This is a genomic window from Vibrio viridaestus (assembly GCF_003856525.1).
Classification (GTDB): Bacteria; Pseudomonadota; Gammaproteobacteria; order Enterobacterales; family Vibrionaceae; genus Vibrio; species Vibrio viridaestus.
Genome location: NZ_RJVQ01000004.1, coordinates 57,672 through 288,357 on the forward strand (window position 1 = coordinate 57,672; position 230,686 = coordinate 288,357).

Consider the following 230,686-nt stretch of genomic DNA (forward strand, 5'->3'; position numbering starts at 1 on the left):
GTTGAGATGCATAATCGTCAACGTTTGCAGGAATAGACATCAATCCTCTTAAAGTGAGGTTGGGAAGGGTGGAAATCAACTCTGCGAGCTCAAATAGTTGTGCCTCATCCGTTCCTGATTTTGATTCTTCACCGCTGGTATTGATTTGGATAAGTACCTGCAGGGGCGGCATATTATCTGGGCGTTGTTCACTGAGTCTGCGTGCGATTTTTTCTCTATCAACGGTATGAACCCAAGCGAAGTGCTCCGCGACCAAGCGAGATTTATTCGATTGGATTGGGCCAATAAAATGCCACTCTAATGCCGTATCTGGAAAGTTATTAAGGAAGTAATTTACTTTATCAACGCCTTCCTGAACGTAGTTTTCTCCAAACATACGTTGTCCTGATTCTATTGCTTCAACGATAGCCTCTACAGGTTTGGTTTTACTCACTGCAAGTAGATGTACAGAATTACGAGGACGTTGGCATTTTTCTTCCATGATTCGAATCGAAGAAATGATATCTTGAATATTCTCTTTAACTGCTGTCATAACAATCACTTATATTATTCAGTAACTTTATGGGCATAACACTTGAAACTCTGTTGACTTCGGCTGTGAAGAACAATGCTTCTGATTTACACCTTTCTGCCAATTGTTGTCCTATGGTACGTATTGACGGGCAACTTAGGAAGCTTGAATTTCCTGAAATCAGTAAGGATGAAGTAAAAACACTGCTTTTTTCACTTTTAAGTGCCGAACAGCAGGAACGCCTCGATAAAGAAAAAGATATCGATTTTGCTTGTTCTTTTGCGGGAATTGGGCGATTCAGAGTTAACTGTTTTACTCAAGTTAGAGGACTTTCCGCTGTCTTTCGTACGATTTCAGATTCAGTCCCCGAGTCGAGTGACTTGAATATCCCTGATGTCGTGTTGTCTTTGGCCAGTTCATCTCAAGGATTGTTGCTCGTTACTGGCCCAACAGGCAGTGGTAAATCAACAACTCTGGCTTCGTTAATCGATCGTATCAATCGTGAGCAGAATAAGCATATCGTCACAATTGAGGATCCCATTGAATTTACGCATAAGTCTCATCACTGTTTAGTTCATCAGCGAGAAATTGGTAGCGATGCCATTAGCTTTGAGCGGGCTCTTAAAGCGGTGCTACGGGAAGACCCTGATATCATCATGATTGGTGAGTTAAGAGATTTACAAACAATGAGGCTTGCTCTAACAGCCGCTGAAACTGGGCATCTCGTGTTAGCTTCGTTACATACACAAAGTGCGGCCCGAACCGTTGACCGGATTGTAGACGTGTTTCCTGCCGAAGAGCAGGGGAGAGTTAAGTCTCAGCTCGCAGATACATTACTGGGTGTGATATCACAACGATTACTACGTTTGTCCGGTGGTGGGCGGATAGGCTGCTTTGAAACGATGGTCACAACGCCTGCTATTTCTAACTTGATTCGAGAAGGTCGAACAGTTCAGATTGAGTCTGCTATTCAGTCGGGAAGACAAATGGGGATGCAGACTCTCTCTCAGGCAGAAGAAATACTAAGACTCAGTGGGATACAATTAATTAATGACGAGATGCCCTCATGATTAACCCCATTGTGCTTCAAACCAGCTTTCAAGAATTACGACGGCAGACTGGCAGTCAATATTTCCTTTTTTTAACGCTTTGAATCCACCGTGAGTAAACAACTCTGCTCGGGCTTCTGTGGTTGAAAGACGTTCATCATGCAGTTCGACTTCAATTCCGAATCGCCCGTGTAAACGATTAGCAAACTTTTTCGCTTTTGGTGTGATGGTTTCTAAGGCTTTCCCGTGTAGATCCATCGGGAGACCCACTACGATCAAGTTAGGCTGCCATTCCTTAATTTGCCTTTCGATATCATCCCAATTTGGAATTCCATCTGTTGCTTTAAAGGCTTTTAGAGGTGATGCTGTTCCTGTAATTTCTTGGCCTATTGCGCTACCGATACTTTTTGTACCAAAATCAAATGCCATAATTGTACGTGACATAGAGTGCTCTTAGTTGTTAGCCGTGACCAGCCATAGATGAAAGCTGCGAAGGTTCAATTCCCAGCTTTTGAATTGATTTGCTCCACTTTTCGTGGATTGGAGTATCGAAGATAATAGACGTATCAGCCTCGACAGTTAACCATGAGTTTTCTGCCAATTCAGTTTCTAGTTGACCCGCTGACCAACCAGAATATCCGAGCGCAACAAGATAGTTATCCGGTTCGGCAGAGGTACCCAATACCGATAAAATATCCTTTGACGTCGTGACAGTAAGGTCGTCGGTCATAGACAGACTTGATTCATAATGATCGTGTGGACGATGAAGAACAAATCCTCGATCTTCTGAAACAGGCCCGCCATTATAAACGGGCTTATTCAGACTATCTTCTTTTTGTTGAGGATAGAGAGGATCAATATCAACCTGTTTCAGCATACCTCCAACAGTAACGTCGATGGGAGCATTAATCATGATTCCCATTGCACCTTCTTCGTTGTGTTCGCAAATATAAATAACGCCATTTTTGAAGTAAGAGTCTGCCATACTTGGCATTGCGATAAGGAAGTGATTCGTCAGGTTCATAGCGTCCTCTTTTAAACTTATAAAGACAGAGCTTTTACATGACGCTCGATCGCATCCATTAGCTTACCAGTAATGGATATATCAAACGTCGCCTCTATCTCTCTGACACACGTAGGACTGGTAACATTAATTTCAGTTAGCTTATCACCAATGACATCAAGCCCCACAAAAATCAGCCCTTTTTCTTTCAATGTTGGAGCAACAGCTTCCGCGATTTTACGGTCCGTTTCACTGATGGGGCGAGCTTCTCCCCGTCCGCCTGCTGCAAGGTTACCACGTGTTTCGCCTTTTGCAGGGATTCGCGCAAGACAGTAAGGCATAGGTTCGCCATCAACAACCAAGATACGCTTATCACCATTACTGATATCAGGAACGAATGTTTGCGCCATACAGTAATTTTGACCATTGTTAGTTAGTGTTTCTATGATAACCGACACATTTGGATCATCTTGCTTCACGCGGAAGATAGAGGTTCCCCCCATACCATCAAGCGGTTTCAAAATGACATCACCATGTTGCTCGCGAAATGCTTTAATTTTATCAGCTTTACGAGTCACGATGGTGGTCGGTGTGAGATCGGCAAACCAGGCGGTAAATAACTTTTCGTTACAGTCGCGCAAGCTTTGTGGTTTGTTCACGATCAGTGCGCCTTCCTCTTCAGCTCTTTCAAGGATATAAGTAGCATAGATGTATTCAGTATCGAACGGTGGATCTTTGCGCATTAAGATCGCATCTAGCTCACTCAATTTGATCGATTGTTCGGATTGGATATCAAACCAGTGATCTGGATCTTCCTGAAGAGTTACAATCTTTGTGTCGGCTAATGCAACACCTTGTTCGAGATGGAGATCCTGCATCTGCATATAGTGGATTTCGTATCCACGTCGCTGTGCCTCAAGCATCATTGCAAATGTGGTGTCTTTCTTTATTTTAATGGACTCAATTGGGTCCATTACTACGCCTATTTTTAACATATCTTCTCCCGTTAACCTAAGTCACCGAAGCGAACCTGAAGCGCTGTAATAGCGGTCAGAGCGGCTGTCTCGGTTCTCAGGACTCTTGGACCCAATAGTATCTCATCGAAGTGATACTCTTCGGTCATAATGATTTCTTCTTCGGATAAGCCGCCTTCCGGACCAATAAGTAATCTAACGTTATTCACTGGCTCTGGAAGGGTATTTATCGAGTATTTGGCTCGTGGATGAAGATTCAGTTTTAGGGCATCCGTTTCTTCTTCACACCATTCTTTGAGTGTCATTATCGGCCTAATTTGCGGAATAATATTACGTCCACACTGTTCACAGGCTGAAATCGCAATTTTCTGCCACTGAGCGAGCTTTTTCTCAAAACGTTTTTCATCCAGTTTTACGCCGCATCGTTCAGAAAGCAGTGGAGTAATCGTATTTACACCCAGCTCAACCGATTTTTGGATGGTAAATTCCATCTTGTCGCCACGTGAGATAACTTGTCCTAAATGTAAGTTGAGAGGTGATTCAATACTATTCTGCTCGGAATGATTAATCTCAACCTGAACATTTTTCTTTGTGATTTCTATAATGGTGGCTAAAAACTCGTATCCAGATCCGTCAAACAAACTAACCTGTTGACCTTGTTGCATTCTCAGCACCCGTGCGATGTGTCCGGCCGCATCGTCAGACAGTTGGATGTTTTTCATATCTCCAATCAATGTTGGATGAAATAAGCGGGGAATGCGCATGATAATTCTCTGGATGGTAATAACAATAACTAGCCATAAGATGGGCATTTAGTGGTTAAATTGCAAGAGCAGAAAAGAATAAGTTATCGATTATTCATCTTTAATCCATTGCAGCTGGCATTTACAGTGACGGCAAGAATAGAGGGCTTTCCCTCTTTGAATATTGTTGTGTCGCCGAATTGATAGTTGATGTGTGGTGCAATTACAGCGATACGAAAACACTTTTCCGGCGACAGAGCTTACGTCAAATTGATGAGTTGTTTTTGCTGCAACCCCTAAAACTTGTTCCATAATATATTGCCATTCTCTACCGTGAGGCTTTACTCGTCCGTAATAAAAATAAGCCACAAGGTGAGCTAATTCGTGAGGGATAACATCATCAATAAAGGCCTGATGATTTTCTGCAAATAAAACCGGGTTGAGTCGAATCTCATTTAATTGCAGGTATGCTTTTCCGGCACTTTTTCCGCGTAACTTAAAGTTAATATCCGGACACGGCATGGATTTAGGAAAATGATTATTAATGATTTTTAGCCACTGATTTAATGCTTGCGTGGCTGTAATCAAAAGCGTTTCTTGATTCATACGCCTGTGTGGTTCAGAGTTTAAATGCTAAGGTTACCAGAAAAGAAAACCCCTGCAGAGCAGGGGTTTAAATAAATAGGAAGTACTTAATTTTTTACTTTAGACCAGCAAAGTCACGTAGAATTGAAGCTTTGTCGGTTGCTTCCCAAGGAAACTCTTCACGGCCAAAGTGCCCGTAGGCTGCTGTTTTCTTGTAGATTGGACGCAGTAGATTCAGCATTTCTTGGAGGCCGTATGGACGTAAATCAAAGTGCTGTCTTACCGCTTCAATGATGATTTCCTGAGCTACTTTCTCTGTGCCAAATGTTTCGACCATGATAGATGTTGGATCGGCAACACCGATTGCGTAAGAAAGCTGAATTTCGCAACGATCTGCAAGCCCTGCTGCAACAATATTTTTTGCAACATAACGTGCAGCGTAGGCTGCTGAACGGTCTACTTTTGATGGATCTTTACCAGAGAATGCACCACCACCATGACGAGCTGCACCACCGTAAGTATCTACGATGATTTTACGGCCAGTTAGACCACAGTCACCCATTGGTCCACCAATAACAAAGCGGCCTGTTGGGTTAATGAAGTATTTAGTTTCTTTGGTTAGCCATTCTGATGGTAGAACTGGCTTAATGATTTCTTCCATAACAGCTTCACGAAGGTCTGCTGTCGAAATAGAATCTGCATGCTGAGTTGATAGTACAACTGCATCGATGCCGACAATCTTGCCTTCATCATATTGGAAAGTAACTTGTGATTTCGCATCTGGGCGCAACCAAGGAAGTGTGCCGTTTTTACGAACTTCAGCTTGACGTTGAACCAGACGGTGTGAGTATGTGATTGGGGCAGGCATGAAGACTTCTGTTTCATTCGTCGCATAACCAAACATGATTCCTTGGTCACCAGCACCTTGTTCTTTAGGGTCTGACTTGTCTACACCCTGATTGATATCAGGAGACTGTTTACCAATGGTATTTAAGATTGCACATGAGTCAGCATCAAAGCCCATCTCAGAACCCGTGTAGCCAATTTCACGCACTGTATCACGAGTAAGCTGCTCGATATCTACCCAAGCTGAAGTGGTAACTTCACCACCAACCATGACCATACCTGTTTTAACATACGTCTCACACGCAACACGTGCTTTCGGGTCTTGCTCAAGGATCGCGTCTAAAACCGCATCAGAGATTTGGTCTGCAATTTTATCAGGATGTCCTTCAGACACCGATTCAGAAGTAAACAGATGCTTAGCCATAATTGCTCCACTTAAGTTACAAGCAAGAGCCTGTATCTCTTGCTTTAATAATACGTACACACATAGGTGTTTTTACATCTAGACGTCTATTCTAGTTTTTGACAACCGAAATACAAGCGTTTTTTGACATAAATTAAATTTTGAACAATTACTTCAATTATTCATTGACATAACATTAACAAAGTTAATGATTTCGCTCGGGATAAAGCCCACGAAATTGCTGTCTCAGAGTAGTAATCGTTTGCACAGCGATAAGCCCTTTGCGACAATACGCGCAGTTTTTTCCAACCAAACTCTTATATGACTTTAGGAGCTCAAATGTCATCTGACAAACGTCTAGCAAATGCAATACGCGCACTAAGCATGGATGGTGTGCAGAAAGCAAATTCAGGCCACCCTGGTGCACCAATGGGAATGGCAGATATTGCTGAAGTACTTTGGCGTTCACACTTGAATCACAACCCTGCTAACCCTAACTGGGCTGATCGCGACCGTTTCGTTCTATCTAACGGTCATGGTTCAATGCTGCTTTATTCTTTGCTGCATCTTTCTGGCTATGATCTTTCAATCGACGATTTAAAGAACTTCCGTCAGTTGCATTCAAAAACACCTGGTCACCCAGAGTATGGTTATACCGCTGGTGTTGAGACGACAACAGGTCCTTTGGGCCAAGGCATCACAAATGCTATCGGTATGGCACTGGCTGAAAAATCGTTGGCTGCTCAATTCAACCGTGAAGGGCATGATGTTGTTGATCACTACACATATGCGTTTTTAGGTGATGGTTGCTTGATGGAAGGTATCTCTCATGAAGCGTGCTCACTTGCTGGTACTTTGGGACTTGGTAAGCTGATTGCGTTTTGGGATGATAATGGTATCTCTATCGATGGTCATGTGGAAGGTTGGTTTACTGACGATACGCCAAAACGCTTTGAGGCGTATGGTTGGCAAGTGATTCCTGCTGTTGATGGACATGACTCAGATGCTATCAACAAAGCGATTGAAGATGCGAAAGCCGATCCGACTCGTCCTACCCTTATTTGTACGAAAACCATTATTGGTTTTGGTTCACCAAACAAAGCTGGCTCACATGAAAGTCATGGCGCGCCTCTAGGCGCTGAAGAGATTCAGGCTGCAAGAGAGTTTCTTGGTTGGGAATACGGACCATTTGAAATCCCTCAAGATATCTATGCTGCGTGGAATGCGAAAGAGGCGGGTCAGGCAAAAGAAGCGGATTGGAATGCAAAATTTGCGGCTTATGAAGCTGCTTATCCTGAACTGGCGGCTGAATTTAAGCGTCGTGTTGCGGGTGAGCTTCCAGCTGATTGGGCAGAAAAATCATCAGCGATTATTGCTGAGCTTCAAGCAAATCCTGCCAATATAGCGTCTCGCAAAGCCTCGCAAAATGCGTTGGAAGCGTTTGGTAAGTTACTACCTGAATTCATGGGCGGTTCTGCTGACTTAGCGCCATCTAACCTGACGATGTGGTCTGGTTCTAAATCACTGACAGCCGAGGATGCCTCTGGTAACTATATCCACTACGGTGTGCGTGAATTTGCCATGACGGCAATTATTAACGGTATCGCTCTTCATGGTGGTTTTGTTCCTTACGGCGCAACTTTCTTAATGTTTATGGAATATGCACGCAATGCAATGCGCATGGCTGCATTGATGAAGATCCAAAACATTCAGGTTTACACTCATGATTCGATTGGTCTGGGTGAAGACGGTCCGACACACCAACCAGTTGAACAGATGGCTTCATTGCGTGTTACGCCTAACATGAGTACATGGCGCCCATGCGATCAGGTTGAATCAGCCGCTGCCTGGAAGTTTGCGATTGAGCGTAAAGACGGCCCTACAGCAATGGTTTTCTCTCGTCAGAATCTTGCTCAACAGGAACGTAATGAGGAACAATTAGCAAATATTACCAAAGGTGCTTACGTCCTTAAAGATTGTGCTGGAACGCCTGACTTAATATTGATTGCAACAGGATCTGAAGTTGAGCTTGCCGTTAATGCTGCTGCGGAATTGACGGCACAGGGTAAACTGGTACGAGTTGTTTCAATGCCTTCAACGGATGTATTTGATAAGCAGGATAATGCTTACAAAGAATCGGTTCTACCGGCGTCGGTTACCGCTCGTATTGCTATTGAAGCGGGTATCGCTGATTACTGGTACAAATATGTTGGTTTTGGTGGCAAAGTCATCGGCATGACCAGTTTCGGTGAATCAGCTCCTGCGGGTGAACTGTTTAAACTGTTTGGTTTCACTGTTGAAAATGTTGTGAAAACTGCAAACGACATACTTGCGTAATTCTTCTAGGATTAAGCTGTTTAAGTTTAAAGGCCGATCAAAGATCGGCCTTTGTCATTTTTAACCAATGTGTAGGACGATGCTCTTTAATCTTATGTAAGAACGCGGTGACTTTCTGCGGCTGGCGACCCTGAGGCGTGTAAGCGCAGATTTCCAAAGGTTGAGTATACCAACCTGGTAAACACGAAATCAGTTGAGATGGATGAGCTTGATTAAACTTCGCTACCATGCCGACGGGCATGAGACCGATACCTCTGCCTTTGACTATGGCATCGAGCTGAAGAACGGAGTTATCACTTTTTAAACGGCTTATGGGTCTTTCGAAGTAAAATGATTCTTCATTTGGGTGCATCAACCAATGGCCATTTTGTCCAGTCTCAGCGAAGTCCACCCAGCGGTGATCTTTCAAATCTCTGGGATGGTCTAGTTCTGGGTTGTTCGCAATGTATTGTGGTGATGCATACACGCTGCAGTACCAATGACCAAGCGTCTCCTTCCGCCATTTTAATCCGTCTATTCTGCCAATCCATAAAATGAGGTCTGGTTGTACGTCAGAGGCATTTTCGTGATATTGGCTGACCAATCGAATCGAGACATCTGGATTCTCTTCAAGAAATTCATCAATCATTTGACTGAGCCAGCCTCGAATCAGTCCGTTGTTTGCAACGATAAAAAGCTCACCCGATACACGATTATTGAGATGTTGTAATGCAAACGCATTTTCGTCCGACAGCGTCATTAATTTTTCACAATATTCGAAAAATATTTCCCCGGCTTTCGTGATAACTAATTTGTTGCCCTGCCTGGTTACCAGACTATGTCCAACATCATTTTCTAGTTGAGTAATTCTGCGACTCAAGGTGGATTTAGGTTGATTAAGGTATTTTGCGGCAGAGGTTAAACTTTGATGTTTGTATAAAGCATGAAACGCTCTAATGCTAACCAGATCCTGCACCGTGTCCTCCTATAGATGTTCCAAATATGGAACGAGCAATTCCTTGTTTTTACCTATGCAAGGAAATTCTTTTATGAATAATACGTATGAAATTAATAATTATTATCATTTAGGATTTTTGCTATGTCTACTCATTTTGCAATCAAGGCACCTAAATTGTCATTCTTATCTGTTGCCGTGCTGTCTTCTTTCTCAACATTTGCCGCTGCTACACCGGATCAAACTGACGATACTGTTGTGGTTACTGCATCTGGTTATGATCAGTCACTTAAAAATGCATCAGCGAGCGTTTCGGTGGTAACACGTGAGCAACTTGAATCGAAATATTATCGCGACATTACGGATGTTCTATCGGATGTCCCTGGGGTTATCATCACTGGTGGTGGCGATAAAACAGATATTTCGATTAGAGGTATGGGTTCTAGTTATACATTGATTCTGGTCGATGGTAAGCCAATATCTACTAGAGCTACTCGACCAAACAGTGATAATTCAGGTATTGAGTCGGCATGGCTTCCACCTCTTGAAGCCATTGAGCGCATTGAAGTCATTAAAGGACCGATGTCTACATTATACGGTTCTGATGCAATGGGAGGGGTGATAAACATTATTACTCGCAGAGCAACAGAAGATTGGACCGGCAGTATTCAGTTAGGTACCGTTTACCAAGAAAACCGCAACTCCGGTGATGAACAAAGCGTTAACTTTTATGTTACAGGACCTATTTCGGATAAGGCGACTCTGCAAATTTATGGGCAGAATCAGCAAAGAGATGAAGATAATATTACCAATGGTTACTCTGATAAAAGCTTGCAAAGTATTGGCTCAAAGCTCAATTATCAGGTCAATGATGATCATGAAATCATTGTCGATGCGTCAGTCAATAAGCAGGAACGACGTTCTAATGCAGATAAGTCTTACGATGCTAGTGGGACATACGCATCCGGGACTTATTCTGAAAATAAATACCAGCGAACCAGTGCGTCATTGGAGCATAAGGGGCGTTGGAATATTGGTCAGTCAGATACGTTTCTTCAATATGAATATACGAAAAACCCATCGCGTTCAATAAATCTGCAAAACACCGATTTTAAATCAACAATGGTGATCCCTTTTGAGGTTCATACCCTTTCATTTGGTATGCAGGGAGAATATGAAAAGATCCATGATGAGACGACAAACACTGGAGGAGATCTAACCAAGCTTTCTAAATATTCTGCCGCATTATTTGCAGAAGACGAATGGCGAGTGTTTGATGATATCTCTGTTATCGGTGGTATTCGTTATGACTATGATGAAAATTATGGGTCGCACTTCAGCCCTCGTTTGTATTCTGTCTGGAATATTAATGAGGCATGGACGCTCAAAGGTGGTGTCTCAACAGGATTTAAGGCTCCGAGTCTAAAACAGTCTAATGCTGATTGGGTCTCTGTCAGTCATGGTGGTGACCGATACGGAAATCCAGACTTAGAGCCAGAGACTTCTGTGACTGAAGAAATTAGCTTAGCTTACCAAAATGAACAAGGGCTAAAAGCGTCATTAGGATTATTTAATAATGACTTCAATGACATGATTTCGACAGAAACGTGTACGGCTTCAACATGTGATACCTTAACGAATCAGTGGAGTAGCACTAATAAACGGTATGTAAACATTGATGAGGCGGTAACTCGTGGTGTTGAAGCTTCCATCGATACACCATTGACAGAAACGTTGGATTTTAAAGTAAGTTATACCTACACATATACCAAACAAAAAACGGGTGATAGTGCGGGTGAACCATTGAATAATTTCCCTGAGCATTTAGCCTCTGCAAACCTTGACTGGCAGGCAACAGATAAATTGATGAGCTGGGCAAAAGTAACCTACCACGGTGAAGAGGCGACAGATACTGGTGACGATATCGTTCCGTCTTATACCTTTGTCGATACTGGCGTTACTTACGACTTAGCTGATAACGTCAAGCTAAAAGCAGCCGTTTATAACTTACTGGATAAAGACATAGACTACGATACGTATGGTTATGTTGAAGATGGTCGTCGTTACTGGTTAGGTATGGACATCAATTTTTAAGTAATCTAATTGATTGAAAATTAAGGCTCTGTTTACCAACAGGGCCTTTTTTATATGGAAAAATTTACCTGTAAGGTTTGTATTTATTACCGCAGCTTTGACTGAATGCTTACCGCGGTATGACTAAGTTACTGATTGTATTTGCTTTAATTACTTGGCATGGAATTGGCACTAATTCTCAGACACATGAAAAATCGATTAGGAGATTATAATGAATAAGAGATTAACGAAACCAGTTGCTATGATGTTACTTACGACAGCAATGGCATTCGGCCTAACCGCGTGTAGTGATGACAATACAACAGCAGAAGATGTTGGTGAACAGATTGATCAAACCGTCACAGATACCGGTAACGCGATAGAAGACAAATGTGAAGATGTGAAAGAAGAAGCAGGTGCAGAAGATACTGACTGCTAAACATCATGCAGAGTCATTTGTATGCTCCCACAGATGTGGGAGCGCTATCAATGATAGGGTGGTATCTTTATGTTTCCTTTTAAGTATTATTTTTTTTCAGGCCTCGCATTCGCATTTCTCGCACTAATTTCCCCGTTTATTTTTCTACAGTTTTTATTTTTATGGACTTCAGCCTCGTTACTTGTGGTTGCTTGGGCATACTACGGAAACCATGGCCGTATATTCCGTAAGTCTGAGAACGGTCGAATTCCTATTGCGATCAGAGCTTTTTTTATTCCCTTTCTTGTTGGTGTCCACATTTACAATTACGTCGTGCGTAAACAAAACCCGAATCCTGCTATTCAGGAAATAGAATCAGGCATCTTTGTTGCTTCGAGATTACTTCCTTCCGATGTCGATAATCTTAAAGAAATGAAAGTCGACGCAGTGCTTGATGTGACGGCAGAATTTGATGGTTTGAATATGACACTGTTAGGCAGTGATGTGTCCTATCTGAATGTACCCGTTCTTGATCATTCTTACCCAGATCCGAAATCATTACATGAAGCCGTTGAATGGGCGATCCAAGAGAGACAGCAGGGGAAATCTGTTGTTATCCATTGTGCCTTAGGAAAAGGGAGGTCGGTTTTAGTTTTGTGTTGTTATCTTATATCTCAGCACCCAGAGCTAGAACCAGATGAAGTCATTGAAAAAGTTCAAAGTATTCGAACTATTGCTCGGCTCAATCATGCCCAGTACCGAGCCTATTTACAATACGCGGAGTCGATACGTTCAGATGACAAGACAGTATCGACCTCTGAGCAGAAAAAACCTTCACTTTGGATTATTGCTAATCCCGTATCTGGTGGTGGTAAATGGGAAGAAAGTAAACCGCTAGTGATGCACAACCTCGAGCCCTTTTATACCGTAAGCATTCGAGAAACGACACCAGACGTAACCGCCAAGTCTTTGGCACAGGAAGCGTTAGACAATGAAGCTCATGTTGTGGTCGCTGCAGGTGGTGATGGAACGGTAAATGAGGTTGCCAGTATTCTCAAGGGTTCAAAGAGTATTCTTGCGATCCTTCCTCTCGGTACCGCAAATTCGTTAGCTCATGCATTATTGGGCGTGCGGTCTAAGGTATTTCCTATCGATACAGCGTGCGATGCAATCACACATGGTGAGCTGACAAAAATGGATACAGCGTTATGCAATGAGGAATTTGCCATCATGGTTGTTGCCATCGGTTTCGAACAACAAATGATAGAACATGCGAGTCGTGAAGCAAAAAATGATAAGGGGCAGTTAGCTTATCTGGAAGGGCTTTTTAACGCTGTGTCAGATGGGGATGTTATGCATCTCAATGTGACTTTTGATCATGATAACGTCAGACAGATTGATACGGGTAGTTTTGTCATTGCTAATGCGGCGCCGTTCTCGACGTTATTGGCACAAGGGAATGGGCAGCCTGATAGTCGAGATGGTTTATTCGATATCACTTGGTTAGATCCTGATGCGAATGGTGGTAATAACCTACTATCTCTGTCTGAGCTGTTACGGGCCAAATATGACAATAACCTGAAGTCTGTTAAGCATCATCAAGCAAGTCATATTGAGTTGGAAGATAAAGATGGCGAAAAAATAAGTTATGTTTTGGATGGAGAGTTGCGAGAAGCGGATAAATTAGACATGGTTTTAGAGCCAGCATCACTGAGAATACTGACTCTCGGAACAAAGAACAATTAAATTTTCTTTTCTTCGTATTTGTCTAATTTGTTGTAGAGGGTTTTTACACTGATCCCTAAGTCTTCTGCCGTATCTGTTTTGTTGCCATCATTTTCCTTAAGTGTGTTAATGATGGCCGCCTTTTCTATCTGTTCGAGAGGCACTTTCGCCGGAATAGCCTCGGATAGAGAACCGTGTGAAGGTGTTGCTCCAAAAGGAAGGTCAAATAAGAGATGTTCTGGCTCTATAACACTATCGGAAAGAATATAGGCTCTTTCGATACAGTGCTTTAATTCACGAACATTACCTGGCCAGTTATGCTCGCCGATCTTTTGTAACGCAGAATCCGAAATAGATTTCTTAAAGTTTTCATGTGTGTTTCGGAAGGCGAGAAAATGTTTTGCGAGGCCAATTATATCACCTTCACGCTCTCTTAATGGTGGAACATGAATCGGAAATTGAGCTAAGCGGAAGTATAAATCTTCCCTGAAAATATTTTCTTCGATTGCTTGAAACGGGTCTCTGTTCGTTGCAGCTACAATTCGAACGTCTGCTTTATAAGTTTTCTGACTACCTATAGGTCGATACTCTTGACTTTCCAACGCCCTGAGTAACTTAACTTGGTGTTCGATGGGCATCTCTGTTATTTCGTCAAGGAACAATGTACCCCCTTCGGCTTGCTTAAATACGCCGTCATGTGCTTTATGGGCACCTGTAAACGAGCCTTTCTCGTGACCAAAAAGCTCACTATCAACCAATTCAGGACTAATAGCACCACAGTTAATGGCGATAAAAGGATGATCAGAACGATCACTTGCAAGATGTATTGTGTTGGCAACCAACTCTTTACCAGCACCACTTTCGCCGATAATTAAGACGTTAGCTTTCGTACGGGCAACTCGTCGAAGAGTTCGGTAAACCTCATGCATGATGAGTGAGGAACCCACTAAAAGACCAAATTGATCCAATTCACTGGTTGTAGGGCTTAGTTTACCTATCTTCGTATCTCGGTGAAAAAAGGCTATATCCTCAAGTGCTTGATTAATCAATTCAAAATTAATTGGCTCTCGGAATAGAAATACGCTTCCTGACTTCACCAGTTCATCACAATGAGTATTAAGCTGCCCCGAGCTTAAAAGAATTAGATCGAAGTTACCGGAATTACATAGTTCATTTAGTCGTTCAGCTTCGGACCTAGATAAATTATCCGCTTCAAGAATAGCTGCACTGGCACTGCTATTTTCAAGTTCCTCTAGCCAATCTGGATACCCATCTAATTCAGCTAACGAAAAATCTGAAAGGGCTGAACAGCTTCTTATTTCAGTAAAAAATTTTTGTTTTGTTACACGAAAAGACAATTGTGGTAGCGGCATTTCGGGTATTCCTCTTAAGGGATTAGATCTCACTGTATGTAAACATTCCCATGACTACAAGCAAGTTAATTCATTCTAACCAACAATTAACTTGGGGATAATTGAAAAGTTGGTACGAAGGTTGAAAGGTAACTATACAACGAATCACTACATAGGAGAACTAATTATGTGTAGTACCAATGGTTTACGTCTGGATAGGGAAGATATTCATAATATCCGATATATCATTGCGTGGTTAGAGCACAGTAAAAAAGAAACAGAACTAAATCGGCCCTATCTCAATGATGAGAATATTCAACATAAGGTAACACGCCTTGTTGAGTTAAAAAGCAAGGCAAGTCAAGAGCTTAAGAGTTGTGTTAAGAATCCGCAGCCTCTGTATTTATCTGTTGAAGAAGATAAAAATAAGGCCGATTGTGTTGTACAAACTAAGCCTCAGCAGGTTCTGGAGAAAGAATACCACTCAATAAAAATGGCTAAGAGTGCGTTATCAAATATCCGCTCTACGATAGTAAAACAAAGGATTTCTTACTGGTTGGCAGCATGGCAGATTCAGGTTGATGAGTGCTGTCATACCCATTACGAAGGGATCTGAAAAATTTACGAATAATCGGTAACTTTTTCACGAGATAGACTCACATGCATGAATGCAAACACAAGCGTAGCGGGAGAAATAAAGTTGGCATGCCTATCGCATTATCGATAAAGAGCCACAAAGAGGAGATTTCTAAATGAGTATTTCTAAACCAATTACCTTAGCTGCACTTTTAACAACTCTTATGAGTTTTCAGGCTGCTGCGAAAACAAACGCGGATTGGAAAGACACTGCGAAAGACGCGTGGATCGATGGTAAAGCTGAAGCAACTTTATTGTTTGATAAAAACCTCAATAGCTTTGATATCAACACCGATGTTGACAACGGCGTTATTCTGCTTACGGGTAAAGTCGATAACAATGTCGATAAAAGTTTAGCAGGTGAGCTACTTAAGAATATCGACGGTGTGAAGAAAGTCGACAACCGGTTAACCGTAGTCAACAGCGACGATGATAGCTCCCTCAATCAAACGCTTGTTGACTCTAAGGTAGCTACAGTCGTGAAGTCATCGTTATTGCTCGAACCTGAGGTCAACGGCACAGATATTAATGTTGATGTTGATGATGGTGTTGTAACACTTAAAGGTACGGCTGAGTCCGCATCAATGAAAGATTTGGCAATCACCATAGCCAAAAATACTTCTGATGTGAAAAACGTTGTCGATAACATCGAGGTCGTAACACAGTAATAATTTTTCATTGTTACTGTCTTTTCTACGCAACATTAAGAGGAGGCGCTTCGCCTCCTCTATGCTTTTCAACCCATACCATCCCATTACGCTAGCAACGTTTTCTTTATGATCGATTTGCTTTTGTTGGCGTAGCGAGACACCGGTTATGTACTTTCAATTAGAAAAGGAGATAACACATGTCGACCATCACCCATAGTATTCATAGCACGAAGGCACGTCAGGGATTTACTCCATTTGTCATCGCGGCTTTTACCTTTATGGTTGCAATGATGGGCACCACGTTACCCACGCCTATTTATACGATTTACGAGAGTCAGTTAAGTATTTCTTCCCCTATGGTCACCGTCATTTTTGCTGTGTATGCAGCCGGAGTGATTGGCGCTCTCCTATTGACCGGGAATTGGTCAGATCAAATCGGTCGAAAACCGATTCTTCTAGCAGGATTAGCCTTCGCCGTATTAAGTGACATCATTTTTATGTTTGCACAAGGGTTACCGCTGATTCTTGTCGGTAGGGTACTATCTGGTATTTCTGCTGGTTTATTTGCCAGTACCGCGACGGCAGCCATAATGGATTTAGTACCTAAAGGGTATGAACGAATCGGAGTGCTAACTGGTACCGCAGTCAATATGGGTGGGCTGGGACTCGGTCCTATCTTAGCTGGAGCGATAGCAGTTGAACTACCAAATCCTATGGTCACACCTTATCTACTTCACTTGGTACTTGTCGTTATAGCCGTAGCTGGTTTTTTATTTATTCCTGAAACTGTGAAGCGCAGTCCATCACCTTCGTTTTTACCGCAAAAACCCGCATTGCCCACGCAGGTTAGAGCTGTGTTTTTACCTGCCTCAATTTCTGCCTTGGCTGGGTTTATGGTGACGGGTTTTTACTCTGCGGTTGTCCCCAATTTCCTCTCTCAATATTTAGGATACAAAGGCGATTTTCTTATCGGCTTTGTTGCTGGTTTTCTTTTTCTTTGTTCAACGCTAGGACAGATATTTGTAGAACATTTACCTGAAAAAAGACGAATGCACATTGGGTGTATTGTACTAGGTATTGGTGTCGCCATTATTACTGTAAGTATGGTTATGGAAAGTCTGACTATTTTAATGGTTGGTACTGCAGTAGCTGGGGTAGGGCATGGTTTTGCATTTAAAGCTGGGGTTAGCGCCGTCGGGGCAGCAGCACCTGAGGAAAGTAAAGCGGCTAGTATAGCGTCATACTTTATCGTTTGTTACGGCGCAATTTCTATTCCAGTGATTGTTCTGGGAGGCTTAACGCTACTATTTTCACTGAAGACAGTTAGTATCTATTTCTCGGTGATTTCCGCCATTTTATGTTTATTGGCGTTCGTTATATTGATGTACATGGAACGGGAAAAGAATCTTTAGATATTGTGATAAATGCAAGATGAAGATGCTTGAGCAACCTACGATGTCTTGATTATGCAAAACAAAATTGCACAGTCTGTTGATGCGTTTTAAGTGGGCTTGATGTAGTATTTGTTGCACGAATTTGATGTGGGGCGATAGAGGGATGTTACGAGTCGCAATTAATGGTTTTGGGCGTATCGGACGTAATGTTTTACGTGCTGTTTACGAGAGTGGTAAGAACCAGCAGATTAAAATTGTTGCAGTAAATGAGTTGGCGAAAGCAGAAACTATGGCTCATTTGCTTCAGTATGACTCCACTCATGGCCGCTTTTTCAAAAAAGTATCGCATAATCAAGAGCATCTTTATGTTCATCATGAAAACGGTGAGTTTGATTCGGTGCGAATACTTCACTTATCTGAAATCAAACTTCTTCCCTGGAAAGATCTGGGCGTGGATATTGTTCTTGATTGCACCGGTGTTTATGGCAATCGAGACGATGGTCTGGAACATATTCATGCTGGAGCGGCGAAAGTGCTGTTCTCCCACCCGGGCAGTAATGATTTAGATAATACGATTATCTATGGTGTTAACCACGAGACTATTCTTCCTGAACACAATATCGTGTCCAATGGATCTTGTACGACTAACTGTATTGTACCCATTATCAAAGTGCTTGATGAGGCGTTTGGTATTGATTCTGGCACCATTACGACTATTCACTCATCTATGAATGACCAACAGGTCATCGATGCTTATCACAATGATTTGAGAAGAACTCGTTCTGCCAGCCAATCCATCATTCCGGTTGATACGAAATTGCATAAAGGGATTGAAAGAATCTTCCCTAAATTTTCGAATAAATTTGAAGCAATTTCGGTTCGTGTGCCGACGATTAACGTTACTGCCATGGACTTAAGCGTCACAATTAAGTCAAATGTGAAAGTTTCTGACGTAAATCAAACCATAGTAGAGGCGTCTCAGTGTACATTACGTGACATTGTTGATTATACCGAAGAGCCACTGGTTTCTATCGATTTCAACCATGATTCTCACAGCGCTATTGTGGATGGAAGCCAAACAAGGGTAAGTAATGGGCATTTAGTGAAAATGCTGGTGTGGTGTGATAATGAGTGGGGCTTTGCTAACCGAATGTTAGACACTGCGATTGCGATGAGTGTGGCAAAAGCTGAGTAATATAAATGTGGTGAATTTATTTATTTTTCGGATTGAAATAAATAAACTAAGCCCCAATTTATAGCGTTATAATAACGACGTTGTAATTTATGGGCTCGGCAGGGTAGCCGGGCTTCTGAAACTTTTTAATGACTATTTGAGAGGACTAATCATGTCTGTGATTAAGATGACCGACCTGGACTTGGCAGGTAAACGAGTATTTATCCGTGCTGATCTAAACGTGCCAGTAAAAGAAGGTAAAGTAACTTCAGATGCTCGTATCCTAGCGTCTCTACCAACAATCAAGCACTGCTTGGAAGCTGGTGCAAAAGTAATGGTAACATCACACTTGGGTCGTCCAACTGAAGGTGAATACGCAGAAGAATTCTCTCTACAACCAGTTGTTAACTACCTAAACGATGCACTTGATTGCGACGTTAAACTAGCAAAAGATTACCTAAACGGCCTAGAACTTAATGCAGGTGAGTTGGTTGTTCTTGAAAACGTTCGTTTTAACAAGGGCGAGAAGAAAAATGATGAAGAGCTTTCTAAAAAATACGCGGCTTTGTGTGACGTATTTGTAATGGACGCTTTTGGTACTGCTCACCGTGCTCAAGCTTCAACTCATGGTGTTGGTATGAATGCTCCTGTTGCATGTGCTGGACCTCTTCTTGCTAACGAATTAGATGCACTTGGCAAAGCAATGGATAACCCAGCCCGCCCAATGGTTGCTATCGTTGGTGGTTCTAAAGTTTCAACTAAACTTACTGTTCTTGAATCATTATCTAAAATTGCTGACCAGCTTGTTGTTGGTGGTGGTATCGCGAATACGTTTATCGCAGCTGCAGGTCACAACGTAGGTAAGTCTCTTTATGAAGCAGACCTAGTTGGTACAGCTAAAAAACTAATGGATGAGTGTGCTATCCCTGTTGCTACTGATGTTGCTTGTGCAAAAGCATTTGATGAAAACGCAGAAGCTGAAATCAAGAAAGTAGAAGACGTTCAAGACGACGATATGATTTTCGACTTAGGTCCTGACTCTACTAAAGTTCTTGCGGATATTCTTAAAAATGCGAAAACCATTCTTTGGAATGGTCCAGTAGGCGTATTTGAATTCAAGAACTTTGAAGCGGGTACTAAAGGTATTTCAGAAGCGATTGCAGCTTCTGATGGCTTCTCAGTTGCTGGTGGTGGCGACACTCTAGCGGCTATTGATAAGTTCGGTATCAAAGCTGACGTGTCTTATATCTCAACTGGCGGCGGTGCTTTCCTCGAGTTTGTTGAAGGTAAAGTTCTTCCAGCTGTAGAAATGTTGGAAGCACGCGCTAAAGCGTAATTTATGTAATACCAGCGGGAGTCTTAGACTCCCGCTTGCCTATCATGCTTGCTGCACATTGATTGTTTATTTGCTAAACTCTCAACATTGCAAGCAGGGGCGTTTGCAAGTTTTAACTTAACGAGTTTTATTAATAAAACGACAGAAAATAGGATCAATCCATGTCTAAGGTTTTTGATTTCGTAAAACCAGGTGTTATCTCTGGTGATGACGTGCAGAAAGTATTCGAAGTTGCCAAGGAAAATAACTTCGCAATCCCAGCAGTAAACTGTGTAGGTACTGACTCTGTAAATGCTGTTTTGGAAGCTGCTGCAAAAGTTAAGTCTCCAGTAATCGTTCAGTTCTCTAACGGCGGTGCTGCTTTCTTCGCGGGTAAAGGTGTTAAGCTTGAAGGCCAGGGCGCTCAAGTTCTTGGTGCTATCGCGGGTGCAAAACACGTTCATGCAGTTGCTGAAGCTTACGGCGTTCCAGTTATTCTTCATACTGACCACGCAGCTAAGAAACTTCTACCTTGGATCGACGGACTACTAGACGCAGGTGAAAAGCACTTTGCAGAAACTGGTAAGCCTCTATTCTCTTCTCACATGCTAGACCTTTCAGAAGAGACTCTAGAAGAGAACGTTGAAACATGTGCTAAGTACCTAGAGCGCATGGCTAAAATGAACATGACAATCGAGATCGAACTTGGTTGTACAGGTGGTGAAGAAGACGGCGTTGACAACTCAGATATGGATGACTCTGAGCTGTACACTTCTCCAGAAGACGTTGCATACGCATATGAGAAACTAAGTGCAATTAGCCCACGTTTCACTATCGCTGCTTCTTTCGGTAACGTACACGGTGTTTATAAGCCTGGTAACGTTGTTCTTACTCCTACTATCCTACGTGATTCTCAAAAACACGTATCTGAGAAATTCGGTCTTCCTGAAAACTCTCTTAATTTCGTATTCCACGGCGGTTCTGGTTCAAGCGAAGCTGAGATTCAAGAGTCTATCTCATACGGTGTTATCAAAATGAACATCGATACTGATACTCAGTGGGCAACATGGGATGGTATTCGTCAGTACGAAGCTGAAAACCATGACTATCTTCAAGGCCAGATTGGTAACCCAACTGGTGAAGATGCTCCAAACAAAAAATACTACGATCCTCGCGTATGGCTACGTGCTGGTCAGGTATCTATGGTTAAGCGTCTTGAAAAAGCGTTCTCTGACCTAAATGCTGTTGATGTTCTTTAATTTTAAGAACTGAAATTGTTTAGAAAGCCGCTCTAATGGAGCGGCTTTTTTTTGCCATAAACTTAACGCTTTATGACTGGTCAATATTAAAATATTTGCTTAAGCTATGACTCTAAGAACAGCTTAGTGTGTGAGCTGATAATATCATTAGGAGAAAAAGCATGGCTGGGGAGTCAGTAACTGGCGTCGATACTCAAATCGTAAGCAGTTTGAGTGAAGTAAACAAGTGGCTAACAAATAACTCTGATATTTTAATACAGTATGGCGTGAACTTGATTTCCGCTGTTCTTATTCTGTTTATCGGTAATATTATCGTTAAAGTATTAGCTGGAAGCGTAGCCAAAATACTTAACAAGAAATCGATGGATCCCGCTGTAGTCGAATTCATCAAAGGTTTAGTGAGATACTTGTTGTTTGTGATTGTGCTTATCGCAGCATTAGGCCGAATTGGAGTACAAACAGCTTCTGTAGTCGCTGTTATTGGTGCGGCAGGCTTAGCTGTAGGTTTGGCTCTTCAAGGTTCTCTATCAAACTTTGCGGCAGGTATTCTCATCGTTGCGTTTAGACCGTTTAAATCAGGTGATTATGTAGAAGTCGCTGGTGTGGCTGGTTCAGTTGAATCAATTCAGATTTTCCAAACTGTGCTGAAAACACCAGACAACAAAATGGTCGTGGTACCAAACTCATCCGTTATCGGCGACGCTATTACTAACTATTCAAAACATCCTGTTCGCCGTATTGATTTAGTTATCGGTGTTTCTTACAAAGCTGACCTTAAGAAAACCAAAGAAGTATTGCGCAGTGTGATTGAGCGTGATGAGCGAATTCTAAAGGATAGAGACGTGGTTATTGGTGTTGTGGCACTAGCTGATTCTTCAGTGAACTTTAACGTTCGTCCTTGGGTTAAAACTGATGATTATTGGAATGTTTACTACGACTTAATGCAGGGAATTAAAGAAGCTCTTGATGAAAATGATATCGAGATCCCGTTCCCTCAAATGGATGTTCATCTCAACAAACTTGACTAATCTATGTTTCGATACCGAGTTTGAATCTTAAGCGGCCTAGAGCCGCTTTTTTATGCCCAATTGAGAATGTTTAGCATCGTACGTCATCAGTCACATTCAGGTTAAATCTTTGTCATTTCACTCGCTGCCCTCTTTTCGTCGACTATATTTTTTCTATGATGTTAGCTCGTAGTTTTATAAGGACAACGTGATGAGATTGGTTTCTGGAAGTATTTCTGTTTTATGCATCTTTTTTGCCTCTCTGGCTTACTCTCAGTCGTTACCTTTTGCTCATATAGCGACAACCGGTTACGGTGAAGTGAGCGTGGTCCCAGATAGTGCGACATTTTCAGTGCAGGTTGAAAAGACCATGATGAATGCTGATCAGGCGAAAGAGAGTGTCGATGATGTCGTTAGTAACTTCCTGGCTCAGTTATACAAGATGGGTGTGGAGAAAGACGATATAAACAGCTCAAACCTTTATCTTGCTCCACAGTACTATTATCCGAAGGACAGTCAGGCTCAATTGGTGGGGTATAAAGCGCGTAGAAAGATCACAATAGATGTGAAAAATCTGGACAAGTTAAATGACTATATTGACACCGCAATTGACTCTGGCATAAACCGGGTGGAAAACATTCAATTAACGGTTAAGGATAATGAAAAGTATTTAGAGCAGGCTAGGCTTTTGGCTATCGAGGACGCAAATCAGAAAGCGCTTTCTTTAGCGAAAGGATTTAAACGCTCATTAGGCGCTGTGTGGCAGGTGAGCTACCGCAATAATCAAAGCTCTCCCGTTTTAATCCGTACACTTTCATCAGAAAGTAAAATAGTTAACGATTCTTATCAGGACTCAAATATCGTTGTAAAAGATAGTGTTGATGTGGTGTATAAGCTGAATTAGGTTATTAGACGAAGGTCTAGGATCTGGTTGAATATTGAGCTGTGTGGTTAATTATTATACCATTCGCTTCATTGGAATTGGTGTGCCCGAGGTTGGACTGATTGGTCTTTTTCTGCACTTAAATTGAGTGCAAATAAAAGTTAAGAAAATCAATACGAAGGCAAATGAGGCGAAGTATGGTAAATCATTTTCTCGTAAGATTGACGATTGGTTGTTTGGTTGTTTTGGGCATAAAGTTAAGTGCGCTTTACTTTCTTCCTATGGTTGTACTGCTCAATACTCATAATAAAGAGTTTTTTGGTTGGTAACCGATATACGACTAAAGTCAAAATAAAAAAGGGAGCTATCGCTCCCTTTTTACAACATAGACGTTTTATTATAAAACGTGCACTGATGCAGTGTTCGTTGTACCTGAAGAAACGAGAGCTCCAGAAACCATCACTACGATATCACCTTTCTTACCCAGTTTTGTTTCTAGGGCAATTTCTTTACCTAAGTGATAGAAAGAGTCTGTATTCTCAATAGCATCAACAATAATTGGTATTACACCCTTAGTAAGAACAAGCTGAGCAGCCGTTTTCTTATTGGTTGTAAGAGCAAGAATATTTGCTGTTGGGAAGTATTTACGAACAGAGCGAGCTGACTTACCAGCTTGCGTTGCAACGATAATCAACGGTGCTGTTAGTTTTTCTGCAGTATCAACTGCACCTTTACATACCGCTTCCGTAATACGTAGACGAGGGCTGTCTAGGCGATCTCCCAATTCAGCTTGAAGTGCTGAGTCAGTGCGCGCTGCGATTTGAGCCATGATCGTTACTGCTTCAACAGGGTATTTACCTTTAGCTGTTTCACCAGAAAGCATTACTGCGTCTGTACCGTCCATGATTGCGTTTGCAACGTCACCCGCTTCTGCACGAGTTGGACGAGGGTTTTTGATCATTGAGTCAAGCATTTGAGTCGCTGTGATAACCATCTTACGAGCGCGGTTACATTTCTCAATCATCATTTTTTGAGCAAAGATAACTTCTTCCGCTGGAATCTCAACACCTAGGTCACCACGAGCAACCATGATACCGTCAGATAACTCAAGAATCTCGTCAAAGTTATCAACGCCTTCTTGGTTTTCAATTTTTGAAATGATGTGGATGTCTTTACCACCATTTGCATTTAGAAACTCACGAATTTCCTGAACGTCAGAAGCTTTACGAATAAATGAGGCCGCAACAAAGTCAACACCCTGTTCACAACCAAACTTCAGGTCATTCTTATCTTTTTCAGATAGTGCAGGAAGGCTAACTTTTACGCCTGGAAGGTTTACACCTTTGTTTTCACCAAGCGCACCGTTATTTAGAACGGTACAAGTCACGTCATTTTCAGTTTTGCTGATCACTTTCATTTCGATTAGGCCGTCATCAACAAGGATTGTGTTACCAACAGCTAAATCAGAAGCAAAACCTGGGTAAGTTACTGCTACTGTATTTTTATTACCAATAACAGTTGAGTCAGTCGTAAATACAAACTCCTGACCAGCTTCTAGTTCAACGTCCTGACCGCCTTCTAATTTAATTGTGCGAATTTCAGGACCTTTAGTATCAAGTAAAATAGCAAGTGTTTCACCAGTATTTGCCATTACTTGACGGAAATTATTAATACGAGTTCCATGTTCTTCGTAATCGCCATGAGAGAAGTTAAGGCGCATAACATTCATGCCAGCGTTTACTAGTTCAGTTAGCTTCTCTAGTGATTCAGTTTTAGGGCCAATCGTACAAACGATTTTGGTCTTTTTCATGGAAGATGTTCTCCGATACAATCATCAATTTGAAACTGTGTCTTAAAGTGTCTGCGATGGCTTATTTAAATCTCTACCTTAAGCCTACTCATCATTATATCAGTATGACACTTTAAATATGAAAGTCTTTCAGTATTTCAGTTATTTTATAACTAAGCATTATTGCTTGCTACTCAGAAAAAATCCAAAATTTAGCGTTTTTTGCCGGTTTTTCGTCATCCATCCGGTAATTCAACTATCAATTCTGTAATTTTTTTTCTTTTGCGACGCGAATTCTAGCATTTTATGAAGGGAATATCACTGCTTATTACTTGTCTTAGGACAAGGTTTTAGTCGTAATTATTAATTTTTACTATCGAAATAAATAGACAATAAAGTTTCGTTTTGGTTATGATAAGTTTTATTCCGTAACTTATTTTTTGCCTCTAAATGACGAAACGAAACACAAAGCAGAGAAGACACCTTATTGTAACTTTAGTAAACGAAAAAGGAGAGGTGAGTGTTGATGATTTAGCCAAACGCTTTGAAACCTCAGAGGTGACGATACGGAAAGATTTATCTGCATTAGAGGCGAATGGATTATTACTTCGTCGTTATGGCGGCGCGATCTCGCTTCCAAAAGAGGTCATTGCGGAAGAATTAAGTCTAAAAGTTTCGAACCGAAAGATTTCCATCGCAAAAGAAGCTGCTATGCTGATAAAAGACCATCACAGAATTGTGATCGACAGCGGTAGTACGACCACAGCCGTAATCCCTCATTTAAACGAAAAGCAAGGTTTAGTCGTGATGACCAATTCACTGAACGTTGCGAATGCATTAAGAGAATTAGAAAACGAACCTACATTACTTATGACTGGAGGAACATGGGACCCGCACTCTGAATCTTTTCAGGGGCAGGTCGCTGAGTCTGTGCTCCGTTCTTACGATTTTGATCAGTTATTTATTGGTTGTGATGGGATCGATTTAAATCGTGGTACGACCACGTTTAACGAGTTGTTTGGGTTAAGCAAAGTGATGGCCGATGTGTCGAGAGAAGTTATCGTGATGGCTGAATCCGATAAATTGGGACGCAAAATACCAAACTTAGAGCTTAGCTGGAAAATAATTGACGTATTGATTACCGATAGTGGGTTATCAGATGAACAAATGAGAGTCATTGAATCCCATAATGTAAAAGTCATTCGAGCATAGTTTCGTTTGGCGATCGAGTAGATAAATTTAGGAGTATTTGGATATGTGTGGAATTGTTGGAGCGGTTGCTCAACGTGATGTCGCTGAAATTCTGGTGGAAGGACTTCGTCGCTTAGAGTATCGGGGTTATGACTCAGCGGGTGTGGCGATTGTCGATTCTGAGCATAATTTAACTCGTATTCGTCGTTTGGGTAAAGTTCAGGAGCTATCAGATGCTGTGGAACAGGCTCAGGTTAGCGGCGGTACTGGTATAGCACATACTCGCTGGGCGACACATGGTGAGCCTTCAGAAATCAACGCCCATCCCCATGTATCAGGAAGCATTTCAGTTGTGCATAACGGGATTATTGAAAATCACGCCCCTCTGCGCCAAATGCTAAAAGATAAAGGATACGTTTTCGTCTCGCAAACGGATACTGAAGTCATTGCACATCTGGTTGCGTTAGAGCTTGAAACTTCAGAGTCTCTCATCGAAGCTGTTCAAAAAGCCGCAAAACAGCTAGATGGTGCTTACGGCACGGTTGTTTTAGATCAGAATGATCCTTCTCGTTTAGTGGTTGCACGTTCTGGCAGTCCTATCGTTATCGGCTTCGGTGTCGGTGAAAACTTCCTTGCTTCAGATCAGCTAGCGTTACTCAATGTAACTCGCCGCTTTATGTATCTGGAAGAAGGAGATGTGGCTGAGATTACTCGTCGTGATGTGACTGTTTATGACCATAGCGGTGAAAAAGTTGAGCGCGAAATTCTTGAGTCAACAGCTGAGCATGATGCTGGAGACAAAGGAAAATACCGTCACTTTATGCAAAAGGAAATTTACGAACAGCCTGTCGCAATAACCAATACGATGGAAGGTCGCTGTACTAAAGATTCAGTCATTATTGATAGTATTGGTGTTCATGCGGCTGAGATTCTACAAAAAGTTGAACACGTGCAAATCGTTGCGTGTGGAACATCTTATAACGCGGGTATGGCTGCACGATACTGGTTTGAAGGGATCGCGGGTGTGAGTTGTGATGTCGAGATTGCATCTGAATTCCGTTACCGTAAGTTCGTTACGCGCCCAAACAGTCTTCTTATTACACTTTCTCAGTCTGGTGAAACGGCGGATACTCTTGCCGCACTAAGATTAGCAAAAGAGAAAGGGTATATGGCGGTCATGACCATTTGTAACGTAGCGGGTTCATCATTAGTGAGAGAATCGGATATTGCATTCATGACTCGTGCTGGTGTTGAAATTGGTGTGGCATCAACAAAAGCATTTACAACGCAACTGACCGCGATGCTGATGCTCGTAGCAGGTATCGGTAAACAAAAAGGTACTGTTGATGCAGCGTTAGAAAAAGAGATTGTGACGTCTCTTCATCAGCTACCTGGTCAAATAGAGGCTGCGCTGAAGTTCGATGCTGAGATTGAAAGTCTGGCTAAAGATTTCGCAGACAAACACCATACTCTTTTCCTTGGCCGTGGCGAATACTACCCGATCGCATTAGAAGCTGCCTTGAAACTGAAAGAGATTTCTTATATCCACGCTGAAGCTTATGCTGCAGGTGAATTGAAACATGGCCCTCTGGCACTGATTGATGCGGATATGCCAGTCGTGGTTGTGGCACCGAATAATGATCTGTTGGAAAAACTGAAATCGAACATCGAAGAAGTCCGTGCTCGCGGTGGATTACTATATGTATTTGCTGATGAAGATGCTGGCTTTGAATCGGATGAGACAATGAAAATCATCAAGATGCCGCATGTCAGCGAAATTACCGCACCGATCTATTACACATTGCCGATGCAGCTGTTGTCGTACCATATTGCTCTTATTAAAGGGACCGATGTCGATCAGCCACGGAACTTAGCTAAAGCGGTCACAGTAGAATAAAACTCGTATTCGTTCACAGATGTGGTGTAGGAGAGGAATAAAGTCTCATACTAAGTAATAAAGATTCATACTGAGTATTAAAGTATCATCCTGAAATGGCGGTAATCTATGTGGTTGCCGTCATTTTTTCTATGAGCATCTTTAAAAATAGTTTGAAGTCTGATTGCATATTACGTTGGTTTATATGGGCCGATTTCTATTGGTCGTAACAGGGAAATTATATGAATAATCAGAACAGGTATAAAAGAAAGTTTGGGCTTGATGGTTCAAACAAAGAAAAGGCAGCTCTGGCGTTGGAACATGCCCTCGATATAAGAAAGTTTGAAATTGAATTGTATTGGAAAAGGGCCACATATTTTTGGGCATTAATTGCTGTAGCATTTGCGGGTTTTTTCTCGGTTTTGGCGAGCGAGCATTTAAAAAGCAAAGAATTTTTTGCCTTTGTTATAGCAGTTATCGGGTTTGTGTTTACTTGGGCTTGGTTCTTAGCAAATAGAGGAAGTAAATTTTGGCAAGAGAATTGGGAGAACCACGTAGACATGTTGGAAAATGATACTACGGGACCTCTTTATAAAACGACTCTACACCGACCTCGAAGCTCTTCGGTAGTTGAAATACTCATAACAGGACCAGCAAAAATATCTGTATCTAAAGTGAATCAATGGGTGAGCTTTTTTACCCTGTTTATTTGGATTATGCTATTGATATTTATTTCTTTACCATTTGAATTTTCTAAAGAAATAAGTTGGATCCGGGTAATTATATTAGTAATAGGTATCTTTTCCTGCTTTATGATGTGTTACGGGAGCAAAACTCATTTGGGGCCTCATCGTCACAAAATGAGGAGTAGAAAGACCCAGATATTATAATTACCCAACCTCAATATTTATCTTTTGAATTGTAGATTGTTAGAGGGACATGAATCAGTGTTACACTGATTCAAAGTATACTATCGGAGCATCAACAATGAGCACCAAAGAATGGGTTTATCAGAGTGAGCAAGAGTTTGGTTTATATCAGGAAATGACGCTTGAGAAGAATAATGATAATCCCGCGATCATTGAGATAGCAAACCCGGTTGATTTCAGAGTAAATTATTCAACCAATGCCGACGGAAAAGCATTCGGGAGGCTTATGGCTGAAATCCCGGCTGATGTGTTCGATGAAATTGCGGTTGCCTGGTGTAAACAGAGAAAATTACAAGGTGCTTTCGGCGGCCCCGTAGGGAACGAATGGGGTAGTCCGGATTGCGACTACGAGTAGGTCTGTAGTGTTCAAACCGAAGGAAAGAAGATGTACTACTTTGCAGAGGATCCCTTCTAGGTAATGTAAACCTGGAGGGTATATGAAAAAATTAAAACAGCAGTACGAACACGCTGTTGGTAGACAATCTGCGGATTATTTGTGGCATTTCTATCCCAGTATCCGAAGTGGTACTCACAAGCACTTTAGTACCAAACAAGAAAAAAGCTTTTACTTCATGCATTTGGTTGAATGTAAAGGTTATCCGGTAAAGTTTCGTGCAGCTCGCAGGAATGCACTGGCCGATCCTTGGGACGACTATCCGGCATATGTTTATGATGTAGCAAAAAGCTGGAAGCATAACTCCAAGAGAAAGCATCAATATTACCGAGAAAGTTGATGTTATCGATCTTCACAGAAGAAAAGTAATAGAGTTGCATACTCAAGCCGTTGTCCTTATGCTTATTTTATCAGCATGGGATAGCGGTTTTTTATGGCAAAAAATAAATATTCGGCGTCGGAAACCCGATATGGACGCTGGCTTAAAGAAGGCCGGGGAAGTGGCCGGGGTGTTGATTACAAGCCTTGGTTGACGGTTCGGGATGTTCCTTCCGAAGGTCGTTCTCATCGCGTTTTCGGTCACAAGACGCAACGAATCCATCATCTTTTTTCCGATCTGGAACTTGCCATTTTCTTCACGCTCGAATGGAACCCTCAAATTACCGATATCCGCGAACAGTTTCCTTTGGAACGCTCGGAGACTCGGCAAATCGCCAACGAAAACGGGATCAGGCATCCGGCGGATAGCGGTGTCGATCTGTATATGTCTTCCGATTTTCTGATAAATAGTCTCAATACCGAACTGCCCAAATTTGCCATTCAGGGTAAATATGCCGAGGCGTTGCAAGAGCCTAGCGTGATTGAAAAACTGGAGATTGAACGCCGTTACTGGGCGCTGAAGAAAATCCAGTGGTTTCTGGTCACTGAGAAAGATATTTCACCGGTGATGGTTCGGAACATCGGCTGGTTGTATCCGTCGCAACGAGATGAGCTGACCGATGAGTTATTGCTGGAAAGAACGTCTTATTATTCGGCTCAGTTCGAATTGTACCCAAACCGCACCGTTGTCGATCTGTGTAAGCAGCTGGATGTCAGTTACCGGCTGCCGGAAGGGCAGTCTCTGTATGAAATCAGACAGCTTCTCGCCCAGCGCTGTTTTCATTTTGATATGACGACGGAATTTCATCGTCTGCTAGTCAAAGATCTCCAGCTTGAGAATATGAATCACCTGATAGGAGCGCGGCATGTTTCGAATCAATGAAGTGCTTGAGTTTGAACAGGAAAGATTCCGGGTTCTGAGCTTGTTGGGAAATGAGCTGGTCTGGATTTCTATCGACGACAAATCAGCTTTTCCGGTATTGGTCGATACGGAAATTCTTTATCAGGGGATTGAGGATGAAACATTACTCCGGATTGAAGATCCGTATGTTTATCTGACATTGGAAGTTCCTGAGGAAGGCAGTATCGCTCAGGTCAAACGAGACAAAAATTATGAATTGATTCAACCGATTATCCAGTGCGAAGCATACTATCGGCCTGACCTGAGAGCAAAGGCGATCAATGCAGTGATGGCAGAGCATAAGACAACTAAGCAGACCTTGTACCGTTTGATTCGTCAATATTGGCAGCGTGGTCAGATCGCTAATGCGCTGTTGCCCGATTATAAAAATTCGGGAGGGAAAGGGAAACGTCGTCAGGCCGGGGAGAAGAAACTCGGACGTCCCAGAAAGTATATGCCTGGCACCGGTGTTAATGTCGATGAGTTTACCGAGCGTCTGTTCCGGATAGCGATTCAAAAGTATCTGCTGAACGACAAAGGGTACACGTTTCCCTATGCGCACCGCCGTTTCAAAGATATATATCAGACCTATTTCCCGGATGTCCCGGAAGCAGAGATTCCGACCAACTGGCAGATGAAGTATTTCTATCAACGGGAGTTTACGCAGGTTGATGTGATCCGCAAACGGATACATCCGAAGATCTACAACAAAGACATTCGGCCACTTAAAGGCACGGCCAATCTACACGCGCTTGGCCCCGGCTCCCGATTTGAAATCGATGCGACCATTGCCGATATCTATCTGGTCTCGGATAGCAACCGGAGCTGGATTGTCGGACGCCCGGTTGTTTATGTCGTTGTCGATGTATTCAGTCGCTTGATCGTCGGACTGTATATCGGTTTTGAAAATCCGTCTTATGTAGCAGCGATTCAGGCACTGCAAACGGCAATGACGGACAAGGTTGCTCTCTGTCATCAATATGGGATCGAGATTGAAGCACAGGACTGGTCAGCCATTGGGTTACCGGATGCAATCCTTGCCGATCGGGGAGAGTTGCTTGGCAGTCAGATTGAAAGTCTTGAGAAAAGCTTTTCGGTCAGAGTGGAAAATACCCCGCCTTATCGTGGCGATGCGAAAGGGATCGTCGAGCGGAATTTCAAAACCATACAGGCTGATTTTACACCGTTTGCTCCTGGTGTAGTGACAGGAACAACGGTAAAGAAACGGGGCGGTAGAGATTACCGTCTGGATGCAAAGCTATCCATCTCGGACTTTAAAGAAATCATCCTCTCTTCCATTCTGTACCACAACCAGTTTGCCGTGTTGGGTAAGTATGACCGTTCCGACGATATGCCGGTAGATTTGCCTTCGGTGCCGATCGAACTCTGGCGTTGGGGAATTCAGCACCGGACCGGCCGTTTGCGTGCTGCGCCGGAAAGAGAGTTGAGACTGAGTTTGCTGCCTCGCGCAAGAGCGACGATTTCTCCCTTGGGCATTTGCCTGTTCGGTCTCTATTACACTTGTGCTGAAGCAATGAGTGCCGGATGGATGCACCGAGGCAAAGCGACGTCTCGCCCGGAGAAAGTAACGGTAGCCTATGATCCGAATATTGCCGATGAGATCTATCTTTTCCCGGTGGAAGGGAAAAGTGAATTCTGGGTGGGTAAGCTTTCTGATCGTTCGCGTGAATTTATTCACTGCTCTTTCTGGGAAGTCTGGCAGATACAGGCTTGTCAGAAGTCTGTGACGGCGACATCAAAAGTGGTTTCGGATGAGAAAAAACGGGCGCATGAACGTCGGGTGATCGACAAGATTCAGCAGGCCGAAGCAAGAAGTCCCGATGTTTCCGAGTTTTCTAAGTCTGAACGAATTGCAGCGATCCGGCCAAACAGAAAAGCCGAATTGGAGAGTGAGAGGGAAGACCGGAAACCGACTGAACCGAGTCAACCCCGGGAACGTGCCGATGTCGTTCACTTGCCGGGTGTTGAGGAAGAAGATTACCAGTATCCCAGTTTTGTCAGTGAGCTGTTTGACGATGAGGACGATCAGGAATGAGTCTACCGGACAAGTATGTGACGGCAGTTTATCGGGATACGGGCAACCCTTCTTATCGGGGAAATCCATTTATTGAGGCTTTACCGCCGTTGATGGAGCTGAAGCAGCTTAAAAAGGGACTTGAGGGAGCGGTGAGCTTCTCGCCGGAAAATACGTTGCTGCCACCCCGTCAGCGTGCGCATAGGGTTGCTTCGCTGTTGGATGATTTCTTTCAGCCACTGGCGCAGCATGTACTGTTGGAGGAGCGGATCTCGATTATGATCCGGCGTGGTTATGTCGGGAGAAATCTTCAGGACGGTTCACTCAACAAGCATCTGCAAAACGGCTATGAGCGGATCATGTCCGGTGATATGGCGAGTTTCAAGTTTCAGGATGCCCGCTCGACGGCCAGTTGTTTGTCATTGATCGGATGTTCCGGAAGTGGCAAAAGCTCGACATTGTCCCGCATTCTTGCTACCTATCCTCAGGTGATTTATCACGAGCAGCATAATTTCTTTCAGATTGCCTATCTGAAAATCGAATGTCCGAATAATGGCTCTCTCAAGAGCTTGTGCCTTAACTTTTTCCGGGAAGTCGATCGGGTACTCGGAACCAACTATGAATCGACTTATGGCCTCAAACGACACGGTATTCCGACGTTGCTGGCATTGATGAGCCAGGTTGCCAATCATCGGGCAATCGGCGTTCTTGTCATCGATGAAATTCAGCGACTCAGTATTCGTCGCTCCGGCGGGCGCGAGCAGATGCTGGAGTTTTTCGTCGAACTGGTCAACACCGTCGGGGTTCCGGCTGTTTTGATTGGAACACCGAAGGCCCGGCCAATCTTTGAGGTTGAGCTTCAGTCGGCAAGACGGAGTACCGGACTCGGCTCTCTGTACTGGCAGCCGATGCCACAATTTTCAGAGCAGCCGAACAGTAAAAGTGAGTGGGAGGCTTTCACCAATAAGTTATGGCGCTATCAGTGGTTACAACGACGGGATGAGGTTCTGAGCGAAGAGATCCGTGACTGTTGGTATGAACTCTCTCAGGGCGTACTCGATATCGTGGTGAAACTGTTTGTGCTGGCCCAGCTCCGGGCAATCGCGAGCGGGCTGGAACGCATTACGGTGAAGTTGTTGCGGGCCGTATATGATGATGAGTTAAAGCCGGTTCATCCGATGCTGGATGCGATGCGCCGTGGTGATCCGGAAATGGTTTCCCGCTACTCGGATTTGAGAGTGGAAGATATTGATAAACGGCTGTTGACGTTACATCGAAAGATTATTCAATTGCCTGAAGAAGCTGAACTGCCGTTCAATCGGAATCAACAGGCAATGCGTCTTTATCAGATGCTGACCCAAATGGATTGCCAGTCCGAATTGCTGATCCCGCTAGTTGAGAAAGTCTTTCAGGAGAAGCCGGATCTGACATTACGGGAGATGATGCCATTGGTTCTGGCTTGGTATGACGAGCGGCCAAAGCCGGTTGCTACACCACCTAAAGCAAATAAGGTGAATCCGGTCAAAGCCAAAGATTGGCACTCACTGGAGAGTCAGGACTTGCGCTATTTGTATGCTCAGAAAGATCAGGCAACGATGTACCAGACCGTGAGGGATCATGGCTTAGTGCTGGATTTGCAGCATCCGGACAAATGGGCTGTGTAGATGCTCGGATTGCCATGTCCCTATCCTGAAGAATTGATTTATAGCCTGCTGGCAAGAGCAGGACTTCATTATGGTATCGAATCACCGAAAGCGTTGCTGGATGAAATCTATGGTGATCGGCGAGTTGTTGCGACCATTGACTTACCTTGTCGTCTTGCTCAAATCGCAGCGCATTATCCTGAAACATTAAGCTTGGATGTTGTCTCTCTTATCTATCGGCACACACTGTTTCCACTCTATGCGCCGTTCATTGAGGAACCGAAACGACAGTCTGGAATCAGATGGATATCGGGAGCATCGAAAGGTGCTATTCATGCCGCTTTCGGTTTGGTGGCTTCCCGAGTCAAAGCACTGCGCACGCTTCATTATTGTCCTCGGTGCGTTGCCGAACAGCTCCGTCATTGCGGAGAAATCTACTGGCAACGTCTTTGGCAGGTTAGTGGTGCAGATATCTGTCCCGAACATGGGGTTGCTTTGCGAGTCTCTGGAACGGTGCCTCATCAACACCGACATGCCTATTTGATACCCGAAATCCATTCGGAGGATCGGGACTGCGAAGTCTATCGGCCCGAATCTGAGGTCGTGACAAGATTTGCTTCAGCATTATTGTCTCTTCATCCTCAGGTTTCTCCGACATTTCATCAATGGAGTTGTTTTTACCGGGACTTGGCTCATTCGGCAGATTGCCGGCGGGGAAGCCATGTTTTACATCAGGATGTCACTGCCAGAGTTAACCGGTATTGGTCGCATCAATGGCTGGAGAAGCATGGTTTGGCACTGACGAGCCACGATACATCCTGGAGCCGGGCCATATTGAGGAAACATCGCAAGTCGTTCAGTTTCCTACAGCATCTGGTCATGATCACGGCATTGTCGGGAGAAGAAACTCATCCTGAATCGGTATTGGTTCAGGTGAAACAGTATCCGCTCAAACCTCAATTGGTTGTTTCGACTTACCGACAGGAAGAGGCAAATATCCGTGAGCGGCGCAAATACTGGTTGATTCGGCTGAAGACAGAAGGCTGTCAACAGGCCAGAAAACATAATGGTGGCGCTTTGTATGCGTGGTTGTATCGTCATGATCGGGTATGGTTGCTCAGAATCAACCGGCGTTACCAGCGTTCCCATGTGACGGTGAATCAACGGGTTGACTGGCAACTCCGGGATAAAGTTTGTGTTCGCCAATTGATGAGGCTGTTACCGGATGTCCGGGATGATTTGGCTGTTCCCCGATTGTCGAGTGCGTATTACATCCATCGTTCGAAAATGGTGGCCAGTGTGCTGGAAAAACATTTGGACAAACTGCCACGTACCAGGTCGTTTCTGAATGGTTATAGCGAATCGGTCGGAGAGTATCAGATTCGGCGGCTGACGAATGCAGCGTTGTCTTTATACCGGCAGCAACTCCCTTGGATGCGTTGGCGGCTGCTGCGTTCTGCCGGTCTCAGTGAAGAACGGCTAACACCTATGGCAGGTTGGTTTCTAAAAGGAGTAACGGAAGGTCTATGGGAGAATATCGATTTCAACATATCCCCGAAGATGCGGTAGTGCTCGGGGTCGGATCGCTCTTTCGTAAAAAGCGGAATAAATACTGGGGAATCAATCTGACATTATCGAAGAAGTCAGAGCGGCCTTCGGTCAGTATCACCGGTGCGCCGCTGATCCGCCGTTTTAAACCGCTCAGTTCGCTACAGAATGATATTGCTAAAGGGAAACGCCTGTCGTTTACGATAGAAGACGCAACACAGTGGCAAAGAAAACCGCTCTCCGAGTGTGCGGCGATTCAGGCGATGAATTCGGTCGCCAATCGGGAACAATGGTGTTTTGAAATCATTCTGCCGGATGGGAAACAGCTTTATCTGCCTCAGTTCGAACTGGCCCGTGTCTTGTTTTTCCACGACAACTATCTGTCGCGTATCAGTCTGGAGCATGATGTGCTTTCCTCTGATTTCAATGTCCTGAAGGATGACGAGAAATGGCGGATCGATGTGATGCCGACAGCAACCTATCCGCTGGAGTCGTTTAACGATGATCGGTGCCGGCGGTTTCTGAGTTGGATATTAATCGATCCTGAAGCAAGGTATTCTTTCGACAGTATTCATCGACAAATGATGCAGGATCACCGGGTTCAGGGGCAATATCAGCTCTGGGACTTTTCGTTTCAGCCGCCACTTCTGGCCGGAACCCGATTGCAGGTGACCGGTTGGGATGACAGAAAAACGAATAGCTTTTTTGTCTGGGAAATTCGCCGGGTTGATGATTTGCCGTCAGCGATGCCGGAGGAGATCGACTTTTATCATCCGGACTTCGAACAACAAGTCAGTGGCAAAGGTGGCGGAAGTTACAGCCGGGCAGCTGAGCGCCCTGATGAACACCTGCTGAATGATTTGGAAAGTGCCAGTCTGGATGTGAACAGAACGGCTCTGGAATCTGACCTGGTTTATCTGTCCTTCAAAACCGGCTTCAAGACCAACCGATTGCCATCTAAAGTGAAAATAACCCCTCATGGTAAGCCAGATGACGAACAGCCCGGTCAGGCTTCATCCGAACTCTCTCCCAATGACGGCGATGTAACCGGGACGCTACCGGGCGCAGAATGGAGCATCGCCGATGACCAAACCGATGACGCATATTTGTACGAGAATAAGTTTGCCTGCTTCTTGAAAATGATCGGCTTGCTTGAAAAAGAGCATGACTGCAGGGTTCGGCGCTATCCTTTAAGAAAGCTGCCTAAATTACCGCGTTGCAAAAAGCATATGCTGGCCGACGATGCGAATCCTCGATGCATGGCCGTCATTGAAGTTAAATATCAGGAACAGACCTGCCATATCCTCGAAGTGGATACCTCGGATGCTGAGAAGTCATTGTCTACCATGATTGTCAGGCTGAAAGATATTTCGCGATTAGAGGAGCAGGTGATTGAACTAGAAAAGCGATTACTCAGAGGATCGTTACGTTGGCCCAAAAGCTATCTGGATGAAATTTGTGGTGAAGGGAATTTTTCCGGGGTGAATCATCCGAAGTCGAAACATAAAGGGAAGATCGATCCGACTGGTATTGAGGCTTGGGGAATGAGGATTTGTGAATGGATTGGTTGAGGAATTGATATAGTTAACTTTTAGTATTGTTTTATTGGTTTATTATGCAAGTTGTTTAAATATCATAAAATGGAATTTATCTATGGAAAAAGTTCAGCTCGTACCTGCTAAACGTTTTTTTGTTGAGATGCTGACTAGAGATATAGAGTTGGCGGATGCTATTTTGGACCTTATCGATAATTGTCTCGATGGTGCGATGAGGATACTGAATGGAGACAATTCAGGAGCTAAACCCTATGAAGGTTTTGAAGTCGATATATCTTTCGATAAAGAGCATTTTCGGATATCCGATAATTGTGGGGGAATTCCCAAGGAAGTGGCACTTAAGTCTGCATTTCGCATGGGACGGCATGATAGCGAACGAGATAAAGATCTCCCTACGGTAGGCGTCTATGGTATCGGTATGAAAAGGGCCATTTTTAAGATGGGTGAAGATACTGTTGTTAAGTGTAATACCGAAAATGGTTGTTATCGAGTTGATATATCGAAAGATTGGATGATGGATGACTCTCTTTGGGAGTTACCCTTAATCGATCTTGAAGATTGTGGCGAAAAATTTGGAACCACGATAGAAGTCAACCAGCTACGAGGTGGTATCAAACAACAATTCATTAATAAAAATTTTATTGATGAACTATTTAATATAATTTCGACTCACTTTTCTTACATTATCTCAAAAGGATTGAGTATCAGAGTCAATGGAGAAAGTATCAATCCCGATATTTCGATTACTCGTTATGCAAAGGATTTTTCAAACAAAAAAGACTCGGTCGCTCCGTATGTTTACAAAAATAATATTGATGGTGTAGACGTGGAAGTAACTATTGGGTTTTATCGTTCGCTAAGTACTGATGAAGAAGAGCAAGACGAAAAAGACGGAAAATCTATAAGTTCACGAGCTGGAGTAACACTTATCTGCAACGATAGAGTTGTACTCCATAACGATAAGACACATATAACCGGCTGGGGGGAAGCTGGAGTTCCTAGGTACCACACCCAATTTATAGGTATATCGGGAGTTGTTATTTTTCAATCTAATAACCCCGGAAAGCTGCCATTGAAAACAACTAAAAGGGGGGTGGATAGCAGTTCTATGATATATGCGGTTGTTAAGGATAAGATTAGGGAAGGTTTAAAAATTTTTACCGACTTTACGAACAAATGGAAAAAAAGCTCGAAAGGCGAGTTGTCGAAACATTTTAGAATAGATGAAACCGAATCAGCTCCCAGTATTACCCTCTCACAAAAAGTAAGGGAAGAAGACTGGAGCCAAGTTCGAAGAGATGGCGGTCAAGTATTCAAACCCAGACTTCCGTTGCCAAGAGAAGCTGATCCTACAGAAAGAGTTATCTTCACAAAGAAAAGAAGTGAAATACGAGCAGTATCTGAATATTTATTCGATGAGTTGCGTCCGACGACATTTGTTGGAGAGTATTGTTTTGATCAAATTCTAAAGAAGGTGTGATATGTCAGGAACGTCGATACCATATCACCTTAGACCTAACAAGGCTGTAGAGCGGGGGTTATTCATCCAGTCGCTTCGTAAAATAAACAAATGCTTGAACATATCTGATTATCGTTATATCGGCTTTGGAGGACCTTTTATGGAAGATTTCAAAGCATTGCATAACGAATTGAGAATTTCAGATATGGTTTGTATCGAAATAGATGAAAATGTACGATTGCGGCAGCAATTTAATAAGCCTTTATCGTGCATAGATTTTTTAGAAGGAGCTTGCTCGGCTACAGATTTTATTAATGAGTATGAGTTCGATAAAGAATCCATCGTATGGTTTGATTTTGTATCGTTTAAAGATATGAATCATCAATTATCGGATATAAGCCGTTTGGTGAGCAATTTATGCCATGGCGATATATTTAAAATTACCTTAAATGCGAATTCAGCAAACTTGGGAACTATAGATGATGAAACTAAGTTGATGGAGTATCGCCTTGAAAAATTCAAAGAGTTGGTCACGTCAGACTTTGAACCTCATGGTTTAACTGAAGAATCTATGTATTCGAAGGTCTTTCCCTGTACACTATTGAAGGCATTGGATAGAGCAGTAGCAAAAGGTATGGCTTCTGTTGAAAATGTAGAGGTTGTGCCAATCTGTGCTTTCGTCTATGAGGACGGTCAGAAGATGCTGACAGCTACGGGAATTGTGCTCGATAGTAGCAAGAAAGATGAATTCTTTGCAAAAACACACATTGATATGTGGCCTTATTATTCTGGTGATTGGGAAGAACCTAAAAATATAACATTGCCAGCCTTATCGGCTAGAGAGAGATTGCAGATCGAGCAGATGTTGCCGGATGGAAGCTATAAGGAAATAAGGGATAGTTTGGGGTTCTACATTGGTTCAGGAGAACGTTCTGCAAAAGAGCAAATGGAGAATTTCATTTCCTATTACCGATCATTCCCTTGGTTTGGAAAGGTTGCATTATAGAGACAGCTTCAACTTGTTTCGATTGTTGAACTTTACTGATTTAACGGTCGCGTAATATGAATTTTTTTGCGATAATGTTCTGATCGAATGTTTTTGGAAAAATAATGATGAAATCAAACTCTATAATAGTTGATTTGTTTTGTGGTTGTGGCGGTTTTGGACTTGGCGCAGAATTGGCGGGGTTTAGAACTATAGCTGCGGTAGATATAGATCCTACCCTACAATCCGCATACAAAAGAAACTTTCCTAAAACCCATGTATTGAACGGCGATTTGTCCCAGTTGAATAAAGAGTCTTGGAGAATGATACTGAATGGCGTCAAAGTTGACGGTGTCATTGGTGGGCCACCATGTCAAGGCTACAGTCGTATGGGGAAATCAGATAAAAAAGATCCTAGAAGGACACTTCTAGGACACTTTTTTAGAAACGTCAATATCATCAACCCTAAGTTTTTTATCATGGAAAATGTCGAGGGATTGATGGATGAGCGGAACGTTTACGAGTTGGAAAATGCGGTAAAGATTCTAGACAAAAAGTACCAGGTTCTAGAACCGATGATCGTAGATTCCTCCCTATATGGAGCTCCGACCAAAAGGAAAAGGGTCATACTAATTGGGTACGATCCTAAGAGATTATTTTCACTGACAACTGACGATTTTCAGCCAAGAAACGGATTAAAAACCACAGTGCGGGATGCGATCTCGGATTTGGCTTCTCCCATTACTCAAAGTAAAGACAAAGAAGATTTCGGTTGGGAAGAATACCCTGAAAATAATGAATTATCTGCTTATGCACAGAGAATGAGAACTCTACCGAGTAAAGGTTTGGGTTGGAACGAATCTCTTGAGAAATTGAGCAATGGATTCGTCAGTGGATATTTTGATACTAAACATACTGCCGCTGTGAAAAAACGTTACGCAGAAACTGAGCCGGGGATGGTTGATAAAGTAAGTAGAGCTAAAAAGTTGGCTTGGGATGGTTTGTGTCCGACTCTTAGAGCTGGAACTGGAGCTGATAAGGGGAGCCATCAGGCTGTACGCCCACTTCACCCGAGTCAGTCCAGAGTTATCACTGTCCGAGAGGCGGCAAGACTTCAGGGTTTTCCCGATTGGTTCGTTTTCCATCCTACAAAATGGCATAGTTTCAGGATGATCGGTAATAGTGTTTCTCCAATAGTATCTCAATCAATTTTGTCCGTAATTTATAAAATACTAAAACAAAGCAAGAAATCTAAAGTTGCATCATTATAAGGAGTTGTGGAGTGGCGATGAGTAATAAAGGGTTTATTAAGTCATTTGAAATTGATACAGGAGTTAGTGCTGACTTTCTAGAAAATGCTTTAACGAAAGATGTGACAACTCTTGAAGCATTATTTGACTTAGTGGACAACTCTATTGATGCCGCCAGAGATAGTCTGCTTCGGAATAAATATAAAATAGGACGAGATGGATTGCCTGAAGATTACTTTGGTTATGGTGTTAAAATCCGGATTGACCAGAATAGTGTAAGGATTCTCGACAATTGTTCTGGTATTGATGAAGAAACTCTTTCTAAGAGGGCCCTGTATACGAACAAGCCTTCACAACATGAATACGGAATAGGCTTATATGGAATTGGACTTAAACGTTCTTTGCTAAAAATGGGGACAGATTACGCTTTGTCTGTAGATAATGGACGAGTTGAGTGTAAGACTAAATTCACCAATAAAAGTATTGGGGGAAACCGAGAGCAGACACCAATCGCAAATGAATATGTATCTAAGAAGCGCGTTAAATCTTTTTTTTCTGTCTCCAAGCTGAAAACGGAAATTTCAAATGATTTGCATAGCCCTAAATGGTTTGAAAATGCAGTGGAAATCTTTCAATTAAGATATGGGATATATCTTAAAAAAGGATTTCAGATAGTGCTACATAATGTTGTATGCAAGAGAAGAGAAAATATTGAAGGAGTTGCACCTTCAATGAGGCTTGATGGGCCTGTTTTACCAGAAAGGAAAAGGATAAAGTTTGGTGACGTTGAGGTGGTTATTGAGTCAGGTATTCATTCAGATTACGTTTTCCCTGGAGAAGAAAGTCATAACTTATCAAACAATAGAAAACTGACCCAATTTTTTGGGATTTACTTTTCTTGCAATGACCGCGTTATTGTTGCCGCTAGCACAGAGAAAATCCATGGCTGGTTAGCAAAATGGCACTCTGAGTACAATGGCTTTGTTTGTTGGGTGAAATTTATATCTAAAGATGCAGGATTACTACCTTGGAATACAGCCAAAACAGCTCTCAGGACAGATAGCAGTTTGTTTTTGGAAGTGCGAGAACAGTTGCAACCTATCGCTGATGAATATCGGTCTGAAATAAAGAAAAGGTATAGTGATAAACCAAATAAATCAAAAAAAAATAAGATATTGGATGAGAAAGAAGATGAATCGAACAAAGTGAAAAAAAATCGTGCAAATCCAGAAAAACGTGAACAGAAAAATAAACCTAGGTTGAGACCTAAAACCGAACTGTCAAGAGATAGAGCAATACTGGTAGATTGGAATAAGTGTGAAACTATCGTTCCAAGTGACAGGGAAAAGGAATACCATATTTTTGCGGAGCTGTGTCAACTGAGCTCTAAAGATGTACCAATTGCTTGTGTTATGATGATAAGAGTTTTTCTTGAAACTAGTGTTAAGCAGGCTTCTCTTGCGCTCGACTTGTCTTGGAAAAACCTTTCTAAGACTTCATTACTTGTGGCTGAGAAACTTCATGATGAGGGTTATATTTCTGCTCCTGTAAAAGAATTAGTAAGACAATATTGTAATACAGAGCAAGGACTCTTCTCCATAAACAGTATTCAGTCCCATGTCCACTCAACTAGATTTCACCCCAGCCAACCAAAAGCTAATACATATTGGGACGAGTTAGATCCGTTTTTAGCTGGATGTTGGAGGTATATCCAAGACTTTGACTTGTATGGGGCAAAACAAACTTCTTAATACTATACTTATCGCAGTTTATTGATATAACAACTGAAATTGTGAAGTGGTCAACTAAAGTTGGCCTGTGAGTTTAAACATGAATAAGTATAGATGGAGGTGTTTGTCAAAATTATAGTATGAAACTTTATTACTCACTATAGGCTGTATTGAAAAAGTTAAAATTCAATTGGTATGATACTTTATTTTCCAATCTCACCAAAAATCATACGACAGTACAACGTTTATAGCGACACTCAGTATGATACTTTTTTACCTTCCTACATGTGGTGCCTGTATTAACAGGCACCATTTTGATTTATCTCCTGCTAACCTCTATTTTTAAATCTCTTATTAAGTTCCTTTTATTTCATTCCTTATCTTTGCATTAAATGTATTTTGATGTTTTTCTTTCATTGAAAATATCAATCTCATATTTCTTTAAACCTTATGCTAATAAAGAGGTTTATTGGATTTTCATAAAGTTATTTGATGGTTTATATCAAATTAATGATGGTTTTTTGATAATTGATGGCTTTATGGCTGAAGCAAATGAAAGAAAACTGCAAAAGAGTGATCTAACCAATGTTATTGAATCTTGGTGAGCGACATTTCTTCTTTTTCTTCTGGGGTAGGAATAGAATGTACCAATCAAAAAGAGAGTGGTTTTGGAATGTTTATTTCAAGTTGCTGAAGAGATGAGAACAACTCACTGACTGTTACCCTACGACTTTCAGCGCCAGACTTGATGTAGAACCAAAACGGTATAAGTACACAATTATTTATTCGCCGAATAGGCAAATAGCTAAGACACAATTTCTGGAGGAATTCATGAAGATTGCATTTGACGTGGATGTGCTTGCAAAGCAAATGAGCATTACCGATATGGTTCACCAAGTCGCAGACTGGGGCTACAAATATATTGAGCAGTCACCACATCCTCGTATCAACCCTTTCTACAAACACCCTCTGTTCTCTAGAGAGTGTGAATCTGAATACAAAAAAGCATTAAGACAAGCTGGTGTTGATATTTCTTCTTTTATCGTTGTATATCGTTGGTCTGGTCCAACTGAAGAGCAACGTAAACACGCTGTTGAAAACTGGAAGAAAATCGTTCAGATCGCAGTCGATATGGATGTTCAGGTAATCAATACAGAACTTTCAGGCGATCCAAACCAACCAGAAATCTGTAACGGTATGTGGTTCCGTTCTATGGATGAACTGTTACCTTTATTCGAAAAAGAAGGTATTCGTGTAGAAATTCAGTCGCACCCATTCGATTTCTGTGAATTGAACAATGAAACATGTGACATGGTTAAGTCTTACCGTTCAGATAACTTAACTTATGTTTATTCATCTCCACACGGTTTCTTCTATGACCAAGGTAAAGGCGATGTTCGTAGCATGCTAGAATACGCTGGTGATGAACTATCTCATGTATTGTTTGCAGATACTTATAACCAAACATTAGATTGTCGTTATATCGTTAACCCACCATGGTTGAACGGTCGTGGTTCTGCTGATGTAGCGGTTCACCAACACCTTGCAATGGGTGAAGGTGATGTTGATTTCGATGAAATCTTCGCAACTCTTCGTGATATGAACTTTGCAAACAAAACGTTCAAAGTGGGTGGAGAAGCTATCTCTTGTGTATCTTACTTCGGTTTCCCTGATAAGATTGCAACTCAAGCGGTTGAAGCTCGTGAACGCATCGAACGTGAACTGCTAGGTTAATTAGTTCCGTATAAAAATACATAAAGGGCGCTTTGTTAAGCGCCCTTTTTATTACTCGTTCACGACTGGTCTATTACTTATTGTGATAATCCAAATAGTGCTGTGATGCTTCTAGTCCCATATATTTAGCCAGAGTTTTGTGTTCTACATTGCGTAGGTCAACAACAATTAACCCATCTAAAGCGTCATGGAAATTTTCATCGACGTTGAAACTGACAAATTTGCCATTTAGGCCGAGGTATTGACGCAATAATACCGGAACACCTTTACCCTCATCCATACGCGATATGATTTTTGATAACAGCTGAATATCAGCCAGTGCACTGAGCAGGCTAGCATTCCAGTCGGTATGTTTATCTTTTTTAAGAGGGTTAGTTGCGGCCACTAGCTTGGCTTGATGATCGTCGTAAAAGTGTAATGACATGGTTTGTGCCAGCAATTGTCTAGCTTCGTTGCTGTAATCATTACTTATGCTGACTGGGCCAAAAAGGTGGGTATATTCAGGGTTTCTACTTACAAACGTAGCAATACCTTTCCATAGCAACATGAGTGGAGCCATACTCTTTTGATAGTCTAACGCGACCACAGAGCGTCCCATTTCAATCGATTTACCCATGTTATCGATAAAGCGCGGTTGATAATTAAATAATGTACTGGAATAGAGTCCTTTGATACCGTGACGAGGAACAATATGATCGACTAAGCCTAACCGATAAGCCCCGACTAGTTTGTCTGCCGATTTATCCCAAATAAAAAGGTGATAATATTCTTGATCGTATCGATCGACGTCCAGAGTTAAGCCAGTTCCTTCGCCGACTTGCCTAAAGGTAATTTCACGGATACGGCCAATCTCATGCAAAATGCATGGTATATCTCCGGCTTTCGCACAATAAACGTCGAACTCGTTATGTGATAGCAGGTGGTGTCTTTCTGATAGCTTATCGATGTCCGCCTTTAAATCACTCATAGGAAGCGCGGCGCAAACGGAAGGAAGAGGGTGGTCCGCATCACTTTTGTTACGAGCTTTCTTTGTCGCTGGATTGAGTAGATAGGTATTGAAGCGTAAATAACTGACAAGTTGAGCATCTGATAGGGTATCAATCTCTCGATATTTAATGGCTTGTCCAATCGAGATATCAATCGGCTTATCTTTTTTATTCAGAAGCTCTCTGCCTAACATCAGTGTTCTGAGCAATGGATGTATTTTCCCTGCCATATAAAAGCGCTTAGAGTTCTGACCATTAATGAAAATCGGCACTGACGTCGCTTTGTGTTTCTTTATCAGACGACTAACCGAGGTACTCCACTCTTTATCCTGCAGCTTTTGTTCTTTTCTATCGGTTAGATGAGAAACCTCTCCGGCTGGAAATATGAGCAGCAAACCACCGGATTCCAAGTGACGGTGCGCCGTGCGCATGGCCGTGATGTTAGACGTCTGTGCTGCCTTTTCATTCAACACATCCACACCGATAAAAAGTTGGTCTAATTCGGGAACGGTTTTCAGGTATTGATTAGCCAGAATCTGTATATCCTGCCTTAATGAGAGCAGCATTTCAGCGAGAATGACTCCTTCAACACATCCAAGTGGATGATTCGCTACCACAACCGTAGGGCCTTGTTCAGGAATGTTCGAAAGGTTGCCTTTGACTACGTTGTAGTCGATTCCAAGTACTTCAAGTGTGAATCTCAGAAACTGCTGTGTATCACAGCCCACAGGTCTTTGATGATAGAACCTGTCTAGTTGATTGAGACCTGTGGCCCACTCAGCAATATTCTCACCCATACCAAATGGTGTTTTGCGTGGTAAACGAAAAGGGCTGGAAGTAAGCATAATAAAAACCTCATCATCGTAGCTTATCTTCCATGCTAGAAACCCAATATGTCATTTGAACTGCACTTTCATGAGCTTTTTATTGCAAGAATATTTAAGGATAGTCATCTTACGTACAGCTATTGAAGTATTTGGCCTACTATGTTCTAAATGCTTTAATTATATTTATATATATGATTTTTAATTATTTTTAATATTGCGTTCAGGTTATTTAGTATTTGGAACATCATGATCTAAATACTAACTGAGTGGCGTACTTGTGGAATGGAATTAGGAAGAGGAGAATAAAAGCATCAGATGTAAATTCAATGAATTAGTTTAGAGAGGTTTGGTTTGGACGTTTTGATAACTCATGCTCTTTCCGTCTTCATGGGCTTTTTCGCCATCATGAATCCGATTGCCAATACACCAGTTTTTCTCGGATTGACCTCAGAAGAAAGCCACACTCAACGTAAAAAAATCGCCTCTACGGCGCTACTTATCAGCTTTATCATTATTGTTATCTTTTCTGTTGCGGGAAAAGTCATTTTTGATTTGTTCGGTATTACATTACCGGCTTTTCGTATTACTGGCGGTATTTTAGTTGCGCTGGTTGGCTATCACATGTTGCAAGGTGGTGAGCATTCCTCAATTCAGCACCCAAGCGAAGAAGATAAGGAAAACAGTATCGATGCCATTATGAATATTGCAATATCGCCACTGGCGATGCCAATCTTAGCTGGACCTGGGACCATTGCGACAGCGATAAACTTTTCTTCCTCGGGAAGAGTGAGTGATTTTGTTGTAACGATAGGGGCGTTTTTCGTCCTGTGCTTAATTAGTTATTTCTTTTTTATTTTTGGTGAGAGATTCGTTCACTATTTGGGAGAGAACGGGATTAAAGTTGTGACTCGTTTGATGGGGCTGATTCTGGCTGTCATTGGTGTTCAAATGCTCATAGCTGGCATTGGTGGAGCTATTACACAATTTTAAGAGATCCTAATGTGAATATGGTTTATATGTAATTAATGGCAGAGCATCATTTAGTAGTCTAATCTCATTTTTAGAACAGAGTAAAACGTGATTGGAAGGCTACTGAATATATGATGAGTTATTTTTCTAATTCTAAGGTAACGCCGTGGTTACTCACGTTATCCATCATATTGTTTTTAATGCTCGATTTGTGCCTTTTAGGACTGAATTTTCGTGTTACTAAAGAAGTGTCCGAAGATGCTCTTGTTATAAATCTTGCTGGTCGCCAAAGGATGTTAACGCAAAGAATGTCCAAAGCGATCTTTCAGATCGATAAAGATCAGATCAATTCGCCAGAGTCTCAACTTTTGATTGAGCAGTTCGATCGTACTTATCGTCTTTTCAGTAAAACAATTGATGCATTTTATTATGGTGGTCTCATTACTGATGCTGAATCGAACATGGTGACCGTTAATCGTATTAACCTCCCAGAGGCTAGAAGTATTCTATTTCAGGCTCGGCAACTTAGTGAAATCATTGCACCACTCAATCAAATTGTAGCAGAGCATGGACTCACTTCGCGCACGTTAAATGATCTGCGCAAAATTATGGCTAATGTGAATGATAAGTTGCTTGATATGATGAATCAACTGACCGTTATTATTGAAAAAAACTCCAAGGAAAAAACCCAGTCTCTTCGTACGATTCAACTTGTTACTTTTTGTTTTGCGTTACTTAACTTTGCCGCAATCATCAGTTTATTTCGGCAAACTCATAAGCAGTCTAAAGATTTGGTCAGCATTCTCGATGAGTTATTTCAATCGACTAATGCTGCTTTGATTGTGTTTTCGCCCGATCAACGAGTGATTATGAGCAATAAATACGCCAGTCATTTATTCGGTTATTCTCATCGTCAATTACACTACATGAAGCGAAGTTCATTACTCTTGACTGAGGGGAGCTCTGGTAAAGAAAGTATCAGCCTGACTCAGGATGGAAGAGAGCTGGATGTTGAGGTTCATGAAAGAACAGTAACTCACAAGGGTAAGCAACTTCACGTGGTAACGATAATGGATGTGTCGAGCCATGTGGAGCGGGAACGCCAAGATCCTTTAACCGGAATGCAGAATCGCCACGCTCTTGCTCAGGCACTAGAAAGTAAGTCTGAACAGGTGAGAGCTCTTGGTGGAAGGTTTGCTTGCTTCTTTGTCGATTTGGATGGATTTAAAGAGGTGAACGATAAATACGGACATGATGCCGGAGACTGCGTTTTAAAATGCTTTGCCAGTCGTTTGAAGAATAATCTCAGAGACAACGACCGAGTGTATCGTTTCGGCGGCGATGAGTTTATTGTCTTGGTTGATCTGTCAGCTAACGATATTCCAATTGAAATGATATCGCAGAAGTTGCATGCCATTATGCAAAAGCCAATTAACCTGCATAACCATGATCCGATTTTATTGTCCTTAAGTGCTGGTGTTGCGGTTTATCCGGATGACACATCCGACACCGACCAATTGATCAACCTGGCGGATCAGTCGATGTATAGAGCAAAGCATGATCATTCTGTTGAAGTTGTTCGTTATCACGCTTAGATGAAAATTATAGGCGATATTCATCAATCTTGATCTGCCATTTTTTTAGCTTTCCATAGAGGCAATTTCTAGACACTCTTAATACTTCTGCTGTTTGACGAACGTTACCATTGTTTGCTTTTAGCAGTGTAATGATGTGTTGTTTTTCATTTCCTTCCAGGCTTATTGGTGTTGACTCGTAGGTCGCTTTATTCTTTTCAGGTATTGGTGTTTCGATTCCTGTAGGATTTATAACCTCGTTATTAATCGATTGAAAAGCGATTTCATCTGGCAGGTCAGCCTGGCTTATTTCAAGCCCGGAGTTCAGGTTTATAAGTCGTTCCACGGTATTCTCTAATTCCCGAACATTTCCCGGCCATTGGTATGAGCGTAACAAAGATTGGACATGAGGCGAAAAAGTAGGTCTGATTTTTTTTAAATTGTTACAAAGCCTAGATGCAAAAAACTCCACTAGATCACAGATATCTTCCGCTCGTTCCCGTAGTGGTGGTATCGGCAGAGAAATGACATTCAAGCGATAATACAAATCTCTACGAAAGGAAGATTGGTCCACCGCTTTGATTAGGTTGCAGTTAGTCGCTGCAATAATTCGAACGTCTATTTTTATGGGTTTGGCTGCACCAATTCGCATTACTTCGCCTTCCTGAAGGACTCGGAGTAAGCTCGTCTGAGCTTCAAGCGGCATTTCACCTATTTCATCGAGAAAAAGGGTTCCTCCATCCGCCAGTTCAAATTTTCCAGATGCTCCTCCCTTTCTTGAACCGGTATAGGCACCGTCTGTATAGCCGAATAGCTCACTTTGAACTAAATCTCGAGGAATCGCTCCGCAGTTTACGGCAATAAAAGGGCCTGCGTGACGGTTGCTGTGGTTATGTAAGGCCTGAGCGAACAGTTCTTTACCTGTCCCACTTTCTCCTGTAATCAATACTGTGCTGTCACTCAGGCTGGCTTTTTTGGCCTTATCTATAATGCTTTTTAAACGGGGAGAGTTACCGATGATCCTTTCAAATGTATAGGTCGCTCCCACGCCCATTACCCGGCGTGTAATGTCTCTAATACGCTGGTTTTCTTTTAACGAAATGACTTTATTTCCGTTCGGTGCACCAATGACAGAGATAAGGCAGCTTATACTTAAATGCGCGGGGATATTAAAGACGACTTCTTTATCGTTACACGCGGGGCTTTCCAGCAGAGTAATATCTTCGGGTTGAAGATCACGATCAATATGTTTCCCTATGAGATTAAAATTACTGAAAATCTGTCGAGCATAGCGGTTCGCATTTTGAATGATCCCTTGCCTGTCAAATACAATGACGCCTTCATTTAGGGTTTCAAGAATGGTCTGCTGCTCAATCAGAAGATCTTTGAGAATGAGTTGCTGACGAATAGCCTGAGCTGCGGCATGAACGGTTCCTAATGTTTGGTAATTAAAATTTTCCTGTGATGACGTAAGCGTTAAGACGCCGATCATTTTACCTTGGGCATTTTTAACTGGCGCTGCTGCGCATTGCATTTGACGTTTGCGGTGAGCTATTTTCCAGTTTTCACCACTTACGGTATAAACAGGTTTCTTTTCAATAAGGCAGAGAGCGGTGCAATTAGTACCTTGTTCTTCTTCATTGAGAACCCCTCCGACCGGAGTTAGATCCGCTCCACAATAACAAAGCGCAATACCATTCTCATCTGCTAGGTTGATGTGACCATCAGGATTGTAAGCCAACAGATCTTGCATAACACTTCGCGCAATATCGATCATCTCTCGGTTCTTATACAAGATCATGGATAGCTCTTCATCAGCGACAATTTTATACACGAAGGTATATGGGTCAATATTGCGCTCTAGACTACGTCGCCATGAAGCAATGACTGACTGGCGAATCCAATCGGGTTGATTCCCTTCCAAAAACTGCTGCCAAGCCTTACTCAGTTGCTCATTTAACTTATCCGCTTCATTTGCCTGAGGTAGGTAATTCAGTTCTTCATACCACTGCTGCTCTTTTTCAGGCTCGATCTGAGTTTTTCTCTCGAATGAATCCATATTCATTGCTCACTTAGCATGCTCACATTAATGACATGTAATCATGGCATGTCATTAATGTGAACACTCATCTTCTTAATTACTCAGATTGATCACATATTTAACAGCAAATAATTGGCACACCCGTTGCTATATAAATTGGGAGTTCAGATTATGTTTTAATTTAATCTCAACAACGTGAAATAGTAAAAATTATAAATAAAAGTAAGACATATCAATAATCTCAATGGATTATATAAACTTACAAAGGAAAAAATATGAATAAACATAATATCCTCTACGCCACTTTTATATGCTGTATAGCATCTTTAAGTGGGGTCATGCTTGGTTATGATGCTTCTGTCATTTCTGGTGTAATCGAGCCTCTCACAAAACACTTTACATTAAGTCCAGCAGAAAGCGGATGGGCAGTATCTAACGTACTCTTCGGCTGTATATTTGGCGCATGGATCGTTGGTGGTATCTCAAATAAATTTGGTCGTAAAGCTACTCTAATATTTACCGCCGTTTTATTCTTGATCTCAGCCGTTGGTTCGGCACTGGCTACCAACTTCTTCTGGTTTGTTATTTACCGAATGATTGGCGGATTTGCTGTTGGTATGGCTTCTGCTATCACACCATTGTACATAGCTGAAGTGTCCCCACGAGACTATCGCGGACGTATGCTTGGACTACAGCAACTGTTAATGGTTGGTGGTCAACTTGTTGTTTATATTGTGAATTATTCGATCGTTCGTGGTATGGATGACAGTTGGGTGACTTCTCTAGGATGGAGATGGATGCTAGCGTCTGAGATGGTACCCATTGCAATGTTCCTTATCTTAGTCTTTTTCATGCCAGAATCACCAAGATGGTATGCGATGGTGAATAAAGATAAAAAAGCACTGGGTGTATTAAGCCGATTATCAAATGTTGATCACGCAACACAGTTATTAAAAGAAATAAAAGACTCAATAAAATTAGAGCAAGTTCAGGAAAGTGTGAGTTTAAATGCACGTCAAATTTTAACCAATCCAAAAACTCGATTTATTGTTTTAGTGGGTTGTGTTATCGCTACATTACAACAATTAATTGGAATTAATATTCTTCTCTATTATGCACCATCATTATTGAAAAATATTAATGCTGATATTCAAGACTCATTATTTCAAAGTATCTTCCTTGGTGCGGCAAATTTCTTTGGGGTAAGTATTGCATTATTTTTAGTAGATAAAGTTGGACGTAGACCGCTATTAAAATTTGGTACGATAGGCTGTGCTATTTGCCTAGTTCTTACTTCTGCTGCTTTTATTATGGGGATAAAAGGTTATTTCCCTGTCGTTACTCTGGTTCTCTTTGTCTTTATTTTTGGCCTCTCATGGAGTTTAGGTGCTTGGCTAATTATGTCCGAAATCTTCCCCAACAGAATGCGAGCTGTGGGTATGGGGATTGCGTTCAGTGCCATGTATATCTCTAACTTTGCGGTAACTCAGACGTTCCCAATGATGAACCGAAGTGAGTACCTCATGGATAAATTTAATGGTTCATTCCCACTATTGATGTGTGCACTGTTCTGTATTGTCGGCTTCTGGTTTGTCGGACGATTCCTACCTGAAACCCGAGGTGTCTCTCTGGAACAAATCGAACCATTAATGCTTTCGAAATCCAAACGCCTGAGTAAACAAATGGCGGATGAAGAACATGATAAAGACTCTGATATCGTGATTAATTAAGGGTGATAACAATGAAAGACTATCAACTATCTGTCTGTGCTGAAATGGTATTTACTGAATTACCATTTATTGAAAGAGTTAAAAAAATCCATGCCTTAGGCTTTGGTGTGGAGATTTGGGATTGGACGACAAAAGACATCGAAGCGATTGTGGCAACGGGAGCCAAAATCAATTCAATGACTGGCTATATTTCTGGAAATCTAACGGATGACGAAGAAATCGAGCAATTCCTACATAGTGCAAAAGAATCGATTGAGGTTGCTAAGCGACTCAACTGCCCAGCATTGAATTTCCATGGTACAGGATTAGGCGAGGGCGGGATCCCTATCAAACCTGTTGAGGTTGTAACGGGCGAGATGTGGTTAAAAGCGGAGAACACAATACGTCAGCTTGCCAAAATCGGTGAAGAAGCTGGCAAAGTCTTCACCCTAGAAAATCTTAATCTTGAAGTAGACCATGCAGGGACGCCGTTTGCCCGAGCTGCTGATACTTATACTTTGGTGAAAGCAGTGAACAGCCCATACATCAAGATGAATCTTGATTTTTATCACGCTCAAATCGGAGAGGGTAACTTGATTGAGTTACTGCGCAAATGCATTGATTACGTTGGTGAACTTCAGGTGGCTGATGTTCCAGGACGAATGGAGCCGGGGACCGGTGAAATCAATTACCCAGCTATTGCAAAAGCGATTCGAGAACTTGGATACACCGGAAATGTAGCAATGGAAGCCTGGGCTTCTGGTGACTCTGAAGTCGCTCTACAGAGATTTAAAGACGCGTTTAATTAAGAAATCAACGGGAATTATCCCGTGACTATGAGAATAATTAGGCACTCTCTAGTGCCCCCCAATAACTGAAAGAGTAAGGAATGAATATGTATAATGTAGCTCTCTTTGGAGCAGGACGAATTGGACAAGTCGTTCACTCTGTAAACATCGCAAACCATCCAGAAACAAACTTATATTCTGTTATTGACCCATTTGCTCAGAATGCACAGAAAATTGCAGATACTTATGGTTGTAAAATCCAGACGGTTGAAGAAGCCATTAATGATCCTAGCGTTCAGGCTGTGCTTATCGCATCTGCAACCGATACTCATGCAGAGTTAATTGAGTTAGCGGCTAAAGCAGGTAAAGCCATCTTCTGTGAAAAACCCGTGCATTTGGATATGGAAAGGGTGGTTCAGTGTTTGAAAGTCGTTGATGACTGTAAAGTTCCGTTGTTTATTGGATTCAATCGCCGCTGGGACCCACAATTTAAAGCCGTGAAAGAACGAGCAAGTATGGGGCAGATTGGTAAAGCTGAATCCTTGATTATTACCTCGCGCGATCCTTCACCACCACCTGTTGAATACATTAAAGTATCTGGTGGATTATTCCGTGATATGACGATTCACGACTTTGATATGGCGCGTTACATCATGGGTGAAGAGCCAGAGTCTATCTACGCATGCGGAACCAATATTGTAGATAAAGAAATTGGTAAAGCGGGCGACATTGATACCTGTTTCATCGTCATGCGCTTTCCATCAGGTGCAATGGCGACGATTTCAAATACACGTCGTTCTGGTTATGGATATGATCAGCGTTTGGAACTGCATGGTGAAAAAGGGGTATTAACTGCGAAAAACCTGAATGAAGATGAGGTTGAACTTTGGACCGATGAAGGTTGCCGTTATGCGAAACCTGAATTTTTCTTCCTGGAAAGATACAAAGCCGCATACATTGCTGAATGGGCACACTTTGTTGATGTACTGAATGGAAAAGCTCAGCCTGCAACTTCGGGTTTCGACGGTAAACAGGCACTTAACCTTGCTGACAAAGCATACGAGTCATTAAAAACCGGTAAAGAAATTAAATTATAACAACATCAGTTTCCTCCTTCGGTAGATTTGGTAGGCTTGTGACAGCCTACCTTTTTTCTTTTATACAATAGCGTGTTCCAGAATGCTTCTTGATTCAGATAAGGTGATCGCCTGATTCTCACCAAGTTGCTTCATTCCGTGTTGCTCCAGTTTTTCTACAACGTCATTAACGGCATCTTGCTGGCTGCCTTGGTAGCCATCGAAGTGAGTCGCCACATCCAAAGAGTGATAAAAATCTTCTATTGAGTCTATTGTGTCTTCCGCCGAGCTAGAAGCATCAAGACCAAAGACGTTTCTGCCCATTTGTTCTAGTTTGGCTCTTTTGGCAGTGATCTGATTACGTAGCAATGACGGTTGTACGATGGCAAGAGAACGAGCATGGTCGACTCCCCACAACGCTGTAAATTCATGACCAATCATGTGAGTTGCCCAGTCTTGAGGAACGCCGACACCAATGAGGCCATTCAGAGCTTGGTTTGCCGACCACATGAGGTTTGCGCGCCACTGGTCATTGTCTCTTTGGGTAAAGTTCTCTCCCAGAGTTTTTAGGCTTCTTAGTAGGCCTTCTGCGTATGCATCTTGCACAAAAGAGTCTGTGGGATAGGTAATATACTGTTCACATACGTGTACCCACGCATCGACCAGACCATTGAGTAGTTGTCTTTCTGGAAGTGTCTTCATGACGTCTGGATCCATCACGGCGAAAGTTGGTTGCACATGAGCAGACATGAAGCTGAGCTTATCATGTGTTTCCAACTTAGTGATTACAGCACCTTTGTTTGACTCAGACCCCGTTGCTGGAAGCGTTAGTATTGCACCAATTGCAACCGCTTCTTCAACCGTGTGCTTTTTCGTCATGATATCCCAGCCATCACCATCATATTTTGTTGCTGCAGCGACATACTTAGAGCCATCTATAACGGAGCCGCCACCGACTGCGAGAATGAAGCCAATGTGTTCTTGTTTAGCTATTGCGACCGCTTTATTTAAGGTTTCTTGTGTTGGATTGGGCTCTACGCCAGAAAATTCCAACCACTCATGTTCCGCAAGTGCTTGCTTCACTTGATCATAAACGCCGTTCTTTTTGATTGAACCACCACCGTAGATAACCAGTACCTTTTTATCTGCAGGGATGGCATTGGTAATCGCAGAAATCTGGCCTTGACCAAAGAATATTTGCGTTGGGTTTGAATAAGTAAATTGCATCACATGTCCTCTTATTGGAATGATATATAAAAATATCAGCTGCGATATTTCTATTATGTATGCATAATAGTCCTGTGGTTTGGTGTTAAATAGGCTAAATTCTCTTTAATTAATGCCTATTTCTATATTGTGGTGGATTTGTATGACGACGTTGGTTGAGTGGCTTGAAAAGTATACAGAGATTAACGGATTGCAGAATTTTAGTGGTACCTGCGAAACAGATATTCCAGGAATTTGGTTTTACCGAAGCATAGAAGGGAACGAGCGTAAACCTCTGCTTTATCAATCTGGAGTATTGATCCTCGCTCAGGGACTGAAGAATATTTATCTTGATCAGAGCCATGTAACTTATGGCCCAAACGACTATCTGGTCGTTGGTGTACCGCTCCCTATTGAATGTGAAGCGATTCCAGATAAGGGCAAGCCTTTAATGGGCATATCCATTCGAATTGAACCTCACATACTGCAGAAAATGGTACACAAGTTGGAGTTATCAGGCCACTCGGGGAGCCAAGATTGTCATCGTGAGTCGTGCGGTTTATGCTCGGTGTCGATGTCCAAGGAGATGGAGGATACCTGTCTCAGAATCATGAAGGCGCTATGCCACCCGGTGGAAGCTCATATCATTGGTGAATCATTATTAGAAGAGCTAATTTACCGCGTTCTTATCAGTAAAGCAGGATATGTGCTATTCGAATTAGCATCTAAAGAGGGGCACTATTCAAGGGTTGCTAATGTCTTAGCTCGAGTACATCAGGACTACAGTCGAAACCTCACGGTGAATGAATTGGCGAAGGAAGCCAATATGAGCGTGTCAGCGTTCCATTTGGCTTTTCGCAGCGTGACGATGGAATCGCCATTGCAGTACATTAAAAAGGTGCGTTTAAATCGAGCTCGTGAGTTGATTCAGTTAGAAGGTCGAAGGGTGAATGAAGCCGCAAGGATGGTTGGCTACACCAGCCCGTCCCAATTTCATCGCGAATACAAGCGGCTATTCAAAGAAACCCCAAGAGAAGATAAGTTACCTGCTTAGTAAACCATTTATTTAATAGCTGAAGGGTGACTGCACAGTGGGGTTATCGTAAACGTCATATAAGGGAATAACGGAAGCCCCGTTAATACTTCATGCAGGTGTTCGTTGTCTTTTACATCAAAGATACTCACGTTGGCATATTCTCCAACGACTCGCCATATATGCAGCCAAATGCCTTCGCTTTGCAGTTTCTGAGAATATTGTTTCTCAGTAGCTTTAATCTTGTCCACTTCATCCTGAGGTAATGTATCAGGAATATTGATCATCATTTCTACTTTAAAAAGCATGTGCTGTCCTTAGAGCTATAACGGTGTGGACTATCAGTATAGGATTGGCCGTTTACGATGAGAAGTGAAAAATAACAGGCAATAAAAAAGACTTAAGGCAAAAGCACTTAAGTCTTTTTTATATAATATGGTGGGCCTTCCGGGACTTGAACCCAGGACCTGCCGATTATGAGTCGGATGCTCTAACCAACTGAGCTAAAGGCCCCATGTAGGTGGACGATTATAGGGGAAGCTTGCAGTGCTGTCTAGCCTAGATAGAGGCTAATTCCGCTTATAATTTATTCACTTAAACCTATTGATACAAAAAAGGTGAGCAATTGCTCACCTTTTGTGCAGAATAAACTTTGTTATTCATCCAAGAAGCTGCGAAGAGTTTCTGAGCGGCTTGGGTGACGTAGTTTACGCAGTGCTTTCGCTTCAATCTGACGAATACGTTCACGAGTAACGTCGAACTGCTTACCAACTTCTTCTAGAGTGTGGTCAGTGTTCATGTCGATACCAAAACGCATACGCAGGACTTTAGCTTCACGTGGTGTTAAGCCAGCCAATACATCTCTTGTTGCTGAGCGAAGACTTGTTGATGTTGCTGAGTCTAACGGCAACTCCAACGTTGTATCTTCAATAAAGTCACCTAGATGCGAATCTTCGTCATCGCCAATAGGTGTTTCCATTGAGATTGGCTCTTTAGCAATCTTAAGCACTTTACGGATTTTGTCTTCTGGCATAGCCATACGTTCTGCCAATTCTTCCGGTAATGGTTCACGGCCCATTTCCTGAAGCATTTGACGAGAGATACGGTTTAGCTTATTGATCGTTTCAATCATATGAACAGGGATACGAATTGTACGTGCCTGGTCAGCGATTGAACGAGTGATTGCCTGACGGATCCACCATGTTGCATAAGTCGAGAATTTGTAACCACGACGGTATTCAAATTTATCTACGGCTTTCATCAGACCGATGTTACCTTCCTGAATTAGATCGAGGAATTGTAAACCACGGTTGGTGTATTTTTTCGCAATAGAGATAACCAGACGTAAGTTCGCTTCAACCATCTCTTTCTTCGCACGACGAGCTTTTGCTTCGCCAATTGACATGCGACGGCTGATATCTTTGATGCGGTTTACGCTTAGTCGAGTTTCTTCTTCGATTGCCTGCAGTTTCTGAATTGAGCGACGAATTTCTTCTTCGTTACCACGAATCTTCTCTGCGTATGGCTTGTCTGATGCCAAAACAGTGTTTAACCATTCTTCGCTTGATTCATTGTTAGTGAATAGAGCAATGAATGATTTCTTCGGCATTTTGCCGTATTCAACAACGTGTTTCATGATCAAACGCTCTTGAGTACGAACGCGATCCATTGATTGACGAAGTGAATCAACTAAATGATCGAACTGCTTTGGTGTTAAACGAAACTCACGGAAAATATCAAGCACCTGATCTGAAGCTGCATTCGCCTCAGTAGATAGCTCGCCGCTTTCCTGTAAAGCTACTTGATAGTTCTGGAAGCGAGTTCTAAGCTCATTGAATTTCTCCAGAGCTAGCTCTGGATCGATTCCGACTTCTTCTTCGCTGTCGTCATCATCACTATCGTCATCGCTATCTTCGTCGTCATCCTCATCACTATCATCGTCGTCGTCTTTTTTCTGGTCATCTTTTTTGCCTTTGATCGACATTTCGTCATCTTCAAGGTCTGAACCAGTTAACTCTGAACCGATGTGAGTGGCTGTTGGTGCAGTGGTTTCATCTGCATCTGGATCGACAAAACCGGAGATTAGATCCGTTAAGCGAAGTTCTTCTGTTTGTACTTTGTCAAATTGCTCAAGAATATAAGGAATGGTTCCTGGATATTCAGCAACGGAGCTTTGAACCTGATTAATACCTTCTTCGATACGCTTAGCGATATCGATCTCGCCTTCACGAGTCAAAAGCTCAACAGTACCCATTTCACGCATATACATGCGGACAGGATCTGTTGTACGACCTATTTCACTTTCGACACTGGAAAGGGCGGCAGCTGCAGCTTCTGCTACATCTTCATCAGTAATATTGGCGTCGTCGTTTAAAGAAAGATCATCGGCATCTGGGGCAGTCTCTACTACCTTAATACCCATGTCATTAATCATCTGAATAATGTCTTCTACCTGTTCAGAATCGACTATTTCTGCTGGTAGGTGGTCATTGACTTCGGCGTAGGTCAGATAGCCTTGTTCTTTGCCCTTAAGGACAAGTTGTTTTAGCTGTGACTGCGGATTTTGATCCATAGACGGTATCCAACTTCAATTCTTGGTGACGGAAATGGTTGCTAAATGCAAACCACGTATTATAACAAATGTATCAATTGCTGACTACAGAATTAGGGTTACGCTTTCAAGTCGAGCATTAACGCAAGAAGCTCCCTTTTTTCATCGGCTGATAAACCGACACTTCGTTCTTTTGCCTGCAGATTTTCAATTTGTTTTTCAACACATTGAGCTAATATTTTGTCCAACGAGTCTAAAAATATGTCTTCCTGATTATCATCGACAAGCGGGATATCCCAGCTTGCTAAGCGAGAAAGAAGCGCTTCGTTTTGGCTATTTCGCCAATGTTCAAGTAACTGGCCTGTTGAAACATGGGGATAATTTAGACACTTTTCAAGTACCTCAATTAATAAATTCAGCCCTGGTATCGTGAGTGATGCTACGCTAGATAGATCGGGTACCTTTTGAGAATAGCTCGGATTTTGCAAAAGCAAAGCGATAACTTCTCTCATTGGCGTCCGTTTAATCTCTCTATGAGGCTGATTTTTCGGCTTATCTTCTTGTCTTAATTTAGGTTTCTTATAAACCCCAGTTTTTTGTTCCAATACTTGGAGTAGCTGATCCTGTAGCGACTCATCTGGAATCTTATAAATGAGAGGTAATGCGAGAGCTTCCAATGCAGCTTTACCCTCAGGATTCCCGACATCTACTTGTGACAGTAGGTGAGAAAAAAGATATTTAGACAGTGGCTGAGCATTTTGAACCTGTTGTTCAAAGGCCTCTTTACCGTACTTTCGAATATAACTGTCCGGATCTTCTCCATCGGGAAGAAATAGAAATTTTAGCACATGACCACTTTTTAGGTAGCCAAGAGCATTTTCTAATGCTCTCCATGCAGCATCGCGTCCTGCTCTATCACCGTCATAACAGCAGACAACGGTTGGTGTTTGACGGAACAGAAGCTGAAGGTGATCTCCGGTCGTTGATGTGCCCAACGATGCAACAGAATAATCAACCCCATACTGCGCAAGAGCAACCACATCCATGTAACCCTCAACCACCAGTATTTGTTGAGGCTCACGATGTGCTTGTAAAACTTCATATAGGCCATAAAGCTCTTTGCCTTTATGAAAAATAGGTGTTTCAGGTGAATTGAGGTACTTTGGTGTACCATCACCTATAACGCGACCCCCAAAACCAATTACTCGGCCACGGCGATCACGAATCGGAAACATCACACGACCACGGAAGCGGTCATAGCGCCTGCCCTGATCGTTTTCTATTAGCAATCCGCCACTCAAAAGCATGTCCTGCGTGGCTTTCTGCTTACCAAATTCTTTTAGAACAGTATCCCATTCATCAACCACATAGCCGATTCCAAACTTCTGAGCAATTTCTCCTGAAAGGCCGCGATCACGAAGGTAATCAATTGCTACTTTACTGGACGATTTTTTTAATTGCTGAGAATAAAACTTCGCAACGCTTTCCATGAGGTCATAGAGAGAGCGCTTCTGTTCTTTGTTTGCTTGTGGTTGATTGGAGTTATAGCCAGAAGAAGAGCGCTGCTCTCTGGGAACTTCTAATCCTAAATAAGAGGCGAGCTCTTCGATAGCTTCAACGAAGTCGAGTCGTTCATACTCCATCATGAAGTCGATGGCGTTACCATGAACACCACAACCAAAACAGTGGTAGAACTGTTTTTCCTGACTTACGCTAAAAGATGGCGTTTTCTCATTGTGGAAAGGGCAGCAAGCTGAATAGTTTTTTCCTTTCTTTTTAAGTTTCACGCGAGCGTCGATGACGTCGACAATATCAAGTCGAGCGAGTAAATCATCGATAAATGTTCTAGGGATGTGTCCAGCCATAAAACCCAAAAAGAAAAACAAATACAGTTACGATAGATACAAACAAGCCGTGCACACCTGAGGATAGCACGGCTTGCTGTAATTTGGAGGAGTAAATTAACCGAGTTTAGCTTTCACTAAACCGCTAACTTTACCCATATCCGCACGCCCTTGGATCTGCGGCTTAAGCAATCCCATTACTTTACCCATATCCTGCATGCTTTGAGCATTAGAATCAGCGATGGCTTTGTCTAGCAAAGCGGCGACTTCTTCATCAGAAAGTGGTTGAGGCATAAATTCCTCAAGAACTGTGATTTCAGCGCTTTCCGCATCTGCGAGATCCTGACGACCTGCAGACTCGTACTGGGCAACGGAGTCGCGACGTTGTTTGACCATTTTAGTCAGCACAGACACGATATCTTCGTCAGTGAGAGTAATTTTCTCATCGACTTCGCGCTGTTTAATCGCTGAAAGAGCCAAACGAATAGTGCCAAGGCGTGGTTTATCCTTGGCTTTCATCGCTAATTTTTGCTCTTCTTTGAGATTATCAATCAGAGCCATAACTTAGTTCCTGTCTGGAATAGTTATTAGTATAGGCGAACGCGACGAGCGTTTTCGCGAGCTAGCTTCTTAGCGTGACGCTTTTGAGCTGCTGCTTTAGCGCGTTTGCGAACTGTAGTAGGTTTTTCATAGTGCTCACGACGACGCACTTCAGAAAGGATACCTGCTTTTTCGCAAGAGCGCTTGAAACGACGTAGTGCAACGTCGAACGGTTCGTTTTCACGTACTTTAACTACTGGCATATGCCTTTCACCTCGGGGGTTATTCATTAATGCCGGCTTTCATATCCTAAGGAAGCACATGGCTTGCTTGGTTCTTCGCCAGCGAGATCAAAAATGGTGCGGAATTTTAATCCGAACCCACGTGCTTTGTAAAGCCTTTTGTCGATTATATCGTGCGCAAAATTTGTTTGTCAGCGTAAGGCGAGGTAACATGGCGCCAATTTTAAAGTCATGTGCGAAGCGTTCTGAGACTAATATGCGTATTTTAGGTATCGAGACGTCTTGTGATGAAACAGGCGTCGCAATTTACGATGATGAAAAAGGGCTTCTTTCTCATCAGTTATATAGCCAAATTAAATTACACGCTGATTATGGTGGTGTTGTACCAGAATTGGCTTCCCGAGATCATGTTAAAAAGACGATTCCTTTAATTCGTGCAGCGCTAAAAGAGGCGAATTGTACACCAAGTGATATCGATGGCGTGGCATACACCGCAGGACCTGGTTTGATTGGTGCTTTATTAGTGGGAGCTACCATCGGGCGTAGTCTCGCGTATGCATGGAATGTACCTGCGGTTCCTGTTCATCATATGGAAGGACATTTGCTTGCTCCTATGCTTGAAGATAATCCGCCAGAATTTCCATTTGTTGCTGTATTGGTCTCTGGCGGTCACAGCATGATGGTTGAAGTGCGTGGTATTGGTGAATACCGCATCTTGGGCGAATCAATCGATGATGCTGCTGGAGAAGCTTTTGATAAAACGGCGAAATTGATGGGTCTTGATTATCCTGGTGGACCATTACTGGCGAAACTAGCTGAAAAGGGCACACCTGGGCGCTTTAAGTTCCCTCGCCCGATGACTGATAGACCTGGTTTAGACATGAGTTTCTCTGGATTAAAGACATTCACTGCTAACACGATTGCTGCGAATGATAATGACGAACAAACTCGAGCGGATATTGCCTACGCCTTTCAAGAAGCCGTGTGCGATACCTTAGTCATCAAATGTAAGAGAGCTCTAGAACAGACAGGTCTGAAGAGAATCGTTATCGCTGGGGGAGTCAGTGCAAATAAACAACTGCGAGAATCTTTAGCGACACTAGCCAAGAGAATAGGCGGCGATGTTTATTATCCACGCACTGAGTTTTGTACCGACAATGGGGCTATGATTGCCTATGCTGGTATGCAAAGACTCAAAAGTGGCGAGACTGCAGATTTAGCGATTCAGGCCATTCCTCGTTGGCCAATTGATCAACTACAGCCAATACGATAACAAAAGGAAGAGAACATCTAATGCCAATGTTTAAAATCGATGATAAATCGATGCACTATCTCGATGTCGGTGACGGTGAGGTTTTACTTTTCGGTCATAGTTATCTGTGGGACTCAGAAATGTGGCGCGCTCAAATCGATGTGCTGAGTCAGCAATACCGTTGCATCGTGCCTGATTTTTGGGCGCATGGTCAGTCCGACTTTCATCCTAGTTCTATGAGCAATTTGACTGACTATGCTAATCACATGATTCTTTTAATGGATCATCTGAATATAGAGCAGTTTTCTATTGTTGGTTTATCTGTTGGTGGAATGTGGGGGGCTGAATTAGTGGCTCTTGTGCCGCATCGAGTTAAGTCGTTGGTTTTGGCTGATACCTTCGTCGGCCTTGAGCCTGAAGTGAATCACAATAAATATTTTGCAATGTTGAACACCATCACTGCCAATAAATCGATTCCACCGGCTATGTTGGAGCAAGTGGTGCCAATATTTTTTAGTCGTCAAAGTGTTGAGTTAAAAATGGATTATGTTGCCGCATTTCGCTCTTACTTAGAGACTATTTCAGGCGACAAAACGACGGAAATTGCAGAGATTGGAAAGATGATTTTTGGCCGCAGAGATATGTGTGATGAAGTCGAAAAATTCGCTTTACCGACATTGATACTGGTTGGGTCGGAAGATAATCCAAGACCAGTATTAGAATCGTATTTAATGAATGATCTTATATCGGGGAGTGAGTTAGTCATCATTCCTCAGGCTGGACATATCAGCTCCGTTGAACAGCCCCATTTGGTGACCGAAACGTTAGAGCGTTTCTTTTCTAACATTTACAGTTAAGAGCTAACGGGCTTTTTTTCGCCAACTTTGGGCTCCGAACCATCTAGGAGCCGCTTAATATTGGTGTGGTGGCGAAAGATGATCAAACAGCAAAGCATCGCAACGGGTATGGTGTAGTGCGGTTTGATCATCCATGTATAAAAAGGTGCTAACACTACTGAGACGAGAGCCGCAAGCGAAGAGTATCGAGAATACCCAATAACGGCTAACCATGTAGCGACAATCATACCTGTCAAATCAAGTCCAATTGGTGCCATGGCTCCCAATGCTGTTGCGACCCCTTTACCACCTTTAAAATGAAAAAAGATAGGATAAATGTGGCCAAGGCAAGCTGCGATACCGATCATCCCCAACATGATTGGACCTATTCCCAAAAAATAGCTTCCCCAGACAGGAATAGTACCTTTGAGCATGTCGCAAAGTAATACTAGAACGGCCGCTTTTTTCCCACCAATTCTGAGAACGTTCGTCGCCCCCGGATTATTTGAGCCTGAACTGCGTGGATCGGGGAGTCGCATTAGTCGACAGATCAAGACTGCGCTGGAAATCGAACCCAGCAGGTAAGCTCCAATAATAAGAAATAATACGGTTGGCGACATAAACACCTTTTCTATTTAGCACAGTACATCTTTGTACTTTTCGACTATAGCCTACTGAAGCTGAAAAATTATGGCTTCTTTTTCCATATTTGGTCAGTTTGAGTATATGATATCGCGTAATGCAACATGGTACTGTGTTTTTCGTAACATAGGTATCCGACCTGTACAATTGTTAGAAGTGAGCTCATGGATAAAGTATTTATAGAACAATTAACTGTGATAACCACCATCGGTGTTTATGATTGGGAACAACAAATAAAACAGAAATTAGTTCTCGATATCGAAATGGCGCATGACAATCGACCAGCAGGCAAGAGTGATGATGTTAAAGATGCGTTAGATTACTCGCAGGTGAGCGAAGCGATAATTAATCATATTGAGCAGGGCCGTTTTTTGCTGGTTGAACGAGTTGCGGAAGAAGTGGCTGAGTTAGTCATATCTCAATTCTCTGTGCCATGGATAAAAATACGTTTGTATAAACCTGGAGCCGTTTCTCAGGCTGCGAGTGTTGGTGTTGAGATAGAGAGAGGAACTCGATGACCGTTGCTTATGTAGGTTTAGGATCGAACATTGATAAGCATAAACACGTTGAAGCTGGAATTCAGGAGTTGGCTGCACTAGGAAAGATCACCGCAATCTCAACGATCTACGAATGCCCGGCACTCGGTTTTAACGGAAAAAGTTTTTTTAATCTCATAATTGAGATAGCAACCTCACTTACTATGGAAAAGTTTTCGAACCAACTCAAAGAAATTGAGGCTAAGTGGGGACGCGAACCTGACGCGCAGAAATTTCAAGACAGGACATTAGACTTAGATATTATTTTATTTGGTGATTGTGTTAATCAGGAAAAACCACAAATTCCCAGAGATGATATTTATAAATATCCTTTTGTTATTCAACCTCTTTTTGAGTTGTGTCCGGAACTAGTTATACCGAATGGTGGTCTATCCATTCGTCAGGTATGGCAGAAGTCAGAGGGTTTAGACGTCCTCCGCAAAGTCGAGCCTTGGTTCAACACTACAATTATAGAGTAAATACATGGATATTTTTCAAAGCGTTATTCTCGGTCTCATCGAGGGGATTACCGAGTTTTTACCAATATCATCGACAGGGCATTTGATTATTGCGAGTGAATGGTTGGGTTTACCGCAAACCGATGCGAACAAAGCCTATGAAGTTATCATTCAGTTAGCAGCAATCCTTGCTGTCATTACCAACTATAAAGAGCGTTTTCATCCGAAACATATGGAGCTTTGGGTAAAAGTATTTATCTCTTTCCTTCCTATTGCTGCCATTGGTTTTCTCTTAAAAGATCAGGTAAAAGAACTCTTTACTATTACTGTTGTACCGATCATGTTTATTATTGGCGGTATTATTTTCCTTATCGTTGAACACTTCCTTAAGGATCATAAACCGACGTCGAATACGTTAGACGAGATTACGTATCGACAGGCAATCTGGATTGGTATTGCCCAGGTATTTGCTCTTGTTCCAGGAACCAGTCGCGCAGGCTCGACGATTGTTGGTGCTTTGCTGGTTGGTGTTAGCCGTAAGGTCAGTGCTGAGTTTTCGTTCCTCCTGGCTCTTCCTGTTATGATTGCTGCGAGTGGTTTGGATTTATTGGGTCATTACCAAGATTTTACCGGTGATATGGCGATGCCGCTCTTAGTTGGGTTCGTGACTGCTTATATTTCTGCTTGGCTTGTAATGAAACTCTTCCTGGCATTCTTGAATCGCTTTACCTTTAACGCGTTTGGTATCTATCGCATTATTTTTGGTGTAGCGCTTCTGTACTGGATTTACGCGTAATCAGACATAAATTTAGGGTGATGTTGGCAGCGTAAGCACTAGCATCACCGTTTGATTCCCTTAAATACCTTTCAATTAATTTCGTTTCTGCATACGTTTCTATTTAGCATCGTTATATAATCCTTCGAATATCAGCCAGTTTTCTCGCCCCCATCCGGGGCATATGTTATAAGTGGCTTCCATTTTTCAGCCTTGATACTTTCTTGATACATGGCTGATATGATTTCATCATGTCTGACTAACAGTGAATATTATGCGGGTTTTTGCGTTAACGTTAATCGTACTTTTAGGGTGGCTTCAATACACTTTGTGGGTTGGTAAGAACGGCATATCTGACTATAAAGATATTGCTGTGGAAATCGAGACTCAGAAGCAGGTCAATGCCAATCTCCAGGTGCGAAATAAAGAAATGTATGCGGAAATTGACGATCTTAAGCAAGGATTAGATGCAATCGAAGAAAGGGCCAGGCATGAATTGGGTATGATAAAAGATGGAGAAACCTTTTATCGTATTACAGGTAAAGAGGAAAAAGCTGAATGACGGAAAGCCGTTTTACCGCCATTGTTCCTGCCGCGGGTGTGGGCGCTCGCATGAAAGCAGACAAGCCAAAGCAATATTTGAAAATTCAGGGAAAAACGATTTTAGAACATACGGTTGAGAAGCTATTATCTCATCCTGGAATCGAAAATGTTGTGGTCGCTATTAGTATTGATGATCCTTATTTTGATTCCTTAGCTTTAGCTAAATTGCCGAATGTGATTCGTGTTGATGGCGGAGCTGAACGTTCTCAATCTGTTTTAAATGCTCTGACCTATGTGGTCGATAATTCTCCTTCCCATTGGGTATTGGTTCATGATGCGGCTCGACCTTGCGTTGAACTGTCCGATATTTCCCGCTTAATTACCGAAGCAACTGAGCATCCTGTTGGTGCCATACTTGCCGCTCCTGTGAGAGATACAATGAAGCGCAGTAATGCAAAGCAGGATATTGATCAAACGATTGATCGATCTTCTTTGTGGCACGCTTTAACGCCACAAATGTTTCGTTCTGAACAGCTCAAAGAAGCACTTACGCAGGCATTATTTCACAAGGTTGCCGTAACCGATGAAGCCTCTGCGATGGAGTGGCTTGGACTGAGTCCGAGACTGGTGACAGGGCGAATGGATAATTTGAAAATAACTCAGCCAGAAGATCTGAGTCTGGCGGAATTTTACTTAACACGCGATAAAGGCTAAACGATGTTTAAGATAGGTCACGGTTTTGACGTGCATAAATTTGGTGGCGAAGGCCCAGTTATTATTGGTGGAGTTTCAGTCCCTTATGAGCAGGGTTTATTAGCACACTCTGACGGTGATGTTGCATTACATGCCTTATGCGATGCGCTTTTGGGTGCAATAGCTGCTGGAGACATTGGTCGCCATTTTCCGGACACGGATGATAAATGGAAAGGGGCTAATAGTCGTGAGTTGCTTAAAGACGTATATAAACGCGTCGTAGCAGCAGGATATCGTCTGGGTAATGCGGATATTACGATTATTGCTCAGGCGCCTAAAATGGCACCCTACATTGAATCAATGTGTCAGGCAATTGCGGACGATCTTAACTGTGATTTAGGATCTGTAAACGTTAAGGCGACAACATCGGAGCGATTAGGTTTTACCGGTAGAAAAGAAGGTATTGCCTGTGAAGCCGTTGTCCTGCTAATGAAAGCGTAACCTTTTAGTTCTTGGAATAGATATGAGTGACTTACTTGCTGATCTGGCCTATTTGTGCGGTAAACCCAAAGCGAAAGCTAAGATCAAAGAACAAGCAAAAGATTTTGTTGTTCTAGAAAACATGGGATTTGAATTCACGGGTACTGGTGAGCACCTGATGGTCAGAATCCGTAAAACGGGTGAAAATACATCTTACGTCGTGAATGAATTGGCAAAAGCATGTGGTGTGAAGTCAAAAGATGTTAGTTGGGCTGGATTAAAAGATCGTCATGCAATCACAGAACAATGGCTCAGTGTACACCTTCCTGATGGTTCAACACCGGATTTCTCTGAGTTTTTATCCAGTCATCCATCTATCGAAATTATGCAAGTGACTCGCCACAATAAAAAGCTCCGTCCCGGAGATCTGAGTGGTAACTCATTTCATATAACATTGAGAGACGTGACAGATACGAATGATGTCGTAGCTCGTTTAGAACGAATTAAAGAATTGGGAGTGCCCAATTACTTCGGTCAGCAACGCTTTGGGAATAACGGGAACAACTTACAGGAAGCTCGTCGTTGGGGACGAGAAAATGTTCGTACCCGTAATCAAACGAAACGCAGCATGTATCTGTCAACTGCGCGCTCCTGGATTTTTAATCATATTGTTTCATCTCGTATCGACACTGGCTGTTTTGACCGTTTTATTTCGGGTGATATTGCACTGGAGTCGGGTCAGCAAGTCTTGGTTGATATTGAGAGTGTCCCTAGTTGGAATAATAAATTATCTGCTGGAAAAGCCTCGATTAGTGCCGCATTGGCGGGTGATAATGAGTTACCCACTCAGAATGATGCTCTTAAGCTTGAACAACCCTGTGTTGATCAGGAGCCCGATCTGATGAAACTGATCCGTGGAAATCGGATGCGCCATGACAGACGAAATATTGCCCTATTCGCCAAAGACTTAGATTGGCAGTGTTCGGATAATCAGGTTATAGTAAATTTTTCGCTCGATGCAGGAAGTTTCGCAACATCGATATTACGTGAGTTGGTAGAAGAGATTCCGGTAGAAAGAGAATATAAATAATGAAAATTTTACTGAGTAATGACGATGGCGTTCACGCTTCAGGTATACATACACTAGCGGGTGCGTTAGCAGATCTGGCTGACATCGTCATTGTGGCTCCAGACAGAAATCGGTCTGGGGCATCAAACTCATTAACGTTGGAGAATCCTTTGAGAGTATCTGAGATCTCGAAGAACATATACTCTGTTCAGGGAACACCCACTGACTGTGTTCACTTTGCCCTGAATGAATTAATGAAGGATGATCTGCCAGATCTCGTGCTAAGTGGTATTAACCACGGTGCCAATTTAGGTGATGATGTTTTGTACTCCGGTACGGTTGCTGCTGCTATGGAAGGTCATTTCCTTGGTGTTCAGTCGGTGGCGTTTTCGCTTGTTGGCAATACCTATTTTGAAACGGCTGGAAAAGTGGCCCGAGAGATTGTGGAGCAGCATTTACGCTCTCCCATTCCGACAAACCGTTTGCTGAACGTCAATATACCGGATGTACCGTATGAAATGCTGCAGGGGATGGTCGTAACTCGACTTGGAGCTCGTCATCATGCTGAGAGTATGATTAAACAAAAGGATCCTCGTGGACAAGATGTATTTTGGTTGGGGCCTCCAGGTAAAGAACAAGATTCAGGCAGTGGAACGGATTTCCACGCTGTTGAGAGACATTCTGTTTCGATCACACCGATGCAGGTTGATCTCACAGCCCATGAGTCAATCAATGCAATGAACAGTTGGTTAAAAGGATAGGATGCTATGCTGAATCCACACGCTGACAAATTGATCGAGTTTCTTAAACGAAATGGGGTCGAGGATCAAAGTGTGCTAAATGCCATCAACACCCTGCCCAGAGAGCACTTCGTGTCTCAAGCCATGATTCATCAGGCATATGAAAATAATGCTTTACCGATCGGTCATGGACAGACTATCTCTCAGCCTTATATTGTGGCGAAAATGACGCAATTGCTGAATTTGACTTCGCAAAGTCGTGTTCTGGAAGTCGGAACCGGATCAGGCTATCAGACTGCTGTTCTGGCTCGTCTTGTAGAACATGTCTATTCAGTAGAGCGCATTAAAGCGTTGCAATGGGAAGCGAAGAGACGATTACGTCAGCTCGATATCTATAACTTTTCTTTAAAGCACGGTGATGGCTGGCAAGGCTGGGCTGCGAAAGCGCCATTTGATGCCATCATTGTGACCGCCGCCGCATCGCAGGTACCGGAAGTTCTACTTCAGCAATTGGCTGATGGAGGACGTTTGGTGATACCTGTCGGTCAAGATAGTCAGCAGTTACTCAGAATAAAACGCATTGGCGATGAGTTTGATACACAAGCCATCGAAACCGTTAAGTTTGTTCCTTTGGTAGCAGGTGATTTGGCGTAGGTATTTATGAAGTATGGCGGCAGGCTAGTAATAACAATAATTTCAGCTCTTTACCTTTCAGGTTGTACTTTTACAGGACCAGCGCCTGTATCTGACTTAACCCGGGCAGGAAAACATTCTGCTGCTCGGGGAAGTTATAAAGGAAGTTACTATATTGTAAAAAAAGGTGACTCGTTATATTACATCGCCTACATCACGGATAAAGATGTAAATGACCTTATCCGTTACAACCATCTCAAAGATCCTTACATTATCCATCCCGGCGATAAGATCGATTTGTGGCATACCTCATACATTCCCCCTGTACGCGGTAAGTCCCCGGCAGTAAAAGATTCGTCACAAAAACTAAGTAACAACTCAATAAGAAATTCTAAATATGAGGATCAAACAGCTAATTCAACTAATAAACATGATGAGGTTAAAAAATCTGCAGTTAAAAGTGTTGAATCTTCAAAATCAAAAGGGTATGGTGAATCCATAAGTAAAGAAAATGTTAATAAAAGTTTAACAAAATCACAGATAGGCAATAGTAAGATTAAAAACTGGTTGTGGCCAACGAAAGGGAGATTATTAAAGAGTTTTTCGTCGGGTGATCAGGGTAATAAAGGAATCGATATCACTGGGAGAAGAGGACAAAGTATTGTTTCAGCAGCCGCAGGAACAGTTGTTTACTCTGGTAATGCTCTTCGAGGATATGGAAACCTAATTATCGTCAAGCACAACGATAAATTCTTAAGTGCATATGCACACAACGAGCGGTTACTAGTAAAAGAAGGTCAAAGTGTTAAAGCCGGACAAAAAATAGCTACTATGGGTAGCTCAGGTACAAGCAGTGTCCGATTACATTTTGAAATACGTTACCAAGGTAAATCAGTGAATCCAGCTCACTATTTACCGTAACAATCTCAAATAGAGTCATGTAGCGACATTAAAAGCAGTAATGTCTTACTAAACTCGCCGGGGGGAGGCGTTATGAGTAAGAGTAATTCAGCAATCAAGAAAGACAATAACTTCGATTACGAAAACGAAGCACAAGACTTTGATTACAATGCTTCGGATGAAGAACTTTCTTCCAACACATCTTCTACTACTACCGATGCAGAACTTCGCGAAGAGTTTGATGCGTCAAATAAAACCTTAGATGCGACTCAACTATACTTAGGCGAAATCGGTTTTTCTCCACTTTTAACCGCCGAAGAAGAAATTCTTTACGCAAGACGTGCGTTACGAGGCGATGAAGCAGCTCGTAAACGAATGATTGAGAGTAACTTACGTTTAGTTGTTAAAATCTCACGTCGATACTCTAATCGCGGACTTGCTCTGTTGGATCTCATCGAAGAAGGTAATCTAGGCCTAATTCGTGCTGTAGAAAAATTTGATCCAGAAAGAGGCTTCCGGTTCTCTACTTATGCTACCTGGTGGATTCGCCAAACGATCGAACGTGCTCTGATGAACCAGACTCGTACAATTCGTCTTCCAATTCACGTGGTTAAAGAACTTAACATTTACTTACGTACAGCTCGTGAACTGTCTCAAAAGCTTGATCATGAACCAACAGCAGAAGAGATCGCATTTGAACTCGACAAGCCTGTTGATGATGTGAGTAAAATGCTTCGTCTGAATGAGCGTATTAGCTCCGTTGATACTCCTATCGGCGGGGATGGTGACAAAGCGCTACTCGACATTATTCCTGATTCGATCCAGTACGATCCAGAATTCTCTACTGAAGACACAGACATTAAAACGTCTTTGATCGATTGGTTAGATGAGTTAAATCCAAAACAAAAAGAAGTATTAGCTCGTCGTTTTGGTTTGTTGGGATATGAGCCATCAACTCTTGAAGAAGTCGGACACGAAATCGGATTAACACGTGAACGCGTAAGACAAATTCAGGTCGAAGGGCTACGCCGCTTGAGAGAAATCCTAATGAAACAGGGTTTGAGTATGGAGTCATTGTTTGACTTCGAGATTGAAGCATAAACTCAGACGCTGTTATAAATAGAAGAAAGGCACGAAATGTTCGTGCCTTTTTTGTTTTAATCGCCTTACTTCAGCATATGCTTTAGGCGATAAAGAGCTTCTAGAGCTTGGCGTGGAGAAAGATCATCAGGATCAATTTGTTCAAGGGCAAGTTCAACTTCACTGTGCTCGGGGATCAAACTCAGTTGATGTTCGTCTTTCAGTTTATTTCCTGATGCTTGACTCGTCGTCGCAATTTCTTTGGTTGACTGTTCTAACTGAGCCAGTTTTTTACGTGCGTTGGTAATGACTGTTTTGGGGACGCCTGCTAATCCGGCTACAGCAAGTCCGTACGATTTATTTGCCGCGCCCTCCTGAACCGTATGCATGAAGGCGATATCTTCACCATGCTCAATTGCATCAAGATGAACGTTGACAAGATTCGGCAGTAAGCTGGGTAGTTCAGTCAGTTCAAAATAGTGTGTTGCAAATAGTGTAAGAGCACCGATTTTTGAGGCTAACCACTCTGCGCTTGCCCAGGCAAGAGAAAGTCCATCATAGGTACTGGTGCCACGACCAATTTCATCCATTAGAACCAAACTTTTCGCCGTAGCATTATGCAAAATATTCGCTGTTTCGGTCATTTCAACCATAAAGGTAGAGCGGCCAGAAGCGAGATCATCCGAAGCACCGATTCGGGTAAAAATGCGATCCACAGACCCAATTCGCGCTGAGTCTGCAGGTACGTAGCTACCAATATGAGCGAGTAGGGTAATGAGTGCTGTCTGACGCATATAGGTTGATTTACCGCCCATATTAGGGCCGGTAATAATTAACATACGACGATCCGGATGAAGAGATATCGGGTTGGATATAAACGGTTCATCCAATACTTGCTCAACAACGGGGTGACGACCCGCTTTTATTTCAATACCAGGTTCTTCGGTCAACTGGGGACGACAGTATTGCAATGCATCGGCGCGCTCGGCGAGGCTTTGTAACACATCTAACTGAGATAGGGATGATGCTAAGGTTTGCAACTGCTCAAGATGGGGTAGTAATAAATCAAATAACTGCTCCCAAAGCTGCTTTTCCAATGCCAGCGCTTTCGATTTAGAGTTAAGCACTTTGTCTTCATGTTCTTTTAGCTCAGGGATGATGTAGCGTTCAGCATTTTTGAGCGTCTGACGACGGATATAATGTGGTGGTACCAGATGGCTCTGACCGCGGCTTACCTGAATATAGAATCCATGTACATTGTTATAACCTACTTTCAGTGTATCAATGCCATGACGATCCTTTTCGTCTGCTTCGAGTTTTTCCAGGTATTCAGTTGCGCCATTGGCTAAATCTCGCCATTCATCAAGTTCGGCGTTGTAGCCGGGAGCAATGACACCACCATCACGAATGACGACCGGAGGATTTTCGATGATAGAGTCTTGCAATAACTGATAAACGTCATCCATTGGCTGACAGTCTTTCGCCAAATTACGCAAATAATCTTCCTGAACACCAGACAACTGTTGCGCCAATTCAGGAAGTTGTTCAAGTGCAAAGCGTAGTCGGGCTAAATCTCTTGGCCGAGCCGATCGTAGTGCAAGTCGCGCCAGAATACGCTCAATGTCACCGACCTGTTTGAGTATAGGATGTAAGTCTGCGAAAGCACTTGAGTCAATGATCTCAGTTATGGAATCAAGCCGTTGGTTTAGAACCTTTCTCGAACGCATTGGCTGATGAAGCCAGCGTTTAAGCATCCGGCTTCCCATAGGCGTTGCACAATAATCTAGTATGGATGCAAGCGTATTTTCCGTTCCGCCAGCGAGATTGTGGGTGATTTCTAAATTACGTCGTGTTGCTGCATCGAGGATGACAGAATCGTCCTGTCGATCGTAAGTAAGTGAACGAATATGGGGTAGAGCTGTACGCTGGGTGTCTTTCACATATTGGATAAGGCAACCCGCAGCACATAAACCTAAATGCGCCTTTTCAACACCAAAACCGACTAAATCTTTGGTACCAAACTGCTGGTTCAGCTGTTGTCTGGCCGTATCAATTTCAAACTCCCACACTGGGCGACGACGATTTCCTTTGCGTGTTTCCATCAAGCGAACGGAAGGGAAATCCTCAGGGAAAAGCAGTTCTTTAGGGGATGTGCGTTGCAGTTCTGCCGCCATGGCTTCTTCGCTGCTCGGCTCAGATAACTGAAAACGTCCTGACGTTAAATCCAGTGTTGCATAGCCGAACGATCCATCGTGCTCATAGATTGCCGCAATCAGGTTGTCGAGTCGTTCAGATAGTAGCGCTTCATCCGTTACTGTACCTGGAGTGACAATACGGACGACTTTGCGTTCAACTGGACCTTTACTTGTTGCTGGATCACCAATTTGCTCACAGATTGCTACCGACTCACCTAATTGAACCAGCTTAGCGAGATACCCTTCAACCGCATGGAATGGCACTCCCGCCATTGGGATTGGTGAACCTGCTGATTGACCTCGTTTTGTTAATGATATATCGAGTAGTTGAGAGGCTCTTTTGGCATCATCATAAAAGAGCTCATAAAAGTCCCCCATACGATAAAACAGCAGAATGTCAGGATTCTCTGCTTTTAGCTTGAGGTATTGCTGCATCATCGGTGTATGTTTAACGTCAGAGTCAGACGTCTTTAGCGCGCTTTTTGTCATGGGAGTCTTAGTAAGTCAATATATCGTTACTGATGGATAAATGTTATTTCACACCAATAACCCTTGAAATGTCAGCTAGACGAAAATAATCGCGCTAGAATAACAAACCCCAATGCAGATGAGCAATTTAGTTCGGTAAATTTCTCTTTATAGTCTTTTTTCTGTTTCAGCATCAAAGAGTAAAACCTGCGATAGATCCACCACTAGATCGATGCTGTCCCCTCTTTTTACTGTTGAGCGTAGATCGAGTCTGGCTTTGACATTGGCGTTGCCGATAGAGAATAGTATTTCCTTATCAAATCCCATAGGTTCAACTAGGGCTACATCTATTTTGTCGAAATCAAAGCTCTCGTCACCACCAGAGAAAAAGGATTTATCGTTAAAAAAGTCCGGACGAATTCCTACTTTAACCGGTTTCCCCGTGTCAGATATGGGATCCGAAAAATGAACACTAGTCAGGCGTTCTCTGGGAAGAAGGTATGGACCTAATTGAAGGTGTTCACTGAATAAGGTTCCGTCGAGAATATTCATTGAAGGTGAACCGATAAACGTCGCTACAAAGACATTGTTAGGATTGAGGTATATCTCCATTGGAGAACCGACTTGTTCGATGATTCCATCCTTCAAAACCACGACTTTGTCTGCCAGCGTCATGGCTTCAATTTGATCATGAGTTACATAAACGCTCGTCAGTCCATACTTATGATGTATCTGGGCGATCTCTGTACGCATATGGTTGCGAAGTTTGGCATCAAGATTGGATAGGGGTTCGTCAAATAGAAAGCAATCGGCATCACGCACAATCGCACGTCCCATCGCAACCCTTTGTCGTTGTCCACCGGAAAGATCGGCTGGTTTTCGTTTCAGATAATCCTCTAATTTTAATATTTTCGCGACTTCCTGAAGTCTGCGTTGTATTTCAGACTCAGGCATTTTTAAGCGGCGGAGTGCAAAGACAATATTTTCTTCAACGGTCTTATGTGGGTAAAGCGCGTAATTTTGAAATACCATCGCAATGTTACGATGCTGAGGTTCGATGTCATTGACTATGCGATCGCCGATTTGTATCTCACCTGATGTCGGAGCTTCAAGACCTGCAATCATTCTTAAGGTAGTGGATTTTCCGCAACCTGAAGGCCCGACAAGAACAACAAATTCACCGTTTTCTATTTCCAAATCAATCGATTTAACAACTTTGGTGTCGCCATAGTTTTTTACAATATTACGTAGAGAAATTGCTGCCATAACTTATCCTTTTACTCCGCCTTCGGTTTTGCCGCTGTCCATATGTTTCATCGCAAAGAGAAAGCAAACGACGATAGGTAATAATGTGAGGATGGAGGCTGCCATGATCCGATCCCAAATAGCGTTTTTAGAAACGAATAATTCTTGTAAAGCCAGTGGGAGGGTATAGAACTCTTTAAACTGTTTAAGGAATACCGATGCAAAAAGGTACTCATTCCAACCAATAATAAAACAGTACATAAATACGGTAGCGAGCATTGGTAAAGATAGAGGAAGAACAATTTTCCAGATAGCTTCTTTTCTTGAGTAGCCATCCATCATCGCCGCCTCCTCTAAAGCAAACGGAATGGTACGGAAGTAGTTGCCCAGCATATACAGTGCAACGGGGAGCGTTTGAACAATATAAATAATAAATAAACAGAAAAGGCTACCCCACAAACTCGATGCTAGACCGATATTGACGGCCATTTGGTACAGTGGAACCATGAGCAGTACACCACCGACCATATAAACGAATAAAACGGAGCGCTGCACAACGACCTGACCACTAAAACGTAACCGACTGATGGCGTAGGCTCCCATTACTGCCATTACAAGTGAGAACAAAGCGGCTCCGGCAGATAGAAGAAGGCTGTTTAGCATGAATCGACCAAAAGGGAAGACGTCTGCGTTGCTCGAATATTTTTTTAGAATGGCCTGCTTTTTATCTTCGGGTAACTTGGGGTTATCCAAAATACGCTGAATTGCTGGAGGTACTTCGACCTTTTGTTGTTCCCCTAATCCCAATAGTTCTTTATAAGCATCGAGGTTAATCGCTTGGGGAATGAGAGAAGGATTGCCCCAATCAAATTGATATTTAAAAGATGTTGAAAGTATCTGCGCAAAGGGAAGTAGGCAGAAACTGACCAAAAAAAACAGAGCAAATGAAAAACCGAGTTTACGGGTGAGTGTTTTTTTTCCAATCATATCTATCACCACTTGAGTATTTTCTTAACGTAAAACCAGATCAGTACGCAAAGGACAGCGAACTGAATAACGGACGTGGCTGCGGCGAGTCCTTGGTCGATAACTCCGGTAAACGCTTGGTAGTACGTAAAGACGGGAAGAGTTTGGACGTTAGGGGCTAAGAGAAAAACATCTTCAAATCGGTTTAGATTCCAAATTAATCGTAAGATAACGACCGTTGCGAGCACAAAGTATATTTCGGGTAGTGTGACATGGATGAAACGGCCAATTGGACCATAGCCATCAATGGCTGCAGCTTCATATTGATCATTTGGTATCGAAGTCAGTTTGGAAAGAATCAGTAAATAGGCGATTGGAAAGTGTTTCCACACATCAAATAAAATGACGACCCAAACTGCTGATGAAGGATCTCCGATTAGGTTGGCGCGAGATTGCCAGAGATGGAATACATCAACCATTAGCCAGTTAAACACGCCATTGACCGGATCAAACAGAAACTGCCAACCAAATACAACGGAAATGACGGGAGCAAAATAGGGCATCAATATTGCTGCGCTAACTAACCCTCTTCCTTTAAATGGCTCTTTCATTAAGAGTGCGACAGCCAATCCGAGGATCGTGGTTCCGGCAACGGTGCCAATCAGATAAATCGTTGTGGCACCGATCGATGAATAATAATCAGGGTTGGACAGCAACTGAGCATAGTTTTCCAAACCAATAAAATGTTTTTCCCCATTAAGCCTGACATCGAAGAAGCTCAGGTACACATTAAAGGCAATAGGATACAGAATCAGTAAACCTATGATCCCTAATGTGGGAGACACCAGTCGCCATCCTAGTCTCGCTTCGTTTTTTTCTAAAGGCGTCATTTTTATTCATCCTCGTTTTAGTGGGGATGAGACCGAAGTCTCATCGACGGATCATAACGATGTGAGTGAATGACAAGCTTATTTATCAACAATTTTATTCATTTCGGTTTCAGCCCAGTCGAGAGATTTTTGGGTATCCTCTCCTTCAATGACTGCTTTATAGATCATTCTTGGAATGATCTGTTTAGAGAAGATTTCTCCTGCCTTGGGAAATGCTTTACCATCGACAATGGCAAAGTTTTTAATGTTTTCAAAACCCGCGACAATCTCTTTTACGGACTCTTTGCCATAACGTTTAAAGATCCCTTTCGGATCATCCATAAACTCGTCGGACTGAGCGATGTCCTTTAGCATGGGTAAATGACCGCCTACAGCCATATGTGAATAGGCCACGACCTGATCTTTTTCGTTCATATATTCAATGAAGGCTTTACTGGCTTTTAGATCATCAGGGCTTTGATTTGCCATTACAGAAAATCCGTTTAACGTGCCGAATGTTGAGGGGGATTTATGTGTGATGGTCGGGGCCAGTCGCGTATTTTTGACCAATTCAGGATCAAAGGCTGCGCCCTTGAGTTCTGAGAAGTTTTCGCTACCGAGAGAACTGGCCGCTTCTTCAGCAAGCGCCAGATCGTCCATGATGTAAGTTGAGTAGAAGAACATAGCCAACTTACCTTGCAGATAGTAATCTCGCGCACGCCAAGTTTGTGGACCGGGTGGATTGTATTGAGCTAACCGTTTGTAGAAATCGAGAGTCTCTTTTTGATTTTTAGAATCAAATATCAATTGACCTTCTTTATTGAACAGTGGCGCGTCGTTTGAAAGGGCAAATTGCGTATACACTTGCTCTGCATAGCTATCCGCTTTTGTACCGATCAAAATGCCGTATTGGTTCTCGTCTGGTTTATAGAAATACTTTGCTGCCTTTTCTATATTTTCCCATGTTGTCGGTGGCTCTAATCCCGCTTTTTTGAACCAGTCGGCTCGATACCAAATTCCTTGAACCCAGCCACGATAAGGAACAGCAACGTACTCTTGTTTTTCTGGGTCTTCAACTAACTTCAGCGCACCTTGATAAAAACGTGATTTACCAATGTTTTCGACGACTTCGGTTGTTGCTTTTAAATCAATAATTCCTTGTCTGGCGAAGGCTAGAGATAAATTAGAGCCGACCTCTATAACATTCGGTAAAGTATTTGAGGCGGCAGCAGCTGCGATTTGTTTCGGGACATCGTTTTCGTCAATGGCGACAACCTTTACATCCACATCGGGGTGAAATGCTTCGAACACATCGGCCATAACTTCAAGCGATTGAAGTCGATCTGACTGAGTCTGAGTCGTCCAGTATTCCACGGTAGCTGCGTAGGATGACAAGGGGAAAAGAGCGTTACCAGCTAGCGCTAGTCCAGTTAAAATCGTGGTTCGTTTCATCGTTCTATCCTTTACGATAAGGGCTGCTGTTTTTATCAGCGGAAGTATTAACAACTTCCGCCCTGACTATAAATTTGAGCGACGAGACGAAACGAAAGCCAAAAAGACTGAAATACAATGAAAAGGGCATACATTTTGATTATTGACTGACGTTTTATCTCTAAAATCTTGTAATTAGAATTAATTGATTAAATTTCAGTCTAGTTGGTCATTATAAATGTGAGTGAGTATGAGGTCTCATTTGCTTGTTTTATGTAAGTTGAGATGGTTTTATGTGACCTCAGTCCTCTTTTGCGGACTCAAAATGGAGCATTGATAGTGGGTTATCATCTGGGTATAACATGGGGACTGGTGGATGAACGAGACCAAACTGAAATAGTGCTTAGGAAAGAGTAATGGAAAGAGAGCTAGAGCTAGAGCAACTCAGCTATACAGTAGGACAAAGACTTAAACAGCATAACGCCGTTTTATGTAGTGCTGAATCTTGTACGGGTGGTGGTGTCGCTGCGGCAATCACCGATATTGCAGGAAGCTCAGAGTGGTTTGATCGAGCTTTTGTGACATACAGTAACGAAGCAAAACAGCAAATGCTGGGTGTAAATAAAGCAACATTAGACAGCTACGGTGCTGTCAGCGAACCAATCGTTGAAGAGATGACCTCTGGCGCGTTGAAACATTCATTAGCCACCGTTGCTGTTGCGATTAGCGGAATTGCAGGTCCTGCAGGTGGCTCAGCCGAAAAACCAGTAGGAACAGTCTGTTTTTGCTGGGAAAATACGGATGGATGGAAGTGTGTTGAAACGTTGGTTTTTCCAGGAGACAGAGCACAAGTTCGGAAACAAGCGGTTTTTCATGCTTTAAAAACGCTTCAGGATCATTATTCTTAGTGACTAAGAAATTTTCACACAGCTATAGACACTGTATGAATCTACAGTATAATTACCCGTAAATGATTTAAATGAATTCACACGTTCACATAATAAATAAGTGACAGTCTGGAGAAAGTAATGGACGAGAACAAACAAAAAGCGCTGGCTGCGGCCCTTGGACAGATAGAAAAGCAATTCGGTAAGGGCTCTATCATGCGCCTTGGCGACAACCGTGCAATGGATGTTGAAACTATTTCTACCGGTTCTCTGTCTTTAGATATCGCTCTTGGTGCTGGTGGTTTACCAATGGGACGTATCGTAGAAATCTACGGTCCTGAATCATCAGGTAAAACAACATTAACGCTTGAGCTGATTGCTGCAGCACAGCGTGAAGGTAAGACTTGTGCCTTTATTGATGCTGAGCATGCTCTTGATCCTGTGTACGCGAAAAAACTTGGCGTTAATATTGAAGAATTATTGGTATCTCAGCCTGATACAGGTGAACAAGCTTTAGAAATCTGTGATGCCCTAGCTCGCTCTGGTGCTGTCGATGTTATGGTTATAGACTCAGTGGCGGCTTTGACTCCTAAAGCTGAGATTGAAGGCGAGATGGGCGATAGCCATATGGGTCTTCAGGCTCGTATGTTGTCTCAGGCAATGCGTAAGTTAACTGGTAACCTAAAAGCATCTAATTGTATGTGTATCTTCATTAACCAGATCCGTATGAAGATTGGTGTAATGTTTGGTAACCCAGAAACAACTACTGGTGGTAACGCACTTAAGTTCTATGCTTCTGTTCGTTTGGATATTCGCCGTACTGGTGCTATCAAAGAAGGTGACGAAGTTGTTGGTAACGAAACTCGTATTAAAGTCGTTAAGAACAAAATTGCAGCGCCATTTAAAGAAGCGAATACTCAGATTATGTATGGTCAAGGCTTTAACCGTGAAGGTGAGTTAATTGACCTAGGCGTTAAGTATAAGTTAGTTGAAAAAGCGGGTGCTTGGTATAGCTATAATGGTGATAAAATCGGACAGGGTAAAGCGAATGCTTGTAAATTCCTGAAAGAGAATACGGACATTTCTAAAACAATTGATACCAAGTTACGTGAAATGTTGCTTTCCCCAGCGGAAATTAAAGAGGAAGAAGCTGAGTTTGGCGCTGTTCCTGAGCAACCAGAAGAGTTTTAATAGCTTATTGGTTGATATAGAGCCCTGTTATTACAGGGCTTTGTTGTTTTTAAAGACGGTATGCAAAAATCACCAAGGTTATTCATATGTACTTTCCTCAGCAAAAAATAAGCTGTAAGGATTCTGCTTTACAGCATCTTAGTCGCAGAGATCATGGCGAATATGAACTCAACCAAAAGCTTCGGCTTAAAGGGTATACAGAAAAAGAAGTCGAAGAAGCCATCTCCTACTGCCATAACTTAGGGTATATTGATGATGTTCGATATGCGCAAAGTCAGATTCGGCAGCATATATCCAAAGGACACGGTGAACGGCGTATTCGACAGGAACTGAAACAGAAACGAGTCTCTGAAAATGATATTGAGTTGGCATTGGGCAGTATTGATGTTGACTGGTATGAATTGGCCAAAACATCGGCAGTAAAAAAATATCGTGTCATGGAGTCAGTTGATCAAAAAGAGTACGCAAAACGAGTGCGGTTTTTACAATACCGTGGCTTTGATTTTGACCAAATCCAATATGCTTTAACCCCTGAAGAATCATAATTTCGTCGACCTAAACGACTTTTTTTTCATTTCCCTAATACGAATTGCGTCTTTTCTGTAAGAAAACTAGGCGAACAGAATTCCTTGCTTTACAATATGGCGAAAATTTCACTTGAGTATTCTAGGAAGAGCTGCATGTATATGAGCACTGATGAGGTTCGTCGCGCGTTCCTCTCGTTCTTTGAATCAAAAGGACACCAAATTGTAGACAGTTCATCGTTAGTTCCTCATAACGATCCGACACTGCTATTTACTAATGCAGGAATGAACCAATTTAAAGATTGTTTCCTAGGCATCGAAAAACGTTCTTATACGCGTGCGGTAACGGCACAGCGTTGCGTACGAGCAGGTGGTAAACACAACGACCTAGAGAATGTGGGTTTCACAGCTCGTCACCACACCTTTTTTGAAATGCTGGGCAACTTTAGTTTTGGCGATTACTTCAAAGAAGATGCGATCAAATTTGCTTGGGAGTTTTTGACTGACGTTTTAAAACTGCCAAAAGAGCGTCTTTTAGTTACCGTTTATCAGACCGATGATGAAGCTTTTGATATCTGGAATAAGCAGATTGGCATACCAGCAGATCGTATTATTCGTATCGGAGATAAAGAAGGCGGTAAACCTTACGAGTCAGATAACTTCTGGCAGATGGGTGATACAGGACCTTGTGGTCCATGTTCCGAGATCTTTTACGATCACGGTGAGCATATCTGGGGCGGTCCTCCAGGATCACCAGAAGAAGACGGTGACCGTTTCATCGAAATCTGGAACAACGTATTCATGCAGTTCAACCGTCATGCGGATGGAAGAATGGATCCTCTGCCTAAACCGTCTGTTGATACTGGTATGGGTATTGAGCGTATTTCTGCAATTATGCAGCAGGTACACTCTAACTATGAAATCGATGTATTCCAGTTCCTGATTAAAGAATCAGCCAAAGTAACAGGTGCTGACGATTTATCGAATCAGTCACTACGTGTTATTGCAGACCATATTCGTTCTTGTGCTTACCTTATCGTTGATGGTGTTATGCCTTCAAATGAAGGTCGTGGCTATGTGCTACGTCGTATCATTCGTCGAGCTGTTCGTCATGGAAACAAATTGGGTGCAAAAGGCGCTTTCTTCCACAAACTTGTTGGTCCTTTGGCTGAGATTATGGGTAGCGCTGGTGAAGAACTTAAGAAGCAACAAGCTGTTGTAGAAAAAGTACTTCGTATCGAAGAGGAAAACTTTGGTCGAACTCTTGAGCGTGGCATGAGCATTCTTAACGAAGCTCTGGACAATGTATCCGGTAATGTTCTTGATGGTGAAACCGTATTTAAGCTATATGATACTTATGGTTTCCCTGCCGATCTTACTAATGACGTTGCGCGCGAGCGTGGATTTAGTATTGATGAAACTGGCTTTGAATCAGCAATGGAAGAACAACGCCAAAGAGCTCGTGAAGCGGGACATTTTGGCACGGACTACAATGCTCAGATTAAAGTAGATTCAAAAACAGAATTCTGTGGTTATTCTGCAACCGAAGGTAGTAGCCAAATCGTTGCAATGTTCGTTGATGGTGATGAAGTAGATTCTTTATCCGCAGGTGACCATGCAATCATCGTATTGGAAGAAACGCCTTTCTATGCAGAATCAGGCGGCCAGTGTGGTGATACCGGTGTTATCCGTACCGCATCAGGCATATTCAAAGTACTGGATACCCAGAAAATTGGTGGTGCTATTACTCATCAGGGTGAATTATCTGAAGGCGTTTTAGCGAAAGGGGACGAAGTGACCGCGACAGTTGATGCAGCTCGTCGTCAGGCTATTTCACTAAACCACTCAGCAACGCACCTAATGCATGAAGCTTTACGCCAGGTTCTGGGGGAGCACGTCGCTCAGAAAGGGTCATTGGTTAAGGCTGATGGCTTACGTTTCGATTTTTCTCATCTTGAAGCGGTTAGCGCAGAAGAGCTGAAAGAAGTTGAGCGTATTGTTAATGCACAGATTCGTAAGAATCATGTTGTTGAAACGAACATCATGGATCTGGAAGAAGCCAAAGCTAAAGGCGCAATGGCGCTGTTTGGTGAAAAATACGATAGCAAAGTTCGCGTTCTTTCTATGGGTGATTTTTCGACTGAGCTTTGTGGTGGTATTCATGCGAAAAATACTGGTGATATTGGTTTGTTCAAAATCGTATCAGAAAGTGGTATTGCAGCGGGTATTCGCCGTATCGAAGCTGTAACTGGTGAAGGTGCGCTTGATGCTCTGGATTCTCAGAAGTCAAGTTACGAAGCAAAACTTGCTGAAGCATCAAATAAAGCCAAACAGTTGGAAAAAGAAATTCAATTGTTAAAAGATAAACTCGCTTCTCAGGCAAGTGCGAACTTAACTCAGCAAGTGAAAGAAATTGCTGGCGTTAAGGTACTTGTGGCTCAACTTGATGACGCTGACAATAAAGCATTACGCAGTATGGTTGACGATCTCAAGAATCAGCTCGGTAGCGGAATTATCATGTTAGGTAATGTTTCTGGTGATAAAGTTGGTTTAATCGCCGGTGTAACGAAAGATCTGACAGGTAAAGTGAAAGCGGGTGAGCTAGTAAACATGGTTGCTCAGCAAGTGGGCGGTAAAGGTGGTGGTCGACCAGACATGGCTCAGGCCGGTGGTACCGACGCGGCTGCATTACCGGCAGCGCTAGCCTCTGTAGATAGTTGGATAGAAGCTCAGCTTTAATCATTTTTAATTACGAAAGGGAATGTCTTACTCAAGTCAGGCATTTCCTTTTTCATTTTTTAATCTAGCTAAGTAGTGATTGGTTGTCTCTCTACTTAGTGTTGTTTTGTTTTATTTCTAACAGAAATTAAAAGGAACTTTGATTACAGTAGAGGAACTAACCTACCGTAGTTAGAATCCTGACAATTTTGTGTTACAACAGAATAATTTACTCAAGTTCATGTTTATTGGTGCCGATAATTGTTTTTCTGTATTAGTGTGACTAACTTTAGTCATGCACATCGAAAAAAGTGAAGCATCTATAGCATCCAGTTTTTCTGTTGAATGTGAGCCCAAACAAGTATTTAAGGGTGAATAAATCACAAGAAAGTTTACCTGGTTGTAACTTTTGTTAGATAATGAAGTGGATATAAGGCAAAACAGAGATTACTCAAGGAGCCAATAATGCTAATTTTGACTCGCCGCGTTGGCGAAACGCTAATGATTGGTGACGAAGTCACCGTTACTGTACTAGGTGTTAAGGGAAATCAGGTTCGTATCGGTGTAAACGCACCTAAAGAAGTATCTGTTCATCGTGAAGAAATCTATATGAGAATTCAGGCTGAAAAAGGAACAGGTAGTACGGGTTCTGGTAACTACTAATTTGTGAAAAAGGCTGGCCTATCAGGTCGGCTTTTTTTTTGGATGGTATTTAATACAAATGTTTGCGTGAATTTTTGGTGTATTGAGAAATTTGATTAAATACCCAACGGTTGAAGCGATTTTTCCGAAAATTACCAAGAAAATGTTTGACATATTTTTGGTAAATCGTAATATGTGCCTCCGCAAGACGGTGAGGTGGCCGAGAGGCTGAAGGCGCTCCCCTGCTAAGGGAGTATACGGTTTGTAGCCGTATCGAGGGTTCGAATCCCTCCCTCACCGCCATTGTTTCTTGCAAGTTTGCAATAGAATGCGCGCTCGTAGCTCAGCTGGATAGAGTACCTGGCTACGAACCAGGCGGTCGAAGGTTCGAATCCTTCCGAGCGCGCCATATTGCGGTGAGGTGGCCGAGAGGCTGAAGGCGCTCCCCTGCTAAGGGAGTATACGGTTTGTAGCCGTATCGAGGGTTCGAATCCCTCCCTCACCGCCATTTTCTATTGTTGTTTGCACATAGCGCGCTCGTAGCTCAGCTGGATAGAGTACCTGGCTACGAACCAGGCGGTCGAAGGTTCGAATCCTTCCGAGCGCGCCATTATTACTGATGCGTCCTTAGCTCAGCTGGATAGAGTACCTGGCTACGAACCAGGCGGTCGGAGGTTCGAATCCTCCAGGACGCGCCATACTTTAAGTAATAACATTGGTATTTAGCAGATATCAAAACATTTCAAATGCGCGCTCGTAGCTCAGCTGGATAGAGTACCTGGCTACGAACCAGGCGGTCGAAGGTTCGAATCCTTCCGAGCGCGCCATTATTTCCATGCGTCCTTAGCTCAGCTGGATAGAGTACCTGGCTACGAACCAGGCGGTCGGAGGTTCGAATCCTCCAGGACGCGCCACTTTCCTTAAAAAGAATCTAGGTCTTGTTTATTCAGGATCTGATTAATATATTGCGCGCTCGTAGCTCAGCTGGATAGAGTACCTGGCTACGAACCAGGCGGTCGAAGGTTCGAATCCTTCCGAGCGCGCCATTCCTTTCTACTTTCTATATTCTGCTTAAAACGACTTTTCCTCTTCACATAGTATTTCCGTGTTCTACATATAATTTCTAACATTTTATTCTTATCGTTGCGTATTTTTTGCTCGCTTTGTGCTTGAGTTAAACAAATCTTTAATTCTATTCATATATCCTAAATTTCTTCTTTTTCGCATGTGCGATGAAATAAACGACTCTTATCATTTGTAAAGGAAAATGCGTGTATGGATAACACCATTGGAAGTTTACTCTGGCAAGCTGCTGCGATCATGGTGACTGGAATGGGAGTAGTGTTCCTTTTCCTTTCTATTATGGTTTTTCTGGTTGGCTTAATGTCAAAGCTTATCCCTCAGGAAGCACCACCCCAGCTATCTCGTAAGGTTAGTTCCGCAACATCCACTCCTAGTGGCGTTGAACCTCAAGTTGTTGCCGCAATAAGTGCAGCAGTTCATCAGTACCGAATGAATCACAAATCGAAGTAGCAGGAGACATACGATGAATAAACCATTAGCAATTACGGATGTGGTACTGCGTGATGCTCACCAGTCTTTGTTTGCAACCCGAATGCGTATCGAAGATATGTTACCCATAGCAAGTGAATTAGATGAAATAGGGTATTGGTCTTTAGAAACTTGGGGCGGGGCCACTTTTGACGCGTGTATTCGATATTTAGGAGAGGATCCTTGGGAGCGCTTAAGACTGCTAAAAAGAGCTTTTTCGAAAACTCCTATGCAGATGTTGCTGAGAGGACAGAATTTATTGGGATATCGCCACTATGCTGATGATGTCGTGCAAAAGTTTGTTGAGCGTGCGCATGATAATGGTATGGATATATTCCGCATCTTTGATGCGATGAATGATGTTAGAAATTTTGAAACTGCGGTAAAAGCGACGATTGATGTAGGCGCTCATGCTCAAGGAACTTTGTCTTACACGACCAGCCCTGTTCATAACTCTGATACTTGGGTTGATTTAGCCAAGCGTTTAGAAGATATGGGATGCCACTCATTGTGCATAAAGGACATGTCGGGACTATTGAAACCCTATGAAGCTGAAGAGCTTATCAGACGAATTAAACAGTCATGCTCTATACCGCTTGCGCTTCATTGTCATGCCACTACTGGGTTATCCACGGCAACGGCAATCAAAGCTGTCGAGGCTGGTGTTGATATATTGGATACAGCCATTTCCTCAATGAGCCAAACCTATGGACATACCCCTACGGAAACGGTCGTTGCAATGCTCCAGAATACAGAGCGCGATACAGGTCTATCTCTTAATGCTCTTGAGTCTATTGCGGCTTATTTTAGGGATGTGAGGAAGAAGTACGCTCAGTTTGAGGGACAACTTAAGGGCGTGGATTCTCGGATTTTAATTGCTCAGGTACCCGGCGGAATGCTGACGAATATGGAAAGTCAGCTCAAAGAGCAAGGGGCGGCTGATCGAATTGATGATGTATTAGCAGAAATTCCAAAAGTACGTAAGGATTTAGGTTATATCCCTTTGGTGACTCCTACATCTCAGATTGTTGGTACTCAGGCTGTAATCAATGTCCTGACGGGGGAACGCTATAAATCCATTACTAAAGAAACAGCAGGGGTTTTAAAAGGCGAATACGGAGCGCCACCTGCTGATATTAATTTGGATCTTCAAGCGCGAGTACTAGAGGGAAGTGATCCGATAACTTGCCGTCCTGCGGATTTATTGAAACCCGAGTTCGAACAATTAACGGGTGAATTAACACAAAAAGCTAAGCAAGATAGTATCCATTTAAGTGAACAGTTAATTGATGATGTTTTGACCTATGCATTATTCCCTCAGGTTGGACTGAAATTTCTCAAAAACAGAGGTTATTCAAGTGCATTTGAACCGGCACCAGATGCCACCTCAGAGAATATACAAAAACCGATCACTACTACCAATGCTAAGATCGAAACGTATAGCGTCAAAGTCGATGGCAAGGTCTATAACGTAGAAGTTGGTCCGGAAGGTCAATTGTCGTCTGTCGTTGCTTCAACGGAGTCAGTTAATACTCCTCAAGCTGTTCCAGTAAACCAATCGACAGAAGATGTTCCTGCTCCATTAGCTGGCACGATTTTCAAAGTCATGGTGAACGAGGGCGACAATGTGAGTGAAGGGGATGTCCTGTTTGTTTTGGAAGCGATGAAAATGGAAACGGAAGTTAGAGCACCAAAAGCTGGAATTATTGCTTCACTTTTTGCTAAAGAAGGGGATGCGGTAGCTGTTGGTACTCCTTTATTGACAATAGCTTAGGGGCAGTCTATGGATGGATTAATTACCTTATGGTCAGAGACTGGCATCGCGAATTTTCAGTTTGGTCAGCTCTGCATGATAGTCGTGGGTGGTCTGCTACTCTTCCTGGCAATAGCAAAAGGTTTTGAGCCGTTACTGTTATTGCCGATTGGCTTTGGAGCCATTTTAGCCAATATTCCCAATGCCGGATTTACTGAACCGGGAGGGTTATTGTATTACGTCTACCACGTAGGGATTGAATCGGGTGTATTCCCATTACTTATCTTTATGGGGGTAGGCGCTATGACGGATTTTGGTGCGTTGATTGCCAATCCGAAAACGTTATGGCTTGGAGCCGCCGCGCAATTGGGGATATTTGCGACCTTATTTGGCGCTATTTTACTTAACCTCATTCCGGGGATGGAATTTACTCTCGCTGATGCGTCATCAATTGCCATCATTGGTGGGGCTGATGGGCCTACAGCTATCTTCCTTGCAAGTCGGTTATCTCCTGATTTACTTGGTGCAATTGCTGTCGCTGCTTATAGCTATATGGCCTTAGTGCCTATTATTCAACCGCCCATTATGAAAGCGCTGACAACCAAAGAAGAACGTGGTATCAAAATGGCTCAGCTACGGCATGTTGGCAAAAAGGAAAAGATTTTCTTTCCTCTGTTAGTGCTTAGCATGACGATTCTATTATTGCCTTCAGCGACATCTCTGGTCGGCATGTTTTGTCTTGGTAATCTGATGAGGGAAGCGGGAGTTGTCGAGCGACTGTCTAAAACGGCGCAAAATGAGCTAATTAATATTGTTACTATTTTTCTCGGACTTGGTGTTGGCTCGAAATTGCAGGCAGATAAATTCCTGAATCTGGAAACGCTTGGTATTCTCGCGTTGGGTGCAGCGGCCTTTAGTGTGGGTACCGCGGGAGGGGTATTGATGGCTAAGTTACTTAATAAGCTCTCGAAAGAAGATATTAATCCGCTTATTGGGGCTGCGGGTGTATCTGCTGTACCGATGGCTGCCAGAGTCGTAAATAAAGTGGGTTTGCAGGAGAATCCGCAGAACTTTTTATTGATGCATGCGATGGGACCCAATGTCGCGGGAGTTCTGGGTTCTGCTGTCGCAGCTGGGATTTTATTGGCGTTGGTTGGATAGATTTACATCAAAATGACCGAAAGGTTACCGAATAGCTTAAAAATGGTATATATTCAAAGGGATGCTTTAGCATCCCTTTTTAATTCGTATCGAAAGGAATCTAACATGGAAAATAAGCAAATCGCTATTACTCAGTTTGGCGGCACCGAAGTATTAGCCATTCAATCTAGTCCCATTCCAGAGCCAAAAGAAGGAGAGGTACTGGTTGAAGTTCATTTTGCTGGTGTCAATCCGATCGATGTGAAAACCCGAGCTGGCCTTGGATGGGCAGCAGAGCAAAATAAAAACAATCTACCCTGGGTTCCTGGATATGACATCTCTGGGAAAGTGGTGAAGTGCGGTCCAGAAGCGGAACGCTTTCAGCCAACAGATAGCGTCGCTGGCTTTATTGGTTTTCCAGTTCAGGGTGGGGCATACAGCCAATATGTGTGCGTGCCAGAAAAACAGCTCAGCTACGTTCCTCCGGCTGTGACACTCGAAGCGGCTGCTGCGATTCCTCTTGCTGGTCAAACGGCTGCGCAGGCGATTAATAAAGTTCAGATCAAAGAAGGTGAGAGCGTATTGATTCTTGCTGGCGCTGGTGGCGTTGGTCATCTTGCTATTCAGTTTGCGTTGGCCGCAAAAGCTGAAGTGTATACGACGTGTAGTGAGAGTAATCTTGATTATATGGCAACGCTTGGTGCTCACGCGATCAATTACGAGTTTGCTCCAGCATCCGAGCGTTTAGAAAATATTGATGTTCTGATTGATCTATTGGGTGGTGACATTGCTCTGGATGCACTGAAATGCCTAACGGATAATGCAAGAGTTGTTACTGTGCCGACAATCACAGCTGAAATGATCTGTGAAAAAGCAAAATTATTGGGCTTTGAGGCTACGGGTATGTTAGTTGATCCCGATCCCGAGCAAATGGACACCATGCTTTATATGGTAAGTGTTGGGCTGCTCAAAGTAGAAATTCAAAAAGTGTACCCATTTTCTGACGTTGCTGAAGCGCATCAGCAGATCGAATCAGGCCATACCAGAGGCAAAGTCTTGCTTAATATGAAATGTTAGAATGGGTGACAACGTTTATATCTAACTTAGGAAGTTTGTGGGCAGACTCAGCTCTGCTGATGCTTTTTATTACGGGCTTCCTTAGTGCAACTTTACTTCCTGGTGGCTCCGAAGCGGTTCTTTTTGCTACTCTAGACTTACATCAATTCTCTCCTCTTTTGGCGATAACGGTGGCAACATTGGGTAATACACTCGGTGGTGCGACAAACTATGCTCTGGGTTTATGGATTCCTAATCGAACTGAAGGCCGAAAACGTGGTCTTAAATCCCTACTATGGCTTCAGAAATACGGTTACTGGGCTCTTCTATTCAGTTGGTTACCCGTTATCGGTGATGCTATGTGTGTTGCTGCAGGATGGTTACGTATGAAGTTCTGGCCATCTTTAATTCTTATTTTTATTGGTAAGGCCATTCGTTACGCTGTACTTACTGCTCTATTTTATGGCTTTTTTTGAAGGAGTTCTGATGTCTCTACGTTGTCTTTTCATTAGTGTTTTATTGCTGATGATCGTGGGATGTTCGGGAGTAGAAAATACTCAATCAAGCAATCGCTCTCCAATCTCTGGCATCACTCTCATTGAAAGTCATCATCCGGCTCTGGGTGAAATCGGGATTCCTTACACCAAATATCGTCTTGCCAATGGTTTGGTCCTTATCTTAACGCCAGATCATTCTGATCCTTTAGTGAGAGTCGACGTGACTTATCATGTTGGTTCTTCTAGAGAAAATCCAGCCAGAACGGGATTTGCACATTTTTTTGAACATATGATGTTTCAGGGATCCAAGCATGTTGGTGATCAGCAGCATTTTAAATTGATCACTGAAGCTGGTGGCATTTTAAATGGTTCCACCAACCGAGATCGAACTAACTATTATGAAACTGTTCCTGCTAATCAACTGGAAAAAGTATTGTGGCTTGAGTCCGATCGTATGGGATTCTTGTTGGATTCTGTGTCGCAAAAGAAATTTGAAATTCAGCGTTCTACAGTGAAGAACGAACGAGCACAAAACTATGAGAATAAGCCTTACGGCATGATGTGGGAAAAAATGGATGAAGCAATGTACCCGGCTAATCATCCATACTCGTGGCAACCCATTGGCTACGTCAGCGATCTAGATAAGGCTGATGTTAATGATCTCAAAGCCTTTTTCTTGAAATGGTATGGACCTAATAATGCGGTTTTAACTATTGGTGGTGACTTTGATACGAAAGAAACTCTAAAGTGGGTTCTAAAGTACTTTGGTTCGATCCCTCCAGGACCTGACGTTCCCCCGGTTCATCAGCAGCCAGTCGTGTTGCCAGAAGATCGCTTCATCACTGTTGAAGACAATATAAAGCAGCCAATGGTAGTCATTGGCTGGGCAACGGCGCTTTCTGGTACCGATGATGAAATGAACCTCAGTGCCTTAGCTAAAATCGTGGGGAGTGGAGAAAATAGCCTTTTCTATCAGAAATTGGTTAAGACACAAAAGGCACTTGATGCCGGGGCATTTCAAAAGTGTGGAGAACTATCCTGTAGCTTTTATCTTTATGCGATGAGTTCGTCTCAGGGCAAGAGTAAGTTAAAAGAACTGAAAAATGAAATGCTGTCTATTGTTGCGACGCTAAGCAAGCAGGGAGTGGATTCAACCCGTCTAAAAGAAATTCAAGGAATGGCTAAGGCGAATGCCGTCTTCGCAACCGAGAGTGTGGCTGGGAAAGTTTCTCAGTTGGCAAGCAATCAAACGTTTTGGGATCAACCGGATCGAATCAACACCGAACTCGAACAATTGTCTGGCTTGACTACTAATTCAATAAAAAATGCACTCGATTCTTATCTTCTTAATCAACATTATGTCGTTATGAGTGTGGTTCCAAATGGGAAAGCGAATATTTCGGCGGAAAAAGCTAATTTTGTGTTCCATCGAGATACGGCCGCTTTATCTTCTGAACTCACATCTGATCCCATTGAACTAAGAGTACCTAAAGATAAGTTCGATCGTTCGGTGATGCCTCAAGTTTCAAGCCCTGTAAAACCAGTTATGCCTACACTTTATCGAGACTATCTTGATAATGGCATTGAAATTGTCGGTACTGAGTCAAAGGAGACGCCAACTGTCCTTATTCAGATATCTTTGCCAGCAGGTAATCGATATGTTCCAGAAGGAAAAGAAGGTTTAGCTCAGCTTACGGCAAGTATGCTCCAACAGGGTTCAGTACTGCACAGTGCTGAGGAAATGGAGTCTCAATTAGACCAACTCGGGTCCGTCATTTCTGTGAGTACAGGAACTTATACCTCCAGTGTTGTTGTATCGGTTGTGAAGAAAAATCTCGATGCAACATTATCGATTCTTAATGATGCTTTAGTTAACCCGCGTTTTGAAAAGAGCGATTTACAACGAATTAAACAGCAAATGATTCAAGAAGTGATGTACCGCACTCAGAAAGTAACATGGTTGGCATCTCAGGCTTCGAGAGAAATCCTCTACAAAGGCACTTTATTTGCCCGCGACATGAATGGGACTATAGCGTCAATAAAGTCACTTACTCTAAATGATGTTAAGCAGTTTTATAATGCTAACTATACGCCTAATGGGGCTCAGGTAGCGATTGTCGGAGATCTCTCGGAAAAAGAAGCTCTGAATAAGCTACAGTTTCTAACTGATTGGACTGGAAATCCAGCGCCTCTGCTAAATCCACAGACTCTTCCTAAAATCGGCGGGCAACATATTTACTTAGTTAATAAGCCGGGAAGTGTCCAAAGTATTGTGCGTTTTATTCGTCCTGCTATGCCATTTGATGCGACCGGAGAAATGTTTTTAACTCAGTTGGCAAACTTTAATCTTGCGGGTAATTTTAATAGTCGGATGAATCAAGAACTTCGCGAAAAGAAAGGTTATACCTATGGGATGAGTGGTTACGTTGCGAGTAACCGTGAAGTAGGGACGGTCATATTTAATGCTCCCGTTAGACGTGATGCAACTGTCGATACAATCAAAGAAATGACGAACCAATTGAAAGATTATGCGCAAAACGGAATCCGTGACGATGAGTTAACATTCATGCGTCTGGCGGTTGGTCAGCAGGAGGCTCTTGCATACGAGACGCCTGGACAAAAAGCGCAATTGATCAGTGGCTTAATGACGTATGGCTTAGATAAAGACTATCTACAGCAACGCAATAATATTGTCGCAACGGTATCGAAAGATACGATAAACCAACTCGCAAAGAAATGGTTTGATCCACATGATTATCAGATTATAGTGGTCGGGGATGCGAAAACCTTAAGGCCTCAACTTAAAGCGCTTAATCTGCCCGTTGTCGACCTTGAATTTATGCATTAAAGGACACATATCTACGTCTATGTACGTTCACCTGGCGGCATCTGCAAGGAATTCTTTAGGTCGCCCACTGGATAAGCGAAGCTCATTTTGACAAATTTTGCCCAACGCCTAGAACAAATCGCTCAGAACCCAGAGATTTTAAAATCGTTAGGAAGAGGTATCGAACGTGAAACGTTAAGATACCAGGATAAAGGACGTTTAGCGAAAACGCCTCATCCTGAAGGTTTAGGTTCTGCACTGAAAAATGGACTTATCACGACGGATTTTGCTGAGTCGTTGCTTGAATTTATTACTCCGGTTAACACTGATGTATCAACATTACTTAATCAGTTAACGGATATTCATCATTTTACTAAGCAAAAGTTAGGCGAAGAACGTCTATGGCCGATGTCGATGCCTTGTTTCGTCGACAAAGAAGATGATATCCAACTGGCTCAGTATGGAACATCTAATTCAGGGCGAATGAAAACACTCTATCGCGAAGGTTTAAAACGTCGCTATGGCAGCCTAATGCAGATCATTTCTGGCGTGCATTTTAACTTTTCATTCCCTGAAACCTTTTGGGACGTTTTGTTTGGTCAACAAAATGAGCAAGAAAGACAAGATAGTAAATCTGACGCGTATTTTGGTTTAATCCGCAATTACTACCGTTTTGGCTGGTTAATTCCATACTTATTTGGTGCATCCCCGGCAATTTGCTCATCATTCTTGCAGGGTAAAAAGTCGAGCTTGCCATTTGAGAGTGTGGGTAAAACATTGTATTTGCCTTATGCGACGTCCCTCCGTTTAAGTGATCTAGGCTACACCAATAATGCTCAAAGTAATTTAAAAATCCAGTTTAACAGCTTAGATCAGTATCTTGACGGATTGTCTCGTGCGATTCGTACTCCTTCGGATGTCTTTGCTAAGATCGGTGTAAAAGTGGATGGTGAATACCGTCAGCTAAACAGTAACGTTCTGCAGATAGAGAACGAGTTATATGCGCCTATCCGGCCGAAGAGAGTAACCAAGTCAGGTGAGAAACCTTCTGATGCGCTGGCTCGCGGTGGTGTTGAGTACATTGAAGTCCGTTCTTTGGATGTGAACCCATTCAGCCCCGTAGGTATTAATGAAACTCAAGTACGTTTCCTTGACCTGTTCCTCGTATGGGCAGCACTTACCGAATCCGATCCTATGGGTAACTGTGAGCTTGAATGTTGGCGTGATAACTGGCGTAAAGTGATTGTTGAAGGTAGAAAACCCGGTTTAGAGTTGCAAATTGGCTGTCGTGGCGAAGTATTACAACTGACTGAGTGGGCAAGTCGTGTGTTTTCTGAACTAAAGCAGGTTGCTCAAGTTATGGATTCGGCCCAAGGTAGTGATCAATATACCCAAGTTGCAGATGAGTTGGCTGAATGGATCATTCATCCAGAAAAAACGTTATCAGCTCAAATGTTGGATAGAGTAAAAGAAGAGGGTGGAATTGGCGCTGTGGGCCTGTCACTCAATGAGCTTCATGAAGAATTCCATCGACAATATGACTTACGTTATTACTCACAAGAGCAACTTGAGAACGAAGCGGCGGACTCCGTTAAAGCGCAACGTGATTTAGAAGCGTCAGATCATCTTGATTTTGATCGCTTCCTTGAAGAGTATTTTTCCTATCTACAAAAAGATGAAGTTGCATAAATTTCCTGCTGTCGTTTTTTGTATTAGCACACTCATCTTATCTGGGTGTGCTACACCACCGCCTTCAAATCCTAATAATCTTTGCTCAATCTTTCGTGAAAACCCAGATTGGTACGAAGATGCACTAGATATGAAAGATGAGTGGGGTACTCCCATTCAAATTGCGATGGCGTTTGTTAAACAAGAAAGCGGCTATCGCCACGATGCTTTACCACCAAGAGACTATTTACTCGGTTTTATACCGTTTGGTCGGGTGAGCAGTGCCTATGGTTATGCTCAGGCTCAGGACCCTGCATGGGACGATTTCCAACGGGCAACTGATCATGGTGGCAGCCGTACGGACTTTTCTGATTCACTCATGTTTATAGGCTGGTATACTAGAGAAACAAATAAAGCCTTGGGCATCTCACTGTGGGATACCTATAATCAATATTTAGCGTATCATGAAGGCAGAGGTGGGTTTCGAAGTAAGTCATATCTTTCTAAGCCTTCTGTTATGAAAGTGGCCCGCCGGGTTGAACAACAAGCTAAAGATTATGGGTGGCAGCTTAAAAAATGCCGCAAAGAGCTGGAAGATAACCGAAGCTGGTTCTTTTAATTAGCTTAATTGGAGAAAAGTAATGCCATTATTAGATAGTTTCACTGTAGATCATACTCGAATGAATGCACCTGCAGTTCGCGTAGCAAAAAAAATGACCACTCCTAAGGGTGATACGATCACTGTTTTCGATCTACGTTTTACTGCACCGAATAAAGATATTTTGTCTGAGAAGGGCATTCATACTTTAGAACATTTGTATGCGGGCTTTATGCGTGCACACTTAAATGGTAGCAATGTAGAAATTATTGATATTTCACCAATGGGTTGCCGCACGGGTTTCTATATGAGTTTGATTGGCACACCTACAGAGAAGCAAGTGGCTGATGCCTGGTTAGCGTCAATGAACGATGTGTTAACCGTAGAAAGTCAGGATAAAATCCCAGAGTTGAATGTGTACCAATGTGGCACCGCAAAAATGCACTCTCTTGAAGAAGCTAAAGGGATTGCTCAAGCTATTATTGATGCGGGTATCTCTGTCAATAAAAACGATGAATTGGCTTTACCTGAAAGCATGCTGAACGAACTTAAAGTACACTAATATTTTTAGAGTAACCAATAAAAAAGCTTGGCTAAAAAACCAAGCTTTTTTTATTTATGGTTTAAGAACCGATTAGCTTTTCTTTTTACGAGGAAACACTTTAACTAGCTTGATTCGATTTTCTTCTATCTCAAGAATTTCCATTCCATGACCTGCGACTTTGACACTTAATTTTGTCTCTGGAATTTCTTCAAGGTGCTCCAGAATCAGCCCGTTCAGCGTTCTTGGTCCATCAGTTGGTAACTTCCAGCGTAGACTTTTGTTTATATCTCGGATATTCGCGCTACCTTCGATAATAAAGCTACCATCGCTCTGTGGAGTAATTTCTTCAGCTAAGCTTGGCTGCATTGATGTGGTAAACTCTCCCACAATCTCTTCCAAAATATCTTCTAAGGTGATTAAGCCGTTAATATCACCGTATTCGTCAACAATTAAACCAATGCGCTCTTTGTTGCGTTGAAACTTCAGCAACTGCACGTTGAGAGGGGTCGATTCGGGAATAAAGTACACTTCATCTGCTGACCGAAGTAGCATTTCTTTATTGAACTCGTTTTTCTCTAGCATAATCCTAACGGCGTCACGCAGTTTAACGATACCAACCACTTCATCGATATTATCGCGATACAAAACGACTCGACCGTGTGGTGAGTGAGTGAGTTGTCGAACGATAGATTTCCACTCATCATTAATATTGATGCCTGTAATCTCGTTACGAGGAATCATGATGTCATTTACCGTGACATGTTCTAGATCGAGAATCGAAAGAAGCATATCCTGGTGTCGCTTGGGAATCAGGCCTCCAGCTTCATTAACGACAGTTCGCAGTTCCTCTGAGCTCAGACTATCTTCTGTATTATGTTTTGCCGATAGACCAAATAAGCGGATGAAACCGTTGGTAATAAAGTTAACGAAGATAACGACAGGCGCTAAAAGCTTCATCAGAACGACAAGTAATACGCTGCTGGCGTACGAGATTTTCTCTGGATAGATAGCAGCCAAGGTCTTCGGCGTTACTTCGGCAAAGACAAGAATAACTAGAGTCAGAACCCCGGTAGCAATTGCTACACCTAGGTCGCCATACAAACGCATGCCGATGATTGTGGCAATGGCGGATGCCATGATGTTTACGAGGTTGTTACCGATTAAGATAAGACCAATTAAGCGGTCAGGGCGAGATAATAATTTTTCAACGCGTTTTGCGCCTTTATTACCTGTATTTGCCAAGTGTTTTAAACGGTAGCGGTTCAGAGACATCATTCCTGTTTCTGAGCCAGAAAAATAAGCTGATATAACGATTAGACATGCTAAAAGCGCAAATAATATACCCGTTGATATATCGTCCAAAATTAATGATTTCCTTGTAAATTTAACTAAAGAGTATTCTTTCTACTCGATGATTAAGGGATAGCCCCTATTTGTATCATTAACTAAGAATAAACTCACGAACAAAACGACTGCCAAAGTAAGCAAGTGTTAATATGAAGGCACCGACGATAGCTAACCAGGTGACTCTGCGTCCTCGCCAGCCTTTCTGATAATGTCCCCAAAGTAATATCGAATACACTATCCAAGCGACAAATGATAATACGCCTTTATGCATATTTCCTTTGGAGAATACTTCCTCTATATAGACAAAACCGGTCACAAGCGTTCCGGTTAGCAGCACGTTACCAAACAGAATGATTCGAAAGAGTTGTCTTTCAACCATCATCAATGGCGGTAAGTTTGGATTAATCGCTAATGCTTTTTTCTTCTTTAACTTGTGATCAAGCCAGGCGAGCTGCAGAGCGTAAAGTGCGCCAATCATAAGTGTGGCATATGCCGATAGAGCAAGTGCGATATGAACCAATAGTTCAGGACGATGCTCTAGGTGCGTAATAAACGTACCCGGCAAAAAAGTAGCGGCTGCAAGGTTGATGGCAGAAAAACTATAAACGACGGGTAATAAGAACCAAAGACGCACTTTCAACGTTGAGATGGTCATCGATAGAGAAATAATAAAGCTCACAAGGGATGCAACATTCAAGATACTCAGGTTCTGTCCTGAGGTATGAATGATGAGATCACCAAGTAACCAGAAGTGTAGTGCCAAAGCAGCAGTTGCACTGAATAAGACGGTTTTTGCTTTTATTCCCTTTTGATTTAGAATTCCGGGAATGATGGTGACAATAGCAATGATGTAAAACGCGGCCGACGCTATTGCAAATAAATCGTCCATATCTCTCTAATAAATTACTGACATAAAGTTGGATTATAACGCGCTAACTGTTTAAGAGCTATGCTCATTATGGTCGATTTTTAATAGTTGAGACTCATTTCTTTTGAAATGCCTTCGCGTCTTTTACTATCTAATTTGAAGAACCCCCTTTAGTTCTGCGATAATGATACCTATATAACGGGTATGACTATTATCCCTGCTAGGGTATACTCGACCATATTTATCGCCCGATAGCGTAGAGAATCAAGATGTTTGAGAATTTAACCGATCGTTTATCCAAGACGCTGAAAAACATCAGCGGCAAAGGTCGTCTGACCGCAGACAATATCAAAGACACACTACGTGAAGTGCGAATGGCGCTTCTTGAAGCTGACGTGGCTCTGCCTGTTGTTCGTGATTTTGTTAATCGAGTCAAAGAGAAAGCTGTTGGTGTTGAGGTGTCCAAATCTCTAACGCCGGGACAAGAGTTTATTAAGATCGTCCAGTCAGAGCTGGAAGCTGTGATGGGTGAGTCTAATGAGGCTCTCAATCTAGCCGCGCAGCCACCTGCGGTTGTACTTATGGCTGGTTTGCAAGGTGCGGGTAAAACGACTAGTGTCGGTAAATTAGCAAAACATCTTCAGGACATAGATAAGAAAAAAGTTCTGGTCGTTTCTGCCGACGTCTATCGTCCAGCGGCGATCAAACAGTTGGAAACATTAGCAAGCGATGTTGGTGCTGACTTTTTCCCATCTTCAGCTGACCAAAAGCCAATCGATATCGCTAATGCTGCGATTGATCATGCGAAACGTAAGTTTTATGACGTTCTGATTGTCGATACGGCTGGTCGCTTAGCTGTTGATGAAGAGATGATGAATGAGATTCAAGCTCTTCATAGTGCAATTGAACCAGTAGAGACGCTATTTGTAGTTGATGCTATGACGGGTCAAGATGCGGCTAATACAGCAAAAGCATTTGGCGATGCACTACCTCTTACTGGTGTGATTCTAACCAAAGTTGATGGTGATGCACGTGGCGGTGCTGCGTTATCTGTACGTCATGTAACAGGGAAACCTATTAAATTCCTTGGTGTTGGCGAAAAAACAGATGCCTTAGAACCGTTTCACCCAGATCGCGTTGCTTCACGTATTCTGGGTATGGGAGATGTATTATCTCTTATCGAGGACCTTCAGCGTAATGTTGATACCGAGAAAGCGCAAAAGTTAGCGAAAAAATTCAAAGAGAAAAAAGGCTTTGATCTTGAAGACTTTCGAGAGCAACTAGGCCAGATGCAAAATATGGGCGGAATGATGGGCATGATGGATAAGCTTCCTGGCATGGCAAATCTTCCCGCCAATATGAAAGATAAAGTTGATGATAAAATGTTTAAGCAAATGGAAGCGATCATCAGCTCAATGACAATGAAAGAGCGCCTTAACCCCGATTTAATAAAAGGTTCGCGTAAAAAACGAATTGCTTCGGGTTCTGGTACTCAGGTTCAAGATGTTAACCGTCTACTCAAGCAGTTTACCCAGATGCAGAAAATGATGAAAAAAATGCAGAAAGGTGGCATGAAAGGCATGATGAGAAACATGCAGGGCATGATGGGGGGAATGGGTGGTGGTTTTAACCCGTTCGGACGTTAAATTTCAAAATTAGGGATTAGTTGTTTCTTGATTAATCTGGAGTTCTGTTAAGACAAATACTTAGCATGACTGCTGGTTGAAAAATGACTAAAAACCTTGCAATAGCCCCGAATAAGAGTAAAATTCCGGGGCTTTAAATTGGCACGAGACCCCAAACTGTTTTTATAAATGGTTCCTGGGGTTAATTTTATTATTGAGAAAGCAAAAGAGGACGATATGGTAACCATTCGTTTGGCACGTCACGGCGCTAAAAAGCGTCCATTTTATCAAATTGTTGTAGCAGATAGCCGTAATGCAGCTACTGGCCGTTTCATCGAGAAAGTAGGTTTCTTTAACCCTACAGCTCGTGGTCAAGAAGAAGGCCTACGTCTAGATCTAGACCGTGTTAACCACTGGGTTGGTCAAGGCGCGTCTCTATCTGACCGCGTTGCAAAACTAGTTAAAGACGCTCAAGCAGCTGCTTAATCCTATTTTTTGTTCAGAAATAGTGACTAGTTTATGTCGATGAAAGGTAAAGAAACCATGAGTGAACAGAGCGAAAAGATTGTTGTAGGTAAGTTTGGTGCTACTTATGGCATTCGTGGCTGGCTTAAAGTTTTTTCCTATACAGACAACGCTGAAAGTATTTTTAGCTACTCGCCATGGTTTATTAACCACAAAGGTGAGTGGGTCGAGCACAAGCTTGAAGGTTGGAAACGTCATAACAAAGGTTATGTCGTTAAATTAGAAGGTTTGGATATTCGCGAGGATGCTCAACTTCTAACTAACATCGAAATATTGATTGACCCGAATTCATTACCTGAACTGTCAGAAGAGGAATTCTACTGGCGAGAATTGTTTGGTATGCAAGTTTTTACCACCAATGGCTATAACCTCGGAGAGGTGACAGACATGATGGAAACTGGCTCGAACGATGTTTTAGTAGTGAAAGCGAATTTAAAAGATGCTTTCGGACAAAAGGAACGATTAATTCCGTTCCTTGAAGAGCAAGTGATCAAAAAAGTTGATCGCGATGCTCAACGGATCGAAGTTGACTGGGATCCTGGGTTTTAATTTATTCCCCAACAGAGCGAGTTAGACATGTGGGTTGGCGTTATAAGCCTGTTTCCTGAAATGTTCCGTTCTGTTACTGAATTTGGGGTAACAGGTCAAGCGGTAAAAAAAGGGTTATTGTCAGTAGATATGTGGAATCCAAGAGATTTCACTCACGATAAACATCGTACTGTTGATGATAAGCCTTACGGTGGTGGTCCTGGTATGTTGATGATGGTGCAACCTTTGCGTGATGCCATCGACGCTGCTAGAAAGGCTGCCCCCGGAAAGACGAAAGTCATATACCTCTCTCCTCAAGGTCGAAAACTCGATCAGCAGGGAGTAGAAGAGCTGGCAACAAATGAAAATATAATTTTGATTTGTGGTCGCTATGAAGGGGTTGATGAACGCATTATAAAATCGGAAGTTGACGAAGAATGGTCAATTGGTGACTTTGTAATGACAGGTGGCGAGATTCCAGCTATGACGCTAATCGATGCAACATCCCGTTTTATACCGGGTGTGTTAGGTGATTTTGCGTCAGCAGAAGAAGATTCTTTTGCTAATGGTTTATTGGATTGCCCTCACTATACACGTCCTGAAATATTGGATGGTATTGAGGTGCCCAAGGTTCTCAAATCCGGTAATCATCGGGATATTCGTCGCTGGCGATTGAAGCAATCGCTAGGCCGAACTTGGCTAAGAAGACCAGAGCTCCTGGAAAACCTAGCTCTGACTGACGAACAGGAACAATTACTGGTTGAGTTCATTAAAGAAACCCAAACCAAGTAACCTATTTAATTTAGTATCAGTTTATTCTAGGAAATTTAAAAATGAGTAATATCATCAAGGCTCTTGAAGAAGAGCAAATGAAGCAAGACCTACCGACTTTCGCACCAGGTGACACTGTTGTTGTTCAAGTTAAGGTAAAAGAAGGTGACCGTGAGCGTCTACAGGCTTTTGAAGGCGTTGTAATCGCAGTACGTAACCGTGGTCTTCACTCTGCATTCACTGTTCGTAAGATCTCTAACGGTGAAGGTGTAGAGCGTACGTTCCAAACTCACTCTCCATTAGTGGATAGCATTGAAGTTAAACGTCGTGGTGCAGTACGTCGTGCCAAGTTGTACTACCTACGTGAACGTTCAGGTAAAGCGGCTCGTATCAAAGAGAAGCTTGCTAAGAAGTAATGCTATCACTAGCGTTCTCATAAGAATAAACGGAGCCATTGGCTCCGTTTATTTTTTCTTAACTTTTGATTAGTTATCTCGGCTATCTTCCGCCACCGTGACTGGTAGCGTTAACTCTTTTCCATCTCGAATTACGATAACATTGACTGTTGTCCCTGGTCTAAGATCCGTCACTATATCCATCACACTCTGCCTACCTGAAATTTTGTGTCCATCTATACGAATAATGATGTCTTTAACTTTAAATCCCGCTTTCGATGCGGGACCATCAGGATCAAGCCCAAGTACGACGATACCGCCAACGTGGTCATTCCCCAATAGGCGAGATGTCATGGAATTAATATCCTGCCCATCAATACCTATATAGCCACGAATAACGCGACCGTCTGCAATGATCTTTTGCATGATTTTACCAGCCAGCTTATAGGGAATAGCAAATGAAATACCGTAGGTTTCAAGATCAGTCGCCTGCTGGAAAGATGCGGTATTAATACCAACCAACTCGCCCTGAGTATTGACTAGTGCGCCACCGGAGTTCCCTTTATTGATCGCAGCATCCGTCTGAATAAAGGACTGTCTACCATCGACACTAACAGATGAACGTCCCGTCGCTGAGATAATACCAAATGTGGTTGTTTGCCCCAGATTGTATGGGTTACCAATGGCAAGAACGACATCACCAACCTGAGGTGAGTAATTTGGGTTCAACGGAATCACGGGGAGGTTAGTTCCATCAATACGTAAGATTGCGATATCACTACGGCGGTCTTTACCCACTAATTGTGCTGCCGCGACTCGACCATCTTGCAGCGCAACAATGATTTGATCTGCCTGCGCTATAACATGGTAATTGGTAATAATATAGCCTTTGGCACTGACAATGACTCCTGAGCCTAGCCCTTGGGTGGACAGTTTACGGCGATCATTCTCGTTGGTGTATTTACGACTATATATATTAACAACGGCTGGAGCGGCTTTACGAACGGCTTCGTTGAACGTAATTTGCAATGATTGGATGTTTTCTGGTTCTTTACGATCGACGATAGAGATAGCGTGATGTCTAAAAGAAGGGACAGCGACAATGACGATAATAGCCGTCACTAATCCTAAAACGATTGAACGAATGAAATAGCGCAACATATTCTCCCCAGTTGCCGATCCTATGCTAAAGAACAATAACCTAGGGAGAATAGCATTACCGTGAGTAGGAGAAAATGGGCTAATTCAAAAGAACTGCCCATTTTTACCTAATTAGCGAATAACAAGATAAATCGTACGATCGCCTCGTTGGATATTGAGAGCCAATACCCCTTTGGTTTTTTCTAAGATTTTACGCAGTTCTGCGATGTTTTTCACTCTCTGACGGTTTACGCCAATGATGATGTCATCTTTTTGCAGTTGGTATTGTGCTGCGAGTGAGTCTTTTTGGACATCAACAACTTTGACACCTTCAATTTTATCTGCTGGTGTTGTGTTAGCTAATTCAGCCCCTGCAAGACCCTCATGTAGATCATCCGCCTGAGTTTTCGTTTCTGTTTGCTCGCCGAGAGTAACATCAAATGTTTTCTCATCGCCGTCACGCAGTACACCCAATGTTACTTTTTTACCTGCGCCTAGCGTTGCGACTTTGGCTCGGAGTTCAGCAAAGGTATCAATCGTTTTTCCATTGATAGAGGTAATAATATCACCCGCTTTTAAACCTGCTTTATCAGCAGCGCTATCAGGTACAACTTGACTTACGAATGCCCCTTTACTTGAGTCATAGCCCATAGCTTGAGCAAGCTCTGATGTTACTTCTCCACCCTGAACACCTAACATTCCGCGTTTGACTTCACCATATTGGAGAATTTGCGAGGTGAGATTTTCCATCATATTTGAAGGAATCGCGAATCCGATACCGACGTTACCCCCGTTAGGGCCGAGAATTGCGGTATTAATACCGATAAGCTCGCCATGAAGGTTAACCAAAGCACCACCTGAGTTACCACTATTAATAGCAGCATCAGTTTGAATGAAGTTCTCGAAGTTTTCGATATTCAGGCCGCTACGTCCTAGTGCAGAGACAATACCTGATGTTACCGTTTGACCAAGACCAAATGGGTTACCGATAGCTACGGCAAAATCACCCACTTTCAATTTATCTGAATCAGCGACTTTTATTTGAGTCAGGTTCTTAGCATCTTCTAACTGAATAATGGCGATATCGGACATTTTATCACCACCAACCAGTTTGGCTTTGTATTCCCTACCATCATGCAATTTAACTTTAATCTTTTCGGCGCTGTTGATTACATGATAATTAGTGACGACATAACCTTTCTTGGCATCAATAACGACGCCTGAACCTAACGCTTTAAATGGACGTTCCTGAAGCTGTTCGGTAGGGAAATTCGGGCCGAAGAAAAACCGAAACTGTTCTGGGATTTGTTGGTGAGAAACCTGAGTGCCCTCAACAGCAATGGTTACAACAGCGGGAGTCACTTTTTCAAGCATCGGTGCGAGGCTTGGCATTTGTTCTCCGTCAACGGCTAGAGGAAGCGCTGCTGATGCAGTTATTGGTGTTAATGCAGAACTAAGACAGATTGATAGGGCAGTTAATGCAAGCAAAGGTTTTTTCATCCTAAACTCCTCTGGTATTGGGTTGCCTGTTGTTATTCCATGTTTGTGCGTAACTGAATAACTTCAATGGCAGAGATGTGAGTTATGACTCAAAAACCTTTGCAAAGTTCACATAATTTTCTAACTTGCTTGTGCTTTGACAACGTCTTCTGAACGAATTATTTGTAATTCATCGTTTTTAAACAAGCCAGTAGCACCGTTTGCATAATCTTTTGGTTGCTCTTCTGTTTCTGGATCAGGCTGGGCTTTTGATGCATCATTTGACTGATTATGCTTAGCCGCAGTTTTAACAAATGGATTGTCCTGCTCAGGTAAGTTAGGCACTAACTCTTTAGAAGTTTGTGCAAGGTGTTGGTAGAGTTTAGTGTAATCCTTACCGATGGTATCAAGCATCTCTGCTGTTTGGGCAAAATGATCAACGAGTTCTTGTCGTTGCTGTTCAATGGCAAATTTTGCGCTGTCTAATTCTTTTTGTAGGGATTTTTGATTTTTGTATTGAGGTGTAGTGATACGAGCGACCACAACGCCGACGATACAACCTACTAAAAGACCCACAATGGCGTAAATCCAAGGCATATGCGCTCCTTATAATGGTTTTTATTTAACATGTGATTTGCTCATTAGTTACACATGTTTTCCGACATGGTACTATGAGTTTAGATGCCAATAAAGTGAAATAACTGCATCTACTGTAGAGCTTTTTACCCACATCTCATTTTATAAACTCTTATGACACCAAAACAAAGATATGAGTCAGATTTAAAGCAAAGTCACTTTTATAAAGATGCTGCTCAGGCTCAGGCAGTCGATGCTTTAGATGGTTTGTACCAAGAATATGTGACATTTTGGAATACACCAAAGAAAAAGGAAAAATCTGGCTGGAAAAAGTGGTTCAGTCGTCCAGAAGACATTCCAGAAATGCCAAAAGGTCTGTATTTCTGGGGGGGAGTTGGCCGAGGTAAAACCTACCTGATGGATTGTTTTTTTGATGCATTACCTTCCTCTAGAAAGTATCGAGTTCACTTCCATCGTTTTATGCATCGAGTCCATAGTGAACTAAAAACTCTGGCGCAGGTGGAAGATCCTCTCAAGGTCGTTTCGAAGCGCTTCAAACAGGAGTTTGATGTGCTCTGCTTCGACGAGTTTTTTGTGTCAGATATCACCGACGCGATGATTCTGGCCGGATTGTTGGAAGCACTATATGCCGAGGGGATTACATTAGTCGCAACGTCGAATATTCCTCCAGAAAACTTATACCGAAATGGCCTTCAGAGGGCACGTTTTCTCCCTGCTATCGCCTTAATTGAAAAGAACTGTACGGTTATGAATATTGATAGTGGTATCGACTATCGCTTAAGAACGCTCGAAAAAGCAGAGATTTACCATTACCCCCTCGATCAAGATGCTACCAGTAATATTGATAATTACTTCTCTGCTCTCGTTGGTACTGAATCTGTCCTGACTCGTATTGAAGTCAATAATCGTGAGCTAGATATTGTGAAGGCTGCGAATGGGGTCATGCATGCGACGTTTGAACAATTGTGCCAAACTGCACGCAGCCAAAATGATTACATAGAGTTATCTCAGCTTTATCATACGGTATTATTGAGTGACGTTCGGCAAATGTCTGTGACTATGGATGATGCAGCGAGACGCTTTATTGCTTTAGTCGATGAGTTCTATGAGCGTCATGTCAAATTGATCATCTCGGCTGAAGTTGCATTAGAGCAACTGTATTCTGGTGGACGATTGGAGTTTGAGTTTCAACGTTGTCAATCTCGTCTCATCGAAATGCAGAGTCAGGAATATTTATCCAGAGAGCATTTGGCGTAGGAATTAACGTTGAGGGGCTGTTTTACTGCAGAAATTTGAAGAAATTTGGCAAAAAAAGATGATTTTTTCCTCTCTCTTCTCTATAATCCTGCGACCCACCGTTACTGCAGGCTTTTATAGCCGAGAGTGCCAACACTCGAAGGGGTGATGAATGGGCTCTTAGACAGTGGGAGCAAGAGCTCCTTGAAGTGTAAATTTAAATTAACGGGTTATTATTAGCATGAAAACTTTCGTTGCTAAACCAGAAACTGTAAAACGCGACTGGTATGTTGTAGACGCTGAAGGTAAAACTCTTGGCCGTCTAGCAAGTGAAATTGCATCTCGCCTACGTGGCAAGCATAAAGCAGAATACACTCCACACGTTGACACTGGTGATTACATCATCGTAATCAACGCGGAGAAAGTTGCTGTAACAGGTAACAAAGCTGCTGCTAAAACTTACTACCGTCACTCAGAATTCCCTGGCGGCATCAAGTCAATCACTTTTGATAAGCTGATTGATCACAAGCCAGAAATGGTAATCGAGCTAGCGGTTAAAGGTATGCTACCACGTGGTCCTCTAGGCCGTGCTATGTACCGTAAGCTAAAAGTTTACGCTGGCGCTGAGCACAACCATGTTGCTCAACAACCAAAAGTACTAGACATCTAATCGGGGATTTCGAAAATGGCAGAGAATCAATACTACGGCACTGGCCGTCGCAAAAGCTCAGCTGCACGTGTTTTCATTAAACCAGGCAGCGGCAACATCGTAGTTAACAAGCGTAGCCTTGAAGAGTACTTCGGTCGTCCAACTTCATGCATGGTTGTTAAACAGCCTCTTGAACTAGTTGAAATGACTGAGAAACTAGACCTATACATCACTGTTAAAGGTGGTGGTATTTCTGGTCAAGCTGGTGCTATCCGTCACGGTATCACTCGCGCTCTTATGGAATACGACGAATCTCTACGTCCAGCTCTACGTGCTGCGGGTTATGTTACTCGTGACGCTCGTCGTGTTGAACGTAAGAAAGTTGGTCTACGTAAAGCACGTCGTCGTCCTCAATTCTCAAAACGTTAATTTTTTTCGAAAAATTTTCGACAGAGTATTGTTGCAAAACGATGGAAAGCCCGGCACATGCCGGGCTTTTATTTTTTATACAGTAATTTAGCAATCTATTTCTCCACTTCCTTTACCTTGTCAAAAAGTAGGGTTTTCTTTATTCTCGTTAAAAATGAGATTCATTCCATTTTATCTATTCATCCATGGAGTCTCGGAATGAGTGAAAGTCCTGTAAATAAGTCTCGGCGCCGTTTCTTAACCTTATCGACAGCTGTTGTAGGTGGTGTAGGCGTTGCTGCCGTTAGTATCCCATTTATTAAGTCTTGGCAACCCACATCGAGAGTGGTTAGCCTAGGCAAGCCTATAGAAGTTGATCTTAGCCATCTTGAATCTGGTCAAATGATGACGGTGGAATGGCGAGGCAAACCTATTTGGATTGTAAGGCGACCAGAAGACGTGGTATCTCGCTTAAAAGAACACGATCATCTACTCATCGACCCGGACTCTGAGGTTGCACAGCAACCTAGATATGCACAAAACTTTTATCGATCATTAAAGCCAGAGTATTTTGTAGCAATCGGTGTCTGTACCCATTTAGGGTGTTCACCGAAGTACTTACCTGAATCTCTCAATAATCACATACCTGGAGTAAAGGAAGGGTTTTTCTGTCCGTGTCATGGGTCGTGTTTTGATATGGCAGGCCGAGTTTTTTCCGGAGGACCTGCCCCCTTGAATCTTGTTGTACCTGACTATCAGTTTATTACCGATAGCAAGATAGTGATCGGAGATGATAAAGGCGAGGTATGAGATGAAATTTATTCGATGGCTTGATCAACGTTTACCGATCTTAAATACTCTGCGCAAACATGTAACTCAGTATCCAATTCCAAAAAATATAAATGGATGGTATGTTTTTGGCTCATTGTTAATGTTGTGTCTCGTCATTCAACTGCTATCGGGACTTTGGTTAGCTATGTATTACCAGCCATCCGCTGAGAAGGCCTTTGATTCAGTTCAATACATTATGCGTGAGGTCAACTTTGGCTGGCTTATTCGATACATGCATACGACTGGTGCTTCAGCCTTATTTATAGCCGCATACCTGCATGTCTTTCGTAGTATGATTTATGGCTCATACCAGCGTCCAAGGGAGCTAGTTTGGTTGTTAGGAATGTGCCTTATGATTCTGTTGATGGCGGAAGCATTCCTTGGCTACTTATTACCTTGGGGCCAGATGTCTTATTGGGGGGCCAAGGTTATTCTGTCTCTGTTTGAGGCAATTCCATTTGTGGGGGATCCGTTGGCGACTTGGGTACGAGGAGACTACCTTATTTCCGGTGTCACTCTAAATCGATTTTATGCACTACACATTATAGGAATACCTCTTATTCTTCTTGGTCTTGTCGGCTTGCATTTATTGTCTTTACACCATGTTGGTTCCAATAACCCAGATGGGATTGATACAAAAAAGAAAAAAGGTGTACAAGAAGATGTTTCCAGTCAGTTCGTTTTTCATGACGATTACACTAAAGAGTATGTATTTGTCGACTGTGTACCATTTCATCCTTATGGAACGGTAAAGGATTTAGTTGCAATCTGTTTATTTTTACTCTGCTTTTGTTTTGTGCTGTTTTTTAATCCGACCGGCTCGGGCTTGTTTATTGAGCCTGCTAATGCGTTTATTGCTGACCCGTTATCGACTCCCGAGCATATTGCCCCTCTTTGGTATTTTACTCCGTTTTACGCGATTCTTAGGGCAGTACCTGATAAATCAACAGGTATTATATTGATGCTCTTGGCACTCTTGCTGTTGTTTATACTTCCTTGGATTGATAGAGGAAAAGTACGATCTGTACGCTATCGCAGTATTTTCCATAGGAATAATTTAGCTATATTTGCATTCAGTTTTCTGGGGCTTGGAGTCGTAGGTCTTCTGCCATTATCCTTTTGCACTCTGTGGTTAAGTAGAGCGTTTACAATCGGATATTTTATGTATTTTATTCTCTTAGCCGTTTATAGCAGACACGAAGTGACTAAAGAGTTACCAGAAAGGGTAAAATTCAAATGAGGTATTGCTGGATTTTATTATGTTTGCTTTTCGGTGTTCCATGCATGGCTGACTCGCAAAGCGATGAAGTGCAGCATATCGTTCAAGGTTCTATTACGTTCAGGCAGTATTGCTCTGGGTGCCATTCCATACAGCGGCAATCTTATGAAGATCTCGCTAGATTGGCTGGGTGGAATGATAAAGCCGCGAAAAAACAGCTCATGTTATCGAGTTCCACACAAATCACGGACCGAAACCTTTCAGCGTTACCTGATGAGTCCGCGAAAGCCTCATTCGGAATTGTTCCCCCCGATCTTTCACTTTATGTGACTCAACATGGTTCTGAGTATCTTTATCATTTTTTAACGGGTTTCTATCCAGATCAACATGCTCGTTTTGGTGTCAATAATAAAGTTGCTCGCAATACATTGATGCCAGATATTCTTGGGCCTTTGCAGAATATAATGTCGAAGGAAAGCTATCATAAGCTTGTGTCTGAATTAGTGTCTTACCTGAGCTACACCAGCGACCCTAGTACAATAGACAGAGAAGGAGTTGGAGTCGGAGTGTTGGTATTTCTGAGTTTACTACTCGCTCTTTGTTGGTTATTAAAGAAAGAATATTGGCGTGATGTAGAGTAATTATGCTACTATATTGTGCTATTTTTTTAATTTTAATAACCAATGATTATATTGAAGAGTATCAATAGTCTGGTTTTATGTAAGTGTGCTGGAGGGCTCCAATGGCTGTAGCTGCCAATAAACGTTCTGTGATGACTTTATTCTCAAGTGCGTCTGATTTGTACAGTCACCAAGTACGAATTGTTCTGGCTGAAAAAGGTGTTAGTGTTGAAGTTGAGTTGGTTGATGAAACAAATCTTCCTGCGGAACTTATTGAGCTAAATCCATATAAATCAGTTCCTACTCTAGTTGATCGTGAGTTAGCGCTTTACGATTCAAAAATCATCATGGAATATCTTGATGAGCGATTCCCGCACCCACCATTGATGCCTGTTTATCCAGTTGCTCGTGGTAACAGTCGTCTAATGATTTACCGTATCGAAAGAAATTGGTACTCGTTGGCTTATAAAGTCATAAACGGTAACGCAGAAGAAGCTGAATCAGCGCGTACTAAACTGCGTAACGACCTTTTGACCTTGGCTCCTGTATTTGCTGAGTTTGAATACTTCATGAGTGAAGAGTTTAGCTTGGTTGATTGTTACCTTGCGCCGCTGCTATGGCGTCTACCTGTTCTGGGTATCGATTTGGTTGGACCTGGTTCAAAAGAGCTGAAAGTTTATATGAATCGTGTATTCGAACGTGATTCATTCCTTGCTTCATTAACTGAAGCAGAAAGAGAAATGCGTCTATCTCGCTAATGGGTGATAGCATGGATATGTCTCAAATGACGCCTAGACGTCCTTACATGTTGAGAGCTTTTTATGATTGGTTACTTGATAACGATCTTACGCCTCACTTGGTAGTCGATGCGACATTAGCTGGGGTTAGAGTGCCAATGGAGTTTGTTCAGGATGGCCAGATCATTCTGAACGTAGCTCCAAGAGCGGTTGGTAATCTTGAACTAGGTAACGATGAAGTGCGTTTTAACGCGCGCTTTAGTGGCAAGCCTCATACAGTTATTGTGCCTTTATTCGCAATTCAGGCTATTTACGCGAGAGAGAACGGTGCAGGTACTATGTTTGAACCTGAAGATGCCTACATATCTCAACTTGAGGAAGCTGAAGAGGCTGAAAACACACCAGAGGTGTCTTTGAGTGTGGCGACAGAGTCTGACATCGATGATTCAAATGAATCTTCAGAAGACGATGAATCTCAGGAACCGCCTAGACCGAAAGGTAAACCTAGCCTCCGGGTGATAAAATAAAAAAAGCAGCCAAATGGCTGCTTTTTTAGCAAAGTACTTAGTTAGTCACCATACTGAAAGGCTCTTATCACTTTCTTGACTCCGGATACATTACGCGCAATTTCTGTCGCTTTATCTGCATGCTTGTGTGTTACATACCCAAGCAGGAACACTTCTTTATCCTCAGTGATCACTTTAATTTTTACGCCGCTCAGTTCATGATCCGTTAACAGTTTCGTTTTAACTTTTGTTGTAATAACACTGTCTTCACCTATTGCTAGTGTCGTCAAAGGTTCTTTGATTCTGACTTGGTCATACACGTCTTTCACGCCTTTTATCTGGCGTACGTCATTCTCGAGTGACTGAAGGAGTTCTTCGTCTGGAGCCTGTCCCATCAATATGACGGAACCTCGAAATGAGCTAGCAATAATACGGGTTTTCCCACGATAAGGTGGTTTCTTCACGACACCTGTAATTTCCGACTCGATATAGTTATCGTCCCAGATCTGCTGAGTGGTCCTTGGATCGGTCACGTAGTTCACTGTCGCTGCTGAACCTGCAATAAACAGCCCAACACAACCTGAGAGCATGAGGACTAAGCTTAAAGTAATGAGTAGAGTTAAATTTTTCATTATTTATTCTTCGTGAGTAGGAAATAACACTTGGTCGATTAAGTCACATAAACAGTGAAGTGTTACCATATGAACTTCGTGAATGCGCGCAGTGCGGTGAGAAGGAATACGAATTTCCACATCGTTCTCCCCCAACAAACCTGCCATTTCACCACCGTCTTTACCTGTCAAGGCGATGATTGTCATGTCGCGTGTTACTGCAGCTTCCATGGCTTTTATAATATTTTTACTGTTACCACTTGTTGATATAGCAAGCAGGATATCACCAGGTTGCCCGATTGCTCTGACTTGCTTAGCAAATATTTCATGGTAGTTGTAATCGTTAGCGACAGCGGTCATGGTCGTATTATCTGCTGTGAGGCTCAACGCTGGCAGACTTGGACGCTCCGTTTCAAAGCGATTAATAAGGCACGCTGAAAACTGTTGTGCGTTCGCTGATGAGCCACCATTGCCACAGCAAAGTATTTTATGTCCATTCAATAACTGAGCAACCATAGCTTGAGCAGCGTGAGTAATAGCATCTGGCAGTGCTTCTGCTGCAGCGATCTGGATTTGGATACTTTCTGTAAAACTTGCTTTAATGCTATCCAGCATTGTTCAATCCTGAGTAATTGCGTTTTTAAACCATTCGATGCGCTGGCCATCATCATGTATTGCCACAACATCGAATCTAAATTCAGTATCATAATACGAATAGCCGTGTTTGAGGAGCCAAACTGTTGATGATTTTATCAATTTCTTGCGTTTTGCGGGTGTTACCGCTTCTGCTGCATGACCATGCTCTTGGCTTTTTCGATATTTGACTTCGACAAAAACAATCACCTGATTATCTAACATAACCAAATCGAGTTCTCCGCCTCGACAGTGAAAGTTTTGTTCGACAAGCTTCATCCCAAATTTCTTTAAATAGGATGAAGCAAGATCTTCATATTTAGAACCAATGGATTTGGTGGAACTAAAGAGTTTCATGCTCTCCCCAGCTGAGTTCTCGCTGGACAACACATTTATCATCGATACTCAGTTTTCCGGTTTCACCATCCGACTGATAACCTTTGACTGCTTTCATTTGGGGAAGTTCCTTAAGTAATTGATATGCGTCCATTCCCATTGCTTTTAACCTTTTCTCTGGAAACGATTCTTTCGGCCAGAGAGCGTTAAGTTGCTTGGCAATATCGGCATTCGGTTCTATCAACAAAGGAATATCACTGTATGCCACACCGCTTAGATCTTCATAGAGCTTTTTCCCCGTATTGCTGCGCGAGCTTGAGAAAAGTTTCGGTGGTGTTGTATCTGGATTAATTGCTACTTCAATAAATGGCTTAATCAGTGTCAATTCTGAGCTGTTAGCAACAATGTAAACGGCATCGATATCTCTACGGCTGCGAGGTTGCGATTCCATTTTTAGTCCAAGAATGGATTGCATCTGAGCAATATTTTGTTGGCTAGAAGTCAATCCAAATACGGTATTAATGTCTTTTTGTAGCTGTTTGTTGTCACCAAAATTAGCGACAGAGACCTTATGTTTACTGTACTTAGACCACTCTTGATCAAAGGCTGATGATACACGTTGACCAAATGATCCATTAGGAACAAGGATCAGTGGGTAACGGAACCCCTCTCTGAACAAATGTTTCGCTGCCTGACTAGCTTCTTGTTCTGGCGAGAGAGCAAAGTAGCAAGTGTCACTGGATGGATCGATTTGGTCTGGGATATTCAGTGCCAACATTGGCAAAGATCGCCCTCGTTTTTTCTCAATATCTTTAAGTGCAACGATGTTCTCTTTGATTAACGGACCAACGACAAAATCGATATTTGAATTGTCTATTTGATCGGCAATCGCATCCAAAGACTTCCCATTGGTATCAATGATAGTCAATGTCGCATTCGGATCTCGTGAGTCATCATTCATCATTGAAAACATGAAACCATCGCGGATCAACTGAGCCTGTTGGGAAAATTTTCCAGAAATAGGCAGCAATAAAGCCGTATGTTGTGGAACAGACACTTTAAGTGACAAGATAGAAGCGATGGCTTCCGGTTGATAGACCGCTGCTGGATGATTTGGATTTTCGTCCAACCATTTTGTGAGCGTATTCTTTAGCTGGGATAAACTGCCATTAAGCGTCTTTACATAAATAGCTAGCTGGACCCATCCATCAAGGACTTCATTATTCGGGTCGAGTTCTAACTCGGTAATTTCATCTGCGGAATAATGGTTGAGAGAGGCCCAAATCTGATTGGCTAATGTGGCTTTTTCATCACGAGGACTTAGGTCATAAGCATGAACTAACGCCTTTGCTGAGTCATACCAGTTACCTAACTGCGTATGGATCTGGGCTTTTGTTTGATAGAATGCCAACCACTGTGAGTCGGATAATTTCCACCAAGGTTTAAAGTTAAACTGTTTTAACGCGGTTTCGTACTGATCTCTTAACATCAGTAGATGGGCTTTTGCCAATTGCCATTCAGCATTTTGGCTATCGCTTAGAGACGCTTTACTTAAACGCATTAATAACAGATTCGCCTGAGCATCATCGCCTTTTTGTACTGCGGCTTTCAGCGCCATGATAAGCCAGTCATTTTGTAATGAGCCCTGACTACTGTCTGCTTTGACCAGGTAAGATTGGACACTGTAAGAAGGTGCCTGAGTAATATCGACAGTATTGCTTAATGGGGCGTTTGATGTACACGCGGCAATAGACATCGCAAGAGCGACAGGAGCTAATGTGCGTGTTACGCTTAGTCTGATTTGATTTTTCATAGCACTGAGCTGTTAACTTTTTCCGGTAAATTGACTCTATAATAATCTCTGAAGTGACGGTAAACAAATGACAGATAATAAAACTTTTCAGCAGGATAGTTCGATCTTATATATCGTGCCTACTCCAATTGGTAATTTAGGCGATATAACTCAAAGAGCTTTGGATATTTTAAGCTCGGTCGACGTGATTGCTGCTGAAGATACCCGCCATACGGGAAAGCTTCTTTCTCACTTCAATATTCAAACAAAAACATTTGCTTTACATGACCACAACGAGCAGGAGAAAGCAGACATTCTAGTCGAACGACTCGTGTCTGGGCAATCCATTGCGTTAGTTTCTGACGCAGGGACTCCGTTAATTAGTGATCCAGGATACCATCTTGTAAACAGATGTCGTCAGGCGGGTGTTAAAGTTGTTCCATTACCAGGCGCTTGCGCGGTAATTACTGCATTGAGTGCATCAGGTCTTCCTTCTGACCGATTCAGTTTTGAAGGTTTTTTCCCACCTAAGACCAAAGCTCGTAAAGACAAATTAAATGAAATTGTACAGGCTGAAAGAACCTGTATTTTTTATGAATCACCACATCGAATCATGCAATCACTTGAAGATATGTTAGATGTTCTTGGCGGTCAACGGGAAGTGGTCATCGCTCGTGAGCTGACAAAAACGTTCGAAACAATACAGGGAATGCCACTAGGCGATCTTATTCCTTGGATGGAAGCCGATGAAAATCGTCGTAAAGGTGAAATGGTCGTTTTAATCCATGGTTATCGTTCCAGTGGAGAAGAAGAATTCTCGCAGGAAGCCCTGCGTGCTTTGGGTATTTTGGTGAAATCATTACCGCTTAAAAAAGCGGCGGCAGTTGTCGCTGAACTGTATAACTTAAAGAAAAATGCTTTGTATAAATGGGGATTAGATAACCTGGAGTAAGGCTGATTTGCTTAACTATTGTCCACTCATTGACGTTGTTATCATGTTTGCTAGACAGTGGGTAACAATCCCTATACAATCCGCCGCGGAGTTGACTGGGTAGTCGCTGCCTTATTGATGTCCCTTGGCCTTGTGCCGGGGAGACTGATAAGGGGGAGGAAAGTCCGGGCTCCGTAGAGCAGGGTGCCAGGTAACGCCTGGGGGGCGCAAGCCTACGACAAGTGCAGCAGAGAGAAGACCGCCGATGGCCTTCGGGTACAGGTAAGGGTGAAAGGGTGCGGTAAGAGCGCACCGTGCGGCTGGCAACAGTTCGTAGCAGGGTAAACTCCACCCGGAGCAAGACCAAATAGGCCTCCACATTGCGTTGCTCGCGTAAGGAGGCGGGTAGGTTGCTTGAGCCAGTGAGCGATTGCTGGCCTAGAGGAATGGCTACCACCACGTAAGTGGTACAGAACCCGGCTTATGTGTCGACTCCACCTCTTACTATACGGGGACTCTAATTTATTAGGGTCCCCGTTGTTTTTCTGTTCGTTCCCAGTTCACATATTTATATTTCTGAAGAATTAAAATTCCGATTGAATACATCAGCACGACTATAATTTCATCGTTAAGACAGTGCGGAATAACGATGAGAGTTCTTACATTTATCTTTATATTAGCTATTCCTTTGGGGAGCATTGCGGCTCCTGGTGACAGTTCCTCTTGGCGGAATGAAAGAGTTATAGATAAATTTAGTGGAGTAACTCGATACATGGCTAATGGTTGGTCGGATATTCTCTACACAACACCATCCAATTCCACCATGGAAAATACCACTAATCCTCTCATGCAAATTGGTGTTCGCTGTGATATTTCAAAGCAGGACGAGCATCAATTTATGCTTACGTTTCGTATTAAAAAAGTGATGAGCAGTAGTTCTGATAACCTAATTGATATCGGTTTTAAAGTTGATGGTCATGATCCCATTCATTTTAAGGCCCAACGGTTCACGAATTCCGATCATGCAGGATACGTTCATCTCAATAAGAAAAATGTTGCAAATATTCGCAAGTTTATTGCTCAGTCAAAGGCTGGCGTACTTGTCGTTGTGCGAGTTGTAGGAAGTAACCGGGGGTTTTTAGAAACATTTACCGTATCCCTTTTAGGATTCACTCATCACACGACAAGAGCTCTTAGAGCATGTGCTATGAGTATTGCTTCCGCTGATATTAGTGATTACGACCGAATGCAACTCGACAGTATTGACCGACAGATTAAAAAACTAATGGCGGATAAGCAGCAAATATTACAAAAATACTGAGTGATGATAGCTTTATCTCTTTATGACATTTACGGTTGCGGGTTTTGCTTTTTATTGACTTTTATTAAGTGAAAAGCTTTAGAATTAGCGAAAAATTGCTTCTGTGGAACTGAATTGCTGGCTCTGATGCTTTCATTTTAATACCATAGGCGATCGACATGCCTTTAAGAGTTCAACGAGAACAAGATGACGCAAGCTTTCAAACATATTTCAGTACTTTTGAATGAATCTATCGATGGTTTAGCCATCAAACCTGATGGTACCTATATTGATGGTACTTTTGGTCGGGGTGGACACAGTCGAGTCATCTTATCGAAGCTTGGACCCAATGGTCGTCTTTTTAGTATTGACCGCGATCCTCAGGCAATCGAGGAAGCAAAGAAAATTGATGATCCCCGCTTTACTATTATCCATGGTCCCTTTTCTGGTATTGAACAGTATGCGATAGAGCGTGATTTAGTTGGTCAGGTTGATGGAGTACTGTTTGACCTTGGTGTTTCTTCCCCACAATTAGATGATGCGGGTCGTGGATTTAGTTTCATGAAAGATGGTCCCCTCGATATGCGTATGGATCCGACTTCTGGAATGCCGGTATCGCAATGGCTATTGGAAGCAGACTTGGACGATATCACCTGGGTGATTAGAGAGTTTGGGGAAGATAAACATGCTAGGCGTATTGCCAAAGCAATCGTAGCCTATCGTGAAAATGAAGAAAATGAGCCATTAACCCGAACAGGGCAATTAGCCAAATTAATTTCTGATGCAGCCCCAAAGAGTTTCAAAGAGAAAAAACATCCGGCGACACGATCATTCCAAGCCTTTCGCATATACATCAACAGTGAGCTGGAGGAAATCGATACTGCATTAAAAGGAGCGATGAATATTTTGGCTCCTCAAGGGCGCTTATCGGTTATTAGTTTCCACTCTCTGGAAGATCGTATGGTTAAACGTTTCATGCGTAAGGAAAGTAAAGGTCCTGAAGTTCCACACGGTTTACCACTCACCAATGATCAAATTAAAGCGTTAGGTAGTGCAAAAATGACGTTAGTCAGCAAAGCCATTAAGCCGACTGCGGAAGAAGTTGAATTAAATCCACGTTCAAGAAGTTCTGTACTGCGGATTGCGGAAAAAATCTGATGGCAGAATCGACGCGCTATCCTAATCTGGCAAAATTAATCGCTAAGGATTTGATTACAGTTGGAAGAATTCCCCTCGTGCTTATGATTTTGCTGTTTGCTAGTGCGATGGGGGTTGTTTTTGCAACTCATCAGACCCGTCAGGCAATCTCAACCAATGAACAAGAAATGATGGAAAGAGATCGCCTTGATAATGAATGGCGTAATCTGCTTATCGAGGAAACAGCACTGTCAGATCATAGCCGTGTTGAGGATATAGCAAAAAAAGATTTGGACATGAAGCGTCCAGATGCGGATAAAGAAGTGATAATTTCCCAACCATGAAAAAGTCTCAACCCCCAAAGCAGACACCGGTAAAAAAAGCCGAAGAGCCGACCATCTTTATTCGCTGGCGGTTTTATGTCATTTTATTTTTTGTTCTCCTCGCTTTTGGTACATTGGTTGGTCGTGTCGCATTTATTCAGATTATTCAGCCAGATAACTTAATACACCAGGGCGACTTACGTTCAGTTCGAGCCAAAACACTGCAGTCTGCACGTGGAATTATCTCCGACCGCAATGGAGAGCCTTTGGCCGTCAGTGTGCCGGTTGAAGCCGTTTATGCGGATCCTGAAACGATCGTTAAGAATAATGAGTTGAAGGATGTAAAGCGGTGGTATGCACTTGCGGACGTCCTTGGACTTGATCGACAAGGACTCATCAACAAAATTAAGCAAAATGAGAAGCGTCGATTTATTTACTTGCAGCGTCAGGTGAATCCTCCAATGGCAAAATACGTCAGAGAATTAAAGTTGAGCGGTATTGGCCTTAAATCTGAATCAAAGCGTTACTATCCGTCGGGCGAGGTAAGTGCTCATGTTATTGGAGTAACAGGTATTGATGGCCATGGTCTCGAAGGTGTAGAACGCAGCTATGACAAATGGTTGACTGGCGAGCCTGGTAAACAGGTTATCCGCAAAGATCGCTACGGCCGAGTTGTAGAAAATATCTCTCTGGATAAGCGTCAGGAAGGTAAAAATCTTGAGCTTACTATTGACCAAAGGCTTCAGGCTTTAGCTTATCGAGCAGTAAAACAAGCGGCAGCGGATCACAGAGCGACGTCGGCGTCGGCGGTAATACTCGATGTTAAAACAGGTGCCGTTCTCGCGATGGTAAATGCCCCTTCCTATAACCCGAATAATCGTTCTGATTTAAAAAGCTTCAAAATGAGAAACCGGGTTATTACTGACGCTATTGAGCCGGGTTCGACAGTAAAGCCTTTTGTTGTCTTGGCGTCTCTTGAAAATGGTGTGGCTGATAAAGATACCATCATTGATACGGGCAACGGAACTTTCCGCATTGGCGGTAGTTGGGTTCGTGATGTGTCTCCAGCTGGGAAAGCCAGCCTACAAAAAATATTACAGAAATCGAGTAATATCGGTGTCTCTAAATTATCTCTAAGAATGCCAGTACAAGATTTGTTGGGAATGTACACGTCTATGGGACTGGGTGAAATGTCGGGCTTAAACTTAGTCGGAGAGACATCGGGTATTTTCCCAAACCGTCGTCGATGGTCCGACTTTGAGCGTGCGACACTGGCGTTTGGTTATGGGTTGTCTATTACTCCTATCCAATTGGCTCATGCCTACGCTACCTTAGGAAATCTTGGTAAATATCAGCCGATTCATATTATAGAAGGTAACGGTGAGGATTTATCTCATCAAGTGGCTGATAAGAAATACGCACGTCAGGTTTTGGATTATCTGGAAACAGTTACGCAACCTGGCGGTTCTGCGATTCACGCTGCAGTACCCGGTTATCGTGTTGGTGCTAAAACCGGGACAGCACGTAAGGCAACAGCTGGTGGATATAGTGATGAATATGTTGCACTTACTGCAGGTGTTGCGCCGATTAGTGATCCTAGATTGGCATTAGTCGTGGTGATCAACGAGCCACAAGGCGACCAATATTATGGTGGCCAAGTTGCAGCTCCAGTCTTTTCTAAGATTATGAAAGGAGCATTGCAGACTCTTAATATTTCACCAGATGAAAATCGATTCCAGAAATAAAATTGGGACTACAAAATGAATGTTGGTGTATCACTAGCGGAGCTAGTATCTCCGTGGTTAACCCTTGATGATGCAGGGGTAAATGGTAAGGTTGTTTCTAGCTTAAAAATAGACAGCCGAACAGTCGGAAAAGACGATACCTTTATCGCCATACATGGACATTCGGTAGATGGAAGGCAATTTATTTCTAGTGCGGTGAGGCAAGGAGCAAATCTTGTTTTGTCCCAAGCGGATGACGCAACTCTGCACGGCATGATTGATTACATTGAAGGCGTTCCCGTTATTGCTTTTTGGCGTTTAAATGATGTTTTATCTGAATTAGCGATACGCCTTTATCCTCTAAATGATTTAAGCATCATTGGTGTCACGGGGACGAATGGTAAAACCACCATCTCTCAACTGATAGCGCAGTGGCTTGAATTACTTCAACATAAAACGTCGGTGATGGGAACTACGGGCAATGGTTTTTTAAACGAGTTAATTGCTGCCAAGAATACAACAGGCAGTCCGATTGATATCGCTGCTACTTTGTTTCGTCATCGTAGTCTTGGGGCTGAATTTGCCAGTATCGAGGTATCTTCTCACGGCCTCGCCCAGGGACGGGTAAAAGCGATTCCGTTTAAAGCTGGCGTCTTTACTAATCTCAGCCGAGATCATCTCGATTATCATGGCACGATGGAAGAGTACGCATTGGCCAAGAAAAGTCTGTTTACTGAGCATCATTGTGATCACGCCATCATCAACATTGATGACAGCGTAGGGGCGAGTTGGCTCACTTCACTCCCGTCTTCCGCCATATCTGTTTCTCTTCATCCAAGTGAGGAAGCTGACAAACCGTCTTTATGGGCAAACCAAATCTCATACACAACCGAAGGGATTGATATTTCATTTGACGGTCTATGGGGGGAAGGGTTGTTAACGGCACCACTTATCGGTGAGTTCAATGCGTCAAACCTTTTATTAAGCATGGCGACTTTACTGGCGCTTGGTTTTAATAAGCAAGATCTTATCAATACTTCCCATCTCTTACAGCCCGTTCTTGGGAGAATGGAATTATTTACGCAACAAGGAAAAGCGAAAGTCGTTGTTGATTATGCCCATACTCCTGATGCTCTGGATAAAGCGCTTTCGGCATTGAAAGTGCATTGTGACGGAAAACTATGGGTTATCTTTGGATGTGGTGGTGACCGTGATACGGGTAAACGGCCAATGATGGCTCAAATCGCTGAAAGACTGGCTGATAATGTTATTTTCTCCGATGATAATCCGCGCACAGAAACGCCGGAATTGATTGTTCAAGATATGCTAGCTGGCTTAAAACAACCTGAGAATGTTCAAATTATTCATTCTCGCTTTTCTGCATTAGAGTTCGCATTATCTCACTCATCTGCTGACGATATCATTTTGATGGCAGGTAAAGGGCACGAAGACTATCAGGTAATCGGTCTTGAAACGATTCATTATTCTGATCGTGAAACTGCACAAACGCTACTGGAGGCAAAACAATGATTCAAATTCCACTATCCCGAATAGCATTAGTGACTGGTGGGCAGTTAGTTGGTGAGGATATTACGATTTCTTCCGTTTCAACTGACTCTAGAAAATTTGAAGAAAACGCATTGTTTATTGCCCTTCGGGGCGAACGTTTTGATGGGCATGATTTTTTATCTGGGGCTATTGAACACGGAGCAAAAGCCGCGCTCGTAGAAAAAAATGCGCATATCAGTAGTGTTCTTCCTCATGTTGTTGTGGAAGATACTAAGAGGGCGATGGGATTGTTATCCTCTTGGGTTCACAATCAGTGCCAGACTCCGACGGTGGCAATTACGGGCAGTTGTGGCAAGACAACCGTCAAAGAGATGGTTGCTTCAATCCTCAGTTGCAAAGGCAACGTCTTGTTTACTGCCGGTAATTTCAATAATGACATAGGTGTTCCTCTAACCTTATTTCGTTCTAAACCCAGTGATGACTATGCCATCATCGAGCTTGGCGCCAACCATATTGGAGAAATTGCCTATACAACAGCCTTGGTAAAACCGAATATTGCATTAGTGAATAACGTCGCAGCGGCGCATCTTGAAGGTTTTGGCTCTATTGATGGAGTGAAAAAAGCAAAAGGTGAAATTTATCAAGGACTACGAACCGGTCAAACTGCAATCGTCAACCTTGATAGTAATGGCGGAGAGTTTTGGCAAGATGTACTAAAAGACAAAAAGGTCAAAACATTTTCAATTCATTCTCCAAAAGCAACGATTCACGCGGCGAATATCTCTCTTAACGAATTAGCTCAGGCGAGTTTTGATGTTGTAGCTGGTGACAAGAGATTGCATGTGCAACTCAATATTGCCGGTGAGCATAATGTGGGTAATGCACTTGCCGCTATTCTAATTACCAAAGAAATGGGTGCAACTGACGAAGACATTTGTTGGGGACTCTCTCATCTGGCTTCAGTGAAAGGAAGGGTTGATGTTGAGTCACTGAATGACCATATTCGACTGATTGATGATAGTTACAACGCCAGTGTTCCTGCCATGAAAGCGGCTGTTGACTTACTTAGCCGATTTTCTGCAAAAAGATGGTTAGTTTTAGGTAATATGGCCGAGTTAGGTAAAGAAAGCCTTGAACTTCATCGACAAGTCGGTAAACATGCATCACCATTTAATTTCGATCATGTTCTTACCTATGGGGATGATGCTCGGGCAATCAGTGAAGAGTGTCACGGTAAGCATTTTTCTACCCATCATGACATGATTACATACATTGAGCAGCAATTACTGAAAGAACAAGATCAACAACATACTTTGCTGATTAAGGGAGCAAATAGCTCGGGAATGAGTAAAGTCGTTGCTGCTCTTAGGGAGAAATACTCATGATTATTTGGCTTGCAGAACTCCTTCAGCCATATTTTTCATTTTTTCGCTTATTTGAATATTTATCATTTAGAGCCATTGTCAGCATCTTAACCGCCTTAGGGATTTCTCTATGGATGGGACCGGTTTTGATTCGCCGCCTACAACTATTACAAATCGGTCAGGTTGTCCGAAATGACGGCCCTGAATCGCATTTTAGTAAACGTGGCACGCCTACTATGGGTGGTGTAATGATTCTTGCAGCGATCATCATTACTGTTCTGCTATGGACCGATCTATCCAATCCTTACGTATGGGCTGTATTAGCGGTACTTACCGGGTACGGTATTGTTGGATTTGTGGATGATTACCGTAAAGTCGTGCGTAAGAATACCGATGGGCTTATTGCTCGCTGGAAGTATTTTTGGCAGTCTGCAATCGCCTTAGTAGTTGCATTTGCTATGTATGCTTACGGCAAAGATACTGCTGCGACTCAGTTAGTGGTGCCATTTTTTAAGGATGTGATGCCGCAACTTGGGCTCTTCTATGTTGTATTAACTTATTTTGTTATCGTTGGTACCAGTAATGCGGTCAATTTAACCGATGGGCTAGACGGGTTGGCGATTATGCCTACGGTTTTGGTCTCCGCTGGTTTTGCTGTAATAGCATGGGCAACAGGTAACGTTAACTTTGCTAATTATCTGCATATTCCGTATATCGCCAATTCTTCTGAATTAGTCGTTGTCTGTACAGCTATTGTTGGTGCTGGTCTTGGTTTCCTTTGGTTTAACACCTATCCAGCACAAGTATTTATGGGCGATGTGGGTTCTCTTGCTCTCGGTGGTGCCTTAGGAACGATCGCGGTATTAGTGAGACAAGAATTCGTATTGGTTATAATGGGTGGCGTTTTTGTTATGGAAACTCTTTCCGTTATTTTACAGGTTGGTTCGTATAAGTTGAGAGGTCAGCGAATTTTCCGCATGGCACCGATTCATCATCACTATGAACTTAAAGGCTGGCCTGAGCCTAGGGTAATCGTGCGATTCTGGATTATTTCTATCGTATTGGTTTTAATTGGTTTGGCGACATTAAAAGTTCGCTAACCGTTTCTTTTTGAGTAGTCACTAAATGGAACACTGGCAAGGTATCAATAAAGTTGTTGTCGTTGGACTTGGTGTCACAGGTCTTTCTGTTATAAATTTTTTAAAACGCTATCACTCTGATGTCGTTGTTAAAGTTATTGATACCCGACCGTCCCCTCCAGGTATGGAGAGTGTTCCATCTGAAGTTGAGTGTTTTACTGGGGGATGGCAGCAAGATTGGCTACATAATGCTGATCTGGTTGTTGTTAACCCTGGGATAGCATTAGCGACACCTGAAATCCAATCTGTAATTGAGCGGAATATTCCTGTTGTTGGTGATATAGAACTGTTTGCCTGGCATGCTGATAAGCCAGTGATTGCTATCACAGGCTCAAATGGCAAAAGTACCGTTACTGATTTGACAGGGGTTCTTGCTAGGGCATCGGGTCTTTCTGTGGGGGTGGGTGGCAATATTGGCGTTCCAGCTTTGGAGCTACTTAATCAATCTCATGATCTTTACGTACTTGAGTTATCAAGTTTCCAATTAGAAACGACATCCTCTCTCTCTTTAAAAGCTGCTGCTTTTCTTAATTTATCTGAAGACCACATGGATCGTTATGATTCCATGGAGTCTTATCGACAGGCTAAGCTTCGAATCTTTCGACATGCAGATACAGCCGTAATTAATCGTGATGATAATGCGACACATCCTGATGATTTTTCAGGTAAAATCGTTGATTTTTCTATTACTGACAGTTCCGCCGATTATTGTCGATCAAATATCGATGATGAAGAATGGTTAGTCGTCAATAGCACGCCCTACTTAAGAACGTCACAGCTTAGCTTGGTTGGTAAGCATAATGTTGCGAACGTATTAACCGTATTGGCTCTTCTGCATGAAATCGATGTAGATTTTGATTCAATTTCTGAGGCGCTTAAATCTTACCGAGGTCTGACACATCGCTGTCAACTAGTTGAGGATAAAAATGGCATCTTGTGGATTAATGACTCAAAGGCGACAAATGTCGCGAGCACACAGGCGGCTTTGGCAGGGTTAACCTATCCCGGCACATTATATCTGTTGGTCGGGGGAATTGGTAAAGGGGCTGATTTTTCCCCATTAGCGCCAATTTTAAAAACGTTGAAGGTTGAATTGTGTTGTTTTGGGCGCGATGGTAAACAGTTTTTGTCATTACACCCATCAGCTCAATATTTTGAAACAATGGAAGATATCATTAAATCGATTCGTCCTAGGCTTAAATCCGGTGATATCGTAATGCTGTCTCCTGCATGTGCAAGTATGGATCAATTTAAAAACTTTATGGCCAGAGGGGATGTGTTTGCCCAATTGGCTGAACAATACGCATAGTAAAGGGTAAGGAATGCTGTCTGTTACCAGAAGAATATCATCTGTTAAACGCTGGTTTATGACGCCAAGTCCTGAAGCTCTTTTTGACCGCCAATTAGTTTGGATATCGTTAAGCTTGATGCTAATTGGCCTGGTCATGGTGACATCGGCCTCGTTCCCGATCAGTTACAGACTGACGAATGAACCTTTCCATTTTATGTATCGCCATGCAGTGTTCCTCTTGCTTGCTTTAATCGTCTCTTCTTTCGTGATTCAGGTCCCGTTGGAAAGATGGATGAAAATGAGCACATTGATGCTCGCGGTATCCGTTGTCCTACTCATTATCGTGTTGGGTGTTGGACGATCTGTTAATGGTGCTTCGAGGTGGATTCCTCTGGGGCTTTTTAACTTGCAACCAGCAGAAGTTGCTAAGCTATCGTTGTTCATTTATATGTCGGGCTACTTACTGCGTAAACAAGATGAAGTAAGGCAGACATTTTTTGGCGGGTTTGGTAAGCCAATTATGGTTTTTGCTTTACTTGCTGTATTACTGCTGTCTCAGCCGGATTTAGGTACAGTGGTTGTAATGCTTGTGACTCTGTTTGGTATGCTGTTTATTGCAGGAGCTAAACTGTCTCAGTTCATTGCGTTGATGGTCACTGGTATCATGGCTGTCATTGGACTTATCTTAGCTGAACCCTATCGTATTCGCCGTGTTACTTCATTTCTCGATCCCTGGGAAGACCCTTTTGGTAGTGGTTACCAGTTAACTCAGTCATTAATGGCCTTTGGTCGTGGTCAGTGGCTTGGTCAGGGGTTAGGAAACTCGATTCAAAAATTAGAATATCTTCCTGAAGCACACACGGACTTTGTCTTTGCTGTTTTAGCTGAAGAGCTCGGATTTGTGGGTGTCGTAGCGGTCTTGGCCCTTATTTTTTGTTTGGTATTAAAAGCATTATATATTGGTCGAAAAGCCTTTCTTCACGATAGGCCGTTTGGTGGTTATTTAGCTTTTGGTATTGGTATTTGGTTTGCTTTTCAAACCTTGGTCAACGTGGGAGCAGCAGCTGGTATTGTCCCTACAAAAGGATTAACGCTTCCGCTGATTAGTTACGGCGGTTCGAGTCTGATTATTATGTCAGTCGCGGTATCCATATTGTTAAGAATTGATTATGAATGTCGACTAGCGGACGCTGGTTACAAAATAGATAAAGAACAAGATGACGAAAAATAAAAGACTCTTCGTTATGGCTGGTGGCACTGGAGGTCATGTATTTCCAGGTTTGGCTGTAGCAAAACAACTTCAGTCCCGAGGATGGGAAATTCGTTGGCTAGGAACCGCAGATCGAATGGAAGCCGACTTAGTGCCTAAACATGGCATTGAGATCGACTTTATTCAGGTCAAAGGTATCCGAGGACAGGGGATTGGTCGCTTGATAAAAGCTCCTTTTCAGGTTGTCAGTGCCATTCTTCAGGCTCGCAAACATTTTAAGCGTTGGCAACCCGATGCCGTACTAGGCATGGGGGGATATGTCAGTGGTCCTGGCGGTATTGCCGCTTGGCTAAGCGGTGTTCCGGTGGTACTTCATGAACAGAACGCCGTGGCCGGGTTAACCAATCATTGGTTAGCGAAGATAGCTTCGAAAGTCTTCCAGGCCTTTACTGGTGCTTTTCCTAACGCCCCTGTGGTTGGAAACCCAGTGAGAAGTGATGTAGCTAGTCTGCCTGATCCGAGTCATAGAATGAAGGATCGCTCAGGACCAATCCGCATTCTTGTTATGGGTGGCAGTCAGGGGGCCAGAGTTCTCAATCAAACTGTACCCCAAACATTTGCAAAACTGGGGGATGGTTTCACTGTTTTTCATCAAGCAGGAAAAGGCAATAGCGGTGAAGTTGAAAAGCTTTATCAAGAGTGTAACGTAAACGCCCAGATTACGGTCTCTGATTTTATTGATGATGTTGCTCAAGCGTATGAATGGGCAGACTTATTGGTTTGCCGCTCTGGTGCTTTGACGGTATCAGAAGTCTCCGCAGCTGGTGTGGCTGCTATTTTTGTACCTTTTATGCATAAGGACCGTCAGCAAGCGCTCAATGCCGACCATTTAGTTGAACTTGGTGCTGCGCTTATGATTGAACAACCGGATTTATCTGCTGAGAAGTTAGCCGACTCTATATTGAACTTGGATAGAGCAAAACTGCTTGATATGGCTGAAAAAGCAAAGTCCGTTGCTAAAACGGATGCGGATATTATTGTTGCTGATGCGATAGAAGCGATAACTGTAAACGAGAAATAACCATGACAATTAAACATAAGCAAGATTTAGCTCAGATTCGTGCAATGGTGCCTGAAATGCGCCGGGTGAAATGTATCCACTTTGTTGGTATCGGTGGTGCAGGTATGAGCGGAATCGCAGAAGTTCTACTCAATGAAGGTTATCAAATTACAGGCTCTGATATCGCAGTGAATGCGGTAACTGAACGTTTATCTCAGTTAGGTGCGAGTATTCATATTGGTCATCAGGCAGCAAATATTGAGCAGGCAAGCGCCGTTGTGGTGTCCACTGCTATTTCTCAAGACAATCCAGAGTTGGTTGCGGCGAAGGAAAAGAGAATTCCCGTTGTGCGCAGAGCTGAAATGTTGGCTGAACTGATGCGTTTTCGCCACGGTATTGCGGTAGCTGGAACGCATGGTAAAACAACAACGACGGCACTAGTGACCCAAATTTATAATGAGGCAGGATTAGATCCCACCTTCGTCAATGGTGGCTTAGTCAAAAGTGCAGGTACCAATGCTCGCTTGGGTTCGAGTCGCATCTTAATCGCCGAAGCGGATGAGAGTGATGCGTCATTTCTTCATCTGCAACCGATGGTCAGTATCGTCACAAACATTGAAGCTGATCATATGGATACGTACGCAGGTGACTTCAATACGCTTAAACAGACGTTTGTCGACTTTCTGCATAACTTACCTTTTTATGGTCAGGCGATTTTATGTATTGATGATCCTGTAATTCGTGAGCTTATTCCACGTATCAGTAGGCAGGTGATTACGTACGGTTTTTCTGATGATGCAGATGTGCGTATTGAGAACTATCGTCAGGAAGGCCAAAAAGGGCGATTTACCGTCGTTCGTAAAGATAAAGCGGATTTAAACATTACTCTTAATATTCCAGGTCGTCATAATGCGTTGAATGCAGCAGCAGCGATTGCCGTCGCGACAGAAGACGATGTCAGCGATTCAGCGATATTAAATGCGATGGCGAATACTCAGGGAACTGGGCGTCGTTTCGATCATCTTGGTGCGTTTAATACTGGCAATGGTAATGTGATGCTGGTGGATGATTATGGTCATCACCCAACCGAAGTTGGAGTGACTATTAATGCGGCGAGAAATGGTTGGTCAGATAAGAGGCTGGTCATGATTTTTCAACCTCACCGTTATAGCCGAACTCGCGATCTTTTCGATGATTTTGCCAACGTATTAGAACAAGTTGATGTGTTGCTTATGCTTGATGTCTATCCGGCTGGTGAGAAACCCATCTCCGGAGCTGATGGTCGTTCATTATGTAGAACTATTCGTGGAAGAGGCAAAATTGACCCTATCTTTATTCCAGATAGCAAAGCCTTACCCTCTGTTTTAGCTAATGTATTGCAAGATGGTGACCTTGTTCTGACTCAAGGGGCTGGTGATGTTGGCAAAGTAGCGAGACAACTGGCAGCATTAGAATTAAATATTGAAAAGATGAAAAATGCCTGAATTACGCATGGCATGTATCATATCTGATGAAATTTGATATAAACAAAACATTTATATATTTCATTATTTGATACTTTCTATTACCTCAGTATAATTCGTTAGTTAAAGTGATTATTTTTGCTTCTATTGTGTTCGAATATCGGTTTTAAACTGACAAGTAATGGCAGGGCGGTGGGCTTTGATTAAAGTGATGAATAAAAGCCAGTGGCCGGAGTCTGCATTTTTACGTCGACATATGTGTGGTGCGACGTTTTTATTTGTCGTTATTTTGCTTATTTCCACGATTGTATATTCAGCGATAAGCTGGATGTGGGATGAGCATCGCTTACCTTTGTCGAAATTAGTTCTTCAGGGCAACCTTCAATATGTGACTGCGACTGATGTACAAAAAGCCTTGAGTCACTTAGACCATGTTGGGACATTTATGTCTCAGAATATTGACGACTTGCAAAAGGTTGTAAAAACGATTCCGTGGGTAGAGCACGCTGCTATTCGAAAGCAGTGGCCAAATACCATTAAAGTGTTTCTTACTGAACATCAAGTTCAAGCCATTTGGAATGGTAATGCGCTACTAGATGAGCATGGAACTGTTTTCGATGGTGATATAGGATTAGTAAAAGGTGAGCACGTTAAACTCTACGGACCAGAGAACTCTGCTCCTGAAGTTTTAGATGCATGGAAGAAATATAATCCAGAATTTTTAAAGCTTGGTCTAAATATAACGTCGTTACTTTTAAATGAACGTCGGGCTTGGCAAATAATTTTAAATAACGGCATCCGACTGGAGTTAGGTCAGGATTCTGTTGATGAACGAATAGCTCGTTTCATCAAACTATATCGTTACTTCGGCGAGAAGGTCGACAAAATTAGTTATGTGGATCTCCGGTATGATACGGGTGCTGCAGTTGGTTGGTTTCAAGATCAAGAATTAGAACAAGAGAGTACAAATGACAAAAATGACCGATGACAACATTATTGTTGGTCTAGATGTAGGTACCGCAACGGTATCCGCTCTTGTCGGCGAATTACTTCCTGATGGCCAAATCAATATTATTGGTGCTGGTACAAGCCCATCTCGTGGTATGGATAAAGGCGGTGTTAACGATCTCGAGTCGGTCGTTAAGTCAGTTCAACGAGCGATAGATCAAGCAGAACTCATGGCTGAGTGTCAGATTTCAAATGTGTTCTTATCGATCTCAGGCCGTCATATTGCCAGCCGAATTGAAAAGGGTATGGGAACTGTTTCTGATGAAGAAGTGTCACAAGAAGACATGGATCGCGCAATACATACGGCGAAATCTATTAAAATCGGTGATGAACAACGCATTCTTCATGTGATCCCCCAGGAGTTTACAATTGACTATCAGGAAGGGATTAAGAACCCTCTTGGATTGTCAGGCGTGAGAATGGAGGTCAGTGTTCACCTTATTTCTTGCCATAATGATATGGCTAGAAATATTATAAAGGCCGTAGAACGTTGCGGACTTAAAGTTGAACAACTGGTTTACTCTGGTTTGGCTGCAAGTAATGCAGTTATTACAGAAGATGAACGTGAACTTGGTGTTTGCGTGGTCGATATCGGCGCTGGTACGATGGATATAGCGATATGGACTGGCGGTGCGTTAAGGCACACAGAAGTCTTCTCTTATGCCGGTAATGCCGTAACCAGTGACATTGCATTTGCGTTTGGCACGCCAATCAGTGATGCTGAAGAAATTAAAGTGAAGTTTGGTTGTGCTTTAAGCGAATTAGTCAGTAAAGATGATACGGTTAATGTACCTAGTGTAGGTGGCCGTCCATCAAGAAGTTTACAGCGTCAAACACTGTCGGAAGTTATTGAACCCCGCTACACTGAGTTAATGGGGCTGGTAAACCAGACAATTGATTCCGTACAGGAAAAATTAAGAGCTGAGGGAATTAAGCATCACCTCGCGGCTGGTGTTGTACTTACTGGTGGTGCAGCACAAATTGAAGGATTAGTGGAATGTGCCGAACGCGTGTTCCGTAATCAAGTTAGAGTTGGTAAACCACTCAACGTTAGTGGTCTTACTGATTACGTAAAAGAGCCGTATCAATCTACGGCAGTTGGTTTACTTCATTACGCGAAAGATAGCCAAATAAATGACGATACTGATTATAATGAGCCGAAAAGGCAGTCAGTAACTAGTTTCTTTGGCCGTTTGCGTAATTGGATACAAAAAGAGTTTTAACCTGAGTTGCAGGGAAAACGGAGAAAACACATGTTTGAACCGATGATGGAAATGTCTGATGATGCAGTAATTAAGGTCGTTGGAGTTGGCGGCGGCGGTGGTAATGCCGTAGAACACATGGTGCGTGAGTCCATCGAAGGTGTGGAATTCATTAGCGTCAATACAGATGCCCAGGCATTAAGAAAAAGTAATGTGAGTACCGTTATTCAAATTGGCGGTGATATCACTAAAGGTCTAGGCGCCGGTGCTAACCCACAAGTTGGACGTGATGCAGCTCTAGAAGATAAAGATAGAATTAAAGAAGTTCTCGAAGGCGCCGATATGGTGTTTATCGCTGCTGGTATGGGTGGTGGTACAGGAACAGGTGCAGCTCCGGTTATTGCCGAAGTAGCAAAAGAACTGGGTGTTCTTACTGTTGCTGTTGTAACTAAACCATTTAGCTTCGAAGGGAAAAAACGTTTGGCATTCGCTGAACAAGGTATCGATGAGTTATCTAAACATGTCGACTCGTTGATTACTATTCCAAATGAGAAGCTATTGAAAGTATTAGGCCGTGGTATCACGTTGCTTGAAGCTTTTGCCAGCGCGAATGATGTACTAAAAAATGCAGTGCAGGGTATTGCCGAACTGATTACTCGCCCAGGCATGATCAACGTCGACTTTGCAGACGTAAGAACTGTGATGTCTGAAATGGGTCATGCAATGATGGGTAGCGGTGTGGCAAACGGCGAAGATCGTGCAGAAGAAGCGGCAGAGATGGCAATTTCTAGCCCTCTTCTTGAAGATATCGATCTAGCTGGAGCTCGCGGTGTGCTTGTAAATATTACAGCCGGTCTGGACATGCGTCTGGATGAATTTGAAACCGTGGGTAATACCGTTAAGGCATTTGCATCAGATAACGCGACTGTTGTTATCGGTACGTCATTGGATCCTGATATGGCGGATGAGATTCGAGTAACAGTTGTCGCTACAGGTATTGGCAACGAGAGAAAACCGGATATTACATTGGTCGCTGGTGGAAAACAGCAGACTCAATCGGTAGCACCTCAGGCACCTGTAAGTCAACCTGCTGCAAAAGTGGAAGAAAAACCGGCACCAAATATGCATGCATCTAAGGTAGAGTCAAAAACTCAGCCTGATTCGGTAAGTGGTTCTTCTCAAAGCACTCAGAGTGGCAGTCAGAATACTGCGCCGAAGGAAAAAGAAAGTGGTTATCTAGATATTCCTGCTTTCTTACGTCGTCAGGCTGATTAAAAAATGTTCATAATTTGACTGAGTTCAAATTTATGATAACATTCGCGTACCATATTAATTATGGTGGCGTTTGTAGCACTGATATTGAGGCAAGTAGATGATCAGACAAAGAACTCTGAAAGAAATAGTGAAAACAACTGGGGTGGGTTTACACTCTGGTCGTAAAGTCACGCTTACTCTTCGCCCAGCAGCTGCAAATACAGGGGTGATTTACCGTCGAACAGACGTAAATCCTCCGGTTGATTTTCCTGCCGACCCAGAATCAGTTCGCGATACGATGTTGTGTACTGCGCTGGTGAATGACGAAGGTATCCGCATCTCAACTGTTGAGCACCTTAATGCTGCTTTAGCAGGTATGGGCATTGACAATATTATTGTCGAAGTGGATGCGCCTGAAATTCCGATTATGGATGGTAGCGCAAGCCCATTCGTCTTCTTGTTACAGCAAGCGGGTATTGAAGTACAGAACGTACCGAAGAAGTTTATTCGTGTGAAAAAACCGATTCGTATTGAAGACGGCGATAAATGGGCGGAGCTTGTTCCATTTAACGGTTTCCGTATGGACTTTGAAATCGAGTTTGATCACCCTGCGATAGATTCCGAACAGCAAAGACTGATGTTTGACTTTTCAACAACAGGATTTGTTAAAGAGATTTCTCGTGCGAGAACATTTGGCTTCATGAAAGACATCGAGTACCTTCAGTCACAAAATCTGTGTCTTGGCGGTAGCTTTGATTGTGCGATTGTTCTGGATGAATACCGTATTCTAAACGAGGAAGGTCTTCGTTTTAGAAATGAATTTGTGACGCACAAAGTGTTAGATGCAATCGGCGACTTGTATATGGGTGGACATTCGATTGTTGGCGAATTCAGAGCGTACAAATCTGGCCATGGTCTCAACAACCAGCTTCTTAGAGCGCTGTTAGCAAATCAGGAAGCATGGGAGTGGGCTACATACGAACAAGAATCTGCATCACCTGTTGCATTTGCGGACCCAAACGTAGTGATGGCATAGCGACCAGAAAAAACGATTATTGATAAAACCGGAGCTCAGTCTCCGGTTTTTTGGTTTTTAAGCTCAGCAAGTTTCGCTATATTTTCCAGGCGTGCTCTTACTTTAGGGCTGGCGTTTTGCGATATCATCTTTAGCATGGCGGCTGCATTTTCAGAAACGGGTGGATTTTCGCGAGTAGAATCAGAGTTACTTTTCGGCTCTTTTACGATGTAAATATTGGGATCGATTGTTATTTCAATGCCCATTAATGCGGGATAACCGTTACCGCGCAGGAAATTCAATATAGTTAGCCGCTCATATGATAATTTCATCTTTATTGCCGCGCTAGCGACTTGCAGATGTAGATGGTTGCTACGAACGTTGGCTACACGAACAAAATTCTCAGTACCTCTCGGTAGCATCTCTTTGAGCTTCTTGGTAAGGTGCTGAACCTGCTCTGCGTGCTCTTGAATGGTTTTAAGGCGTGATTGAGCTAGCAAGTCACTGGTCGAGGTTGGGCGGTGATCTCGCATCATTCACTCCTATTGAACAGGGAAAAAGTCAGGTAGAATATGGATTTTATCATTGTTTTGATAGATTAATACACAACATTGACTCATGAACTTATCTTAAATAGACCTAAAACATTGTCTGTTGAGGTAAAAGCTGAAACACTACGCCTGACAAAATTATATTGAGTCTTGAAAAAAGCATCAGTTGCCACAATATCCGATGTACATGTTTTCATGCAGTACACTTAGTTTAAAACTGATAGAGACTGATGGCTTATAGTAGATCGTAGAAGATCTAAGTATAGAGAGAATTTAAGTAAAATGATAACTAAGCTACTGACTAAGATTGTAGGTAGCCGTAATGATCGAACGTTACGTCGCCTGAGAAAAATCGTAAAACAGATTAATAATTATGAACCCACCTTTGAAGCCTTTTCTGACGAAGAACTAAAAGCTAAGACAGTTGAATTCCGTCAACGTTATGAGCAAGGTGAGTCTTTAGAACAATTGTTACCTGAAGCATTTGCTACTGTAAGAGAAGCATCAAAGCGTATCTACGGTATGCGTCATTTCGACGTTCAGTTAATCGGTGGTATGGTGTTAAACTCAGCTCAAATTGCTGAGATGCGTACTGGTGAAGGTAAAACATTAACAGCAACATTACCCGCTTATCTGAATGCGATTGCCGGAAAGGGCGTGCATGTTGTGACCGTCAACGACTACCTAGCAAAACGTGACGCTGAAACGAATAGGCCGTTATTTGAGTTCTTGGGAATGACGGTTGGTATTAACATTCCTGGAATGATGCCATTCGAAAAGCAAGAGGCTTACAAGACCGATATTCTCTACGGTACGAACAATGAGTTTGGCTTCGATTATCTGCGCGACAACATGGCATTTCGAAAAGAAGACCGTGTCCAACGCGATAGATTCTTTGCTATCGTCGATGAAGTTGACTCCATTCTGATAGACGAGGCGAGAACACCACTGATCATTTCTGGTCCTGCAGAAGACAGCTCAGACTTATATACTCGCATTAATCAACTCATCCCTAGTCTTGAAAGACAAGATAAAGAAGATGATGAAGAATACCGCGGTACTGGACACTACACCGTTGATGAGAAAGCTAAACAAGTCTATTTAACCGAGACTGGTCAAGAGTTTGTAGAAGAGTTGCTGGTTAAAAATAGCTTGATGGACGAAGGGGATACTCTTTACTCTCCTGCGAACATCGCGTTACTTCACCATGTTAATGCGGCACTTCGTGCCCATGTTCTTTTTGAACGTAACGTCGACTACATCGTGAATGAAAAAGGCGAAGTGGTCATTGTTGATGAACATACCGGGCGTACAATGCCTGGACGTCGTTGGTCTGATGGTTTACACCAAGCGGTTGAAGCTAAAGAAGGCGTGAAAATTCAGAATGAAAACCAAACGCTGGCGTCCATTACCTTCCAGAATTACTTCCGTTTGTACGACAAACTATCGGGAATGACCGGTACCGCTGATACTGAAGCGTTCGAATTCCAACAAATCTACGGATTGGATACGGTGGTTATACCAACCAATAAACCAATGATTCGTAAAGATATGCCAGATGTTGTTTATCGGACCGAAGCTGAAAAATTCAATGCAATTATTGAAGATATCAAAGATCGAGTTAAAGCGGGTCAGCCAGTACTTGTCGGTACGATTTCGATTGAGAAGTCTGAGCACCTTTCTAACGCCTTGAAAAAAGCGAATATCAAACATAACGTTCTTAATGCAAAATTCCATGAAAAAGAGGCGGAAATTGTTTCTGAAGCTGGTAAGTCAGGATCGGTGACAATTGCGACAAACATGGCTGGTCGTGGTACGGATATTGTTCTCGGTGGAAGCTGGCAGAGTAAAGTTGAACAGCTAGAAGATCCATCAGAAGAACAAATTGCTCAAATCAAAGCTGATTGGAAAGTTGAGCATGACAAGGTTCTTGAAGCTGGTGGTTTGCATATTATTGGTACAGAACGTCATGAATCACGTCGTATTGATAATCAGCTACGTGGTCGTTCTGGCCGTCAGGGTGATGCAGGTTCTACGCGCTTCTACTTGTCGATGGAAGACGCTCTTCTCAGAATCTTTACCTCTGACCGTATGGCGAACTTGATCAAAAGTGGTATGGATGAAGGAGAAGCTATTGAAAGTAAACTTCTTTCCCGTTCGATTGAGAAAGCGCAGCGTAAAGTAGAAAGCCGTAACTTTGATATTCGTAAACAGTTGCTTGAGTATGATGATGTTGCGAATGATCAACGTAAAGTAGTCTATGAGCTGAGAGATGAATTAATAGAAGCTCACGATATTAGCGAGATGATCGAGCAAAATCGCGATGATGTATTTACTTCCGTCATTGATGAGTATATTCCTCCTCAGTCACTTGAAGATATGTGGAATGTTAGTGGTCTACAAGATAGATTAAAGCATGATTTCGATTTGGATCTGCCAATACAAACCTGGCTTGATGAAGATGATGCTCTTTACGAAGAGGCATTGAGAGAGAAAATCCTGACTCAGGCTGTTGAGCTTTATCGTGAAAAAGAGCAGGTGGTTGGTGCAGAAGTTTTACGTAACTTCGAAAAATCAGTTATGCTCCAAACGTTGGATAATCTTTGGAAAGAGCACTTAGCTGCGATGGATCACTTAAGACAGGGGATTCATTTGCGTGGTTATGCGCAGAAAAACCCAAAACAAGAATATAAGCGTGAGTCCTTTGAATTGTTTGAAGACATGTTGGATTCTCTTAAGTTCGATGTAATTTCGATTCTCTCTAAAGTTCGCGTTCAGCAACAGGAAGAAGTTGAACAGATGGAAGAGCAGCGCCGAATTCAGGCGGAGGAAGCAGCAAAGCTTGCTCAGGCTCAGCATCAACAGAGCGAAAATGCGTTAGTCGATGAATCTGAATCGGTAGCTGATGCTCATCAACCCATGGTTCGTGAGGAGCGTAAAGTTGGTCGAAATGATCCATGTCCATGCGGTAGTGGTAAAAAATACAAACATTGCCATGGTAAAATAGCGTAATAATACGTATACAGAGAGTCGCTTCGATAAGCGGCTCTTTTTTTATCCGCTGATTACCGCTAGACTTCTAAGCCAAAGAAATGAAGACTGGAATTCAACATGAAACGAACACATATTGTGGCCGCTATTATTCTTAATAGTGCACATGATCAGGCGTATATAACCAAACGACCAGAACATGTTCATAAAGGTGGATTTTGGGAGTTTCCTGGTGGAAAGGTTGAGGTCGGAGAAAGCTCAGAGCAAGCCATGATTAGAGAATTGCAGGAAGAAGTCGGAATTACGGTTACTCAGCAAAGGCTCTTTGAACACCTCGAATTTGATTATTCTGATAAGTCACTTACTTTTGATTTTATGTTGGTGACGCAATTCGATGGTGAACCGTTTGGTCGGGAAGGGCAAGAAGGTCGTTGGATTTCTATTTCTCAACTGGATCAATATGAATTTCCTGAAGCGAATATTGGTATTGTTAAAGGTGTGATGAAGGAATTTACTTAACGACCTAATTAACTCTGGTGACTAAGAAGGAATGTTGTTAGTTTAGTCGCATATAGAAATCGTATGGTGTGTAGTTAGTACACCCTATTTTGTTACGAATGGAGAAATAGGCAATGGTTAAAATTGCGATTGCAGGAGCCGCTGGCCGTATGGGCCGCAATTTAGTGAAAGCGACTCACCATAATGAACAAGCTGCAGTTGGTGCTGGTTCAGAAAGACCTGAGTCGTCACTCATTGGTGTAGATGTTGGCGAACTGTGTGGCGAAGGTCATTTAGGTGTTACTTTGGTTGACTCTCTTGAGAGCGTTATCGATCAATTCGATGTGGTAATTGATTTCACTGCGCCGAAAAGTACATTAGCAAACATTGAATTGTGTAAACAATACAACAAGAAAATCGTTGTTGGTACCACTGGATTTTCTGAAGAACAGAGAGCTTCTATTGATGAAGCAGCGAAAGAAATTTCAATTGTGATGGCACCCAATTACAGTGTCGGCGTTAACCTTGTATTTAAGCTACTTGAAAAAGCGGCAAAAGTTATGGGTGACTATTGTGATATCGAAATCGTGGAAGCTCATCACCGTCACAAAGTAGATGCGCCTTCGGGTACTGCTATAGGTATGGGTGAGGCTATTGCTGGAGCGATGGGCAATAAGCTGAGTGATGTTGCAGTTTATGCGAGAGAAGGTATCACTGGGGAAAGAACTCGAGATGAGATCGGTTTTGCTACTATCCGTGCAGGAGACATTGTTGGTGAGCATACTGCAATGTTTGCTGATATCGGCGAGAGAGTTGAAATTACTCATAAGGCAACCGATCGCATGACATTTGCAAATGGTGCTGTTAAGGCTGCTGTTTGGTTGGATGGTAAAGCAGCTGGTTTTTATACCATGACAGATGTTCTCAATTTAAATGAGCTGTAATTAAATAATTATGCGTTAACGAAGTTTAGCGCATAATTAATCACCTCCCACTTTCCTACTATTTTTACCCGCATTTTCCCCATTAATTTGAACCACTTTTATTGTTATAATACGTCTTTATTGTAAAAAATTGAGTAAACGGTTTAAAAAATTACATTAACTGAGGCACGTTAACGATTACTTTTTGTAGGTTAGTTAATGATCATCATATGTACCGTATGGTTTGCTCTATTATTTACGCATTGGACATAAATACAGCAAATGAAGAGTGTTTATATAGGGTTTTACTGCCTTTTACATCACTTTAAGGATAAATATCTAAAAAACTAACTTTCTTTAAAGGCTATTATTGACATGAATCACGGTAATCCCTAAAATAAATCCAATTTGTCCTAAGTACGCTATGACATCATTTTGTAGCGAAAAGGAAGTCAAATTTGCAGTTTAATTTACTTTTTTTGCATTTTTATTCTGGAGGTTGTCTTGAGTAAGTCAGCACTGTTAGTCCTAGAAGATGGGACAGTGTTCCACGGAGTATCCATTGGAGCAGATGGCACTTCCGTTGGAGAAGTTGTTTTTAATACCTCGATGACGGGGTACCAAGAAATCCTCACTGATCCTTCCTATTCTCAGCAAATCGTCACTCTCACTTACCCCCATATCGGAAATACCGGTACTAACTCAGAAGATGAAGAATCTTCAGCCATACATGCTCAAGGCCTAATTATTCGTGATCTTCCTTTGATCGCTTCTAACTTCCGCTCAGAGCAGTCACTATCAGAATACTTAACTGAGCAAAATGTTGTAGGTATTGCCGATATTGATACTCGTAAACTGACGCGCATTCTTCGTGAAAAAGGTGCTCAGAACGGTTGTATCATGGCCGGAGATAATCTGGATGAAGCGTTAGCGCTAGCTAAGGCAAAAGAGTTTCCTGGGCTTAAGGGGATGGACCTTGCTAAAGTAGTTACCACCAAAGAAGCTTATGAATGGAAGCAAGGCTCTTGGTCTCTTGAAGGCGGACTGCCTCAAGCTAAAGAAGACAGTGAGTTACCGTTCCATGTTGTAGCCTACGACTTTGGTGCGAAACGCAATATTTTACGTATGTTGGTTGATCGCGGCTGTCGCTTGACTGTTGTTCCAGCAGAAACTTCAGCTGAAGAAGTTCTTGCTTTAAATCCTGATGGTGTCTTTTTATCAAATGGTCCTGGTGACCCAGAACCGTGTACGTATGCTATTGATGCGACTAAGACTTTTCTAGATAAAGGGCTACCCGTGTTTGGTATCTGTTTAGGTCACCAAATTCTGGCTTTGGCTTCAGGTGCTAAAACGGTAAAAATGAAGTTTGGTCATCATGGTGCAAACCACCCAGTAAAAGATATCGAGCGCAACGTAGTAATGATTACGTCGCAGAACCACGGCTTTGCCGCTGATGAAGAAACGTTGCCAGCTAACTTGGTAGCAACGCATAAGTCATTATTTGACGGTTCTTTACAAGGTATTCATCGTACTGATAAGCCTGCGTTTAGTTTCCAGGGACACCCGGAAGCGAGCCCTGGTCCGCACGATGCAGCTCCGCTGTTCGACCACTTTATTGAACTCATTAAACAACACCGCGCTTAATCTGGAGTAGTAAATAATGCCAAAACGTACAGACATAAAAAGTATTCTTATTCTAGGTGCTGGTCCTATCGTTATCGGTCAGGCGTGTGAGTTTGACTATTCTGGTGCGCAAGCGTGTAAAGCGCTTCGTGAAGAGGGATATCGAGTTATTCTTGTAAACTCGAACCCTGCAACCATCATGACTGACCCAGACATGGCCGATGCAACTTATATTGAGCCAATTCAATGGGAAGTTGTTCGTAAAATTATTGAGAAAGAACGTCCAGATGCTGTCCTTCCTACTATGGGTGGACAGACAGCTCTAAACTGTGCTCTTGACTTAGAAAAGCATGGCGTATTGGCTGAATTTGGCGTAGAGATGATTGGTGCAACTGCTGACGCTATTGATAAAGCAGAAGATCGTTCGCGCTTTGATAAAGCGATGAAATCTATCGGTCTTGCTTGTCCTAAGGCGGATACAGCAAAAACAATTGAAGAAGCCTATAAAGTTCTCGATATGGTTGGCTTCCCATGTATTATTCGTCCATCTTTCACTATGGGTGGTACCGGTGGTGGTATCGCTTATAACAAAGAAGAATTCGATGAAATCTGTCATCGTGGCTTTGACCTATCTCCAACACATGAACTATTAATTGACGAATCATTAATAGGTTGGAAAGAGTATGAGATGGAAGTTGTTCGTGATAAAAACGACAACTGTATCATCATCTGTTCCATCGAAAACTTTGACCCAATGGGTATTCACACGGGTGACTCGATTACAGTCGCTCCTGCTCAGACACTGACAGATAAAGAATATCAGTTAATGCGTAATGCCTCGCTTGCGGTACTACGTGAAATTGGTGTTGAAACTGGTGGTTCAAACGTTCAGTTCGGTATTAATCCGGAAGATGGCCGCATGGTTATCATTGAAATGAACCCTCGTGTATCTCGCTCTTCTGCTCTTGCGTCAAAAGCGACCGGTTTCCCAATTGCTAAAGTAGCGGCAAAACTGGCTGTTGGCTTTACTCTTGATGAGTTAATGAATGATATCACCGGTGGTGCCACTCCGGCTTCATTCGAACCAACTATCGATTACGTTGTTACTAAGATTCCACGCTTTAACTTTGAAAAATTTGCTGGTGCGAATGATCGTCTGACTACTCAGATGAAATCGGTTGGTGAGGTTATGGCTATTGGTCGTAACCAACAAGAGTCATTACAAAAAGCGCTTCGTGGTTTAGAAGTGGGTTCATACGGTTTCGATGAAATTATTGACCTCAGCGCCCCGGATGCAATGACGACAATTCGCCATCAGTTAAAAGATGCTGGTGCTGAGCGTATTTGGTATATCGGTGACGCATTCCGCGCTGGAATGAGTGTTGATGACGTATTTGCGCTGACGAACATTGACCGTTGGTTCCTTGTACAGATTGAAGACATTATTAAGCTTGAAGCGGATCTTCATGCGGCAGGATTTGCTGGTTTAACTGCTGACGTATTACGTAAGTTGAAACGTAAAGGTTTTGCTGACGCTCGTCTCTCTAAACTTGTTGGCGTTGCTGAAAGCGAAATTCGTCGTCTACGTGACCAATTCGATATTCACCCAGTGTACAAGCGTGTTGATACTTGTGCTGCGGAATTCTCATCTGATACAGCTTACATGTACTCTTCTTACGATGATGAATGTGAAGCTAACCCAACTGATCGTGAAAAAATCATGGTTATTGGTGGCGGTCCTAACCGTATCGGTCAGGGTATCGAATTTGACTACTGTTGTGTTCACGCTTCTCTTGCACTTAGAGAAGACGGTTATGAAACTATCATGGTCAACTGTAATCCTGAGACAGTATCAACGGATTATGACACATCAGATCGTTTGTACTTTGAGCCAGTTACATTAGAAGATGTCCTGGCAATCGCACGTGTTGAAAAGCCAAAAGGTGTTATTGTTCAGTATGGTGGACAAACGCCACTTAAGTTAGCTCGTGCTCTAGAAGCTGCTGGTGTGCCGATTATCGGTACTAGCCCTGATGCAATCGACCGTGCTGAAGACCGTGAACGTTTCCAACAAGCAGTTGATCGCTTAGGTTTACTTCAACCTGAAAATGCGACTGTAACGGCTATTGAACAGGCTGTTGAAAAATCAAAAGAAATCGGCTTCCCATTGGTTGTTCGCCCATCTTATGTGCTAGGTGGTCGTGCGATGGAAATCGTTTATGATGAAGCAGACCTACGTCGTTACTTCAATGAAGCGGTTAGCGTTTCAAATGAGTCTCCAGTACTACTAGATCACTTCCTTGACGATGCTGTAGAAGTTGATATCGACGCTATCTGTGATGGTGAGCGAGTTGTCATCGGCGGTATCATGGAGCATATTGAGCAAGCGGGCGTTCACTCTGGTGACTCTGCATGTTCTCTTCCTGCCTATACGTTGAGTAAAGAAATTCAAGATGTTATGCGCGAACAAGTTGAAAAGCTTGCTTTTGAACTTGGCGTACGTGGTCTGATGAATACTCAGTTTGCTGTGAAGAATAACCAAGTTTACCTAATTGAGGTTAACCCTCGTGCAGCACGTACTGTACCGTTTGTTTCTAAAGCAACAGGTGCACAGCTAGCTAAAATTGCGGCTCGAGTAATGGTTGGACAGACGCTTGAACAACAAGGCTTTACCAAAGAGATTATTCCACCATACTTCTCAGTAAAAGAAGTGGTACTTCCATTTAATAAGTTCCCAGGTGTGGATCCTCTATTGGGCCCTGAAATGCGTTCAACAGGTGAAGTTATGGGCGTAGGACATACGTTTGCAGAGGCGTTTGCTAAGGCTGAACTTGCTTGTGGTAACGTATATCCAGAAGGCGGTCGAGCTCTTCTTTCTGTGCGTAAAGGCGATAAGCATCGTATTGTTGAAGTAGCGAAAAAGTTACTTGAGCTAGGCTATCATTTAGATGCTACTCATGGAACTGCAGTGGCTCTTGGTGAAGCTGGGATTAACCCACGCTTAGTTAATAAAGTTCATGAAGGTCGTCCTCATATTCTTGACCGTATCAAGAATAATGAATACACCTACATTATTAACACAGCAGCAGGACGCCAGGCTATTCAGGATTCTAAAGTGCTACGTCGTGGTGCCTTACTTGAGAAAGTGAACTACACAACAACGATTAATGCAGCTCTTGCGACATGTGCTGGACAAAAAACAGATCCAAAATCATCTGTTATCTCTGTTCAGGAAATGCATGCCATTCTTAAGCAAGCATCATAGACTATAAGTTCTAATCATTAGCCCACCAATTGGTGGGCTTTTTTATTTTGTCCGGAGCATTTTGCAAACTATTTCTGCGATAGTATATCTTCATTAACAGTCGTCTGTTTTACTATTAAATTCATTTCACTAATGCTAATGTGAGCACCCTCATATAATGCTGTAAAGAACTCTCATGGATGTATCAATCGAAGTATTAAGTTTGTTGTTTCTCGCTGGTGGATTAGCAGGTTTTATTGACGCTATCGCTGGGGGGGGAGGGTTAATCACTGTTCCTGCATTATTAGCAGCCGGTGTGCCTCCGGCTCAGGCATTGGCGACCAATAAATTACAGAGTTCATTTGGCAGTTTTTCAGCAACATTTTACTTTGTCCGTACTGGTTTAGTTTCTCTGAAAAAACTGAGACTCGCAATTTTCTGTACATTCTGCGGCGCAGCGACAGGCGCCGAGCTGGTTCAAACTATAGATACGTCAGTGCTTACCAGTCTGATTCCTATACTGCTGATTGGTATATCCGTGTACTTTTTGCTCTCTCCAACGACCAAAAAGGGCGAAGAAAAAATATCTGAAGTCGTTTTCGCTATTACAGTTGGATTTTGTATCGGCTTTTATGATGGTTTTTTTGGACCGGGTACGGGGTCACTCTTTACGGTCTGTTTTATTGTTCTTGGTGGACTTTCTATTGTTGAGGCTACTGCAAAAACTAAGGTCTTAAACTTTACCTCTAATATTACAGCCCTGTGTTTTTTCATTATTGCAGGACTACCAATATGGAAAATAGGCTTAGTGATGGCGGTTGGGCAGTTTTTAGGGGCAAGAATGGGAGCTAAAGTCGTCGTCACCAAAGGACAAAAATGGATACGTCCACTCGTGATTGTGATGTCGATGGCAATGGCGATAAAATTGCTGTGGGAACAGCATCAGGATTGGTTTACAGCATGGTTCTAAAACGGTAAGGGCATTGATTGAAATGCCCTTTTTCTTTTTAACGGTTGATAGCAAAGATTGGTAATGACAAGTGCCAACGTATCGCACCAAGGCGAATAATGAGGGTTGAAACCAGACCAGCGAGAATGGCCGTGGGATGGTCGTAGCCCAGATACAATGCAGAGGTATGAAAAATACCACCAGCAATACAAGCGGTCGCGTATACTTCGCTTCTTAGGACCATTGGAATTTCACGAGCTAAGATATCTCGGATGATGCCGCCGCCACATCCCGTTAAGACACCCATCAGAATGGCAATCAAATAAGAATCCTGAAATTGCAGAGCTTTCTCTACACCGATACCAACAAACACGGATAGACCAATTGCATCGCATACTGGCAACATCCACCATGGAAGGCGTTTGGGGCGTCGGACGAACAACATTGTCAGGAAACAGGTCACAAGAATCACCCATAGATAGGTGGTATCTCTTATCCAGAATACGGGGGTTGCGCCAAGGGTGACATCACGAATTGTTCCACCACCTATAGCTGTAACACTTGCAAGTACTACAACACCAAATGGATCCATTTTTAATCGGCCGGCTAAAATTACACCAGATATAGCGAAGATGGCTGTTCCAAAAAGGTCGATGGCATAGAGCAACATAATACGTAATCTCGTTTACAGTGAGCACCCGTTCTTAAGGCGCGCATTGTACGAAAATTTACGGCTGACTGTTAGTCCTTTTTCGCACTTGATCAAAGTAACGACAGACTTCTTTTATAGCTTCAATCGTGCGCGGAGTTGGGCGGTTAATCCAGTCTGAATTTAACGTCCAAATGTAATGATTTTTTACTGCAGGGATTTGTGTCCAGCTCTGCCACATCGATGAATCTTTGACGGCATGACGGGAATTAAAAATAACCTCCGGTTGTGCAATGACGACTTGCTCTAATCCAACCTGAGGATAGGGGGATGGACTATCGGCAAATACATTCACTCCACCACAAAAAGTGAAAACTTCGCTTGGCCAGCTACCCTGACCCATAGTGATAATCGGTTTTTCACTGAGTTGATAAAAATAAGATACTTTACGTGCATCTTGATAGTTTTTTCTTAGCGCGTCTAATTGGTTACGAAAGTCCTGAGCATTTCTTTTCCCTATAGCAGGGTCGTCTGCATATTGGCTAAGCTCTTCGATATTCGTCGCGATATCATCAAGTGTTTGGGTTCTTGAGTCATACATAACAACCCCCATTTGCTTGAGCTTATTCACTTCTTTTACCGGGTTACCGGCGGGCCAAGAAATGACAAGATCTGGTTGTAGCGCTAGGATCTTCTCGATGTTGATGCCCTTATAGTTGGCAACTTTCGGTTTTGATTGGGCTTCTGGTGGATAGTCACTGCGGTCGCTGACTCCGACAATTTTATCGCCCAAGCCCGCAGCATAAGCGAGCTCTGTCGCATGAGGCGCTAAAGTAATAATTCGATGAACATCAGAAGAAGCAAAGATGTAATGACTGAATAGCAGCAGAGTTGACGCTACGACGTAGGAAAAACGCATTTAAAAGCCTTTGTGAATAAGGAACATAATGATGCTTTGTAGAACAATCCAAATAAAGACTCTTATTGTTATAAATCTTTGTATTAAAGACAAATGATAGGATGACGGTGCAACACGCCCTCCTAATTTGCTACGTACGGATTTTTGTGTTCCATAGAGTGCTGGACCACCAAGTGAAAGATTGAATTTCACCCCTGTGATGGCCAGTAAGTACCCCATATGTGTTGAGGTCCAACTACTAGACTGAAGCAGAATGAGTCTCAGGTGAGACAGCGTATCTTTACCGAGCAAAAGCAGTATCGAAAAAAGAGTTACGGGCACAATTTCAACTAGTGAGAGAAGTCGAAAGGTAAAAGTACCAAAAGGTTTAAACTCAGCACGGGACGGGGACCATACTCGATGTAGCTCGGCAAGGATACGGTACGCAAGAGCACCTATACCACCTAACAACCCATACCAAAATAGGACACAAATAATCGATCTTGCGTGGCCAATCAGCATAGTTTCCGCACCGGCTTTGCCGATGCCCACTAACGACAGTGTTTTCGTTTTACGATTGAGCCAATCAGCCAATACTGCTCGTGACTTGAGTTTATCTTCGTTAGACAGTTGATCGATTAACGCAGCAGAGAGTTGGCGTAGGTTCCTAAAATCAAGTGCTAAAATAAGTAGCGCCAAATCGAAAAGCTCACTTCGCCAGACTAATGGATAGAGCGCAATGAGTAAAATGATTGCAGGTAGCCACATCAGCAGGCAAGCTAAGGTGCCAGATAATAAATTTTGCTGATAGCTATCAGGCTTATTTACCTTATCCGATAAGATAAGACCAAATTTTTGCCACAGTACGAATAAGTTTGATTGTCTTGGGATGGGGAGTAACCAATTGAGTATAATCGCTCCCCAAAGCACCAGCAGAGATCCGTCTCCATAAAAGCTATCCATAAATTGATTCATGAGGTACCTGCTGTAAAGTCGCTTACTTGATGAGTGGCAACATATTTAAGACCATTTCTGATGAGCTTTGTGCTGCAACGGGTAAAAACTCTTCGAATGACATTGGTGACTCTTTATCGGCAACATCGGAAATCGCTCTTACAACGACAAAAGGAACGTCAAACTGATGGCAAGTCTGAGCGATCGCAGATGCTTCCATTTCAACAGCAATAACAGAAGGGAAGTTTTTACGAATTAACGCTTGTTGTTCTGCGGTGCAAACAAATACATCACCTGTACAGATTAACCCTTTAACCGCGTGTTTGTCTCCCAGTGAGGATAACACCTGTTCTGCAATGTCCATGAGTTTGGGATCAGCAATGAACGCTGCAGGCTGACTTGCCATCTGACCAATCTCATAACCAAATGCAGTCACATCCGCATCATGATGTCTCACTTCGGATGAGATAACGACGTCACCTACGTTTAAGCTGCTATCAAAGCCTCCGGCAGAACCGGTGTTAATCACGCAATTAACCTGGTAATTTTCCAAAAGGATAGCCGTGCCCACTGCAGCCGCTACTTTACCAATACCTGACTGGAGTAGGACAACTTCAACACCATTTATTTGACCTGAGTAAAAAGTGCAGCCACCTTTCTTTTCTTCTTTTAATCCGGTGATCTGGTTTTTAAGAATGGTAACTTCTTGCTCCATTGCGCCAATGATGCCTACTTTCATAATTAATCTCTTTATAGAACGGATGAGTTGGGTTTAGTTTAGCATGTTTCTATTATTTCTAACTACAATCAAGGGATTGGCTAAATACAAAAAAGGTTGCCGTTGAGGCAACCTTTTATTGGAGCATTTAGAGAAAAAACGCTAAGTGGAAGTTAGACATCGAGGAAATCGAGAATCCCTTCTGCGGCTTTTCGTCCTTCATCAATTGCAGTAACGACCAAGTCAGAACCTCTCACTGCATCACCGCCGGCAAAGATTTTTTCATTGGATGTTTGATATTGAAATGACTGTGTTAATGGCGCTTTGATTCGTCCACGATCATCAACATCAACACCAAATGGTTCTAACCAAGGCATTGCGTGCGGTTGAAAGCCAAATGCCATGATGACTGCATCTGCTGGTAATATATGTTCGCTACCTTCTACTGGCTCAGGTCTACGGCGACCCGCAGCATCAGGTTCTCCAAGTGCTGTTTTGACCACCTTGACACCCGATACGTTACCACGAGAATCCAGCTCTACCCCTAATGGTTGAAGGTTAAACATGAATTCTACGCCTTCTTCACGCGCGTTTTTCACCTCACGTCGTGAACCAGGCATATTTTCTTCGTCACGGCGATACGCACAAATCACATTGCTTGCGCCTTGACGAATTGAGGTACGAACACAGTCCATTGCGGTATCACCACCACCCAGAACAACGACCTGTTTACCTTCCATATTTACAAATGGATCTGGGCTTTCTAATCCTAATACTTTATAAGTATTTGAAATCAAGAATGGTAGTGCATCGTAGACACCTTCAGCGTCTTCATTCGCAAGACCTGCACGCATATATTTATACGTACCCACACCGAGAAAAACAGCATCGTAGTCATCGATAAGCGACTGCATTTCAACATCTTTACCGACTTCGGTATTTAGGCGGAATTCCACCCCCATTTCCGTAAAGATACGGCGACGGTTTTCCATAACACTCTTTTCGAGTTTAAATGAAGGAATACCAAAAGTGAGCAGACCACCAATCTCAGGATACTTGTCAAAAACAACGGGCTTAACACCATTTCTGACCAGGATATCCGCTGCTGCTAAGCCTGCGGGCCCAGCACCAATAACAGCAACTTTCTTATCTGTCCATTCAACTTTTGACATGTCTGGTTTCCAGCCCATCTCAAATGCTTTGTCGGTAATATATTTCTCAATATTACCAATGGTGACTGCGCCAAAATCGTCGTTTAGGGTACAAGACCCTTCACAAAGACGGTCTTGTGGGCATACACGTCCACACACTTCAGGCAAGCTGTTGGTTTGGTGAGATAATTCAACAGCTTCTAGAATACGTCCCTCGTTGGCAAGTTTCAGCCATTGAGGAATATAGTTATGTACGGGACATTTCCATTCACAGTATGGGTTACCACAATCTAAACAGCGATCCGCCTGAGCGGTCGCTTGTTGTTTAGTGAAGGGCTCGTATATTTCTACAAATTCAATCTTACGGATATTGATCGGTTTCTTCGCTGGATCAACTCGGTTTACATCGATGAATTGATAAACATTCTGGCTCATAAATCAGGCTCCCTCCTATTACTGTGCCTGAACACGAAGTTCTGCTGCACTACGACTTTGGTGACCCAGAAGAGTTTGTAGATCAGCCGCTTGTGGTTTAATCAGATAGAATTTAGGTATCCAGTGATCAAAGTTCGCCAAGATATTTTCAGCGTGAACCGACCCTGTCTCTTCTAAATGTTCTGCGATTAGACCGCGTAAATGTTCCTGGTGAATATAGAGATCTTCAAGGGAGATCGCCTCAACAGATTCGTTGTTTACTCGACCCTGGAAGTCATCGTTTTCATCCAGTACATAGGCAAAGCCACCGGTCATACCTGCGCCAAAGTTCACGCCTGTTGCACCTAGAATCGCCACAATACCGCCTGTCATATATTCACATGCGTTATCGCCTGCACCTTCAATAACTGCAATGGTTCCTGAGTTTCGTACGCCAAAACGTTCTCCGGCCTTGCCGGCTGCGAATAATTTCCCGCCAGTTGCTCCGTATAAACAAGTATTACCAATGATGGTTGCATCGTTACATTGGAAGGCGGTTCCTAAATGAGGGCGGATAACCAGCTTACCACCCGCCATACCTTTACCGACGTAGTCATTAGCATCACCAGTTAGGTAAAGCTCTAGACCACCAGCGTTCCAGACTCCAAACGATTGGCCTGCGGTTCCCTGTAAATGAACTCGAATTGGGTTACCTGCTAAACCTTGGTTACCATAACGTTGCGCTATTTCACCCGATAGACGAGCACCAACAGAGCGATCAGTATTGATAACATCGTAGTAAAGATCGAGCGCTTCTTGTTTTTCTACTGAAGCAAGAGCATCGTCGACAATCTTCTGATTGAGTACGGCTTTATCGAACGGCTTGTTAGGTTCAGTACAGAACAATGGCAAGTTATCAGGAGAGACTGGTTTTTCCAGAATACCCGATAAATCTAACTTGCTTTGTTTGGCTGTAATGCCTTCAGCAACTTCAAGTAAATCGGTACGACCGATTAAATCAGTCAGTTTTTCAACACCCAATTGTGCCAGATAACCTCGAACTTCTTCGGCTAATCCTGTGAAATAGTTGATGACCATTTCAGGCAGACCTTTGAAGTATTCTTTGCGTAGCGTTTCATCTTGAGTCGCAACGCCTGTCGCACAGTTATTCAGATGGCAGATTCTAAGGAATTTACATCCCATAGCAACCATAGGACCCGTGCCAAAGCCAAAGCTTTCTGCACCAAGGATGGCACCTTTGATGACATCAAGACCTGTTTTCATACCACCGTCAACTTGTAGACGGATTTTATGACGCAGACCGTTTGCAACGAGGGCTTGTTGAGTTTCGGCTAAACCAAGTTCCCATGGACTACCCGCATACTTAACCGATGTTAGTGGACTAGCTGCGGTACCACCATCGTATCCAGAGATAGTGATGAGATCGGCATACGCTTTGGCAACACCAGTAGCAATCGTGCCAACACCAGGTTCAGATACGAGCTTCACGGATACCAAGGCCTTTGGATTGACCTGTTTCAAATCGAAGATAAGTTGAGCTAAGTCTTCAATAGAATAAATATCATGGTGTGGTGGAGGTGATATTAACGTTACGCCTTGTACTGAGTAACGTAGTTTTGCGATTTCTGCAGTGACTTTATGACCAGGTAACTGGCCGCCTTCTCCAGGTTTTGCACCTTGAGCAACTTTGATCTGCAGTACATCGGCATTGGTTAGGTAGTGAGGCGTTACCCCAAATCGGCCTGATGCCACTTGCTTGATACGTGAATTTCTCTCCGTACCAAAGCGACGTGGGTCTTCACCACCTTCACCTGAGTTAGAGAATCCACCCAAACGGTTCATTGCGGTAGCCAGAGCTTCATGAGCCTCAGGACTAAGAGCGCCGATCGACATTGCTGCTGAGTCAAAACGTTTAAACAATAGCTGCTTATCTTCAACTTTGTCGAGTGCGATTGATTGACCGCCTTGTTTTAACTTCATGAGATCACGAAGTGTAGCGACAGGGCGGGAGTTCACTTGCTCAGCAAAAGCTTTGTAATCTGCAGGCTCTCCTGAGCGTACAGCTTTCTGAAGAGTGCTTACCACATCAGGATTGTAGGCATGGTATTCACCACCATGAACAAATTTCAGCAGACCACCATGATCGATCTCTTTACGTTTTGTCCACGCTTTACGAGAAAGATTGAAGAGGTCTTGTTGGAAATCATCAAAACTTGCCCCCTGAATACGCGTAGTCACGCCGTTAAAGCATAGATCGACAAGCTCTTGGCTTAATCCAACAGCTTCGAAGAGTTGTGAGCAGCGATAAGAGGCCACTGTAGAAATGCCCATTTTGGACATGATTTTATACAGGCCTTTGTTAATACCATACTGATAGTTTTGCATTGCTTGACGGTAATCTTTATCTAATGCTCCGTCATCAACTAGCTTCGCAATCGTTTCGTACGCTAGATACGGATAGATAGCGGTTGCTCCGAATCCAATTAACACGGCAAATTGGTGTGGATCACGTGCAGTTGCTGTCTCTACAACGATGTTAGCGTCACAGCGTAGCTGAGCATCAACCAAGCGGTTGTGAACGGCACCGACGACCATTGCCGCAGGGATTGGAAGTTTGCCCTTCTCGATTTTACGATCGGATAGAACGAGTAACACAGTTCCTTCACGGGTCAGTTTCTCTGCTTCGTCACAAAGATCCAGAATGGCTTGTTTGAGATCTTTTTCTTCAGGGTTGTAGTTGATATCCAGAGTCACGTTGTTGTAGTGCTCGTCACTCAGTTCAAGAAGTTGCTGAATATCGGAATAAAGTAGCACAGGTGAATCAAAGGTCACTCGGTGAGCAAGACCATCTGTTTCATTAAAGACGTTCATTTCCTGACCGATACATGTCGCGAGTGACATGACGTGTTTTTCACGCAAAGGATCGATAGGAGGGTTCGTTACCTGAGCGAATTTCTGACGGAAGTAGTCTGTAACCAAACGCTCTTTTGAAGACAATACAGCCATAGGTGTATCATCGCCCATAGAACCAACGGCTTCTTGACCCATATCTGCTAAAACATGAAGTACTTGATTTACCTCTTCATTCGACATTGCGAATTGCTTTTGATAAGTCTTAAGTACGTCTTTGTTTAAGCTGGCCTCACCAATTTTATCGTCACCGAGTTCAGCAAATGGTGTGAGACGATAAACGTTATTTTTCATCCATTCGCCGTATGGGTGACGACTTTTCAGATCGTTATCAATCTCTTTTGATTGCCACAGTTTTCCTACCTTGGTGTCAATAACCAAGAGCTCTCCGGGACCGACACGTCCTTTCTCAGCAACTTCATCGGGTGCGTAATCCCAAATACCGACTTCAGATGCTAATGTAATTAGCTTGTCTTTGGTAATAACATAACGAGCAGGACGTAAGCCGTTTCTGTCTAAGTTACATGCCGCATAACGGCCATCAGACAGAACTATCCCAGCAGGACCATCCCATGGTTCCATGTGCTTTGAGTTGAAATCATAGAAAGCACGAAGCTCAGGATCCATATCTGGATGGTGCTGCCAAGCTGGCGGCACGAGCATACGCATCGCACGGAACAAGTCCATACCACCAGCTAGGAACAATTCGAGCATGTTATCCAAGCTTGATGAGTCTGAGCCTGTTTCGTTCACGAATGGTGCAGCCGATTGTAGATCGGGCAAGAGAGGGGAAACAAATTTATAGGCACGAGCGCGAGCCCATTGACGGTTCCCCTGAATGGTATTGATCTCACCATTGTGCGCTAAATAGCGGAACGGCTGTGCAAGTGGCCATCGAGGTTGTGTGTTAGTTGAAAAACGTTGGTGGAATAGACAGATCGACGATTCCATTCGAAGATCGGCTAGATCCAAATAGAAGCGAGGTAAGTCTGCAGGCATACACAGGCCTTTGTAAACGATAACCTGTGTTGATAATGAACAGATGTAAAAATCGCTATCATTAACAATGCGTTTTTCCATGCGCCTTCTAGCAATGTACAGACGACGCTCAATATCTTGTGGTCTCCATCCTGCAGGTGCAGAAATAAAGACTTGTTGAATATCGGGTAGAGACTCTTTTGCGATAGGGCCAAGAACGTTTGAATTGGTTGGGACTTTTCTCCAACCATTAACGGTCATGGTCTCTTGTGCGAGTTCTTCATTAATTATGTTAACAGCAGCTTGAGCCTTAACAGGATCAGTGCTGAGAAATATCATTCCGACCGCAAACTGTTTACCCAGTTTCCAGCCTTGTTCTTGTGCGACGAGGCGTAAATACCCATCAGGCTTTTGTAGAAGTAGACCACAGCCATCACCAGTTTTCCCATCGGCGGCAATACCACCTCGGTGGGTCATGCGATCTAACGCTGAAATCGCAGTTCTAACTAGTTTATGACTGGTTTGACCTTCCATATGTGCAATCAAACCGAATCCGCAGTTGTCTCTTTCGAGACGAGGATCGTATAGAGCCATTGCAACTCTCCCTTTGCTTTCTGTCGTGAGACAGTAAAATGACTAACTATTCTTTATTATAGGAATTTATTGAATATACATTCGTTAAAAAAGATTAAAAAACCAATTTAACCCGTGCCAATATGATGCGGATCTCCCAAGCTATAGCGATTAATGATAAAGATCAAGAGATTCGTTAAAAAATGTACAAAAAGGATATTATTCAATTTCTAAACACTGAGATAGCTCACCAAAAGATAAAATCAGGTGATTCACCCAACGAAAGAAAAACGTTCTGTTAAGTATATACCCAAGCAACGATAAGATACAGATTATGCAAGGCTTTGATTATCGTTGTGTGGCAAAGGTGTGAAGGTTTTTTAGATAGAAAAAAGGTCAGTACAGGATACTGACCAATGAGAAATGCTCGGAAGGAGTTTTCATCTCAAAAACCCCCTGACTCGAGACCAAACGTGCCAGGGGAAGTTACCACTTATGCAGACAACATAAGTGAATCGGCTTTTGCTTCAAGGTTAGAGCCACCCATGAGGTAAGCATCTACTGCACGAGCACATTCACGTCCTTCGTTGATACAACGTACGACGAGAGATTGACCAGTGCGCATATCACCTGCAGCAAAAATTCCTTTTTGGTTGGTTTGGAAGTCACTTGTTGCGACGTTACCGCGATCATCCAATTTGATATCAAGTTGAGCTAGTACACCTGTTGGTTCTGGGTGCAAGAAGCCCATCGCAAGAAATGCCATATCACATGGGATAACGCGTTCACTACCTTCAACTTCATCAAAAGTAGGGCGTTCACCCGGAGCTGCGTCTTTCCATACGATATCTGCGATACGTAAACCACAGACTTCACCTTTATCGTTACCGATAAATTCTTTAGTCAGAATATTCCAATGACGCTCACAACCTTCCTCATGCGAAGTGGTTGTTTTTAGAATCATTGGATACTGTGGCCAAGGCATATTCGCAGGACGCTTTTCTGGTGGGACTGGCATGATCTCAACCTGCGTGACACTTTTTGCGCCATGACGATTAGACGTACCAACGCAGTCAGAACCTGTATCACCACCACCAATAACAACAACGTGCTTATCTTTCGCATGAATTTCATCTGTTTTTAAATCCATGTTATTCGCACGACGGTTATTTTGACCAAGGAATTGCATCGCAAAGTAAACGCCATTAAGTTCACGACCTGGTATCGGTAGATTACGAGGCACGGTTGAACCGCCTGTCAGCAGAACAACATCGTATTCATGACGAAGTTGCTGGGCATTAATATCAACGCCTATGTGTGCATTCACGACAAATTTGATGCCTGCTTTTTCCATCAAATCGATTTTACGATCGATGACGTCAGAACCAAGTTTGAAGTCTGGAATACCGAAGCGTAACAGACCGCCGACTTTTTCATCACGCTCATACACGGTTACAGTATGACCTGCACTGTTTAGCTGTTCAGCAGCTGAAAGTCCTGCGGGACCCGAACCGATAATGGCAATTGTTTTGCCTGTACGAGCACGTGGTGTCTTCGGTTTTGCATATCCTTCACGATACGCAGTCTCGACAATGTTCTTCTCGATATTACAGATCGTAATTGGGTCCTGGTTTATACCCAGGACACAAGCACTTTCACAAGGTGCCGGACAAACACGTCCCGTAAACTCGGGGAAGTTATTCGTTGAACTTAATATGTTCCACGCCTCTTCCCAGCTATCGCGATACACAGCATCATTGAATTCAGGAATGATGTTACCGATAGGGCAACCACTGTGGCAGAAAGGTACACCACAATCCATACAACGCGATGCCTGAGTTTTGATTTTAGAGCCAAAATCTTTGTCCAGGACAAATTCTTTGTTGTTTTGAATACGAACAGAAGGGTCCAGTTTTTTTGGCAACTCACGTCCGTTTTCTAAAAATCCAGTAGGCTTACCCATTATACTGCCTCCACTTGCTGTTCTTTCGCCGCTTGTGCTGCTTCCTTGCGCTGTTGAAGTACTCGTTTGTAATCACGTGGCATAACTTTTACCAGTGATTTCAGGTTTTCTTCGAAGTTAGCAAGGAACGATTTAGCAACATCACTTCCTGTGAGTACCTGATGCTTAGTCAACATCTCTGAAAGAAGTGTTTTATCTTCAGCAGAGATAGGATCTAAGTCGACCAGTTCTGGGTTCAGTTTAGTATCGAAGTCACCATCTTTATCCCAAACATACGCAATACCACCGCTCATACCTGCAGCGAAGTTACGTCCTGTTGAACCAAGAATAACCGCAATACCACCCGTCATGTATTCACAACCGTGATCACCAACACCTTCAACAACAACTCGTGCGCCAGAGTTACGAACACAGAAACGCTCACCGGCTTTACCACGAATGTAGGATTCACCTGATGTTGCGCCGTAGAAACAAACGTTACCAACAACGATGTTGTCTTCAGCAACAATAGTGGATTTAGTGTCAGGATAAAGAACCAAAGTACCGCCTGATAGACCTTTACCCCAGTAGTCGTTGGCATCGCCTTCAACTTCGAATTTAACGCCCTTAGCGAGGAAAGCACCAAACGACTGGCCTGCAGAGCCTTTGAACTTAACGTTCATTGTTTTTGGCAAGCCTTTGTCTTTGTAAACTTTTGATATTTCATTTGAAAGCATAGTTCCCGCACTACGGTCAGTGTTGATGATAGGGAACTCAGCTGAAACGGCTTCACCACGCTCAATAGCGGGAGCGGCGGCTTCAATCAATTTGCGATCTAGAATGTTATCAAGACCATGGTTCTGCTGTGTTTGACAGTAGATACCATCTTCTGCACGTGGTGGTTCCATATACAGAATGGAAGACAGATCCAAGTTTTTGTATTTCCAGTGATTGATATCATCACGTACTTTTAGCTTGTTCGCCTGACCTACCATTTCATCGATAGTACGGAAGCCAAGCTCTGCCATGATTTCACGTAGACCCTGAGCCATATACTGGAAGAAAGTCACAACGTCTTCTACTCGGCCATCAAAGCGCTCACGTAGTGTTTTGTTTTGTGTTGCGATACCAACAGGACACGTATTCTTATGACACTTACGCATCATAATACAGCCTTCTACTACCAATGCAGCAGTTGCGACACCCCATTCTTCTGCACCAAGCAGAGTGGCAATCGCTAGATCGCGAGGTGTTTTCATCTGACCATCAGCCTGTACGACGATACGGTTACGCAGACCATTTTTGAGCAGTGTCTGGTGAGTTTCAGCCAAACCTAATTCCCAAGGCAGACCTGTGTGACGAATGGATGAAATCGGTGAAGCACCAGTACCACCGTCGTAACCTGCGATAAGTACAACGTCTGCTTTTGCTTTAGCAACACCAGAAGCGATAGTACCTACACCCGCCTCAGATACGAGCTTGACGTTCACGCGGCCAGCGCGGTTGGCATTTTTCAGGTCAAAGATAAGCTGAGCTAAATCTTCGATAGAATAAATGTCGTGGTGTGGCGGTGGTGAAATCAAACCAACCCCTGGGGTTGAGTGACGAGTTGCACCGATCCAATCGTCCACTTTATCGCCTGGTAACTGACCACCTTCACCAGGTTTCGCACCCTGAGCCATCTTGATCTGTAGCTCATCAGCGTTAGTTAGGTAGTAAGAAGTAACACCGAAACGTCCAGAGGCAACCTGTTTAATTGCAGAGCGTTCCCAATCTCCGTTTTCTTTACGAGCGAAACGGATTGGATCCTCACCACCTTCACCAGAGTTTGATTTTGCTCCTAGGCGGTTCATTGCAATAGCAAGAGTCGAGTGCGCTTCGTGTGAAATAGAACCAAATGACATCGCACCGGTTGCAAAGCGTCTTACGATACTTTCGATAGGTTCAACCTGATCGATAGGAATCGAGCCCGCTGGGTTTTTCACAAAGTCTAATTGGCTACGTAGTGTAACGGCTTTATCACCCTGAGTATCAACGGCTTTCGTATATTGCTTGAATTTCGCATAGTCTTTACTGCGAGTTGATTGCTGAAGCAACGAGATCGTTGTTGGGTTAAATAGGTGGTTTTCACCGCGCTGTTTCCATTGATAAACACCGCCAACATCAAGCATTTGCAGTGGGATTTCACGTAATGGATAGCCAACTCTATGACGAACGACAACTTCTTTCGCTATATCGTCCAGAGATAAACCTTGGATACGGGTAACCGTACCAGTGAAATATTTATCGACAACGGCTTTGCTGATACCAAGAGCTTCAAAAATCTGAGCACCGTGGTAAGACTGCAGTGTTGAAATCCCCATTTTAGAGAAGATTTTCAACAGACCCATGTTTACGCCTTTACGGAAGTTGTTAAACAGCTCCTCAACGGATTTCTCTGCGTTAAGTTTGTTGATGCGTTGTAGTTCAACAATTGTCTCCGTCACTAAATACGGGTTAACCGCGTTAGCACCATAGCCAACTAAAGTTGCAAAGTGATGAGTCTCACGTGCGTCACCTGTTTCGACAACGATACCGCACTTAGAGCGCAGACCTTTGCGAATTAAATGGTGATGCACAGCACCGACTGCCAACATTGCTGGAATAGCAGCATGGTTAGAGTTTGCAGCACGGTCAGTCAGAAGGATGATTGAGTATCCGTCGATAACAGCATCTTCAGCGTATTGACAAATACGTTTCAACGCACGCTCAAGTTTGCCTGTTTCACCACTTGCTTGGAACACGATATCAAGCGTTTTGGCTTGTAGGTGCTCGTTATCAATCGCACGCAGTTTCTCTAATTCAGCATTAGAAATAACTGGAGAGTCCAGTTCCACTTTACGGCAGTGTGCTGGTGACTCAGTCAGTAGGTTTTGCTCTTTACCGATATAAGTTTTGAGCGACATAACCATACGTTCACGGATCGGGTCGATCGGTGGGTTTGTTACCTGAGCAAACAACTGTTTGAAATAGTGAGATAAATGCTGTGACTGGTGTGATAGAACGGCAAGAGGCCAGTCCGCACCCATTGAACCTAGAGGTTCATATCCAGTTTCAGCCAAAGTAAGGATGATATCATCCACTTCTTCTCTGGTAACGCCGAATGCTTGTTGACGGTGAAGAAGACGCTCTGGTTTTGGTTGACTATGTCCAGTTTCTGCTTTTGGTAGCTCTTTCAAACTTAGCAGATTGTCTTTGACCCATTGCTCGTATGGTTGAGATTCAGCGATAGCATCTTTCACTTCTTCATCAGAAATGATTCGACCTTCTTCAAGGTCTGCTACGAAGATACGTCCTGGTTGTAAGCGACCACGATATTCCACATTTTCAGGAGCGATATCAACCGCACCCGTTTCTGATGCCATAACTAGGAAGTTGTCTTTGGTCACTGTATAGCGAGAAGGACGAAGACCATTACGGTCTAGAGTTGCACCTACTGTCACACCATCTGTAAAGCAGACTGATGCTGGACCATCCCATGGTTCCATGACGTTTGCGTGGTACTGATAGAACGCACGGCGTTTTGGATCCATATTTGGATTTTCTTGCCATGCTTCTGGAATCATCATCATTAATGCATGAGGTAGGCTACGGCCAGAAAGAACAAGTAGCTCTAACACCATGTCAAAGTTTGCAGAATCTGAAGCGCCTTCCTGACAAATAGGAAGCAGCATATCAATTTCTGCTTTAGTAAACAGTTTTGACTCTAGGATCGCTTCACGCGCCTTCATCCAGTTTAAGTTACCGCGAACCGTGTTGATTTCACCGTTGTGAGCGATATAACGGAAAGGCTGAGCAAGACGCCATCTTGGGAACGTATTCGTTGAGAAACGAGAGTGTACCAATGCAAGCGCTGATACCATCGTTGGATTTTGCAAATCTAAGAAGTACTGAGGAACTTGTTCAGTAGTTAACTGACCTTTATATATAATCGTCTTATAAGATAAAGAGTTGATATAGAAGTCATCACCGATATTAGAAACGCTTTCCAGACATACACGTACTGTATAGTTACGTAAAACGTACAGTTTTCGTTCTAACTCATCAGGTGTCATACCTGGACCGCCAGAAATAAACACATGCTCAAACTGAGGCTCAGTGCTTAGTGGATCGGCACCCAACATTGAGTTGTCTGTCGGTAATACGCGGTAGCCAAGAATTTCAAGATCAAGGCGTTTAGCATTACGTTGAAGAATATCGCGACATTGCTCGCGTTTGTATTCGTCCTTAGGAAACAGCACAACACCCACACCATATTTTTCAAATGATGGGAGTTTGATGCCAAGTTTCACTGCTTCTTCAAGTAAGAACTCGTGAGGCTTCTGAATCAGAATACCTGCGCCATCACCGCTACATGGGTCACAACCTTGACCTCCACGGTGTTCCATACGCGCAAGCATATCTAGAGCTTGAGTAACTACTTCATGAGATTTACGGTTTTTTAGGTGAGCAACAAAACCGATACCACAAGCGTCATGCTCCAGTTCTGGAGTATAGAGACCTTGTGAATTCTGTTGTCTATCTACCATAGATACATCCTTCCAGTTCGTGCGAGACGCACCTAGGCCAAGAGACAAGAAGTCCTTAGCCATATCAGTGCGACTGGTCCTTAAAATGAAATCTAAACTGGCCATGTCCTGGTCAGTTTGAGTCCGTTCCGTTTCTCACAGGAAAATGAGTTGTGAGAAAAACAATCCATGGTGGCATTCATGTTGTAATTACTCTTTAAAAGAGTTTTATATGGTGGGTTATGAATGACACCGACTTTTCGACTTTTATTATGCCTTCAAATCCGCTATTGGGCAGTCGAAAGTGTAAGTATCCTACAATTTTGTTGCAGTGAATTCCAATAGAAAATGACATAAAACTCACTTTTTTTTCGTCAAAATAGGAGAGTTTTATTTACATTTATCTAACATTCCATATGAATTACTGAAAAATCACGCCTTTATTGATATTTACCAGAATGAATGCTTTTGCTAAGAGGTAAGCTCGTTATTTAAAAATCAATCTCGTTATTCAATTACATATTTTGTTAACGATATTTATTCTCATTTATGGGGTGGGATTTGAAACAACTACACGAACTGGTGAATACAATAGGTCAGGATCTCAAACATCGTTATGGTGAGAAAGTTCATAAACTCACCCTGCACGGAGGGTTCAGTTGCCCCAACCGGGATGGAACGATTGGGAGAGGCGGGTGCACATTTTGTAACGTGTCATCATTTGTAGATGAGACCGCTAAATCGTCCTCTATTCAACAGCAGCTTGAACGACGAGCTGAGGAGGTCACCCGAGCAAAGAAATACCTCGCGTATTTTCAGGCTTATACCAATACTTACGCAGAAGTGCAGTTACTCGATCAAATGTATCAGCAGGCACTTAGGAGTGCTGATATTGTTGGTTTATGTGTTGGCACCCGTCCTGATTGCGTTCCTCAAGAAGTTCTAATGTTATTAAGTGGCTATGTTCAGCAGGGATATGAAGTTTGGTTAGAATTGGGACTACAGAGTGCTCATGATAAAACGTTACATCGAATCAATCGTGGGCATGACTTTTCAGCTTATTCAGCCATAACTCATACAGCCAGAATGATGGGATTAAAAGTGTGCACTCATCTTATCGTCGGCCTGCCCGATGAAAGTAAAAGCGATAATATAACGACGATGGAGAAAGTGCTGGCAGTGGGGACTGATGGAATAAAATTGCACAGTTTACACATCGTTGAAGGAAGTGTAATGGCGAAATCTTGGCGAGCCGGTAGATTAGAAGCGCCATCACTCGAATTCTATGTTGATGCAGCTAGTGAGATGATTCGCATGACGCCTGCTGATATTGTCTACCACCGTGTGTCATCTGCAGCGAGGAGACCCACTCTTTTATCTCCCCTTTGGTGTGAAAATCGTTGGCTTGCCATGGGGGAGATAGAAAAAGCGCTAAATCGGGACGGAGCTCAAGGCTCACTGCTCGGCCACCCATTTGTACGAAATGTCGCGTGACGAATAGTTGGCAACATCATACACTTAGCTATTCAAATACGAGATAAATATGAATTTATTATTCCCCGTTGAGTGTTGGAGTTGTCAATGAAACCAATGAAGAATCTAGCGCAGTATTATGTTGATTTGCTTGTTAAGCTGGGAATTCTGCGGTTTTCCATTCTTTTAGCCCTTGCATTAGTTGCTTTGGCCGTTGTGGTTCAAGTTGGCATTACTCTCGCATTAAAGGGCTTTGTTGACGATATTGATATCATTCGTTCTGTTTTCTTCGGCTTAATAATTACACCTTGGGCTGTGTATTTTTTATCAGTTGTCGTGGACCAATTGGAAGAATCTCGTCAACGATTATCTAAACTGGTGTCGAAGCTAAAAGACATGCGCTTCCGCGATCAGGAACTGAATTATCAGTTGCAACAGAATATCGTGAAATTGAATCAGGAAATAGAGGAGAGGATAAAGGCTGAAGAAGCTCGTGAAGAGGCGATGGTTGATCTGGAAAATGAAGTATACCAGAGGGAAAAAACTCAGCTAGAACTTGCCGAAAGAACAGCCTTATTACGTTCTTTTATCGACGCATCACCAGACCTGATTTATTACCGTAACGCTAATGGTGTTTTCTCTGGTTGTAACCGAGCAATGGAAGAGCTGACGGGAAAAAGAGAAAGTGAGCTGGTCGGTTTATCGCCAAGGCAGGTATATAGCGAAGATGTCGCTCATCTTGTCATTGAAACGGATGACCATGTATTCAAAAATAATTGTTCTATTACCTATGAACAATGGCTTGAATACCCTGATGGTCGTAAAAGCTATTTTGAGATTCGTAAAGTTCCCTTCTATTCCAACGAAGGTCGTCACCTTGGATTGGTCGGCTTTGGCCGTGATATTACCGAAAGAAAACGTCATGAAGAGTCGCTGGAAAAAGCCAGCCGGGATAAGACCACCTTTATTTCAACTATTAGTCACGAATTGAGAACACCACTGAACGGTATTGTGGGTCTTAGTCGAATGTTGTTGGATACAACACTAACCGAAGATCAGCGCAAGTATATGCAGACAATAAATGTCAGTGCCGTGACATTAGGGAATATCTTTAACGATATTATCGACATGGATAAGTTTGATCGTAAAAAGCTAGAGTTGTTCCCTGAGCCGCTAAATTTTGAAGAGTTTATTGTTGAGATCGAGAGTCTGGCGGCCTTGATGGCAGAGCAAAAAGGGCTACGCTTCGACTTGGACCGTTTGAGCGATCTTCCGGTTGCGATTGAAATTGATGGAACGCGTTTACGGCAAGTTATTTGGAACTTATTAAGTAATGCGATGAAGTTCACGAAAGAGGGCGGCGTCGTAATGACGGTAAGTGCCGATATTCAAGGTGCAGATGCCTTTGTTTCCATTGATATTGAAGATACTGGTATTGGTATACCTGAAGAAGACCTAGATAAAATATTTGCGATGTATTATCAGGTCAAGTCGGATAAAGATAATCTTCATGCTGTTGGGACCGGTATTGGTCTGGCGGTTTCGAAACAACTTATGAATATGATGAACGGTGATATCGTCGTATCCAGTGAAGAAGGGTATGGAAGCACATTCACCGTGACATTAACGGCTCCGTTAGCGGTTATTCCTGAATCTGTAACAGAGCAACCAATACAGCAAAGAAGTCTTAATATCTTTATGGTTGAGGACATTGAGTTAAATGTGACTGTTGCCCGTTCGTTACTGGAAAGTTTGGGTCATACGGTCTCTGTTGCTATGACTGGGCATGAAGCGTTGGATATGTTTGAACCTAATAAGTTTGATCTTGTTTTCCTAGATATTCAGTTACCTGATATGACGGGATTTGATATCGCACAGACCATTCGTCAGCGTTTCCAGCAAGACGGACCGTTACCACCTTTAGTTGCACTGACGGCCAATGTACTTAAAGATAAAAACGAATATATAAGAAACGGTATGGATGATGCGATCAGTAAACCTTTATCCGTAACAGCAGTCAGGGATGTTTTAGAGCGGCAAACTCAGATAAGCGGTATTGAAAAGAAAGTACAAGAGAGTTCTACAGCTACGGCGGGGATTGATATGAATTCTACCAGCACTGATAAGAACGACTATCAGAGCGTGTTGGATCTCGACATGCTTAACTCTTACGTCGATATTGTCGGTCCTCAGCCGGTATTAGATAGCATTAAAATGTTTGAAGATATGATGCCTGGATATATTGCAATTCTTGATTCTAATATGATGGCCAAGGATCAGGATGCTATCGTTTCTGAAGCGCATAAAATTAAGGGTGCAGCCGGTTCTATTGGTTTAGCTCGTATCCAAAAAGTTGCGCAAAAAGCTCAGACACCAGAAGCACCCGCTTGGTGGGAAAATATTAGTGACTGGGTTGAAGAAATAAAAAATGAGTATTCTAAAGATATTCAATTATTAAAACAGTGGTTAGAAAATAGGTAATTTATGAAAACGTTCGCTTTGGTGAGTCTGTTAGGGATTGCACTGTCAGGGTGTTCCAGCGTTGATTATGATGACTTAGATGGTACGCCGCGCTTCAGTGAGATCACTGGAGAACCGGTTGAAGTATCAAGTAATGTATGGGTTGATGATATTGATAATCAGGATATGCAGTCTGATGATATTAAATTTAAGGGCGAGGTACTCTTGTCCTCTGAATCTCAACTTCCAGCCGATTATCGTATAAAGAACCTCATTATTTATCAGGAAGGTAAGTCGATTAGTCTTTCGGAAGATCAGTTCGAAATTGATATTAGTACTGAAAATCAATGGACTATCTCATTCACTCTCTCAGGATTGAATATGCAAATTCCAATCGATGTATTGGTGCTTTTTTCTAATGACTCCGATGAAGCTTGGTTAATCGATAAAAAAGTAGTGATAAACACAGTTGAATAAAAAAAGGCCCTGAAGGGCCTTTATAACTGGTGTAACTCAATATTATAAATCAATATCACCGCAGAAACGATAACCTTCACCATGAATAGTCGCGATGATTTCTGGAGTACCATTCACTGATTCGAAATGTTTACGAATACGTCTGATTGTTACATCGACAGTCCGGTCATGAGGCTTCAACTCTCGACCTGTCATTTTTTTCAATAAATCAGCACGTGTCTGAATTTTTCCTGGGTTTTCACAAAAATGAAGCAGTGCTCTAAACTCTGAACGAGGAAGCTTATATGAACCTCCATCAGGGCTAATAAGAGAACGACTGTTGATATCCAACTCCCATCCATTGAATCGGTATGCTTCAACATTACGTTTTTCTTCGTGGACTGCGTTCGCTGTCATCGAACGACCTAGTAGGTTACGAGCGCGAATAGTAAGTTCTCTTGGGTTAAAAGGCTTAGTAATATAATCATCAGCCCCAATTTCTAGTCCAAGAATTTTGTCCACTTCATTGTCACGACCCGTTAAAAACATAAGAGCAACATCTGCTTGCTCTCTCAATTCACGAGCAAGTAGTAGGCCATTTTTCCCTGGCAAGTTAATATCCATTATTACAAGATTGATGGATTGATCGGAAAGTACTCTGTGCATGTCGTCACCATTGCTGGCTTCAAATACACTGTATCCCTCTGCTTCAAAAATACTTTTAAGCGTATTACGAGTAACTTGCTCATCTTCTACGATAAGAATCTGCGGGGTTTGCATCGGCGGTACCTAAACTTGTTAAAAAATTGTATTAAAACGCAATAAATTATAGGTAAAAGATAACATATTAGTCATGTTATGTTGATATTAACCTAAAGTACCCAAAAAGAATACTCAGATTCGATTTCCGCCTTCCATGGGGGGTATGGCTGCATGCCGTTATAATATTGGGCTTTTACTGTGTAAATTCTATCTTGTTAACAGCATAGTAACAATGACAAAATGTTCCTTCCACACATTTTGTTGATTTACATCAAGAGCTCGTAACCTCAAGGTAACATTAGTAATATTGATGAAAAACAGAAGGATATAATGACCGATTCTCAGTTATGGAGTGCCTATATTGACACTGTTTTTGATGTATCACATGGCATCTCATTTCCTAATTATGCGATTATTACGGCTTGGAACCCATTGAGTATACCAGTGTCATATGTAAAAAATCAGGAGTATAATATGGAGCTCCTGCGAGACTTAACCCGATTTCAGTATTTTCCTTTGCTCGCGGGAGATCGTGAGTTTCAGTGGGTTGAAGAGAGTTTTGCAGTCAATATGACGTTAGAAGATGCACTGGCTCTTGGGGAAAAATATTCTCAGAATGCAATTTATTATGTCTCCGATGGAGAGTTGTACTTGTATTCATGTATCGATAAGCGTTCGTCTCATCTGGGACCGTTCAAAGATAGAATTATAAAAAAGCCTTAATAAGAATCATGGAGGAATAATGAAAGATATCACTACTGTTATTTGCGACAAGTATAACTCCGATATTCAGATACTTGATCTGCCCTTACATAACTTCGGCTATAGAAGTGTTTTTTTTGGTCAAGTCGTTACTGTTAGTTGTTTCAAAGATAATGCGAAAGTGACTGAACTATTAAGTCAGGATGGTAAAGGCAAAGTGTTAGTTGTTGATGGGAATGGTTCGAGTGATGTGGCGTTATTTGATGACTCGCTTGCCGCTATTGCGATGAAAAACAACTGGGAAGGCGTTGTTATCTACGGTGCCGTTCGTGAAGTAGGTGCACTCGCTGATAGGGATTTAGGGATTAAAGCTTTTGCTGTTTGCCCTAAAAAGTCAAACAACCATGACTCGGGACATGTCAACATTACATTGCGTATTGCTAACCAATCGATTCAGCCTGGTGATTATTTATATTCAGATTGGAATGGTATTGTTTTATCACCTAAAGAGCTCGAAATTTAATCACTTCGTTCTGTTTTGATATGAAATTACGTGCTTTTATCAATGAAATTCGAACTTAGAGCAAAAAATAGTAAGTTTTAATTGACGCCCCCTATAAAAATAAGGTAAACGTAGGGGCAGCAAACGCAAAACGAATAAAATAGTGAATTTGTAAATGAACGCATACTGCCCATTAGTAATGATTACCACCATTATTATTACCGACATTACGAGTGTTGGGGCAGGCTGCTGAGCGAAATTTTTAGAATTAAGGGCCTGTATCCAACAAGATGCAGGCCCTTTTTTTATACCTATGATGTATTGGAGGAAGGGATGCGTGTATTAAAGTTCGGTGGTTCGTCATTAGCTGATGCCGACCGGTTCTTAAGAGCTGCGCAAATTGTGGCAAACAATGCCAAGCAAGAAGAGGTTTCTGTTGTCTTATCTGCGCCAGGTAAAACAACAAATAAACTTGTTGCAATAATTGAGTCTGCTTTAAAAAATGGTGAATCAGAGGTGCAAATTGAGGAGCTTCAAACCTCATTTGATCAATTGTTTGCAGGAATTAAGCAAGAGTTACCAACGATTGATGGTACTGCATTCCAGGAGACAGTCACCAAGTCTCTTTCTACTCTACGTCAATTTGTTCACGGTATCGGCCTATTAGGTATGTGCCCTGATAATGTCAATGCAAGAATTATCAGTAAGGGCGAGAGAATCTCTATTCAGTTAATGAAAGCGGTTCTGGAAGCTAAGGGGCAAAAAGCACATCTCATAGATCCTACCGAATATCTTTATGCACAAGGTAATCACTTGGAAGCGATGGTTGATGTCGATATTTCGACTGAAAATTTCAAACGTAACCCTTTACCAAGTGAGCATGTTATTATCATGCCTGGTTTTACTGCTGGGAATGATAAGGGTGAGTTAGTCTGTCTTGGTCGTAACGGCTCAGATTACTCAGCGGCCGTACTTGCAGCTTGTCTACGTGCTGATTGCTGCGAGATCTGGACTGATGTTGATGGCGTTTATAACTGTGATCCACGATTAGTTCATGATGCCCGCTTACTGAAATCATTGAGTTATCAGGAAGCAATGGAATTATCTTATTTCGGTGCTTCTGTTCTTCATCCTAAAACTATAGCTCCAATTGCCCGCTTCCAAATTCCTTGTCTAATCAAAAACAGCTTTAACCCTCAAGGTCCAGGTACGCTCATCGGTCAGGATACTGGCGAAGATAATCTGCCAATTAAAGGCATTACAACGCTGAATAACCTGACAATGGTCAATGTGTCCGGTCCGGGTATGAAAGGTATGGTTGGCATGGCAAGCCGCGTATTTGGTGCAATGTCTTCCGCTGGTGTATCTATTGTTTTAATTACACAATCGTCTTCTGAATACTCAATCAGCTTCTGTATTGAAGCCCAGGACAAAGCTAAAGCCGAACAAACGTTATCTGAGGCTTTCGAACTCGAGTTGAAAGATGGCATTCTTGAGCCAGTTGATTTCATCGATCATGTTGCGATTGTAACCTTGGTGGGTGATGGCATGAGAACTGCCAGTGGTATTGCATCGCAGTTCTTCCGTTCTCTTGCTGAAGTTCATGTGAACATCGTTGCTATTGCTCAGGGTTCTTCCGAGCGTGCAATCTCCGCTGTGATTTCTGAAGATAAGATCTCAGAAGCTATCAAAGCGTGTCACGAGAACTTATTCAACGCTAAACACCATTTAGACGTATTTGTTGTTGGTGTTGGTGGTGTCGGTGGTGAACTTATCGACCAAATCTCACGTCAGCAGCCTAAATTAGCTGCGAAAGGGATTATTATCCGCGTGTGCGGTCTTGCAAACAGCAAAGGACTGCTTCTAGATGCGGAAGGCTTACCGCTAGATAATTGGCGTGATCGTCTTGGCGGGGTTACTGAAGAGTTCAGTCTTGCAAGACTCATCGCGTTGGTTCAACGCAACCATATTATCAACCCTGTCTTGGTTGATTGTACGTCTAGTGATGAGATTGCTAATCAGTATGCTGATTTTATCTCAGCAGGTTTCCACGTTGTGACACCAAACAAAAAAGCGAATACTGCGAGTATGGCTTACTATCAGCAACTGCGTGATGTAGCTCGTCGTTCTCGTCGTCGCTTGATGTATGAAACAACAGTTGGCGCTGGCTTGCCTGTTATCGAAAACCTGCAAAATCTGATCGCAGCAGGGGACGAGCTAGAGAGATTTAATGGAATTCTTTCTGGTTCCTTATCATTTATCTTTGGTAAATTAGATGAAGGCTTAACATTAAGCCAGGCGACTCAAATCGCAAAAGACAAAGGGTTCACAGAGCCAGATCCTCGTGACGATTTATCTGGTATGGACGTTGCGCGTAAGCTGCTTATTCTTGCCCGTGAAGCAGGTATGAAATTAGAGCTTTCTGATGTTGATGTTGAATTAGCGCTGCCACCAGGATTCGATGCGAGTGGCTCTGTCGAAGATTTTATGGATCGACTTCCTGCAGCTGACGCCTATTTCTCTGAACTTTTAGCTGAAGCACAGAAAGAAGGTAAAGTTCTTCGTTACGTCGGTGAAATTGCTGAGGGTAAATGCCGAGTTAAAATCGCTCAGGTTGATGAAAATAACCCTATGTTTAAAATCAAGGATGGAGAAAACGCATTAGCTTTCTATAGCCGTTACTATCAGCCAATACCATTGGTATTGCGTGGTTATGGTGCAGGTACAGAAGTAACTGCTGCAGGTGTTTTTGCGGATGTAATGCGTACGCTAGGATGGAAATTAGGGGCGTAATAGAATGAATGAACAGAATTCAGGTGTCGTGGTTTATGCACCGGCTTCAATCGGTAATGTGAGTGTTGGTTTTGATGTTTTGGGGGCCGCAGTGTCCCCGATCGATGGCACTCTGTTAGGTGATCGTGTTGAAGTAAAAAGTAGTAATACCGAGTATTCATTAAACCTTGCTGGCCATTTTGTATCCAAGCTACCTTCGGATCCAAAAGAAAACATTGTTTATGATTGCTGGGTAGTGTTTAAGCGTGAACTAGAGAAAAAAGGTGGCAAGCTTTTACCTCTTGAAATGACGCTCGAAAAGAACATGCCTATTGGCTCTGGGCTTGGCTCAAGCGCTTGCTCTATTGTTGCCGCATTAGATGCGTTGAATCAGTTCCATAATAACCCTTTGAGTGAGATGGAGCTGCTGGCTCTTATGGGTGAGATGGAAGGTAAAATATCTGGTGGAATTCACTATGATAACGTCGCACCTTGTTATTTAGGTGGCTTGCAGCTTATGCTGGAAGAACTGGGGATCATTAGTCAGGAAGTACCTTGCTTTGATGAGTGGTATTGGGTCATGGCGTATCCAGGAATCAAAGTATCGACTGCTGAAGCCAGAGCAATTCTTCCATCTCAATATCGTCGCCAAGATGTGATAGCTCACGGCCGTCACTTGGCTGGATTTATCCATGCTTGTCATTCAAATCAGCCGGAATTAGCCGCTAAACTGATTAAAGACGTGATCGCAGAACCATATCGTGAGAAACTTCTGCCTGGTTTTGCAAACGCCCGCAGCTATGCTGCATCTGCAGGTGCTTTAACGACTGGTATTTCAGGTAGCGGTCCGACATTATTCAGTATCTGCAAAGAAAAAGATGTCGCTGAGCGAGTAGCTCGGTGGTTAGAACAGAATTATGTACAGAACGAAGAAGGGTTCGTCCATATTTGTCGTTTAGATAAACAAGGATCGAAACTGACAGGAAGTGAGCTATGAAGCTTTACAATATAAAAGAGAATGATGAACAAGTATCTTTCGGCCAGGCTGTCCGTCAAGGATTAGGTCGAAATCAGGGATTATTTTTTCCAGCAGAATTGCCTAAGTTTGATGATATTGATGCCCTGCTAGCGGAAGACTTTACTGCACGCAGTGCCAAGATTTTATCAGCGTTGATTGGTGATGAGCTACCTGCAGAAAAAGTATCTGAAATGGTCAATGAAGCGTTTCAGTTCCCAGCTCCGATTAATAAAGTAAAAGATGGCGTATACGCACTTGAGCTGTTCCATGGACCAACATTGGCTTTCAAAGATTTTGGTGGCCGCTTTATGGCTCAATCTTTAGCTGCTGTATCCAATGGTGGAAAAATCACGATCTTAACAGCAACATCTGGTGACACTGGTGCTGCTGTCGCTCATGCGTTCTATGGCATGGAAGACATCAATGTTGTGATTCTTTACCCGAAAGGAAAAATTAGCCGCCTGCAGGAAAAACTGTTCTGTACTCTGGGTAAAAATATTCATACTGTCGCTATCAATAGTGATTTCGATGCGTGTCAGTCTCTAGTTAAGCAAGCATTTGATGATCAAGAGTTGCGTGAAGAAATTGGATTGAACTCAGCCAACTCGATCAACATTAGCCGTCTGATGGCTCAGATTTGCTACTACTTCGAAGCCGCATCTCAAATGAGCAAAGCAGAACGCGAAAATTTGGTCGTGTCTGTTCCAAGTGGTAACTTCGGTAACTTGACTGCTGGTTTGTTGGCGAAAGCTCTTGGTTTACCAATCAAGCGCTTCATCGCGGCGACTAATGTGAACGATACTGTGCCACGCTACCTTGAAACAGGTAAGTGGGAGCCAAAACAGACAATTGCCACAACATCAAACGCGATGGATGTGAGTCAGCCAAATAACTGGCCTCGAATCGAAGAACTGTGTTCTATTAAGAACTGGGGTTTAGATACGTTAGGTAAAGGTGCTGTTACAGATCAAGAAAGTGCTGCTTCTGTAAAAGAACTGAATGATCTTGGCTATTTATGTGAACCGCATGGTGCAATCGCTTATCGTGTATTGAATGAACAACTTCAAGATGGTGAAACAGGTCTGTTCCTGTGTACAGCTCATCCGGCTAAGTTTAAAGAAGTGGTTGATGATATTCTTGGTACGGATATAGAACTGCCAGGTCCACTGGCAAAACATGCTGCAATGGAGTTGTTGTCTGAAGCTCTAGATAATGATTTTGATGCGTTAAAAGCTGTATTACGTAAAGTACAGAAATAAGCTTTAATCGAAAGTAAAAATGGCGCTTATAGCGCCATTTTTTATGTCTAAATCTCTATTTAAATTACATTGTCTCTGTAAAAGTACGAGCAATCACATCACGTTGTTGTTCTGGAGTTAGAGAGTTAAAGCGTACAGCATAACCAGAAACACGAATGGTTAACTGTGGGTATTTTTCTGGATTCTCAACCGCATCAAGAAGAGTTTCGCGTTTTAATACGTTAACATTTAGGTGCTGACCACCTTCAATGCGAGGTGCTGTTTCAATTGCTAAATCACGGCTCTCGTATTCGCCAAGATCGCTGACAGAGATGATTTGGTTCTCTTCAAAACCAGCTTCAGCAGCAACACAACGTGCTTCGTTTTTTTCTGTATCAAGAAGCCAGATTGAGTTAACTAAGTTATCATTTGCTGATTTAGTAATTTGAATACCTTGAATCATTATGAACTCCTAATCCTTAATGGAATTGATTGGTGTTAATTTTCAATATTGCTGACGTACACATTATATAGCAAATAACCTTAGTTTTAATATTGATTTATGTCAAAAAACTACATTTTTTATTGGCTTTGCACAAGCTCTGCTTTTGATTGATATCAATAAAGTATTGTTATTATTACGTGCTACAGTTTATTTTAATTTATAAAATCTATTTTAATGATTGTTTTGGTGTAATTTTACTACATTTTCGTCGGAAAAAATGATTCAACATTTATAACGTGTTGAAGAACCATTACGAATGTAACTCAGAGAGATCAAATGCAAAAAGCGGTTAACAGAAGTTTAGAAAAATGGGTTGGCGCACATGTATCGGCGGCTGGAGGCGTTGAAAATGCACCATTAAGAGCTCATGAAATTGGAGCAAGTGCATTTGCCTTATTTACAAAAAACCAGAGGCAGTGGAATGTAAAGCCATTAGATGAGAAAAGCATTCGGGCCTTTAAAGCCAATTGCCATAAATATGGATTTTCCTCTGAGAAAATCTTACCACATGACTCCTATCTTATTAACCTAGGCAGCCCTGAACCGGAGAAACTGGCAAAATCTCGCCATGCTTTTTATGATGAGATGGAAAGGTGTAATCAGCTTGGTTTAACACTTCTTAATTTCCATCCAGGAAGTCATCTCAATAAAGTCAGTGAAAAAGCCTGTCTGGAAACTATTGCTGAGTCCATTAACTTGGCTCATCAAAAGGTTGATAATGTTGTTGCTGTTATTGAAAACACCGCTGGTCAGGGATCAAACCTTGGCTTTCATTTTGATCATCTCGCCTTTTTGATTGAGCAAGTAGAAGATAAAAAAAGGGTCGGAATTTGCCTCGATACGTGTCATTTATTTGCCGCTGGGTACGATCTTTCAAGCTTTGATGCTTGTGATAAAACATTTGAAGATTTTTCAAAAACAGTTGGTATGCACTATTTAAGGGCAATGCATTTAAATGATTCAAAGATCCCTCTTGGCGGTCGAGTTGATAGGCACCATTCACTAGGTAAAGGTGAAATTGGTTTAGAATGCTTTGAGTTTATAGGGAGAGACCAGAGATTTAATGGTATTCCTTTGATTCTGGAGACAATAGATCCGGATCTTTGGCCAGCAGAAATTGATCTAATACAATCTTTTCATTCATAGTGAAAATAATTTTTTAATTGTTGATAAGTTGGCATCGTTTTTTCATATCATTATATGAGAAAAGATTATTAGCTCATTTATGTCTATATGAATATCGGAGGTCATTATGTCTTTCAGTAAAACAACCTGCACTGCCAGTCGTCCTGCACCTCGTATGCCGATGCCAAATCGACATATTAATGGTCAGGGTCACCACAGAGCACCACAAAAACCAAATCATAACCACTGATTTAATACAGAAAACTCATGTTATGTCATAGGGTTTGTCGGTAAAATAGTCTTAAAGCAAACAATTTAGGATCGTTTTATGACAAACCTAACTACATGGCATGATGTTATTGGTGCAGAAAAAGAGCAACCGTACTTCCAGCAGATAATGGCTTTTGTTGAGTCCGAGCGTAACAAAGGTAAGATCATTTATCCGGCTGCGAGGGACGTTTTTAATGCGTTCCGTTTTACGGAGTTTTCTGATATCAAAGTCGTGATTCTAGGTCAGGATCCTTATCATGGTCCTAATCAGGCTCACGGCTTGTGTTTTTCTGTACTTCCTAACGTTAAAACTCCCCCTTCCTTAGTCAATATGTACAAAGAACTCGCCAGTGATATCGACGAATTTCAAATTCCGAATCATGGCTATTTACAAAGTTGGGCTGAACAAGGTGTATTATTACTTAATACCGTATTAACAGTAGAGCAGGGGCAGGCTCACTCTCATGCTAATTGTGGATGGGAAACCTTCACAGATAAAGTCATAGCAACTATTAATGAGAGTAGAGAAAACGTGGTTTTTTTGCTGTGGGGAGCTCACGCACAAAAGAAAGGTCGGATTATTGATAAGTCGAAACATCATGTCTTGATGGCACCCCATCCATCGCCATTGTCTGCGCATCGTGGATTTTTGGGCTGTGGGCACTTTTCTAAAACTAATCAAATCCTTGTGCAGCAGGGGCTGACACCAATTGATTGGCAACCCAAACTAGGCGACATTTAAATAGCGTTTTTTCGACTAGAGTCAAAGCAGCTTGAAGTAAGATCTTATACAATCCGTTTAGTACAATGCATTGGAGAAGCATGATGATGATAGAACGGATTAGGCGTGAACATGGTTATATGACTCGTTTGCTTGCTATTTTACGGAATCAGCTCCAGAGATTGCAGAATGAAGAAAATGTGAATTACAGTTTGGTGAAAGAGATTGTAGATTACCTTTCTTCTCACTCTGAAGCTATTCATCACCCTAAAGAGGATTTAATTTATTACTACTTCATGGAGAAGTATGGTAGTGATAAAAATATTTCGGATCTTGCTAATGATCATGTCGAGTTATCTGAAAGAACTCATCGATTTTTAGAGATCGTTGAGATGATTCTTCAGGATGCTATCGTTCCTCAAGAAGTATTTTTAGAGCAGCTTTCTGATTTTATTGTGTCACAGAAACAGCATTTAGATTTAGAAGAAAGAGAAATCATTCCACTCGTGAATAAAACATTTGTTGTGGAAGATTGGCAATACCTCGAAAAACAGTGGTTAAAAAATGAAGATGACCCTGTCTTTGGCGATACGATTGCTGAACAATATAAACAGTTAGCAGCCAGGGTGCGTCAAGATAAGCAAGAAGAAAATGCTTAAATCCGCCAATGGCTTTATTCAGTAGAAAATAAAAAAGGCTCAAAAATATATTCTGAGCCTTTTTTATATGAATTAAATTTTTAGATCATCGATGTCTAAGCAGACATCCATCTCGAGAAGCTCCTGTTCTAGCCTACGTCTATCCCGAATCTCTTCGATTTCTCGCCACATCCTTTTGGACGGTTTAGAGCGTTGTGCACGAATTTTATTTATTTCTTTTTCGAGAAGTTCTACAAGGTGTAAATCATCCATAATTTAGCCTCTTTTAGCCATTGCCAACATTTTTGACAGCCGAATAGATAACACGATTTCAATAAGAGTAACTTTGAATTGTTTCTCAAATGTTTCTATTCAATGACAGATTTTTTATATTTCAATAGCTCTATCACAAATTTTAGAGACGCTATTAGAATAAAAAATCATCATCTAAAGCCATCGGTACCAGGATTTATCCAGAATATTTGTTAAATTAATTAACCTTTACTTGGCGAATTATTAAACAGAACATTCTGAACCTAATTAAGTTAGAAGAACGTGCTCTTCACAACCTATTAATGCTGTCCTAACTCTTAATCCATGAATCCTCTTCACAATGGGATGCAATCTGAGAATCGCTTTTTTTTTGTTTTTTGTAAAGAGTATTTTTTAAATTTTTGTATATTAATTGTTAAATAACTATGGTTTTAAGTACTATCGTGTAACATGGTTCGTATGGCGTATCCACAATCCTGTGTTGATTTTTCGTCTGTTCGATAGCATTATCCACGCCCAAAGATAAGTTAAACTCGCCTTTATTTTTTATATTTAACAAATGATAGCAATATCCTCTTAATGATGAGAGATGATAGGCAGCAAGGACGCAATGAGTTATATGCTATGTAACGGATGATGTTATTTAGATAGCCACCAGAGGTTCTTGTGACTGATTTAATCAATTTAATGAATGATCTTCTTTGGGGATCAATTCTTGTATATCTTCTTGTCGGTGTCGGAATTTACTTTACGTTTCGACTCGGTTTTATTCAGGTTCGTCACTTTGGCCATATGTTCAAAGTGTTAAAAAACTCTCGTAAATCGGATAAAGCCGGTATCTCTTCTTTTCAAGCATTGTGTACTAGTCTAGCGGCACGAGTTGGTACCGGTAATATGGCTGGTGTGGCCGTAGCACTAACTGCTGGTGGACCTGGTGCCATTTTTTGGATGTGGGTGACGGCTATGGTTGGAATGGCCACGTCATTCGCTGAGAGTACTCTCGCTCAATTGTATAAAACCAAAGATAAAGACGGTAATTATCGTGGTGGTCCTGCCTACTATATGGAGAAAGGGCTGGGTATGCGTTGGATGGGAATTCTATTTTCCATCTTTCTTATGATCGCGTTTGGTTTGGTATTTAACGCAGTACAAGCAAACTCTATTACTAACGCTCTAAATACGGCATTTGGCTTTGAGCCGCTCTATATTGGCATTGGCATCATGATTCTGTCGGCGTTCGTTATTTTTGGAGGTATCCGTAAGATAGCGCGTACAGCGGAGTTAGTCGTACCGTTTATGGCTTTAGTTTATTTAGCGATAGCATTATTTGTGCTTATTACTAATATCGATAAGCTTCCTGCTGTTATTTCCCTTATCGTCAAAAGCGCATTTGGTTTCCAGGAAGCGGCTGCTGGTGGATTAGGTTATATGGTTGCTCAGGCTATGATCAATGGGGTTAAACGAGGACTTTTCTCCAATGAAGCCGGAATGGGTTCTGCTCCGAACGCTGCTGCGTCGGCAACCCCTTATCCTCCGCATCCAGCGTCTCAGGGATATGTACAGATGCTCGGTGTATTCATTGATACTATCGTAATTTGCTCGTGTACTGTGGCGATTATTCTGATGTCAGGCGAGTACGTTCCTCATGGTGAAATTACAGGTATTGAGCTAACGCAGCGAGCTTTAAATGCTCAGGTCGGTGATTGGGGAGCAGTCTTCATTGCGCTGGCAATATTCTTCTTTGCATTTACCTCAATCATTGCGAATTACTCCTATGCGGAGACTAATCTTGTGTTCCTCGAGCATAATAACAAAAAAGGGTTAGCGCTATTCCGCCTAGTCTTTTTGGCTATGGTTCTATTTGGCTCAGTTGCAACGCTTCCAACCGTTTGGTCTTTAGCGGATGTTTCTATGGGACTGATGGCTATCGTTAACTTGGTCGCGATCATTTTGCTTTCTGGCATCGTTGTGAAACTTGCTAAAGATTACAATCAGCAGTTGAAACAAGGGAAAGTGCCGACATTTGATGTGAATGACTATCCAGAGTTAAAGTCGCAACTCGAAGATGGGGTATGGGATCGTTCCAAGTCCTCTTAATAGAGCAAATCAATAGGATAGATAGGAAGAGCCATGCAGACAATGCATGGCTTTTTTTGTACTCTTATATAAATCAAAATAATACGGTTACAGGAATTAAAGTCATGCTTATTGTCGTATCTCCAGCAAAAACACTCGATTACGAATCGCCTTTGGCGACAAAAGAGTTCACTTACCCTGAGCTTGTGGAAGACTCTAAAGAGCTTATCGAAGTATGTCGTAAACTCTCTCCTGCCGATATTGCATCACTGATGAAAGTGAGTGATAAAATTGCGGGTCTAAACGCAGCTCGATTTGAGCAATGGAGTGAGACATTTACTTTAGACAATTCGCGTCAGGCTATTTTGGCTTTTAAAGGTGATGTGTATACCGGATTAGAAGCGGAAACATTTTCAGAGCAAAACTTTAATTATGCGCAGGGTCATCTTCGAATGCTTTCAGGTCTATATGGCTTACTTAAACCTCTGGATCTCATGCAACCCTATCGGCTAGAAATGGGTACAAAGTTAGGCAATCCTCGTGGCTCCAATCTCTATCAATTCTGGGGCAATATCATTACTGATAAAATCAATGCGGCTATGGCTGATGTTGATACATCTACTCTGGTTAATTTAGCATCCAACGAGTATTTTAAGTCAGTTAAACCCGCAAAAGTAAAAGGTAATATCATCACCCCCGTATTTAAAGACTGTAAAAAGGGTCAGTACAAAGTTATTAGTTTTTATGCTAAAAAAGCGCGGGGCATGATGGCTCGTTATATCATTGAAAATGAGATCAACGATGTCGAAAAGTTAAAGCAGTTTGATACTGCTGGATATTATTTTGTCGAATCTGAGTCGTCCGATAAAGAACTCGTTTTCTACCGTGAAGAGCAATAACGGATATATTTGCCTTGATTGATACTCACTGCCATTTTGATTTTGATGTGTTTAATCAGAGTTTTGAGAAGGAACTGCAGTACGCTCAAAATGTGGGTGTGGAAAAGATTGTTGTTCCTTCTATCGGCCCGCAGAATTGGGACAGAGTCTATTCACTGGCAACCCAATACGCGGGCCAAGTCTATGGTGCATTCGGAATTCATCCCTATTTTCTTGATAATATCACCGACAGTGATCTTGACTCCTTGAGTTCTTGGCTAGACCAATATCGCAAACATTGTGTTGCGATTGGGGAATGTGGGCTAGATGCGATGGTCGAAACGCCATATGAGCGCCAATTAGATATCTTCTCCACTCAAATTGAATTGGCCGTTAAGCATCAGTTACCGGTTATAGTCCACAGTCGCAAGATGCACTCTCAAGTGGCAAAAGTGTTGCGACAATTCCCCAATTTAATTGGTGGAGTAGTACATGGTTTTTCTGGCAGTTATCAGCAGGCTATGGAACTAGTCGATCTGGGAATGAAGATTGGTGTTGGGGGGACGATTACCTATCTCCGAGCCAATAAAACACGTCAATGTATTAGTCAGCTTCCTTTGGAATGTCTTGTGTTGGAAACTGACGCTCCAGATATGCCCTTATATGGAAGGCAAGGTAAACCAAACCATCCTAAGTATCTCCCTGAGGTATTAGTCGCATTACAGAATTTGAGAAGTGAAGAGCCGGAGATTGTTGCTCAGGCTCTGTGGCAAAACAGTGTCGATTTATTCCAATTTTCAGTGAAATAAAAGGGTGCTCTCGCACCCTTTATCATTACTCTCTCTCTTTGGTGTAAGGAACACCAATTGCTTTTGGAGCGATAGCTTTACCGATAAAGCCCGCAAGCAGAAAAACAGTAAGTATGTAAGGCATAGCCTCGATTGCTTGAACTGGAATGGCAATGCCTCCAATGCTTACACCTTGCAGTCGGATTGCTAACGCGTCTAGGAAACCGAAAAGTAAACAGGCTCCCATTGCAGTAAATGGACGCCACTTACCAAAAATCAAAGCCGCTAGCGCCATATAGCCTTTCCCTGCGCTCATATTAGGAAGGAATTGTGCTGTTTGTCCAACAGAGAGGTAAACTCCGCCTAATCCGACCAAGATGCCGCAAATAACCATAGCGCCGTAACGCATTCCCACCACGGATATCCCAGCCGTATCAACCGCAGCAGGTGATTCCCCTACGGCTCTTAGGCGCAAGCCAAATCGAGTGTTAAACAACACATACCAAGAAAGCGGTACAGCAATAAAAGCCACGTATTCAATGATAGAGTGACCACTGATGAGCTCTGAATACAGTAAACCAATCACCGGTACGTCTTGAATAGCATCCGCTCCAGGAAGGGTAATTGGCGCGAATCGTGCGGCACCAGACAGAGAGGGCGTTTGTCCTCCTTGATGGAACCAATAGCGGCCCAACGTCACCGTAAGGCCAGCGGCTAAAATATTAATTGCCATACCACTGACCACCTGGTCTCCTCGGTGAGTGATACTGGCAAAGCCGTGAATTAGGGCCAAAAGAACTGATATTGCCACACCTGCGCATAACCCTATCCAGGCTGAACCTGTCGTGTGTGCAACGGCAGCGCCAGCGAAAGCAGACGCAAGAAGTTTACCCTCAAGCGCAATATTGACTACTCCTGAGCGCTCACTAAACATGCCTGCTAACGCTGCAAGCATTAGTGGAGCTGCAACTCGGATAGTGGCATCCAGCATAACGATAATTGTCTCAAACATCGTTAGGCCTCCTGTTTTTTGCTAGACGAAAATATTCGTAGATAAAATGTTTCGAGTGAAGGGCGGAACATATGCTCCAGCGCACCACAAAATAGAATAACCAGCCCTTGAAGTACCACGACAATATTGCGATCGACGCCATATTCAAAACTTAACTCAGCGCCTCCCTGATAAAGAAAACCAAACAGTAAACTGGCAAGGAATACACCGACAGGATGGTTACGTCCCATTAAAGCGACTGCAATTCCTGTAAAACCGAAACCTTCAACAAAGTTAAGCTTGATTTGATGCAATTCACCCTGAAGAACGTTGATACCAAAAAATCCGCTCAGCATGCCCGAAATCAACATAGTAATGATGATGATTTTTACGTAGCTAATACCAGCGTAGGAGGCCGCAGACGCATTGGCTCCAATGGAGCGAATTTCATATCCCCAACGGGTGTGCCAGATAAATAGCCATACGAATACACAGCACAATAAAGCGAAGATAAAACTGATATTGAGTGGGCTTGATGCGAGCTCGATACCAAATACACCAAGGATTTCATGAATTTTAGGTAGCCAACTTGAGGCGGCGAAAACACGGCTTTCCGTTGCCATGGTATTTTCTGGCTTGAAAATATCGACGAGTAAATACGCCATTAAAGAGGCGGCAATGAAGTTAAACATGATCGTGGTAATAACGATATGAGAACCTCGTTTGGCTTGCAGGTAGGCGGGAATAAAGGCCCATGCCGCACCAAATGCACCGCCTGCAATAACCGCAGCAGGAAAAACGATATACCAGGGAGCGTAATCGCCCAATGTCAGACAGACAATTCCAACACCAAGACCACCAATATAAGCCTGTCCTTCGGCTCCGATATTAAATAATCCTGCATGGTATGCAACAGCGACAGCAAGGCCGGTAAAAATAAACCCTGTTGTATAGTAGAGTGTATAGCCGATTCCTTCTGCATAGCCAAAAGCACCGGTCCACATGACTTTGACTGCGTCTATCGGATTAATATCAATGTAGAGAAACAATAACGCGGATACTAAGAAAGCGACGCCTATATTGACAGCTGATAGCAAGCCAATCGATACCCAAGCTGGTACTTTTGCCTGACTCATGATTTCACCTCCGGATTCACAAGGTGGTCTGGAACAATATTCGCCATCATTAGACCCAGTGTTTTTTCATCAGCTTGGGATGCATCGATTTCACCAACAATATCTCCGTCAAATACGACAATAATTCGATCCGCAAGGGATAGAATCTCATCAAGTTCAACAGAAACGAGCAATACAGCTTTGCCTGCGTCTCTGCTAGCAATAATCTGTTTGTGTATATACTCAATTGCACCGATATCGACGCCTCGTGTTGGCTGACCGATGAGTAACACGTCTGGGTTTTCTTCCATTTCTCGTGCTATGACAAGCTTCTGCTGGTTACCACCGGAAAAGTTTGCAGTTTTAAGGTGAATATCGGCGGGGCGAACATCCCATTTATCCATGTTCTTTTGGCAGCTTTCTGCGATGGCTGTTTTGTTCTGGAGCCAGCCATTATTGTATTTATCCAGATGATGGTAACCAAGAATGTAGGCTTCTTGTGCTTCAAACTTGTTGATTAATCCTTGTTTATGACGATCTTCGGGTATGTGTCCAACGCCCATGGATCTCACTTGGCGTGGATCCGCTGGAAACTCAGAGGATATGGTGTGTCCGTTGAGTTCAATGGAACCTGAAGTCGGCTTGAGTATGCCTGAGAGTAATCCCAGTATTTCTGATTGCCCATTTCCGGATACGCCTGCAATGCCAACGAGTTCGCCTTCGCGTACAGAGAAACTAATGTCTTTTACACGTGTAACACCGCTACTGTCTACGTAGCGAAGTTTCTCGACTTTTATTCTTTCCTGCTTGGGATTAGCGGGTTGCTTATCGACTTTTAGACGAACTTTTCTGCCGACCATAAGTTCAGCAAGCTCTTCTCTATTTGTTGTAGATGTTGCGACATGAGCGACCATCTGTCCTTGGCGCATAACCGAAATATTATCTGTTATGGCTAGGACTTCACGCAGTTTATGCGTGATGATCATGACTGTTGTCCCTTGCTTGCGTAACTTATCTAAAATAGCGAAAAGGTGATCGGCCTCTTGTGGCGTTAATACGCCTGTAGGCTCGTCAAGAATTAGGATATTAGCACCACGGTAAAGTGCTTTAAGGATTTCTACTCGTTGCTGAAGTCCGACAGGTAGTTCACCAACAATCGCATCCAGAGGAACATCTAGGCCATAGTCTTTTTCTAATTGCTGTAATTTTTTACGAGCGGCGGATAAGCTATTTTTTAGCTTCCAGCCCTGTTCTGCGCCGAGAACAATGTTTTCCAAAACGGTAAAGGTATCAACTAACATAAAATGTTGATGGACCATACCGATACCAGCATTGATTGCAGCCTGAGAATCCGATGGCTGATAAGGATTGCTATCCACCAGCATTGTTCCTGTATCGGGTTGATAGAACCCATAAATGATACTCATCAATGTTGATTTACCAGCGCCATTTTCACCAATTATTCCGTGAATAGTGCCTTTCGGTACTTTTAGATCTATTTCTTTGTTTGCATGCACAGCACCAAATCGTTTATCGATTTTGCTGAGTTCTATGGCGTATTGAGTCGTCCGGGTCACATTTATATCCTGAACATATATTCAAAATGAAATTGGTAAAAACCTTAAAAGATAATAGTAAAAGTTAGTTGTCTTTACACAGCATAGCGCCGCTGTTTCCAGCGGCGCTCAATAGAAAATTAAGCGAATAAATACAGGCTTAATAGATACAGGTATTATCACTCATGTAGTCATGAACACTGATTTTTCCTGAGATAATGTCTTTTTTAAGGCCATCCATATACGTTTTTAAATCGGCTGAAATGAGAGACTCGTTATTTTTGTCTAGAGCCCAATCAACTGAATTTTCTTTTAGGCCGAGTACTTTTATGCCTGGTTTCCAGTCACCTTTAATTTCCTCTTCCCAACTGTCTTTTGCTGCTTTACCTACTAATTTAACCATTGAGGTCAGCATGGTTCCTGGATGCAGATGGTTTTGGTTTGAATCCACACCGATAGCGTATTTGCCCGCATCTGCTGCTGCTTGATAAACGCCAAGTCCTGTACCGCCTGCTGCTGCGTAAATAATATCCGCACCCTGAGAAAATTGCGACTTAGCTAATTCAGAACCTTTTGCTGGATCCGAAAACGCAGCTGGGGTTGAACCTGTCATATTTTCTAATACTTTAATATCAGGAACTGCGTACTTAGCACCTTGCACATAACCACATTCGAACTTACGAATTAGGGGGATATCCATACCGCCGACGAAACCGATAGTTCCTGATTTAGAATACTTAGCTGCGAGTGCGCCGACCAAGAATGAACCTTCCTGTTCTTTGAATACAACAGATTGAACGTTAGGTTTGTCGACGACCATATCTAAGATGGTAAAGTGAATATTTGGAAATTCTGTAGCGACTTTCTCGACAGCTGAACCCATGTTGAAGCCAACTGCAACGATTGGGCTAAAGCCACGACTAGCAAGGCGTCGAAGACCTTGTTCACGTTGGGCTTCGTTTTGAGGTTCAAATTCTCGAACCTTAACACCTTCGGCTTCCATCGGCTTTACACCGTTTTGGAACACGGCTTCGTTAAATGATTTATCAAATTTACCGGCTGTATCGTAAATAACAGCAGGTTTTGCATCTGCTAACGCATAAAAAGATGAAATAGATAAAGCTAGTGTGGAGAGTGTTAGTATTGTTTTTTTCACCGGATATTCCCTTTATTGCACTGCTACTATGGTTGTCTTCAAACCGCTAAAGACGGCGAATCATTAATCACAAGGTATTTTATCTATCCCTTGCAAAAATAAAATCGAGTTACTCACATCGAATGGCTTTTTCTAACCAGTTTTTGATTTAACCCAAACTTTAATGTTAATTATTTGTGAATCATAAAGCGAAAGGAGCATAAACTAAATGATTTTTTGTGAAGTTTGTTGGTGTTTTATGGGTAATATTTCGTAACTTTTATACTAAATGTGATGAATGTCTGACTTGTTTCTATATTGTTAAAGGTGCGAGGCGGTAGGTTGTTTTGTGTAACAATGGACAATACATCGTGAGTCGGTGAGCCAAATATGCAATTTACTGATTAACTTACTGGTCAGTTATTTGTGATATATGTCACAAAATCAAATGTACCAATGACATTTGATCATATATTAGTTTTGTTTATATCACTTTTTGTTTGACTGCCTATATAATCGCCCGCCGAAATTAAATGTTGACCAGTTGGTTTAAATTTAGCCTGTGGAGAATGTATGGGTATAGTAATGAGTATTGTGGGAATGGCTGTCCTGATTGGATTGGCGGTTCTCCTTTCAGATAATCGTAAAGCGATTAATTTGCGCACGGTGGGTGGTGCATTTGCTGTACAGTTTTTACTGGGTGGCTTTATCCTGTACGTTCCATGGGGAAGAGATCTTCTTGCTAGTGTGTCGAAGGGGATTCAGCACGTTATTGATTACGGCAAAGATGGCGTTGGCTTTCTATTTGGTAGCTTGGTCAACTTCTCAGTAGAAGGTATTGGGTTTATCTTTGCATTTCAAGTTCTGCCTGCGGTTGTATTTTTCTCTGCGTTGATTTCTGTACTTTATTATATCGGAGTCATGCAGTGGGTTATCCGCATTATTGGTGGCGGCTTGCAAAAAGCACTTGGAACTTCTCGAGCGGAATCTATGTCTGCTGCAGCCAACATTTTCGTTGGTCAAACTGAAGCACCTCTTGTTGTGCGTCCTTTTATTGCGAGAATGACTGACTCTGAGCTGTTTGCCATTATGTGTGGTGGATTGGCATCTATTGCGGGTAGTGTCCTTGCTGGATATGCTGCGATGGGGGTTCCTTTAGAATACTTGGTTGCAGCTTCCTTTATGGCAGCACCTGGTGGTCTTCTTTTTGCCAAATTAATGAAACCAGAATCTGAAAAGCCTCAAGATGAGTATGATGCTTCGGCTAATGATGATGAAGAACAACCTGCTAACGTTATTGATGCGGCGGCTGGTGGTGCTTCTGTTGGTATGCAGTTAGCTCTGAATATTGGCGCAATGTTACTGGCCTTCATAGGACTGATTGCTTTGGTTAACGGTATTCTTGGCGGCGTTGGTGGCTGGATTGGTCAACCTAACCTGAGTCTCGATATCATTCTTGGTTGGGTTTTCTCTCCTCTTGCATACATTATTGGTGTTCCTTGGTCTGAAGCGACAACTGCAGGTGCATTTATCGGTCAGAAAATTGTGATGAATGAGTTTGTTGCTTATTCAAACTTCATTCCTTACATTGGAGATCAGGCACAAGTTGTTGCTGCTACTGGTCAGGCTATGTCTGATAAAACTCAGGCCATTATTGCTTTTGCTTTATGTGGTTTTGCGAATATTTCATCGTTAGCTATTCTGCTCGGTGGTTTAGGGGGAATGGCTCCTTCTCGTCGTAAAGATATTGCACGTATGGGTATTATGGCTGTTGTCGCTGGTACATTGTCTAATCTCATGGCGGCGACAATCGCAGGCTTATTCTTATCCCTGTAATGTATTGATTGTTAGATTTGAAAGCCCTTTTGGTGAATACCTGAAGGGCTTTTTCTTTTTTGGTAAAAAAGAGTGAGAGGCCAACCGATTGCGTACAGGTTCTCTTTTGAATGTGAGCCAGAACACAGTAAGCTAATCTGTAGTTGGAAATAAATAATATTGGGATGAGTAAAATGAGTGAGTTGAAGCTGGTCGCTAAGCAGGCGCTATCATTGATGGATTTAACCAGTCTGAATGAGAATGATACTGTTGAGACAATTGAAGCACTGTGTATGAAAGCAAACACTCAAGCAGGATTACCTGCCGCTATTTGTATTTACCCACAATTTATTGCAGTGGCTAAACGACGTTTGAATGAATTAGGTATTGGATACCTTCCAGTTGCTACCGTAACTAACTTTCCTGAGGGTAGCGATGATATTGTGCTTGCCGTGATGGAAACAGAGCAAGCGATACAGGTGGGTGCGGATGAAGTGGATGTTGTGTTTCCATACCGAGCGCTAATTGATGGAGATACAGCAACTGGATTTGAGTTGGTTAAACAATGTAAAGCTGCATGCCAAGGTAAGTTACTGAAAGTCATTATTGAAGTTGGTGAACTTAAAGAAGAAATTCTGATTAAGCAGGCTAGCCGTATTGCAATAGAAGCCGGAGCCGATTTTATCAAAACCTCAACAGGTAAAGTGGACGTTAATGCGACACCTGAGTTCGCCAGAATGATGTTGGAAACGATCAAAGAACTTGGAGTGGAAGACCGCGTTGGCTTTAAAGCAGCGGGCGGAGTGAAGACGGCAGAAGACGCCCAAGTGTATCTAGACATGGCGAAGGAAATGTTTGGTGATAGTTGGGTTGCACCTCAACATTATCGTTTTGGCGCATCAAGCTTATTGTCTAATTTACTCAAAGAGTTGGATGTCGCAGCAGTAGACGAATCACACACAAATTATTAATTTAGTAATAGTAAAGATAGAAACTTCAAATGAGGAGAAGTTATGGCTACGCCACATATTAACGCAGAACCTGGTGATTTCGCTGATGTTGTATTAATGCCAGGTGACCCGTTAAGAGCTAAGTATATTGCAGAGACCTTTCTTGAAGATGCCGTTCAGGTGTGTGATGTGAGAAATATGTACGGTTTTACAGGTACTTACAAAGGCAGGAAAGTATCGGTAATGGGCCATGGGATGGGGATTCCATCTTGTTCAATCTATACCACTGAATTAATCAAAGATTTTGGGGTTAAGAAGATCATTCGCGTCGGTAGTTGTGGAGCCGTAAATACCGATATTAAATTACGCGATGTAGTGATTGGTATGGGTGCATGTACTGATTCCAAAGTTAACCGTCTGCGTTTTAAAGATCACGATTTTGCAGCTATCGCTGACTATCACATGGTAAAAGCGGCAGAAGAAGCGGCGAAACAGCGTGGTATTGATGTAAAAATTGGCAACCTATTTTCAGCTGAGCTGTTTTATACACCCGATCCCAGCATGTTTGACGTGATGGATAAATATGGAGTCGTCGGAGTAGAAATGGAAGCTGCTGGTATTTATGGTGTTGCAGCGGAATATGGTGCCAAGGCATTAGCAATTTGTACCGTATCAGATCACATTAAAACGGGGGAGCAGACAACCTCTCAAGAGCGCCAGACTACATTTAATGATATGGTTCTTATTGCGCTCGATTCTATTCTACTTGGCGATAAGCAGTAGTTAGTAAGTTTTATATGCGAAAAGAGCAGAACGAATTCTGCTCTTTTTCTATTAAGGCGTTGTATTTTTAAGTAGCCAGTTTTCCATTTTCCTATGTCGATGACGACGTTTCTGAATCAACAGCGTGATCAATACACCACTAATAAAGCTCACTAGAATCATGAGGTACATGTAACGGTCACTTTTACGATAATGGTGATCCGATATTGCCGTCACCTTGCCCGTTTCGAAAGTAATCCGAATAAATCCCATAATACTGCCATCGTGAATAATCGGTTCGACTAATTGCTGTCTACCAATATTCGCTGCCTGTAATGGTGCATCTAGACCCAGAATATCTCTGACACTTAACGCAGAGTCACTTTTTGCCAATTGAATACCTTCGTTGTCATAAATCGAGGCATCAAATACCAATCTGTCTTTTGCCAGTTGGTTGGTAAATTCAGTCAACTTGTCCTGATCCTGTTCAATTAATAGTGAACGGGCTGTTAGGGCTGCTTGAGAAATCAATAGCTTAGTTAGGGTTTCTAATTGATTAGCTTGAATTTTTTCATTGCCTTTACTGATCATGACACTGTTTTGCGCAGTGAAAAAGAACATTGCCAGCACCATTAGAATAGCGGCAATGCGCAAAACGAATTTGAATGAAAAAAGAGAGCCGTCCATATTAAAAATCCAAATAAATTGAATAAAGGCAATATTGAGACTTGCCTTTATAAATTGCAATAGGGTAAGTTCATGGAACATCAATAAAGGGTGAAATTACATGGATGCATTGAAGACGTTGCCAATTCATAAACACACTAGTCTAATTAAGCGTATATCGAGATTATCGGTAGCGACATCTCTGGATCGCGAGAATGCGAACTGGATAGTATTTGGAAATAAACTTAACGAAGCACATTTCGAGTGTATGGATTTTTACACTGGAACATTCAACTTGGTAGTTGATGCGTGGAAAGTAGGGCAATATGAAGTTGCGCTAATGGCGGGAAATCTTTCTCCGCTGCATGAAGAAATCTTACAAACATTAGAGCTTGATTATGCCGATATCTGGGATGTGCCCGATTTAACGGTTCCGGGATTAGTGCTAATGGATATGGATTCAACAGCAATTCAGATTGAATGCATTGATGAAATAGCGAAGTTAGCCGGCGTTGGTGATGAAGTTGCTGAAGTGACTGAACGCGCGATGCAGGGCGAATTAGACTTTGAACAGAGTCTGCGTCAACGCGTTGGTAAACTTGCCGGAGCTGACGAAAGTATTCTTGAGCAAGTGCGTAGCACACTGCCGTTTATGCCTGACCTTGAAGCATTAGTCGCGACACTCAAAGCTCTTGGGTGGAAAGCGGCGATTGCGTCTGGCGGTTTTACCTACTTCTCCGATTTTCTTAAAGAAACCTTATCGCTCGATTATGCTCAGTCCAATACATTAGAAATTGTGGATGGAAAATTAACCGGGAAAGTGCTTGGCGATGTCGTTTCAGCACAAACGAAAGCCGATATCTTGGTGAAACTTGCTCAAGATTTCTCACTCCCAACATCAAATACCGTTGCTGTCGGCGATGGTGCAAACGACTTAGTGATGATGGAAGCAGCTGGGCTTGGTATCGCTTATCATGCCAAACCAAAAGTTGAAGCAAGAGCGCAAACATCGGTACGCTTTTCAGCGTTAGGTGGCGTCCTGTGTATTCTCTCTGCGGGACTTGCTAAACAGGGCAAACTGTCTTGGCAGAAAAGAGCTTAGGTAAGACTAAGTAGAGAGAATAAATAACAATAGTGACAGGGGCGTAGATGTCCCTGTGCTATGTATTCAACTCCAGTCTAATCAACACTTCTTCAGTAATGTCCGTTATCTGTGCGTAACCGGCCAGATTACTAATTTCCTTCTCCAAGCTTTTACCATGATATGAGCTCAGTTGGGTCAGTTCATGCAGATCTTTTTTGAGGAGCGAGGTCATCGGGTTAAAAATGGGCAGTCCCACAATTCGTAAAACAAAGATGTCGCCAAATAAAGAGGCATCTCTAAGGAAGGAAATCCTTTCCTGAGTCGATTCGAAGTCACTCCTTATCCTTGTATCAACCGATTGGATTCTTGCGCCAAACTTACGAACAGAAATATAAATCTCGTTGTAGACTGGTTTAGCATTATCAATACGTTTCATGGGGGTCGCTAACAGTGTATTCGTGTGGCCTCGAAAAATCGGTTCTAGTGAGAGCTTTTGATCCGACCCCAATTTGGCTAATAGCATAAGATAAGGCTCGAGAGGATAGGTAACACCGATAGCTTTAGTGCTTAGCGTTGCTCCTTTTCTTTCGACAAAGATTGGAGCGCACACCACATTGCTAAGCAATATATCGTGAAAGCTTTCTAGTAATCCTTCATTTGGCAAAAGCTCTTTGATTTCAGAAAGACGATCAAGATTGCTTTCGATCAGTTTATTCAGAAACGCGATAATTTTTACCGTTGCACTAGAATCATCCATGACCAACTGTAATTGTGTTCCACCGTCGTCCGTGCGTAGAACCGTGTAAGGAACATGTTCTAATGAAACTGTTTTGGAGTAGCCTTTTAATTCGAGAAAGTGGACGTGTACTTTATCTTCCGCTTTTAATTCAGATGGCGCATTCAGTACGACACTCAAGCCTCTTTTAGAAATATCTTTGGTATTGCCTTTGAGAATGGCCGTTTCACCAAATTTGATTTCAATGGGTGAGTTTAAGTTGTATCTAGGCTCTTTTCTTTGTGAGCGCGTATCATAGAATATAGAGAAGGGCTTACCTGTTTGTTGCCTAGATTGGCGATAAGCATTGAGTTCTGAGGGGGGAATCCGCGGTTTATCGACAAATAGATAGTCACTTGCAGCCTCGGGAGTATTGATCTCCTGCAGTATTCCCATGTGGGTTAGTGGAAACAAGTGGTGCTCTAACTCTTCAGACTTTTCACTCAGTGATGCTTTGTCTTCGTCAGTCAGCTCAAACACGGATAAACGAAAAACGCGCCACGAATCGCGTTTAGCCCCAAGGTGCCAAAACAATTTTCTTTCCTGTGGCGTTCCCTCGGTACGTATCATTGAAAAGAAGAGTTTTTTCTCTTTGTGCATATGTTGAAATGCGTAGACTGTCGCCGAAGTTCCTTTTGTTCCTGGTTTGGTTAAAAACTCCATTCTCTGACTATTAAACAAACCACCTAGAGACTGCTGATTACGCTCATCGTGCCAGTATTTCCAAATATGACGGTTGGATTCAGTTAACAGAACTGCTTTTATTTCGTCTTTATTAAACAGTATGGGTAACTGGCACGCATGTTTGAGGAAAATATGTTCGAATGCCCTAGTTCTGGCCCGAACAATTTTATCTTGATTGTTGTGGCGACTTTTCTGTGTTTCGCTAATCAGGCTTTCATCGATCACTTTTTCTATGACGTCTGAGTCTGTCACTTTAAGCGTACGCAAAAATTTCACCGAATCATTTTCGTAGGACTCATCGATACCTAGTATGCGATATTCTATTGGCTCATCGATTCCTTCCACCTCAGATTCAGTCATGAGTTGTATGAACCGAATTGAGATTGTTTCACCAAGTTTGTATTTGAAAGTCGCAGGGACTTTGAACCGAGCACCCGATGGAGATAAGTCCATCGTTACGGCATTAATTTTTTCTGCGCGCGAGTTTGAGATTTCTATCTGTGATGACAACTTGAGACGATTCTCTTTGCGTTTTAGGTCGTATCCAAGCTGTACAGATTCTACTTCAAACGGGATCGAAGTATTAGTTGCGGTTGTTTTTGGGGCCTGACCTTTTTCTCGCATAATGCGAAAGTTGTTACGCGTGTTATACAGAGCTTCCCAAACACCTTCAGTGTAGCCACCGTATTTTTTTACGAATTTGTGATAGTCATTAAAGGCAACATCATCAAGCCAGTGTGTTCTACCTGCTAATTTATATTCTCTGCATTCACCTTGGACTCGTCCTCTAAGATCGACATCTTTAGCACAGGGTTCCATTACTCGGTTCAGTTCCATCTTGACCAATAATTTGACAGACGGGGACAACCCCTCTGTCAATTGTGACAAAAGGTGCTCAAAATCCTCAGAGTGATAGGCTGGAATCAGTTTTTCTGCTAGAGAAAGAATTTCTGGCTGCTGCATATTTTTGGTAACGTTAGACTCTCTATCTGATATCGTCTCTAATAAGACTATCTTTAGCGGCTCATTGTTATATTTCAAACTAATAATAGATGGAAGTTCAAAGTGAGTCACACAATTATTGTTCTCAGTAAGAGGTAACATGGCGAAAGTAAAAAGAGCCTATGTATGTAATGACTGTGGTGCAGACTATCCGCGCTGGCAAGGGCAGTGCAGTGCATGTGGTGCTTGGAACACGATTTCTGAAATCAGACTAGCGGCATCCCCAACCGTTGCTCGCAATGAAAGATTAACAGGATATGCAGGTTCTGTTTCAGAAACAAAAGTACAAACCCTATCTGATATTGATCTGCAGGAAGTTCCTCGAGTATCAAGTGGCTTTAAAGAGCTTGATCGGGTATTGGGCGGTGGTATTGTTCCTGGCGCCGCTATTTTGATTGGCGGAAACCCAGGGGCGGGTAAGTCAACTCTGCTCTTACAAACCATGTGTTATCTCGCTTCGCAAATGCCAACGTTGTATGTCACTGGGGAAGAGTCATTACAGCAGGTTGCGATGAGAGCTTCTCGTCTGGGATTGCCGAAGGATAATCTTAAAATGTTATCCGAGACGAATGTCGATCGTATCTGTCAGGTGGCAGAGAAAGAGAAGCCGAAAATATTAGTCGTTGACTCTATTCAGGTGATGCATGTTGCGGATGTTCAGTCCTCTCCGGGCAGTGTCGCTCAAGTTAGAGAGTCCGCAACAGCACTTACGCGTTATGCTAAGCAGAATAATGTCGCGGTTTTCATTGTAGGGCATGTGACGAAAGATGGTACATTAGCCGGCCCCAAAGTATTGGAACACATCATCGATTGTTCGGTATTACTTGATGGTGGTACTGACAGCCGTTTTCGTACGCTTCGCAGTCACAAAAACCGTTTTGGCGCAGTCAATGAGCTAGGCGTGTTTGCAATGACCGGACATGGAATGAAAGAGGTGAGTAACCCTTCCGCGATATTTTTATCTCGGGGAGAAGAAGAAACCTCTGGAAGTTCAGTTATGGTCATTTGGGAAGGAACTCGTCCATTGCTGGTTGAAATTCAGGCTTTGGTTGATTATTCACAGCTTGCCAATCCTCGCCGCGTTGCGGTAGGTCTGGAGCAAAACCGACTATCACTGCTTCTTGCTGTATTGCATAAACATGGCGGTCTGCAGATGGCTGACCAAGATGTATTTGTCAATGTTGTCGGTGGAGTCAAGGTGACTGAGACTGCCGCTGACCTTGCTTTGGTGATGGCGTTACTCTCTAGTTTCCGCGACCGAGCTCTGCCCAAAGATGTGGTCATTTTTGGTGAAGTGGGACTGGCCGGAGAAATTCGCCCGGTACCTAGTGGTCAGGAGCGTTTGCATGAAGCCTTTAAGCATGGTTTCAGAAAAGCCATTATCCCTGCGGCTAATATGCCGAAAGGAGGTATCGATGGAATGCAAATACATCCGGTTAAAAAGCTTTCTGAGGCGATCTCTGCTTTCGAAGAATTATAGAGAAATTTGTTGAATAACTAGACAAATGGTAGGATGCACGCCAAGACTTTCTACTCATTATATAAAGTAGAAATGTTGGGCTATTATTACCCATCGACACACGAAAATAATTTTTAACCAAAATGTTCGCAGGGCTATCAGTATTGACAGATTATGATATACTCTGCGCGCACTTTATACCTTATTAACAGAGTAAGACAATGACTGACTTATCAAAATACAGAAACATTGGTATTTTCGCGCACGTTGATGCGGGTAAAACTACCACAACTGAGCGTATCCTAAAGCTTACCGGTATGATCCACAAAACTGGTGAAGTACACGATGGTGAATCTACTACAGACTTCATGGAACAGGAAGCTGAGCGTGGTATTACAATCCAGTCAGCTGCGGTAAGTTGTTTCTGGAAAGACCACCGTTTTAACGTTATCGACACCCCGGGACACGTTGACTTCACAGTTGAAGTTTACCGTTCTCTTAAAGTTCTTGACGGTGGTATTGGTGTATTCTGTGGTTCAGGTGGTGTTGAACCTCAATCTGAAACTAACTGGCGTTATGCTAACGAATCTGAAGTTTCACGTATCATCTTCGTTAACAAACTAGACCGTATGGGTGCAGATTTCTACCGTGTTGTTGATCAGGTGAAAAATGTTCTTGCTGCAACTCCGCTTGTTATGACTCTGCCTATCGGTATCGAAGAAAACTTCGTTGGTGTTGTTGATGTACTGACTCGTCAAGCGTACGTTTGGGATGACACTGGTCTTCCAGAAAACTACTCTATTCAAGAAGTTCCTGCAGACATGGTTGACGATGTTGAACAATATCGTGAAGAACTGATCGAAACTGCAGTTGAGCAAGACGACGACCTAATGATGGCGTACATGGAAGGCGAAGAACCTTCAATCGAAGACATCAAACGTTGTATCCGTAAAGGTACTCGTGACCTAGCATTCTTCCCAACATACTGTGGTTCTGCATTTAAGAACAAAGGTGTTCAGCTTGTTCTTGACGCTGTTGTTGATTACTTACCAGCTCCAACTGAAGTTGATCCTCAACCACTTATGGACGAAGAAGGCAACGAAACTGGCGAACACGCTATCGTTTCTGCTGAAGAATCATTCAAAGCGCTTGCATTCAAAATCATGGATGACCGTTTTGGCGCTCTAACTTTCGTTCGTATTTACTCTGGTAAACTGAACAAAGGCGACACCATCCTTAACTCGTTCACTGGTAAAACAGAGCGTGTTGGCCGTATGGTTGAAATGCAAGCGAATGATCGTAAAGAACTGACTAGCGCACAAGCGGGTGACATTATCGCTATCGTTGGTATGAAAAACGTTCAAACTGGTCACACTCTATGTGATCCTAAGCACCCATGTACTCTTGAGCCAATGGTGTTCCCAACTCCAGTTATCGAAATCGCTGTTAAGCCTAAAGATAAAAACGGTTCTGAGAAAATGGGTATCGCGATCGGTAAAATGGTTGCAGAAGATCCATCATTCCAGGTTGAAACTGATGAAGATTCAGGTGAAACAATCCTGAAAGGTATGGGTGAACTTCACCTAGATATCAAAGTGGATATCCTGAAACGTACTTACGGCGTTGAGCTAGAAGTAGGTAAACCACAGGTAGCTTACCGTGAAACTATCACTAAAGCAGTTGAAGATAGCTACACGCATAAGAAACAGTCTGGTGGTTCTGGTCAATTCGGTAAGATCGATTACCGCATCAAACCAGGTGAGCCAAACTCAGGTTTCACGTTCAAATCAACAGTTGTTGGTGGTAACGTACCTAAAGAATTCTGGCCTGCAGTAGAGAAAGGTTTCGCATCAATGATGGGTGAGGGTGTTCTTGCTGGATTCCCAACTCTAGATGTTGAAGTTGAACTGTTTGACGGTGGCTTCCACGCAGTTGACTCATCTGCAATCGCATTTGAAATCGCAGCGAAAGGCGCATTCCGTCAGTCTATGCCTAAAGCAGGCGCTCAACTTCTTGAGCCTATCATGCACGTAGACGTGTTCTCACCAGAAGATAACGTTGGTGACGTTATCGGTGACCTTAACCGTCGTCGTGGTATGATCAAAAACCAAGAAGCTGGTGCAACTGGTGTTCGTATTAAAGCAGACGTTCCTCTATCAGAAATGTTTGGCTACATCGGTCACCTACGTACAATTACTTCAGGTCGTGGTCAGTTCTCTATGGAATTTGAACGCTACTCTGCATGTCCGGCAAACGTTGCTGAGCAAGTAATTGCTGAAGAAAAAGCGAAAAAAGCAGCTAAGTAATTTAAATTAACTTAGTTAGCATTTAAATGAAAACAAGGACCTTACAGGTCCTTGTTTTTTTTGATTAAGACTTTATGAGATGTTGATATCCGCTTGCGCTCTATATTGTTGAGGCGTTAAACCTGTGCGCTTTTTAAATATACGTGAAAAGTAGGATATGTCGTGATAACCACATTGATAGGCAATAGACGCTATCTTCTCTTTATTGGATGGAACAAGCAACGTTTTAGCCAGTGCTACTCTTTTGTTAATAATATAGTCCTGAAAGCTCATACCCATGTATGAATGAAATTGTTTAGAGAAGTAGCACTCTGAGCAGTGCATCTTCTTGGCCATCTCTGACAAGATGATTTTTTCATGAATATTTTTATTGATGTACTCTATACTCTCACGCATTGATCTTTTCGCTGTTGTAGCATGACCCCTTACTATCATTTGGCTGGAAGTATCATTAATCTCTATATAGTGCTCTGAAGCAAGCTGGTAAATCTTACTAATTGCCTCTCCCTTTATTTTTAGTTCTGTTACGCTATAAGACTTAATAGTCTCAGAGTCTGCTAAGTTTGGTAAAGATTGATAGTCTTCATGCAAGATTATAAGTGGCTTATTCAGATTTGAGCATATCTTGATAGCGGCGGGCAGAATTGACTTCATTTCAACTCCCTTAGCGTAGAACACCGCAACTTTAAGATCTGGATTGGTTAGTTCCGATATATCTAGGTTCACTTCCCGAACATAAAATCTCTGATAGATCTGATGTCGAAGAAAATTTGGCATTTTTTCAATGTTACATCCAAACCAGTGAATGAGATATTTTTTACTTAGCATGCGTCTAACTCCGAGAATGGTTTTATTCTCACAATATTTTGCTATTTAAGTTTCTAGCCAGCATGTTAAGACGTTGTTTATTAGTGCTTATTTAATCATTTCCATAGTGAAACATTCAGTTATTTCATATATGAAGATGGATTAATATATCTGATTTTTGTATTTATTGGATGAGTATAATTTAGTCAATTTATCTGTTAGTGCAAGTTTATTGGTCGCCAAGTTTCATATTTTTATGAAGCAATATCTCATTAAAAATGTCGATCCATGTCATAAAAAATCAATAGTAAGACAAGAGAGTCCTATTGGGGTCGCTAATAGTCCTAACCGAATCAAATTGTGAGTCTTATAGTTCATTTACATTGTTCGAACAGCGTGGAGATGATGATATGAACAATTTTGTAGAGAAGTGTAAGGCCTTTTGGAAGGACGAGGAGGGGCTTACTGTTGTGGAATATGTGATTGGCGCTGGGCTACTGGTTGTAGCATTAACGGCCGTCTTTTCCACAATGAATACGAAGCTAACAACTAAGTTAAGTGCAATTATCGATAGTATCGGCTCTACGTCATCCTCAACATCCACAACTCCGTAAGAGTTAGAGGTAGACGTATTAATTAGAAGGCATATCTCCTTTTACTGATATGCCTACTCATATAAAGATTTATGACATGGTGGAATATTTAAATGTTAAGTAATATTTTTTATATTCTTATTCTAATTAATTTGTTCTATTTGACATTAACTGATTTAAGAAATTATCGAATACCTAATTCTGGGTTGATTTCATTATTTATTTTTTTACTTATTTTAAAAATATCAGATTACAGTGAATTTAGTTTTTTGTTTTTAGATTTTGTTCCTGCTGTTATTTTCTTTTTATTTGGATTTTTAATTTATTTATTTAATGGCATGTCTCCTGGGGATGTTAAATTTTTATTTGTTATAGGATTTCTTTTCGGTTATGAAAATATGCTTGAAGGAGCGTTTTTCGTTTCAACATCAATGGTTTTGATTGGTTTTTTCTACTATTTATTTTTTCTTTCAAACAAAATTTTATTTATCGATTTTTTGAAGCTTAGTTTTTCATTTTCGTGGATCGGCTACCAAAGCGTAAATGCTATTACCTCGTGGAGACGTGAAAGCACGAAAGCAATTCCCTTCGCGCCAATGGTTGTTTTTGGAGTGGCTCTTTTTCAATATTTAAATAGTTGAGATTTTAATAATGAATAGACAAGACCATCAGCACTTAACAGAATTAATGCCTCAGGCTTTAGCGCCGAAGGTCCCTACGTCTTTTAGTGAGTTAAATGTTCCAAGAACAGTAATGGAAAATTTATTATTGAAACAACTTTCAGCTTATCCCAAGTCTGATTTATTGACACTCACCAAGCTGATGGCGATTAGTAGTCATATGATAGAAGAGTTGCTTGGGGATTTGAGACGACGATCTCTGATAGAGGTATTTCAACCAGACTCGCGTGATACTCATATTTCTGGGGCTGTTCTGTATGCGCTTTCCAAAGAAGGAATTCAAGAGGCTGAGTACGCCTTTCGAAAAGATGCTTATCTTGGTCAGGCTCCCGTTAATCTTAGTGATTATTTTGCGATGGTTCAGTCCCAGGATATTCGAGAAAAACACATACAAAGAGATGAAGTGGTATTCGCTTTAAATGACGTCTTCGGTGCTGAGCGACTGATATCTGTACTTGGTCCTGCAATAAACTCCGGTCGTGCACTTTTACTCTACGGCGATGCAGGGACTGGGAAAACGTATGTCGCAACCCGACTACTCCGCTCGTTGAATACATCGGTATATGTACCTTACGCTGTTTTTGCCGCTGGGAATATCATTCGAATATTTTCTGCTCAGCATCATAAAAAGGTCAATCAGGTTGAACTGAGTTCTGCCTATTTAAAAGATAAGCATGATCCACGTTGGGCTCTTTGCGAGCGACCAAGTATTCAGGTTGGTGGTGAATTGACTATGGATATGCTGGAAGTGAATCACACCGAACATAATAGAGTGTGGCTGGCACCTGTACAGATGATGGCAAACAACGGGATTCTCATCATCGATGACTTGGGTCGACAGTCAATGCCTGTGGCGAAGCTATTAAACCGTTGGATTGTGCCAATGGAATATCAATATGATTATCTGACACTTCCTAATGGACAGCAGATTTCGGTTCCTTTTGTATTAACTCTTGCCTTTTCAACCAATTTGGATCCCGAAAAAATTGGCGACCCTGCCTTTCTCAGACGGCTCGGCTATAAAATCCAGTTTGAACCGCTAAGAAAAGACGAATATCAGGCGCTTTGGGAGCTTACCGCTGATGTCAAAACGCTAAACATACCCGAGGAAACCTTTCAAACCTTGTATCAACTGCATGAAAAAAATGGCATGGGATTCTACCCATGTTTGCCAAAAGACTTGATTGGTATCAGTCGAGATATTCTGGTCTTTGAAGATGCAAATCCAACAATTACACCAGACGTTTTACAACAAGCTTGGCACGTCTACTTTACGAAAGATGGTAACGGAGGGAGGTAGGAGATGAGCCGTGGTCAAATCTTTTTATTACTGATCTTGTCTGTTCTTTTTGGTTTAGGGGCCGTTTTCTTTGCCAAGAAATGGATGGATGATCAGATACAACCTCAAGTCGAGGTTGAAGTTGTTGAAAGAGAGCCTGTTGCTGTCGCCAGTATTGATATTCCTGCAGGTACTGTGATTGAGGAACAACACCTAAGTTTAAAGTTGCTCGAAAAAGCATGGCGTAACGAATTTCAGTTCTCAGCTAAGGAAGACCTAGTAGGACGTGTCGCTGGAACCGATATCTTCGCTCAGGAAATCATTATGCAACCTAACTTAGCTCCGGAAGGCGAGGGCTCTACTCTGGCGCAACTTATTCCAGAAGACAAACGAGCGGTAACGATTCGAGTTAATGATGTTATTGGCGTTGCGGGCTTTCTATTGCCGGGTAATCGTGTCGATGTACTCAACACAATTAAGTATGGCTCTCGTTCAGCGAATACTCTAACAGTACTTAAGGACATAAAAGTTTTGGCAGTTGACCAAACGGCACGAACAAATGATAACCGTCCCATTATTGTAAGGGCCGTAACACTAGAAGTCTCCCCTATGGATGCAGAGCGATTACTTTCTGCAAAAAGCAAAGGCGACATTCAGCTTTCATTACGTAATCCTCAGGCAAAAGATCCCGTGGTTAAACGGACATACAGAGCGCCTAGCGTAACCATTCTCAAAGGGACTGAAGCTTCCAACATTAAGGTTCAAGAGTGAGGTAAGCATGAAAAATTTAATGATTGTTATCACTATTCTAATGTTGTGGAGTGGCGGACCTTTGGCTGCTATGCAGACAGGAAAAGTTATTCAGGTGCCTCATCATAAATCGGCTTTTGTTCAGCTATCGGGTAAGGCTAAACGCGTTTCTCTCGGGGATCCCAGTGTATTAGACATTGTAATGATGAAGTCTGATGAAGTTTTTCTTATTGGCAAAAGATTGGGGTCAACCAATTTGATGGCATGGGATCGTCGCGGCAACTTGATAGAAGCGATTGATATCGAAGTGACACATGACATTAATAGTCTCAAAGCCAAATTATTTGATTTTTTACCCAATGAGAAAATAGAAGTTCACAGTTCCCAAAATCGGATTGTTTTGGGGGGACAAGTCTCCTCTCAAGAGCGCATGATGATGGCGCTGAAAATCGCTGAAACTTACGCAGCAGGACGTGAAGCTGATAAGAGTACGGATTCTCGTAGTGAGGAGTCTAGCAAAACAAATGTGATTAATTTGATGTCTATTGGTGGCGCTCAACAGGTGATGTTGGAGGTTTCTGTTGCTGAAGTTCAAAGAAGTTTGGTCAGACGTTTTGGCGCAAACTTTAATTTCTTTGAAGGCAATGGCAAGTTTGGTTGGGGAGCTACCTCGATTGGTGGTGCTCTAGAGTCCGCGAGTGACTTGAGTTCAATCGGTACCATTTTTAATGATGCTACAGCTCAGAGTACTGGACTACTATCGACATTTCTTGATGGTGATACGCTATTCTCTATTGCATTGGATATAGCAAAAGAGAATGGCTCAGCTAAAATTTTAGCCGAACCCACATTGACGGCACTTAGCGGAGCTAAAGCGGAGTTTTTAGCAGGGGGCGAGTTTCCTATCCCAGTACCAAACGAAAATGGCATCACGATAGACTACAAAGAGTACGGTGTCGGCTTAAAATTTATTCCTACCATATTAAGTGACAAGAAAATCAATTTAAATTTGGCTGTTGATGTCAGTGAAGTGGCATCGGGAAGCACACTTAACTATTCGATAACGAACTCGAATGCTTCCTATTATATTCCTCCAGTCACTCGAAGAAGCGCGTCATCGACTCTAGAACTTGCTGATGGACAAACTATCGGGATAGCAGGAATGCTCAGTGAGAATGTTCGTGATTCCATCAGTAAAATTCCAGGTTTGGGCGACATTCCAGTTTTAGGTCAGCTGTTCCGCAGTCAGGAATACATATCAGGTGAAACCGAACTGGTGATATTAGTGACGCCTCATTTGGCAAAACCTATTGATAAATCGAAAGTGCGATTACCGACAGATGGTTATATAGAACCAAGCGATGTTCAGTATTACCTTCTGGGACAGGGGGCTTATATGACAGCACCGAATCGAGATAAACCGCTGGAACAGCAGGCGAGTGATAATTATGTCGACAGTTCAGATGGTGGTTCTGAGGGGGTGTTTGGTCATGATATGTGAGGAGAGCTTATGAAACTTAATATGATTGCAATATTCATGGCCTTGGGTATTTCTGGTGGTTGTGTTTCCGGTGATTATCAAGCGGGAGGATACGTGAATACTTTAATCGAACAGCAAACTTATAACCCGGATGCAGTAAGAGATAACCGAGATTTCTTGCCACAAGGAAGTGGTGAGCGAATGGAGAAAGCTTACACCACATACTCTGGTAAGTCTGGGGGTGAGCTCAATAGTGGAACTGAGAGCCGAGTTCTCGAAGGTTTATAAGGTGATGCGATGAGTCTGTTATCACGAAAACATTCGATGAGTTACCATTCGATGGCAAAACAAAAAGGTTTGACCGCGATATTTGTCACGGTGGCTTTTTTATTCCTCGTCGGAATTGCTGCTTTAGCTGTGGATGTTAATCACGCTTACATGAACAAATCTAAGCTTCAGAATAGTGTGGATGCCGCAGCGTTGTCTGCCGCGTTTTCCGTAGATAACAATGGCTCTATTGCTGATGCAGAACTCGCAGCGTTAAATACTCTTACTCAAATAGAGGGTTTCGAGGGTAACAGTGAACTCAGTACGATTAGAAATTATGTTTCTATAACGTTTAGTGATGATCCTACTAATTCAGCATCATTTGTTTCAGGGGGATCTTTCAGCTCTACAGCAGAGGCAATTTATGTGCGTGTGGCTGTTGCTCAATACCCGTTACGTAACTTTTTTGTGCAAGTCTTTAACTTAGAGAAATTCGTGTCAGCTAGTGCTGTCGCAGGACCCAGCGCGACCATCAATCCGCAGAACATTGTTCCAATTACTATCTGTCAGGGAGATAACCCGAGTACGCCTATTGGCTATGAGATTGGTGAAGTTTACGCGGTAAAATCAACAGATAACGAGCTTGGTAGCGGGAACTTTCAATTTCTTGATTTTGATGATAGTAGTGGTGCTAGCGACCTAAGTGAAAACTTGGCAGGAGCTTATGAAGGCAATATTTCACTGGGAGATATTGTCGTCACAGAACCTGGACAAAAAACGCAAAAGGTCATTAATGGAATTAATTCACGGCTTGGTACGGCAAGTAAAAACTCGGTCGATACTTCTGTCTACCCTTCTGATAAATATGTAAAAGAGCCAGACACACCAGCTTCACTGAATACTGATGGATCAGTGAATTATACCGATAGCTGGGGAGCTGATGAATACAGTACAGAGTTGACCGCTTGTGTTAACGGGGCAACCAATTCCGATTGCAGCAGTTATTACAAATCTTCAGGGGCATATAACAGGCGCATGCTAGTTGTTCCGATCGTGGATTGTTCGGGGGGGGTATCGGGAAAAAACAGTTTGGTTGTAACCGAGTTTGCTTGTTTCTTTCTACTTCAATCGATTGAGAAAAGTGGGTCATCATTTGAAATTTTTGGTGAATTTGTTGAATCCTGCCCGGTTATTGCGGGTGGGTATGATCCTGATAACGGTGGTGATGGTCAGTACAGAATAGTGCTGTTCAATGATCCATTGAGTGAGGGGTCATAGGATGAATCTAAGCCACAGAAATCACCAACGAGGCCTTTCCGCTATCGAGTTCGTTATTGCGATGCCGATCGTGTTTATTTTACTGGCGGCAGTGATCGAATTAGGAATTGCGTTGGTGAAATATCAGACTTTAACCAAACTCGTTCAATTTGGTGCTCGGTATGGGGTGTCCCAAGTTTACAATACTACCGGAGCTCAGGTCGCTGACACAGCACAAATAAAATGTGCTGTCGTGACTGGTTCGACGAGTGATATGTCCGCTGATTGTGGAAATAGCACTAATAAGCCGTTGCCATCATTGAATCTCGCGGATGTCTCAGTAAGTCAAACGGGGGATTACCTCTATGTAACAGCGATTTATCGCTACAGCCCTCTATTAAATTTTGGTGTGGTGACATCTGACTACACGTTAGATCTTAGTGCATCAGCTCTTATGAGGGCGAAATGATGAAAGCGGTTAAATTAATAAAAAAACAACACGGTCTTACTACCGTTGAGTTTACGGTCATCGCGACCACTCTCTTCTTAATTGTATTTGCACTGATTGAACTGGGTATCTATATCTATTCTGTTCAAACACTCAATGATATGTCACGTAAGGCAAGTCGTCTGGGGGCTGTGTGTTATCCGACAGCCGATATAGCTGGTCTAGTAACGGATGGAGCCCCATTAGGAATTCAGGCCAGTAATATCCAGGTAGATTATCTTGATGGTGATAGTACTGTCATTAATTTGAGTAGTATCACAGACACTTCCAGTTCAGAGTATTCCGATGCTGTCGAATCCATTCGTTATGTTCGAGCTCAGGTCGTTGGCTTCACATTTACTTTATCTGGAATCCTCTCTTTTCTTGGAAATAACGGTGTTCTTAGTGTGCCTACCCTAGCGTCTATCCTGCCGATAGAAAGTCTGGGAATATCTCATGATGGCTCATTCAAAGACAATTGTAATTAATTAGGAGTTTCTATGAATGATCGCCCTAATCATCAATTTGAACAGTCTCAGTCAGCAACTCGACTTAAAACACCGCTTGATGTCTGGGTACTTTACTCTGATGACGAATTTAAAGTACGTATTGCCCGAGAATTAATGGCGTGTTTGGGAGTCAATTTTGAGTTCCATGCCTTGGATAAGTTAGACGTTAGTGTATTTCGGGGTAATACGTTTCCTGATTTGATTTTTGTTCAAACAGGAGAGGGATGGGCAACTCAAATCTCTCAGTTACAACATGCCGATATCGATAAAAGCGATCATGATATGGCCATGATTGTCTTTGGCGAAGATACCGACCATGCGTCGTTACGTATGGCATTAAGGCTGGGGGCATCTGACTATTTATCCGATCATATTACGCATGAAGAATTGATGCCTATTTTAGCTGCATTCGCTGAGAGCAAGGTTGAGTCAAATGAATTTGCTGAGTTATTTCTGTTTATCAATACCAAAGGGGGAATGGGGGCGACCACACTCTGTTTGAACTCAGCAATTGAAGTCGCGATCAATTCTCCTGGCAAAGTATTGTATCTGGATCTGGATCTCCATTTTGGTGTCGCGACAGATTATCTAAACTTGAATCCGTCTTACAGTCTTACTGATGCTATTGAACAAAGTGAAGATTTGGATGAGATATCCCTGCAAAGTCTGGTTACTAAGCACGACTCTGGACTAAGACTGCTTAGTTTTAATCATGAAACACCGCTAGAGAATTACGAGCAATCAAAACGTATTGGTTCGCTTATTCCTATTTTACGCCGCTATTACAAATACATTTTTGTCGATATGTCTGCTGGCGCTGATTGTACGTTTAGCTCGGTAATGAGTCAGGCAAGTAAGGCGTTTCTTATTACTCAGCAAAACTTAATTGCGCTTAAAAACGCATCTTCGATCATTCGTTCCCTACGTTATGAGTATGGCATTCAAAATGATTCGATGGCTCTAGTCGTTAATCGTTTTGAAAAAAAACAGCAGATAAGGCTCAAAGATATAGAAGGGTCGATGCTGGGGATTGAGCTATTTACAATTCCAAATGATTTCAAAGTCAGTATTGAAAGTACCAACTTAGGTAAGCCATTCATAGTGGATAAACCTCACTCTATGATTGGTCGTTCGATTCATGAATTTTGCAAAACACTCTCACCCGATGTGATTGAATCCAAAGGGTGGCTGGATCGGTTTTTTAACTAATTGATAGTGAGGATAAGATGTTTTTTAAACGAAAAAATATCAATCCCGACTTTCAGGATAAAGCCTTGAAAGCCGAAAATAACATGACTGCTAAGAAACCTGAGATCGTCAAAAATACCGATGACGGCGGTGAAGCTCGGGCGGAAATCAGTACAGATAAAGTTGCAAAAAATAAGCTAATTGATGATGCTCGCAAGCAGTTAGAACAAGAGTTGTCAGTGAAACATTATTACCATCAGAAATTGCTGGAAATATTGGATCTGGCGCTCTTATCAAGCCTCGAGCGCGAAAGAGCTAAGAAAGAACTTCATGATGCCATCATACAGTTAATGTCGGATGATCCAAGCCATACTCTAGGGGTTGAAGGGCGAAAAAGGATCATACAGCAGATTGAAGATGAAGTCTTTGGACTCGGGCCTTTGGAACCATTACTCAAAGATTCGAGTATTTCCGATATTTTGGTCAATGGACCGAAAAGTATTTATGTCGAACGTTATGGGAAAATAGATAAAACCCCATATACCTTTTTAGACGAACGGCACCTTAGAAACATTATCGATCGTATTGTTAGTCAGGTAGGGCGAAGAATAGATGAGTCATCACCAATGGTGGATGCAAGACTTATGGATGGATCCCGTGTGAACGCGATTATTCCACCTCTGGCTCTGGATGGCGCAGCTTTGTCCATTCGCCGCTTCGCAGTAGATAAATTAACAATGGACAACTTACTCTCTTATAACTCGGTATCTAGAGGAATGGCTGCTTTCATTGAGGCTGCTGTGAAGGGAGAGCTTAATGTATTGATCTCTGGAGGTACAGGCTCGGGTAAGACGACGACGCTCAATATTCTTTCTGGCTTCATACCGGAAGATGAACGCATCATTACTATTGAAGATTCTGCCGAGCTTCAACTTCAACAACCTCATGTGATTCGCTTGGAAACCCGCCCCCCGAACCTTGAAGGAAAAGGAGAGATCACTCAGCGTGACTTGGTAAAAAACTCTCTGCGTATGCGTCCTGACCGTATTGTACTTGGTGAAGTTAGGGGAAGTGAGGCTGTGGATATGCTTGCGGCTATGAACACTGGTCATGAAGGGTCTCTTGCTACTGTGCACGCAAACACGCCCAGAGATGCTCTGAGCCGTATTGAGAACATGTTCTCAATGGCGGGATGGAATATTTCAACCAAAAACTTACGAGCTCAGATAGCTTCTGCAATACATCTGATTGTGCAGATGGAACGTCAGGAAGACGGAAAGAGAAGAATGGTGAGCATCTCTGAAATTAACGGTATGGAAGGCGACATCATTACCATGTCTGAGATTTTCAAGTTTCAGAGGCAGAGTGTTGATGAGCAGGGTAATGTCATCGGATTTTTTAAACCAACGGGCGTTATCCCGCAATGCCATGACAAGCTTTTAAAAAGAGGCTTGCCAATACCCTTCGAAGTTTTCAGCGAAAACTACTGAAACTAGGAGTCTGCTATGCGTGAAGATATCACAATATTTTTGGTATTACTGTTTTTTGCTGTGGTCTTTATTTCTCAGGCATTGTTATTGCCAGCGGTAGGAAATAAAGCCAGACATAAGCAGCTAAGTAACCGTTTAAAGCAGACAGAATCTGAGCTTGATGAAAAAAGTTTAACCCTGCTAAGGGAGCACAACCTAAAATCGTTATCGCCCATCGATCGTAAGTTGATTCAAATACCATTTTTAGCCACGTTGCAGAAACAGATCGAAATGGCTGGTCTAAACTGGTCTGTAACCAATGTTCTATCAGTCTTCAGTGTACTCAGTGCCGTTTCCGTTTTGGCTCTATATATGATTGGGCAACCTTGGTATGTCCTAATGGCGGACGTCATTTTCTTATGGTTCATTATTAAGTTTTTCATTGAGAAAAAAATATCGGATCGATTGAGTAAGTTTGAAGAACAGCTGCCTGAAGCGCTTGATATTATGCGCAGAATGCTACAAGCCGGGATGCCGATTTCTCAGGCGATGGGGGAAGTAGGGGAAGAGATGCCAGAACCGATAGGATCTGAATTTAAAAATGCCTTCAACCTGCTTAACTTTGGCTATGACATGAGACTGGCCATTATGCAAATGGCAGAGAGAACACCAACGATGTCTGTTTTGGCGTTTTCCAGTGCGGTTCTGCTGCAAAAAGAAACTGGGGGCAACCTATCTGAGAACCTAGAAAAAGTATCCAAAGTGCTTCGTGCCAGATTTAAGTTACAGAGAAAGATTAAAACTATTTCGGCGGAGAGTCGAATGTCCGCTTGGATACTGATCTTAGCTCCGTTCGTTTTGTTCTTGGTTATGACGGTCATTCAGCCTGCGTATGTGGATATTATTTATAAAGATCCTCGTGGAGTGAAAATGATCACCTTTGGCGTGATAAGCCTGTTCTTTGGTGCCATTTGGATTCGCAAAATCGTGAATTTCGAGGTGTAACATGATGGAGCAAATATTCGCATATTTAAACGGTGTAACGCTTGATGAAGAGACCTTTATTCTTACGGCGATATTCTCTGCAACGACACTAATTATTGTCACAGTGGTTCTCTTTGCTGTTGGGAGTCGTTCCCCCATTCGTAAAGGGCTAATGGATATTCGTAATCAAATGAATGACAACGCAGGCGCTGAGGCGAAAGCGAGTAAAGTTGATCATACATTAGAATCTCTAGCGCCGTTTATAGCCCCAAGGAATAAGAAAGAGAAAGAGTCGGTGCGCTTAAAATTAATGCACGCAGGGTTTCACGATGCAAATGCGATGACCATCTTTTATGCCGTAAAAGTTCTTTCTCTCGTTATTGGCTTGTTTGTTGCCATGGGAATTTTCTTTTTTAATAACGATATGCCTTTCGCCAATGTTGTAATGCTATTTGCTGTATTTCTTGGTCTGTTTTTTCCAAATATGGTTTTGCATAAGCTGGTTAAAAACAGGCAGCGCAAAATTCGCAATGCTATTCCTGATGCTCTAGACCTGTTAGTCGTCTGTACCGAATCCGGTTTGGGGTTTAATGCGGCTCTTAATCGAGTTGCTCAAGAACTCGATATATCTCATCCAGAATTTTCTGACGAGTTGGATACTGTCTGTCTAAAAGTGAAATCAGGTGTAGAGCTAAATCATGCCTTTGAGGACCTGGTCAGAAGAACCGGGGTCACTGAAATTACCGGGCTAGTCAAAATGCTTGCTCATGCGTCTAGAATTGGTGGCAGCTTGGCTCAGACATTACGTGAGTATACTGAAGATTATCGTGATCGTCGTAATCAGGAACTGGAAGAGATTGCAGCCAAAATTCCCACGAAAATGATTTTCCCTTTACTACTTTTTATCTGGCCATGCTTTTTTATTGTTGCCGTTGGTCCGTCGATATTAACGCTACTCGACACGCTTAGTTCATAAGTAGGAGTTTATTATGTTAAGAAAAGTTGCACTAACGCTAATGTGCTGCATTGGTTTGACGATTATGGGATGCGCAGGAACGTCGACAACATCCTCATCCTTTCCTAATGAACTTTATGACGGCAAGAATATAGAAACATTCAAGTTAAAAGACATGCCGAAAACAGAAGTTGAAGCAATAGAGAGAGGCGATAAAGCACTGAGTCAGGCAAACTACGATTTGGCATTGTTTGAATATATTCGTTCTCTTGAGCTACCTAAAGGGCAATATAAAGACAAAACGCTGTACTCGATAGGACGTATTCATCAGTCTCGCGGTAATCTACGTTTGGCTGAAAAAGCGTATCTTTTAGCATTAGAAAACAACCCCAACAATATTCAGGTTCTTGAGCGATTGGGTGTGATATACAGTAAACAAGGTAACGTTGATCAGGGAAAGGCTTATTTTCTCCGTGCTGTAAATGCGGATCAAATCCGATTTACCCCATCACATCAAACAGTTAAAGAGCCTTTAAACTCTGATCTCGTACAGTCATTTAAAGTCAATAAAGATTCTCCTGAGTTAGCTTACATGGGCTTGGGAATTCTTTATGACATCAAAGCTCAACATAATATTGCTCAAGCATTTTATCGTCGTTCATTACTGATCAATCCTGATTCATTAAAGAGTTTAACGAACATGGGGTACTCTTATTACATGAGCAAAGATTATGATGAAGCGCAGAGAACGACTTTAGCTGCATTAAAACTCGACCCGAATAATGAGAAGGCACAAAATAATCTAGCTTTGATTTATCTAGCAAAGAATCAACCGCAAAAGGCACTGAGTTTATTTATGAATCACATGGAGAAGCCTCAGGCTTTGAATAATGTGGGGTACTTTTTGATGTTGCAGGGTCACCCAGAGGAAGCGGTACCTTATCTACAACAAGCAATTAACGAAAACCCGCTTTACTATCAATTGGCGAATGAAAACCTAGAAAGAGCACTGCGAGAAATTCGAATAAAGGGTAATCAGTAGAGAGCAGATAACGTGAGTCTTCCAATAATAATACGATGTGAAGACTCTACGTTACTCCCAATGGATAAGCTCATCACTAGGCCATTGGTTTGCCATTTCAGCGTATTTTTGTTCTAGCAAATGACGTTTCACTTTCAATGTTGGTGTCAAAATGCCATTTTCAACAGACCATGGCTCCTTGACAATCAAAACGCCTCTTATCTGCTCGTGAGATTGTAGTCTGGTATTGATTTGCGTTACGGTTGAGTAAATTGTTTTTTCATATCGACTCCGATTAAGGTTTTCAAATTTAAACGGAACAATGAGCAGTACCGGCGCGGGAACACCAGGTCCGATAAGGCAGATAGAATTGACCTTTACTCGATCTACTATCAGTTTCTCGATTTTATGTGGTGAAACGTATTTGCCTTTGGCTGTTTTAAATGTATCCCCTTTACGCCCTTTGATATAGACGTATCCCTGACTATCGATGCTCCCTACATCACCTGTTTTCAGCCACTTTTCGGGTGTAAACGCTTTTCTGGTTTCCAGAGGTTGCTTGTAATAGCCTGAAAATAACCCTTTGCTTTCTACCAGAATTTCACCGTCATCTGCGATATGGATATTAATACCCGGTCCAGGGATGCCAATACTACCTAATTTTTTCTTGTTGTATGGATAATTCAAGGTTCCGAAAGCGTAGTTTTCGGTCATACCCCATGCTTCTGTTATTCTCAAACCAATACGTTGATACCATTTTAGTAACGCTGGTGAAATAGGCGCAGAACCGCAGCCTAATACCCGGGCTTTATCCAGTCCGAGCCCTTCTGCAATTTTATGTCTGATTAATCGGCGTAATATGGGGATTTTCAACAAAAAGTTGAGTTTTCTTGGAGAGAGCTTCTCATCTATACGTTCTTTGAAAAGCGTCCATAATCTGGGGACAGAAATGAATAGAGTCGGTCTGTGCATCTTTACATCATCAATAAAAGTATAAAGAGACTCAGGAAATGCCACACTCAAGCCCGTTTCAATGGAGATACCCATAATAAAAACTCGCTCAGTGATATGAGATAGAGGCAAATACGAAAACATTCTGTCTTCTGATGAGACACCAATCAGGTTTGATAGTTGATTTACCGACCAGCTAAATCCACTGTAGGTCAGCATTGCTCCTTTGGGGGTACCCGAGGTACCAGAAGTATATACGATGGACATAATGTCGCTTTCATTATGTCCACTCAGGCATTCAAAATCGGGCTGAGAATACCGCAGTAGAAATTCAAACTCATGATCGCATTTGATACTTGAATCGTATGGTAGCGAGATGGTGGTCAGCGAATCCAACTCATGGAGTGACTTCTCAATTTCATCGGGTGAATCGAGTTTACCAACGATTAAAATTTTTGCCTCGCTGTGTTTCAAGCAATGTGTAATGGTTTCTTGATTGGCTGTCGGAAAAATAGGGACGCTTATGAAATTGCCCATCATGCAGGCAAAGTCATAGATAAACCACTCAGCACAATTTTTTGAAATGATCGCAATTCGATCATCGGGTTTTGCACCGAGCTTAACTAAAGCATGGCTGAATGCTGAGGCTTTTTCAGCTACCTGAGCAAACGTATAATCACGAAACTGGCGATCAATAATTTGCTTTAAGTAAATATCATTTGGACGATCTTTAGCCCACCTTAGGAGGTGTTCGTCGGGATAGAGCAGACGGCTGGAAATACTTGGAGATCGTTGCGCCATAGCCACCTCATATAAGCTAAGCTGGTTTACTACGTAACTGTCCAAAAAATGGTCAGAATTACCTCAGTTTAGCATGTTATTCAGGACGTTAGTGCTAATTTCTTGTATTCACCCGGACTGGTTCCCACTTTTTTCTTAAATATTCTATTGAAGTAGGACAGATCCTTGTAGCCACACTGAAGAGCAACAATCGCTATTTTAGTATTCGGTTGTTCTATTAATAAGCGTTTCGCCAAAGCGATTCTTTTTCGACACAAATAATCTCGGAAAGAGATCCCTAAAAGGTGATGAAATGTTCTGGAAAAGTAGGCAACCGAATATCCGTACTTCTCAGCAATTTGATCTTCTCTTAATTCATGTTCGATCTGAGTCTCAATAGTATAAAGAAGAGATAGAATCGAATTGGGAGTTAGAGGGGTTTTTCCAATACCTTTAATATACTGTGAAGTCAACGACATACTTGGAATGTTCATGGCATCGATTTCTCTTACAACCGCCGACATTAAACGAAATGGGGTTGAGGTACTCGCCTGGAAATTGAGAGACCAGACACCAGGATACAATGAGCAAAGTGCTGAGCTATTGTTATTTAAACAGAGTAAAAAGTAGCCTTGGTTCCTATATTCGAATAGCGTTTTTTGGGTCCGAGCATCAATATAATCGGACTGAAGGCGTACGAGGCCTATCTTGGTACCTGACGGAGATAATTGCTGTGCTCCCTGCTCAAAGTCTACCAAGCAGAAGTAGGCTTCTATCGCATCTTTTGAATTCCGACTAAGATCATTGATCGGATCACCAAAGGTGGTTGCAAGGTATTTCTTAAACATCATTACCTCTCTAGTGAGTGGTTTCAGCATTTTTCGGGTCAGTTTCTGGGTAGCGACTAATTATCTCGTTAAGAAACGCTTGGTGTCTTCTCAATGCATTGACACAGTGCTTATCGACTTCACCATTGGCGACCATTTTCTCCAATTCAAGGAGAGCAAAAAGAACAGAGCAGGCTTGCTTATAGGGTCTATGACTGGTCAGGGCATCAAAGATATTGGCTACGCTAATAATGCGCGCAGAGACGGGAATTTCGTCTCCTTTTTTACCATAAGGATACCCGGTACCATTCAATCGTTCCTGATGATACGAAATAATGTCTTTCAGTATATTTAAACTGGCATGTGAACAACAGCCTGTTTTGGAAATTATTCCGTCAATAATATCGATACCCCGTTCTATATGTTGAAAAACTTTGTCCTTTTCAATTTCCGCAAGACCTGTGGATTTTTGGAGCAAACTTGGGGACATACTTAGTTTGCCGATATCATGAAAACGAGAGAAAAGTGTAATATTTTCAATATCTTCATCGCTTAAGTTGTAAGTGTCAGCGATGTCGTGGGCAATTATTTTTGTGTAGTAATACATCCTTTCCTGATGGTCTTTGAATTGGAGCATATGTCTTGGCTGACGTTTAATCGTACTGTTAGCCGCATCCAAAATGGTTTTGATGGTTTCATATTCCCAAGATGCAGCTTGCTTGATGAGTTTGATGTATGGCGTCAAGGATTGCTGTACATCTTCACAGAAGAAGTTTGGGGTGTTTGCATTTAAGAATATAAAGCCAATAAGATTATTCTCATAGAAAGTAGGTAGGGCGTATGACGATTTAAATCCTTGCTCTTTGAGCCAATGATTATGTTTTGATGCAGGTTCAATGTCCGAATCAAAATTCGAAATTGTCCGACACTGATGTTTTTCGGCGCACTCGAGTAAAGATGGGAGTTCGCTAAGGCGACACTCATAGTGACGAAATGTCTCGTTCGAATTAGGGGCACTGTCTGCATACGTCTTAAGCACATCTGAATCGCTGTCATACAAAGCAAATGAGAGGCGTTCAATTTGGGGCAGTTCATCTTTGACCTGCTCAAAAACTTCACCAAGTTGTTGGTTGAGGGTACCTTGCCAAAATCGTTGGTTACCCTGAGCTTTGCGTCGTAACGTGCCCATGTTCCTTCCCCATGTTTCTCGTGCTTATAAAAATTTGATGGTCTTCTCACTTAATTGTAGGCAAGGAAAACTTATTTAGATGCGCAAAAAAGCAAAATGCTCGGCGGGTCACAATCGAAATAAATATACTGAAAATGGAACGTTTTTTCTTATCTAAGATAATGAATTTAAATTAATTCTTTTTAAACGTGTTTTGTTTTTGAAAATAAACAGTGAAACAAAAAAGGCATTTCGAATGGAAATGCCTTTGGAGGGTAATTTACTTTTGTATTAACAGTAATTTATCAATGAGTGACTCATGTGCTGCAGAAATACCCGCGTAGTTACCATATCGAGGTTGATGCCTATCGTTGAAAATAGGATAAGTCCAACCTTCTGTATGTTTGATAAATAAGTGCGCGAACTCTTCTGAAATCTCCAGACAACCCGAAAGCACAGTATCGATATAGGTTTGTAGGACGGGCATATCCTCACAAGGTGGCTCTGGATTCTCTTTTACATAAACCCAAACTTCACTTGATTCATTAATCGGTTCGGCGGTTTCTATCTGTTCGGCTAACAACTTGATTCGTTTATAACCTCTCTCTCGACTATCGAAATCGATAAGATCACTAGGTGATATCTCTAAAAGTACACCATTTACAATGCCCTCACCGATGTCGGAAACCAGTGGAGAGGCTGAGTAGCTGTCATCCACTTTACCCCAGTATCGTACAAGACCAGAAACAATGGCTGGTATGGCTTCACCTGTTTGTCCGGTTAGCTTTCTTGATGAAGAGTTCATCAGGCTTCCATAACCAAAAATGTAAATTGGCATACATCTCCCCTAGTAAGATTTGAAAAAGTCGAGTCGACGAAGAATCCAGTATTCACCGAAGAATATGATCAGCAGAGCGAAACAGAAAATACCAAATGCCATGCTATCGTCCGTGCCTGGCATTCCTCCAACATTCACGCCAAGCAGTCCAGTCAGGAAACTGGTTGGCAGGAAAATAACCGCCAGAATTGTGAACAGATAGGTATTCTGGTTCATCTTTTCTGCGTGGTATTGGCGAAGCTCGCCTTTAATCATTTCCAATTCGCCCAGATAAAAGTCGAGGCTTTCATTGATGCGAGTGATGGTGTTGACACTGTGGCGTAAACGCAGGTTTTTGGTCTGAGCTAACTCATTATCCGAATCTTGAAAATCATTGATAGCGTAAAGCTGCGGTTTAACAAAACGTTTAATTTTGAACAACGCTTTGTGGGTTTCCATTAGCTCTTCACTCATTTCCAGCTGTTCGTCAAACTCTTCAATTTTATCTTCGACACTGGTGAGATAGTTATCAATATTGCGACTCAGACCATCAATAATCGCGACGACAAGGTCAGCGAGAGTCGATGGCCCTTTCCCTTCCGTCAGTAGCTGCCGAATACTAGCCACAGTCTTTGACGGAATTTTTCGTGTGGTGATTAATGTCCCTTTGAAATAAAGCATCCGAATACTGAGCATGTCTTCTGGGTGGGCTGATTCATTCAAATTAACACCGCGAAGAATAAGCAGGAAATCACCATTTTCATATTCTTCAAACATTGGCCGAGTATCCTCGGCAAGAAAACTATCAATAATCGAATTCGGTAGTTGGTTAGACTCTAACCATCCTCTTAGATCAGGCGCATCGCGCTGACAGTGATACCAGTGGTTTTCCCGAAGACGAGTCAAATCGGTATCGGTAATATGTTTCACTTGCTTATCAAACTGCCAATGGTCTATGAGAAATTCCATGTGTTTCCTTTTGAATGTGTCCCGAATCGTGTCGGGACATCGTAATATAATGATTAGAAGCCACGTAACTGAATACGACGAAGAAACTCAGTCATTATTCTATCGTAGAGAAGATCCCCTAAAAATGCATCCTCTACCTGATGATCAATGCTCGGATTGTCGTTCACTTCTATCACGTAGACTTGACCATCAATCTCTTTTAAGTCAACACCATAAAGGCCATTACCGATAAGATTAGCTGCTTTTACTGCGGTATCGATAACTTGTTTTGGAACTTGTTTTAAGTCGAGAGTTTCCCATCCACCAGAGGAAACACGGCCACTTTTGTGGTGCTGATAAATTTGCCAGTGACCTCGACTCATCATGTACTTACAGGCAAAAATAGGGTGACGGTTGATGATCCCGATTCGCCAGTCAAAGGATGTTGGCATAAAGGCTTGTGCTAGTATTAGAGCACTTTTTTCAAACAAAGCAGTCGCTTCTTTTTCCAGCTCTGATTCATCTTTTACCTTAATAACACCACGAGAAAAAGCACCATCAGGAATCTTGAGCACCATTGGAAATTCAAGTGATTCCATCAACTGCTGTTTCCAGTTTTCGTTGAATGACTGAACAATGACACTGTTAGGGGCCATGACATTATTTTTCTTCAGAAGCTCTGTCAGGAATACTTTGTTTGTACATTTCATTATGGACTCAGAATCATCCATAACCACTAGCCCCATTTTCTCTGCTGTTTTTGCAAAGCGGTAAGTGTAGTTGCTGATGTTTGTCGTTGCGCGAATAAAGAGACCGTCAAACTCGCCAAGTCTTGATAAGTCATCCGAAGAGATCGTTTCTAAACGCATACCCAAGCGATTTGCCGCTTTTTTGAAACGAATTAAAGCTGAAGAGTCTGATGGTGGCATCTTCTCTTCTTCATCAACCAACATGGCAATATCGTAGCGATATTTCTTATCTTGTTTAGGTCGTTTCCATACTTTGCTTGAAAACATCTCCAGTGAATCTATGAAGAAGTCCTGTTCGCCATTTTCTAAATCTTGAAAAGCAAACGGTGCAATTTTGTTTAGGTGCCATTGCCCTTTGACTTTGGTCAGTTCAATTTCAATGACGGGAACCATAAATTGTTCGAACAAGCGACGTGCGAATTTCTCAAGCAGTTTCTCTGGTGTGCGACCAAAATAGACTTTACACGCAATGTGATCAGTATTTTTAACATTTGAGTCGATGTTCAAGGATGCCGATGACAGAAAAAACGGTTGTTGTATATCGTTGATCGCCATAACTCGCGGGATAACTCGGTGTCCCCTGGCTTCCGCAAGAAGAGAACAATAGTAGCCCGAACCCATGTATTCATAATCTCTACATAAGTTGACTACCTGAACATTTTTTAATTGATTTTTACCAGACATTGCCAGGTACTGATCTACGCTAACAACTTGTTCTGAAGGGAAGTAATCTTTCCAGTCACTGGTGTGGTCGGTAACAATTAAAAGCTTTGCCATTGCTATTTTTCCTAGCTCAATAGGTTTATGATGAAGCCGCAATCGTGCCAATCTATTTTTAAAGGACATCGTATGGACATTCGTCTTGCGAAGCTTACTGATCTCTCTGTTCTCAATGATCTTGAACTAAAACTGTTTGATACTGACAGGATATCTCCACGTCAAATGAAACGTTTTATACAGTCCCCTAAGGATCTCATCTTTGTTGCTACGGAAAATGACGAGATTGCTGGTTATGCGTTGTTACTTTTTCACCAAGGTACACAGCTATCTAGGTTGTATTCGATTGCCGTCAAACCTGACTTCAGAGGACGGGGTATTGCTCGTAATCTCATAGAGCAATGTGAGCGCGCGGCTCTTGATCAAGGCTTCAATACATTACGACTAGAAGTCAGAGAAGACAATACTTCAGCAATACATTTGTATGAAAAAATGGGATACAAAACATTACAGGTACTCATCCATTATTACGATGATCTTTGCGATGGGCGAAGAATGCAAAAAAGGCTTGAACCTCAAGGACCAACACATCAACTTGACATGCCACTTTATATCCAGACCACCAAGTTTACCTGTGGTCCTGCGTGCCTGGTGATGAGCTTTAGCTGCTTGGATAAAGAGTATCAACCGAGCCGAACAGAAGAGCTACAACTGTGGCGAGAAGCCACGACGATCTTTATGGCTGCGGGCCATGGGGGCTGCAGTGGACACGGCTTAGCACTGGCTGCGGCAAAACGTGGGTTTGATGTGGAGCTCTGGAGTCGCTCTGATTCCACGCCATTTATCGATAGCGTTCGTGATGCCAGTAAAAAAGACATTATTGATTTGGTACATCATGAGTTTGTCCGCCAGCTCGAGCAAACATCAGCTTTAATCAAGGATATTCCACCGACAACGGACCAATTTGAAGTTTGGCTGGAAGAGGGGGCATGTGTTTTGTTGTTAATTAGTACATATCGTTTTGATGGTAAGAAAGAGCCACACTGGATCGTTCTTAGTGGGATGAACGAACAGTTTTTCTTTATCCACGATCCTCACGCAGACAATGAGAGCCATGCTGTGGGTTCGGCTTTTGTCCCGGTCGGAAAATCGGTACTCAGACAGATCATTACTTTCGGCAAGCAAAAACAAATTGCTTGTGTTGTTATCAAACGCACAAACAGTTAATAAGAATTTTATTACTTATCAACATATTGATTATACTTGTAGTTGGATATTTCAAAATCAGGGACGATAATGAAAAAACAATTACCTGGTATTCGTCTACAGTTGTTGGTTAGTGGCTCTATTGTTATTGGGATGTTGGTGCTGGCCGCATCGATTATTTTTCACTCTTATCAAAGTAATCGACGAATTCTTATCGAGTTAGCTCAGGAAAATGCCCAACAAATTGCGGCTAAAATCGATAGCCAGATTGAACGCCACACCCAGCCAATCATTACGGCATTGAAGCTGTTATCACAAGACTCAATTATTACGGCAAACGATCACTCTTCGCGGATGAAGAGAATTAAGCTGCTCAAACTGATCCTTGATGAAAATCCTGTAGTGAGCTCTGCCTATCTGGGGTATTCAAATGGTGACTTTTTCCTGTTACGTAAACTCAATTCCGATTTGAGAAAAAAAGTCGTATCCGCACCAGATGACGCATCGTATATGGTGCAGTCTTTAGAGCGCAACACGAGTGGGCAAGTCTTAAATTCCGTCTGGTTGTTCTTCGATAAGGGTTTCAATCTTTTATCGCGCAGAAATACACCTGAATATCAGTTTGACCCTCGTTCAAGAAGATGGTTTGCCAGTGCCGTTGCTACTGACAAACTTTACCTTGGTGAACCGTACGTTTTTTATACTACCCAGCAAGTTGGGGTAACGTTATCGATGAAAGCGGCCCCCTTTAATACTGTCGTTGGAATGGACGCATCGATAGATGATTTATCCGAGCTTATGCAGTCACTATTGCCAAATGAATTCAGTCGCCTCGCTTTGGTTAACGATAAAAATGTGGTACTTGGCTTTCCGGACAGTTCGAAACTTGTGCACCCGACAGACTCCGGAGCATTTCGTTTGTCTCGAATTAAAGAGCTGGAGATTCCATTATTTAATCAGCTTGTTGAGCATAAAACTCAACATAGCTTGGTCCCTTTTGCAACAGGGCAAGGTATTTGGTTTGGACAAAGTATCCATGTCGGACCTACAGGTAAAGAAAATTGGAGTCTACTCTACGGTATTCCTGAATCGGCTTTGCTTCAAAGTGCCACTACTGTTTTACACCAACAGTTAATTTGGTCAGGGGTGATTATCGGTATTCTGTTGTTGGTTGGTTGGTTTTTCGGCCGCTTAGTGGCACTACCTATGTTGCGTTTATCCAGCGTGATTGAAGGAATGAGAGCGTTCGATTTTCGTCAGGAAAACTCCGTATCTTCTTATGTCCGAGAGGTTAATATTCTTTCTCAGTCTCTATCTGAAATGTCTGCAGCAATTCGGAGCTTTCGTTCTATTTCGCTTTTGCTTTCTCAGGAACAGGATATGGACAAGATGCTAAATGGAGTGGTGACGCATTTACTCAATATCACTGATTCAAAAGCGGCCTGTATTTATCTGTTCAATTCTAAGCAACAATCTTTAGATAGGGCTACGCAAAGTCAATGGGGACCATCGTCCATTCCTTGTCCTCAAGCGAGCAGAGAGGACTTCGTAGAAATTGTCCAGAAAACGTTCTCTGCTGATGATGAGCAAGATACAACATTGTCTATTCCGCTTTGTGATAGAAGAATGTCTGTGATTGGTGTCTTAATCCTTTTGCATGACAAAGACCGTAACTTTGAAAATCCTGCATTTGTTGAATTTGTATCCCAAATTTCAGGCTCGGCTGCGACCGCAATCGAAACAAGGAAACATGTTGAATCCCAAACAGAATTAATCGATGCCATTATCCGTTTATTAGCTGATGCCATTGATGCCAAATCGCCTTACACCAGTGGGCACTGTGAAAGAGTTCCAATATTGGCGGAAATGCTCATTGATGAAGCGCAGAAAAGTCATAGTGGTAGTTTTGCGGGCTTTATGATGGATGATACCCAACGTAGAGAGTTCAAAATTGCTGCTTGGCTGCATGATTGCGGCAAAATTACCAGTCAGGAGTACATCATTGATAAAGCGACCAAATTAGAAACGATTCATAATAGAATCCATGAGATACGGACTCGTTTTGAAGTGTTATGGAGAGACAGAGAGCTAGATTATTGGCAAAAGCTTTACGCTGGTGAGAATCAACAAGAATTACAAGCTCGACTTGACCGCGAGCTTGAAGCGCTCCAAGAAGATTTTACTCATATTGCCAATCTTAATATTGGTGCCGAGAGCATGAGTAGCCAAGATCTTGAGAAACTGAATCATATTAGCCGAAGAGTGTGGACTCGACATTTTAGTAGCCGGCAGGGGTTATCTCGAGATGAATGGTTACGAGTCAAAGACCTAGAAGAAAGCCTTCCATGTACTGAGTTACTTCTTGACGATAAAGTTGAACATATCATTCCTTGGGGAGAAAATCGGCCTCCTGTTGGTAAACATGATAAGGATAATATTTGGGGATTTGATATGACTTTGCCACAACACGAGTTGAATAAAGGCGAGATCTACAATCTCTCTATCGAGCGAGGAACCTTAACAGAGGAAGAGCGGTTCTTGGTTAATAACCATATTGTGCAAACGATAAAAATGCTCAGCAAGTTGCCGTTTCCCGATGAAATGCAGAGAGTTCCTGATATTGCTGGAAATCATCATGAAAAAATCGATGGCAGAGGTTATCCGAGAAAATTGTCTGGTGAAGAATTATCCATTCCTGAAAAGGTAATGGCACTCGCAGATATTTTTGAAGCATTGACGGCCGCAGACAGACCTTATAAAGAAGCAAAAACATTGTCGGAATCGTTAGCTATTTTAGCCGATATGGTAAAACAACGACATATTGATGAAGATACCTTTCGTTTGTTTATCGAGTCTAAAACGTATTTGAGGTATGCAGAGAAGTTCTTATCTGAAAAGCAAAAAGATAATGTAAACGAAAAGCAAATACTGCAGTTGGCTGAACTAGTTTAGTTTATATGCCCTGACTTGAGCATCAGGGCATTGAACAATTAAGACTGATCAGCAACAAACTCCAGAACTGTTTTGGTCATTCGTGCTTTTTCCTCATTGCTAATGAAACTGGCTTCAATAGCGTTAAGGGTAAATTGAGCCAACTCTTCTTTGGTGGTTGGCAGTGCTTCAGCGACTGCAACGAAGTTATCTGTCATGTAACCGCCGAAATAAGCAGGATCATCAGAGTTTATTGTGACGCATAGTCCCTGTTTCAGAAGTTCTACGATGTTGTGATCCTTCATATTCTGGAACACTTTTAACTTCGTATTTGAAAGGGGACATACGGTAAGAGGCATCCTACTTTCTTTTAAGCGTTCGACCAGATTTTGATCTTCTACACAACGTACGCCATGATCAATTCGCTCGACGTTAAGGATATCAAGTGCATCAATAATGTTTTGCGCCGGGCCTTCTTCACCAGCATGTGCAACTGCTAGAAATCCCTCTTCCTTCGCTAAAGCAAACACTTGAGCAAACTTTTCTGGTGGATGACCTTTTTCTGATGAGTCGAGACCAACCCCGACAATGTAATCCTTGTAAGGTAGGGCTTGCTTAAGTGTTTCGATAGCCTGCTCCTCAGGAAGATGGCGTAGGAAACACATAATCAACTGACTGGTAATACCGAGTTCTTTTTCGGCTTTGGTAAGCGCTGATGTAATGCCTTTCACGACCGTATCAAAGCTAATACCTCTTTCGGTATGCGTCTGAGGATCAAAGAATATTTCTGTGTGAATGACGTTATCTTGTTTACAGCGTAATAAGTAAGCCCAGGTTAAATCAAAAAAATCCTGCTCATGAATAAGAACATTTGCTCCTTGGTAATAGATATCCAGGAACGATTGCAAATTGGTAAATTGGTATGCCGCTCGCACTTCTTCTGGTGAGTTAAATGGGATCTCAACATGATTGCGTTTAGCAAGCTCAAACATAAGTTCTGGCTCTAGAGAACCTTCTATATGAAGGTGAAGTTCTACCTTCGGTAGTTCTTGAATGAAACGTAACATGTATATGCCTCTGAAAAATGGAACAATTTAAATAACTATAGGTGAGTAACCGAAGAAAATATAATACGAATTTATTGGAGCTAGGGAGTAATGATAGAAATAATAAAAGGCCAGTGCAATTGCACTGGCCTTTAAAAGTTGACTAATTGGTTGAATTAGTTGTTTGCGTGTAGCTGTTCGTTCAATTCTACAGCAGATTTGTTCGCTAAACATTCAACCTGACCCGTTGAAGAGTTACGACGGAACAGAAGATCTGGAACGCCAGCAAGATCACGGGCTTTAACGATTTCTACTTCGTTACCATCTTTGTCTAGCATGCGAACTTTTGTGCCTGCAGTAACATACAGACCAGATTCGATAGTACAACGGTCGCCCAGAGGGAAGCCAAGACCTGCGTTAGCACCAAGCAGTGAGTTTTCACCGATGGATACAACAACTTTACCACCGCCAGATAGTGTACCCATGATAGATGCACCACCACCGATATCGGAACCGTTACCCACCATAACACCAGCAGAAATACGTCCTTCAACCATGCTCACACCGGTTGTACCAGCATTGAAGTTGATGAAGCCTTCATGCATAACTGTTGTGCCTTCACCAACGTGTGCGCCAAGACGAACACGAGATGTATCAGCAATACGAACACCTGTAGGAACGATGTAATCGACCATTTTAGGGAATTTATCAACGCAATCGACAGAAAGAGAACGGCCAGCAAGGCGAGCTTCAATTTGGCGATCCGCTAATTCAGGTAGATCGATTGGACCTTCGTTAGTCCAAGCAATGTTGTGCAGCAGTCCAAAAATACCATCAAGAACAATGCCGTGAGGTTGAGCTAGACGGTGAGAAATTAGTTGTAACTTGAGAAATCCTTCTGCAACAGATTGTGGTTTGTCATCACTTTCAAGAATAACAACCACTAGAGGCTGGGCTGACTCAACAGCTTTTGTAGCAAAAGAAGCACTTGTATCCTGACCATTGGCAGCAAAAACGTCTGCAAGAGATTTACTCTGTACCGCACTAATTTCAATTGCTTGGTTGCCATCTTTATAATCAGCCACTTCAGCTACAGCAGACACAAGCTCACTAGATGGGTTTAAAATAGGTGCAGGAAAATATGCTTCGATAATTTTTCCGTCACGATTTTTGGTTGCAACACCAAGTGCTAAGGCGAAGTGAGCCATGATTTCATTCTCCGTATGTTGGGTAGAAGCGAAGCAAGCAATTAGGCTTGTTCGTCATAATTCATTTTTTAATTTAATAGGGTCATCTTAAAGAGACTCACTTTGAGTTAAAAGAGTTCCATAAGATAAAGTCCGGCAACCGATATGCTTTGTCTTTTTAGATATACATTGCTTTATAAAGAAGTGGGCCGTCATTGAGACGGCCCACAGTCATTTCGCACTAAAGCTGGCGCTGATTAGGCCGCTTTTTCTTCACTGTCTTTTGTGTCAGAGGATTCACTCTCGACTTTTGCTGCTTTAGGCTTTTTCTGGGTTGGACGTTTTTTGGCGCCAAGAGCATAAAGTACTTCTTCTTTGTTCTGAGCTAGGTACATTGCCAGCTCTTCTTGTTTTGCTTCGTCTTCGACTAGTTCACTTTTACCTAGGAGTGAAAAAAGCTCGTCAGCCATATCCAACATTTTATCGTAGGCGTCTGCTTCTGCTTTTGAGGTAAAAGTCATTTTCTCTTCTCCATTACGCTCTACCACGTACTTGACGATTACAGCCATGGTTAATCCTCTGATGATTAGTTTTAGGTGACTGGTTTTTTATACAGTATTTTGTGCTTTTCGTCCAGAATACTACACCATAGTGTGAGTTAAATGAGGATATTTTAGACGTTATGAGTAGGTTTATCCCATTCAAAACAAAACTGGATAAATCGTTTAAGCAACGGACTCTGATATTTTTCTTTATGTACCAGAAGCCAAAAGCGACGATTCATATCCAAAGAAACATTGAGGGTTTTAACTCTGCCATCATGAATCGCTGAATTTGCTGCAAGTTTTGACATGCAAGCATAGCCTATGCCCGCAGCGACACTATTGATAATCGCCTCTGTTGTGTTGAGTTCGAATGCTTCATGCCAATGTTCAATTCTTGGGGCAACTACACGCAAGAAAAACTCTCGAGAGCCCGAACCAGCCTCTCTTAGAAGCCATTCACTGTTTTCAAAATTTGATAGTGGAACAACATCGTCTTCTGCTAGGGGATTATTGGCGGAACAGATTATACACATTTCATCCTGACTGAACTGAGTTGAGATAAGGTCTGGATGGAGTGTTTTCCCTTCAATCAATGCAATGTCTAGCTCGTAATCAATCAGTTTTTGGCAAATGAGAGCGGTATTGGAGATAAATAGGGTTTGAGATGTGTGTTTGAGTTCTTTTCGAAAACGGCTGAGTAAGTAGGGGGCAACCTGATTTCCTATCGTATCGCTTGCGCCAACTTTCAATAGCCCCGTTAACAAACTTTCATCATCAAATAGGTGGCCGATAGTATTGGCTCGATTGAGCAATTCATCGGCTAAAGGAAGTAATTTCTTTCCTTCTTGGTTGAGGATGAGTCGATGATTAACTCTATCGAACAGAGCATGGCCAATTTGTTTCTCTAACTCGGATAACGCCATACTCACGGCCGCTTTAGAAAGGTACAGTGCGTCAGAAGCTTCGGTAAGCGTATTATGTTGGGTGATTGCTTGAAATACTCTAAGTTGTTTTAACGAAACATTTTTACTCATTACTATTACTCTGACTTAGCCACAGTCATATCTTATGGGAACTATCTTGCGCTGCAAGTCGAAAACAAAAAATAAATCATCGTTTTGTCGATGTTTCAGGCAAACTGCAAGGATACTTATAGAGTCCATTCTTGGCACTATGCTAATCTAGGACCATCCCCATTTTGGCTATTGGAATGAGAATTTGTTTACCGTTTATCACTCAAATAAACTTGAAACATTAAAGATTTTACTGGTGCATCTGATTAAATCGGAGCCCTATGAAAATCCATTTGAAGCGGAACAGATTTTAGTTCAAAGCCCTGGCATGTCTCAGTGGCTTAAAATGGCTATGGCGAAAGATATGGGCGTTGCGGCTAACATAGCATTTCCCCTGCCTGCGACCTTTATTTGGGATGTCTTCACTCAAATATTGCCAGATGTACCAACGAGAAGTGCGTTTAATAAAGAGTCGATGGTCTGGAAGTTGGTGCAGCTTTTACCGCAACTCAAGGAGCGAACCGAATTTGCACCGATTAAACAATATTTAGAACGCGACACTTCTGAGTTAAACCTCTTTCAGCTCGCAGAAAAAATTTCGGATATCTTTGATAGCTATCTTGTTTATCGCCCTGAATGGATTGATGCCTGGGAAAACGAACTTGAGGTGGAAGAGAATAAAGATATTCACCCTTGGCAACCCATTCTATGGCGTGAGTTGTATCGTTTTACAATTGAATTAGGTCAATCTCCTTATCATCGTGCCAATTTATATCAGGCTTTAATTCAACGCTTAAAATTGGTCGATCCATCACAGCTATCGCTTCCTAAGCGACTTTTTATCTTTGGGGTGACCGCTTTGCCTCCAAGATATATTGATGCCTTGCATGCGCTAGGTCAGCATATTGATGTGCATTTGATGTTTACTAACCCCTGTCAGCATTATTGGGGAGATGTCCGTGATAGAAAAACATTAGCCAGAATAGAGCAAGCAAGACGCAAACAATGGATCTTCAATAATCAAAACCTATCTGAGGGACAGTCCATTTCATATCTGAAAGGGTCTGTTGATGATAATGCTGAAGACACCATGCACTTAAACGGTGTCGTTGGTAATGAATTACTGGCATCAATGGGTAAACTCGGACGAGACAACTTATGGTTGCTCTCCCAAATGGACAGTGAAGAACACGAGTTGTTTATTGATATTCAGCGTGATTCTTTACTCCATAATATTCAGGCAGATATTTTACATCTAGAGGAACATCAGGATGATCATCTTTTGCTCACTAGTGACCATAAACAGTCTATAAGCAAAGGTGATAACTCCATTTCTTTTCATTCTTGCCACAGTGCGATGCGAGAGGTGGAGGTGCTTCATGATCATCTGCTATCTCTATTTGATCAGAATGACGATTTAACGCCCAGAGATGTGATTGTTATGGTGGCGGATATCAATGCTTATAGTCCGGCTATACAAGCAGTGTTTGGTAATGCCCCCGGAGAGCGTTATATTCCGTTTTCCATCTCAGATCGTACCGCTGATCAGGAATCACCAGTTTTAAATGCATTTCTTCACTTACTCAATCTTCCTCGCTCGCGCTGTCTAGCATCTGAACTACTTGAACTACTTGAAACGCCAGCCATCATGCGTAAATTTGATATCAGTGAAGAAGAATTTTTACAGGCCAAACTGTGGGTTGAAGAGTCTGGGATTCGGTGGGGACTTAATCGAAAGACTGCGGAACAGTTTGATTTGCCGGGAACGTATCAAAATACTTGGGAATTTGGTATCGCAAGAATGCTCGCTGGTTATGCCATGAGTGACGATGTTGAATGGTTAGTTCACGACAATGAATTTATCGCGCCATATTCTGAAATTCAGGGGTTAACTGCAGAGTTGGCCGGCAAGTTATCTATGTATATTGATACCATTAAGCTATATCGGAAGAGGCTGAATCACACCCATTCTGTTGATGAGTGGAGACAATTGATTGATGGCTTACTAGATGGTTTCTTTGCCGTCGATATTGAGGAAGAGGTTGCATTCTATACGATTCGCGAGCTAATAGGGCAGTTGAAGCAACAGCTTTCGGACTCTCAATATGACGCGTCATTGCCTTTTGACTTACTCGTATATTATTTAACGCAAAAAGTTTCAGGAACGCGAGTGAGTCAGAAGTTTCTTGCTGGGCAGGTTAACTTCTGTACTTTAATGCCAATGCGCTCAATTCCGTTTAAGGTCGTCTGTCTGCTTGGTATGAATGATGGTGTTTATCCTCGTAGTATTCCTGCAGAAGGATTTGACCTGATGGCATTAGCGGCAAGGAGAGGCGATCGCTCGCGCCGTGATGATGACCGTTATTTATTTTTAGAAGCACTGATTTCTGCTGAGCAGTACCTTTACATCAGTTATGTCGGTCATTCTATCCGGGATAAATCAGAATTAACGCCTTCAGTTTTAGTGACTGAGTTAGAAGAATATTGCCAGCAAAATTATGTCTTGGAAGGGGATGAATCATTGGATGTGGACGTTTCCGGAACTCGTTTACTGTCTGAACTGCGTTGCCTTCATCCTATGGTTCCCTATAGTTTAGATTCATTTACCGGGCCGAATCCAAGCTACGCATCTGAATGGTTGCCTTCTGTCCTGAGAGATTCATCTCAGAATACGCAAAACGCTCCCCAAATGAATGACTATTGGTTAGATAAGGCCTCACCGATAGAGTTGGAGTTAAGTGATCTACAGCGCTTTTGGCGTTCGCCAGCCCAAGCGTTTTTCAATTATCGATTAGGGGTTTATTTTAATGAGCCACTTTCAACGCAGAAGGATGAAGAGCCTTTTAATCTTAATGGTTTAGATAATTATCTGCTCATGTCAGACTTGATTCCCATTCTTCTTCAGAATTCAGGTCACGAAGAGTCTCTGACTTGTTTACGACAGAAACTTTCAGCCCAGGGCCGATTACCTGTAGGAGCATTTGGTGAACTCGATTTTCATCAGCAGGTTGAAAGGGTAACTCCAATTGTTGGTGAGCTGAAAGAATTGATTGATCAGCCTTTAGCTGACAAAGAGTTAGACCTGACGCTGAAGATTGATGAAAGACGCTCGGTCAACCTTGTTGGTTGGTTAGGAAATCGTTTTAGTAACGGAATCGTTCGATTTAGACCTGGAAGAATGCGTGCTCAGGATTACTTATCAGGATGGATCGAACATCTAGCTCATGCCGCCAGTGGTGAAAAGGCGGTAACCCACATGATAGCGCTTTCGGCCAAAGGTGGAGCAGAACATCTCTTTTATCAACCGATAGAAGATGTGATAGCAGCTCAACGTCAACTCACAGCCCTTGTTCGCCACTTCATTGATGGTCTTAATACACCGATACCCTATTTCCCGCGAACTGCTCTCGCGGGGATTGAAGCTCAGTATCAGAAAGGTCAATGGGTTGAAGATGAAGATGCGGTCAAAACCAAAATGGAACAAGCATTTTGCGGCGATTATTTTTCTTCTGGTGAAGGCGATGATCTTTACCTGTCAAGATTATGGCCTAGTTGGAATGATGACGTCTATGCTGCAGCGCGAGAATGGGCTATCTCTGTGTTAGAAACACCAAGACAGATGGCTAGGGAGTTTACCGGGAAAGATGAAGAATAGGGTGGCCGCCAGATTTATTGTGTTTTGTGTAGGGGATTAATTTTTCTGTACGGCCATAGGTCAGAGGGACCATTATTCGGTTAGTTACTAAATAACTGATGTGGCGATACTAGAGCCTTTCTTCACCGCTAACCGTGAGTTAGGTCTCAATCCAATAGCAACTGCTTAGGCTCGAGCTAAGTTTATAAATATTTTATCGACTGCGTCACACTATTCAGTCGTGTTTGATTAAGGATGGTTTAAAACGATGTCATCAGGACAGGATTTAAATGCCGAAATTTTGGATATAAACACTTTTCCTCTACACGGAGCGAGGTTAATAGAAGCCTCTGCGGGTACAGGAAAAACGTTTACCATTACTGGTTTATATCTGCGCCTTTTGCTCGGGCATGGAGGAGAACAATGTTTTCCTGAAGGGCCATTGAGAGTCGAACAAATACTCGTCGTGACGTTTACCGAAGCCGCAACGGCAGAACTTCGTAGTCGCATTCGAGATAAAATTCACCAAGCCCGAGTTGCTTTTGCTCGTGGAGAAAGTCACGATCCAGTGATAGCTTCTTTATTGAGCTCAGTTGAAAATCACCAAGAGGCTGCTCGCCTGCTTCTTGAAGCCGAAAGAGAAATGGATTCGGCCTCCATTTTTACTATCCACGGTTTCTGTCAACGGATGCTATTGCAAAATGCATTTGAATCAGGGAGCCGATTTGTTAGTGATTTTGTGACAGATGAAAGCTCGCTTAAAAGCATGGTGGTGGCTGATTATTGGCGTAAGCAATTTTATCCACTTAATATTGAACTGGCGGCGGAAATCAGACGACTGTGGCCGAACCCTGATGCTCTTGTGCAGGATATCGGACGATATTTATCAGGAAGCGCTCCGAGTTTAAGTGTTGAACCTTTGTCGGAAAGTTTGGGGTCTCTCCATCAGAAAAACTTAGATAAAATTACTGAAATAAAGCAAGCTTGGTTATCCGTATCAAGCGATGTAGAACAGTTGCTCAATGATTCTGATATTAAACGGCAGAGTTACAACAAAAAGAACTTACCTCTTTGGATTGAAAAACTGACGCTCTGGGCGAATAGTCCGACAACATCCTACGAGACAGCAAGCGAGTTAGAGAAGTTTAGCCAGAGAATATTGGATGAAAAGACCAAAGTGGGAGGTAAGGCTCCAACTCATGATGTTTTCCAGCAGATTGACCTGTTTTTGGCGCAAGATATTTCCATTAAAGCCCCTTTGATTTCTCATGCGATCTTTTCTTGTCGTCAGGCGCTACAAGAGATTAAGCAGGAGAAGTTGTTATTGTCCTTTGATGATTTGTTAGTTCAGTTATCATCTTCAATCGATTTTGATGATCAAGATATTTTGAAGCAAAGAATCCGGGCTTTGTATCCGATCGCTATGATCGATGAATTTCAGGATACGGATCCATTACAGTACAGTATTTTTAGCCGTATTTATCTGTCGTCCAAAGAGCCTTCCGGATTGTTCATGATTGGTGATCCGAAGCAGGCTATCTATGCTTTTCGTGGCGCAGATATTTTTACCTATATTAAAGCCCGAAATCAGGTGACAGCTCACTACACTCTGGCAACGAACTGGCGTTCAACGGCCGATATGGTTAACGTCACTAATACGATATTCTCTCAGGCATCCTCTCCTTTTCTCTATGACAACGATATC

The 230,686-nt window shown here is 42.5% G+C and carries 198 protein-coding genes, 9 tRNA genes and 1 other RNA gene (2 of these 208 only partly in view); 145 read left to right on the top strand and 63 right to left on the bottom strand.

Annotation, left to right across the window (positions count from 1 at the left end):
• Nucleotides 1-532 carry the 5' portion of a YggS family pyridoxal phosphate-dependent enzyme gene (locus EES38_RS11005; RefSeq protein WP_124937257.1) on the bottom strand. The gene continues 179 nt to the left of window position 1, outside the view, so 532 of the gene's 711 nt are visible here — the first part of the coding sequence; its start codon is at nt 530-532; the stop codon falls past the left edge of the window.
• Nucleotides 533-567: 35 nt separating this feature from the next.
• Between EES38_RS11005 and EES38_RS11010 the strand changes: the two genes are divergently transcribed.
• A complete protein-coding gene (locus tag EES38_RS11010) occupies nt 568-1,581 on the top strand; it encodes a type IV pilus twitching motility protein PilT (RefSeq protein WP_439333253.1) in 1,014 nt (337 codons plus the stop codon).
• Here EES38_RS11010 and ruvX read toward each other — a convergent pair whose 3' ends face one another.
• From ruvX to metK, 6 genes are all read right to left on the bottom strand, one after another.
• Nucleotides 1,582-2,004 carry a Holliday junction resolvase RuvX gene (gene ruvX, locus EES38_RS11015; RefSeq protein WP_124937259.1) on the bottom strand — a complete coding sequence of 141 codons (423 nt, stop codon included), beginning with the start codon at nt 2,002-2,004 and terminating at the stop codon, nt 1,582-1,584. It lies immediately after the preceding gene.
• 16 nt (nt 2,005-2,020) lie between these two features.
• On the bottom strand, nt 2,021-2,584 hold the full coding sequence (locus tag EES38_RS11020) for a YqgE/AlgH family protein (RefSeq protein ID WP_124937260.1): 564 nt from the start codon (nt 2,582-2,584) through the stop codon (nt 2,021-2,023).
• A gap of 17 nt (nt 2,585-2,601) precedes the next feature.
• Nucleotides 2,602-3,558, bottom strand: a complete 957-nt coding sequence (gene gshB, locus EES38_RS11025; RefSeq protein WP_124937261.1) for a glutathione synthase — start codon at nt 3,556-3,558, stop codon at nt 2,602-2,604.
• An 11-nt stretch (nt 3,559-3,569) separates the two neighbouring features.
• Nucleotides 3,570-4,301, bottom strand: a complete 732-nt coding sequence (rsmE, locus tag EES38_RS11030) for a 16S rRNA (uracil(1498)-N(3))-methyltransferase (RefSeq protein ID WP_124937262.1) — start codon at nt 4,299-4,301, stop codon at nt 3,570-3,572.
• Between the two features lie 90 nt (nt 4,302-4,391).
• Nucleotides 4,392-4,886, bottom strand: coding sequence for a SprT family zinc-dependent metalloprotease (locus tag EES38_RS11035; RefSeq protein WP_124937263.1), 495 nt, complete (start codon nt 4,884-4,886; stop codon nt 4,392-4,394).
• Nucleotides 4,887-4,980: 94 nt separating this feature from the next.
• Nucleotides 4,981-6,135, bottom strand: a complete 1,155-nt coding sequence (gene metK, locus EES38_RS11040) for a methionine adenosyltransferase (RefSeq protein ID WP_124937264.1) — start codon at nt 6,133-6,135, stop codon at nt 4,981-4,983.
• A 318-nt stretch (nt 6,136-6,453) separates the two neighbouring features.
• On the opposite strand from metK, the gene tkt reads away from it, so the two are divergent.
• Nucleotides 6,454-8,451, top strand: a complete 1,998-nt coding sequence (gene tkt, locus EES38_RS11045; protein WP_166434250.1) for a transketolase — start codon at nt 6,454-6,456, stop codon at nt 8,449-8,451.
• A gap of 37 nt (nt 8,452-8,488) precedes the next feature.
• On the opposite strand, the gene EES38_RS11050 is transcribed toward tkt, so the two are convergent.
• Nucleotides 8,489-9,406, bottom strand: coding sequence for a LysR family transcriptional regulator (locus tag EES38_RS11050; RefSeq protein ID WP_124937266.1), 918 nt, complete (start codon nt 9,404-9,406; stop codon nt 8,489-8,491).
• Nucleotides 9,407-9,529: 123 nt separating this feature from the next.
• On the opposite strand from EES38_RS11050, the gene EES38_RS11055 reads away from it, so the two are divergent.
• The 3 genes from EES38_RS11055 (at nt 9,530) to EES38_RS11065 (ending at nt 13,622) form a co-directional block, all read left to right on the top strand.
• Nucleotides 9,530-11,479: a TonB-dependent receptor domain-containing protein gene (locus EES38_RS11055; protein WP_124937267.1), complete on the top strand. Its 1,950-nt coding sequence runs from the start codon at nt 9,530-9,532 to the stop codon at nt 11,477-11,479.
• A gap of 211 nt (nt 11,480-11,690) precedes the next feature.
• Nucleotides 11,691-11,897 carry a hypothetical protein gene (locus EES38_RS11060; RefSeq protein ID WP_124937268.1) on the top strand — a complete coding sequence of 69 codons (207 nt, stop codon included), beginning with the start codon at nt 11,691-11,693 and terminating at the stop codon, nt 11,895-11,897.
• Nucleotides 11,898-11,966: 69 nt separating this feature from the next.
• Nucleotides 11,967-13,622, top strand: a complete 1,656-nt coding sequence (locus EES38_RS11065) for a diacylglycerol kinase family protein (protein WP_124937269.1) — start codon at nt 11,967-11,969, stop codon at nt 13,620-13,622.
• Here EES38_RS11065 and EES38_RS11070 read toward each other — a convergent pair.
• On the bottom strand, nt 13,619-14,974 hold the full coding sequence (locus EES38_RS11070) for a sigma-54 interaction domain-containing protein (RefSeq protein WP_124937270.1): 1,356 nt from the start codon (nt 14,972-14,974) through the stop codon (nt 13,619-13,621). The two genes, EES38_RS11065 and EES38_RS11070, sit on opposite strands and share 4 nt — an antisense overlap.
• Nucleotides 14,975-15,140: 166 nt before the next feature.
• Between EES38_RS11070 and EES38_RS11075 the strand changes: the two genes are divergently transcribed.
• The 9 genes from EES38_RS11075 to EES38_RS22615 all read left to right on the top strand — a co-directional run bounded on the left by EES38_RS11075 (nt 15,141) and on the right by EES38_RS22615 (nt 23,600).
• Nucleotides 15,141-15,569, top strand: coding sequence for a hypothetical protein (locus EES38_RS11075; protein WP_124937271.1), 429 nt, complete (start codon nt 15,141-15,143; stop codon nt 15,567-15,569).
• A 136-nt stretch (nt 15,570-15,705) separates the two neighbouring features.
• Nucleotides 15,706-16,257 carry a BON domain-containing protein gene (locus tag EES38_RS11080; RefSeq protein WP_208020433.1) on the top strand — a complete coding sequence of 184 codons (552 nt, stop codon included), beginning with the start codon at nt 15,706-15,708 and terminating at the stop codon, nt 16,255-16,257.
• A 179-nt stretch (nt 16,258-16,436) separates the two neighbouring features.
• Nucleotides 16,437-17,651: an MFS transporter gene (locus EES38_RS11085; RefSeq protein WP_124937272.1), complete on the top strand. Its 1,215-nt coding sequence runs from the start codon at nt 16,437-16,439 to the stop codon at nt 17,649-17,651.
• A gap of 145 nt (nt 17,652-17,796) precedes the next feature.
• The gene (gene epd, locus EES38_RS11090) at nt 17,797-18,828 is read left to right on the top strand and encodes an erythrose-4-phosphate dehydrogenase (protein WP_124937273.1); all 1,032 of its coding nucleotides are present in this window, start codon (nt 17,797-17,799) and stop codon (nt 18,826-18,828) included.
• A gap of 151 nt (nt 18,829-18,979) precedes the next feature.
• A complete protein-coding gene (locus EES38_RS11095; RefSeq protein ID WP_124937274.1) occupies nt 18,980-20,143 on the top strand; it encodes a phosphoglycerate kinase in 1,164 nt (387 codons plus the stop codon).
• Between the two features lie 161 nt (nt 20,144-20,304).
• Nucleotides 20,305-21,381: a class II fructose-bisphosphate aldolase gene (fbaA, locus tag EES38_RS11100; protein ID WP_124937275.1), complete on the top strand. Its 1,077-nt coding sequence runs from the start codon at nt 20,305-20,307 to the stop codon at nt 21,379-21,381.
• Nucleotides 21,382-21,542: 161 nt separating this feature from the next.
• Complete coding sequence (gene mscS, locus EES38_RS11105) at nt 21,543-22,409, top strand: small-conductance mechanosensitive channel MscS (RefSeq protein WP_124937276.1); 867 nt, start codon at nt 21,543-21,545, stop codon at nt 22,407-22,409.
• A gap of 190 nt (nt 22,410-22,599) precedes the next feature.
• Nucleotides 22,600-23,292 carry an oxidative stress defense protein gene (locus EES38_RS11110; RefSeq protein WP_124937277.1) on the top strand — a complete coding sequence of 231 codons (693 nt, stop codon included), beginning with the start codon at nt 22,600-22,602 and terminating at the stop codon, nt 23,290-23,292.
• A 176-nt stretch (nt 23,293-23,468) separates the two neighbouring features.
• On the top strand, nt 23,469-23,600 hold the full coding sequence (locus EES38_RS22615; protein ID WP_279432214.1) for a hypothetical protein: 132 nt from the start codon (nt 23,469-23,471) through the stop codon (nt 23,598-23,600).
• A gap of 68 nt (nt 23,601-23,668) precedes the next feature.
• On the opposite strand, the gene pykF is transcribed toward EES38_RS22615, so the two are convergent.
• Nucleotides 23,669-25,081 (bottom strand): pyruvate kinase PykF, encoded by a 1,413-nt coding sequence (pykF, locus tag EES38_RS11115; RefSeq protein WP_124937278.1) that lies wholly within the window; start codon nt 25,079-25,081, stop codon nt 23,669-23,671.
• 429 nt (nt 25,082-25,510) lie between these two features.
• Here pykF and EES38_RS11120 point away from each other — a divergent pair, with 429 nt between their 5' ends.
• The 15 genes from EES38_RS11120 (at nt 25,511) to EES38_RS11190 (ending at nt 44,669) form a co-directional block, all read left to right on the top strand.
• The gene (locus tag EES38_RS11120; protein ID WP_124937279.1) at nt 25,511-26,272 is read left to right on the top strand and encodes a DeoR/GlpR family DNA-binding transcription regulator; all 762 of its coding nucleotides are present in this window, start codon (nt 25,511-25,513) and stop codon (nt 26,270-26,272) included.
• 43 nt (nt 26,273-26,315) lie between these two features.
• Nucleotides 26,316-28,148 carry a glutamine--fructose-6-phosphate transaminase (isomerizing) gene (gene glmS / locus EES38_RS11125; RefSeq protein WP_124937280.1) on the top strand — a complete coding sequence of 611 codons (1,833 nt, stop codon included), beginning with the start codon at nt 26,316-26,318 and terminating at the stop codon, nt 28,146-28,148.
• 221 nt (nt 28,149-28,369) lie between these two features.
• Nucleotides 28,370-29,017, top strand: a complete 648-nt coding sequence (locus tag EES38_RS11130) for a RipA family octameric membrane protein (protein ID WP_124937281.1) — start codon at nt 28,370-28,372, stop codon at nt 29,015-29,017.
• A gap of 97 nt (nt 29,018-29,114) precedes the next feature.
• Nucleotides 29,115-29,411, top strand: a complete 297-nt coding sequence (locus tag EES38_RS11135) for a hypothetical protein (RefSeq protein ID WP_124937282.1) — start codon at nt 29,115-29,117, stop codon at nt 29,409-29,411.
• Between the two features lie 82 nt (nt 29,412-29,493).
• Nucleotides 29,494-29,790 carry a hypothetical protein gene (locus EES38_RS11140; RefSeq protein WP_124937283.1) on the top strand — a complete coding sequence of 99 codons (297 nt, stop codon included), beginning with the start codon at nt 29,494-29,496 and terminating at the stop codon, nt 29,788-29,790.
• Between the two features lie 93 nt (nt 29,791-29,883).
• On the top strand, nt 29,884-30,711 hold the full coding sequence (locus EES38_RS11145) for a TnsA endonuclease C-terminal domain-containing protein (RefSeq protein ID WP_124937284.1): 828 nt from the start codon (nt 29,884-29,886) through the stop codon (nt 30,709-30,711).
• Complete coding sequence (locus EES38_RS11150) at nt 30,695-32,785, top strand: TnsB C-terminal domain-containing protein (protein WP_124937285.1); 2,091 nt, start codon at nt 30,695-30,697, stop codon at nt 32,783-32,785. Before EES38_RS11145 ends, EES38_RS11150 begins: the two co-directional genes overlap by 17 nt.
• A complete protein-coding gene (locus EES38_RS11155) occupies nt 32,782-34,428 on the top strand; it encodes an AAA family ATPase (protein ID WP_124937286.1) in 1,647 nt (548 codons plus the stop codon). Before EES38_RS11150 ends, EES38_RS11155 begins: the two co-directional genes overlap by 4 nt.
• Entirely contained in the window at nt 34,429-35,976 is a 1,548-nt protein-coding gene (locus EES38_RS11160; RefSeq protein ID WP_124937287.1) for a TnsD family Tn7-like transposition protein, read from the top strand. It abuts the gene before it with no gap.
• Complete coding sequence (locus EES38_RS11165) at nt 35,934-37,526, top strand: Tn7-like element transposition protein TnsE (RefSeq protein WP_124937288.1); 1,593 nt, start codon at nt 35,934-35,936, stop codon at nt 37,524-37,526. The genes EES38_RS11160 and EES38_RS11165 overlap by 43 nt, the downstream gene beginning before the upstream one ends.
• A gap of 82 nt (nt 37,527-37,608) precedes the next feature.
• Nucleotides 37,609-38,991 (top strand): ATP-binding protein, encoded by a 1,383-nt coding sequence (locus EES38_RS11170; RefSeq protein WP_124937289.1) that lies wholly within the window; start codon nt 37,609-37,611, stop codon nt 38,989-38,991.
• 1 nt (nt 38,992) lies between these two features.
• On the top strand, nt 38,993-39,976 hold the full coding sequence (locus tag EES38_RS11175) for an O-methyltransferase (protein ID WP_124937290.1): 984 nt from the start codon (nt 38,993-38,995) through the stop codon (nt 39,974-39,976).
• 104 nt (nt 39,977-40,080) lie between these two features.
• A complete protein-coding gene (locus EES38_RS11180) occupies nt 40,081-41,226 on the top strand; it encodes a DNA cytosine methyltransferase (RefSeq protein WP_208020434.1) in 1,146 nt (381 codons plus the stop codon).
• A 17-nt stretch (nt 41,227-41,243) separates the two neighbouring features.
• Nucleotides 41,244-42,956 carry an ATP-binding protein gene (locus EES38_RS11185; RefSeq protein ID WP_148090378.1) on the top strand — a complete coding sequence of 571 codons (1,713 nt, stop codon included), beginning with the start codon at nt 41,244-41,246 and terminating at the stop codon, nt 42,954-42,956.
• An 810-nt stretch (nt 42,957-43,766) separates the two neighbouring features.
• On the top strand, nt 43,767-44,669 hold the full coding sequence (locus tag EES38_RS11190) for a sugar phosphate isomerase/epimerase family protein (protein ID WP_124937292.1): 903 nt from the start codon (nt 43,767-43,769) through the stop codon (nt 44,667-44,669).
• Nucleotides 44,670-44,742: 73 nt separating this feature from the next.
• Here the strand turns inward: EES38_RS11190 and EES38_RS11195 are convergent, their stop codons facing one another.
• On the bottom strand, nt 44,743-46,500 hold the full coding sequence (locus tag EES38_RS11195) for a bifunctional lysophospholipid acyltransferase family protein/GNAT family N-acetyltransferase (protein ID WP_124937293.1): 1,758 nt from the start codon (nt 46,498-46,500) through the stop codon (nt 44,743-44,745).
• Nucleotides 46,501-46,833: 333 nt separating this feature from the next.
• On the opposite strand from EES38_RS11195, the gene EES38_RS11200 reads away from it, so the two are divergent.
• The gene (locus EES38_RS11200) at nt 46,834-47,472 is read left to right on the top strand and encodes a MarC family protein (protein WP_124937294.1); all 639 of its coding nucleotides are present in this window, start codon (nt 46,834-46,836) and stop codon (nt 47,470-47,472) included.
• Nucleotides 47,473-47,582: 110 nt separating this feature from the next.
• Nucleotides 47,583-49,046 (top strand): diguanylate cyclase, encoded by a 1,464-nt coding sequence (locus EES38_RS11205; protein ID WP_124937295.1) that lies wholly within the window; start codon nt 47,583-47,585, stop codon nt 49,044-49,046.
• 7 nt (nt 49,047-49,053) lie between these two features.
• Here the strand turns inward: EES38_RS11205 and EES38_RS11210 are convergent, their stop codons facing one another.
• Nucleotides 49,054-51,084, bottom strand: a complete 2,031-nt coding sequence (locus EES38_RS11210) for a sigma-54-dependent Fis family transcriptional regulator (protein ID WP_124937296.1) — start codon at nt 51,082-51,084, stop codon at nt 49,054-49,056.
• 257 nt (nt 51,085-51,341) lie between these two features.
• Between EES38_RS11210 and EES38_RS11215 the strand changes: the two genes are divergently transcribed.
• From EES38_RS11215 to iolG, 3 genes are all read left to right on the top strand, one after another.
• Nucleotides 51,342-52,796 carry a sugar porter family MFS transporter gene (locus tag EES38_RS11215; RefSeq protein ID WP_124937297.1) on the top strand — a complete coding sequence of 485 codons (1,455 nt, stop codon included), beginning with the start codon at nt 51,342-51,344 and terminating at the stop codon, nt 52,794-52,796.
• 11 nt (nt 52,797-52,807) lie between these two features.
• On the top strand, nt 52,808-53,584 hold the full coding sequence (locus tag EES38_RS11220; protein WP_124937298.1) for a TIM barrel protein: 777 nt from the start codon (nt 52,808-52,810) through the stop codon (nt 53,582-53,584).
• Nucleotides 53,585-53,670: 86 nt separating this feature from the next.
• Complete coding sequence (iolG, locus tag EES38_RS11225) at nt 53,671-54,660, top strand: inositol 2-dehydrogenase (protein WP_124937299.1); 990 nt, start codon at nt 53,671-53,673, stop codon at nt 54,658-54,660.
• A gap of 60 nt (nt 54,661-54,720) precedes the next feature.
• Here iolG and EES38_RS11230 read toward each other — a convergent pair whose 3' ends face one another.
• Nucleotides 54,721-55,866 (bottom strand): iron-containing alcohol dehydrogenase, encoded by a 1,146-nt coding sequence (locus tag EES38_RS11230; RefSeq protein ID WP_124937300.1) that lies wholly within the window; start codon nt 55,864-55,866, stop codon nt 54,721-54,723.
• 142 nt (nt 55,867-56,008) lie between these two features.
• Between EES38_RS11230 and EES38_RS11235 the strand changes: the two genes are divergently transcribed.
• The gene (locus EES38_RS11235; RefSeq protein ID WP_124937301.1) at nt 56,009-56,899 is read left to right on the top strand and encodes an AraC family transcriptional regulator; all 891 of its coding nucleotides are present in this window, start codon (nt 56,009-56,011) and stop codon (nt 56,897-56,899) included.
• 8 nt (nt 56,900-56,907) lie between these two features.
• Here EES38_RS11235 and catC read toward each other — a convergent pair whose 3' ends face one another.
• From catC to rpsU, 6 genes are all read right to left on the bottom strand, one after another.
• A complete protein-coding gene (gene catC, locus EES38_RS11240; protein ID WP_124937302.1) occupies nt 56,908-57,186 on the bottom strand; it encodes a muconolactone Delta-isomerase in 279 nt (92 codons plus the stop codon).
• A gap of 128 nt (nt 57,187-57,314) precedes the next feature.
• Nucleotides 57,315-57,391 (bottom strand) — tRNA-Ile (locus tag EES38_RS11245).
• 142 nt (nt 57,392-57,533) lie between these two features.
• A complete protein-coding gene (rpoD, locus tag EES38_RS11250) occupies nt 57,534-59,450 on the bottom strand; it encodes an RNA polymerase sigma factor RpoD (RefSeq protein ID WP_124937303.1) in 1,917 nt (638 codons plus the stop codon).
• Nucleotides 59,451-59,548: 98 nt separating this feature from the next.
• Nucleotides 59,549-61,294, bottom strand: coding sequence for a DNA primase (dnaG, locus tag EES38_RS11255; RefSeq protein WP_124937304.1), 1,746 nt, complete (start codon nt 61,292-61,294; stop codon nt 59,549-59,551).
• A gap of 96 nt (nt 61,295-61,390) precedes the next feature.
• The gene (locus EES38_RS11260; protein WP_124937305.1) at nt 61,391-61,834 is read right to left on the bottom strand and encodes a GatB/YqeY domain-containing protein; all 444 of its coding nucleotides are present in this window, start codon (nt 61,832-61,834) and stop codon (nt 61,391-61,393) included.
• A 26-nt stretch (nt 61,835-61,860) separates the two neighbouring features.
• Entirely contained in the window at nt 61,861-62,076 is a 216-nt protein-coding gene (gene rpsU / locus EES38_RS11265) for a 30S ribosomal protein S21 (RefSeq protein ID WP_001145625.1), read from the bottom strand.
• A gap of 235 nt (nt 62,077-62,311) precedes the next feature.
• Here rpsU and tsaD point away from each other — a divergent pair, with 235 nt between their 5' ends.
• Both tsaD and EES38_RS11275 read left to right on the top strand, forming a co-directional pair.
• Nucleotides 62,312-63,328 carry a tRNA (adenosine(37)-N6)-threonylcarbamoyltransferase complex transferase subunit TsaD gene (gene tsaD / locus EES38_RS11270; protein WP_124937495.1) on the top strand — a complete coding sequence of 339 codons (1,017 nt, stop codon included), beginning with the start codon at nt 62,312-62,314 and terminating at the stop codon, nt 63,326-63,328.
• A gap of 20 nt (nt 63,329-63,348) precedes the next feature.
• Nucleotides 63,349-64,164 (top strand): alpha/beta fold hydrolase, encoded by an 816-nt coding sequence (locus EES38_RS11275; RefSeq protein ID WP_124937306.1) that lies wholly within the window; start codon nt 63,349-63,351, stop codon nt 64,162-64,164.
• On the opposite strand, the gene plsY is transcribed toward EES38_RS11275, so the two are convergent.
• A complete protein-coding gene (gene plsY / locus EES38_RS11280; protein WP_124937307.1) occupies nt 64,161-64,763 on the bottom strand; it encodes a glycerol-3-phosphate 1-O-acyltransferase PlsY in 603 nt (200 codons plus the stop codon). The two genes, EES38_RS11275 and plsY, sit on opposite strands and share 4 nt — an antisense overlap.
• Before the next feature lie 186 nt (nt 64,764-64,949).
• Here plsY and folB point away from each other — a divergent pair, with 186 nt between their 5' ends.
• The 11 genes from folB (at nt 64,950) to rpoS (ending at nt 72,713) form a co-directional block, all read left to right on the top strand.
• Nucleotides 64,950-65,303: a bifunctional dihydroneopterin aldolase/7,8-dihydroneopterin epimerase gene (gene folB / locus EES38_RS11285; RefSeq protein WP_124937308.1), complete on the top strand. Its 354-nt coding sequence runs from the start codon at nt 64,950-64,952 to the stop codon at nt 65,301-65,303.
• Nucleotides 65,300-65,800, top strand: a complete 501-nt coding sequence (folK, locus tag EES38_RS11290) for a 2-amino-4-hydroxy-6-hydroxymethyldihydropteridine diphosphokinase (RefSeq protein WP_124937309.1) — start codon at nt 65,300-65,302, stop codon at nt 65,798-65,800. The genes folB and folK overlap by 4 nt, the downstream gene beginning before the upstream one ends.
• A gap of 4 nt (nt 65,801-65,804) precedes the next feature.
• Nucleotides 65,805-66,575 carry an undecaprenyl-diphosphate phosphatase gene (locus tag EES38_RS11295; protein ID WP_124937310.1) on the top strand — a complete coding sequence of 257 codons (771 nt, stop codon included), beginning with the start codon at nt 65,805-65,807 and terminating at the stop codon, nt 66,573-66,575.
• A gap of 253 nt (nt 66,576-66,828) precedes the next feature.
• On the top strand, nt 66,829-67,116 hold the full coding sequence (ftsB, locus tag EES38_RS11300) for a cell division protein FtsB (RefSeq protein ID WP_124937311.1): 288 nt from the start codon (nt 66,829-66,831) through the stop codon (nt 67,114-67,116).
• Complete coding sequence (gene ispD, locus EES38_RS11305; RefSeq protein WP_124937312.1) at nt 67,113-67,811, top strand: 2-C-methyl-D-erythritol 4-phosphate cytidylyltransferase; 699 nt, start codon at nt 67,113-67,115, stop codon at nt 67,809-67,811. The genes ftsB and ispD overlap by 4 nt, the downstream gene beginning before the upstream one ends.
• A 3-nt stretch (nt 67,812-67,814) precedes the next feature.
• Nucleotides 67,815-68,291: a 2-C-methyl-D-erythritol 2,4-cyclodiphosphate synthase gene (gene ispF / locus EES38_RS11310; RefSeq protein ID WP_124937313.1), complete on the top strand. Its 477-nt coding sequence runs from the start codon at nt 67,815-67,817 to the stop codon at nt 68,289-68,291.
• Between the two features lie 22 nt (nt 68,292-68,313).
• Entirely contained in the window at nt 68,314-69,360 is a 1,047-nt protein-coding gene (gene truD / locus EES38_RS11315) for a tRNA pseudouridine(13) synthase TruD (protein WP_124937314.1), read from the top strand.
• Entirely contained in the window at nt 69,360-70,100 is a 741-nt protein-coding gene (surE, locus tag EES38_RS11320) for a 5'/3'-nucleotidase SurE (protein WP_124937315.1), read from the top strand. The genes truD and surE overlap by 1 nt, the downstream gene beginning before the upstream one ends.
• Before the next feature lie 6 nt (nt 70,101-70,106).
• Nucleotides 70,107-70,733, top strand: coding sequence for a protein-L-isoaspartate(D-aspartate) O-methyltransferase (locus EES38_RS11325; RefSeq protein WP_124937316.1), 627 nt, complete (start codon nt 70,107-70,109; stop codon nt 70,731-70,733).
• Nucleotides 70,734-70,739: 6 nt separating this feature from the next.
• Complete coding sequence (locus EES38_RS11330; protein ID WP_124937317.1) at nt 70,740-71,633, top strand: peptidoglycan DD-metalloendopeptidase family protein; 894 nt, start codon at nt 70,740-70,742, stop codon at nt 71,631-71,633.
• Between the two features lie 72 nt (nt 71,634-71,705).
• A complete protein-coding gene (gene rpoS / locus EES38_RS11335) occupies nt 71,706-72,713 on the top strand; it encodes an RNA polymerase sigma factor RpoS (protein ID WP_124937318.1) in 1,008 nt (335 codons plus the stop codon).
• 65 nt (nt 72,714-72,778) lie between these two features.
• On the opposite strand, the gene mutS is transcribed toward rpoS, so the two are convergent.
• From mutS to EES38_RS11360, 5 genes are all read right to left on the bottom strand, one after another.
• Nucleotides 72,779-75,376 carry a DNA mismatch repair protein MutS gene (gene mutS, locus EES38_RS11340; protein ID WP_124937319.1) on the bottom strand — a complete coding sequence of 866 codons (2,598 nt, stop codon included), beginning with the start codon at nt 75,374-75,376 and terminating at the stop codon, nt 72,779-72,781.
• 147 nt (nt 75,377-75,523) lie between these two features.
• Nucleotides 75,524-76,621, bottom strand: coding sequence for an ABC transporter ATP-binding protein (locus tag EES38_RS11345; protein WP_124937320.1), 1,098 nt, complete (start codon nt 76,619-76,621; stop codon nt 75,524-75,526).
• 3 nt (nt 76,622-76,624) lie between these two features.
• On the bottom strand, nt 76,625-77,587 hold the full coding sequence (locus EES38_RS11350; protein ID WP_124937321.1) for a carbohydrate ABC transporter permease: 963 nt from the start codon (nt 77,585-77,587) through the stop codon (nt 76,625-76,627).
• 5 nt (nt 77,588-77,592) lie between these two features.
• Nucleotides 77,593-78,456 carry a carbohydrate ABC transporter permease gene (locus tag EES38_RS11355; protein WP_124937322.1) on the bottom strand — a complete coding sequence of 288 codons (864 nt, stop codon included), beginning with the start codon at nt 78,454-78,456 and terminating at the stop codon, nt 77,593-77,595.
• Nucleotides 78,457-78,534: 78 nt separating this feature from the next.
• Nucleotides 78,535-79,887: an ABC transporter substrate-binding protein gene (locus EES38_RS11360; RefSeq protein ID WP_124937323.1), complete on the bottom strand. Its 1,353-nt coding sequence runs from the start codon at nt 79,885-79,887 to the stop codon at nt 78,535-78,537.
• A gap of 395 nt (nt 79,888-80,282) precedes the next feature.
• On the opposite strand from EES38_RS11360, the gene pncC reads away from it, so the two are divergent.
• From pncC to luxS, 22 genes are all read left to right on the top strand, one after another.
• Nucleotides 80,283-80,774 (top strand): nicotinamide-nucleotide amidase, encoded by a 492-nt coding sequence (pncC, locus tag EES38_RS11365; protein WP_124937324.1) that lies wholly within the window; start codon nt 80,283-80,285, stop codon nt 80,772-80,774.
• 120 nt (nt 80,775-80,894) lie between these two features.
• A complete protein-coding gene (gene recA, locus EES38_RS11370; protein WP_124937325.1) occupies nt 80,895-81,944 on the top strand; it encodes a recombinase RecA in 1,050 nt (349 codons plus the stop codon).
• An 80-nt stretch (nt 81,945-82,024) separates the two neighbouring features.
• Nucleotides 82,025-82,489, top strand: coding sequence for a recombination regulator RecX (gene recX, locus EES38_RS11375; RefSeq protein ID WP_439333254.1), 465 nt, complete (start codon nt 82,025-82,027; stop codon nt 82,487-82,489).
• Between the two features lie 135 nt (nt 82,490-82,624).
• A complete protein-coding gene (alaS, locus tag EES38_RS11380; RefSeq protein WP_124937327.1) occupies nt 82,625-85,207 on the top strand; it encodes an alanine--tRNA ligase in 2,583 nt (860 codons plus the stop codon).
• 444 nt (nt 85,208-85,651) lie between these two features.
• The gene (gene csrA / locus EES38_RS11385; RefSeq protein WP_124937328.1) at nt 85,652-85,849 is read left to right on the top strand and encodes a carbon storage regulator CsrA; all 198 of its coding nucleotides are present in this window, start codon (nt 85,652-85,654) and stop codon (nt 85,847-85,849) included.
• A 189-nt stretch (nt 85,850-86,038) separates the two neighbouring features.
• Nucleotides 86,039-86,131, top strand: a tRNA-Ser gene (locus EES38_RS11390).
• A gap of 29 nt (nt 86,132-86,160) precedes the next feature.
• Nucleotides 86,161-86,237, top strand: a tRNA-Arg gene (locus tag EES38_RS11395).
• A gap of 6 nt (nt 86,238-86,243) precedes the next feature.
• A tRNA-Ser gene (locus EES38_RS11400) sits at nt 86,244-86,336 on the top strand.
• Nucleotides 86,337-86,361: 25 nt separating this feature from the next.
• Nucleotides 86,362-86,438 (top strand) — tRNA-Arg (locus EES38_RS11405).
• Between the two features lie 11 nt (nt 86,439-86,449).
• Nucleotides 86,450-86,526: transfer RNA gene (locus tag EES38_RS11410), tRNA-Arg, on the top strand.
• A gap of 52 nt (nt 86,527-86,578) precedes the next feature.
• Nucleotides 86,579-86,655: transfer RNA gene (locus EES38_RS11415), tRNA-Arg, on the top strand.
• Nucleotides 86,656-86,665: 10 nt separating this feature from the next.
• Nucleotides 86,666-86,742, top strand: a tRNA-Arg gene (locus EES38_RS11420).
• A 55-nt stretch (nt 86,743-86,797) separates the two neighbouring features.
• Nucleotides 86,798-86,874, top strand: a tRNA-Arg gene (locus tag EES38_RS11425).
• Nucleotides 86,875-87,103: 229 nt separating this feature from the next.
• Nucleotides 87,104-87,361 (top strand): oxaloacetate decarboxylase subunit gamma, encoded by a 258-nt coding sequence (locus tag EES38_RS11430; RefSeq protein ID WP_124937329.1) that lies wholly within the window; start codon nt 87,104-87,106, stop codon nt 87,359-87,361.
• 13 nt (nt 87,362-87,374) lie between these two features.
• Nucleotides 87,375-89,153, top strand: coding sequence for a sodium-extruding oxaloacetate decarboxylase subunit alpha (oadA, locus tag EES38_RS11435; protein WP_124937330.1), 1,779 nt, complete (start codon nt 87,375-87,377; stop codon nt 89,151-89,153).
• A 9-nt stretch (nt 89,154-89,162) separates the two neighbouring features.
• On the top strand, nt 89,163-90,293 hold the full coding sequence (locus EES38_RS11440; protein ID WP_124937331.1) for a sodium ion-translocating decarboxylase subunit beta: 1,131 nt from the start codon (nt 89,163-89,165) through the stop codon (nt 90,291-90,293).
• A 105-nt stretch (nt 90,294-90,398) separates the two neighbouring features.
• Nucleotides 90,399-91,349 carry an NADP-dependent oxidoreductase gene (locus tag EES38_RS11445; protein WP_124937332.1) on the top strand — a complete coding sequence of 317 codons (951 nt, stop codon included), beginning with the start codon at nt 90,399-90,401 and terminating at the stop codon, nt 91,347-91,349.
• Nucleotides 91,343-91,804 (top strand): YqaA family protein, encoded by a 462-nt coding sequence (locus EES38_RS11450; protein WP_124937333.1) that lies wholly within the window; start codon nt 91,343-91,345, stop codon nt 91,802-91,804. The genes EES38_RS11445 and EES38_RS11450 overlap by 7 nt, the downstream gene beginning before the upstream one ends.
• Nucleotides 91,805-91,814: 10 nt before the next feature.
• A complete protein-coding gene (locus EES38_RS11455) occupies nt 91,815-94,673 on the top strand; it encodes a M16 family metallopeptidase (protein ID WP_124937334.1) in 2,859 nt (952 codons plus the stop codon).
• Nucleotides 94,674-94,760: 87 nt separating this feature from the next.
• On the top strand, nt 94,761-96,341 hold the full coding sequence (gshA, locus tag EES38_RS11460; RefSeq protein WP_124937335.1) for a glutamate--cysteine ligase: 1,581 nt from the start codon (nt 94,761-94,763) through the stop codon (nt 96,339-96,341).
• Entirely contained in the window at nt 96,334-96,939 is a 606-nt protein-coding gene (locus tag EES38_RS11465) for a transglycosylase SLT domain-containing protein (protein WP_243694188.1), read from the top strand. The genes gshA and EES38_RS11465 overlap by 8 nt, the downstream gene beginning before the upstream one ends.
• A gap of 22 nt (nt 96,940-96,961) precedes the next feature.
• Nucleotides 96,962-97,480, top strand: coding sequence for an S-ribosylhomocysteine lyase (luxS, locus tag EES38_RS11470; RefSeq protein WP_124937337.1), 519 nt, complete (start codon nt 96,962-96,964; stop codon nt 97,478-97,480).
• 72 nt (nt 97,481-97,552) lie between these two features.
• On the opposite strand, the gene EES38_RS11475 is transcribed toward luxS, so the two are convergent.
• Nucleotides 97,553-98,824 carry an HlyC/CorC family transporter gene (locus EES38_RS11475; RefSeq protein WP_124937338.1) on the bottom strand — a complete coding sequence of 424 codons (1,272 nt, stop codon included), beginning with the start codon at nt 98,822-98,824 and terminating at the stop codon, nt 97,553-97,555.
• 79 nt (nt 98,825-98,903) lie between these two features.
• A complete protein-coding gene (locus tag EES38_RS11480) occupies nt 98,904-99,698 on the bottom strand; it encodes a cytochrome C assembly family protein (protein ID WP_124937339.1) in 795 nt (264 codons plus the stop codon).
• 248 nt (nt 99,699-99,946) lie between these two features.
• Between EES38_RS11480 and ffh the strand changes: the two genes are divergently transcribed.
• The 5 genes from ffh (at nt 99,947) to rplS (ending at nt 103,542) form a co-directional block, all read left to right on the top strand.
• Nucleotides 99,947-101,323, top strand: coding sequence for a signal recognition particle protein (gene ffh, locus EES38_RS11485; RefSeq protein ID WP_124937340.1), 1,377 nt, complete (start codon nt 99,947-99,949; stop codon nt 101,321-101,323).
• Between the two features lie 216 nt (nt 101,324-101,539).
• Nucleotides 101,540-101,788 carry a 30S ribosomal protein S16 gene (gene rpsP / locus EES38_RS11490; protein ID WP_124937341.1) on the top strand — a complete coding sequence of 83 codons (249 nt, stop codon included), beginning with the start codon at nt 101,540-101,542 and terminating at the stop codon, nt 101,786-101,788.
• Nucleotides 101,789-101,821: 33 nt separating this feature from the next.
• The gene (rimM, locus tag EES38_RS11495) at nt 101,822-102,376 is read left to right on the top strand and encodes a ribosome maturation factor RimM (RefSeq protein WP_124937342.1); all 555 of its coding nucleotides are present in this window, start codon (nt 101,822-101,824) and stop codon (nt 102,374-102,376) included.
• 27 nt (nt 102,377-102,403) lie between these two features.
• The gene (gene trmD, locus EES38_RS11500) at nt 102,404-103,147 is read left to right on the top strand and encodes a tRNA (guanosine(37)-N1)-methyltransferase TrmD (RefSeq protein WP_124937343.1); all 744 of its coding nucleotides are present in this window, start codon (nt 102,404-102,406) and stop codon (nt 103,145-103,147) included.
• Nucleotides 103,148-103,188: 41 nt separating this feature from the next.
• Nucleotides 103,189-103,542, top strand: a complete 354-nt coding sequence (gene rplS, locus EES38_RS11505) for a 50S ribosomal protein L19 (protein ID WP_124937344.1) — start codon at nt 103,189-103,191, stop codon at nt 103,540-103,542.
• Nucleotides 103,543-103,611: 69 nt separating this feature from the next.
• On the opposite strand, the gene degS is transcribed toward rplS, so the two are convergent.
• From degS to zapG, 3 genes are all read right to left on the bottom strand, one after another.
• On the bottom strand, nt 103,612-104,682 hold the full coding sequence (gene degS, locus EES38_RS11510) for an outer membrane-stress sensor serine endopeptidase DegS (RefSeq protein ID WP_124937345.1): 1,071 nt from the start codon (nt 104,680-104,682) through the stop codon (nt 103,612-103,614).
• Nucleotides 104,683-104,793: 111 nt separating this feature from the next.
• Nucleotides 104,794-106,161 (bottom strand): Do family serine endopeptidase, encoded by a 1,368-nt coding sequence (locus tag EES38_RS11515; RefSeq protein ID WP_124937346.1) that lies wholly within the window; start codon nt 106,159-106,161, stop codon nt 104,794-104,796.
• Between the two features lie 120 nt (nt 106,162-106,281).
• Nucleotides 106,282-106,737, bottom strand: coding sequence for a Z-ring associated protein ZapG (gene zapG, locus EES38_RS11520; RefSeq protein ID WP_124937347.1), 456 nt, complete (start codon nt 106,735-106,737; stop codon nt 106,282-106,284).
• 153 nt (nt 106,738-106,890) lie between these two features.
• On the opposite strand from zapG, the gene zapE reads away from it, so the two are divergent.
• The 8 genes from zapE to sspB all read left to right on the top strand — a co-directional run bounded on the left by zapE (nt 106,891) and on the right by sspB (nt 112,964).
• Entirely contained in the window at nt 106,891-107,994 is a 1,104-nt protein-coding gene (gene zapE, locus EES38_RS11525) for a cell division protein ZapE (protein WP_124937348.1), read from the top strand.
• 220 nt (nt 107,995-108,214) lie between these two features.
• The gene (rplM, locus tag EES38_RS11530; RefSeq protein WP_124937349.1) at nt 108,215-108,643 is read left to right on the top strand and encodes a 50S ribosomal protein L13; all 429 of its coding nucleotides are present in this window, start codon (nt 108,215-108,217) and stop codon (nt 108,641-108,643) included.
• Nucleotides 108,644-108,658: 15 nt separating this feature from the next.
• The gene (gene rpsI / locus EES38_RS11535; protein ID WP_124937350.1) at nt 108,659-109,051 is read left to right on the top strand and encodes a 30S ribosomal protein S9; all 393 of its coding nucleotides are present in this window, start codon (nt 108,659-108,661) and stop codon (nt 109,049-109,051) included.
• Between the two features lie 198 nt (nt 109,052-109,249).
• Nucleotides 109,250-109,840, top strand: a complete 591-nt coding sequence (gene petA, locus EES38_RS11540; RefSeq protein WP_124937351.1) for a ubiquinol-cytochrome c reductase iron-sulfur subunit — start codon at nt 109,250-109,252, stop codon at nt 109,838-109,840.
• Between the two features lies 1 nt (nt 109,841).
• Nucleotides 109,842-111,101, top strand: coding sequence for a cytochrome b (locus EES38_RS11545; RefSeq protein WP_124937352.1), 1,260 nt, complete (start codon nt 109,842-109,844; stop codon nt 111,099-111,101).
• 44 nt (nt 111,102-111,145) lie between these two features.
• Complete coding sequence (locus EES38_RS11550) at nt 111,146-111,721, top strand: cytochrome c1 (protein WP_166434251.1); 576 nt, start codon at nt 111,146-111,148, stop codon at nt 111,719-111,721.
• A gap of 101 nt (nt 111,722-111,822) precedes the next feature.
• Entirely contained in the window at nt 111,823-112,458 is a 636-nt protein-coding gene (gene sspA, locus EES38_RS11555) for a stringent starvation protein SspA (protein ID WP_124937354.1), read from the top strand.
• A gap of 11 nt (nt 112,459-112,469) precedes the next feature.
• Nucleotides 112,470-112,964, top strand: coding sequence for a ClpXP protease specificity-enhancing factor (sspB, locus tag EES38_RS11560; RefSeq protein WP_124937355.1), 495 nt, complete (start codon nt 112,470-112,472; stop codon nt 112,962-112,964).
• A 41-nt stretch (nt 112,965-113,005) separates the two neighbouring features.
• On the opposite strand, the gene EES38_RS11565 is transcribed toward sspB, so the two are convergent.
• Genes EES38_RS11565 through EES38_RS11580 form a run of 4 tightly spaced genes read right to left on the bottom strand, consistent with a single transcriptional unit; the run spans nt 113,006 to nt 116,336 of the window.
• Complete coding sequence (locus tag EES38_RS11565) at nt 113,006-113,575, bottom strand: BON domain-containing protein (RefSeq protein WP_124937356.1); 570 nt, start codon at nt 113,573-113,575, stop codon at nt 113,006-113,008.
• A 3-nt stretch (nt 113,576-113,578) separates the two neighbouring features.
• Nucleotides 113,579-114,169 (bottom strand): phosphoheptose isomerase, encoded by a 591-nt coding sequence (locus EES38_RS11570; protein WP_124937357.1) that lies wholly within the window; start codon nt 114,167-114,169, stop codon nt 113,579-113,581.
• A 3-nt stretch (nt 114,170-114,172) separates the two neighbouring features.
• Nucleotides 114,173-114,544 carry a YraN family protein gene (locus tag EES38_RS11575; protein WP_124937358.1) on the bottom strand — a complete coding sequence of 124 codons (372 nt, stop codon included), beginning with the start codon at nt 114,542-114,544 and terminating at the stop codon, nt 114,173-114,175.
• Nucleotides 114,531-116,336: a penicillin-binding protein activator gene (locus EES38_RS11580; protein ID WP_124937359.1), complete on the bottom strand. Its 1,806-nt coding sequence runs from the start codon at nt 116,334-116,336 to the stop codon at nt 114,531-114,533. Before EES38_RS11580 ends, EES38_RS11575 begins: the two co-directional genes overlap by 14 nt.
• 67 nt (nt 116,337-116,403) lie before the next feature.
• Between EES38_RS11580 and rsmI the strand changes: the two genes are divergently transcribed.
• The 17 genes from rsmI (at nt 116,404) to lpxC (ending at nt 135,266) form a co-directional block, all read left to right on the top strand.
• Complete coding sequence (gene rsmI, locus EES38_RS11585; protein WP_124937360.1) at nt 116,404-117,267, top strand: 16S rRNA (cytidine(1402)-2'-O)-methyltransferase; 864 nt, start codon at nt 116,404-116,406, stop codon at nt 117,265-117,267.
• Nucleotides 117,268-117,354: 87 nt separating this feature from the next.
• Nucleotides 117,355-117,746, top strand: an RNA gene (rnpB, locus tag EES38_RS11590) — RNase P RNA component class A.
• Nucleotides 117,747-117,895: 149 nt separating this feature from the next.
• The gene (locus EES38_RS11595) at nt 117,896-118,567 is read left to right on the top strand and encodes a hypothetical protein (protein WP_124937361.1); all 672 of its coding nucleotides are present in this window, start codon (nt 117,896-117,898) and stop codon (nt 118,565-118,567) included.
• Between the two features lie 186 nt (nt 118,568-118,753).
• On the top strand, nt 118,754-119,704 hold the full coding sequence (gene rsmH, locus EES38_RS11600) for a 16S rRNA (cytosine(1402)-N(4))-methyltransferase RsmH (protein ID WP_124937362.1): 951 nt from the start codon (nt 118,754-118,756) through the stop codon (nt 119,702-119,704).
• Entirely contained in the window at nt 119,704-120,027 is a 324-nt protein-coding gene (gene ftsL / locus EES38_RS11605) for a cell division protein FtsL (protein ID WP_124937363.1), read from the top strand. Before rsmH ends, ftsL begins: the two co-directional genes overlap by 1 nt.
• Nucleotides 120,024-121,751 carry a penicillin-binding transpeptidase domain-containing protein gene (locus tag EES38_RS11610; protein ID WP_124937364.1) on the top strand — a complete coding sequence of 576 codons (1,728 nt, stop codon included), beginning with the start codon at nt 120,024-120,026 and terminating at the stop codon, nt 121,749-121,751. The genes ftsL and EES38_RS11610 overlap by 4 nt, the downstream gene beginning before the upstream one ends.
• A 15-nt stretch (nt 121,752-121,766) precedes the next feature.
• On the top strand, nt 121,767-123,260 hold the full coding sequence (murE, locus tag EES38_RS11615; protein ID WP_124937365.1) for a UDP-N-acetylmuramoyl-L-alanyl-D-glutamate--2,6-diaminopimelate ligase: 1,494 nt from the start codon (nt 121,767-121,769) through the stop codon (nt 123,258-123,260).
• Nucleotides 123,257-124,624 carry a UDP-N-acetylmuramoyl-tripeptide--D-alanyl-D-alanine ligase gene (locus EES38_RS11620; RefSeq protein ID WP_124937366.1) on the top strand — a complete coding sequence of 456 codons (1,368 nt, stop codon included), beginning with the start codon at nt 123,257-123,259 and terminating at the stop codon, nt 124,622-124,624. Before murE ends, EES38_RS11620 begins: the two co-directional genes overlap by 4 nt.
• On the top strand, nt 124,621-125,703 hold the full coding sequence (gene mraY / locus EES38_RS11625; protein WP_124937367.1) for a phospho-N-acetylmuramoyl-pentapeptide-transferase: 1,083 nt from the start codon (nt 124,621-124,623) through the stop codon (nt 125,701-125,703). Before EES38_RS11620 ends, mraY begins: the two co-directional genes overlap by 4 nt.
• A 25-nt stretch (nt 125,704-125,728) precedes the next feature.
• Nucleotides 125,729-127,051 carry a UDP-N-acetylmuramoyl-L-alanine--D-glutamate ligase gene (gene murD / locus EES38_RS11630; RefSeq protein WP_124937368.1) on the top strand — a complete coding sequence of 441 codons (1,323 nt, stop codon included), beginning with the start codon at nt 125,729-125,731 and terminating at the stop codon, nt 127,049-127,051.
• Between the two features lie 13 nt (nt 127,052-127,064).
• On the top strand, nt 127,065-128,264 hold the full coding sequence (gene ftsW, locus EES38_RS11635) for a cell division protein FtsW (RefSeq protein WP_124937369.1): 1,200 nt from the start codon (nt 127,065-127,067) through the stop codon (nt 128,262-128,264).
• Nucleotides 128,251-129,324, top strand: coding sequence for an undecaprenyldiphospho-muramoylpentapeptide beta-N-acetylglucosaminyltransferase (gene murG / locus EES38_RS11640; protein ID WP_124937370.1), 1,074 nt, complete (start codon nt 128,251-128,253; stop codon nt 129,322-129,324). Before ftsW ends, murG begins: the two co-directional genes overlap by 14 nt.
• 2 nt (nt 129,325-129,326) lie before the next feature.
• Entirely contained in the window at nt 129,327-130,787 is a 1,461-nt protein-coding gene (murC, locus tag EES38_RS11645; protein ID WP_124937371.1) for a UDP-N-acetylmuramate--L-alanine ligase, read from the top strand.
• 190 nt (nt 130,788-130,977) lie between these two features.
• Nucleotides 130,978-131,754: a cell division protein FtsQ/DivIB gene (locus EES38_RS11650; RefSeq protein ID WP_124937496.1), complete on the top strand. Its 777-nt coding sequence runs from the start codon at nt 130,978-130,980 to the stop codon at nt 131,752-131,754.
• Nucleotides 131,735-132,997: a cell division protein FtsA gene (gene ftsA / locus EES38_RS11655; RefSeq protein ID WP_124937372.1), complete on the top strand. Its 1,263-nt coding sequence runs from the start codon at nt 131,735-131,737 to the stop codon at nt 132,995-132,997. Before EES38_RS11650 ends, ftsA begins: the two co-directional genes overlap by 20 nt.
• Before the next feature lie 30 nt (nt 132,998-133,027).
• On the top strand, nt 133,028-134,251 hold the full coding sequence (ftsZ, locus tag EES38_RS11660; RefSeq protein WP_124937373.1) for a cell division protein FtsZ: 1,224 nt from the start codon (nt 133,028-133,030) through the stop codon (nt 134,249-134,251).
• 97 nt (nt 134,252-134,348) lie between these two features.
• Nucleotides 134,349-135,266, top strand: a complete 918-nt coding sequence (lpxC, locus tag EES38_RS11665) for a UDP-3-O-acyl-N-acetylglucosamine deacetylase (RefSeq protein WP_124937374.1) — start codon at nt 134,349-134,351, stop codon at nt 135,264-135,266.
• Nucleotides 135,267-135,301: 35 nt separating this feature from the next.
• Here the strand turns inward: lpxC and EES38_RS11670 are convergent, their stop codons facing one another.
• Nucleotides 135,302-135,778 (bottom strand): DUF721 domain-containing protein, encoded by a 477-nt coding sequence (locus tag EES38_RS11670; RefSeq protein ID WP_124937497.1) that lies wholly within the window; start codon nt 135,776-135,778, stop codon nt 135,302-135,304.
• Between the two features lie 300 nt (nt 135,779-136,078).
• Between EES38_RS11670 and secA the strand changes: the two genes are divergently transcribed.
• From secA to EES38_RS11700, 6 genes are all read left to right on the top strand, one after another.
• Nucleotides 136,079-138,808 carry a preprotein translocase subunit SecA gene (gene secA / locus EES38_RS11675; protein WP_124937375.1) on the top strand — a complete coding sequence of 910 codons (2,730 nt, stop codon included), beginning with the start codon at nt 136,079-136,081 and terminating at the stop codon, nt 138,806-138,808.
• Nucleotides 138,809-138,907: 99 nt separating this feature from the next.
• Nucleotides 138,908-139,306 carry an 8-oxo-dGTP diphosphatase MutT gene (mutT, locus tag EES38_RS11680; RefSeq protein ID WP_124937376.1) on the top strand — a complete coding sequence of 133 codons (399 nt, stop codon included), beginning with the start codon at nt 138,908-138,910 and terminating at the stop codon, nt 139,304-139,306.
• 113 nt (nt 139,307-139,419) lie between these two features.
• The gene (gene dapB / locus EES38_RS11685; protein ID WP_124937377.1) at nt 139,420-140,229 is read left to right on the top strand and encodes a 4-hydroxy-tetrahydrodipicolinate reductase; all 810 of its coding nucleotides are present in this window, start codon (nt 139,420-139,422) and stop codon (nt 140,227-140,229) included.
• Nucleotides 140,230-140,712: 483 nt separating this feature from the next.
• A complete protein-coding gene (carA, locus tag EES38_RS11690; RefSeq protein WP_124937378.1) occupies nt 140,713-141,852 on the top strand; it encodes a glutamine-hydrolyzing carbamoyl-phosphate synthase small subunit in 1,140 nt (379 codons plus the stop codon).
• A gap of 16 nt (nt 141,853-141,868) precedes the next feature.
• A complete protein-coding gene (carB, locus tag EES38_RS11695) occupies nt 141,869-145,096 on the top strand; it encodes a carbamoyl-phosphate synthase large subunit (protein ID WP_124937379.1) in 3,228 nt (1,075 codons plus the stop codon).
• Between the two features lie 175 nt (nt 145,097-145,271).
• Nucleotides 145,272-146,045 carry a TSUP family transporter gene (locus EES38_RS11700; RefSeq protein WP_124937380.1) on the top strand — a complete coding sequence of 258 codons (774 nt, stop codon included), beginning with the start codon at nt 145,272-145,274 and terminating at the stop codon, nt 146,043-146,045.
• A gap of 37 nt (nt 146,046-146,082) precedes the next feature.
• On the opposite strand, the gene EES38_RS11705 is transcribed toward EES38_RS11700, so the two are convergent.
• From EES38_RS11705 to gltB (EES38_RS11740), 8 genes are all read right to left on the bottom strand, one after another.
• Nucleotides 146,083-146,694, bottom strand: a complete 612-nt coding sequence (locus EES38_RS11705) for a TRIC cation channel family protein (protein ID WP_124937381.1) — start codon at nt 146,692-146,694, stop codon at nt 146,083-146,085.
• Nucleotides 146,695-146,752: 58 nt separating this feature from the next.
• Nucleotides 146,753-147,592 (bottom strand): vitamin B12 ABC transporter substrate-binding protein BtuF, encoded by an 840-nt coding sequence (btuF, locus tag EES38_RS11710; RefSeq protein ID WP_124937382.1) that lies wholly within the window; start codon nt 147,590-147,592, stop codon nt 146,753-146,755.
• Nucleotides 147,593-148,546, bottom strand: a complete 954-nt coding sequence (locus EES38_RS11715; protein ID WP_124937383.1) for a cobalamin biosynthesis family protein — start codon at nt 148,544-148,546, stop codon at nt 147,593-147,595. It lies immediately after the preceding gene.
• A gap of 22 nt (nt 148,547-148,568) precedes the next feature.
• On the bottom strand, nt 148,569-149,264 hold the full coding sequence (gene mtnN / locus EES38_RS11720; RefSeq protein WP_124937384.1) for a 5'-methylthioadenosine/S-adenosylhomocysteine nucleosidase: 696 nt from the start codon (nt 149,262-149,264) through the stop codon (nt 148,569-148,571).
• 152 nt (nt 149,265-149,416) lie between these two features.
• Nucleotides 149,417-150,829 (bottom strand): FAD-dependent oxidoreductase, encoded by a 1,413-nt coding sequence (locus EES38_RS11725; RefSeq protein WP_124937385.1) that lies wholly within the window; start codon nt 150,827-150,829, stop codon nt 149,417-149,419.
• A gap of 18 nt (nt 150,830-150,847) precedes the next feature.
• Nucleotides 150,848-155,311, bottom strand: a complete 4,464-nt coding sequence (gene gltB / locus EES38_RS11730) for a glutamate synthase large subunit (protein WP_124937386.1) — start codon at nt 155,309-155,311, stop codon at nt 150,848-150,850.
• A 472-nt stretch (nt 155,312-155,783) separates the two neighbouring features.
• On the bottom strand, nt 155,784-157,253 hold the full coding sequence (locus EES38_RS11735; RefSeq protein ID WP_124937387.1) for a glutamate synthase subunit beta: 1,470 nt from the start codon (nt 157,251-157,253) through the stop codon (nt 155,784-155,786).
• Nucleotides 157,253-161,800 (bottom strand): glutamate synthase large subunit, encoded by a 4,548-nt coding sequence (gene gltB / locus EES38_RS11740; RefSeq protein WP_166434254.1) that lies wholly within the window; start codon nt 161,798-161,800, stop codon nt 157,253-157,255. Before gltB (EES38_RS11740) ends, EES38_RS11735 begins: the two co-directional genes overlap by 1 nt.
• Before the next feature lie 540 nt (nt 161,801-162,340).
• Here gltB (EES38_RS11740) and mnmL point away from each other — a divergent pair.
• The 3 genes from mnmL to EES38_RS11755 all read left to right on the top strand — a co-directional run bounded on the left by mnmL (nt 162,341) and on the right by EES38_RS11755 (nt 166,189).
• The gene (gene mnmL, locus EES38_RS11745; protein WP_243694190.1) at nt 162,341-163,273 is read left to right on the top strand and encodes a tRNA modification radical SAM protein MnmL/YtqA; all 933 of its coding nucleotides are present in this window, start codon (nt 162,341-162,343) and stop codon (nt 163,271-163,273) included.
• Between the two features lie 87 nt (nt 163,274-163,360).
• Nucleotides 163,361-165,733 carry an aerobic respiration two-component sensor histidine kinase ArcB gene (gene arcB, locus EES38_RS11750; RefSeq protein WP_124937389.1) on the top strand — a complete coding sequence of 791 codons (2,373 nt, stop codon included), beginning with the start codon at nt 163,361-163,363 and terminating at the stop codon, nt 165,731-165,733.
• Nucleotides 165,734-165,736: 3 nt separating this feature from the next.
• A complete protein-coding gene (locus tag EES38_RS11755) occupies nt 165,737-166,189 on the top strand; it encodes a hypothetical protein (RefSeq protein WP_124937390.1) in 453 nt (150 codons plus the stop codon).
• 42 nt (nt 166,190-166,231) lie between these two features.
• Here EES38_RS11755 and arcA read toward each other — a convergent pair whose 3' ends face one another.
• Entirely contained in the window at nt 166,232-166,948 is a 717-nt protein-coding gene (gene arcA / locus EES38_RS11760) for a two-component system response regulator ArcA (protein WP_124937391.1), read from the bottom strand.
• Between the two features lie 312 nt (nt 166,949-167,260).
• On the opposite strand from arcA, the gene EES38_RS11765 reads away from it, so the two are divergent.
• The 5 genes from EES38_RS11765 to thrC all read left to right on the top strand — a co-directional run bounded on the left by EES38_RS11765 (nt 167,261) and on the right by thrC (nt 173,183).
• A complete protein-coding gene (locus tag EES38_RS11765; protein ID WP_124937392.1) occupies nt 167,261-167,653 on the top strand; it encodes a DUF3293 domain-containing protein in 393 nt (130 codons plus the stop codon).
• Between the two features lie 19 nt (nt 167,654-167,672).
• On the top strand, nt 167,673-168,155 hold the full coding sequence (locus EES38_RS11770) for a putative 4-hydroxy-4-methyl-2-oxoglutarate aldolase (RefSeq protein ID WP_124937393.1): 483 nt from the start codon (nt 167,673-167,675) through the stop codon (nt 168,153-168,155).
• A gap of 312 nt (nt 168,156-168,467) precedes the next feature.
• The gene (gene thrA / locus EES38_RS11775; RefSeq protein WP_124937394.1) at nt 168,468-170,927 is read left to right on the top strand and encodes a bifunctional aspartate kinase/homoserine dehydrogenase I; all 2,460 of its coding nucleotides are present in this window, start codon (nt 168,468-168,470) and stop codon (nt 170,925-170,927) included.
• A gap of 4 nt (nt 170,928-170,931) precedes the next feature.
• Complete coding sequence (gene thrB, locus EES38_RS11780; protein ID WP_124937395.1) at nt 170,932-171,903, top strand: homoserine kinase; 972 nt, start codon at nt 170,932-170,934, stop codon at nt 171,901-171,903.
• Nucleotides 171,900-173,183 (top strand): threonine synthase, encoded by a 1,284-nt coding sequence (gene thrC, locus EES38_RS11785; RefSeq protein WP_124937396.1) that lies wholly within the window; start codon nt 171,900-171,902, stop codon nt 173,181-173,183. The genes thrB and thrC overlap by 4 nt, the downstream gene beginning before the upstream one ends.
• Before the next feature lie 64 nt (nt 173,184-173,247).
• Here thrC and grcA read toward each other — a convergent pair whose 3' ends face one another.
• Complete coding sequence (gene grcA / locus EES38_RS11790; RefSeq protein WP_124937397.1) at nt 173,248-173,625, bottom strand: autonomous glycyl radical cofactor GrcA; 378 nt, start codon at nt 173,623-173,625, stop codon at nt 173,248-173,250.
• 318 nt (nt 173,626-173,943) lie between these two features.
• Here grcA and nfo point away from each other — a divergent pair, with 318 nt between their 5' ends.
• The 4 genes from nfo to EES38_RS11805 all read left to right on the top strand — a co-directional run bounded on the left by nfo (nt 173,944) and on the right by EES38_RS11805 (nt 176,442).
• Complete coding sequence (gene nfo / locus EES38_RS11795; protein WP_124937398.1) at nt 173,944-174,813, top strand: deoxyribonuclease IV; 870 nt, start codon at nt 173,944-173,946, stop codon at nt 174,811-174,813.
• A gap of 106 nt (nt 174,814-174,919) precedes the next feature.
• On the top strand, nt 174,920-175,042 hold the full coding sequence (locus tag EES38_RS22620) for a hypothetical protein (RefSeq protein WP_279432215.1): 123 nt from the start codon (nt 174,920-174,922) through the stop codon (nt 175,040-175,042).
• A gap of 78 nt (nt 175,043-175,120) precedes the next feature.
• The gene (ung, locus tag EES38_RS11800; RefSeq protein ID WP_124937399.1) at nt 175,121-175,804 is read left to right on the top strand and encodes a uracil-DNA glycosylase; all 684 of its coding nucleotides are present in this window, start codon (nt 175,121-175,123) and stop codon (nt 175,802-175,804) included.
• Between the two features lie 83 nt (nt 175,805-175,887).
• Nucleotides 175,888-176,442, top strand: coding sequence for a hemerythrin domain-containing protein (locus EES38_RS11805; protein WP_124937499.1), 555 nt, complete (start codon nt 175,888-175,890; stop codon nt 176,440-176,442).
• 72 nt (nt 176,443-176,514) lie between these two features.
• On the opposite strand, the gene EES38_RS11810 is transcribed toward EES38_RS11805, so the two are convergent.
• On the bottom strand, nt 176,515-176,694 hold the full coding sequence (locus tag EES38_RS11810) for a DUF3545 family protein (RefSeq protein WP_124937400.1): 180 nt from the start codon (nt 176,692-176,694) through the stop codon (nt 176,515-176,517).
• 666 nt (nt 176,695-177,360) lie between these two features.
• Here EES38_RS11810 and EES38_RS11815 point away from each other — a divergent pair.
• The 3 genes from EES38_RS11815 to EES38_RS11825 all read left to right on the top strand — a co-directional run bounded on the left by EES38_RS11815 (nt 177,361) and on the right by EES38_RS11825 (nt 180,457).
• Nucleotides 177,361-178,791 (top strand): alanine/glycine:cation symporter family protein, encoded by a 1,431-nt coding sequence (locus EES38_RS11815; protein ID WP_124937401.1) that lies wholly within the window; start codon nt 177,361-177,363, stop codon nt 178,789-178,791.
• Between the two features lie 104 nt (nt 178,792-178,895).
• The gene (gene yaaA, locus EES38_RS11820) at nt 178,896-179,669 is read left to right on the top strand and encodes a peroxide stress protein YaaA (protein WP_124937402.1); all 774 of its coding nucleotides are present in this window, start codon (nt 178,896-178,898) and stop codon (nt 179,667-179,669) included.
• 14 nt (nt 179,670-179,683) lie between these two features.
• Nucleotides 179,684-180,457, top strand: coding sequence for a TatD family hydrolase (locus EES38_RS11825; RefSeq protein WP_124937403.1), 774 nt, complete (start codon nt 179,684-179,686; stop codon nt 180,455-180,457).
• A 25-nt stretch (nt 180,458-180,482) separates the two neighbouring features.
• On the opposite strand, the gene EES38_RS11830 is transcribed toward EES38_RS11825, so the two are convergent.
• The 4 genes from EES38_RS11830 to EES38_RS11845 all read right to left on the bottom strand — a co-directional run bounded on the left by EES38_RS11830 (nt 180,483) and on the right by EES38_RS11845 (nt 185,254).
• Nucleotides 180,483-181,448, bottom strand: coding sequence for an ABC transporter permease (locus EES38_RS11830; RefSeq protein WP_124937404.1), 966 nt, complete (start codon nt 181,446-181,448; stop codon nt 180,483-180,485).
• A gap of 2 nt (nt 181,449-181,450) precedes the next feature.
• Nucleotides 181,451-182,563 (bottom strand): ABC transporter permease, encoded by a 1,113-nt coding sequence (locus EES38_RS11835; RefSeq protein ID WP_124937405.1) that lies wholly within the window; start codon nt 182,561-182,563, stop codon nt 181,451-181,453.
• A complete protein-coding gene (locus tag EES38_RS11840; RefSeq protein WP_124937406.1) occupies nt 182,560-184,119 on the bottom strand; it encodes an ABC transporter ATP-binding protein in 1,560 nt (519 codons plus the stop codon). Before EES38_RS11840 ends, EES38_RS11835 begins: the two co-directional genes overlap by 4 nt.
• Nucleotides 184,120-184,258: 139 nt before the next feature.
• Complete coding sequence (locus EES38_RS11845) at nt 184,259-185,254, bottom strand: BMP family lipoprotein (RefSeq protein ID WP_124937407.1); 996 nt, start codon at nt 185,252-185,254, stop codon at nt 184,259-184,261.
• A gap of 552 nt (nt 185,255-185,806) precedes the next feature.
• On the opposite strand from EES38_RS11845, the gene EES38_RS11850 reads away from it, so the two are divergent.
• The 3 genes from EES38_RS11850 (at nt 185,807) to deoD (ending at nt 188,781) form a co-directional block, all read left to right on the top strand.
• Nucleotides 185,807-187,069, top strand: a complete 1,263-nt coding sequence (locus tag EES38_RS11850; RefSeq protein ID WP_124937408.1) for a NupC/NupG family nucleoside CNT transporter — start codon at nt 185,807-185,809, stop codon at nt 187,067-187,069.
• A gap of 173 nt (nt 187,070-187,242) precedes the next feature.
• Nucleotides 187,243-188,019, top strand: a complete 777-nt coding sequence (gene deoC / locus EES38_RS11855; protein WP_124937409.1) for a deoxyribose-phosphate aldolase — start codon at nt 187,243-187,245, stop codon at nt 188,017-188,019.
• A gap of 42 nt (nt 188,020-188,061) precedes the next feature.
• Entirely contained in the window at nt 188,062-188,781 is a 720-nt protein-coding gene (gene deoD / locus EES38_RS11860; RefSeq protein ID WP_124937410.1) for a purine-nucleoside phosphorylase, read from the top strand.
• A gap of 51 nt (nt 188,782-188,832) precedes the next feature.
• On the opposite strand, the gene EES38_RS11865 is transcribed toward deoD, so the two are convergent.
• Nucleotides 188,833-189,447 (bottom strand): YtjB family periplasmic protein, encoded by a 615-nt coding sequence (locus EES38_RS11865; RefSeq protein ID WP_124937411.1) that lies wholly within the window; start codon nt 189,445-189,447, stop codon nt 188,833-188,835.
• Nucleotides 189,448-189,547: 100 nt separating this feature from the next.
• Here EES38_RS11865 and serB point away from each other — a divergent pair, with 100 nt between their 5' ends.
• Nucleotides 189,548-190,528, top strand: coding sequence for a phosphoserine phosphatase (gene serB / locus EES38_RS11870; RefSeq protein WP_124937412.1), 981 nt, complete (start codon nt 189,548-189,550; stop codon nt 190,526-190,528).
• 58 nt (nt 190,529-190,586) lie between these two features.
• Here the strand turns inward: serB and EES38_RS11875 are convergent, their stop codons facing one another.
• Nucleotides 190,587-192,932, bottom strand: coding sequence for a PilZ domain-containing protein (locus EES38_RS11875; RefSeq protein WP_124937500.1), 2,346 nt, complete (start codon nt 192,930-192,932; stop codon nt 190,587-190,589).
• 139 nt (nt 192,933-193,071) lie between these two features.
• Here EES38_RS11875 and radA point away from each other — a divergent pair, with 139 nt between their 5' ends.
• The gene (radA, locus tag EES38_RS11880; RefSeq protein ID WP_124937413.1) at nt 193,072-194,451 is read left to right on the top strand and encodes a DNA repair protein RadA; all 1,380 of its coding nucleotides are present in this window, start codon (nt 193,072-193,074) and stop codon (nt 194,449-194,451) included.
• Nucleotides 194,452-194,651: 200 nt separating this feature from the next.
• Nucleotides 194,652-196,736, top strand: coding sequence for an elongation factor G (gene fusA / locus EES38_RS11885; protein ID WP_124937414.1), 2,085 nt, complete (start codon nt 194,652-194,654; stop codon nt 196,734-196,736).
• Nucleotides 196,737-196,808: 72 nt separating this feature from the next.
• Here fusA and EES38_RS11890 read toward each other — a convergent pair whose 3' ends face one another.
• Nucleotides 196,809-197,564: a helix-turn-helix domain-containing protein gene (locus EES38_RS11890; protein WP_124937415.1), complete on the bottom strand. Its 756-nt coding sequence runs from the start codon at nt 197,562-197,564 to the stop codon at nt 196,809-196,811.
• A gap of 389 nt (nt 197,565-197,953) precedes the next feature.
• Between EES38_RS11890 and EES38_RS11895 the strand changes: the two genes are divergently transcribed.
• The 14 genes from EES38_RS11895 (at nt 197,954) to EES38_RS11960 (ending at nt 210,483) form a co-directional block, all read left to right on the top strand.
• Nucleotides 197,954-198,157, top strand: coding sequence for a Flp family type IVb pilin (locus EES38_RS11895; protein WP_124937416.1), 204 nt, complete (start codon nt 197,954-197,956; stop codon nt 198,155-198,157).
• Nucleotides 198,158-198,249: 92 nt separating this feature from the next.
• The gene (locus EES38_RS11900; RefSeq protein WP_124937417.1) at nt 198,250-198,777 is read left to right on the top strand and encodes a prepilin peptidase; all 528 of its coding nucleotides are present in this window, start codon (nt 198,250-198,252) and stop codon (nt 198,775-198,777) included.
• A gap of 10 nt (nt 198,778-198,787) precedes the next feature.
• A complete protein-coding gene (locus tag EES38_RS11905; RefSeq protein WP_124937418.1) occupies nt 198,788-200,116 on the top strand; it encodes a DUF8689 domain-containing protein in 1,329 nt (442 codons plus the stop codon).
• 3 nt (nt 200,117-200,119) lie between these two features.
• Nucleotides 200,120-200,866, top strand: a complete 747-nt coding sequence (gene cpaB, locus EES38_RS11910) for a Flp pilus assembly protein CpaB (RefSeq protein ID WP_124937419.1) — start codon at nt 200,120-200,122, stop codon at nt 200,864-200,866.
• Nucleotides 200,867-200,873: 7 nt separating this feature from the next.
• Nucleotides 200,874-202,346 (top strand): type II and III secretion system protein family protein, encoded by a 1,473-nt coding sequence (locus EES38_RS11915; RefSeq protein WP_124937420.1) that lies wholly within the window; start codon nt 200,874-200,876, stop codon nt 202,344-202,346.
• Nucleotides 202,347-202,355: 9 nt separating this feature from the next.
• On the top strand, nt 202,356-202,613 hold the full coding sequence (locus tag EES38_RS11920; RefSeq protein ID WP_124937421.1) for a hypothetical protein: 258 nt from the start codon (nt 202,356-202,358) through the stop codon (nt 202,611-202,613).
• Nucleotides 202,614-202,622: 9 nt separating this feature from the next.
• Nucleotides 202,623-203,870: a pilus assembly protein TadG-related protein gene (locus EES38_RS11925; protein WP_124937422.1), complete on the top strand. Its 1,248-nt coding sequence runs from the start codon at nt 202,623-202,625 to the stop codon at nt 203,868-203,870.
• Nucleotide 203,871: 1 nt separating this feature from the next.
• The gene (locus tag EES38_RS11930) at nt 203,872-204,318 is read left to right on the top strand and encodes a TadE/TadG family type IV pilus assembly protein (protein WP_124937423.1); all 447 of its coding nucleotides are present in this window, start codon (nt 203,872-203,874) and stop codon (nt 204,316-204,318) included.
• Entirely contained in the window at nt 204,315-204,824 is a 510-nt protein-coding gene (locus tag EES38_RS11935; protein ID WP_124937424.1) for a TadE/TadG family type IV pilus assembly protein, read from the top strand. The genes EES38_RS11930 and EES38_RS11935 overlap by 4 nt, the downstream gene beginning before the upstream one ends.
• Before the next feature lie 12 nt (nt 204,825-204,836).
• Nucleotides 204,837-206,054, top strand: a complete 1,218-nt coding sequence (locus EES38_RS11940) for a CpaE/TadZ family protein (RefSeq protein WP_124937425.1) — start codon at nt 204,837-204,839, stop codon at nt 206,052-206,054.
• Nucleotides 206,055-206,071: 17 nt separating this feature from the next.
• Nucleotides 206,072-207,523, top strand: coding sequence for a TadA family conjugal transfer-associated ATPase (locus EES38_RS11945; protein WP_124937426.1), 1,452 nt, complete (start codon nt 206,072-206,074; stop codon nt 207,521-207,523).
• A gap of 15 nt (nt 207,524-207,538) precedes the next feature.
• Complete coding sequence (locus tag EES38_RS11950) at nt 207,539-208,507, top strand: type II secretion system F family protein (protein ID WP_124937427.1); 969 nt, start codon at nt 207,539-207,541, stop codon at nt 208,505-208,507.
• Between the two features lie 4 nt (nt 208,508-208,511).
• On the top strand, nt 208,512-209,462 hold the full coding sequence (locus EES38_RS11955) for a type II secretion system F family protein (RefSeq protein ID WP_124937501.1): 951 nt from the start codon (nt 208,512-208,514) through the stop codon (nt 209,460-209,462).
• A gap of 13 nt (nt 209,463-209,475) precedes the next feature.
• Complete coding sequence (locus EES38_RS11960; protein WP_208020435.1) at nt 209,476-210,483, top strand: tetratricopeptide repeat protein; 1,008 nt, start codon at nt 209,476-209,478, stop codon at nt 210,481-210,483.
• A gap of 51 nt (nt 210,484-210,534) precedes the next feature.
• On the opposite strand, the gene EES38_RS11965 is transcribed toward EES38_RS11960, so the two are convergent.
• The 6 genes from EES38_RS11965 to EES38_RS11990 form a co-directional block, all read right to left on the bottom strand.
• On the bottom strand, nt 210,535-212,214 hold the full coding sequence (locus EES38_RS11965; RefSeq protein WP_124937428.1) for an AMP-binding protein: 1,680 nt from the start codon (nt 212,212-212,214) through the stop codon (nt 210,535-210,537).
• Nucleotides 212,215-212,294: 80 nt separating this feature from the next.
• Nucleotides 212,295-213,044: a helix-turn-helix domain-containing protein gene (locus tag EES38_RS11970; RefSeq protein ID WP_243694191.1), complete on the bottom strand. Its 750-nt coding sequence runs from the start codon at nt 213,042-213,044 to the stop codon at nt 212,295-212,297.
• Between the two features lie 7 nt (nt 213,045-213,051).
• Nucleotides 213,052-214,209: an HD domain-containing phosphohydrolase gene (locus EES38_RS11975; RefSeq protein WP_124937429.1), complete on the bottom strand. Its 1,158-nt coding sequence runs from the start codon at nt 214,207-214,209 to the stop codon at nt 213,052-213,054.
• Nucleotides 214,210-214,468: 259 nt separating this feature from the next.
• Nucleotides 214,469-215,020 carry a gamma-glutamylcyclotransferase family protein gene (locus EES38_RS11980; RefSeq protein WP_124937504.1) on the bottom strand — a complete coding sequence of 184 codons (552 nt, stop codon included), beginning with the start codon at nt 215,018-215,020 and terminating at the stop codon, nt 214,469-214,471.
• Between the two features lie 15 nt (nt 215,021-215,035).
• A complete protein-coding gene (locus EES38_RS11985) occupies nt 215,036-215,974 on the bottom strand; it encodes a zinc transporter ZntB (protein WP_124937430.1) in 939 nt (312 codons plus the stop codon).
• A gap of 53 nt (nt 215,975-216,027) precedes the next feature.
• The gene (locus tag EES38_RS11990) at nt 216,028-217,479 is read right to left on the bottom strand and encodes a RimK family ATP-grasp domain-containing protein (protein WP_124937431.1); all 1,452 of its coding nucleotides are present in this window, start codon (nt 217,477-217,479) and stop codon (nt 216,028-216,030) included.
• Between the two features lie 72 nt (nt 217,480-217,551).
• Here EES38_RS11990 and EES38_RS11995 point away from each other — a divergent pair, with 72 nt between their 5' ends.
• Both EES38_RS11995 and EES38_RS12000 read left to right on the top strand, forming a co-directional pair.
• Entirely contained in the window at nt 217,552-218,646 is a 1,095-nt protein-coding gene (locus tag EES38_RS11995) for a GNAT family N-acetyltransferase/peptidase C39 family protein (RefSeq protein ID WP_124937432.1), read from the top strand.
• 69 nt (nt 218,647-218,715) lie between these two features.
• Nucleotides 218,716-221,577, top strand: coding sequence for an HD domain-containing phosphohydrolase (locus tag EES38_RS12000; protein ID WP_124937433.1), 2,862 nt, complete (start codon nt 218,716-218,718; stop codon nt 221,575-221,577).
• A 38-nt stretch (nt 221,578-221,615) separates the two neighbouring features.
• Here EES38_RS12000 and EES38_RS12005 read toward each other — a convergent pair whose 3' ends face one another.
• The 4 genes from EES38_RS12005 to EES38_RS12020 all read right to left on the bottom strand — a co-directional run bounded on the left by EES38_RS12005 (nt 221,616) and on the right by EES38_RS12020 (nt 225,368).
• Nucleotides 221,616-222,623, bottom strand: coding sequence for an adenosine deaminase (locus EES38_RS12005; RefSeq protein ID WP_124937434.1), 1,008 nt, complete (start codon nt 222,621-222,623; stop codon nt 221,616-221,618).
• A gap of 155 nt (nt 222,624-222,778) precedes the next feature.
• Complete coding sequence (dapD, locus tag EES38_RS12010) at nt 222,779-223,810, bottom strand: 2,3,4,5-tetrahydropyridine-2,6-dicarboxylate N-succinyltransferase (RefSeq protein ID WP_124937435.1); 1,032 nt, start codon at nt 223,808-223,810, stop codon at nt 222,779-222,781.
• A 236-nt stretch (nt 223,811-224,046) separates the two neighbouring features.
• On the bottom strand, nt 224,047-224,358 hold the full coding sequence (locus EES38_RS12015; RefSeq protein ID WP_124937436.1) for a YebG family protein: 312 nt from the start codon (nt 224,356-224,358) through the stop codon (nt 224,047-224,049).
• A gap of 104 nt (nt 224,359-224,462) precedes the next feature.
• Nucleotides 224,463-225,368: a LysR family transcriptional regulator gene (locus EES38_RS12020; RefSeq protein ID WP_124937437.1), complete on the bottom strand. Its 906-nt coding sequence runs from the start codon at nt 225,366-225,368 to the stop codon at nt 224,463-224,465.
• Nucleotides 225,369-225,552: 184 nt separating this feature from the next.
• Here EES38_RS12020 and recC point away from each other — a divergent pair, with 184 nt between their 5' ends.
• Nucleotides 225,553-229,002, top strand: a complete 3,450-nt coding sequence (recC, locus tag EES38_RS12025) for an exodeoxyribonuclease V subunit gamma (RefSeq protein ID WP_124937438.1) — start codon at nt 225,553-225,555, stop codon at nt 229,000-229,002.
• A gap of 247 nt (nt 229,003-229,249) precedes the next feature.
• On the top strand, nt 229,250-230,686 hold the beginning of the coding sequence (recB, locus tag EES38_RS12030) for an exodeoxyribonuclease V subunit beta (RefSeq protein ID WP_124937439.1). Its footprint extends 2,193 nt past the window's final position; 1,437 of the gene's 3,630 nt are visible here — the first part of the coding sequence; its start codon is at nt 229,250-229,252; its stop codon lies beyond the right edge, outside the window.

What these genes read in the sequence shown, in the direction of transcription:
- glmS (WP_124937280.1), top strand. Translation starts at nt 26,316, where the DNA reads ATGTGTGGAATTGTTGGAGCGGTTGCTCAACGTGATGTCGCTGAAATT.
- murD (WP_124937368.1), top strand. Translation starts at nt 125,729, where the DNA reads ATGGAACACTGGCAAGGTATCAATAAAGTTGTTGTCGTTGGACTTGGT.
- EES38_RS11650 (WP_124937496.1), top strand. Translation starts at nt 130,978, where the DNA reads ATGAATAAAAGCCAGTGGCCGGAGTCTGCATTTTTACGTCGACATATG.
- ffh (WP_124937340.1), top strand. Translation starts at nt 99,947, where the DNA reads ATGTTTGAGAATTTAACCGATCGTTTATCCAAGACGCTGAAAAACATC.
- metK (WP_124937264.1), bottom strand. Translation starts at nt 6,135, where the DNA reads ATGGCTAAGCATCTGTTTACTTCTGAATCGGTGTCTGAAGGACATCCT.
- EES38_RS11610 (WP_124937364.1), top strand. Translation starts at nt 120,024, where the DNA reads ATGAAAAAGTCTCAACCCCCAAAGCAGACACCGGTAAAAAAAGCCGAA.
- EES38_RS11235 (WP_124937301.1), top strand. Translation starts at nt 56,009, where the DNA reads ATGACGACGTTGGTTGAGTGGCTTGAAAAGTATACAGAGATTAACGGA.
- folK (WP_124937309.1), top strand. Translation starts at nt 65,300, where the DNA reads ATGACCGTTGCTTATGTAGGTTTAGGATCGAACATTGATAAGCATAAA.
- mscS (WP_124937276.1), top strand. Translation starts at nt 21,543, where the DNA reads ATGGCTGGGGAGTCAGTAACTGGCGTCGATACTCAAATCGTAAGCAGT.
- EES38_RS11440 (WP_124937331.1), top strand. Translation starts at nt 89,163, where the DNA reads ATGGATGGATTAATTACCTTATGGTCAGAGACTGGCATCGCGAATTTT.
- EES38_RS11565 (WP_124937356.1), bottom strand. Translation starts at nt 113,575, where the DNA reads ATGAAAAATTTAACTCTACTCATTACTTTAAGCTTAGTCCTCATGCTC.
- EES38_RS11945 (WP_124937426.1), top strand. Translation starts at nt 206,072, where the DNA reads ATGTTTTTTAAACGAAAAAATATCAATCCCGACTTTCAGGATAAAGCC.
- cpaB (WP_124937419.1), top strand. Translation starts at nt 200,120, where the DNA reads ATGAGCCGTGGTCAAATCTTTTTATTACTGATCTTGTCTGTTCTTTTT.
- EES38_RS11295 (WP_124937310.1), top strand. Translation starts at nt 65,805, where the DNA reads ATGGATATTTTTCAAAGCGTTATTCTCGGTCTCATCGAGGGGATTACC.
- EES38_RS11070 (WP_124937270.1), bottom strand. Translation starts at nt 14,974, where the DNA reads ATGCCGCTACCACAATTGTCTTTTCGTGTAACAAAACAAAAATTTTTT.
- EES38_RS11220 (WP_124937298.1), top strand. Translation starts at nt 52,808, where the DNA reads ATGAAAGACTATCAACTATCTGTCTGTGCTGAAATGGTATTTACTGAA.
- EES38_RS11830 (WP_124937404.1), bottom strand. Translation starts at nt 181,448, where the DNA reads ATGTTTGAGACAATTATCGTTATGCTGGATGCCACTATCCGAGTTGCA.
- EES38_RS11020 (WP_124937260.1), bottom strand. Translation starts at nt 2,584, where the DNA reads ATGAACCTGACGAATCACTTCCTTATCGCAATGCCAAGTATGGCAGAC.
- catC (WP_124937302.1), bottom strand. Translation starts at nt 57,186, where the DNA reads ATGCTTTTTAAAGTAGAAATGATGATCAATATTCCTGATACATTACCT.
- EES38_RS11850 (WP_124937408.1), top strand. Translation starts at nt 185,807, where the DNA reads ATGGGTATAGTAATGAGTATTGTGGGAATGGCTGTCCTGATTGGATTG.
- EES38_RS11990 (WP_124937431.1), bottom strand. Translation starts at nt 217,479, where the DNA reads ATGGCAAAGCTTTTAATTGTTACCGACCACACCAGTGACTGGAAAGAT.
- luxS (WP_124937337.1), top strand. Translation starts at nt 96,962, where the DNA reads ATGCCATTATTAGATAGTTTCACTGTAGATCATACTCGAATGAATGCA.
- EES38_RS11205 (WP_124937295.1), top strand. Translation starts at nt 47,583, where the DNA reads ATGATGAGTTATTTTTCTAATTCTAAGGTAACGCCGTGGTTACTCACG.
- murE (WP_124937365.1), top strand. Translation starts at nt 121,767, where the DNA reads ATGAATGTTGGTGTATCACTAGCGGAGCTAGTATCTCCGTGGTTAACC.
- EES38_RS11965 (WP_124937428.1), bottom strand. Translation starts at nt 212,214, where the DNA reads ATGGCGCAACGATCTCCAAGTATTTCCAGCCGTCTGCTCTATCCCGAC.
- EES38_RS11805 (WP_124937499.1), top strand. Translation starts at nt 175,888, where the DNA reads ATGATGATAGAACGGATTAGGCGTGAACATGGTTATATGACTCGTTTG.
- petA (WP_124937351.1), top strand. Translation starts at nt 109,250, where the DNA reads ATGAGTGAAAGTCCTGTAAATAAGTCTCGGCGCCGTTTCTTAACCTTA.
- ung (WP_124937399.1), top strand. Translation starts at nt 175,121, where the DNA reads ATGACAAACCTAACTACATGGCATGATGTTATTGGTGCAGAAAAAGAG.
- ftsL (WP_124937363.1), top strand. Translation starts at nt 119,704, where the DNA reads ATGGCAGAATCGACGCGCTATCCTAATCTGGCAAAATTAATCGCTAAG.
- rplS (WP_124937344.1), top strand. Translation starts at nt 103,189, where the DNA reads ATGAGTAATATCATCAAGGCTCTTGAAGAAGAGCAAATGAAGCAAGAC.
- surE (WP_124937315.1), top strand. Translation starts at nt 69,360, where the DNA reads ATGAAAATTTTACTGAGTAATGACGATGGCGTTCACGCTTCAGGTATA.
- EES38_RS12000 (WP_124937433.1), top strand. Translation starts at nt 218,716, where the DNA reads ATGAAAAAACAATTACCTGGTATTCGTCTACAGTTGTTGGTTAGTGGC.
- EES38_RS11595 (WP_124937361.1), top strand. Translation starts at nt 117,896, where the DNA reads ATGAGAGTTCTTACATTTATCTTTATATTAGCTATTCCTTTGGGGAGC.
- EES38_RS11810 (WP_124937400.1), bottom strand. Translation starts at nt 176,694, where the DNA reads ATGGATGATTTACACCTTGTAGAACTTCTCGAAAAAGAAATAAATAAA.
- EES38_RS11165 (WP_124937288.1), top strand. Translation starts at nt 35,934, where the DNA reads ATGGGAGAATATCGATTTCAACATATCCCCGAAGATGCGGTAGTGCTC.
- ftsB (WP_124937311.1), top strand. Translation starts at nt 66,829, where the DNA reads ATGCGGGTTTTTGCGTTAACGTTAATCGTACTTTTAGGGTGGCTTCAA.
- ftsA (WP_124937372.1), top strand. Translation starts at nt 131,735, where the DNA reads ATGACAAAAATGACCGATGACAACATTATTGTTGGTCTAGATGTAGGT.
- EES38_RS11865 (WP_124937411.1), bottom strand. Translation starts at nt 189,447, where the DNA reads ATGGACGGCTCTCTTTTTTCATTCAAATTCGTTTTGCGCATTGCCGCT.
- EES38_RS11995 (WP_124937432.1), top strand. Translation starts at nt 217,552, where the DNA reads ATGGACATTCGTCTTGCGAAGCTTACTGATCTCTCTGTTCTCAATGAT.
- rpoD (WP_124937303.1), bottom strand. Translation starts at nt 59,450, where the DNA reads ATGGATCAAAATCCGCAGTCACAGCTAAAACAACTTGTCCTTAAGGGC.
- EES38_RS11190 (WP_124937292.1), top strand. Translation starts at nt 43,767, where the DNA reads ATGAAGATTGCATTTGACGTGGATGTGCTTGCAAAGCAAATGAGCATT.
- EES38_RS11230 (WP_124937300.1), bottom strand. Translation starts at nt 55,866, where the DNA reads ATGCAATTTACTTATTCAAACCCAACGCAAATATTCTTTGGTCAAGGC.
- ispF (WP_124937313.1), top strand. Translation starts at nt 67,815, where the DNA reads ATGTTTAAGATAGGTCACGGTTTTGACGTGCATAAATTTGGTGGCGAA.
- EES38_RS11725 (WP_124937385.1), bottom strand. Translation starts at nt 150,829, where the DNA reads ATGAGCCAGAATGTTTATCAATTCATCGATGTAAACCGAGTTGATCCA.
- EES38_RS11140 (WP_124937283.1), top strand. Translation starts at nt 29,494, where the DNA reads ATGAAAAAATTAAAACAGCAGTACGAACACGCTGTTGGTAGACAATCT.
- rpsI (WP_124937350.1), top strand. Translation starts at nt 108,659, where the DNA reads ATGGCAGAGAATCAATACTACGGCACTGGCCGTCGCAAAAGCTCAGCT.
- rpsU (WP_001145625.1), bottom strand. Translation starts at nt 62,076, where the DNA reads ATGCCAGTAGTTAAAGTACGTGAAAACGAACCGTTCGACGTTGCACTA.
- rsmE (WP_124937262.1), bottom strand. Translation starts at nt 4,301, where the DNA reads ATGCGCATTCCCCGCTTATTTCATCCAACATTGATTGGAGATATGAAA.
- EES38_RS11445 (WP_124937332.1), top strand. Translation starts at nt 90,399, where the DNA reads ATGGAAAATAAGCAAATCGCTATTACTCAGTTTGGCGGCACCGAAGTA.
- EES38_RS11120 (WP_124937279.1), top strand. Translation starts at nt 25,511, where the DNA reads ATGACGAAACGAAACACAAAGCAGAGAAGACACCTTATTGTAACTTTA.
- EES38_RS11185 (WP_148090378.1), top strand. Translation starts at nt 41,244, where the DNA reads ATGAGTAATAAAGGGTTTATTAAGTCATTTGAAATTGATACAGGAGTT.
- EES38_RS11575 (WP_124937358.1), bottom strand. Translation starts at nt 114,544, where the DNA reads ATGAAACTCTTTAGTTCCACCAAATCCATTGGTTCTAAATATGAAGAT.
- EES38_RS11055 (WP_124937267.1), top strand. Translation starts at nt 9,530, where the DNA reads ATGTCTACTCATTTTGCAATCAAGGCACCTAAATTGTCATTCTTATCT.
- EES38_RS11895 (WP_124937416.1), top strand. Translation starts at nt 197,954, where the DNA reads ATGAACAATTTTGTAGAGAAGTGTAAGGCCTTTTGGAAGGACGAGGAG.
- epd (WP_124937273.1), top strand. Translation starts at nt 17,797, where the DNA reads ATGTTACGAGTCGCAATTAATGGTTTTGGGCGTATCGGACGTAATGTT.
- iolG (WP_124937299.1), top strand. Translation starts at nt 53,671, where the DNA reads ATGTATAATGTAGCTCTCTTTGGAGCAGGACGAATTGGACAAGTCGTT.
- EES38_RS11875 (WP_124937500.1), bottom strand. Translation starts at nt 192,932, where the DNA reads ATGCAGCAGCCAGAAATTCTTTCTCTAGCAGAAAAACTGATTCCAGCC.
- secA (WP_124937375.1), top strand. Translation starts at nt 136,079, where the DNA reads ATGATAACTAAGCTACTGACTAAGATTGTAGGTAGCCGTAATGATCGA.
- EES38_RS11180 (WP_208020434.1), top strand. Translation starts at nt 40,081, where the DNA reads ATGATGAAATCAAACTCTATAATAGTTGATTTGTTTTGTGGTTGTGGC.
- EES38_RS11545 (WP_124937352.1), top strand. Translation starts at nt 109,842, where the DNA reads ATGAAATTTATTCGATGGCTTGATCAACGTTTACCGATCTTAAATACT.
- degS (WP_124937345.1), bottom strand. Translation starts at nt 104,682, where the DNA reads ATGTTGCGCTATTTCATTCGTTCAATCGTTTTAGGATTAGTGACGGCT.
- rpoS (WP_124937318.1), top strand. Translation starts at nt 71,706, where the DNA reads ATGAGTAAGAGTAATTCAGCAATCAAGAAAGACAATAACTTCGATTAC.
- oadA (WP_124937330.1), top strand. Translation starts at nt 87,375, where the DNA reads ATGAATAAACCATTAGCAATTACGGATGTGGTACTGCGTGATGCTCAC.
- EES38_RS22615 (WP_279432214.1), top strand. Translation starts at nt 23,469, where the DNA reads ATGGTAAATCATTTTCTCGTAAGATTGACGATTGGTTGTTTGGTTGTT.
- rsmH (WP_124937362.1), top strand. Translation starts at nt 118,754, where the DNA reads ATGACGCAAGCTTTCAAACATATTTCAGTACTTTTGAATGAATCTATC.
- rsmI (WP_124937360.1), top strand. Translation starts at nt 116,404, where the DNA reads ATGACAGATAATAAAACTTTTCAGCAGGATAGTTCGATCTTATATATC.
- EES38_RS11075 (WP_124937271.1), top strand. Translation starts at nt 15,141, where the DNA reads ATGTGTAGTACCAATGGTTTACGTCTGGATAGGGAAGATATTCATAAT.
- EES38_RS11670 (WP_124937497.1), bottom strand. Translation starts at nt 135,778, where the DNA reads ATGCGAGATCACCGCCCAACCTCGACCAGTGACTTGCTAGCTCAATCA.
- gshB (WP_124937261.1), bottom strand. Translation starts at nt 3,558, where the DNA reads ATGTTAAAAATAGGCGTAGTAATGGACCCAATTGAGTCCATTAAAATA.
- EES38_RS11430 (WP_124937329.1), top strand. Translation starts at nt 87,104, where the DNA reads ATGGATAACACCATTGGAAGTTTACTCTGGCAAGCTGCTGCGATCATG.
- EES38_RS11160 (WP_124937287.1), top strand. Translation starts at nt 34,429, where the DNA reads ATGCTCGGATTGCCATGTCCCTATCCTGAAGAATTGATTTATAGCCTG.
- deoD (WP_124937410.1), top strand. Translation starts at nt 188,062, where the DNA reads ATGGCTACGCCACATATTAACGCAGAACCTGGTGATTTCGCTGATGTT.
- EES38_RS11145 (WP_124937284.1), top strand. Translation starts at nt 29,884, where the DNA reads ATGGCAAAAAATAAATATTCGGCGTCGGAAACCCGATATGGACGCTGG.
- thrC (WP_124937396.1), top strand. Translation starts at nt 171,900, where the DNA reads ATGAAGCTTTACAATATAAAAGAGAATGATGAACAAGTATCTTTCGGC.
- recA (WP_124937325.1), top strand. Translation starts at nt 80,895, where the DNA reads ATGGACGAGAACAAACAAAAAGCGCTGGCTGCGGCCCTTGGACAGATA.
- nfo (WP_124937398.1), top strand. Translation starts at nt 173,944, where the DNA reads ATGCAAAAAGCGGTTAACAGAAGTTTAGAAAAATGGGTTGGCGCACAT.
- EES38_RS11480 (WP_124937339.1), bottom strand. Translation starts at nt 99,698, where the DNA reads ATGGACGATTTATTTGCAATAGCGTCGGCCGCGTTTTACATCATTGCT.
- EES38_RS11960 (WP_208020435.1), top strand. Translation starts at nt 209,476, where the DNA reads ATGTTAAGAAAAGTTGCACTAACGCTAATGTGCTGCATTGGTTTGACG.
- rpsP (WP_124937341.1), top strand. Translation starts at nt 101,540, where the DNA reads ATGGTAACCATTCGTTTGGCACGTCACGGCGCTAAAAAGCGTCCATTT.
- folB (WP_124937308.1), top strand. Translation starts at nt 64,950, where the DNA reads ATGGATAAAGTATTTATAGAACAATTAACTGTGATAACCACCATCGGT.
- EES38_RS11915 (WP_124937420.1), top strand. Translation starts at nt 200,874, where the DNA reads ATGAAAAATTTAATGATTGTTATCACTATTCTAATGTTGTGGAGTGGC.
- EES38_RS11195 (WP_124937293.1), bottom strand. Translation starts at nt 46,500, where the DNA reads ATGCTTACTTCCAGCCCTTTTCGTTTACCACGCAAAACACCATTTGGT.
- dnaG (WP_124937304.1), bottom strand. Translation starts at nt 61,294, where the DNA reads ATGGCTGGACACATCCCTAGAACATTTATCGATGATTTACTCGCTCGA.
- EES38_RS11705 (WP_124937381.1), bottom strand. Translation starts at nt 146,694, where the DNA reads ATGTTGCTCTATGCCATCGACCTTTTTGGAACAGCCATCTTCGCTATA.
- EES38_RS11700 (WP_124937380.1), top strand. Translation starts at nt 145,272, where the DNA reads ATGGATGTATCAATCGAAGTATTAAGTTTGTTGTTTCTCGCTGGTGGA.
- EES38_RS11450 (WP_124937333.1), top strand. Translation starts at nt 91,343, where the DNA reads ATGTTAGAATGGGTGACAACGTTTATATCTAACTTAGGAAGTTTGTGG.
- EES38_RS11900 (WP_124937417.1), top strand. Translation starts at nt 198,250, where the DNA reads ATGTTAAGTAATATTTTTTATATTCTTATTCTAATTAATTTGTTCTAT.
- EES38_RS11890 (WP_124937415.1), bottom strand. Translation starts at nt 197,564, where the DNA reads ATGCTAAGTAAAAAATATCTCATTCACTGGTTTGGATGTAACATTGAA.
- EES38_RS11970 (WP_243694191.1), bottom strand. Translation starts at nt 213,044, where the DNA reads ATGATGTTTAAGAAATACCTTGCAACCACCTTTGGTGATCCGATCAAT.
- EES38_RS11260 (WP_124937305.1), bottom strand. Translation starts at nt 61,834, where the DNA reads ATGGCTCTGATTGATAATCTCAAAGAAGAGCAAAAATTAGCGATGAAA.
- tkt (WP_166434250.1), top strand. Translation starts at nt 6,454, where the DNA reads ATGTCATCTGACAAACGTCTAGCAAATGCAATACGCGCACTAAGCATG.
- EES38_RS11060 (WP_124937268.1), top strand. Translation starts at nt 11,691, where the DNA reads ATGAATAAGAGATTAACGAAACCAGTTGCTATGATGTTACTTACGACA.
- btuF (WP_124937382.1), bottom strand. Translation starts at nt 147,592, where the DNA reads ATGCGTTTTTCCTACGTCGTAGCGTCAACTCTGCTGCTATTCAGTCAT.
- EES38_RS11620 (WP_124937366.1), top strand. Translation starts at nt 123,257, where the DNA reads ATGATTCAAATTCCACTATCCCGAATAGCATTAGTGACTGGTGGGCAG.
- EES38_RS11925 (WP_124937422.1), top strand. Translation starts at nt 202,623, where the DNA reads ATGAGTCTGTTATCACGAAAACATTCGATGAGTTACCATTCGATGGCA.
- murG (WP_124937370.1), top strand. Translation starts at nt 128,251, where the DNA reads ATGACGAAAAATAAAAGACTCTTCGTTATGGCTGGTGGCACTGGAGGT.
- EES38_RS11920 (WP_124937421.1), top strand. Translation starts at nt 202,356, where the DNA reads ATGAAACTTAATATGATTGCAATATTCATGGCCTTGGGTATTTCTGGT.
- trmD (WP_124937343.1), top strand. Translation starts at nt 102,404, where the DNA reads ATGTGGGTTGGCGTTATAAGCCTGTTTCCTGAAATGTTCCGTTCTGTT.
- pykF (WP_124937278.1), bottom strand. Translation starts at nt 25,081, where the DNA reads ATGAAAAAGACCAAAATCGTTTGTACGATTGGCCCTAAAACTGAATCA.
- lpxC (WP_124937374.1), top strand. Translation starts at nt 134,349, where the DNA reads ATGATCAGACAAAGAACTCTGAAAGAAATAGTGAAAACAACTGGGGTG.
- EES38_RS11275 (WP_124937306.1), top strand. Translation starts at nt 63,349, where the DNA reads ATGCCAATGTTTAAAATCGATGATAAATCGATGCACTATCTCGATGTC.
- mtnN (WP_124937384.1), bottom strand. Translation starts at nt 149,264, where the DNA reads ATGAAAGTAGGCATCATTGGCGCAATGGAGCAAGAAGTTACCATTCTT.
- deoC (WP_124937409.1), top strand. Translation starts at nt 187,243, where the DNA reads ATGAGTGAGTTGAAGCTGGTCGCTAAGCAGGCGCTATCATTGATGGAT.
- carB (WP_124937379.1), top strand. Translation starts at nt 141,869, where the DNA reads ATGCCAAAACGTACAGACATAAAAAGTATTCTTATTCTAGGTGCTGGT.
- EES38_RS22620 (WP_279432215.1), top strand. Translation starts at nt 174,920, where the DNA reads ATGTCTTTCAGTAAAACAACCTGCACTGCCAGTCGTCCTGCACCTCGT.
- EES38_RS11360 (WP_124937323.1), bottom strand. Translation starts at nt 79,887, where the DNA reads ATGAAACGAACCACGATTTTAACTGGACTAGCGCTAGCTGGTAACGCT.
- truD (WP_124937314.1), top strand. Translation starts at nt 68,314, where the DNA reads ATGAGTGACTTACTTGCTGATCTGGCCTATTTGTGCGGTAAACCCAAA.
- EES38_RS11570 (WP_124937357.1), bottom strand. Translation starts at nt 114,169, where the DNA reads ATGCTGGATAGCATTAAAGCAAGTTTTACAGAAAGTATCCAAATCCAG.
- rplM (WP_124937349.1), top strand. Translation starts at nt 108,215, where the DNA reads ATGAAAACTTTCGTTGCTAAACCAGAAACTGTAAAACGCGACTGGTAT.
- EES38_RS11325 (WP_124937316.1), top strand. Translation starts at nt 70,107, where the DNA reads ATGCTGAATCCACACGCTGACAAATTGATCGAGTTTCTTAAACGAAAT.
- EES38_RS11550 (WP_166434251.1), top strand. Translation starts at nt 111,146, where the DNA reads ATGGCTGACTCGCAAAGCGATGAAGTGCAGCATATCGTTCAAGGTTCT.
- thrA (WP_124937394.1), top strand. Translation starts at nt 168,468, where the DNA reads ATGCGTGTATTAAAGTTCGGTGGTTCGTCATTAGCTGATGCCGACCGG.
- EES38_RS11155 (WP_124937286.1), top strand. Translation starts at nt 32,782, where the DNA reads ATGAGTCTACCGGACAAGTATGTGACGGCAGTTTATCGGGATACGGGC.
- EES38_RS11065 (WP_124937269.1), top strand. Translation starts at nt 11,967, where the DNA reads ATGTTTCCTTTTAAGTATTATTTTTTTTCAGGCCTCGCATTCGCATTT.
- sspA (WP_124937354.1), top strand. Translation starts at nt 111,823, where the DNA reads ATGGCTGTAGCTGCCAATAAACGTTCTGTGATGACTTTATTCTCAAGT.
- EES38_RS11770 (WP_124937393.1), top strand. Translation starts at nt 167,673, where the DNA reads ATGAAAGATATCACTACTGTTATTTGCGACAAGTATAACTCCGATATT.
- mraY (WP_124937367.1), top strand. Translation starts at nt 124,621, where the DNA reads ATGATTATTTGGCTTGCAGAACTCCTTCAGCCATATTTTTCATTTTTT.
- arcA (WP_124937391.1), bottom strand. Translation starts at nt 166,948, where the DNA reads ATGCAAACCCCGCAGATTCTTATCGTAGAAGATGAGCAAGTTACTCGT.
- EES38_RS11350 (WP_124937321.1), bottom strand. Translation starts at nt 77,587, where the DNA reads ATGATTGGAAAAAAAACACTCACCCGTAAACTCGGTTTTTCATTTGCT.
- mutS (WP_124937319.1), bottom strand. Translation starts at nt 75,376, where the DNA reads ATGACAAAAAGCGCGCTAAAGACGTCTGACTCTGACGTTAAACATACA.
- EES38_RS11735 (WP_124937387.1), bottom strand. Translation starts at nt 157,253, where the DNA reads ATGGGTAAGCCTACTGGATTTTTAGAAAACGGACGTGAGTTGCCAAAA.
- EES38_RS11215 (WP_124937297.1), top strand. Translation starts at nt 51,342, where the DNA reads ATGAATAAACATAATATCCTCTACGCCACTTTTATATGCTGTATAGCA.
- ruvX (WP_124937259.1), bottom strand. Translation starts at nt 2,004, where the DNA reads ATGTCACGTACAATTATGGCATTTGATTTTGGTACAAAAAGTATCGGT.
- pncC (WP_124937324.1), top strand. Translation starts at nt 80,283, where the DNA reads ATGGAAAGAGAGCTAGAGCTAGAGCAACTCAGCTATACAGTAGGACAA.
- EES38_RS11955 (WP_124937501.1), top strand. Translation starts at nt 208,512, where the DNA reads ATGGAGCAAATATTCGCATATTTAAACGGTGTAACGCTTGATGAAGAG.
- EES38_RS11515 (WP_124937346.1), bottom strand. Translation starts at nt 106,161, where the DNA reads ATGAAAAAACCTTTGCTTGCATTAACTGCCCTATCAATCTGTCTTAGT.
- dapD (WP_124937435.1), bottom strand. Translation starts at nt 223,810, where the DNA reads ATGGCTCACTTCGCCTTAGCACTTGGTGTTGCAACCAAAAATCGTGAC.
- EES38_RS11085 (WP_124937272.1), top strand. Translation starts at nt 16,437, where the DNA reads ATGTCGACCATCACCCATAGTATTCATAGCACGAAGGCACGTCAGGGA.
- EES38_RS11975 (WP_124937429.1), bottom strand. Translation starts at nt 214,209, where the DNA reads ATGGGCACGTTACGACGCAAAGCTCAGGGTAACCAACGATTTTGGCAA.
- EES38_RS11130 (WP_124937281.1), top strand. Translation starts at nt 28,370, where the DNA reads ATGAATAATCAGAACAGGTATAAAAGAAAGTTTGGGCTTGATGGTTCA.
- EES38_RS11330 (WP_124937317.1), top strand. Translation starts at nt 70,740, where the DNA reads ATGAAGTATGGCGGCAGGCTAGTAATAACAATAATTTCAGCTCTTTAC.
- EES38_RS11345 (WP_124937320.1), bottom strand. Translation starts at nt 76,621, where the DNA reads ATGGCAGCAATTTCTCTACGTAATATTGTAAAAAACTATGGCGACACC.
- EES38_RS11935 (WP_124937424.1), top strand. Translation starts at nt 204,315, where the DNA reads ATGATGAAAGCGGTTAAATTAATAAAAAAACAACACGGTCTTACTACC.
- EES38_RS11950 (WP_124937427.1), top strand. Translation starts at nt 207,539, where the DNA reads ATGCGTGAAGATATCACAATATTTTTGGTATTACTGTTTTTTGCTGTG.
- fusA (WP_124937414.1), top strand. Translation starts at nt 194,652, where the DNA reads ATGACTGACTTATCAAAATACAGAAACATTGGTATTTTCGCGCACGTT.
- yaaA (WP_124937402.1), top strand. Translation starts at nt 178,896, where the DNA reads ATGCTTATTGTCGTATCTCCAGCAAAAACACTCGATTACGAATCGCCT.
- gltB (WP_124937386.1), bottom strand. Translation starts at nt 155,311, where the DNA reads ATGGCTCTATACGATCCTCGTCTCGAAAGAGACAACTGCGGATTCGGT.
- EES38_RS11355 (WP_124937322.1), bottom strand. Translation starts at nt 78,456, where the DNA reads ATGACGCCTTTAGAAAAAAACGAAGCGAGACTAGGATGGCGACTGGTG.
- EES38_RS11095 (WP_124937274.1), top strand. Translation starts at nt 18,980, where the DNA reads ATGTCTGTGATTAAGATGACCGACCTGGACTTGGCAGGTAAACGAGTA.
- EES38_RS11765 (WP_124937392.1), top strand. Translation starts at nt 167,261, where the DNA reads ATGACCGATTCTCAGTTATGGAGTGCCTATATTGACACTGTTTTTGAT.
- zapG (WP_124937347.1), bottom strand. Translation starts at nt 106,737, where the DNA reads ATGCCTTGGATTTACGCCATTGTGGGTCTTTTAGTAGGTTGTATCGTC.
- grcA (WP_124937397.1), bottom strand. Translation starts at nt 173,625, where the DNA reads ATGATTCAAGGTATTCAAATTACTAAATCAGCAAATGATAACTTAGTT.
- EES38_RS11940 (WP_124937425.1), top strand. Translation starts at nt 204,837, where the DNA reads ATGAATGATCGCCCTAATCATCAATTTGAACAGTCTCAGTCAGCAACT.
- EES38_RS11930 (WP_124937423.1), top strand. Translation starts at nt 203,872, where the DNA reads ATGAATCTAAGCCACAGAAATCACCAACGAGGCCTTTCCGCTATCGAG.
- plsY (WP_124937307.1), bottom strand. Translation starts at nt 64,763, where the DNA reads ATGTCGCCAACCGTATTATTTCTTATTATTGGAGCTTACCTGCTGGGT.
- sspB (WP_124937355.1), top strand. Translation starts at nt 112,470, where the DNA reads ATGGATATGTCTCAAATGACGCCTAGACGTCCTTACATGTTGAGAGCT.
- EES38_RS12020 (WP_124937437.1), bottom strand. Translation starts at nt 225,368, where the DNA reads ATGAGTAAAAATGTTTCGTTAAAACAACTTAGAGTATTTCAAGCAATC.
- dapB (WP_124937377.1), top strand. Translation starts at nt 139,420, where the DNA reads ATGGTTAAAATTGCGATTGCAGGAGCCGCTGGCCGTATGGGCCGCAAT.
- EES38_RS11755 (WP_124937390.1), top strand. Translation starts at nt 165,737, where the DNA reads ATGAAAACGTTCGCTTTGGTGAGTCTGTTAGGGATTGCACTGTCAGGG.
- EES38_RS11135 (WP_124937282.1), top strand. Translation starts at nt 29,115, where the DNA reads ATGAGCACCAAAGAATGGGTTTATCAGAGTGAGCAAGAGTTTGGTTTA.
- serB (WP_124937412.1), top strand. Translation starts at nt 189,548, where the DNA reads ATGGATGCATTGAAGACGTTGCCAATTCATAAACACACTAGTCTAATT.
- EES38_RS11835 (WP_124937405.1), bottom strand. Translation starts at nt 182,563, where the DNA reads ATGAGTCAGGCAAAAGTACCAGCTTGGGTATCGATTGGCTTGCTATCA.
- murC (WP_124937371.1), top strand. Translation starts at nt 129,327, where the DNA reads ATGACAATTAAACATAAGCAAGATTTAGCTCAGATTCGTGCAATGGTG.
- EES38_RS11080 (WP_208020433.1), top strand. Translation starts at nt 15,706, where the DNA reads ATGAGTATTTCTAAACCAATTACCTTAGCTGCACTTTTAACAACTCTT.
- EES38_RS11715 (WP_124937383.1), bottom strand. Translation starts at nt 148,546, where the DNA reads ATGAATCAATTTATGGATAGCTTTTATGGAGACGGATCTCTGCTGGTG.
- EES38_RS11985 (WP_124937430.1), bottom strand. Translation starts at nt 215,974, where the DNA reads ATGGAATTTCTCATAGACCATTGGCAGTTTGATAAGCAAGTGAAACAT.
- arcB (WP_124937389.1), top strand. Translation starts at nt 163,361, where the DNA reads ATGAAACCAATGAAGAATCTAGCGCAGTATTATGTTGATTTGCTTGTT.
- ispD (WP_124937312.1), top strand. Translation starts at nt 67,113, where the DNA reads ATGACGGAAAGCCGTTTTACCGCCATTGTTCCTGCCGCGGGTGTGGGC.
- EES38_RS11035 (WP_124937263.1), bottom strand. Translation starts at nt 4,886, where the DNA reads ATGAATCAAGAAACGCTTTTGATTACAGCCACGCAAGCATTAAATCAG.
- EES38_RS11905 (WP_124937418.1), top strand. Translation starts at nt 198,788, where the DNA reads ATGAATAGACAAGACCATCAGCACTTAACAGAATTAATGCCTCAGGCT.
- EES38_RS11210 (WP_124937296.1), bottom strand. Translation starts at nt 51,084, where the DNA reads ATGGATTCATTCGAGAGAAAAACTCAGATCGAGCCTGAAAAAGAGCAG.
- mutT (WP_124937376.1), top strand. Translation starts at nt 138,908, where the DNA reads ATGAAACGAACACATATTGTGGCCGCTATTATTCTTAATAGTGCACAT.
- thrB (WP_124937395.1), top strand. Translation starts at nt 170,932, where the DNA reads ATGAATGAACAGAATTCAGGTGTCGTGGTTTATGCACCGGCTTCAATC.
- EES38_RS11580 (WP_124937359.1), bottom strand. Translation starts at nt 116,336, where the DNA reads ATGAAAAATCAAATCAGACTAAGCGTAACACGCACATTAGCTCCTGTC.
- gltB (WP_166434254.1), bottom strand. Translation starts at nt 161,800, where the DNA reads ATGGTAGATAGACAACAGAATTCACAAGGTCTCTATACTCCAGAACTG.
- alaS (WP_124937327.1), top strand. Translation starts at nt 82,625, where the DNA reads ATGTATATGAGCACTGATGAGGTTCGTCGCGCGTTCCTCTCGTTCTTT.
- tsaD (WP_124937495.1), top strand. Translation starts at nt 62,312, where the DNA reads ATGCGTATTTTAGGTATCGAGACGTCTTGTGATGAAACAGGCGTCGCA.
- ftsZ (WP_124937373.1), top strand. Translation starts at nt 133,028, where the DNA reads ATGTTTGAACCGATGATGGAAATGTCTGATGATGCAGTAATTAAGGTC.
- EES38_RS11455 (WP_124937334.1), top strand. Translation starts at nt 91,815, where the DNA reads ATGTCTCTACGTTGTCTTTTCATTAGTGTTTTATTGCTGATGATCGTG.
- EES38_RS11170 (WP_124937289.1), top strand. Translation starts at nt 37,609, where the DNA reads ATGGAAAAAGTTCAGCTCGTACCTGCTAAACGTTTTTTTGTTGAGATG.
- EES38_RS11175 (WP_124937290.1), top strand. Translation starts at nt 38,993, where the DNA reads ATGTCAGGAACGTCGATACCATATCACCTTAGACCTAACAAGGCTGTA.
- EES38_RS12015 (WP_124937436.1), bottom strand. Translation starts at nt 224,358, where the DNA reads ATGGCTGTAATCGTCAAGTACGTGGTAGAGCGTAATGGAGAAGAGAAA.
- radA (WP_124937413.1), top strand. Translation starts at nt 193,072, where the DNA reads ATGGCGAAAGTAAAAAGAGCCTATGTATGTAATGACTGTGGTGCAGAC.
- EES38_RS11150 (WP_124937285.1), top strand. Translation starts at nt 30,695, where the DNA reads ATGTTTCGAATCAATGAAGTGCTTGAGTTTGAACAGGAAAGATTCCGG.
- EES38_RS11110 (WP_124937277.1), top strand. Translation starts at nt 22,600, where the DNA reads ATGAGATTGGTTTCTGGAAGTATTTCTGTTTTATGCATCTTTTTTGCC.
- csrA (WP_124937328.1), top strand. Translation starts at nt 85,652, where the DNA reads ATGCTAATTTTGACTCGCCGCGTTGGCGAAACGCTAATGATTGGTGAC.
- EES38_RS12005 (WP_124937434.1), bottom strand. Translation starts at nt 222,623, where the DNA reads ATGTTACGTTTCATTCAAGAACTACCGAAGGTAGAACTTCACCTTCAT.
- ftsW (WP_124937369.1), top strand. Translation starts at nt 127,065, where the DNA reads ATGCTGTCTGTTACCAGAAGAATATCATCTGTTAAACGCTGGTTTATG.
- fbaA (WP_124937275.1), top strand. Translation starts at nt 20,305, where the DNA reads ATGTCTAAGGTTTTTGATTTCGTAAAACCAGGTGTTATCTCTGGTGAT.
- zapE (WP_124937348.1), top strand. Translation starts at nt 106,891, where the DNA reads ATGACACCAAAACAAAGATATGAGTCAGATTTAAAGCAAAGTCACTTT.
- rimM (WP_124937342.1), top strand. Translation starts at nt 101,822, where the DNA reads ATGTCGATGAAAGGTAAAGAAACCATGAGTGAACAGAGCGAAAAGATT.